185 protein-coding genes, 5 tRNA genes and 3 pseudogenes (2 of these 193 cut by a window edge) are annotated in these 230,686 nt (G+C 65.3%); 117 read left to right on the top strand and 76 right to left on the bottom strand.

The annotated features are described in order from the left end of the window. The 3 genes in view from ACTXG5_RS14120 to ACTXG5_RS14130 are tightly spaced (at most 16 nt apart) and all read left to right on the top strand, a layout consistent with a single transcriptional unit that may run on beyond the window. A protein-coding gene (locus ACTXG5_RS14120) for a CoA transferase (RefSeq protein WP_445159412.1) crosses the window boundary here: on the top strand, window positions 1-581 show its final stretch. Its footprint begins 1,819 nt before the window's first position; 581 of the gene's 2,400 nt are visible here — the last part of the coding sequence; the start codon falls outside the window, past its left edge; the stop codon is at window positions 579-581. Between the two features lie 11 nt (window positions 582-592). Then, entirely contained in the window at window positions 593-784 is a 192-nt protein-coding gene (locus ACTXG5_RS14125) for a ferredoxin (protein ID WP_445159413.1), read from the top strand. 16 nt (window positions 785-800) lie between these two features. Then, a complete protein-coding gene (locus ACTXG5_RS14130) occupies window positions 801-1,241 on the top strand; it encodes a nuclear transport factor 2 family protein (RefSeq protein ID WP_445159414.1) in 441 nt (146 codons plus the stop codon). Between the two features lies 1 nt (window position 1,242). On the opposite strand, the gene ACTXG5_RS14135 is transcribed toward ACTXG5_RS14130, so the two are convergent. Further along, window positions 1,243-2,481: a cytochrome P450 gene (locus ACTXG5_RS14135; RefSeq protein WP_445159415.1), complete on the bottom strand. Its 1,239-nt coding sequence runs from the start codon at window positions 2,479-2,481 to the stop codon at window positions 1,243-1,245. A gap of 151 nt (window positions 2,482-2,632) precedes the next feature. Here ACTXG5_RS14135 and ACTXG5_RS14140 point away from each other — a divergent pair, with 151 nt between their 5' ends. The 6 genes from ACTXG5_RS14140 to ACTXG5_RS14165 all read left to right on the top strand — a co-directional run bounded on the left by ACTXG5_RS14140 (window position 2,633) and on the right by ACTXG5_RS14165 (window position 7,333). Beyond that, entirely contained in the window at window positions 2,633-3,742 is a 1,110-nt protein-coding gene (locus ACTXG5_RS14140) for a Rieske 2Fe-2S domain-containing protein (RefSeq protein ID WP_445159416.1), read from the top strand. Window positions 3,743-3,752: 10 nt separating this feature from the next. After that, entirely contained in the window at window positions 3,753-5,339 is a 1,587-nt protein-coding gene (locus ACTXG5_RS14145) for an AMP-binding protein (RefSeq protein ID WP_445159417.1), read from the top strand. Window positions 5,340-5,400: 61 nt separating this feature from the next. Next, the gene (locus ACTXG5_RS14150) at window positions 5,401-5,826 is read left to right on the top strand and encodes a nuclear transport factor 2 family protein (RefSeq protein WP_445159418.1); all 426 of its coding nucleotides are present in this window, start codon (window positions 5,401-5,403) and stop codon (window positions 5,824-5,826) included. Window positions 5,827-5,896: 70 nt separating this feature from the next. Beyond that, the gene (locus ACTXG5_RS14155) at window positions 5,897-6,370 is read left to right on the top strand and encodes an FAS1-like dehydratase domain-containing protein (RefSeq protein ID WP_445164418.1); all 474 of its coding nucleotides are present in this window, start codon (window positions 5,897-5,899) and stop codon (window positions 6,368-6,370) included. Further along, window positions 6,367-6,810 carry a MaoC family dehydratase gene (locus ACTXG5_RS14160; RefSeq protein WP_445159419.1) on the top strand — a complete coding sequence of 148 codons (444 nt, stop codon included), beginning with the start codon at window positions 6,367-6,369 and terminating at the stop codon, window positions 6,808-6,810. The genes ACTXG5_RS14155 and ACTXG5_RS14160 overlap by 4 nt, the downstream gene beginning before the upstream one ends. Next, window positions 6,803-7,333, top strand: a complete 531-nt coding sequence (locus ACTXG5_RS14165; protein WP_445159420.1) for a maleylpyruvate isomerase family mycothiol-dependent enzyme — start codon at window positions 6,803-6,805, stop codon at window positions 7,331-7,333. The genes ACTXG5_RS14160 and ACTXG5_RS14165 overlap by 8 nt, the downstream gene beginning before the upstream one ends. Here the strand turns inward: ACTXG5_RS14165 and ACTXG5_RS14170 are convergent. Continuing rightward, window positions 7,328-8,806: an aldehyde dehydrogenase gene (locus ACTXG5_RS14170; protein ID WP_445159421.1), complete on the bottom strand. Its 1,479-nt coding sequence runs from the start codon at window positions 8,804-8,806 to the stop codon at window positions 7,328-7,330. The two genes, ACTXG5_RS14165 and ACTXG5_RS14170, sit on opposite strands and share 6 nt — an antisense overlap. Window positions 8,807-8,908: 102 nt before the next feature. Between ACTXG5_RS14170 and ACTXG5_RS14175 the strand changes: the two genes are divergently transcribed. After that, window positions 8,909-10,261, top strand: a complete 1,353-nt coding sequence (locus ACTXG5_RS14175) for a lipocalin-like domain-containing protein (RefSeq protein WP_445159422.1) — start codon at window positions 8,909-8,911, stop codon at window positions 10,259-10,261. Here ACTXG5_RS14175 and ACTXG5_RS14180 read toward each other — a convergent pair. After that, entirely contained in the window at window positions 10,244-11,395 is a 1,152-nt protein-coding gene (locus tag ACTXG5_RS14180; protein WP_445159423.1) for an aromatic ring-hydroxylating oxygenase subunit alpha, read from the bottom strand. The genes ACTXG5_RS14175 and ACTXG5_RS14180 overlap by 18 nt on opposite strands. Window positions 11,396-11,688: 293 nt before the next feature. Between ACTXG5_RS14180 and ACTXG5_RS14185 the strand changes: the two genes are divergently transcribed. The 8 genes from ACTXG5_RS14185 (at window position 11,689) to ACTXG5_RS14220 (ending at window position 27,005) form a co-directional block, all read left to right on the top strand. Further along, window positions 11,689-12,408: a DUF1906 domain-containing protein gene (locus tag ACTXG5_RS14185; RefSeq protein WP_445159424.1), complete on the top strand. Its 720-nt coding sequence runs from the start codon at window positions 11,689-11,691 to the stop codon at window positions 12,406-12,408. A 565-nt stretch (window positions 12,409-12,973) separates the two neighbouring features. After that, the gene (locus ACTXG5_RS14190) at window positions 12,974-22,219 is read left to right on the top strand and encodes a fatty acid synthase subunit beta domain-containing protein (protein WP_445159425.1); all 9,246 of its coding nucleotides are present in this window, start codon (window positions 12,974-12,976) and stop codon (window positions 22,217-22,219) included. A 28-nt stretch (window positions 22,220-22,247) separates the two neighbouring features. Then, a complete protein-coding gene (gene acpS, locus ACTXG5_RS14195) occupies window positions 22,248-22,640 on the top strand; it encodes a holo-ACP synthase AcpS (protein ID WP_445159426.1) in 393 nt (130 codons plus the stop codon). Window positions 22,641-22,659: 19 nt separating this feature from the next. Beyond that, window positions 22,660-23,985, top strand: coding sequence for a dipeptidase (locus tag ACTXG5_RS14200; RefSeq protein ID WP_445159427.1), 1,326 nt, complete (start codon window positions 22,660-22,662; stop codon window positions 23,983-23,985). A gap of 123 nt (window positions 23,986-24,108) precedes the next feature. Next, on the top strand, window positions 24,109-24,648 hold the full coding sequence (locus tag ACTXG5_RS14205; RefSeq protein WP_445159428.1) for a PaaI family thioesterase: 540 nt from the start codon (window positions 24,109-24,111) through the stop codon (window positions 24,646-24,648). Window positions 24,649-24,833: 185 nt separating this feature from the next. Next, a complete protein-coding gene (locus ACTXG5_RS14210) occupies window positions 24,834-25,145 on the top strand; it encodes an MmpS family transport accessory protein (RefSeq protein ID WP_445159429.1) in 312 nt (103 codons plus the stop codon). A 61-nt stretch (window positions 25,146-25,206) separates the two neighbouring features. Then, window positions 25,207-25,560, top strand: coding sequence for a DUF732 domain-containing protein (locus tag ACTXG5_RS14215; RefSeq protein ID WP_445159430.1), 354 nt, complete (start codon window positions 25,207-25,209; stop codon window positions 25,558-25,560). A gap of 71 nt (window positions 25,561-25,631) precedes the next feature. Then, complete coding sequence (locus ACTXG5_RS14220) at window positions 25,632-27,005, top strand: cytochrome P450 (RefSeq protein WP_445159431.1); 1,374 nt, start codon at window positions 25,632-25,634, stop codon at window positions 27,003-27,005. Here the strand turns inward: ACTXG5_RS14220 and bcp are convergent. Next, complete coding sequence (gene bcp, locus ACTXG5_RS14225; protein ID WP_445159432.1) at window positions 27,002-27,475, bottom strand: thioredoxin-dependent thiol peroxidase; 474 nt, start codon at window positions 27,473-27,475, stop codon at window positions 27,002-27,004. The two genes, ACTXG5_RS14220 and bcp, sit on opposite strands and share 4 nt — an antisense overlap. Before the next feature lie 95 nt (window positions 27,476-27,570). Here bcp and ACTXG5_RS14230 point away from each other — a divergent pair, with 95 nt between their 5' ends. Further along, window positions 27,571-27,798: a DUF3618 domain-containing protein gene (locus tag ACTXG5_RS14230; protein WP_445159433.1), complete on the top strand. Its 228-nt coding sequence runs from the start codon at window positions 27,571-27,573 to the stop codon at window positions 27,796-27,798. A 23-nt stretch (window positions 27,799-27,821) separates the two neighbouring features. On the opposite strand, the gene ACTXG5_RS14235 is transcribed toward ACTXG5_RS14230, so the two are convergent. Next, a complete protein-coding gene (locus tag ACTXG5_RS14235; protein ID WP_445159434.1) occupies window positions 27,822-28,442 on the bottom strand; it encodes a TetR family transcriptional regulator in 621 nt (206 codons plus the stop codon). A gap of 95 nt (window positions 28,443-28,537) precedes the next feature. On the opposite strand from ACTXG5_RS14235, the gene ACTXG5_RS14240 reads away from it, so the two are divergent. Further along, window positions 28,538-29,860: an FAD-binding oxidoreductase gene (locus ACTXG5_RS14240; RefSeq protein WP_445159435.1), complete on the top strand. Its 1,323-nt coding sequence runs from the start codon at window positions 28,538-28,540 to the stop codon at window positions 29,858-29,860. 4 nt (window positions 29,861-29,864) lie between these two features. On the opposite strand, the gene ACTXG5_RS14245 is transcribed toward ACTXG5_RS14240, so the two are convergent. Next, window positions 29,865-31,607: a DUF3556 domain-containing protein gene (locus ACTXG5_RS14245; protein WP_445159436.1), complete on the bottom strand. Its 1,743-nt coding sequence runs from the start codon at window positions 31,605-31,607 to the stop codon at window positions 29,865-29,867. Window positions 31,608-31,793: 186 nt separating this feature from the next. Between ACTXG5_RS14245 and ACTXG5_RS14250 the strand changes: the two genes are divergently transcribed. Both ACTXG5_RS14250 and ACTXG5_RS14255 read left to right on the top strand, forming a co-directional pair. After that, window positions 31,794-32,228, top strand: coding sequence for a nitroreductase family deazaflavin-dependent oxidoreductase (locus ACTXG5_RS14250; RefSeq protein WP_445159437.1), 435 nt, complete (start codon window positions 31,794-31,796; stop codon window positions 32,226-32,228). 274 nt (window positions 32,229-32,502) lie between these two features. Then, window positions 32,503-33,627: an NAD(P)H-dependent amine dehydrogenase family protein gene (locus ACTXG5_RS14255; protein WP_445159438.1), complete on the top strand. Its 1,125-nt coding sequence runs from the start codon at window positions 32,503-32,505 to the stop codon at window positions 33,625-33,627. A 21-nt stretch (window positions 33,628-33,648) separates the two neighbouring features. On the opposite strand, the gene ACTXG5_RS14260 is transcribed toward ACTXG5_RS14255, so the two are convergent. Beyond that, a tRNA-Lys gene (locus ACTXG5_RS14260) sits at window positions 33,649-33,721 on the bottom strand. Between the two features lie 256 nt (window positions 33,722-33,977). On the opposite strand from ACTXG5_RS14260, the gene ACTXG5_RS14265 reads away from it, so the two are divergent. Next, a complete protein-coding gene (locus tag ACTXG5_RS14265; RefSeq protein ID WP_445159439.1) occupies window positions 33,978-35,174 on the top strand; it encodes a L,D-transpeptidase in 1,197 nt (398 codons plus the stop codon). Between the two features lie 165 nt (window positions 35,175-35,339). Here the strand turns inward: ACTXG5_RS14265 and ACTXG5_RS14270 are convergent. Further along, a tRNA-His gene (locus ACTXG5_RS14270) sits at window positions 35,340-35,415 on the bottom strand. 36 nt (window positions 35,416-35,451) lie between these two features. After that, the gene (orn, locus tag ACTXG5_RS14275) at window positions 35,452-36,099 is read right to left on the bottom strand and encodes an oligoribonuclease (RefSeq protein WP_445159440.1); all 648 of its coding nucleotides are present in this window, start codon (window positions 36,097-36,099) and stop codon (window positions 35,452-35,454) included. 105 nt (window positions 36,100-36,204) lie between these two features. Between orn and ACTXG5_RS14280 the strand changes: the two genes are divergently transcribed. Continuing rightward, entirely contained in the window at window positions 36,205-37,770 is a 1,566-nt protein-coding gene (locus ACTXG5_RS14280) for a helicase HerA-like domain-containing protein (protein WP_445159441.1), read from the top strand. An 88-nt stretch (window positions 37,771-37,858) separates the two neighbouring features. On the opposite strand, the gene cmrA is transcribed toward ACTXG5_RS14280, so the two are convergent. After that, window positions 37,859-38,662, bottom strand: a complete 804-nt coding sequence (gene cmrA, locus ACTXG5_RS14285) for a mycolate reductase (RefSeq protein WP_445159442.1) — start codon at window positions 38,660-38,662, stop codon at window positions 37,859-37,861. 89 nt (window positions 38,663-38,751) lie between these two features. Between cmrA and ACTXG5_RS14290 the strand changes: the two genes are divergently transcribed. Continuing rightward, window positions 38,752-40,092 carry an MFS transporter gene (locus tag ACTXG5_RS14290; protein WP_445159443.1) on the top strand — a complete coding sequence of 447 codons (1,341 nt, stop codon included), beginning with the start codon at window positions 38,752-38,754 and terminating at the stop codon, window positions 40,090-40,092. Here ACTXG5_RS14290 and ACTXG5_RS14295 read toward each other — a convergent pair. The 4 genes from ACTXG5_RS14295 to ACTXG5_RS14310 all read right to left on the bottom strand — a co-directional run bounded on the left by ACTXG5_RS14295 (window position 40,089) and on the right by ACTXG5_RS14310 (window position 43,110). Then, complete coding sequence (locus ACTXG5_RS14295) at window positions 40,089-40,883, bottom strand: MmpS family transport accessory protein (RefSeq protein ID WP_445159444.1); 795 nt, start codon at window positions 40,881-40,883, stop codon at window positions 40,089-40,091. The genes ACTXG5_RS14290 and ACTXG5_RS14295 overlap by 4 nt on opposite strands. A gap of 69 nt (window positions 40,884-40,952) precedes the next feature. Continuing rightward, window positions 40,953-41,597 carry an SACE_7040 family transcriptional regulator gene (locus ACTXG5_RS14300; RefSeq protein WP_445159445.1) on the bottom strand — a complete coding sequence of 215 codons (645 nt, stop codon included), beginning with the start codon at window positions 41,595-41,597 and terminating at the stop codon, window positions 40,953-40,955. A gap of 67 nt (window positions 41,598-41,664) precedes the next feature. Beyond that, a complete protein-coding gene (locus ACTXG5_RS14305; RefSeq protein ID WP_445159446.1) occupies window positions 41,665-42,156 on the bottom strand; it encodes a hypothetical protein in 492 nt (163 codons plus the stop codon). Between the two features lie 21 nt (window positions 42,157-42,177). After that, window positions 42,178-43,110: an alpha/beta hydrolase fold domain-containing protein gene (locus ACTXG5_RS14310; protein ID WP_445159447.1), complete on the bottom strand. Its 933-nt coding sequence runs from the start codon at window positions 43,108-43,110 to the stop codon at window positions 42,178-42,180. 718 nt (window positions 43,111-43,828) lie between these two features. Here ACTXG5_RS14310 and ACTXG5_RS14315 point away from each other — a divergent pair. From ACTXG5_RS14315 to ACTXG5_RS14350, 8 genes are all read left to right on the top strand, one after another. Beyond that, window positions 43,829-45,430, top strand: coding sequence for a carboxyl transferase domain-containing protein (locus ACTXG5_RS14315; RefSeq protein WP_445159448.1), 1,602 nt, complete (start codon window positions 43,829-43,831; stop codon window positions 45,428-45,430). Between the two features lie 5 nt (window positions 45,431-45,435). Then, the gene (locus ACTXG5_RS14320) at window positions 45,436-47,421 is read left to right on the top strand and encodes an acetyl/propionyl/methylcrotonyl-CoA carboxylase subunit alpha (RefSeq protein ID WP_445159449.1); all 1,986 of its coding nucleotides are present in this window, start codon (window positions 45,436-45,438) and stop codon (window positions 47,419-47,421) included. 6 nt (window positions 47,422-47,427) lie between these two features. Beyond that, window positions 47,428-48,591 carry an acyl-CoA dehydrogenase family protein gene (locus ACTXG5_RS14325; protein WP_445159450.1) on the top strand — a complete coding sequence of 388 codons (1,164 nt, stop codon included), beginning with the start codon at window positions 47,428-47,430 and terminating at the stop codon, window positions 48,589-48,591. Beyond that, window positions 48,591-49,112 carry a MaoC family dehydratase gene (locus ACTXG5_RS14330; protein WP_445159451.1) on the top strand — a complete coding sequence of 174 codons (522 nt, stop codon included), beginning with the start codon at window positions 48,591-48,593 and terminating at the stop codon, window positions 49,110-49,112. The genes ACTXG5_RS14325 and ACTXG5_RS14330 overlap by 1 nt, the downstream gene beginning before the upstream one ends. Continuing rightward, window positions 49,109-49,930 (top strand): HpcH/HpaI aldolase/citrate lyase family protein, encoded by an 822-nt coding sequence (locus ACTXG5_RS14335; RefSeq protein WP_445159452.1) that lies wholly within the window; start codon window positions 49,109-49,111, stop codon window positions 49,928-49,930. The genes ACTXG5_RS14330 and ACTXG5_RS14335 overlap by 4 nt, the downstream gene beginning before the upstream one ends. 131 nt (window positions 49,931-50,061) lie before the next feature. After that, window positions 50,062-50,895 (top strand): mycofactocin-coupled SDR family oxidoreductase, encoded by an 834-nt coding sequence (locus ACTXG5_RS14340; RefSeq protein WP_445159453.1) that lies wholly within the window; start codon window positions 50,062-50,064, stop codon window positions 50,893-50,895. Between the two features lie 163 nt (window positions 50,896-51,058). After that, entirely contained in the window at window positions 51,059-51,481 is a 423-nt protein-coding gene (locus tag ACTXG5_RS14345; RefSeq protein WP_445159454.1) for a hypothetical protein, read from the top strand. A 192-nt stretch (window positions 51,482-51,673) separates the two neighbouring features. After that, on the top strand, window positions 51,674-52,573 hold the full coding sequence (locus tag ACTXG5_RS14350) for a bile acid:sodium symporter family protein (RefSeq protein ID WP_445159455.1): 900 nt from the start codon (window positions 51,674-51,676) through the stop codon (window positions 52,571-52,573). Between the two features lie 5 nt (window positions 52,574-52,578). On the opposite strand, the gene ACTXG5_RS14355 is transcribed toward ACTXG5_RS14350, so the two are convergent. Then, entirely contained in the window at window positions 52,579-53,349 is a 771-nt protein-coding gene (locus tag ACTXG5_RS14355; RefSeq protein ID WP_445159456.1) for an enoyl-CoA hydratase, read from the bottom strand. Window positions 53,350-53,532: 183 nt separating this feature from the next. Here ACTXG5_RS14355 and ACTXG5_RS14360 point away from each other — a divergent pair, with 183 nt between their 5' ends. The 3 genes from ACTXG5_RS14360 (at window position 53,533) to ACTXG5_RS14370 (ending at window position 54,500) form a co-directional block, all read left to right on the top strand. Then, entirely contained in the window at window positions 53,533-53,772 is a 240-nt protein-coding gene (locus ACTXG5_RS14360; RefSeq protein WP_445159457.1) for a hypothetical protein, read from the top strand. Window positions 53,773-53,793: 21 nt separating this feature from the next. Next, window positions 53,794-54,069, top strand: a complete 276-nt coding sequence (locus ACTXG5_RS14365; RefSeq protein ID WP_445159458.1) for a YdeI/OmpD-associated family protein — start codon at window positions 53,794-53,796, stop codon at window positions 54,067-54,069. Window positions 54,070-54,239: 170 nt separating this feature from the next. Beyond that, window positions 54,240-54,500 (top strand): hypothetical protein, encoded by a 261-nt coding sequence (locus ACTXG5_RS14370; protein WP_445159459.1) that lies wholly within the window; start codon window positions 54,240-54,242, stop codon window positions 54,498-54,500. 40 nt (window positions 54,501-54,540) lie between these two features. Here the strand turns inward: ACTXG5_RS14370 and ACTXG5_RS14375 are convergent, their stop codons facing one another. The 3 genes from ACTXG5_RS14375 to ACTXG5_RS14385 form a co-directional block, all read right to left on the bottom strand. After that, window positions 54,541-55,233: a cutinase family protein gene (locus ACTXG5_RS14375; RefSeq protein WP_445159460.1), complete on the bottom strand. Its 693-nt coding sequence runs from the start codon at window positions 55,231-55,233 to the stop codon at window positions 54,541-54,543. A 42-nt stretch (window positions 55,234-55,275) separates the two neighbouring features. Next, complete coding sequence (locus ACTXG5_RS14380; protein WP_445159461.1) at window positions 55,276-55,662, bottom strand: hypothetical protein; 387 nt, start codon at window positions 55,660-55,662, stop codon at window positions 55,276-55,278. Between the two features lie 113 nt (window positions 55,663-55,775). Further along, a complete protein-coding gene (locus ACTXG5_RS14385; protein ID WP_445159462.1) occupies window positions 55,776-56,150 on the bottom strand; it encodes a DoxX family protein in 375 nt (124 codons plus the stop codon). Window positions 56,151-56,257: 107 nt separating this feature from the next. Here ACTXG5_RS14385 and ACTXG5_RS14390 point away from each other — a divergent pair, with 107 nt between their 5' ends. Both ACTXG5_RS14390 and ACTXG5_RS14395 read left to right on the top strand, forming a co-directional pair. Next, window positions 56,258-56,716, top strand: a complete 459-nt coding sequence (locus ACTXG5_RS14390; protein ID WP_445159463.1) for a MarR family winged helix-turn-helix transcriptional regulator — start codon at window positions 56,258-56,260, stop codon at window positions 56,714-56,716. Window positions 56,717-56,773: 57 nt separating this feature from the next. Continuing rightward, a complete protein-coding gene (locus tag ACTXG5_RS14395) occupies window positions 56,774-58,282 on the top strand; it encodes an adenylate/guanylate cyclase domain-containing protein (protein WP_445159464.1) in 1,509 nt (502 codons plus the stop codon). An 11-nt stretch (window positions 58,283-58,293) separates the two neighbouring features. Here the strand turns inward: ACTXG5_RS14395 and cmaA2 are convergent, their stop codons facing one another. The 3 genes from cmaA2 to ACTXG5_RS14410 all read right to left on the bottom strand — a co-directional run bounded on the left by cmaA2 (window position 58,294) and on the right by ACTXG5_RS14410 (window position 60,886). Next, window positions 58,294-59,202 carry a cyclopropane mycolic acid synthase CmaA2 gene (cmaA2, locus tag ACTXG5_RS14400; protein ID WP_445159465.1) on the bottom strand — a complete coding sequence of 303 codons (909 nt, stop codon included), beginning with the start codon at window positions 59,200-59,202 and terminating at the stop codon, window positions 58,294-58,296. Window positions 59,203-59,513: 311 nt separating this feature from the next. Continuing rightward, the gene (locus tag ACTXG5_RS14405; RefSeq protein ID WP_445159466.1) at window positions 59,514-60,698 is read right to left on the bottom strand and encodes an IS481 family transposase; all 1,185 of its coding nucleotides are present in this window, start codon (window positions 60,696-60,698) and stop codon (window positions 59,514-59,516) included. A 114-nt stretch (window positions 60,699-60,812) separates the two neighbouring features. Beyond that, window positions 60,813-60,886, bottom strand: a tRNA-Arg gene (locus ACTXG5_RS14410). A 186-nt stretch (window positions 60,887-61,072) separates the two neighbouring features. On the opposite strand from ACTXG5_RS14410, the gene ACTXG5_RS14415 reads away from it, so the two are divergent. The 6 genes from ACTXG5_RS14415 to ACTXG5_RS14440 all read left to right on the top strand — a co-directional run bounded on the left by ACTXG5_RS14415 (window position 61,073) and on the right by ACTXG5_RS14440 (window position 71,092). Further along, a complete protein-coding gene (locus tag ACTXG5_RS14415; RefSeq protein ID WP_445159467.1) occupies window positions 61,073-62,320 on the top strand; it encodes an alpha/beta hydrolase fold domain-containing protein in 1,248 nt (415 codons plus the stop codon). Between the two features lie 186 nt (window positions 62,321-62,506). Then, on the top strand, window positions 62,507-63,979 hold the full coding sequence (locus ACTXG5_RS14420; protein WP_445159468.1) for a WS/DGAT/MGAT family O-acyltransferase: 1,473 nt from the start codon (window positions 62,507-62,509) through the stop codon (window positions 63,977-63,979). Next, window positions 63,976-65,763 (top strand): HAD-IB family hydrolase, encoded by a 1,788-nt coding sequence (locus ACTXG5_RS14425; RefSeq protein ID WP_445159469.1) that lies wholly within the window; start codon window positions 63,976-63,978, stop codon window positions 65,761-65,763. Before ACTXG5_RS14420 ends, ACTXG5_RS14425 begins: the two co-directional genes overlap by 4 nt. After that, window positions 65,760-68,114 carry a glycerol-3-phosphate 1-O-acyltransferase gene (locus ACTXG5_RS14430; RefSeq protein ID WP_445159470.1) on the top strand — a complete coding sequence of 785 codons (2,355 nt, stop codon included), beginning with the start codon at window positions 65,760-65,762 and terminating at the stop codon, window positions 68,112-68,114. Before ACTXG5_RS14425 ends, ACTXG5_RS14430 begins: the two co-directional genes overlap by 4 nt. Before the next feature lie 37 nt (window positions 68,115-68,151). Further along, window positions 68,152-70,185: a cytochrome c oxidase assembly protein gene (locus ACTXG5_RS14435; RefSeq protein WP_445159471.1), complete on the top strand. Its 2,034-nt coding sequence runs from the start codon at window positions 68,152-68,154 to the stop codon at window positions 70,183-70,185. Between the two features lie 112 nt (window positions 70,186-70,297). Further along, the gene (locus tag ACTXG5_RS14440) at window positions 70,298-71,092 is read left to right on the top strand and encodes a PhzF family phenazine biosynthesis protein (RefSeq protein ID WP_445159472.1); all 795 of its coding nucleotides are present in this window, start codon (window positions 70,298-70,300) and stop codon (window positions 71,090-71,092) included. A gap of 80 nt (window positions 71,093-71,172) precedes the next feature. On the opposite strand, the gene ACTXG5_RS14445 is transcribed toward ACTXG5_RS14440, so the two are convergent. After that, the gene (locus ACTXG5_RS14445) at window positions 71,173-71,343 is read right to left on the bottom strand and encodes a hypothetical protein (RefSeq protein ID WP_445159473.1); all 171 of its coding nucleotides are present in this window, start codon (window positions 71,341-71,343) and stop codon (window positions 71,173-71,175) included. A gap of 129 nt (window positions 71,344-71,472) precedes the next feature. On the opposite strand from ACTXG5_RS14445, the gene ACTXG5_RS14450 reads away from it, so the two are divergent. The 6 genes from ACTXG5_RS14450 to ACTXG5_RS14475 all read left to right on the top strand — a co-directional run bounded on the left by ACTXG5_RS14450 (window position 71,473) and on the right by ACTXG5_RS14475 (window position 81,186). Further along, complete coding sequence (locus tag ACTXG5_RS14450) at window positions 71,473-71,955, top strand: single-stranded DNA-binding protein (RefSeq protein ID WP_445159474.1); 483 nt, start codon at window positions 71,473-71,475, stop codon at window positions 71,953-71,955. A gap of 48 nt (window positions 71,956-72,003) precedes the next feature. Further along, window positions 72,004-73,449: an RNA-guided endonuclease InsQ/TnpB family protein gene (locus ACTXG5_RS14455; RefSeq protein WP_445159475.1), complete on the top strand. Its 1,446-nt coding sequence runs from the start codon at window positions 72,004-72,006 to the stop codon at window positions 73,447-73,449. A 111-nt stretch (window positions 73,450-73,560) separates the two neighbouring features. Next, the gene (ettA, locus tag ACTXG5_RS14460) at window positions 73,561-75,237 is read left to right on the top strand and encodes an energy-dependent translational throttle protein EttA (protein ID WP_445159476.1); all 1,677 of its coding nucleotides are present in this window, start codon (window positions 73,561-73,563) and stop codon (window positions 75,235-75,237) included. A gap of 47 nt (window positions 75,238-75,284) precedes the next feature. Continuing rightward, window positions 75,285-80,117, top strand: a complete 4,833-nt coding sequence (locus ACTXG5_RS14465; RefSeq protein ID WP_445159477.1) for an NAD-glutamate dehydrogenase — start codon at window positions 75,285-75,287, stop codon at window positions 80,115-80,117. Then, window positions 80,114-80,527: an acyl-CoA thioesterase gene (locus ACTXG5_RS14470; protein ID WP_445159478.1), complete on the top strand. Its 414-nt coding sequence runs from the start codon at window positions 80,114-80,116 to the stop codon at window positions 80,525-80,527. The genes ACTXG5_RS14465 and ACTXG5_RS14470 overlap by 4 nt, the downstream gene beginning before the upstream one ends. Continuing rightward, entirely contained in the window at window positions 80,515-81,186 is a 672-nt protein-coding gene (locus tag ACTXG5_RS14475; RefSeq protein ID WP_445159479.1) for a hypothetical protein, read from the top strand. Before ACTXG5_RS14470 ends, ACTXG5_RS14475 begins: the two co-directional genes overlap by 13 nt. Window positions 81,187-81,199: 13 nt before the next feature. Here ACTXG5_RS14475 and ACTXG5_RS14480 read toward each other — a convergent pair whose 3' ends face one another. From ACTXG5_RS14480 to ACTXG5_RS14490, 3 genes are all read right to left on the bottom strand, one after another. After that, entirely contained in the window at window positions 81,200-82,216 is a 1,017-nt protein-coding gene (locus tag ACTXG5_RS14480) for a pyridine nucleotide-disulfide oxidoreductase (RefSeq protein WP_445164419.1), read from the bottom strand. Between the two features lie 71 nt (window positions 82,217-82,287). Continuing rightward, window positions 82,288-83,853 (bottom strand): glycoside hydrolase family 13 protein, encoded by a 1,566-nt coding sequence (locus ACTXG5_RS14485; RefSeq protein WP_445159480.1) that lies wholly within the window; start codon window positions 83,851-83,853, stop codon window positions 82,288-82,290. 38 nt (window positions 83,854-83,891) lie between these two features. Continuing rightward, window positions 83,892-84,287, bottom strand: coding sequence for a globin (locus tag ACTXG5_RS14490; protein WP_445159481.1), 396 nt, complete (start codon window positions 84,285-84,287; stop codon window positions 83,892-83,894). Window positions 84,288-84,430: 143 nt separating this feature from the next. Here ACTXG5_RS14490 and ACTXG5_RS14495 point away from each other — a divergent pair, with 143 nt between their 5' ends. The 4 genes from ACTXG5_RS14495 to ACTXG5_RS14510 all read left to right on the top strand — a co-directional run bounded on the left by ACTXG5_RS14495 (window position 84,431) and on the right by ACTXG5_RS14510 (window position 86,548). Further along, a complete protein-coding gene (locus tag ACTXG5_RS14495; protein WP_445159482.1) occupies window positions 84,431-85,102 on the top strand; it encodes an HNH endonuclease in 672 nt (223 codons plus the stop codon). Window positions 85,103-85,169: 67 nt separating this feature from the next. Beyond that, the gene (ctaJ, locus tag ACTXG5_RS14500; RefSeq protein WP_313862200.1) at window positions 85,170-85,394 is read left to right on the top strand and encodes an aa3-type cytochrome oxidase subunit CtaJ; all 225 of its coding nucleotides are present in this window, start codon (window positions 85,170-85,172) and stop codon (window positions 85,392-85,394) included. Further along, entirely contained in the window at window positions 85,381-85,848 is a 468-nt protein-coding gene (locus ACTXG5_RS14505) for a DUF5130 domain-containing protein (protein WP_445159483.1), read from the top strand. The genes ctaJ and ACTXG5_RS14505 overlap by 14 nt, the downstream gene beginning before the upstream one ends. A gap of 10 nt (window positions 85,849-85,858) precedes the next feature. Further along, on the top strand, window positions 85,859-86,548 hold the full coding sequence (locus ACTXG5_RS14510) for a hypothetical protein (RefSeq protein ID WP_445159484.1): 690 nt from the start codon (window positions 85,859-85,861) through the stop codon (window positions 86,546-86,548). Between the two features lie 3 nt (window positions 86,549-86,551). On the opposite strand, the gene pepN is transcribed toward ACTXG5_RS14510, so the two are convergent. Beyond that, window positions 86,552-89,140 carry an aminopeptidase N gene (pepN, locus tag ACTXG5_RS14515; RefSeq protein ID WP_445159485.1) on the bottom strand — a complete coding sequence of 863 codons (2,589 nt, stop codon included), beginning with the start codon at window positions 89,138-89,140 and terminating at the stop codon, window positions 86,552-86,554. A 119-nt stretch (window positions 89,141-89,259) separates the two neighbouring features. On the opposite strand from pepN, the gene ACTXG5_RS14520 reads away from it, so the two are divergent. The 4 genes from ACTXG5_RS14520 (at window position 89,260) to ACTXG5_RS14535 (ending at window position 91,670) form a co-directional block, all read left to right on the top strand. Further along, window positions 89,260-89,883 carry a mycothiol-dependent nitroreductase Rv2466c family protein gene (locus ACTXG5_RS14520; RefSeq protein ID WP_445159486.1) on the top strand — a complete coding sequence of 208 codons (624 nt, stop codon included), beginning with the start codon at window positions 89,260-89,262 and terminating at the stop codon, window positions 89,881-89,883. A 70-nt stretch (window positions 89,884-89,953) separates the two neighbouring features. After that, window positions 89,954-90,433 carry a ribose-5-phosphate isomerase gene (locus ACTXG5_RS14525; protein ID WP_445159487.1) on the top strand — a complete coding sequence of 160 codons (480 nt, stop codon included), beginning with the start codon at window positions 89,954-89,956 and terminating at the stop codon, window positions 90,431-90,433. 8 nt (window positions 90,434-90,441) lie between these two features. Then, on the top strand, window positions 90,442-91,242 hold the full coding sequence (locus ACTXG5_RS14530; protein WP_445159488.1) for an Fpg/Nei family DNA glycosylase: 801 nt from the start codon (window positions 90,442-90,444) through the stop codon (window positions 91,240-91,242). Between the two features lie 89 nt (window positions 91,243-91,331). Continuing rightward, entirely contained in the window at window positions 91,332-91,670 is a 339-nt protein-coding gene (locus ACTXG5_RS14535) for a hypothetical protein (RefSeq protein ID WP_445159489.1), read from the top strand. A gap of 67 nt (window positions 91,671-91,737) precedes the next feature. On the opposite strand, the gene ACTXG5_RS14540 is transcribed toward ACTXG5_RS14535, so the two are convergent. Both ACTXG5_RS14540 and ACTXG5_RS14545 read right to left on the bottom strand, forming a co-directional pair. After that, complete coding sequence (locus ACTXG5_RS14540) at window positions 91,738-92,934, bottom strand: serine hydrolase domain-containing protein (protein WP_445159490.1); 1,197 nt, start codon at window positions 92,932-92,934, stop codon at window positions 91,738-91,740. 31 nt (window positions 92,935-92,965) lie between these two features. Then, window positions 92,966-93,036 (bottom strand) — tRNA-Gly (locus tag ACTXG5_RS14545). Between the two features lie 145 nt (window positions 93,037-93,181). On the opposite strand from ACTXG5_RS14545, the gene ACTXG5_RS14550 reads away from it, so the two are divergent. The 4 genes and pseudogenes from ACTXG5_RS14550 (at window position 93,182) to clpP2 (ending at window position 96,081) form a co-directional block, all read left to right on the top strand. After that, window positions 93,182-93,255 (top strand) — tRNA-Pro (locus tag ACTXG5_RS14550). A gap of 73 nt (window positions 93,256-93,328) precedes the next feature. Then, window positions 93,329-94,649 (top strand): annotated as a pseudogene (gene tig / locus ACTXG5_RS14555) (trigger factor); the annotation flags it as partial. Window positions 94,650-94,858: 209 nt separating this feature from the next. After that, the gene (locus tag ACTXG5_RS14560; protein ID WP_313864288.1) at window positions 94,859-95,449 is read left to right on the top strand and encodes an ATP-dependent Clp protease proteolytic subunit; all 591 of its coding nucleotides are present in this window, start codon (window positions 94,859-94,861) and stop codon (window positions 95,447-95,449) included. Continuing rightward, window positions 95,446-96,081, top strand: a complete 636-nt coding sequence (gene clpP2, locus ACTXG5_RS14565; RefSeq protein ID WP_313864285.1) for an ATP-dependent CLP protease proteolytic subunit ClpP2 — start codon at window positions 95,446-95,448, stop codon at window positions 96,079-96,081. Before ACTXG5_RS14560 ends, clpP2 begins: the two co-directional genes overlap by 4 nt. Here the strand turns inward: clpP2 and mmuM are convergent. Beyond that, entirely contained in the window at window positions 96,078-96,962 is an 885-nt protein-coding gene (gene mmuM, locus ACTXG5_RS14570) for a homocysteine S-methyltransferase (RefSeq protein ID WP_445164420.1), read from the bottom strand. The two genes, clpP2 and mmuM, sit on opposite strands and share 4 nt — an antisense overlap. A 303-nt stretch (window positions 96,963-97,265) precedes the next feature. On the opposite strand from mmuM, the gene clpX reads away from it, so the two are divergent. The 18 genes from clpX to proB all read left to right on the top strand — a co-directional run bounded on the left by clpX (window position 97,266) and on the right by proB (window position 119,692). Continuing rightward, entirely contained in the window at window positions 97,266-98,546 is a 1,281-nt protein-coding gene (clpX, locus tag ACTXG5_RS14575) for an ATP-dependent Clp protease ATP-binding subunit ClpX (protein ID WP_445159491.1), read from the top strand. A gap of 274 nt (window positions 98,547-98,820) precedes the next feature. Further along, on the top strand, window positions 98,821-100,767 hold the full coding sequence (locus ACTXG5_RS14580) for a 2-oxoacid:acceptor oxidoreductase subunit alpha (RefSeq protein WP_445159492.1): 1,947 nt from the start codon (window positions 98,821-98,823) through the stop codon (window positions 100,765-100,767). Beyond that, window positions 100,764-101,858, top strand: a complete 1,095-nt coding sequence (locus ACTXG5_RS14585; protein WP_445159493.1) for a 2-oxoacid:ferredoxin oxidoreductase subunit beta — start codon at window positions 100,764-100,766, stop codon at window positions 101,856-101,858. Before ACTXG5_RS14580 ends, ACTXG5_RS14585 begins: the two co-directional genes overlap by 4 nt. A 12-nt stretch (window positions 101,859-101,870) precedes the next feature. Further along, entirely contained in the window at window positions 101,871-102,464 is a 594-nt protein-coding gene (gene mobA / locus ACTXG5_RS14590) for a molybdenum cofactor guanylyltransferase (RefSeq protein ID WP_445159494.1), read from the top strand. A gap of 1,103 nt (window positions 102,465-103,567) precedes the next feature. Continuing rightward, window positions 103,568-104,146 (top strand): transglycosylase family protein, encoded by a 579-nt coding sequence (locus tag ACTXG5_RS14595; protein WP_445159495.1) that lies wholly within the window; start codon window positions 103,568-103,570, stop codon window positions 104,144-104,146. A gap of 167 nt (window positions 104,147-104,313) precedes the next feature. Continuing rightward, window positions 104,314-105,330, top strand: a complete 1,017-nt coding sequence (locus ACTXG5_RS14600) for a DUF4331 family protein (protein ID WP_445159496.1) — start codon at window positions 104,314-104,316, stop codon at window positions 105,328-105,330. Between the two features lie 55 nt (window positions 105,331-105,385). Further along, window positions 105,386-106,642 (top strand): saccharopine dehydrogenase family protein, encoded by a 1,257-nt coding sequence (locus ACTXG5_RS14605; protein WP_445159497.1) that lies wholly within the window; start codon window positions 105,386-105,388, stop codon window positions 106,640-106,642. Window positions 106,643-106,735: 93 nt separating this feature from the next. Then, window positions 106,736-107,281 carry a DUF937 domain-containing protein gene (locus tag ACTXG5_RS14610; RefSeq protein WP_445159498.1) on the top strand — a complete coding sequence of 182 codons (546 nt, stop codon included), beginning with the start codon at window positions 106,736-106,738 and terminating at the stop codon, window positions 107,279-107,281. Between the two features lie 116 nt (window positions 107,282-107,397). Next, a complete protein-coding gene (locus ACTXG5_RS14615; RefSeq protein ID WP_445159499.1) occupies window positions 107,398-108,003 on the top strand; it encodes a LysM peptidoglycan-binding domain-containing protein in 606 nt (201 codons plus the stop codon). Between the two features lie 86 nt (window positions 108,004-108,089). Then, window positions 108,090-110,738 carry a valine--tRNA ligase gene (locus ACTXG5_RS14620; RefSeq protein WP_445159500.1) on the top strand — a complete coding sequence of 883 codons (2,649 nt, stop codon included), beginning with the start codon at window positions 108,090-108,092 and terminating at the stop codon, window positions 110,736-110,738. After that, complete coding sequence (gene folC, locus ACTXG5_RS14625) at window positions 110,735-112,174, top strand: bifunctional tetrahydrofolate synthase/dihydrofolate synthase (RefSeq protein ID WP_445159501.1); 1,440 nt, start codon at window positions 110,735-110,737, stop codon at window positions 112,172-112,174. Before ACTXG5_RS14620 ends, folC begins: the two co-directional genes overlap by 4 nt. Then, complete coding sequence (locus tag ACTXG5_RS14630) at window positions 112,171-112,554, top strand: DUF4233 domain-containing protein (protein WP_445159502.1); 384 nt, start codon at window positions 112,171-112,173, stop codon at window positions 112,552-112,554. The genes folC and ACTXG5_RS14630 overlap by 4 nt, the downstream gene beginning before the upstream one ends. A gap of 29 nt (window positions 112,555-112,583) precedes the next feature. After that, window positions 112,584-112,994, top strand: a complete 411-nt coding sequence (gene ndk, locus ACTXG5_RS14635; protein WP_445159503.1) for a nucleoside-diphosphate kinase — start codon at window positions 112,584-112,586, stop codon at window positions 112,992-112,994. A gap of 319 nt (window positions 112,995-113,313) precedes the next feature. Beyond that, the gene (locus tag ACTXG5_RS14640) at window positions 113,314-116,142 is read left to right on the top strand and encodes an Rne/Rng family ribonuclease (protein ID WP_445159504.1); all 2,829 of its coding nucleotides are present in this window, start codon (window positions 113,314-113,316) and stop codon (window positions 116,140-116,142) included. Window positions 116,143-116,482: 340 nt separating this feature from the next. After that, window positions 116,483-116,794: a 50S ribosomal protein L21 gene (gene rplU / locus ACTXG5_RS14645; RefSeq protein ID WP_313861329.1), complete on the top strand. Its 312-nt coding sequence runs from the start codon at window positions 116,483-116,485 to the stop codon at window positions 116,792-116,794. 14 nt (window positions 116,795-116,808) lie between these two features. After that, window positions 116,809-117,075 carry a 50S ribosomal protein L27 gene (gene rpmA / locus ACTXG5_RS14650; protein ID WP_445159505.1) on the top strand — a complete coding sequence of 89 codons (267 nt, stop codon included), beginning with the start codon at window positions 116,809-116,811 and terminating at the stop codon, window positions 117,073-117,075. A gap of 74 nt (window positions 117,076-117,149) precedes the next feature. Then, window positions 117,150-118,592 (top strand): GTPase ObgE, encoded by a 1,443-nt coding sequence (gene obgE / locus ACTXG5_RS14655; protein ID WP_445159506.1) that lies wholly within the window; start codon window positions 117,150-117,152, stop codon window positions 118,590-118,592. Then, entirely contained in the window at window positions 118,589-119,692 is a 1,104-nt protein-coding gene (gene proB, locus ACTXG5_RS14660) for a glutamate 5-kinase (protein WP_445159507.1), read from the top strand. Before obgE ends, proB begins: the two co-directional genes overlap by 4 nt. 4 nt (window positions 119,693-119,696) lie before the next feature. Here proB and ACTXG5_RS14665 read toward each other — a convergent pair whose 3' ends face one another. Then, window positions 119,697-120,347 (bottom strand): TetR/AcrR family transcriptional regulator, encoded by a 651-nt coding sequence (locus ACTXG5_RS14665; RefSeq protein ID WP_445159508.1) that lies wholly within the window; start codon window positions 120,345-120,347, stop codon window positions 119,697-119,699. 106 nt (window positions 120,348-120,453) lie between these two features. Between ACTXG5_RS14665 and ACTXG5_RS14670 the strand changes: the two genes are divergently transcribed. Beyond that, window positions 120,454-121,722 carry a cytochrome P450 gene (locus tag ACTXG5_RS14670; protein ID WP_445159509.1) on the top strand — a complete coding sequence of 423 codons (1,269 nt, stop codon included), beginning with the start codon at window positions 120,454-120,456 and terminating at the stop codon, window positions 121,720-121,722. Here the strand turns inward: ACTXG5_RS14670 and ACTXG5_RS14675 are convergent. From ACTXG5_RS14675 to ACTXG5_RS14685, 3 genes are all read right to left on the bottom strand, one after another. Continuing rightward, complete coding sequence (locus tag ACTXG5_RS14675) at window positions 121,719-122,564, bottom strand: NAD-dependent protein deacetylase (protein ID WP_445159510.1); 846 nt, start codon at window positions 122,562-122,564, stop codon at window positions 121,719-121,721. The two genes, ACTXG5_RS14670 and ACTXG5_RS14675, sit on opposite strands and share 4 nt — an antisense overlap. A 645-nt stretch (window positions 122,565-123,209) precedes the next feature. Further along, complete coding sequence (locus ACTXG5_RS14680) at window positions 123,210-123,947, bottom strand: alpha/beta fold hydrolase (protein ID WP_445159511.1); 738 nt, start codon at window positions 123,945-123,947, stop codon at window positions 123,210-123,212. A gap of 134 nt (window positions 123,948-124,081) precedes the next feature. Then, window positions 124,082-124,582 (bottom strand): CHAP domain-containing protein, encoded by a 501-nt coding sequence (locus ACTXG5_RS14685; protein WP_445159512.1) that lies wholly within the window; start codon window positions 124,580-124,582, stop codon window positions 124,082-124,084. Window positions 124,583-124,887: 305 nt separating this feature from the next. Here ACTXG5_RS14685 and ACTXG5_RS14690 point away from each other — a divergent pair, with 305 nt between their 5' ends. Next, window positions 124,888-125,250 (top strand): hypothetical protein, encoded by a 363-nt coding sequence (locus ACTXG5_RS14690; protein ID WP_445159513.1) that lies wholly within the window; start codon window positions 124,888-124,890, stop codon window positions 125,248-125,250. 196 nt (window positions 125,251-125,446) lie between these two features. Here the strand turns inward: ACTXG5_RS14690 and ACTXG5_RS14695 are convergent, their stop codons facing one another. Beyond that, window positions 125,447-125,842 (bottom strand): hypothetical protein, encoded by a 396-nt coding sequence (locus ACTXG5_RS14695; RefSeq protein WP_445159514.1) that lies wholly within the window; start codon window positions 125,840-125,842, stop codon window positions 125,447-125,449. A 9-nt stretch (window positions 125,843-125,851) separates the two neighbouring features. Beyond that, the gene (locus tag ACTXG5_RS14700; protein WP_445159515.1) at window positions 125,852-126,400 is read right to left on the bottom strand and encodes a cysteine hydrolase family protein; all 549 of its coding nucleotides are present in this window, start codon (window positions 126,398-126,400) and stop codon (window positions 125,852-125,854) included. A gap of 58 nt (window positions 126,401-126,458) precedes the next feature. Between ACTXG5_RS14700 and ACTXG5_RS14705 the strand changes: the two genes are divergently transcribed. Next, window positions 126,459-128,501, top strand: a complete 2,043-nt coding sequence (locus ACTXG5_RS14705; protein ID WP_445159516.1) for an NAD(+) synthase — start codon at window positions 126,459-126,461, stop codon at window positions 128,499-128,501. A 185-nt stretch (window positions 128,502-128,686) separates the two neighbouring features. On the opposite strand, the gene ACTXG5_RS14710 is transcribed toward ACTXG5_RS14705, so the two are convergent. The 6 genes from ACTXG5_RS14710 to ACTXG5_RS14735 all read right to left on the bottom strand — a co-directional run bounded on the left by ACTXG5_RS14710 (window position 128,687) and on the right by ACTXG5_RS14735 (window position 133,959). Beyond that, window positions 128,687-129,094, bottom strand: a complete 408-nt coding sequence (locus ACTXG5_RS14710; protein ID WP_445159517.1) for a hypothetical protein — start codon at window positions 129,092-129,094, stop codon at window positions 128,687-128,689. A gap of 180 nt (window positions 129,095-129,274) precedes the next feature. After that, a complete protein-coding gene (locus ACTXG5_RS14715; protein ID WP_445159518.1) occupies window positions 129,275-129,820 on the bottom strand; it encodes a YbhB/YbcL family Raf kinase inhibitor-like protein in 546 nt (181 codons plus the stop codon). Continuing rightward, window positions 129,820-130,380: a LeuD/DmdB family oxidoreductase small subunit gene (locus ACTXG5_RS14720; protein WP_445159519.1), complete on the bottom strand. Its 561-nt coding sequence runs from the start codon at window positions 130,378-130,380 to the stop codon at window positions 129,820-129,822. The genes ACTXG5_RS14715 and ACTXG5_RS14720 overlap by 1 nt, the downstream gene beginning before the upstream one ends. Next, window positions 130,377-131,624, bottom strand: coding sequence for a 3-isopropylmalate dehydratase large subunit (locus ACTXG5_RS14725; RefSeq protein ID WP_445159520.1), 1,248 nt, complete (start codon window positions 131,622-131,624; stop codon window positions 130,377-130,379). The genes ACTXG5_RS14720 and ACTXG5_RS14725 overlap by 4 nt, the downstream gene beginning before the upstream one ends. Continuing rightward, the gene (locus ACTXG5_RS14730) at window positions 131,615-132,517 is read right to left on the bottom strand and encodes an isocitrate lyase/PEP mutase family protein (protein ID WP_445159521.1); all 903 of its coding nucleotides are present in this window, start codon (window positions 132,515-132,517) and stop codon (window positions 131,615-131,617) included. Before ACTXG5_RS14730 ends, ACTXG5_RS14725 begins: the two co-directional genes overlap by 10 nt. Before the next feature lie 11 nt (window positions 132,518-132,528). After that, complete coding sequence (locus ACTXG5_RS14735) at window positions 132,529-133,959, bottom strand: MmgE/PrpD family protein (RefSeq protein ID WP_445159522.1); 1,431 nt, start codon at window positions 133,957-133,959, stop codon at window positions 132,529-132,531. An 80-nt stretch (window positions 133,960-134,039) separates the two neighbouring features. On the opposite strand from ACTXG5_RS14735, the gene ACTXG5_RS14740 reads away from it, so the two are divergent. Continuing rightward, on the top strand, window positions 134,040-134,855 hold the full coding sequence (locus tag ACTXG5_RS14740; protein WP_445159523.1) for a GntR family transcriptional regulator: 816 nt from the start codon (window positions 134,040-134,042) through the stop codon (window positions 134,853-134,855). Here ACTXG5_RS14740 and ACTXG5_RS14745 read toward each other — a convergent pair. Further along, window positions 134,852-135,457: a methyltransferase family protein gene (locus tag ACTXG5_RS14745; protein ID WP_445159524.1), complete on the bottom strand. Its 606-nt coding sequence runs from the start codon at window positions 135,455-135,457 to the stop codon at window positions 134,852-134,854. The two genes, ACTXG5_RS14740 and ACTXG5_RS14745, sit on opposite strands and share 4 nt — an antisense overlap. After that, window positions 135,454-136,335 carry a ribokinase gene (locus ACTXG5_RS14750; protein WP_445159525.1) on the bottom strand — a complete coding sequence of 294 codons (882 nt, stop codon included), beginning with the start codon at window positions 136,333-136,335 and terminating at the stop codon, window positions 135,454-135,456. Before ACTXG5_RS14750 ends, ACTXG5_RS14745 begins: the two co-directional genes overlap by 4 nt. A 287-nt stretch (window positions 136,336-136,622) precedes the next feature. Between ACTXG5_RS14750 and ACTXG5_RS14755 the strand changes: the two genes are divergently transcribed. The 10 genes from ACTXG5_RS14755 (at window position 136,623) to ACTXG5_RS14800 (ending at window position 147,195) form a co-directional block, all read left to right on the top strand. Next, window positions 136,623-138,689 carry an adenylate/guanylate cyclase domain-containing protein gene (locus tag ACTXG5_RS14755; protein ID WP_445164421.1) on the top strand — a complete coding sequence of 689 codons (2,067 nt, stop codon included), beginning with the start codon at window positions 136,623-136,625 and terminating at the stop codon, window positions 138,687-138,689. Further along, window positions 138,689-140,092 (top strand): mechanosensitive ion channel domain-containing protein, encoded by a 1,404-nt coding sequence (locus tag ACTXG5_RS14760; RefSeq protein ID WP_445159526.1) that lies wholly within the window; start codon window positions 138,689-138,691, stop codon window positions 140,090-140,092. Before ACTXG5_RS14755 ends, ACTXG5_RS14760 begins: the two co-directional genes overlap by 1 nt. 58 nt (window positions 140,093-140,150) lie before the next feature. Then, window positions 140,151-141,398, top strand: a complete 1,248-nt coding sequence (locus ACTXG5_RS14765) for a glutamate-5-semialdehyde dehydrogenase (protein WP_445159527.1) — start codon at window positions 140,151-140,153, stop codon at window positions 141,396-141,398. 36 nt (window positions 141,399-141,434) lie between these two features. Beyond that, window positions 141,435-142,310 (top strand): AAA family ATPase, encoded by an 876-nt coding sequence (locus ACTXG5_RS14770; protein WP_445159528.1) that lies wholly within the window; start codon window positions 141,435-141,437, stop codon window positions 142,308-142,310. Then, on the top strand, window positions 142,310-143,758 hold the full coding sequence (locus tag ACTXG5_RS14775) for a vWA domain-containing protein (protein WP_445159529.1): 1,449 nt from the start codon (window positions 142,310-142,312) through the stop codon (window positions 143,756-143,758). Before ACTXG5_RS14770 ends, ACTXG5_RS14775 begins: the two co-directional genes overlap by 1 nt. 55 nt (window positions 143,759-143,813) lie before the next feature. Next, window positions 143,814-144,494 (top strand): nicotinate-nucleotide adenylyltransferase, encoded by a 681-nt coding sequence (gene nadD, locus ACTXG5_RS14780; protein ID WP_445159530.1) that lies wholly within the window; start codon window positions 143,814-143,816, stop codon window positions 144,492-144,494. Further along, on the top strand, window positions 144,491-144,880 hold the full coding sequence (gene rsfS / locus ACTXG5_RS14785; protein ID WP_445159531.1) for a ribosome silencing factor: 390 nt from the start codon (window positions 144,491-144,493) through the stop codon (window positions 144,878-144,880). The genes nadD and rsfS overlap by 4 nt, the downstream gene beginning before the upstream one ends. Further along, window positions 144,877-145,551 (top strand): glucosyl-3-phosphoglycerate phosphatase, encoded by a 675-nt coding sequence (gene gpgP, locus ACTXG5_RS14790; protein ID WP_445159532.1) that lies wholly within the window; start codon window positions 144,877-144,879, stop codon window positions 145,549-145,551. The genes rsfS and gpgP overlap by 4 nt, the downstream gene beginning before the upstream one ends. After that, the gene (octT, locus tag ACTXG5_RS14795) at window positions 145,541-146,278 is read left to right on the top strand and encodes a diglucosylglycerate octanoyltransferase (RefSeq protein ID WP_445159533.1); all 738 of its coding nucleotides are present in this window, start codon (window positions 145,541-145,543) and stop codon (window positions 146,276-146,278) included. The genes gpgP and octT overlap by 11 nt, the downstream gene beginning before the upstream one ends. A gap of 80 nt (window positions 146,279-146,358) precedes the next feature. Next, window positions 146,359-147,195 carry a DegV family protein gene (locus tag ACTXG5_RS14800; RefSeq protein ID WP_445159534.1) on the top strand — a complete coding sequence of 279 codons (837 nt, stop codon included), beginning with the start codon at window positions 146,359-146,361 and terminating at the stop codon, window positions 147,193-147,195. Here ACTXG5_RS14800 and ACTXG5_RS14805 read toward each other — a convergent pair. The 7 genes from ACTXG5_RS14805 to ACTXG5_RS14835 all read right to left on the bottom strand — a co-directional run bounded on the left by ACTXG5_RS14805 (window position 147,178) and on the right by ACTXG5_RS14835 (window position 159,401). Continuing rightward, window positions 147,178-150,123 (bottom strand): MMPL/RND family transporter, encoded by a 2,946-nt coding sequence (locus ACTXG5_RS14805; RefSeq protein WP_445159535.1) that lies wholly within the window; start codon window positions 150,121-150,123, stop codon window positions 147,178-147,180. The genes ACTXG5_RS14800 and ACTXG5_RS14805 overlap by 18 nt on opposite strands. Before the next feature lie 5 nt (window positions 150,124-150,128). After that, window positions 150,129-150,557: an MmpS family transport accessory protein gene (locus ACTXG5_RS14810; RefSeq protein WP_445164422.1), complete on the bottom strand. Its 429-nt coding sequence runs from the start codon at window positions 150,555-150,557 to the stop codon at window positions 150,129-150,131. A gap of 200 nt (window positions 150,558-150,757) precedes the next feature. Beyond that, window positions 150,758-151,816 carry an NAD(P)H-dependent amine dehydrogenase family protein gene (locus tag ACTXG5_RS14815; protein ID WP_445159536.1) on the bottom strand — a complete coding sequence of 353 codons (1,059 nt, stop codon included), beginning with the start codon at window positions 151,814-151,816 and terminating at the stop codon, window positions 150,758-150,760. Between the two features lie 87 nt (window positions 151,817-151,903). Further along, window positions 151,904-153,637 carry an AMP-binding protein gene (locus ACTXG5_RS14820; RefSeq protein WP_445159537.1) on the bottom strand — a complete coding sequence of 578 codons (1,734 nt, stop codon included), beginning with the start codon at window positions 153,635-153,637 and terminating at the stop codon, window positions 151,904-151,906. A gap of 11 nt (window positions 153,638-153,648) precedes the next feature. Beyond that, entirely contained in the window at window positions 153,649-154,767 is a 1,119-nt protein-coding gene (gene pe / locus ACTXG5_RS14825) for an acyltransferase PE (RefSeq protein WP_445159538.1), read from the bottom strand. A 57-nt stretch (window positions 154,768-154,824) separates the two neighbouring features. Further along, window positions 154,825-157,836, bottom strand: a complete 3,012-nt coding sequence (locus tag ACTXG5_RS14830; protein ID WP_445159539.1) for an MMPL/RND family transporter — start codon at window positions 157,834-157,836, stop codon at window positions 154,825-154,827. Window positions 157,837-157,979: 143 nt separating this feature from the next. Then, window positions 157,980-159,401, bottom strand: a complete 1,422-nt coding sequence (locus ACTXG5_RS14835) for a condensation domain-containing protein (protein ID WP_445159540.1) — start codon at window positions 159,399-159,401, stop codon at window positions 157,980-157,982. A gap of 290 nt (window positions 159,402-159,691) precedes the next feature. Here ACTXG5_RS14835 and ACTXG5_RS14840 point away from each other — a divergent pair, with 290 nt between their 5' ends. After that, window positions 159,692-170,716 (top strand): type I polyketide synthase, encoded by an 11,025-nt coding sequence (locus ACTXG5_RS14840; RefSeq protein WP_445159541.1) that lies wholly within the window; start codon window positions 159,692-159,694, stop codon window positions 170,714-170,716. Between the two features lie 109 nt (window positions 170,717-170,825). On the opposite strand, the gene ACTXG5_RS14845 is transcribed toward ACTXG5_RS14840, so the two are convergent. Both ACTXG5_RS14845 and ACTXG5_RS14850 read right to left on the bottom strand, forming a co-directional pair. Beyond that, a complete protein-coding gene (locus tag ACTXG5_RS14845; protein WP_445159542.1) occupies window positions 170,826-171,932 on the bottom strand; it encodes an acyl-CoA dehydrogenase family protein in 1,107 nt (368 codons plus the stop codon). A gap of 7 nt (window positions 171,933-171,939) precedes the next feature. Further along, on the bottom strand, window positions 171,940-173,100 hold the full coding sequence (locus tag ACTXG5_RS14850; RefSeq protein ID WP_445159543.1) for an acyl-CoA dehydrogenase family protein: 1,161 nt from the start codon (window positions 173,098-173,100) through the stop codon (window positions 171,940-171,942). 199 nt (window positions 173,101-173,299) lie between these two features. Here ACTXG5_RS14850 and ACTXG5_RS14855 point away from each other — a divergent pair, with 199 nt between their 5' ends. The 3 genes from ACTXG5_RS14855 to holA are packed head-to-tail and all read left to right on the top strand — an operon-like array spanning window position 173,300 to window position 176,746. Further along, window positions 173,300-174,172 (top strand): helix-hairpin-helix domain-containing protein, encoded by an 873-nt coding sequence (locus tag ACTXG5_RS14855; RefSeq protein ID WP_445159544.1) that lies wholly within the window; start codon window positions 173,300-173,302, stop codon window positions 174,170-174,172. A gap of 40 nt (window positions 174,173-174,212) precedes the next feature. Beyond that, a complete protein-coding gene (locus tag ACTXG5_RS14860) occupies window positions 174,213-175,781 on the top strand; it encodes a ComEC/Rec2 family competence protein (RefSeq protein ID WP_445164423.1) in 1,569 nt (522 codons plus the stop codon). Window positions 175,782-175,795: 14 nt separating this feature from the next. Next, complete coding sequence (gene holA / locus ACTXG5_RS14865; RefSeq protein WP_445164424.1) at window positions 175,796-176,746, top strand: DNA polymerase III subunit delta; 951 nt, start codon at window positions 175,796-175,798, stop codon at window positions 176,744-176,746. 15 nt (window positions 176,747-176,761) lie between these two features. Here holA and rpsT read toward each other — a convergent pair whose 3' ends face one another. Then, on the bottom strand, window positions 176,762-177,022 hold the full coding sequence (rpsT, locus tag ACTXG5_RS14870) for a 30S ribosomal protein S20 (RefSeq protein WP_445159545.1): 261 nt from the start codon (window positions 177,020-177,022) through the stop codon (window positions 176,762-176,764). Between the two features lie 146 nt (window positions 177,023-177,168). On the opposite strand from rpsT, the gene ACTXG5_RS14875 reads away from it, so the two are divergent. From ACTXG5_RS14875 to ACTXG5_RS14885, 3 genes are read left to right on the top strand one after another with little or no spacing between them, the layout of a single operon-like run. Then, window positions 177,169-178,899 carry a circularly permuted type 2 ATP-grasp protein gene (locus ACTXG5_RS14875; RefSeq protein ID WP_445164425.1) on the top strand — a complete coding sequence of 577 codons (1,731 nt, stop codon included), beginning with the start codon at window positions 177,169-177,171 and terminating at the stop codon, window positions 178,897-178,899. Next, window positions 178,899-179,876, top strand: coding sequence for an alpha-E domain-containing protein (locus tag ACTXG5_RS14880; RefSeq protein ID WP_445159546.1), 978 nt, complete (start codon window positions 178,899-178,901; stop codon window positions 179,874-179,876). The genes ACTXG5_RS14875 and ACTXG5_RS14880 overlap by 1 nt, the downstream gene beginning before the upstream one ends. Beyond that, window positions 179,876-180,715: a transglutaminase family protein gene (locus ACTXG5_RS14885; RefSeq protein WP_445159547.1), complete on the top strand. Its 840-nt coding sequence runs from the start codon at window positions 179,876-179,878 to the stop codon at window positions 180,713-180,715. The genes ACTXG5_RS14880 and ACTXG5_RS14885 overlap by 1 nt, the downstream gene beginning before the upstream one ends. 24 nt (window positions 180,716-180,739) lie before the next feature. Here ACTXG5_RS14885 and ACTXG5_RS14890 read toward each other — a convergent pair whose 3' ends face one another. After that, window positions 180,740-181,582, bottom strand: a complete 843-nt coding sequence (locus ACTXG5_RS14890; RefSeq protein WP_445159548.1) for a ribonuclease Z — start codon at window positions 181,580-181,582, stop codon at window positions 180,740-180,742. Window positions 181,583-181,782: 200 nt separating this feature from the next. Here ACTXG5_RS14890 and ACTXG5_RS14895 point away from each other — a divergent pair, with 200 nt between their 5' ends. Continuing rightward, window positions 181,783-182,211 carry a CBS domain-containing protein gene (locus tag ACTXG5_RS14895; RefSeq protein WP_445159549.1) on the top strand — a complete coding sequence of 143 codons (429 nt, stop codon included), beginning with the start codon at window positions 181,783-181,785 and terminating at the stop codon, window positions 182,209-182,211. A 16-nt stretch (window positions 182,212-182,227) separates the two neighbouring features. Here ACTXG5_RS14895 and ACTXG5_RS14900 read toward each other — a convergent pair whose 3' ends face one another. Next, a complete protein-coding gene (locus tag ACTXG5_RS14900) occupies window positions 182,228-182,830 on the bottom strand; it encodes a type II toxin-antitoxin system PemK/MazF family toxin (RefSeq protein WP_445159550.1) in 603 nt (200 codons plus the stop codon). 32 nt (window positions 182,831-182,862) lie between these two features. Here ACTXG5_RS14900 and lepA point away from each other — a divergent pair. Further along, window positions 182,863-184,805, top strand: a pseudogene (gene lepA, locus ACTXG5_RS14905) (translation elongation factor 4). Beyond that, on the top strand, window positions 184,802-185,548 hold the full coding sequence (locus ACTXG5_RS14910; protein ID WP_445159551.1) for a sensor domain-containing protein: 747 nt from the start codon (window positions 184,802-184,804) through the stop codon (window positions 185,546-185,548). The pseudogene lepA and the gene ACTXG5_RS14910 overlap by 4 nt, the downstream one beginning before the upstream one ends. Before the next feature lie 5 nt (window positions 185,549-185,553). On the opposite strand, the gene ACTXG5_RS14915 is transcribed toward ACTXG5_RS14910, so the two are convergent. The 3 genes from ACTXG5_RS14915 to ACTXG5_RS14925 all read right to left on the bottom strand — a co-directional run bounded on the left by ACTXG5_RS14915 (window position 185,554) and on the right by ACTXG5_RS14925 (window position 189,555). Continuing rightward, complete coding sequence (locus ACTXG5_RS14915) at window positions 185,554-186,129, bottom strand: PepSY domain-containing protein (protein ID WP_445159552.1); 576 nt, start codon at window positions 186,127-186,129, stop codon at window positions 185,554-185,556. A gap of 85 nt (window positions 186,130-186,214) precedes the next feature. After that, the gene (locus tag ACTXG5_RS14920; RefSeq protein ID WP_445159553.1) at window positions 186,215-188,254 is read right to left on the bottom strand and encodes a glycoside hydrolase family 15 protein; all 2,040 of its coding nucleotides are present in this window, start codon (window positions 188,252-188,254) and stop codon (window positions 186,215-186,217) included. Window positions 188,255-188,325: 71 nt separating this feature from the next. Continuing rightward, a complete protein-coding gene (locus ACTXG5_RS14925) occupies window positions 188,326-189,555 on the bottom strand; it encodes an FAD-dependent oxidoreductase (RefSeq protein WP_445159554.1) in 1,230 nt (409 codons plus the stop codon). 46 nt (window positions 189,556-189,601) lie between these two features. Between ACTXG5_RS14925 and ACTXG5_RS14930 the strand changes: the two genes are divergently transcribed. The 5 genes from ACTXG5_RS14930 (at window position 189,602) to ACTXG5_RS14950 (ending at window position 193,923) form a co-directional block, all read left to right on the top strand. Further along, a complete protein-coding gene (locus ACTXG5_RS14930) occupies window positions 189,602-189,805 on the top strand; it encodes a hypothetical protein (RefSeq protein ID WP_445159555.1) in 204 nt (67 codons plus the stop codon). Window positions 189,806-190,127: 322 nt separating this feature from the next. Further along, a complete protein-coding gene (locus ACTXG5_RS14935) occupies window positions 190,128-191,165 on the top strand; it encodes a sulfate ABC transporter substrate-binding protein (protein ID WP_445159556.1) in 1,038 nt (345 codons plus the stop codon). Beyond that, window positions 191,162-192,028 (top strand): sulfate ABC transporter permease subunit CysT, encoded by an 867-nt coding sequence (gene cysT, locus ACTXG5_RS14940; protein WP_445159557.1) that lies wholly within the window; start codon window positions 191,162-191,164, stop codon window positions 192,026-192,028. Before ACTXG5_RS14935 ends, cysT begins: the two co-directional genes overlap by 4 nt. Continuing rightward, window positions 192,025-192,843, top strand: a complete 819-nt coding sequence (gene cysW / locus ACTXG5_RS14945; RefSeq protein ID WP_445159558.1) for a sulfate ABC transporter permease subunit CysW — start codon at window positions 192,025-192,027, stop codon at window positions 192,841-192,843. The genes cysT and cysW overlap by 4 nt, the downstream gene beginning before the upstream one ends. A gap of 15 nt (window positions 192,844-192,858) precedes the next feature. Beyond that, window positions 192,859-193,923 (top strand): sulfate/molybdate ABC transporter ATP-binding protein, encoded by a 1,065-nt coding sequence (locus tag ACTXG5_RS14950; RefSeq protein ID WP_445159559.1) that lies wholly within the window; start codon window positions 192,859-192,861, stop codon window positions 193,921-193,923. Window positions 193,924-193,930: 7 nt separating this feature from the next. Here the strand turns inward: ACTXG5_RS14950 and ACTXG5_RS14955 are convergent, their stop codons facing one another. The 5 genes and pseudogenes from ACTXG5_RS14955 to ACTXG5_RS14975 form a co-directional block, all read right to left on the bottom strand. Continuing rightward, window positions 193,931-194,260, bottom strand: coding sequence for a hypothetical protein (locus tag ACTXG5_RS14955; protein ID WP_445159560.1), 330 nt, complete (start codon window positions 194,258-194,260; stop codon window positions 193,931-193,933). A 37-nt stretch (window positions 194,261-194,297) separates the two neighbouring features. After that, window positions 194,298-195,052 (bottom strand): annotated as a pseudogene (locus tag ACTXG5_RS14960) (sirohydrochlorin chelatase). Between the two features lie 33 nt (window positions 195,053-195,085). After that, entirely contained in the window at window positions 195,086-195,829 is a 744-nt protein-coding gene (locus ACTXG5_RS14965) for a phosphoadenylyl-sulfate reductase (RefSeq protein WP_445159561.1), read from the bottom strand. Continuing rightward, entirely contained in the window at window positions 195,826-197,493 is a 1,668-nt protein-coding gene (locus tag ACTXG5_RS14970; RefSeq protein ID WP_445159562.1) for a nitrite/sulfite reductase, read from the bottom strand. The genes ACTXG5_RS14965 and ACTXG5_RS14970 overlap by 4 nt, the downstream gene beginning before the upstream one ends. 114 nt (window positions 197,494-197,607) lie before the next feature. Continuing rightward, complete coding sequence (locus tag ACTXG5_RS14975) at window positions 197,608-197,700, bottom strand: Ms4527A family Cys-rich leader peptide (RefSeq protein WP_445159563.1); 93 nt, start codon at window positions 197,698-197,700, stop codon at window positions 197,608-197,610. 192 nt (window positions 197,701-197,892) lie between these two features. Between ACTXG5_RS14975 and hemW the strand changes: the two genes are divergently transcribed. Continuing rightward, window positions 197,893-199,065 (top strand): radical SAM family heme chaperone HemW, encoded by a 1,173-nt coding sequence (gene hemW / locus ACTXG5_RS14980; RefSeq protein ID WP_445159564.1) that lies wholly within the window; start codon window positions 197,893-197,895, stop codon window positions 199,063-199,065. 5 nt (window positions 199,066-199,070) lie between these two features. On the opposite strand, the gene ACTXG5_RS14985 is transcribed toward hemW, so the two are convergent. Beyond that, entirely contained in the window at window positions 199,071-200,306 is a 1,236-nt protein-coding gene (locus ACTXG5_RS14985) for a sodium-dependent bicarbonate transport family permease (protein WP_445159565.1), read from the bottom strand. Window positions 200,307-200,572: 266 nt separating this feature from the next. Continuing rightward, window positions 200,573-200,794 (bottom strand): hypothetical protein, encoded by a 222-nt coding sequence (locus ACTXG5_RS14990; RefSeq protein WP_445159566.1) that lies wholly within the window; start codon window positions 200,792-200,794, stop codon window positions 200,573-200,575. A gap of 553 nt (window positions 200,795-201,347) precedes the next feature. Here ACTXG5_RS14990 and ACTXG5_RS14995 point away from each other — a divergent pair. Continuing rightward, window positions 201,348-202,700: a salicylate synthase gene (locus ACTXG5_RS14995; RefSeq protein ID WP_445159567.1), complete on the top strand. Its 1,353-nt coding sequence runs from the start codon at window positions 201,348-201,350 to the stop codon at window positions 202,698-202,700. Between the two features lie 4 nt (window positions 202,701-202,704). Here ACTXG5_RS14995 and ACTXG5_RS15000 read toward each other — a convergent pair whose 3' ends face one another. The 10 genes from ACTXG5_RS15000 to ACTXG5_RS15045 form a co-directional block, all read right to left on the bottom strand. Beyond that, on the bottom strand, window positions 202,705-203,649 hold the full coding sequence (locus tag ACTXG5_RS15000; protein ID WP_445159568.1) for a MerR family transcriptional regulator: 945 nt from the start codon (window positions 203,647-203,649) through the stop codon (window positions 202,705-202,707). Between the two features lie 15 nt (window positions 203,650-203,664). After that, entirely contained in the window at window positions 203,665-205,167 is a 1,503-nt protein-coding gene (locus tag ACTXG5_RS15005) for a flavin-containing monooxygenase (protein ID WP_445164426.1), read from the bottom strand. Then, window positions 205,164-206,084 carry a ferritin-like domain-containing protein gene (locus ACTXG5_RS15010; RefSeq protein ID WP_445159569.1) on the bottom strand — a complete coding sequence of 307 codons (921 nt, stop codon included), beginning with the start codon at window positions 206,082-206,084 and terminating at the stop codon, window positions 205,164-205,166. The genes ACTXG5_RS15005 and ACTXG5_RS15010 overlap by 4 nt, the downstream gene beginning before the upstream one ends. 26 nt (window positions 206,085-206,110) lie before the next feature. Then, window positions 206,111-206,971 (bottom strand): SDR family NAD(P)-dependent oxidoreductase, encoded by an 861-nt coding sequence (locus ACTXG5_RS15015; RefSeq protein WP_445159570.1) that lies wholly within the window; start codon window positions 206,969-206,971, stop codon window positions 206,111-206,113. Window positions 206,972-206,973: 2 nt separating this feature from the next. Next, the gene (locus ACTXG5_RS15020) at window positions 206,974-207,960 is read right to left on the bottom strand and encodes an alpha/beta hydrolase (protein WP_445164427.1); all 987 of its coding nucleotides are present in this window, start codon (window positions 207,958-207,960) and stop codon (window positions 206,974-206,976) included. A gap of 271 nt (window positions 207,961-208,231) precedes the next feature. Further along, on the bottom strand, window positions 208,232-208,747 hold the full coding sequence (locus tag ACTXG5_RS15025; RefSeq protein WP_445159571.1) for an SCO family protein: 516 nt from the start codon (window positions 208,745-208,747) through the stop codon (window positions 208,232-208,234). Window positions 208,748-208,769: 22 nt separating this feature from the next. Then, window positions 208,770-209,219, bottom strand: coding sequence for a nitroreductase family deazaflavin-dependent oxidoreductase (locus ACTXG5_RS15030; RefSeq protein WP_445159572.1), 450 nt, complete (start codon window positions 209,217-209,219; stop codon window positions 208,770-208,772). Window positions 209,220-209,335: 116 nt separating this feature from the next. Continuing rightward, entirely contained in the window at window positions 209,336-212,164 is a 2,829-nt protein-coding gene (locus ACTXG5_RS15035; protein WP_445159573.1) for an MMPL/RND family transporter, read from the bottom strand. Next, entirely contained in the window at window positions 212,161-212,559 is a 399-nt protein-coding gene (locus tag ACTXG5_RS15040; protein WP_445164428.1) for an MmpS family transport accessory protein, read from the bottom strand. The genes ACTXG5_RS15035 and ACTXG5_RS15040 overlap by 4 nt, the downstream gene beginning before the upstream one ends. Window positions 212,560-212,936: 377 nt before the next feature. Then, entirely contained in the window at window positions 212,937-213,362 is a 426-nt protein-coding gene (locus ACTXG5_RS15045) for a hypothetical protein (RefSeq protein WP_445164429.1), read from the bottom strand. A 223-nt stretch (window positions 213,363-213,585) separates the two neighbouring features. On the opposite strand from ACTXG5_RS15045, the gene ACTXG5_RS15050 reads away from it, so the two are divergent. Continuing rightward, window positions 213,586-215,034, top strand: a complete 1,449-nt coding sequence (locus ACTXG5_RS15050; protein ID WP_445159574.1) for an FAD-binding protein — start codon at window positions 213,586-213,588, stop codon at window positions 215,032-215,034. 98 nt (window positions 215,035-215,132) lie between these two features. Here ACTXG5_RS15050 and ACTXG5_RS15055 read toward each other — a convergent pair whose 3' ends face one another. Next, entirely contained in the window at window positions 215,133-216,770 is a 1,638-nt protein-coding gene (locus tag ACTXG5_RS15055; protein WP_445159575.1) for a (2,3-dihydroxybenzoyl)adenylate synthase, read from the bottom strand. A gap of 103 nt (window positions 216,771-216,873) precedes the next feature. On the opposite strand from ACTXG5_RS15055, the gene ACTXG5_RS15060 reads away from it, so the two are divergent. The 5 genes in view from ACTXG5_RS15060 to ACTXG5_RS15080 are tightly spaced (each overlapping or abutting the next) and all read left to right on the top strand, a layout consistent with a single transcriptional unit that may run on beyond the window. Further along, the gene (locus ACTXG5_RS15060; protein WP_445159576.1) at window positions 216,874-221,133 is read left to right on the top strand and encodes a non-ribosomal peptide synthetase; all 4,260 of its coding nucleotides are present in this window, start codon (window positions 216,874-216,876) and stop codon (window positions 221,131-221,133) included. Further along, on the top strand, window positions 221,123-222,445 hold the full coding sequence (locus ACTXG5_RS15065; RefSeq protein ID WP_445159577.1) for a beta-ketoacyl [acyl carrier protein] synthase domain-containing protein: 1,323 nt from the start codon (window positions 221,123-221,125) through the stop codon (window positions 222,443-222,445). Before ACTXG5_RS15060 ends, ACTXG5_RS15065 begins: the two co-directional genes overlap by 11 nt. Next, window positions 222,445-225,498 (top strand): mycobactin polyketide synthase MbtD, encoded by a 3,054-nt coding sequence (gene mbtD, locus ACTXG5_RS15070; RefSeq protein WP_445159578.1) that lies wholly within the window; start codon window positions 222,445-222,447, stop codon window positions 225,496-225,498. Before ACTXG5_RS15065 ends, mbtD begins: the two co-directional genes overlap by 1 nt. Then, window positions 225,491-230,680, top strand: a complete 5,190-nt coding sequence (locus ACTXG5_RS15075) for an amino acid adenylation domain-containing protein (RefSeq protein ID WP_445159579.1) — start codon at window positions 225,491-225,493, stop codon at window positions 230,678-230,680. The genes mbtD and ACTXG5_RS15075 overlap by 8 nt, the downstream gene beginning before the upstream one ends. Next, on the top strand, window positions 230,677-230,686 hold the 5' end (the start) of the coding sequence (locus ACTXG5_RS15080; protein WP_445159580.1) for an amino acid adenylation domain-containing protein. It continues 4,391 nt past the right edge of the window; 10 of the gene's 4,401 nt are visible here — the first part of the coding sequence; the start codon lies at window positions 230,677-230,679; its stop codon lies beyond the right edge, outside the window. The genes ACTXG5_RS15075 and ACTXG5_RS15080 overlap by 4 nt, the downstream gene beginning before the upstream one ends.

A 230,686-nucleotide genomic window follows, 5' to 3' on the forward strand; every position in this document is an offset into this window, starting at 1 on the left:
AGGTCTTCGGAAAGACGTTGAGTCGCCGCGGCAATCGCGGCTTCGGCGGGGTGATCCAGAACCTCTACCGGTGTGCCGGCGCCCCGGTCCAAGACGATTGGATCGCGGTCACCGTGCGCGACGACCAGCAGTGGTCCGCGCTGGTCGACCTGATGGGTCGGCCAGCCTGGTGTGACGAGGGTCTGGCCACGGTCGCCGGCCGGCGGGAGCGAGCCGACGACATCGATCGCCGGCTGCAGGAGTGGTTCGCCGAGCAGCCGCTGGAGTCGACGGTCCAGCGGCTGGCCGACGCGGGTGTTCCCGCCGCCCCCGTTGTCTCGCCGTCGTTGGTGACCGAGAATCTCCAACTGCTCGACCGGGGCTTCTTCGAGACGCTGGAGCACTCGAGCATCGGGTCAGCGCTGTATCCCTGCCCGCCGTTCGCCTCGCTGCGTGGCCAGGATCGGTGGCTGTTGCGCCCGCCGCCACTGCTGGGCGAGCACAATGGAGAGGTACTGCGCGATCGGTGCGGGCTGACCGACGAAGAATTGGCGAACCTCGCCGCCGGCGGGGTGATCGGAACCCGCCCCAAAGGCCTATGAGGAGGCATCTGATGCGCGTGACCGTCGACGAGAATTCGTGTGAGGCCAACGGCTTTTGCGAGTCGCTTGCCCCGGACGTGTTCGAACTGGGCGACGAGGACGTGGTGCAGATCGCCGACGGTCCGGTGCCGCCGCGGCTGGAAATCGACGTTCGCGCCGCGGTGGACCAGTGCCCGAAGGCCGCACTGCGGTTGCAGGACTAAGGAATCCGAGGCATCCATGTCATCGCGAGACATGGCGAAGTACGCCGCGATGCGGCCCTACTTCGAGGTCGTCACCCAGGGTCTCAACGGATTGGTCGATGGGGCCGATTTTTTCGACATCCACGCCGAGGATGTGGTGGTTGAATTCATCATCACCGTCCCGACTTACCCGAGAAGAATCGTCGGGCGAGAAGCGCTGGCCGAACTGTATGCCGATTACGGGAATTCGATTGTCCAGACCGGCAGCAGCGACGTGCACCGCTACTACGACCCCGAGAAGTCGTCGGTGATTCTCGAGTACACGATGCACGGCACGGTGGTGAGTACGGGTGCGCCCTACGTCAACCGATTCGTCTCGGTCATCTCGATCGAGGGCCGAAAGATCGTGCGCTGGCGCGACTACCTGGATCCCTTGGCGGTGTTCGCCGCGTTCGGCGAGGGGCCTGCCCCGTATTGACTCAGCGCCGCTCGGTCAGTGAGATCGCCATCTCGTCATAGATCGACATGTTCGTGGTCAGGTTCGGATACGACACCTTGGCGGGTCCGATTTCGATGCGGTCGCAGCGCAGCAGCAGCTCGTCGAGCACCGCCCGCAATTCGGCGCGTGCCAGCATCGCGCCCAGGCAGTGGTGTGGCCCGCCGCCACCGAAAGCGACGTGCGGGTTGGGCTGCCGACCGATGTCGAAGGTGAACGGCGAGGAAAAGACTTCCTCGTCGCGGTTGGCCGACCGCAGCATCGACACCACCCGGTCGCCCGCGGGGATGTGCTGGCCGTCCATCTCCACGTCGACCTTCGCGGTGCGCGTCCAGTACGCCACCGGCGACGCCCAGCGCAGCACCTCCTCGACGGCACTGGGCCGCAGAGCTTCGTCTTCGCGATACCGCTCGATCTGCTCGGGATCGGCGACGAACGCCTGCAGCCCGACGGCCAGTGCATTCTTCGTGGTGTCACTGCCGGCGAACGCCAACACGAAGAAAAAGAACTCGAGTTCGTTTTCGGGCAGGCTGAACTGGTCGCCGTCGTCACCGGTGATCACCGCGGATGCCAGGGTGCTCCAGATGTCATCGGTCGGGTCGCGCCGCTTTTCGGCGGTGAGCTCCATCGCGTACCCGAAGACCGAGGCAAAGAGGTCAAGTTCTACCTGCCCGCTCGGGCGCGCTTCTGGCGCAAGCGCCTTCAGGATGCGGTCGAAGATGTCGAATATTCGTGGTCGGTCCTCGTCCGGGATGCCGATGATGTCGCCGATCACCGTCATCGGCAACGCGTCGGCGACGTCCTCGATCCAATCCCCGCCGCCCGCGGCGAGCAGGGCGTCGATCATCCGCGCCGCACGCGCCCGGATGCCGTCCTCCAGCTTGGCGATCGCGCGCGGATTGAACGCGTTGGAGATCAGTTTGCGGCGCTTGTTCAGCTCCGGCGGGTCCAACGTGATGATCGTTGGGGACGACGAGAACATGGCGACCGGCTGAATGAGCGGGCCGTCGACCGCGGTGAACGACTCGGCGTCGCGATGCAGGCGCACCGCGTGCCGGTGTTTGGTGGTCACCCAGAAATCACGCTGCACGGTCTTGGCGACCCCGGGTGTCAGGTCGTGCCGGAAAAGCGGCCTGGCACGCCGCAATTCGGCGAATAACTCGTCCGGAAAACCGTTACGCCACAAGGCGAAATCGGAAAGGTCCACCGCGGCAGCAGTCATGGGCAACCCCGCTTGCTCAGGCACCACGCGACACCGGCCGGCGCCGCGTTGACGTTCTATGCTTAAAATAGTAAAAATAGACATTAGTCGTCGAAACGCGGTGAGGTAAGAGCGGCCCGATTGCGCCCGGCGCGTGGGAAACGGAGTTCTCGTGACGAATACGATTTCAGATTCCGATCCGTCGGAACGTGAGTTCGGACAGTCTGGCATCGCGCTGTCCACCTATCGGTTCCCGACAGGGTGGTTCATCGTCGCCTTCGCCAGCGACGTGGCGCCCGGCGCCGTCAAGCGTCTGCACTACTTCGGTGAGGAGATGGTGCTGTTCCGCACCGCGTCCGGCAAGGTCAGCGTGCTGGATGCGTACTGCCAGCACCTCGGCGCCAACATGGGTGTCGGCGGCACGGTCGAGGACGAGAACATCGTCTGCCCCTGGCACGGCTGGCAGTGGCGCGGTGATGGCAGCAACGCGCTGATCCCCTACAGCAAGATCGGCTGCAAGAACAACGTCCACATCCGCACCTACCCGACCATGGAGTGGTACGGCTTCATCCTGGTCTGGCACGAACGCCACGGACGCGCGCCGTACTGGCAGCCGCCGGCGCTGCCCGAGCTGGAAACCGGGGAGTACTACCCGCTGCATCCGCACAGTCGGATGCTCAACCGGGTCAAAGTGCACGCGCAGATGATCATCGAGAACGCGGCCGACCCCTACCACGTCCAATACGTGCACAAGGCCGCCAACCCTGCCAATACCGCCTCGTTCGAGGTGGCGGGGTATCACCTGCACGCCACCGTCAACGCGCATTTCGGTGGGGGCCGGGCGAAAACCTGGCTGACCCCCAACGGGCCGGTCGACGCCAAGATCATCTACGACAACTACTCGCTCGGACTGGGGCTCGTCCGGTTCCCGAGTGACCTGGTAGCCACCATCGAGGTCACCGGGCAAACGCCGGTCGACGAGGACTACACCGACTACTTCTATACCCAGGCGTCAATCCGCGAACCGGGCGACAGCGGCGACGTGCCCACCGGGCGCGCGGCCAAGTTCCTGGAGCTTCAGCAACAGGTCATCAAACAGGACTTCTTCACTTGGGAGAACATGAAGTACCTGGAGAAGCCGAACCTGGCTCCCGAAGAGGCACACGACTACGCGGCCCTGCGACGCTGGGCGCACCGCTTTTATCCGGGCACGGAGCCCACGCCTATCGACTTCGGGTACACCGCCGATGGCGAGCCCGACCCGGCGGCCGCGAAAGCCTAAGCGGCGTCTGATGAATTCGGTTCGGAGTAAGCCTCTCGGACCCTCCGATTTCGGCGTCGATCGGTTCACCGTCCCGGCCGTGCTGGATCGCCGGGCCCAGGAGTACCCCGATCGGGTGATGATGTCGATCGCCGGTACCGACGTGACGTTCGAGCAGATGCGGCAGCGCTCCTGCGCGGCGGCGGACATGCTGGCCGAATTGGGTGTGGGGCGCGGTGATGGCGTGGCCTTGTTCACCGCCACCTGCCCGGAATGGGTTTACTTCTGGCTGGGTGCCGCCCGCATCGGCGCGGTGAGCGCTGCGGTCAACGCCGCCAACAAAGGGGACTTCCTGCTGCACACCCTGCGGCTGTCGCGGGCCAAGGTGATTCTCACCGACGCCGAGCGCCGTGCCCGCGTCGACGAGATTGCCGACCGGTTGGACACGGTGACCGACGTTGTGGTGCAAGATGATTCGCTTAGCGCCGCACTTGTCCACCGAACTGCCCGCACCGGTACCGACGACCCCGCCGAGGCCGACGAGGTCGGGGCGCTGTTCTACACGTCGGGCACCACCGGCCCGTCGAAAGCTGTTGCCACAACCTGGAATTACCTGTTCTCGGTTGCCGCGACCGTCGCGTCGGCCTGGGAACTTCAGTCGGGGGAGTCGCTATGGACGGCGATGCCGTTGTTCCACCTCAGCGCGGCGCCGAGCGTGCTGGCCCCGATGCTGGTCGGCGGAACGACCGTGCTGGCGCAGGCTTTCCATCCCGGCCGGGTGTGGGATGACATCCGAGGCCATGGCGCCGTCGGCTTTGCCGGAGCCGGCGCGATGGTCTCGATGCTGCAGAACCTGCCCGCCGATCCGCGCGACGCTACGCTGCCGCTGCGGTTCATCTCCGCAGCGCCGATCGACGCGAGTTCCTACCACGACATCGAAAAGCGTTACGGTTGCCGCATTGTCACGATGTACGGGATGACCGAGGCCTTCCCGATCGCGGTCAAGGGCGTGGCCGACGACGGGGTTCCCGGAACGTCGGGCCGGCCGAACCCGAATTTCGACGTGCGCATCCTCGACGACGACGGCAATCCGTTGCCCGTCGGCACCGTCGGAGAGATCGCATGCCGGCCCAGGCATCCGCACGTGATGAGCGAGGGCTATGTAGGTCAGGGCGCGCAGGTGGACCCGCACCCGGAATGGTTCCGCACCGGTGATCTCGGCCGACTCGACGCCGAGGAGAACCTGACGTATCTGGATCGGATCAAGGATTCACTGCGCAGGCGCGGCGAGAACGTCTCCTCGGTCGAAGTGGAACGCATTGTCATGCGACATCCCGCGGTGGCCGAAGCAGCAGCGATCGGGGTGCCCAGTGCATTGGGCGAGGACGACATCTTGCTGGTCGTGACATTGCGCGCGGACGCCACGCTGGATTGCGCCGAGTTGCTGGACTTCTGCACCGCCCGCATGCCGTACTTCTGCGTCCCCCGATACGTCGAGAAGGTCAATGAACTCCCGAAGAACGTTATCGGACGGGTGCGTAAAGATTTATTGCGGGCCAGAGGTTTAACGTCGGGGGTCTGGGATCGAGAAGAATACGGATATATTGTGATCCGGTAAGTAAAGTTGATGTTACGTAGATCGTTTATTTTTTCCTTCGGGGAGAGGCTGGATAGTAGAGATGACGATGACCTACCAGCAAGAACAGTTCCTCCAAGCGGCAACGGGCCGCGATGCGATCTTGAACCTGAACGCCCGGCATAATCGCGCCTACTCCGATGGCGACCGCGACCGGTGGATCGCTACCTTTCGTCATTCCGGTGCCAGCTTCGTCCGTGACGGTGAACTGTTCGCGGATCTGCGTTTGGCCTTCGACGGCGGCGATAGCCAACGCGTGGTGACCCTCGATCACGAGATCGCGATCGAGGGCGTCAACGCGGTCCAGCGTTGTGTCGCAGTGCTTTTCTCCGCTGCCTTCGGCGACACCACCCTGCGGGCCACCGGGACCTTCCGGGATGAGCTGATCTACGAGCGCGGTGGCTGGTACTTCACGTCCCGCAATCTCTCCTGGGATCTGGTGCCCAGCCGGCACCCGCTTGTCATGTAGGCGGCACCGATACGTGGACTCCGACCTCAGCTATCAATTAGCCTTCGGCACTTACGAAGACGCGTTGCGGATGGTCGGCGCGGCGAGCGAACCACGGACCGCGACGACGCCGATCAGCGGTGCGCGCATTCAACTGTTTGCCTCAATGATTCAGGACGGCAATCGTTCGTACTGGGACGCGGAATTCGCGCGGCAGCGATGGGGAGGCCTGCTGGCCCCGCCCGCGCTGTTGATGGGGTGGCTGATCCCCCCGCCGTGGGAGCCCGGCGGGCGGCGGCCGGCGGCGTCGCTTGTACTGCGAGTCCCGTTGCCGGGCACCACATTCATCAACGCCGCCAATGACGTTGAGTTCTTGGAGCCCATCGTCGAGGGTGATGTGCTGACCGCTGTCGAGGAATTGGTGTCGGTGTCACCGGAGAAGCGGACCCGGCTGGGTGTCGGCCATTTCGTCGAGACGCTGGAGACCTATCGCCGTCAGGACGGCGCCGTCGTTGCCCGATCGCGCAATACCTTATTCCGCTTCACCCCGGGGGCGTCGGCGTGACCGGTGCCGATCTGGACTGGAACGAGATCACCGTACCCGTCGAGCTACCGGAAGTGGTCGACGAGATCAGCTACCAGCGCGTGGTGGAGAACGCCGGGGCGACATGGGACTATTTTCCCGGCCACTTCGATCCCGTATACGCCCAAAGTCAGGGAAACCCAACGATTTACCTGAACACGATGCATCTCGCCGGCTTCGCCGACCGGGTCGCAACCGATTGGGCCGGACCCAGCAGCCGGGTGGTGCGCCGCTCGCTGCGGCTGGCCGGTTCGATCTATGCCGGCGACACGATGATCGGCCGGGGCCGCGCGGTAGCCAAGCGGTGCGACACCTCGGTAGACCCACCGCGGCACCTGGTCGACATCACGATCGAAGTGACCAACCAGCATGGCGTGCTGTGCTGCCCGGTCGAGCTCACCCTGCAGTTGCCCGGTGGATGACGGCGGCGAACGGCATCTGGCGGTGTGTCGGCGGTTCGGCGAGGCGGTTGCCTCGGCGGATGGCAAATGGAATCGTCGTTCGCCGTGCGATGGGTGGGACGCCCGCGGAGTGCTCGAGCATGTCATCGGGTTTCATGACGTACTTCTGTTGCTCCCCTTGGGATTAAAGCCCGACCGGCCACGAGACGATCCGCAAGTGCGGTGGCGATTGACTTACGACTCGCTGACAGCGGCTATTGAATCCGGCAGAGCGGCGCAGCTGGATGCCTATCAACTGATGCCGAATCTGACGCGCGATGTCTTAGTGCATACCTGGGACCTCGCCCGCGCGGTGGGGGCCGGCGACCGGCTGGATCCTGGTTGGTGTGAACTGTTTTACGCCGGCTTGCCGACGGACCCCCAGTTGTTGGCCGCATCGGGAATGTTCAGTGCCCCGATCGTGGTGAACGACGAGATCGACGCGCAAGCAAGGCTTCTCGCACGGTTGGGCCGCGATCCCTCGTGGCGACCCGCAATTTCATAGGGGCGGCATCTGACCCCTGGCGATCACCGTCTGCAGCTCGACGTATTCGTCGAGGCCTTCCGGTCCGAACTCGCGGCCGATGCCCGAGTGCTTGAAACCGCCGAACGGACTGCCGATGTCGAGCGTGTACATGTTGATGCCGTAGGTGCCGGCGCGCACGCTGGCGGCGACCTCTAGGCCGTGGGCGATGTCGGCGGTCCACACCGAACCGGCCAGACCATAGTTGCTTTCGTTGGCGATGCGGACCGCGTCGGCTTCGTCGCGGTAACGCAGCACGGTCAACACCGGGCCGAAAATCTCCTCGCGGGCAATGCGCATGTCGTTGGTGGCGTCGACGAAAAGTGTTGGCCGCACGTACCAGCCGCGCTCGGCCGGACTGTCTTGTGCGGTATTCAGGCCACCGAGCACGATGCGCGCGCCCTCGCTCTGGCCGGACTGAATGTACTCCTGAACCTGACGCTGATGCCGTTGGGCGAAAAGAGGTCCGATGTCGGTCGCTTCGTCGGCCGGATCCCCGACGTTGAGATTCGACATCATCCCGGCTAGCGCGTCGACGAACTCGTCATGCCGTCGTTCGCTGACCAGCAGGCGGGTCTGCGCGACGCAGGCCTGGCCGTTGTTCATCAGACTGGCCGACTTCAGCCCGGCCACGGTCTTGGCGATGTCGGCGTCGTCGAGGATGATCGCCGCTGACTTGCCGCCGAGTTCCAGGCTCACTCGTTTGAGTTGCTCTCCGCAGAGCGTGGCGATTCGGCGTCCGACGGCACTGGAGCCGGTGAAAGAGATCTTGTCCACGCCGGGGTGACGTACCAGCGCCTCGCCGACGTCGGTGCCGCCGGGCAGCACGGACACCACGCCATCGGGCAGGCCGATCTGCTCGATCATTTCGGCCAACCACAAAGCGTCCAAAGGCGTTTCGGGTGCGGGTTTGATAATGACCGTGCAGCCGGCGATCAGGGCCGGAATCAGCTTGGGCATGATCAAGAATTGCGGCACGTTCCACGGCACAATCGCTGCGACCACCCCGACCGGTGCCCTGTGTAGATGCACTTCGCCGAGTACGCCTTGGCGGCGTTCCACCCAGGGGAAGTCGCGGGCGGCGGCCAGCGTGAGGTGTATCAATGCCGCCGCGGCCGCCCCTTGGCCCATCCGGCTGAAGCTGCGCGGGGACCCCATCTCGTCGGTGATCAGATCGGCCATCTCGTCGACGTGGCCGCCATAGATCGCCGCGAGTTCTTCAACCTTGGCCATCCGCTCCGCGTGGGTCATCCGTGGCCACGGGCCATGGTCGAAAGCCTCCCGCGCGGCGGCGACCGCGGCATCGACATCCTCGGGCCCGGCCACCTGGACGTGGCCGATGGGTTCCTCGGTGTGCGGCGAGATCACGGCGAGCTGCTGCGGATTGGCGGGCTTGCGCCACTGCCCTCCGATGAAGAGTTCCGCATAGGTCCGATGGTCGGAATGTTCTGTCATCGGGGCACTTCCTTGGGGCGAGGGGTGAGGCCGTGACCGTAACTTCGCTATTGACGCTAACATAGCAAAAAAGCGCGATAGCGCCGTGGCAAGGAAGCCGACATGAATAGCGATTGGCGCAGTTACCCGTATCAGTTGGTGCCCGGCGATAGCCAGCTGGATTTTCCCGCCGCCGAGGGCGAACATCCCGACCAGGAATCCGACACGTGGTTCATCGCCGGCCAACTGCAGGCGGGCGAGAGCGGCCGGTCGTTTGCCTTCTTGACGATCTTCAACAAGAACAAACCCGGGGGAACGATCGTCGCCGACTTCTACACGATGGCACTGTTCGACCTCGACACCGGTGATTACGGCACCTACACCGACTACGACATGCCGCCCGCCAACATGGAGCCCGGCGCCCAGCGCAAGTTGGCCATGGCCGCAGGCCATCTCGACATCAGCTATCAGAGCAGCGCGGGCACCGCGTCGTGGAGTGCGTGCCGGGATAGCGACGACCAGTTACTCCCCTATACCTATCGAGTCAGCCTGGTGGGTCAGGACCATCAGGGGCGGTCCATGCGGTTGGACTTGGTCGTAACCCCAACGCGCGCGCCGACACCGGTGGGGGCCTCGACCTACAACGGCAAGATCGAGTGCTTCGGCCAAAGCGACACCTACTCCTACTTCCAGACCGGCATGGCGATGAGAGGAACCCTGCGGTGGGGTGAGGTGGTCGAGCAGGTCAGCGGTGACGCTGGGCATGTGGACCGGCAGTGGTTCCCGAAATACGCCGGCGGGGGCGGAAGCGGGGGAGACCCGCGAGCCAGGTCGCACGAATGGCGCACGATCAATTTCGACAATGGTGTCGACCTGAGCATCTGGCGGCAGTTCGACCGCACCAACGGTAATGCACTGCAACCGTTTACCGGTGTGACGACGAGTCATCCCGACGCCGCCATCCCGCCGGAATGCGCCGAAGACGTAGAGGTCACCATCAGCAGCTACGTGAAATGGCCCAACACGGTGCGCCCCCTGGTGCGCCCGCCCGCCCCGGCCCGGTATCTGGCCGACCGTCACCGGATCACTTGCGCCACACTGGGAATGGACCTGGTGGGAGAACCGTTGGTACCGGCCCCGGCGCACGGCCTGCCGATCGAATACATGGAAGGCCCCTACCGCTACGAAGGAACACTGTGGGGCAAACCGGTGAGCGGCTTCGCATTCAACGAGCGCTCGCTGGCGCTGTATCGGGACTGGGAACTGGTCGAGGTGCTGGCCACCACTGTTGCCGACGTCGAACCCGACTTGCAGTCGGTGGTCGATCAGCTGGTGCCGTTGGTGGCCGCCGGCCGCCGCGGCGCAGCGGTTGAGCTGCTGAGCCGAACGCTTCCCGTGCAAAATGCCGCGCTCGCAACCCTTCTCGACGATCTGATCGCCGTACTGTCCGAAGCCGCGTCAGCCGCCGGCAGCTGACGCGGCGAGCGCCTCGGCCCATGCGATGTGGCGATGCTGCAGCCCCGGCTCGTTGCGGCCGAACACCAGGTGGTCGCGAGCGCCCGACGCGAGGTTGGCCTGTAGACCCTCGACCAGCCGGTAGTCTTCGTCGCGCACCGTGGCGTGCGCGTACTCGAACACGGCTTGCGCGCCGGCCGCCATAGATTCCTCGGACAGGTCCAGCGGTGTCGAGTTCTGGTGCACGGTGATCGACCTGCCGGGTTCGTCGCCCGGGTAGATCCGGAACAGCTCGCCGTTGGCGATCGTCACCGACAGCACGATGTTGGGGAACAGCGCGTAGATCACCACCATGTTGTGGAACGGGTCCCACTGCTCCTCGGGAACATTGTCCAGGTCGAGGATCGCGTTGAGCGGGAAGATCAATCGATGATGGGGCCCGTACGAATCGAACACCGTGCAGTTGCTGCGGGCGATGGTGGCGAAGGTCTGCCGGTGCACGGTGGCGAAATGGTAGTTCTCGGCGAAGGTGTCGACGGCCAGCTTCCAGTTGATCGGGACGTCGAGCACCTTTTCGCCCAGCGGAGCCCACCGACCGATGCCCCACGAGTCGAGCTCGTCGGCCAGCGGTCCTAAGTGTGCGGCGACGTCCAGGGTGGCGCCTGGATCCAGCGCGACCCAGAGGAAGCCGGCGAATTCGGCGGCCGGGAGTTCGGTCAACGAGTCGGACTTGACGGTCGTGTCCGGGAAGCCCTCGCGGCCCGGCAGGCCGACCAGCTTGCCGGTGTTGTCGTAGGTCCAGGCGTGGTACGGACAGGTGAACCGCTTCGCGGTGCCGCACCCCGTCACCACCTGCGACTGCCGATGTAGACACACATTGTCGAATGCCCGGACGGACCCGTCCGACGTTCTGGTCAGCAGGATCGATCGCCCCAGCACTGTCTTGGTGCAGTAGGCGCCGGGATCGGGCAGCTCCGAGACGTAGCCGACCAGTTGCGGGCTGGCCAGCAGCAACGCCCTGTCGCTGTGGTGTCGCTCCAGCGAGGTGTAGTCGCGCGCGTCGACCGTGTGTTGCCGGGGAGCGAGGTCGGTCGTCTTGTCGCGTGCCAACTTCAAAGCCCGCCGGGTCAGGTCGATGAGCTGGTCATGGTCCATCGGAAACCCCCTGCAGTTGAGCGCCGTCTCTGTGCCCCTCTGACGCTAACTTTATAAACTTAATAGTGACAATAATAATGCGCTGCTTGACGGCTGGGTCGAGCTCTCTGGTGTGCGCTCACGGCTTTCGGCGTGCGCGGCGGGCGGCCTGCCCGGCGTGTCGCCGCCCTGAACGCACACCCCACGCCGTCAGCGCACACTCGATGGCCTGGTGCGACCCGGTCAAGATGTGATGGATATGTGACCGGTGTGATTCGTGTGTCTCCTGGTGTTTGTGTCGTACCCTTTGCGATGTGTCGATTTCGCGCCGTCACATGCTCAAATTCGCGGCCGCAACCCCGGCCTTGGTAGGCCTGGGCGTCGCGGCGTCGTCGTTGTGCGCCGCGCCCGCATCGGCATCGCTCGGCACTTTGTTGGATTACGCCGCGGGCGTGATCCCGGCCAGTCAGATCCGCGCCGCCGGTGCCGTGGGCTCGATCCGGTACGTCTCCGACCGGCGACCAGGCGGTAACTGGATGCTGGGCAAGCCGATCCAGGTCGCCGAAGCGCGCGATCTGCACAGCAACGGGCTCAAAATTGTCTCCTGTTATCAGTACGGCAAGGGCAGCACCTCCGACTGGTTGGGCGGCGCCAACGCCGGGCTGCAGCACGCCAAGCGGGGGATGGACCTACACACGGCCGCCGGTGGTCCCGCCAACGTCCCCATTTACGCGTCGATCGACGACGATCCGTCCTATGAGCAGTACAAGAGCCAGGTAGCTCCGTACCTGCGGTCCTGGGAGTCGGTGGTCGGACACGAGCGGACGGGCGTTTACGCCAACTCGAAGACGATCGACTGGGCGCTGCACGACGGCCTGGGCTCCTGCTTCTGGCAGCACAACTGGGGGTCGCCCAAGGGCTACGCCCATCCGGCGGCGAACCTGCACCAAGTCGAGATCGATAAGCGCAGCGTGGGCGGCGTTGGAGTGGACATCAACGAGATCCTCAAGCCGCAATTCGGGCAGTGGGCGTAGCGCCGGCCGCGTCATCGCAAAGATCTCTGACCCTCAAACCGATCCGGCCCGGGCTTCCGCAACGGCGTTCCAGCAAACACTCGTTCGCTGATTGTCGGTCCACGCCGTCGGCGGCGGGCGCCAGACGGCTCAACCGCCGCGGCGGCGGGGGCGGCGCGCAATACGAATTCTTAACATCACGATTTGATAACAATGCGGCCTTGAACAGCGCAGTTATAGCTACTCGACCGTAACCACCTGCATGCAGGACGTTTGTTCTGGATAGCCGCGGGGCGAGTTAATCCGGGTGTTACCCACAACACGGTTACCCGTGCGTAGAACTCACCAGTAACCAATCTGCGCAGAAAAACGACCCGAATCCTTATGACACTCTTAGTACAGCCGATGCAGTCCGCCGCGCCGCTAGGTCCGCGTGAGTGGCCCGCCGACAACACACCGGTCAAGCGCTTTTTGGGCTGCGATTCAAAGCGGAATCGACCCCGAGCCAGTTGGGGCCCCGCCAGTTGGGGCTTTCAGCCGGCCGAACGAACCGATACGTGAAGACGCACACAGGGAGATACACAAGGTGACGATCCACGAGCATGACCGGGTGTCCGCTGACCGCGACGGGCATGGCCCGCATACCACCCATGCTCTGGTCGACCGTCTCACGGCCGGCGAGCCGTACGCCGTCGCGTTCGGCGGCCAGGGCAGCGCCTGGTTGGAAACCCTCGAAGAACTCGTGTCCTCGGCCGGGATCGAGACCGACATCGCAACGCTGGTCGGCGAAGCGGCCCTGCTGCTCGAGCCGGTGGAAAAAGAGCTGGTCGTGGTGCGTCCGATCGGCTTCGAGCCGCTGCAGTGGGTCCGCGCGCTGGCGGCCGAGGACCCGGTCCCGGCGGACAAGCACCTGACCTCGGCCGCGGTGTCGATACCCGGTGTGCTGCTCACCCAGATCGCGGCTGGGCGTGCCCTGGCCCGACAGGGCATGGACTGGACCACGACCCCGCCGGTCGCCGTCGCCGGGCACTCGCAAGGTGTGCTCGCCGTCGAGGCGTTCAAGGCCGCCGGCGCGCGTGACGTCGAGCTGCTGGCCCTGGCCCAGCTGATTGGTGCGGCCGGGACGTTGGTGGCCCGTCGCCGCGGCATCTCGGTTCTCGGTGACCGCCCGCCGATGGTGTCGGTCACCAACGCCGACCCTCAGCGCATCGAGGCGCTGCTCGACGAGTTTTCCCAGGATGTTCGGACCGTGCTGCCTCCGGTGCTGTCTATCCGCAACGGTCGGCGTTCGGTCGTCATCACCGGCACGCCGGAGCAACTCTCCCGCTTCGAGCTGTACTGCCAGCAGATCTCCGAGAAAGAAGAGGCTGACCGCAAGAGCAAGCTCCGCGGCGGCGACGTCTTCGCGCCGGTCTTTGACCCGGTCCGGGTCGAGGTGGGCTTCCACACGCCTCGGCTCGCCGACGGCATCGACATCGTCGGCGCCTGGGCCGAGAAGATCGGCCTGGACGTCGCGCTGGCGCGCCAACTGACCGAAGCCATCCTGGTGAGCCGGGTTGACTGGGTGGAGGAGATCACCCAGGTGCACAACGCCGGCGCGCGCTGGATCCTCGACCTGGGTCCCGGCGACATCCTGACCCGGCTCACCGCACCGGTGATCCGCGGCCTCGGCGTCGGCATCGTGCCCGCCGCAACCCGCGGCGGTCAGCGCAACCTGTTTACCGTCGGGGCCACCCCCGAGGTGGCACGGCCCTGGTCGAGCTACGCGCCGACCGTCGTGACCCTGCCCGATGGCCGGGTCAAGCTCTCGACGAAGTTCACCCGGCTGACCGGGCGCTCGCCGATCCTGCTGGCCGGCATGACCCCGACCACCGTCGACGCCAAGATCGTCGCCGCGGCGGCCAACGCCGGACACTGGGCCGAGCTGGCCGGCGGCGGGCAGGTGACCGAAGAAATCTTCGCCGCCCGCATCGAGGAGCTGTCCGGATTGCTCGAGCCGGGCCGCACCTACCAGTTCAACACCCTGTTCCTCGACCCCTACTTGTGGAAGCTTCAAGTCGGCGGCAAGCGCCTGGTGCAGAAGGCCCGCCAGTCCGGTGCCGCGATCGACGGCCTCGTCGTCAGCGCCGGCATCCCGGACCTCGAGGAAGCCGTCGAGCTGATCGACGAGCTCAACGACATCGGCATCAGCCACGTGGTGTTCAAGCCCGGCACCGTCGAGCAGATCCGCTCGGTCATCCGCATCGCGACCGAGGCGCCTACCAAAGCTGTGATCGCGCACATCGAGGGTGGGCGCGCCGGTGGCCACCACTCCTGGGAAGACCTCGACGACCTGCTGCTGGCGACCTACTCGGAGCTGCGGTCCCGCCCCAACATCACGGTCTGCGTCGGCGGCGGGATCGGGACGCCCGAGCGGGCGGCCGAGTACCTGTCCGGGCGCTGGTCGGAGTCGTATGGCTTCCCGTCGATGCCGATCGACGGCATCCTGGTCGGCACCGCGGCGATGGCGACCAAGGAGTCGACCACGTCGCCGTCGGTCAAGCAGATGCTGGTCGAGATCAACGGCACTGACCAGTGGATCGGTGCAGGAAAAGCCCAGGGCGGCATGGCTTCCAGCCGTAGCCAGCTCGGTGCCGACATCCACGAGATCGACAACACCGCCTCACGCTGTGGCCGGCTGCTCGACGAGGTCGCCGGTGACGCGGACGCGGTCGCCGAGCGCCGCGACGAGATCATCGCCGCGATGGCCGGCACGGCCAAGCCGTACTTCGGCGACGTCGCAGAAATGACCTACTTGCAGTGGCTGCGGCGCTACGTCGAGCTGACCATTGGTGCGGGCAACTCGACCGCGGACACCGCCTCGCCCGGCAGCCCGTGGCTGGCAGATACCTGGCGCGACCGCTTCCAGCAGATGTTGCAGCGCGCGGAGGCGCGACTGCACGCCCAGGAGCGCGGGCCCATCGACACGCTGTTCGACGACGAGGCGATCCTGGAGAACCCGGACACGGCGATCGAGGGGCTGCTGGCCGGCTACCCCGACGCCGAAACCGTGCTGCTGCATCCCGCCGATGTGCCGTTCTTCATCACCCTGTGCAAGACGCTGGGCAAGCCGGTCAACTTCGTGCCGGTGATCGACAAAGACGTGCGCCGGTGGTGGCGCAGTGACTCGCTGTGGCAGGCGCACGACGCCCGCTACGACGCCGACCAGGTGTGCATCATCCCCGGCACCGCCGCCGTCGCCGGCATCACCCGGGTGGATGAGCCCGTCGGCGAGTTGCTCGACCGCTTCGAGCAGGCCGCGATCGACGAGGTGTTGGGCACCGGCGCCGAGGCGAAAGCCGTCAGGTCGCGCAGACTGGGCCGCCCGGACGTGACGGGGCCACTGGCCGTCGTGCTCGACGCCCCCGATGTGCTGTGGGCCGGGCGCACCACCACCAACCCGGTTCATCGCATCGCCGAACCGGGTGACTGGCTGGTCCACGATGGATCCGAAGGTCTGCGTGCCACGCACTCATCCACCGGAGCCCGGCTGCAGGTCAAGTCCGACGGTGGGGCCGGCAACGAACAGGTCGTTCTCAGTATCCCGGTGTCCGGGGTCTGGATCGACATCCCATTCACGTTGCACGCCAACACCATTGACGGCGGCGTTCCGGTGGTCTCCACCGAAGACGCCGCCACCGCGATGCGTGCGGTCCTGGCGATCGCCGCCGGCGTCGACGGGCCGGAGTTCTTGCCCCAGGTGACCGGCAGGACGGCCACCGTGACGGTGGACTGGGACCCGGAGCGGGTCGCCGACCACACCGGGGTCACGGCCACCTTCGGTGAACGGCTGGCGCCCAGCCTCACCACCGTGCCCGACGCGCTGGTCGGTCTGTGCTGGCCCGCGGTTTTCGCGACGATCGGCTCCGCGGTCACCGAGTCCGGGGTGCCGGTCGTCGAGGGCCTGCTGAGCCTGGTGCACTTGGATCACGCCGCTCACGTGGCTGGCCAGTTGCCGGCAGTGCAGGCCCAGTTGACCGTCACCGCAACAGCTTCCGCGGCGACCGACACTGACATGGGCCGCGTTGTCCCGGTCTCGGTGACGGTGTCCGGTCCCGACGGCGCCGTGATCGCCACCCTCGAGGAGCGATTCGCGATCCTCGGGCGTACCGGCGCCGCCGAACTCACCGACCCGACCCGGGCCGGCGGCGCGGTGTCCGAGAACGCGACCGACACTCCGCGGCGACGCCGCCGCGACGTCACCCTCGCCGCGCCGGTCGACATGCGTCCTTTCGCGGTGGTGTCCGGTGACCACAACCCGATCCACACGGACCGGGCCGCCGCGCTGCTGGCCGGGCTGGAATCGCCCATCGTGCATGGCATGTGGTTGTCGGCTGCCGCACAGCACGCGGTGACGGCCACCGATGGTCAAACCCGTCCGCCGGCTCGTTTGATCGGCTGGACCGCGCGGTTCCTGGGCATGGTCCGTCCGGGTGACGAGGTCGACTTCCGTGTCGACCGCGTCGGAATCGACCAGGGCGCAGAGGTTTTGGATGTATCCGCGCGCATCGGATCGGATCTGGTGATGTCGGCTACCGCACGCCTGGCCGCACCCAAGACCGTCTACGCGTTCCCCGGCCAGGGCATCCAGCACAAAGGCATGGGCATGGAGGTGAGGGCCCGGTCCAAGGCGGCCCGCAAGGTGTGGGACAAGGCCGACAAGTTCACTCGCGAGACGCTGGGCTTCTCGGTGCTGCACGTGGTGCGCGACAACCCGACCAGCATCATCGCCAGCGGTGTGCATTACCACCACCCCGAGGGCGTTCTCTACCTGACGCAGTTCACCCAGGTCGCGATGGCGACGGTGGCCGCCGCGCAGGTCGCCGAGATGCGTGAGCAGGGCGCCTTCGTCGAAGGTGCCATCGCGTGCGGTCACTCGGTCGGCGAGTACACCGCGCTGGCCTGCGTTACCAATATCTACGAGCTGGAAGCCCTGTTGGAAATGGTGTTTCACCGCGGCTCCAAGATGCACGACATCGTGCCGCGCGACGAGCTGGGCCGCTCGAACTACCGGTTGGCCGCGATCCGTCCGTCGCAAATCGACTTGGCCGACGACGAGGTTCCCGAGTTCGTCGCCCGGATCGCGGCGAATACTGGCGAGTTTCTTGAGATCGTGAACTTCAACCTGCGTGGCGCGCAGTATGCGATCGCCGGCACGGTGCGCGGTCTCGAGGCCCTCGAGGAAGAAGTGGAGCGGCGGCGCCAGATCACCGGCGGCAAGCGCTCGTTCATCCTGGTGCCGGGCATCGACGTGCCGTTCCATTCGCGGGTGTTGCGGGTCGGCGTCGCCGATTTCCGGCGCTCGCTGGAGCGGGTCATGCCGCGCGATAAAGATCCCGAGGTGATCATCGGACGCTACATCCCGAACCTGGTGCCGCGTCCGTTCACGCTGGACCGCGACTTCATCCAGGAGATCCGCGATCTGGTCCCCGCCGAGCCGCTCGACGAGATCCTCGCCGACTACGACACGTGGCGCAGCGAGAGGCCACGCGACCTGGCGCGCATAGTGTTGATCGAGTTGCTGGCCTGGCAGTTCGCCAGCCCGGTGCGCTGGATCGAGACCCAGGATCTGTTGTTCACCGAGGAGGCGGCCGGCGGCCTGGGCTCAGAGCGGTTCGTCGAGATCGGCGTGAAGTCGGCGCCGACCGTCGCCGGACTGGCCACCAATACCCTCAACCTGCCCGAATATGCCCACAGCACTGTCGAAGTGCTCAATGCCGAGCGCGACGCCGCGGTCCTGTTCGCCAATGACACCGACCCCGAGCCGGAGGCCGAAGAGGATTCCGCCGCAGCCGTTCCGGCGTCGGCGGACGGTGCGCCCAGCTCTGACGTCGCCCCAGCCGCCGCTCCGGCTCCCGCCACAGCTCCGTCTGGGGCTCCACGTCCCGATGACATCGGGTTCGGCGCGGCCGACGCCACCCTGGCGCTGATCGCGCTGTCGGCGAAAATGCGCATCGACCAGATCGAGGAGCTGGACTCCATCGAGTCCATCACCGACGGCGCGTCGTCGCGGCGCAACCAGCTGCTGGTGGACCTGGGCTCGGAGTTGAACCTGGGTGCCATCGACGGTGCCGCCGAGGCCGACCTGGCCGGATTGCGGGCGCAGGTGACCAAGCTGGCCCGCACTTATAAGCCTTACGGGCCAGTGCTTTCCGACGCCATCAACGACCAGCTGCGCACGGTTCTCGGCCCGTCCGGCAAGCGGCCGGCCGCCATCGCCGAGCGGGTCACCAAGACCTGGGAACTCGGCGAGGGCTGGGCCAAGCACGTCACAGTCGAGGTCGCGCTGGGAACCCGCGAGGGCACCAGCGTCCGCGGCGGTGCCATGGGGCACCTGCACGAGGGTGCGTTGGCCGACGCCGGCTCCGTCGACCAGGCCATCGACGCCGCGGTCGCTTCGGTGGCCGCACGCCAGGGCGTTTCGGTGGCACTGCCGTCGGCGGGGGGTGGCGGCGGAGCGACGATCGACGCAGCCGCGCTGAGCGAATTCACCGACCAGATCACCGGCCGTGACGGCGTGCTCGCTTCGGCGGCCCGCCTGGTGCTGGGCCAGCTGGGGCTCGACGATCAGGTCAGCGCCCTGCCGGTGGCTAACGACGCCGAGCTCATCGACCTGGTCACCACCGAGTTGGGTGCGGATTGGCCACGTTTGGTGGCGCCGGTATTCGAGGCCAAGAAGGCCGTCGTGTTCGACGACCGCTGGGCCAGCGCCCGCGAGGACCTGGTCAAGCTCTGGCTGACCGACGAGGGCGACATCGACGCCCAGTGGATAAGCCTCTCGGAGAGGTTCGAGGGCGCCGGCCATGTCGTGGCCACTCAGGCCACCTGGTGGCAGGGCAGGGCGTTGGCCGCGGGCCGTCAGATCCACGCGTCGCTCTACGGCCGGATCGCCGCGGGCGCCGAGAACCCGGACCCTGGTCCCTACAACAGCGAAGTCGCGGTGGTGACCGGGGCTTCCAAGGGTTCCATCGCGGCGTCGGTGGTGGCGCGACTGCTCGACGGTGGCGGCACCGTCATCGCGACGACGTCCAAGCTCGACGAGGAGCGGCTGGCGTTCTACCGCACGCTGTACCGCGACCATGCTCGGTTCGGTGCGACGCTGTGGGTGGTCGCGGCCAACATGGCGTCCTACTCCGACATCGACGCCCTGGTTGAGTGGGTTGGTACCGAGCAGAGCGAAAGTCTTGGGCCACAGTCGATTCACATCAAGGACGCGCAGACCCCGACGCTGTTGTTCCCGTTCGCGGCACCGCGTGTCGTCGGCGATCTGTCGGAGGCTGGTTCGCGCGCCGAGATGGAGATGAAGGTTCTGCTGTGGGCCGTGCAGCGGCTGATCGGCGGCCTGTCGAAGATCGGCGCCGACCGCGACATCGCGTCAAGGATCCACGTGGTGCTGCCCGGCTCGCCCAACCGTGGAATGTTCGGCGGTGACGGCGCTTACGGCGAGGCCAAGTCGGCGCTGGATGCTTTGGTGAGTCGCTGGAGTGCCGAATCTTCGTGGGCGGCCCGGGTCAGTTTGGCGCACGCGCTGATCGGCTGGACCCGCGGCACCGGGCTGATGGGCCAAAACGACGCGATCGTCAGCGCCGTGGAGGAGGCGGGTGTCACCACCTACTCCACCGACGAGATGGCCGGGATGCTGCTCGCCCTGTGCGATGTGGAATCCAAAGTGGCCGCGGCCAGTTCGCCCATCAAGGCCGACCTCACCGGCGGCCTCGGCGACATCGAGCTCGACATGGCCGAACTGGCAGCCAAAGCGCGCGAAGAGATGTCGGCCGAGGCGGTTGCCGATCAAGACGAGCCGGCCTCCGGCACCATCGGCGCGCTGCCGTCGCCGCCCCGCGGCTACAGCCCGGCACCCCCGCCGCACTGGGATGACCTCGACGTCGACCCGGCGGATCTGGTGGTGATCGTCGGCGGCGCCGAACTCGGCCCGTACGGTTCGTCGCGCACCCGGTTCGAAATGGAGGTCGACAACGAGCTGTCGGCCGCCGGCGTGCTCGAGCTGGCCTGGACCACCGGGTTGATCCGCTGGGAGGACGACCCTCAACCGGGTTGGTATGACAGCCAATCCGGCGATCTGATCGACGAGGCCGAATTGGTCGAGCGCTACCACGACGTCGTGGTCGAGCGCTGCGGCATCCGTGAGTTCGTTGACGACGGCGCGATCGATCCTGATCACGCGTCGCCCCTGCTGGTCTCGGTGTTCCTGGACAAGGACTTCAGCTTCGTAGTGTCGTCGGAGGCCGACGCCCGCGGGTTCGCCGAGTTCGATCCCGAGCACACGGCCATCCGGCCGGTGCCCGACTCCGCCGACTGGCAGGTGACCCGCAAGGCGGGCACCGAGATTCGGGTGCCACGCAAGACCAAGCTGTCGCGATCGGTCGGGGCACAGATCCCGACCGGCTTCGACCCGAAGGTGTGGGGCATCAGCCCCGACATGGCCACCTCGATCGATCGGGTTGCCCTGTGGAACATCGTCGCGACCGTCGACGCTTTCCTGTCCGCCGGCTTCACCCCGGTCGAGCTGATGCGGTGGGTGCACCCGAGCCTGGTCGCCAGCACCCAGGGCACCGGCATGGGCGGCATGACGTCGATGCAGACCATGTACCACGGCAACCTGTTGGGCCGGAGCAAGCCGAACGACATCCTGCAGGAAGTCCTGCCGAATGTTGTTGCCGCGCATGTGGTTCAGTCCTATGTCGGTAGTTACGGCTCGATGATCCACCCGGTCGCGGCGTGCGCGACCGCGGCGGTTTCGGTGGAGGAGGGCGTCGACAAGATCCGGCTGGGCAAGGCCGAAATGGTGGTGACCGGTGGTCTGGACGACCTGACGCTGGAGGCCATCATCGGTTTCGGTGACATGGCGGCCACCGCTGACACATCGATGATGCGCGGCCGGGGCATCCACGACTCGAAGTTCTCCCGGCCCAACGACCGCCGGCGGCTCGGCTTCGTCGAGGCTCAGGGCGGCGGCACCATCCTGCTGGCGCGCGGTGATCTGGCGCTCAAGATGGGGCTGCCGGTGCTTGCGGTGGTGGCCTTCGCGCAGTCCTTCGGCGACGGTGTGCACACCTCAATCCCGGCCCCTGGCCTGGGTGCGTTGGGCGCCGGCCGGGGCGGCAAGGACTCGCCGCTCGCGCGCGCGTTGGGCAAGCTGGGCGTGTCCGCTGATGACGTCGCGGTGATTTCCAAGCACGACACCTCGACGTTGGCCAACGACCCCAACGAGACCGAGCTGCATGAACGGCTGGCTGACTCGCTGGGCCGTTCCGAGGGCGCTCCGCTATTCGTGGTGTCGCAGAAGAGCCTCACCGGCCACGCCAAGGGCGGCGCGGCGGTCTTCCAGATGATGGGGCTGTGCCAGATGCTGCGCGACGGGGTGATCCCGCCCAACCGCAGCCTGGATTGCGTCGACGACGAACTGTCCGGGTCCGCACACTTCGTCTGGGTGCGCGACACCTTGCGGCTCGGCGGGCAGTTCCCGCTCAAGGCCGGGATGGTGACCAGCCTCGGGTTCGGTCACGTTTCCGGGCTGGTCGCGCTGGTGCACCCGCAGGCGTTCATCGCGTCGCTGGACCCGAGCCACCGCGAGGACTACCAGCAGCGCGCGGACGCCCGCCTGCTGGCCGGTCAGCGCCGACTGGTGTCGGCCATCGCCGGCGGCGAGCCGATGTACCAGCGGCCGCCGGACCGTCGCTTCGACCACAGCGCGCCGGAGAAGCGTGAGGAGGCTTCGATGCTGCTGAATCCGGACGCGCGACTGGGCGATGACGAGGCCTACGTCGGATGACTCGGCCTATCCGTTAACCTGGCCAGCCATGGGCATCGTCGGTGTGGGGATAGATCTCGTCTTCATCCCTGATTTCGCCGAGCAGGTCGACCAGCCGGGAACGGTCTTCTCCGAGACGTTTACGCCCGGCGAGCGTCGCGACGCCTCGGACAAGAGTTCGTCGGCGGCGCGACACCTGGCGGCGCGCTGGGCCGCGAAGGAGGCCGTGATCAAAGCCTGGTCGGGATCCCGGTTCGCCCAGCGCCCCGTGTTGCCGGAGGACATCCACCGCGACATCGAAGTGGTCACCGACATGTGGGGGCGGCCGCGGGTACGGCTGACCGGGGACATCGCCAAGCATCTGGCCGATGTGACGATCCATGTGTCGCTGACCCATGAAGGGGATACCGCGGCCGCGGTGGCCATCCTCGAAACACCGTGAGGGCCTAGCCTGGAACACCATGAGCGATCTGGTTGAGCGTGTCCGCGACGTCTTGCCGTCGGTGCGCCGCGATCTCGAGGACCTGGTGCGGATCGAATCGGTGTGGGCCGACCCCGGCCGTCGCGACGAGGTGCATCGCAGTGCGCAGGCCGTAGCGGATCTGTTGTCGCAGGCGGGTTTTGGCGATGTTCGCATCGTCAGCGAGGGCGGCGCCCCGGCGGTCATCGCCCGGCATCCGGCGCCCGCCGGCGCACCCACCGTGCTGCTGTACGCCCACCACGATGTGCAGCCCGAAGGCGACCGCGATCAGTGGGTATCGCCGCCCTTCGAGCCGACCGAGCGCAACGGACGGCTTTACGGGCGCGGCAGCGCCGACGACAAGGCCGGTATTGCAACGCATTTAGCCGCGTTCCGCGCACACGGCGGCCAACCGCCGGTGGGTGTGACGGTCTTCGTCGAAGGGGAGGAAGAATCCGGGTCGCCGTCCCTGGGCCGACTGCTGGTCGCCCACCGCGATGCGCTGGCCGCCGACGTGATCGTGATCGCGGACTCCGACAACTGGAGCACCGAGATCCCGGCGCTGACCGTAACGCTGCGCGGCATGGTCGACTGTGTCGTCGAGGTCGCCACGCTCGACCATGGGCTGCACTCCGGGATTTGGGGTGGCGTGGTGCCCGATGCGCTGACCGTGCTGGTGCGACTGCTGGCCAGCCTGCACGACGATGACGGCAACGTGGCCGTCGCCGGTCTGCACGAAAGTACCGCCGCCGCTGTGGATTACCCGCCCGATCGGGTGCGTGCTGACTCCGGCCTGCTGGACGGGGTGTCCGAGATCGGCACGGGCTCGGCGCCACAGCGGCTGTGGGCCAAACCCGCGATCACCGTGATCGGTATCGACACCACGCCCATCGAGAAGGCGTCGAACACGCTCATCCCGCGGGCCCGCGCCAAGATCAGCATGCGCGTCGCCCCCGGCGGTGACGCCGCGGCACACCTGGACGCGTTGACCACTCATCTGCAGCGGCATGCACCGTGGGGCGCGCAGGTCAGCGTCACCCGCGGCGACATCGGTGAGCCCTACGCGATCGACGCCGACGGCAGCGTCTACGACGCCGCGCGGGCGGCGTTTCGGCAGGCGTGGGGCACCGACGCGATCGACATGGGTATGGGCGGCTCGATCCCGTTCATCGCCGAATTCGCCGACGCGTTCCCGCAGGCGAAGATCCTCGTCACCGGCGTGGAAGACCCCGCGACGCAAGCCCACAGCATCAACGAGAGTCTGCATCTGGGCGTGCTGGAACGCGCAGCAATTGCCGAAGCGCTGCTGCTGGCCAAGCTGGCCTGAGCGGGTCTACACGGGCAGGTCGCGGCGCACCTTGGCGACGCGGCCAGGAACAGATCGCACCCGGATGCGTTGCAGCTCAAGGAAGTGTTGCTATTTGCGGACCGCGAATCAGGGAAGAGGGACATGACAGACAAGTTGCCAGCCAACACCGTCGAGGACAGCTGGGGCACACAGCACTCGCGCATGGTCAACTGGCATGAGCTGGGTCCCAGCCTGACCAAAGCGATGTCAATGTCCGGCATCGATCATCTGCGGGCCATGATGAACGGTGAGCTGCCCGCGCCGCCGTTCGCTGAACTGATGCGGATGAAGGTCATCGTCGTCGAGCCGGGCCGGGTGGTCTTCACCTGCGCACCAGACGAATCGATGCGTAACGCCGCAGGCATCATCCACGGCGGGGTGGCCTGCATGGTGTTGGACACCGTTGCGGGCTGCGCCCTACAGACGACGCTGCCAGCCGGGAAAGCATTCGCCTCCGTCGAGATCAAGGTCAATTACCTCAAAGCGATCCTGCTGAAAAGTGGCCTGCTGACGGCGACGGGAACGGTGGTGAAGTCGGGTTCTCGCGTGGCTTTCGCCGAATGCGTCATGACCGATGAATCCGGAGTGCTGGTGGCGACCGCGTCGAGCACCCTGTTGATCTCCGATATCAAAGCGGCATAAGCATCCGGGTCGCCGCGCAGCTTCGTGGCGTTTGCCCGCTGGCCGCGCGACCGCTCACGTAGGACTTGTCGAAACGTCAAAACAGGCGGACAGTACCCATTAGCGGGGGCAACAAAGGAGCGCCGATGGGTAGGACACAGTTTGCTGTAGGAGCTGCGGTAGTAGTGGGAGCTGCCCTGATAAACATGCCGGCTGCGGTGGCCGCCGTGGGCGATGCCGTCGTATACACAGTGGCTTCGGATGCCCCACTGGCGGTGGTGACGTACTACGACGCAACGGGGGTCATGCAGAGGGTGACAAATCAGCCCGTTCCGTGGTCCTTCTCGTTTACAAATAAGGACGCTAGTGCGACGTCGATGCTGGTCGTGACCGCGAATCCCACCGGCCAGAAGACGACGTGCACGGTCAGCGTCAATGGAACGGTCAAGGACACACAGTCCAAGGCCGGAGCAGGTGAAGACAACATGGTCCAGTGCTCGACGATGGGTAACCCGTAGCATCTAGCCCGCTCGCCGAGGTGTCGCTGCGGGTCAACCCTGGCTGATGGAAGATACGACCATGGCGGCACGACCGAGGCCAGGTTGGCCGGGCGCGGTGTTGGTGGTTGGCGCATTACTGGGTGGCGGAATCGCTGTGGCCGGCCCCGCGCACGCGGGGGCCGATGAGTTCCTCAACGACATCAACAGCGTCGGCATCGGTAATCGCGACGACCCGCACAACTTCGACCTGGTGGGGTTTGGCAACGCCATCTGTTGGCGGCTCTACACCGGCGAGGCACCCGCCCAGATCGCCGATTCGGTGTTCGCCAACTCTCGTACCGGTAAGCAGGCGAACCTCACCCACGATCAATCCGACGCCGCGGTCCGCTTTGCCCATGCCGACCTCTGCCCGGACGCGGAGCCGAAGTCCTAGACGTGCAGGTCGCGCCGACCGCATACTGCTCATATAGGCAGCGCAGCCAATCGTCCGCAGGAGACGCCACCGTGAGCACGGAAGACACCCTGACCGGCAGTGCCGACAAAGCCGGCAAGACCAACCGTTACCACTTTGATCGCCACACCCCGGAGTACCGCGAGCGGTTCGCCGAGGTCACCGAGGAGATGCACGCCAGGTGCCCGGTGGCGTGGACCGATACCTACGACGGCCACTGGGTCGCCGCGGGCAGCCGGGAAGTCTTCGAGCTCGCTCGATGCCCGCACGTGTCCAACGACCGCGACGTCACCGGTGAAGGCTCCGGCTATAAAGGCATCACCATTCCCACGCTGCAGCAGGCCGCCGGCGTCCGTGGCGGCATGCTCGAGATGGATGAGCCCGAGCACAGCGCGTACCGCAGCATCCTCAATCCGTACCTGTCGCCGGCCGCGGTGAAACGCTGGGTGCCCTTTGTCGATGAGATCGTGCGGGCGAGCATCGACGAGAAGATCGAAGTGGGGCGAATCGATTTCGTCGACGATCTCGCGAACATCACTCCCGCCGTGCTGACGCTGGCGATGATGGGCGTTCCGCTGAAGAAGTGGACGCTTTATTGCGAGCCGGCGCACGCCGGCGTGTACACACCCGCCGATTCCCCGGAAGCCCCAAAGGTGGCGGAGCAGACGGTCGCGATGGGAATGGATCTGTTCAACCACCTCCTCGAGATCCGCGAGAACCCACGCCCCGGCCTGGTGGACGCGCTGGCAAGACTCCAGATCGACGGCAAACCAGCGCCCGACCTCGAACTGCTCGGAATGCTCGGCTTGATCATCGGCGGAGGTTTTGACACGACGACGGCGCTGACGGCGCACGCACTCGAATGGCTGGGCGAAAACCCCGAGCGGCGCGAATTGCTGAGGCGGGAATCGGACACGCTGCTCGACTCCGCGACCGAGGAATTCCTGCGTTACTTCACGCCGGCTCCGGGCGACGGTCGCACGATCGCCGCCGATCTCGAATTAGCGGGCACGCAGTTCAAGGAGGGCGAGCGCCTGTGGTTGTCCTGGGCGATGGCCAACCGCGACCCTGCGGTCTTTCCCGATCCGAACCAACTGGACCTGGGCCGTAAGAACAACCGGCACTTCAGCTTTGGGCTCGGCATCCACCGCTGCATCGGCTCCAATGTCGCGCGGGTCGTGTTCAAGTCGATGCTGACGGCGGTGCTCGACCGGATGCCCGACTATCGCTGCGATCCCGACGGGACCGTGCACTATCAGACCATCGGGGTGATCCAGGGCATGCAGCACCTTCCGGCCACCTTCACGCCCGGCAAGCGGCGTGGACCGGGACTCGACGAGACGCTGGAGAAGCTGCAGCGGGTCTGCGACGAACAGGGGATCGCACGGCCGATCACCGAGTACAAGGAGACCGCCGTCATCGCCTAGACGTCTAAATCGCGCCGAAGCTTGGCGACGTGGCCGGTGGCCTTGACGTTGTACTGCGCGACGGCGATCTTGCCTTTTTCGTCGACCACAAAGGTGGAGCGGATCACGCCCGTGACCGTCTTGCCGTACATCTGCTTTTCGCCGTAGGTGCCATAAGCCGTCAGCACCTTGCGGTCGGGATCGGAGAGCAGCGGGAACGTCAGCCCTTCCGCGTCACGGAATTTGGCGAGCTTCTCCGGCTTGTCGGGGGAGATCCCGACGACGTCGAGCCCGGCATCGCTGAGGTCGTGCAGGTTGTCGCGGAAGTCGCAGGCCTGTTTGGTGCACCCCGGCGTCGAGGCCGCCGGGTAGAAGTACACAACGACACGGCGGCCCCTGTAGTCGGCCAGCGAAACCAACTTGCCGTCGGCATCGGGAAGGCTGAAGGCGGGCGCTTTGTCGCCCGGCGCTAGTCGCGGGGTCTCGCTCAACTCGGTCCCTTTCTCTTCACCGGCGCGTGGGGAGGAGCGCCAGCTGATCTAGGGTAGTGCGGGCAGGTGCATCAGCGGACTTGGAGGGCAGACACGTGGTGGACCGGGACCCCGACGCCATCAAGCAGGAGATCGACGCCGCCCGCGACCAGCTCGCGGCCACCGTCGATTCACTTGCCGAGCGCGCCAACCCGCGCCGTCTCGCCGACGACCTCAAGATTCGCGTGATCGGATTCGTGACGAAGCCCGCGGTGGCCGCCACGCTCGCGGGAGTCGGCGCCCTGGTCGTTGTGGTTGTCGTGCGCCGGGTCAGGAACCGCTAACCGCTGTCCAACATCGCGCCCGACTAGCCTTTCAACAGGCTGCGGGTGGCCAATTCGCTGAGCCACTGTTCGGAGCGCTCGGGTGACCAACTGTTGTCCTCGGTCAGCGTGGAAAAGCTGGCGTACCCGAAAAAGAACCACAACAGGTCGGTGGCCTCATCGACCGTCATACCTGGTTTCAGGGCGTCCAGGTCGGCCAGCCTGACGGCCGCCGCACGCAGACCGGCGCGGTAACGATCCGTTCCGAGGCGAAGGTTTTCGGCCGCCGCCTCGTCGAGTGGTGCCGTGGCGAGCACGATTTTCATCACGTCACCCCAGTCACGACGCATCCGGCGGGTCAGCGACGCGACCGTCGACACCACCGCCACGGCGTCCTCCGCGGCATCGATGGCGAGATACGCCTCGCCGACTTCCGGTGCCTCGGTCCACTGGTCGACCAAGGTGTGCAGTAGTCCCTGCTTGCCGCCGGCAACCGCGTACACGGTCGCAACGGCAACCCGGGCCCGCTCGGCGATGTCGTCCACTTTGGTCCCGACATACCCGCGCTGTGCAAACAACTCTCGGGCGGCGGCGATGATCGCTCGCCGCGTCGCCTCGGCGTACTCCGCGCGGCGCGACGGCGCCGGAGGGCTGGGTTTTGCCACGCAGATCACAATATCATTCTGTTGACTATAGTCATCTATTGTAATCAGAATCAGACTCTGATGAACGTAACCACCTTCTATCGAAAGGCCCGACGATGCCCACGGCGCAGACGATCTTGCACATGCCGAACACCCCGCCGTATGCGGAAGCAATCCGGTTATGGAACGGCGCAGTCGATCGTCGGCCCGCCATGGTGGTGCAACCCGAGTCAACGGCCGAGGTTGCCGCGGCCGTGCAGTACGCCCGCGCCAACGGGCTGCCAATCTCGGTGCGCGGTGGCGGCCACGATTGGGCGGGACGGTCCTTGGTGAACAACGGCCTGGTAATCGACCTGTCGCGGATGGCGCGGGTCGACGTTGACCCCACTGCCCGGGTCGCGACCATCGCCGGCGGAGCCACCGCCGCCGTGGCAGTCGCGGCAACCGAAGTCCATGGCTTGATACCGGCCACCGGTACTCACGGCCAGGTCGGCATGGTCGGTTTGACCCTCGGCGGGGGTTATGGCCACCTCAACGGCGTTGCCGGGCTGGCGCTGGACAACATGGTGGCCGCCGAAGTCGTGCTGCCCGACGGCCGCATCGTCACCACCGACGCTGAGCATGAGCCTGACCTGATCTGGGCACTGCGCGGAGGCGGCGGCAACTTCGGCGTCGTCACCGCGATGCAGGTGCGGCTGCATCGGATCGAGTCGGTGTTCGGGGGCGTCATGATGTACTCCTGGCACGAGGCCGAACATGTGCTCCGCGCCTATAACGAACTCGTCCCGACGATGCCCGATGAACTCACCGTGCAGATCGGCGTGGTCAGCGGTCCGGACGGACGGCCCGCGGTCTTTCTGACTCCGGTCTGGTGCGGCGCCGCCGACCCGTCGGCCTGGCTTGAGCGCCTGGGCAGCCTGGGCACCCCGGCGGTGCGGCAGATCGAGGCGATGCCGTACAGCAGGCTGCTCACGCTGTTCGATCCCTACATCGCCTGGGGTCGCCACTACGAACTGCGCACTCGAACGCTGCGAAACTTTGGCCCCGGCACAGTCGACGCGCTCATCCACGCGGGTAATGCCCGTAGCTCTGTGCATTCCGGGATCGCGATCCATCACTGCCACGGAGCGTCCACCCGGGTGCCGCTGCAGGACACCGCGTTCGGCATCCGTGAGCCACATTTCGTCGTCGAGGTTGTCGCGGCCTGGGACCCCGCGGACGAGGCAGAACCCCATCGAGAATGGGCCGACCGGGTCTACGACGACCTTGCGCCACACGCCGTCGAGGGGGGATATCCAAACCTGATCGGCCCCCAGCATGCTGCTCAAGCGCGAAGGTCTTACGGCCCGAACGCAATCCGGCTAGCCAACCTGAAGCGTCGCTATGACCCGGACAACGTGTTCAACGCAACGACTCTGCCCGACGATGGGCGGTGCTAACCCTTCAGCTCGCGGTACGTCGTTTGACGCCGCTGTCGACGTGCACCGGGAGGTCGTCAGCCCACGGCTGAGCGGTGACCATGTCGTCGACGTCGACGTGGCCGCGCTCGAATTCACCCGTCGCCGCATCCACGAGCCGATACTCCTGCCGCTGTTTGTGGATGGGCTGGGCGTCGAGAATCACCACCCGTACGTCGCCGGGCTCGAACCCACACCGTTCCTGGAGCGCCTCGATGAGGCATTCGTTGTGCATGTGCCCGTCGCCGAAGTTCCACCCGAGAACCATGGCGCACAGGACCTCGCCCTCGCACAGGTTGTAGTCGTCCTCGTCGTAGCCCGCCAGCGCGCGGTGCACCAGCGTGAGTAGCGCGCGCCCGTGGGTGTTCATCCCACGGAACGCCAGAGCCAGGTGCAGCGGGATCAGTGTTTCCTCTTTGGTCTTGTACAACCGCTCGAGCTGCAGGTGCTGCATCGGGCCGAGCGCGTGGGAGCCGGTGCGGAACTTCTCGTCCACCGACGGCTTCACGCACCACACCGTGGTGTCCCAGTTTCCGGCGTAATAGCGCATGCCGGGCAGGAACGAAACCTTGCGCGGGTACAGGTTTCCCAGGACCACGACACCGGCAATGACCGCGAAGAGCACGATGGGCCAGGGGCTGGTCAGATCCGACAACCCGATGGGCGCGTGGGCGACGAACAGCCACAGCACACCGAAGATCATGAAGACGTTCCACTCCAGCGGCACGCCCATCGGGAAGGCCAGCAGGATGTTCAGGTGGAACACGACCATCACGAACGCGGCGATCGTCGTCGGCCAACCGCCGTGTGAGAAGAGCAGTGCCAGCGGCACCAGACCTTCGATCGCGGTGGAGAAGTGCGCGATGACGCCCGACAGCGCGCTCGGCCTCAGGTCGTCGGGATAGCGCTTGAACAGCGACCGCTTGAGCACTCCGGACGGGATGAACGGGTTGTTGGCCAGCATCGTCGAAATCACGAACGGGAAGTGCTTGTTCAGCTTTGACGTGGCCGCGCCCAGCCAGATCACCATGAAGACGAGCTTGGCGCCGAGGACGATATCGGTCCCGGCGAACAGGAACACCAGCGCCAGCGGCCCGTACACCTCGGCGCGAGCGGCCAGGAAGATCACCTTGTCGCGCAAGCTGATCGCGGCCAAGACCACGAGAATCGCGACGGTCTGCCACCGCGGTAGCACCCCGATCACCGTGTCCAGAGCCGGAATTGGGCCACTGCCGTCGGACACCAGCGCCATCGCGAGCAACACGAGCAGGGCGCCGTAGACCAATACGTCGAACGGCGTCCGGTCGACGCCTTTGGTCAGCGGTACCCGGTCGGGCCAGGGTGGCAACCGGATGGTGCCGGGCCGCAGCCAGTACAGGATCGACCCCATCGGCGGGAAGTAACGCCCGGCCAATGGCCCGAAACAACAACCGAGTCCGACGACTTCGAACAGCATGGTGAAGAGCACGGCCTTCTGGAACACGATCGGCTCCGACCACCAGGCGCCGACGTCGGTGAAGCCGCCGATGCCGTTGGTAGTCCACGCGAAGAACCAGCCGCCGAGGATGTAGAGCGCGATCTTCACGCCGTACATCACGTGCATCACCAGGGGAGTGCCGAATCCGTTCTCGGCGATGTGGCGCGTCATTGGGACGATTCGCTCGGCGCGGGTGCCTTTGCTCCACTCGGGCAGGTCGACGACCGGGAGGTTGGGCTTGATGAACCCCATTGCAGCTCCTTCGACAACGGGCGCCAGTCCTGGCACTAACCGCTGTCAGAAGAAACTACCCGGAAGCCCAGGTGTCTTGGCAGTGTTTGCTGTGACGGTGGTCGTTGAGCCTTGCGAGCGGTGGCCGGGGATTTGGCGATCGGGTAATGGGTATTGGACTGGTACTAGACAAATGAGGAGTCCACGATGAGCGATGGCAACGACTTCAACGAGCGCAATATCGCCGAGTTCCGCGCCAACCACGGTCGCGTGGGCGGCCCGTTCGAGGGTGCGCCGATCGTGCTGCTGCACACCGTCGGTGCACGCAGCGGGAAGCCGCGGACCAACATAATGATGTACCTGGCGGACGGCGAACGGTATCTCGTCTACGCCTCGAACAACGGTGCCGACGACAACCCTGCTTGGTACTGGAACCTGAAGGCCAACCCCGATGCCCGCATCGAAGTCGGCGACGACATCGTCGACGTGCACGCCACCGAGCTGCAGGGCGCCGAACGGAACGACAAGTACGCGCTGCAGGTCGAGCGGTATCCGGGATTCGCTGAGTATGAGCGTAAGACGTCGCGCACCATCCCAGTTGTCGCGTTGACGCCTACCGGTGAGGCGAAGCCGCGCGAATGAAACACGGTGCGCGGTGATGTGAATTCCGCCGTACCTTCTCGCAGCCATCGTGCCCGCTGGCATCTATGGAACGAAGGTCCGCGGAAGTCCTTGGCCCCCTTGATGTCCGGAAGCACCGAGTTACTGGACTGGCCGACCGCGCAGATCGGGGCACGCGCGGTCAGCGTTCGCTGCCGTGTGTCTACCCACTGGAACTAGGCTGTGCGAATGAGCCTGTTGGAGATTGCGCGCTACTGGTCGCACCATGGCTAGGCCGGCCGGACGGCGCCCGCGCATGACTAGCAGAGCCGATGATGTGCTGCGCGTTGCGCAATGGACGACAGGAAATGTCGCCGCCGAAACAGTAAAAGCGGTGTTGGCGCGTCCCGACCTCGCACTGGTTGGCGCATACGCATACTCGCCAAACAAGGTTGGCGTCGACGTTGGAAGGCTGTGCAACCTCGGCAGAGACCTCGGCGTTCACGCCACCAATGACGTCGACGCACTCTTGGGCCTCGAGCCGGACTGCATCGTCTACACGCCGCTGTGTTTCGACGTTGTCGAGGTGCAACGGATACTGCGGGCCGGGGTCAACATCGTTACCAGCGCGGAGTTCCTGACGGGCATCAACCTGGCTGGCAGCGATCGGGCCGCTATCGAGGCCGCAGGCCGCGACGGCGATGCCACGATATTCGGCAGCGGCATGAACCCGGGATTCGCCCAGATGGTTGCCGCCATCTCCAGCGGCATATCGACCAATGTCCGCAAGGCGTCGATGACGGAATCCGTGGACGTGTCGCAGTTCATCGGTGACGCGAACTTCCAAGCCGTCGGTTGGGGCCGGCCTCGGGGCGACCCAGGCCACGCCGACGATGTTCGCCGGGGCACCGTCGTGTTCGCCGAAGCCGTCGACGTCTTCGCCCGCATGATGCGAATCGACCTCGATGAGATCCGCTGCGACGTCGAATTCGCATACGCCACCGACGACGTCGTGACCGACGGGGTATCGATACCGGCCGGACACGTGGGTGGGATGAACGTGAAGTGGTACGGGACCGTCAACGGGGGCGAGGTCCTTTGCGTCAATCAGCGTTGGGTTGCTACCCACTCGCTGGACCCGGCCTGGACCGTCGAACACGGCTACCGCATTGAGGTCATCGGAGATCCCAGTGTGTACGTGAAGATCGACATGATGCCAACCGCAGAAGATCTGGCTGACCTGACTCCTGAACGGATGCGCGGCATCGGACTACGCATTACCGCCGCTCCGCTCGTCAACGCGATACCAGCGGTCTGTGCGGCGAGGTCAGGAATCGCCACCTACGCTGAGCTGCCCGCCACTCCGCCCGTCTACTCGCGCAGTAGCAGCAGCACTACTAATACGGGGGTGGTGGTGCTAACAGGGTGCCCGCCCGGCTGAGCCGCTGGGCTTACCACTTTGTGCGCCGTCAGGGTTTCGAACCCCGGACCCGCTGATTAAGAGTCAGCTGCTCTACCAACTGAGCTAACGGCGCCTTGGTCGGCCGAGACCGCGTTGCGACTTTAACAGGCATCCTGTCGCCGAACGAAATCCGTAGACCATCCCAGTGTAGAGGCTGAGTCGCGGGCGAGCCTTTTGCCTTGCGTACCGCCGTGCTCCTGGCTTAAGGTCACGGGCTGGTTAAACGAGCCATTGTTGCCATGGGGACGGCCCGGAACCCATTAGAATGCTTGCAACCATTCAAGGTCAGCGGTGACCTACATAAGCAGAATAATTTGGAAGGTCACTTGATGACGCCTTTGCGCAGACGTCGATCGTGGCTCGTTGTAGCCATGGTGATGTTTGCTGTGTTCGGTGTCGCCTGCAGCAGTAGCCACAGCGCCGCGCCGGCGAAGGTCATCTTCGACAAGGGCACACCGTTTGCCGACCTGCTGGTCCCCAAGCTCACTTCCTCGGTGTCGGACGGTGCTGTCGGTGTCACTGTCGATTCGCCGGTGACGGTCAACGTTGCCGATGGCGTGCTGGCGTCGGTCACGATGGTCAACGACAACGGCAGGCCGATCAACGGCCAGCTCAGCCCCGATGGGTTGCGCTGGTCGACCACCGACCAGCTGGGCTATAACCGGCATTACACGCTCAACGTGAAGGCGCTCGGGCTCGGTGGCGCTGCGAGCCGCCAGATGAGCTTCTCGACCAGTTCGCCTGCTCACCTGACGATGCCCTATGTCGCTCCAGGCGATGGCGAGGCGGTGGGAATCGGCGAGCCGGTCGCGATCCGGTTCGACGAGAACATCGCGGACCGCGCCGCGGCCCAGAAGGCCATCGTCATCACCACCAATCCACCTGTCGAGGGTGCGTTCTACTGGTTGAACAACCGCGAAGTACGTTGGCGCCCTGAGCATTTCTGGAAGTCGGGAACGGCCGTTGACGTGGCAGTCAACACCTACGGCGTCGACCTGGGCGACGGGATGTTCGGCGAAGACAACGTCAAGACGCACTTCACGATTGGCGATGAGGTCATCTCGACCGCCGACGACACCACCAAGATGGTGACCGTCCGGGTCAACGGTGAAGTCGTGAAGACCATGGCGACGTCGATGGGCAAGGACAGCACCCCGACGGCCAACGGTTTCTACATCATCGGTGGCCGGTACCGGCACATCATCATGGACTCGTCGACCTATGGGGTTCCGGTCAACTCGCCCAACGGATATCGCACCGAAGTCGACTGGGCCACGCAGATGTCCTACAGCGGCGTATTCGTGCACTCCGCGCCGTGGTCGGTCGGCGCGCAAGGCCATACCAACACCAGCCACGGCTGCCTGAACGTGAGCCCGAGCAATGCCGAGTGGTTCTACGACCACAGCAAGAGCGGGGACATCGTCGAGGTCGTCAACACGGTCGGGTCCACCCTTCCGGGCACCGAGGGTCTGGGTGACTGGAACATCCCCTGGCCGCAGTGGAAAGCGGGCAACGCCAACACCTGACGCCAGCGTCGATGCTGACATCGCAAGGTCGTTGCGCCGCAACGCAATAGGTGGCAATTGGGCGTCGGGTCAACGATCGACGCGTGCCGATTCCTGTGGCCCCTCGAATCGGCAATGGCGCTACCAAAACAAAAGGTCAGAGGGGCTAGACACCCCTCTGACCTGTGGGGTGAGTGACGGGACTCGAACCCGCGACATTCAGGATCACAACCTGACGCTCTACCAACTGAACTACACCCACCATGGCCGCGAGCCGAACACGCGGCGACTGTCGATACTAGCGGTTCGGTGGCTCGGCGGCCGAATCGATTGTTGCCGGTGGGCCCTCTTCGCCCTCTAGCTCGGTGACCACCGCCGCGATTTCGCTGGTAGAAGGCCCTGGCAAGGGCACGAACACGGTCCGCCGATAGAACTGCAGCTCGCGGATGGATTCGCGGATGTCGGCCAGCGCCCGGTGGGTGACCCCTTTGGTCGGCTGCCCGTAGTAGATGCGCGGGTACCAGCGACGGCAGAGTTCTTTGATCGAGCTCACATCGATCATCCGGTAGTGCAGAAACGAGTCCAAAGCGAGCATGTCGCGCGCAATGAACGAACGATCGGTGGCGATCGAATTGCCCGCCAGCGGCGCTGCCTTGGGTTGCTTCACGTGCTTGCCGATGTAATCCAGCACCATCGCCTCGGCGGCGGCCAGGTCGACGGTGGATGCCCGCACCTCGTCGATCAGCCCCGAGCGAGTGTGCATTTCGGTAACCACGTCGATCATCGACGACAGGGCGGCATCGTCGGCGTGGATCACCACGTCGACACCATCGCCGAGAATGTTCAGATCGGCATCGGTGACCAGGGCGGCGATCTCGATCAACTTGTCCGAACCCAGATCCAACCCGGTCATCTCGCAGTCGATCCACACCAATTCGTCATGCACAGCGCTCAGCGTAAGCCCACATGAGCCCTGTGGATGCCGCCCCCTGGCAAGTAGTGTTGAGCGTTGCTGAAGTGTGCAACTTCGGCGGGAGAGGGGCGGCGCAGGATGACCACCGAGGCTGCGGCCGACGGGGCCGCGCAACGGATCGCGAGCGGCTACGCCGTCGACGGCCAGGCGCTGGAATTGGGCACCGTCGTCATCGACGGCGAAGTCGACCCGAGCGCGCAGATTCGCATCCCGCTGGCGACCGTCAACAGGCATGGTCTGGTGGCCGGAGCGACCGGCACCGGCAAGACCAAGACGCTGCAGCTGATCGCCGAGCAGCTCAGCGCCGCAGGTGTCTCGGTGTTGATGGCCGACGTCAAGGGTGACCTGTCGGGCCTGTCGCAGCCGGGGGAGGCCAACGACAAGACCACGGCGCGCGCCAAAGACACCGGCGACAATTGGGCGGCGACCGGATTCCCGGTGGAGTTCTTGTCGCTGGGCACCGACGGGGTCGGGGTACCGATACGGGCGACCGTGGCCAGTTTCGGCCCGGTTCTGTTATCAAAAGTGTTGGGACTCAATGCTACTCAAGAGTCCACGCTCGGCCTGATCTTCCATTGGGCAAATGAGGGCAACCGTCCGCTGGTCACGCTGGACCAGCTGCGTGCCGCCATCAGCCACCTGGCCAGCGACGAGGGCAAGGACGACCTGAAATCCCTTGGCGGGGTGTCGTCGACGACGGCGGGCGTGATCTTGCGGGCCCTGTTGAATCTCGAATCCGAGGGCGGTGACACGTTCTTCGGTGAGCCGAAGCTCGACCCGCACGATCTGCTGCGCGTCGATGGCCAGGGCCACGGCATCATTTCACTGCTCGAGTTCAGCGGGCAGTCGCTGCGTCCGGTCATCTTCTCCACCTTCCTGATGTGGGTGTTGGCGGATCTGTTCACCGTCCTGCCCGAGGTCGGCGACGTGAACAAACCGAAGCTGGTGTTCTTCTTCGACGAGGCTCACCTGCTATTCACCGACGCGTCGAAAGCGTTCCTCGAACAGGTTGAGCAGACTGTCAAGCTGATCCGCTCCAAGGGCGTCGGGGTGTTCTTCTGCACCCAGCTGCCGACGGATCTGCCCAACGATGTGCTCTCCCAGTTGGGCGCCCGAGTCCAGCACGCCTTGCGGGCGTTCACCCCCGATGATCAAAAGGCGCTGTCCAAGACGGTGCGCACCTACCCCAAAACCGATGTCTACGACCTGGAGTCGGCGTTGACGTCGCTGGGAATCGGTGAGGCCGTCGTCACCGTGCTGTCCGAGAAGGGCGCGCCGACGCCGGTTGCGTGGACGCGGATGCGAGTGCCGCGGTCGCTGATGGGTGCCATCGGCATCGAAGCGGTTACCGCCGCGGCCAAATCCAGCCCGCTGCAGGCGAAGTACGGCCAGACGATCCAGCAGCCCGCGGGACCTCTAGCACGGCCGGCCTCCTCGACATCACCAGCTCAGCGGCCCGGCGAGACCGACTATCCGCCGGTGCCACGGGACGAGCAACCACCGCCCATGCCCGCGCCGGCCGAGCCCAAGGGCCCCGCCATCTGGGAGGAAGTGCTGAAGAATCCGACGGTGAAAAGCGGTATCAACACCGCGATACGCGAAGCGGTACGCAACATCTTCGGTACCGGCCGCGGCCGTAAGTGACACTCGCGAACCTAACCTCACTGCGAAATGTGGGGTGGATTTTCGCAGCCAGGTTAGGCTCGCGACCAATGGCCGCCTTAGACAGGCGTTATCCGCCGAGCTTCTTGTAGAAGCTGCCCACGATGGGCGCGACGATCGCTCGTGGAGCGTAGCCGCTGGCCACCGACATCGCCTTCGAGGTCAAACCCGGGACGATGCGCATCTTGTTGCGCTCCAACGCATCCAGCGAGACTTGCGCGGTGTGCTCTGTCGAGATCCACAGGAAGTCCGGCACCAGCCGTTCGACCAGTGACCTTTCCGCGTCATCGGGTAGGTCGGTGCGCACCGGTCCCGGCGCCAGCAGCGTGACGTGCACGCCCGAGCCGCGCAGCTCACCGCGCAACGACTCGCTGAAGGTGTTGACGAAGGCTTTGCTGGCCGCATAGGTGGCGTTGTAGGGAATTGGCGAATTGCCCGCCGCCGACCCGGAAATCAATATGCCGCCGGCCTTGCGCGCGAGCATGCCCGGCAGCACCGCCAACGTAAGGTCGTGCACCGCCAGCGCATTCAGCTGAACCTGCGCCTTTTCGCCTTCCGGGTCCAGCGCCGAGATCGGACCGAACGTTCCAGTACCCGCGTTGGCGCACAGGATCGAGATGGGGCGGGCGGCCAACTCGTCGCACAGTTTCGCCCGTTCGGATGGGTCGGCCAGATCGGCCGGTCGTACCTCGACGGTGACGCCGTACTTGTCGGCTAGCCGCGCGGCAACGTCCTTGAGCACGTCTTCGCGTCGTGCGGTGACGATCAGGTTGTGCCCGCGCGCGGCCAGTTCAGTGGCCAGCGCTTCGCCGATGTTTTGCGAAGCCCCGGTGACAACGGCGCGTGCCTCGGGGCTGGGAGCGGGTACCGGCATGCGCCAATCGTAGACAGCCGCCGAACCCTTCCGGCGGCGGCCGCAGCCGCGCGCGGCGGGCCGTCGGCCAAACAAATAGAGTGCCGGGCATGGGTCAGCCGGAACCGGGGGCGGACGGGATTGCGCGATCCCGGGTGGTGGCATGGGCGCTGTGGGACTGCGGGTCAACGGGTCTGAACGCGATCGTGGCGACATTCGTGTTCTCCGTTTACCTGACCAGCAGCGTGGGAGTGGGCATAGCCGGCAGCACCACGCCGGAGAGTTGGTTGGGCCGTGCCGGGGCGCTCGCCGGGTTGACGGTCGCGCTGCTGGCGCCGCTGGTCGGGGTGTGGGTGGGGTCGCCGCGTCGCCGACGGCTGGCCCTGAGCGTGTTGACCGGGCTGGCGGTGGCGCTGACCTGCGCGATGTTCCTGATCCACGATCGCCCCGCGTACTTGTGGGCCGGATTGGCGTTGCTGGGCGCGACGGCGGCGTGTGGTGACCTGGCCAGCGTCCCGTACAACGCCATGCTGCGTCAGCTCTCGACGCCGCAGACGGCGGGCCGGATTTCCGGTCTGGGCTGGGCGGCGGGTTACCTCGGCAGCGTCGTGCTGTTGTTGCTGATCTACACGGGCTTCATCTCCGGCTCCGGCTCCGGGCCTGGTGCGGTGCGAGGGCTGCTGCGAGTGCCCGTGGCCGACGGGCTCTACGTCCGGGAGGCCATGCTGGCCGCCGCGGTGTGGCTGGCGGTGTTGGCGCTGCCGTTGCTCTTCGTCGCGCACCGGCTGCCCGACACCGGTGAGGTGTACCAGCCGACGACCATGCTGGGCGGCTATCGCAAGCTGTGGAACGAAATCTCCGCGGAGTGGCGGCGTGACCGCAACCTGGTCTACTTCCTCGGCGCCAGTGCGCTCTTCCGCGACGGGCTTTCCGCGTTATTCGCCTTCGGCGCCGTGTTGGGCGTCAACGTGTACGGCATCTCGCAGGCCAACGTGCTGATATTCGGTGTGGCGGCCAGCGTGGTCGCCGCCGTGGGCGCGGTGGTGGGCGGTTTCGTCGATCACCGGATCGGGTCCAAACCGGTCATCGTCGGGTCGCTGGTGGTGATCGTCGCCATGGCGCTCACCATGATGGTGCTCTCGGGTCCGGTGGCCTTCTGGGCGTGCGGGCTGTCGCTGTGCCTGTTCATCGGGCCGTCACAGTCCTCGGCGCGCGCGCTGTTGCTGCAGATGGCCGATAACGGCAGGGAGGGGGTCGCGTTCGGCCTCTACACGATGACGGGTCGGGCCGTCGCGTTCGTGGCGCCCTGGCTGTTCTCCGTGTTCGTCGACGTCTTCGGCGCCGTTCGCGCCGGGCTGGGCGGGATATCGCTGGTACTGATCGCCGGGCTGCTCGCGATGCTGGTGGTCCGTGTCCCGCCGCGGCAGGCCGCGGCCGTCGAACAGTCTTAGCGTCTGGCGGCGTCGCAGACGGTGATGCCGGCTCCGGCGCGTTGGCGCATCTGAACCCCATCCACAGTGACCGTGCAGGTGACGTTGTGGCCGATGTTGATGATGGTGACGCTGGCCGGATGAGCGGCCGACTGGGACAGGCTGACCTGTTTGCTCCAGGGCAGCGAAACATTGAATTCGGTCTGGATGACGTCGCCGGTATCCCAGTAGGTGATGCTGATCGCGCGACCCTCGCCGGTGACGTTATAGAGGACGCTTTGCATCGCGCCCGGGGTGCCCGACGGGCCGGTCGAGCCGCTAGGCGGCGGCGCCGGCACAAGGGTCCGTGACGGCGGCGACGTCCGCGTCGAGGGGGAAGGCGTCGGGCTTTGCGCACTCGATCCCGGCATGGCGGGCAACGGCGGCACGGCAGTTTGCGTCTTGTTCGTGCCGTTGGTGAGGACCAACGCGATCAACAGCGCGACAACCAACAGCACCGCCGCGCCCGCGCCGATCAACAACCAGCGGGGCGATCTCGGACCGTGCGGCGGCGGGGGAGCCATGCCCTCGGGAGGCAGGCCGCCCGGCGGCGGCTGGTCTTGCCCCCAGTACGCCGGCAGCCGTCTGGTGGGGTTGGTCTCGTTCAGGCCCGGCGTCCATTGGGGCGCATACCCGCCGTAGGTAGGTGCGTAGGGCGCTTGGTCGGCGTAGGCCGGATCAGCGAGCGGCGCATTCCGCGGGCCAATCGGCCCGGTCGGATCGGACCCCGCTTGAGGGGGACCAAATCGCCCGGGTCGACGTGGATCGTTCATGTCCACCTCACAGATTGCAGGGTACCTGTGCCGAGCGCCTGGGCGTGGATTCGCCCGATGAGGCCCGGTTCAGCGGACCTGGCCTCCGCCTTCCAGCGCGGCGACGGTCATGGACCGCATGACGGCGCGCGACCGCGTCCCACGGGCGGGCTTGTCCGCCGCCTTCAAGCTGTGCGACGTCGAGTTCAGCAACCCGAACACCGCGTGCGCCGCCAACCGGGCGTCGGCTTCGGCCAGGGCGGGGTCCAGCTTGCGCAGCACGGCAACCCAGACCTCTACATATTCGCGTTGCGCTTTGCGTACCTGTCTCTCGGCGGCCACGGGCAGGTGTGTCAGGTCGCGGTCTTGGATGCGGATCAGGTCCGGCTCGCCGAACGCAAAGTCGAGGTGAAAATCGATCAGGCCGTCGAGTGCACCAGCGGCATCGGTGCTGCGGGCGGTCACATCGCGGGCCCCGGCCAGCAGTCGGGCGCTGATCCCGACCAGCAGCTCGACCAGCATCGACTCCTTGTTGGGGAAGTGCCGGTAGATGGCTGGGCCGCTGACCCCGGTGGCGGCACCGATGTCTTCGAGCCGCACCGCGAGAAAGCCACGCTCGGCGAATAGCCGTTCGGCGGCCGCCAGAAGTTGCAATCGCCGGTCGGATTTCAACTGGCTCCGGCGATTTGGCGCTTCGGATTGACCGGGCGGGGTGTCCGGGGTGGACGCTGTCATGACGGCCCTCCGCCTACGTCCGCAAGTTTCGGTTAATCGTCACTAACGTAGCACGAGTTATTGGTCATTAACTCAGCCCTCGCAGAAATCCGGACACCTCGGCGACGTCGACGACCGGCAGACTCGGGTCGACCAGGCCCAGCTGGCGCAGCACTGCGGCCTGGTCCCAGTAGAGCCGTTCGCTTTCCATCAGCTCGCCACGGAACTTCACGATGACGACGGCAGGTATTTCCACTGTTTCGCCGGTCGGTGCCAGTCCTGGCAAGAGGAACGGCACGTCCCGGTCATGGGTCATCCGCATGATCAACTCGTCGACGATTAAACCGTCGCCAACCGACCGGGCGATCGGCTCGTTGCTGGTGTCGGCTGGAATAGCGGGAATGAATACGTCGGCGTAGTAGCGCCGCAGGTTCTCCTTCCCGGCGCCGCCGCTCATCGTCGGCAAGTGCATGACGGTCGCGTCGTCAACCATGGTGGAGACCGCAAGGTCGGCGTCCTTCAGCGCGAATTCATAGGCCATGTGCCGTTCCCACAACTCGACCATCTGATCGCGATTCATTGTCTTCCTTCCCGGGCGTTGCTAGACACCCAGCTGGTGGTAGATCTGGGAGCGCACCGCGCGGGCCTCGGGCAGCCATGAGGTCATCGCCCAGTCGTGTATTTCGCCGCGGCGCAGGTCGAAGGTGAAGTGGGCGCCCGGTATGGCGAGCGATTTCTCTTGCAGCACAACGGCATCGGGGCCAAGTACCTCTAAGGATCCGGCGTAGACCGCGGTGGCAGGAAGCCCGCTCAGCGACCCGTACAGCGGGCTGAGGAGGGGATCGGCCAGGTCGAGGCCCGCCGCCCAGAGTGCGAAATTCGTCTTGAGCACATCCACGCGAAGGACCGGGTCGTTGATGAACGCGATGTCCGGGTTGCTCAGGGTGGCGTCGAGTAACGGAGACAGCAGAACCATCCGTGCGGGGACGGTTTCATTGCGCCGCACCAATTCCTGCACGGCGGACAGCGCGATGCCGCCGCCGGCGGAGTCGCCATAGATACTCACGTTGTCGGGCCCGTGTTCACCGACCATCCGGGTGATCAGCTGTGCCATCTTCGGTACGACCGTGCCCGCGGTGCCGTGCGGCGCGAGCGGGTAGAGGGGCACGACGACGGTCGCCGCGGTGTGGCGAGCGATGGTCGCGTAGTCGCGCCAGTGCAAGACGGTGGCCTCGCAGACAAAGGCGCCACCGTGGATGGCCAGCACGTGTTTGCCCGATGGCGACTTGGGGCGCAGCGTGCATAGATCCCAGCCATCGAACTCGCGGTCTTCCACGGTCACACCCCGGGTGGTCCGCCGCGGGGGGCGGCGGCTAGCCATCAAGGTGTTCACGACGGTGGCCAGATCAACACCGATCAGGCCGACGGTCGAGCGTAGGAGCCCGAGTGTCGGCGCACTGATCCGAGCCGGCAATGAAGGTCGTCCGGCAAAGCCGGACCGGGCGCGGTGAGTACGGGGTGGCGTGTCGGGCATGACTTCCCCTGGGGTAAGGGTGCTCTCTCGATGGTGATGACCGACGGAAATGTAAGAGATTTGGGCGCTGCAGGGAAGCAAACGTCCGTTGTCGTTGCGGGCGGGATTGTTCGGCCAGCGGTCAACAACCGCCCGCGCCTTGCCCAGGGCATAACCAGTGGGGCACAACCTGACGAGGAACCAGCAACCCCGGGGGCTCTCCTTGGATTATCTCCGCGGGGAGACCAGAGTTAGGTGCGAAGTAATAGGTGTGGCAGACACTCATGTCCCAGCTGGGCATCCGCCGCATTGCGCCCATAGTTGGACACCATTCCTGGCTGCAGATCCCGGAGTTATAGCAGCCCGGGGGCCCCTCAGGCGGGGCGCAATTCGCCGGTTGGCCGGGGTAGATGGAACATGGAGCGGCCTGAGCGGTACCTGCGGCCAGCTCGACTCCGGCCGGACCCAAACCCCCCAATAGCAGCGCCGCGGCAACGATCCATGTCCGGGTGTGAGTGGTGTTCATGGTGGCCCTTTTCGTTGCTGTCGGGCCGCTGCGTTATCGCCGACCATGTGCGAAATTCTTGCATTCGCTCCGGCTACCGATCCCAACAAACAACAGCCGCACGGCGCCGTCGGGCAACGCGTTCAAACTGACCCACCACCGGCGGTGCCCGTCCCTGGACGCGGCAGCACGCGCGATGGTATTCTCAGCGCCGAGTTAATGATCATTAACTGAATGTCGCTTGACGGCGAGGAGGCTTCCGTGACGGCCGCACCGTCGTTCGCCGATGAGCACCGTCGCCTGGTCGGTGAGTTGAACGCCAAGCTCGCGGCCGCGGCGCTGGGCGGCAACGAGCGCGCACGGGAGCGTCACGTCAGCCGCGGCAAGTTGTTGCCCCGTGAACGGGTAGATCGTTTACTCGATCCGGGCAGCCCGTTTTTAGAGTTGACCCCGCTGGCCGCGAATGGGATGTACGACGACGAATCTCCGGGGGCCGGGATCATCACCGGGATCGGCCGGGTGTCGGAACGCGAGTGTGTGATTGTTGCGAACGACGCGACCGTCAAGGGCGGTACGTATTACCCGATAACGGTCAAGAAGCACCTGCGCGCACAAGAAGTCGCGCTACAGAATCGACTGCCCTGCATTTACCTGGTCGACTCGGGCGGCGCCTTTTTGCCCCGCCAGGACGAGGTATTTCCCGACCGCGAGCATTTCGGACGAATCTTCTACAACCAGGCGACCATGAGCGCCAAGGAGATTCCGCAGGTGGCCGCGGTACTCGGCTCGTGCACGGCGGGCGGCGCCTACGTGCCGGCGATGAGCGACGAAGCCGTCATCGTCCGCGAGCAGGGCACGATCTTCCTGGGCGGGCCGCCACTGGTCAAAGCCGCTACCGGAGAGATCGTTTCGGCTGAGGACCTCGGCGGCGGCGACCTGCACTCGCGGGTCTCCGGGGTCACCGACCATCTCGCCGACGACGACGAGCATGCACTGCGGATCGTGCGTTCGATCGCGGCCACATTTGGTCCCCGCGAGGCCAGCCCGTGGGAAGTGCGACCCGCGGTCGAACCCAAGCATTCGCAGACCGGGCTCTACGATGTCGTTCCGCCAGATCCGCGCGTGCCCTACGACGTGCACGAGGTCATCGTGCGGCTGGTCGACGGCAGCGAATTCAGCGAATTCAAGGCCAAATACGGCAAGACGCTGGTGACCGGATTCGCGCGCATCCATGGCCACCCCGTCGGGATCATCGCCAACAATGGCGTGCTGTTCAGCGAATCCGCACTCAAGGGAGCGCATTTCATCGAGCTCTGCGACAAGCGCAAGATCCCGTTGTTGTTCCTGCAGAACATCGCGGGCTTCATGGTCGGCCGCGACTACGAGGCGGGCGGCATCGCCAAGCACGGCGCCAAGATGGTCACCGCCGTGGCCTGCGCCCGGGTGCCCAAGCTGACCGTGGTAATCGGCGGATCCTATGGCGCGGGCAACTATTCGATGTGCGGTCGCGCCTACTCGCCACGCTTTTTGTGGATGTGGCCCAATGCCCGGATCTCGGTGATGGGCGGCGAGCAGGCCGCCTCCGTGTTGGCCACGGTGCGCGGCGAGCAGCTCAGCGCGGCGGACAAACCCTGGTCGACCGACGAGGAAGAGGCGTTCAAGGCGCCGATTCGCGCCCAATACGAGGACCAGGGCAACCCGTACTATTCGACGGCCCGGCTCTGGGACGATGGCATCATCGACCCGGTCGACACGAGAACATATGTCGGACTCGCCCTTTCGGTGTGCGCCCAGGCACCCCTGGAACCGGTCTCCTATGGCGTCTTCCGGATGTGAGTGCAGTGTTTGAGACGGTATTAGTGGCCAACCGCGGCGAGATCGCCGTGCGGGTGATCCGGACCCTGCGTCGGTTGGGAATCCGGTCCGTCGCCGTTTACAGCGATCCCGACGTCGACGCGCGACACGTGCAGGAAGCCGACGCGGCGGTCCGGCTGGGACCCGCACCCGCACGCGAGAGCTACCTCGATATCGACAAGGTGCTCGCCGCCGCGGCACGCACCGTAGCCCAGGCGATCCACCCGGGCTACGGGTTTCTTTCGGAGAACGCCCATTTCGCCGCGGCATGCGAACGCGCCGGGGTGGTGTTCCTGGGTCCGCCCACCCGCGCGATCGAGGTGATGGGCGACAAGATCACCGCCAAGAACGCGGTCGCCGCCTTCGATGTGCCGGTGGTACCCGGTGTGGCGAAATCGGGACTGACCGATGACGAGCTCGTCGGCGCGGCCGCAGAGATCGGCTATCCGGTGTTGATCAAGCCATCGGCCGGCGGCGGTGGTAAGGGCATGCGGCTCGTAGAAGACCCGGCCCGGCTGTCCGAAGCGTTGGTCAGCGCGCGCCGGGAGGCCGCCTCCGCATTCGGCGACGACACGCTGTTCCTGGAGCGATTCGTGTTGCGGCCCAGACACATCGAGGTGCAAGTGCTTGCCGACGCCCACGGCAATGTCGTGCATCTCGGCGAGCGTGAGTGCAGCCTGCAGCGGCGGCACCAGAAGGTCATCGAGGAGGCACCCTCACCGCTGTTGGATCCGCAGACCCGTGCGCGGATCGGGACCGCGGCCTGCAACACCGCCCGCAGCGTCGACTACGTCGGCGCCGGCACGGTGGAGTTCATCGTCTCTGCCGAGCGGCCCGACGAGTTTTTCTTCATGGAGATGAACACCCGCCTGCAGGTGGAACACCCGGTCACCGAAGCGATCACCGGGCTTGACCTCGTCGAGTGGCAGCTACGGGTGGGCGCCGGCGAGAAGCTCGCCTTCGCCCAAGACGACGTCGAGCTGCGCGGTCACGCGATCGAGGCCCGGGTCTATGCGGAGGATCCGGGGCGCGGCTTTTTGCCCACCGGCGGCCGGGTGCTCGACGTCTTCGAACCCTCGGGTGCCAATGTGCGAGTGGACTCGTCGCTGCTTGCGGGCACGGTGGTGGGTAGCGATTACGACCCGATGTTGAGCAAGGTGATCGCCCACGCGGCCGATCGTGACGAGGCGCTGGCGGTACTCGACCGGGCGCTGGCGCAGACGACGATTCTCGGTGTGCAGACCAACATCGAGTTCCTGCGCTTTTTGCTCGCCGACGAGCGGGTGCGGGCCGGCGACCTGGACACCGCATTGCTCGAGGAGCGGCTGCCCGATTTCGCGCCGCTGCCGGCGCCCGACGATGTGCTCGCGGCGGGCGGTCTGTACCGCCAGTGGGCGTTGGCCCGCCGGGCGCGGGGCAACGTGTGGGCCGAGCCGACCGGGTGGCGTGTCGGCGCTGAGGCAGCGCCGGTGCGCACCGCGATGCGAACCCCGCTGCGCACCGAGACGGTGTCGGTGTGGGGCCTGCCGGCCGCCGCCGAGGTACAGGTTGGTGACGGCCAGACCCTCACGGCGAGTGTGGAAGTCGAGCGACGACAAATGATCGCGACGCTGGACGGTTCGCGCCGCGAGTACCGGTGGGCGGAGGCCGACCGCCATCTGTGGATCGCGGACGACCGGGGAACCTGGCATCTGCGCGAGGCCGAGGAGACCAAGATTCACCGCGCGGCCGACACAAGGCAGGCCGAGGTCCTCAGTCCCATGCCCGGCAATGTGATCGCCGTGCAGGTCGACTCCGGTGCCGAAGTGTCGGAGGGCGACGTGGTCGTGGTCGTCGAGGCGATGAAGATGGAACACTCTTTGGCCGCACCGGTTTCCGGACGCGTGGAGCTGCTGGTGTCGGTCGGCGATCAGGTGACGGTTGACCAGGTGCTGGCCCGCCTGGTCCCAGAGTCCGAAGAGAGCAAGGATTAGAGGATCATGACGACAACGATTACCGCGGGAACGTTACCCAAGGAATACGAAGATCTTCGCGCCACCGTCGCCGAGTTTGCGCGCACGGTGGTTGCACCGGTGTCGGCCAAACACGATGAGGAGCACAGCTTCCCATACGAGGTCGTCGCCAAGATGGGTGAGATGGGGCTGTTCGGCCTGCCGTTCCCCGAGGAATACGGCGGCATGGGCGGCGACTACTTCGCGCTGGCGCTGGTCCTCGAGGAACTCGGCAAGGTCGACCAGTCGGTGGCGATCACGCTGGAGGCCGGGGTGGGCCTGGGCGCGATGCCCATCTACCGGTTCGGTACCGACGAGCAGAAGCAAAAGTGGCTGCCGGATCTCGTGGCCGGCCGCGCGCTGGCCGGCTTTGGGCTGACGGAGCCGGGCGCGGGTTCGGACGCCGGTGGTACCCGCACGACGGCCAAACTGGACAACGGCGAGTGGGTGATCAACGGATCCAAGCAGTTCATCACCAACTCGGGCACCGACATCACCTCACTGGTCACCGTCACCGCGGTGACCGGGACGATCAGCGATGCCAAGAAGGAGATCTCGACGATCGTCGTGCCCAACGGCACACCGGGATTCACCGTCGAACCGGTCTACAACAAGGTCGGCTGGAACGCATCCGACACCCACCCGTTGTCCTTCGCCGACGCCCGGGTCCCGGAGGAGAACCTGCTCGGTGAGCGTGGACGTGGTTACGCGAACTTCCTGTCGATCCTGGACGAAGGCCGCATCGCGATCGCCGCACTGTCGACCGGTGCGGCGCAGGGCTGCGTCGACGAGAGCGTCAAGTACTCCAAAGAGCGCCAGTCGTTCGGCCAGCCGATCGGCTCCTATCAAGCGATCAGCTTCAAAATCGCCCGGATGGAGGCGCGTGCGCATGTCGCGCGCACGGCCTATTACGATGCGGCCGCAAAGATGTTGGCGGGCAAGCCATTCAAGAAGGAGGCAGCGATCGCGAAGATGATCGCGTCGGAAGCGGCGATGGACAACGCCCGCGACGCTACCCAGATTCACGGCGGATACGGCTTCATGAACGAGTACCCGGTGGCGCGTCACTACCGCGACAGCAAGATCCTCGAGATCGGTGAGGGCACCACCGAGGTGCAACTCATGCTCATCGCGCGATCGCTGGGGCTCTGATGGGCTCGCCGGACCAAGCAGGCAAATCGGTTGTCCAGCGCGGCTTGTGGTTTGAGGAGTTCGAGATCGGCACCACCTACCTGCACCGGCCCGGCCGCACCGCCACCGAGGCCGACAACGTGCTGTTCACCACGCTGACCATGAACACCCAGTCGCTGCATCTCGACGCGGCATGGGCCGCCGAACAGCCGGGCTTTCGCGGCGAGCGGTTGGTGAATTCGATGTTCACCCTCTCGACGCTGGTGGGGCTGTCGGTCACGCAGCTGACGCTCGGCACCATCGTGGCCAACCTCGGCTTCTCGGAAGTTTCGTTCCCCAAGCCGGTCTTCCACGGGGACACCCTGTATGCGGAGACCGTGTGCACGGGCAAGCGCGAGTCGAAGAGCCGGCCCGGCGAAGGCATCGTCACCCTCGAGCACACCGGCCGCAACCAGCACGGCGATATCGTTGCGCGCGCGGTCCGCACCACCTTGGTGCAGAAACGACCAGCCTCCGAAATAAGCGGGGAGGAGCCCCGATGAACCTCGGTGCCGCCGGCCCCGGGTGGTTGTTCTGCCCGGCCGACCGCCCCGAGCGTTTCGGGAAGGCCGCCGCTGCTGCCGATGTGGTGATTCTCGACCTCGAGGACGGCGTCGCGGAGGCGGATAAGCCCGCCGCCCGCAAGGCGTTGCAGGACACCCCGCTGGACCCAGAGCGCACCGTGGTGCGGATCAACGCGGCCGATACCGACGAATACGCGCGCGATCTCGAGGCGCTCGCCGGCACCGCTTATACGACGGTGATGCTGTCCAAGACCGAATCGGCGGGGCAGGTGACGGCACTGGCGCCGCGTGACGTGATCGCGCTGCTGGAGACGCCACGCGGCGCGGTGTTCGCGACCGAGATCGCCGCGGCGCACGGCACGGTGGCGCTGATGTGGGGTGCCGAGGACCTGGTCGCCACGCTCGGCGGCAGCTCGAGCCGCAAGGCCGACGGCACGTACCGGGATGTCGCCCATCACGTGCGGTCGACGGCCCTGCTCACGGCATCCGCGTTCGGCCGGGTTGCGCTCGACGCGGTGCATCTGGACATCCGGGATCTGGAGGGCTTACGGGCCGAGGCCGAAGACGCCGTCGCTCTGGGCTTCGCCGGAACAGTGTGTATTCACCCGACCCAGATCGCGGTGGTGCGCGAGGCCTTTCGCCCCACCGAGGAGAAGCTGGACTGGGCACGACGGGTGTTGGCGGCGGCGCAGAATGAGCGCGGGGTGTTCGCCTTCGAAGGGCAGATGGTCGACTCGCCGGTGCTCAAGCACGCGGCGGTACTGGTCCGGCGAGCCGGAGAATCCGCGGCGGGGTAAGGCCGGCCGGCCCTCACAAATTCACCGAATTGTCCGTTCTTGGAAAACGACGGAAAGCGCCGCCAGTCCCGATTGATGCGCGGATACTCGGATTCGCCCTTGTCACGATCCGTCGAGCGCTCGGAGGAAGAATGGCAATGCAGTTTGACGGCAAGGTTGCATTCATTACTGGCGCCGCGCGCGGGCAGGGCCGTTCGCACGCGGTTCGGTTCGCCGAAGAGGGCGCGGACATTATCGCGTTCGATCTGTGCGATCAGATCGACAGCGTCGCGTACCCGATGGCCACACCCGAGGACCTCGACGAGACCGTCAACCTGGTCGAAAAGACAGGCCGCCGCATCGTCGCCGAACAGGGTGACGTCCGGGACTTCGAACGGCTCAAGGCCGTCGTCGCCACTGGCGTCGCCGAGCTGGGAAGGGTCGATTTCGTGCTCGCCAACGCGGGGATATTGCCCGCTTTCGGCGAGCAGGGCAATGAGATGGGCGCATACGTCAGCGCCGTCGACACTCTTCTCAACGGGGTGTACTACACGGTTGAGGCCGCATTGCCCGCTCTGGTCGAACACGGCGAGGGCGGTGCCGTCGTCATCACGAGCTCAGCCGCCGGCCTGAGCAGTATGTGCCCGACATTCAGTGTGCGAAACCACGGGTTTGCCGGCTATCACGCCGCCAAACACGGCGTCGTCGGTCTCATGCGGTATTTCGCGACCACGCTCGCGGAAAAGAACATTCGCGTCAATGCCGTGCATCCCTGCGGAGTGGCCACACCGATGCTTCTCAATGAGGCGGTCGCGCAACGCATGGCCGAGTATCCCGAGGGCAACAAAGCATTGGAGAACCTCTTGCCGGTCCCGATGATCGAAGCTGTCGATGTGACCGAAGCAATGGTCTATCTGTGTGGGCAATCCGGCCGCTATGTCACCGGTGTCACACTTCCCGTCGATGCGGGCTACACCGTAAAATAACGACCCGTGGCGCCATCGCGGACCCAGTGTTTCGCGTCTTAACGAGATCGCAAAAAAGCGGAAACATTCGCGAACGCCCAGTCAGCAAATCTGTCGTAATCTTTGATTCACCACATAACAGGTGCTTTGCTGCACCGATTGGCTCCACGGAAGGAACAAGACCATGACCATCGCGCGGGGCTTTGCCGCAATCGCTATCTGCGCCGGTTTGGCTGTCGGGTCAGCCGGCACAGCGTGGGCTACACCGACGATGAGCGGCAGCTACACCGAGACCGTGACAACGCCAAGTGGCAAGTCCATTGACAACACCTGGGCCATTAACTCCTGCGGTGACGGATGCCTCTGGATCAAAGCCGGATTGGGCGCCAGCCAAGCCCGGTTCGTCGACGGTCAATGGGTCATGGACACGATGAGCAACGTCAGTTGCCCGGACGGTAGTTACACCATCTACGGCACGAACACTCACACGGCGTGGGATCCCAATTCCCTTACCGGCACGTCTGCACACACCTACATCATGGGAGCTTGCGGCAACCCGCCCGGTTACACGCAGGTTGACCAGATCACCATTAAATCGGCATCCTGACGCATTCTGACACTCAAAACCCCTGAAGTCCTTGGGATTTCAGGGGTTTTGAGTCGTCTGCGCGGGAACGCCGCGGCCGCGACGTCACGTGATGTCCGCCGGCTGGTTGCCCGGATAGCTGCTGTATAAGGCAAGCTGACGATTCGCGCCGATCAAACCGACGGCGGCCGGGCAACGACACCGTGGAGCGTTATGGGCAACCAGTACTTCCCGTTGGCGGCTGCCGTCATCATGCTCGCGCTCGGGCTGACGCTCACCGTGGCCGACTTCAAGCGGGCCGCCACCCTGCGGCGGCCGCTGGCCGTAGCGCTGGTCTGCCAGTCGTTGGTCCTGCCAACCCTGTGCCTGTTGATCGCCGAAGCCTTCCATCTTGAGCCGCATCTGGCGGTCGGGCTCATGCTGATGGCCGCCACTCCGGGCGGGACGATGGCGAACATCCTCAGCCATCTGTTCAACGGGGACCTGGCGCTCAATCTCACGCTTTCCGCGATCAACGCTGCGTTGTCGGTCTTTGCCCTGCCGGCGATCTTGGCGGCATCGATGACCTGGTTCCTCGGCGAGGGACGTTTCATTCCGCTACAGCTGGACAAGTTCGCCATGGTCTTCGCCCTGGTGCTCATCCCTACCGCGATCGGTATCGCGATACGGCACCGCTTTCCCGAGCTTGCCCAGCGACTGCAAAGACCCGTCAGGATAGTCGCGGCAGCGGTGCTGATCGTTGTCGTCGTCTCCGCAATCGCCGGGGGGCGAACGACGCTATGGCACAACTTCGGCGTGCTGAGCGGGGCGGTCGTTTCCTTCTGCGTGGTCAGCTTGACCGTGGGGTACCTGGTGCCACGCTTGATGCGTTTGGCGCCCCCGCAGGCGACTGCCGTCAGCCTCGAGGTCGGACTGCACAACACTGTGGTGGCGCTGGGCGTGGCGCTTAGCCCGCAACTGCTCAATAGCGCCGAAATGGCAACTCCCGCATTGATTTACGGTGCACTCGCACCCTTCATTGCCATCACGTTCATCGTCGGGGTCCGCCGCCTGGACCCTGGGTTTCGTGTCAAGGCCCAGCCCGACACCGTCGTGAGCGAAACAGGGGTCTAGCGGCGTTACTTGCGCCGCGCCGCGGCCAAACGGTCGGCGAACTCCGGTGACTGGATCGAGGACACCTGCGGCCCAAGCTCGGTGTGCATGGCGAGTTGGTGGTGCTCATTGTCCAGCGCCCCCGGGCTGGCGGTGGCGCGCATGGTGGCTTTGGTGGCCAGCACGACCTCGCGCGGAGCGGCCGCGGGTCCGGCGGCGAGCTCCAATGCCGCGGCGACCGGATCGTCGGCAACGCTGAGCGCCAACCCGTGCCGGACAGCGGATTCGGCGTCGAAGCGCATGCCGAACAGCAGGGCCGCGCGGGCGACTTGCGGGCCGACCGCCCGCTGCAGCATCCAGGTCGCTCCGCCGCCTGGATGTAGCCCCAGCTTCTGGAAACGGGGGTCGAACAGTGCGCCAGGCCCGGCGATGCGCACGTCGGCGGCCAGGGCCAAGTTCAGGCCCGCGCCGACCGCAGCGCCGTTGACGGCGGCGATGGTGGGCAGCGTGCAGCTGCCCACGGCCATGAAGCCGTCGTAGAGCTGCTGCAGACCCGACGCCGCGGCTCCGGATCCCGCAGCCCCCAGTGCGCTCAGGTCCGCGCCGGCGCAAAACGCCTTACCCGCCCCGGTGACGACGACGGCGTGCACGCCGGGATCGGCTTCGGCCTGCTCGACGGCCGCGCGCAGCTGTGCCGATATCTCGCCGGTCAGCGCGTTGCGCCTATCGGGGTCGTTGACGGTAATCAGCGCGACGCGATTGTCCACGCTGAATAGGACGAAATCGGACTGGGCCATCGGGCACCTCCGCGGTCGGCGACGTCATTGGGCGAGCTAAAGGGTACTTCGACGTCGGGGAATGCCCCCGAGGGTGGCCATTCGAACTCGGATGCTGCGTGCTCCAAGACTTCGTTGAGGATCCGTCAAGCCCCGCTGCCGATGCTGAACACACCAGTGCGGCATCACGACGAGGGGCGACCAATGAGCGCGACCACGATCAGCATCAAAACTCAAGCCATCAGGTGGGTGTTCGTCTCGTCGATTGCGGCGGGCTTGACCGCACTCGGCCTCGGTATCGCTAGTGCCAACCCGCCGGTCCAGGACCACCCGTGCTCCCTGCGCCACGCGGCGATGCGCGACGCCGACGGACACCTGATGAGGTGTGACCGGATGCAGAACGGAAACCACGGCTTGGTCTGGCAGTACACCCCGGGGTCGTAGTCGGTGGCTAATCTAGGCCGTGTGAGCGCGAAACAATTGCCCGGCGGGGTCGTGCACAAGCTGCCCGCCGACCTGCACGAGGCACTGATCGCCAACTCGACCGCACTCGCCGCCTGGAAGGACATCACACCCCTGGCGCGCAACGAGTTCATCTGTTGGGTCGAAGACGCCAAGCAAGAGGCGACGCGGCAGCGGCGCATTCGCCGGACTCAGGAGGAGCTGGAAGAAGGTCAGCGCCGGCCCTGCTGCTGGCCTGGTTGCAAGCACCGCGAACGCACTGGCCGCCCGCAATCTTGAAAGAGGCTGTCCGACAACAGTTTTACAAATCGTCGTCGGCGGTGACGGTTCCAGGGCTTTTTTCGAGTTGCGTTTAGCCGCGGTCTATTTCAGGCTTGGAGATTACCCCTCTGCAGAGCGGAAAAGATTCGATGGCCGACGCGATCGCGAGACGACCCAAAATCCGCCGAATGACGGGCGGGGGAGTATTGAATTTCGTCTCCCATCTCATCCGTCCAGCGCTGGTTACCGCCATGCTCGCGGTGCCGATTGCTGGCGCTAATGCACCCGCGGTCTTGCCGTTGGCGTGCGGGATCACCTGGACGACGGTGGGGCAGACCATCATGTTCCTGCCCGACTGCGCGCATCCGGTGCCGGGCGGCCCGCCGCCATATCCCGCTGACCCGCCGCCGGAGCCGGGCGCGCCACCGGGTCCGCCTCCGCCTCCGTAGCGCTCGTCATCTAGACGTGCGGCAGCCGGCCGGAACCGGGCTAGAGATGGCTCGCGACGAAAGTCGCTGCCTGACTGGGCATTCCAGACCCGTTATAGGACAGATGCACCGGCGAAAACAGCTCGTCATGAGAAGGCAGCGCCAGCGCCCCGCCCGGAGTGCACACCGGATCGCCGGGCGCACACAAGTCAATGGCCTTGGGGCCGTACCACGGGCTGACCTCGCTGACCGGTCCCCCCAGATATCTGTCCGACGGATTACCGAAGAGGGCCAGCGCCGCGACGTGCGCAGCTTCGTCCGCCGTGAGTATGTCGGGGATCAAGCCCGCGATCGGCATTCGGGCGATGGTGGCCTGATCTGTTGCCATGGCGCCCAAGGAATATCCACCGAGCACCAGCTTGGTGTTGGGACAGTTGGCAACCATCGACGTAACGTGGGCGTGGATATCGCTGCCGCCGGCGGATGCCGACGGGGCGAAATCTTCACCGGCGGGGTAGTTGACCGGATACACCCCGAGGGTTCGACTCCCAAGCTGCGAGCGCAGTGAATCGATGAATTCCTGTCCGACCCCACCGACACCGGGTGCCTCGTTGGTGCCGCGGGCGAACGTCACCTCGACGTCGGGGCAAGGGGCAGCGGACGCGGGGGCAATGAGGATCGGTGCGCTGATCAGCGTTGTGCAGGTTGCCAGCATTGCGGTACCCAGCGTGCGAGCGAAATGGCGTGCGTTCACGCCTCAATGCTGGCATATCGTGCCGCGCGACTAAGGGTCGCCTTACCGATACGGTCGCGGTTCCCAGGTGTCGGTCGGGTAAGCACAGAACAGAGCGACACCATCGGGTGACTGTGCAGTAAATAGCCCAGTGTTGTCGGGAGCAAGAGTATGGATCTCGGCCACGCACTTCGAGCCGATCTGCCGAACTCCGACCAGCGTCCCGGGATCAACCCAGATACCGGGACGTCCGGACCCGCCACAGGCGAGAACCTTGCCGCTGGCGTCGTAGCCGAAGATGAACCGACCGGTGGTGGTATTGCAGGGCTGTCCGAGTACCGCATTGTTGGCCATGTTGGGAACTGGTTGGCTCGCTGGGTCTGCCATCGCCAGCGGCGCCGTGCCGATGGCGACCGTCGCGGCCGTTGCCAGCAAAAGAGCGCGATTCATGGTCCGCACCTCTCGGGCGTTGGGATGAACAGGTAATTCGCGACCGTAGTCCTCCGCAACGCTCCCGCGGACCCCTTTTGGGCAAACACATAGAGAGTTCTGTGGTGAACGCTCTAGAACGCGTAAGGGCCAAACCTGCCCCATGCGACAACCGCCGCCATGACCAAAAGCACTGCCGGCGCAAGGATTGCAGCGCGCTCGGCGCGACGAATGTGAACAACGATCGCGCCGACCATCACGATCGCGAGGCAGGTAGCCGCCACTGGGACGAGGATGGGCGCAATATGCACAATCGCCGGTAGAACCACGCCGATGGCGCCGAGGAGTTCGGCGGCCCCCACCGCCTTGACGAACCCCGCGGAAACCTCGTCAACGAAGCCCATTCCCTTGTCGGCGAGGACCTTCTTGTCGAGGGCCAGTTTCATCAGTCCGGCCCCGGCGAAAGCCACGCCGAGTACACCTTGCAGGACCCACAACGTGACGTTCATGCTTCCGCCTCTCATACAACCCACTTGACGCTTCAAGTCAACCTATCGCTGCCTACTTGAAGCGTCAACTCAGCTAGGGTCGTTGAATGGCTGAGGAAACTCGGTGGTTGAGCGAAGCGGAGAGCACAGCCTGGCTCGAACTCGTGCGCGTCCTGCTCACGCTGCCTGCCGCGCTTGATGCGCAACTCCGCCGCGATTCGAATCTGAATCAATATGAGTACCGGGTGCTTGGGGTCCTTGCCGAACAGCCCACTCGCACGTTGGGTATGAAATCGTTGGCGGTCGTGACCAATGGGTCGCTGTCCCGGCTGTCGCACGTCGTGAAGCGCCTAGAGGCAGCCGGTTATGTGCGTCGACAGCCCAAGCCTGGCGATGGGCGTCTCACCGATGCGATATTGACTGACAAGGGTTTTGAGAAAGTGAGTGCCGCGGCGCCCGGCCACGTGGTGGCGGTGCGTTCACACGTGTTCGATCGGCTGACGCCTAGTCAGGTTGCGCAGCTGACAGATCTACTACTACGCATCGCCCCTGACGCCACTTTGCCTGGAGCTTCCGATTGCCGCTGAGGGCGCTTCCCCAATTTAAGTGCCCAAGAGGGTGACTAGCTGTTTTAGTCTCCGGGAATGGAGCGCATTTGGCAGTGGGTTTGGGATCGACACGGTGCGAGCTACTCGTGGGCGTGCTTCGCGGTAACCCACACCGTGGGGCTTCCGGTGTTCCTTGCGTGGTCGTTTGTTGTTGTCGCTTTTCAGAAGTCTGATTGCTATGTCGAGGCGGCCGCCGTCACCGTCGCAGCCATGCTGTTCATGGACTACCTAGTGATTCTTCCCGGCCGGGGCGGGCTCCGCCTTGCTGAGCAGTGGGCCGCCGGCCAGGAGGTCGATCCGGCGAGGGCGTTGGACTCGACCTATGCCTACGCTCGTGGGGCGGTGGTCCGAGCTGTCGGGGTCGGCACGATTTGGGCCGCACTGCTGCTCGTCAGTGTTGGTGCGCTGGCCGGGGCAAGCGAGGCGCGGCTCGTTCAGTACGCGATTTTGGGCGCCGCCGTTGGAGCAGCGCTCAACCTGATTCCTGTGCATAGCTACGTGGAAGGAGCGCTACGGCCAGTCCGGGTCTCCATCGCCGGTGACACGGGGATCGGTGACGCCTTGCCCCGCTCTCGACCGACTTTCGCTGGGTGGTCGAAGATATCCGTGCTCGCGGTCGCGTTCGCGTTCGCCACAGGAGGCGCGATGTGGGCGGCCGTGTTCGCGCGGGCCATCGACGCCCCGGTGCTCGCCGTCGTGACCGGCTGCGTGTTGACGATTGGCTTCGCCGTGCCGATCACCGTCGCCGCCGTATTCACACCGTCCTTGCGGCCCATTCGCGACCTTGCCGAAGGAACCGAACGTGTTGCGGCAGGGGACCACAGCCAGCGCCTGCCGGTTGTCCAGGACGACGACCTCGGCGCGCTCGCGGCGTCGTTTAACCGGATGCAGGCGGGTTTGGCTGAGCGGCAACGACTTCAGGCGGCGTTCGGCACCTATGTCGACCCGGCCCTGGCGGTGCGACTGCTTGAGCAGGGCGATGATATCTTCACCGGCGAGCGCCGCGAGGTGACGCTGATGTTCGTCGATGTCCGCGACTTCACCCCGTTCGCCGAGGCCAACTCCGCCGAGGACACCGTCGCCCGGCTCAATGCCTTGTTCGAGATCGTGGTGCCGGCCGTCGTCGAGGCCGGTGGGCACGTCAACAAGTTCCTCGGCGACGGCGCTCTGGCGGTCTTCGGCGCCCCCAACGATCTTGCCGACCATGCCGATGCCGCGGTGAGCGCCGCTGTTGGAATTCACCGCCTCGTCGCCGAGCGCTTCGATGGCGCCCTGCGGATCGGCATCGGGATCAACACCGGTGTGGTCATCGCCGGAACCATCGGCGGCGCAGGCAAGCTCGAGTTCACCTTGATCGGTGACACCGTGAACGTCGCCGCCCGCGTCGAGCAGCTCACCAAGACCACCGGTGACGCGATCCTGCTCACCCATCACACCGTCGACGCCCTGACTTCTCGACCGCCCGGCCTTATCGACCGGGGATCGCATGCCCTGAAAGGTAAGTCAGCCGCCGTGCAGGTCTTCGGCCTCGACCACGAGGGGTAGGTCCTTGTCGACTACTTGACCAGCGTGAACTGGCAGACGTTGGTGTAACCGTCGCGGAACAGGTCCGAGCAGCCGGTCAGGTAATGCATGTAGATGTCGTACATCTGCTGCCCCTGCAGCTCGATGGCCTTGTCCTTGTGCGCTTCCAGCGCAGCGGCCCACGCGTTCAGAGTCGGCACATAGTGCTCCCCGATCACGTGGTGGCGTTCCACCTTGAAGCCGGCGTCCGCCGAGTAGCGATCGACCTGGGAGACGTTCGGCAACCGGCCGCCGGGGAAGATCTCGGTCAGGATGAACTTGATGTAGCGCACCAGGGTCATCGTGATCTTCAGGCCGAGCTCCTGGGTCTCCGCCGGGTCGGGGATGGTGATTGTGTGCAGCAGCATCCGGCCGTCATCGGGCATCAGGTTGTAGAACTTCTTGAAGAACACGCCGTACCGTTCGTACCCGGCGTCGCCGGCGCCGTCAGCGAAGTGCTCGAACGCGCCCAGTGACACGATGCGGTCGACCGGCTCGTCGAAGTGCTCCCAGCCCTGCAGCCGCACCTCTTTGCGACGGCTGCCCTCCATCTCGGCGAACTTGGCGGTGTCGTGGGCGAGCTGGTTTTCGCTGAGCGTGAGCCCGATGACGTTGACGTCGTACTCAGCGACCGCATGCCGCATGGTCGAGCCCCAACCGCAACCGATGTCGAGCAGCGTCATGCCCGGCTCGAGGTTGAGCTTGTCCAGCGCGAGTTTTCGCTTGGCGTACTGGGCCTCTTCCAGGGTCATGCCGTCACGCTCGAAGTATGCGCAGCTGTAGGTCATCGACGGGTCGAGGAACAGCTTGAAAAACTCATTCGAACGGTCGTAATGCGACTGCACCGCTTCGATAGGCGGTGAAAGATTCTCAGACACGCGGTCGCCACCGGACGTCTTCATACGAAACCCCCTCAACAGGCTGGAAATACGGTTGCCGATCTCGGGTCGGGCAGGAGCTAACCGCCCCGCATGCGACCCCGATCCCCCCAAACTAGCGCCACCCGAACCGGCGCTTCCAAGCGATTCGTCGCCACCTGCCCTTCGGATGGGTGCGAATTAGGGTCAGGCGCCCGCTTTGAGTCTTAGCAGCCCGTTTTTCCTGGTAGTCAGGGCGAAAGTGTGCCGCTCGAGGCGGTAAAAGTGCCCCTGTTCAGAGTCGGTTGATGGTTGACGGATCTGTTTCGGTTGATCCTTGACACTCGTGTTGTGTTTTAGGTGCCTGCGCTGGTGCGCATGGCCCGTTTGATTCGTACCTCGGCGTTGGTGCGTCGGGCGGCGGTTTTGACCAATTGATCGCCGATCCAGAACCGCAGCAGCTCACCGTCGACGTGGACATCGCAGCGGGCGCCGGCGTAGTAGCGACCGATGCTGACTTGCTGCCAAGACACGCACACCACCCCGTTGGTGGTGACCCGGCGGCTGACCCAATCAGAACCGCTACGGTCAGGGCCGGTCACAGATCGCTGAGGTGGGCCAGCAGGCACACCGGCGCGGAACCGTTGGGCCGGTGTGGCCATCTTCAGTGACTGGTGCGGCCGGTTGGTGTTGTACTCATCGACCCACTCATCGAGGGCCTGCTGAGCCGTCTTGAGATTGGTGAAAGCTGGTTTATTGCTGAGGAATTCGGCGCGCAAGCTGCGATGGAACCGCTCAATCTTGCCCGTTGTGGTCGGGCTGCGCGGCTGGGTCAACAGATGCTCGATGCCGTGTTCACGACAGATCGCCTCGAACAGCACCTCGGTCGGCGGGTGGTTGAACCGGCCGGTGAAGACCTTGCCGTTATCGGTCAAAATCTGCTCGGGCACCCCATAGCTGACCAACGCCGCGCGCAGCCCATCACAGACCGCCCTAGTGCGCTCACGGGCCATCAAGTGCGCACAGACACACATTCGCGAATGGTCGTCGATGCCGGTCAACGCTTTGGCGCTGGTGCCATCGGCCAGCGGGAAACCGCCCACGATGTCCATCTGCCACAACTCCATCGGGGCGCCGCGTTCCCAGCGTTTCCACTTACGTGAGCGCTTATCCCGCACCGACGGATCGATCATCCCGGCCCGCACCAACGCGCGATAGGCCGCCGACTCCGAGGGCACCGGCCCAACACCGCGCCTGGCCAACTCGAACACCAGCCGCCGCGGCCCCCAATACGGGCGCGAGCGCCGCAGCTCCAGCAGCACCGCCTCCACCTCGGCGACCATCTGATGCGGACACGACACCGGCCGATGCGACCGATCCACCAACCCCTCTAGGCCCTCAGCCTCATAGCGGGCTAACCACGAGTGCAGCGTTTGGCGCGACACTCCCACCTTCTCGGCGACCTGCGAAATCGACAGGCCATCACCAATCACCGCCATCACGGCCGCATACCGCTGCTCGGCCACGCTCAACTCCCTCATCTAGGGAGTGTCAAGGATCAACCGAAGTAACTGTCAACCATCAGCCGAAACACTGTCGCGCATCAACCGAAGACGAAACGTCAAGCATCAGCCGACGTCATACAGCGGTAAAAGTGCCCCCGGCACGACTCGAACGTGCGACCTAGGGATTAGAAGGCCCTTGCTCTATCCACCTGAGCTACGGAGGCAATGCGCAGGTCAGTCTATCCAACTATCGGCCCCGACCCGACTCGCCGACACGACACGCGCGAAAAGCATTGCACCGCTATTGAAATCAGTTATCGTATTGAACCTCGACACACGTACAACACCAGCTAGTAAACAGCTGTTAACCGCAACGAGGCGTGTGCATAACGTCGGGGAGTGCCGATTCAATGGGCGTGGCCACGAGTATGACTGCGCGGTACGTGAGCGCGGGTTCCCAAGCGTTCCGCCTGGTAGCCGACGCCAGAGGTGCCTCCCGGGCGGCTGGCCTGCTGCTACGCGGATCGCCGTCTGCGCTGGGCTGGTTTGCCGGCTGGCTGTCTACGGAATTTCCCCCGCAGGTGGTGACCGGGCACGCCTTGTCCCGGGTGTCGGCACCGTCCATCGGTCGGGTTGGCGCCACCTGGGCTGGGCAGCGTGCCGAGCAGACGCTCACCGCGGCTCTCGAGGAGTCCTTCGGGACGGACTACGCAGACCAGGTCAGCCATCCGGCCTGCGAACAATCCGAGTGCGCACCCCGCGGCGGGTTGTTGCACCGGCCGGGGCCCCACCGCCGGTACGCCGCGGAGACCTCCGACATTTCCTACGGTCCGGGTGGTCGCGACAACCTGCTCGACATCTGGCGGCGTCATGACCTGGCGCCGGGCCGGCGGGCGCCGGTGCTGATCCAGGTCCCGGGCGGGGCGTGGGCCGTCAACGGCAAACGCGGTCAGGCCTACACGCTGATGAGCCGGATGGTGGAACTCGGCTGGATCTGCGTGTCGATCGACTACAGCAAGAGTCCGCGCTCCACCTTTCCGGCGCACCTGATCGATGTGAAGCGGGCGATCGCCTGGGTCCGCGAGAACATCGCCGACTACGGCGGCGATCCCAGCTTCATCGCGATTACCGGCGGCTCGGCGGGCGGACACCTGGCCTCGTTGGCCGCGCTCACCCCCAACGACCCACGGTTTCAGCCCGGATTCGAAGACGCCGACACCACTGTTCAGGCGGCCGTGCCCTACTACGGCGTCTACGACTTCACCAACGCCGACACCATGCACGAATTGATGCTCCCGTTCCTCGAGCAGTTCGTCATGCGCGCTCGATACGCCGACACACCCGAGCGGTTCGAGGCGGCGTCGCCAATTTCTTACGTCCACGACGAAGCGCCCCCGTTCTTCGTGCTCCACGGCGAGAAAGACGAACTGGTGCCCTGCACCCAGGCCCGGACCTTCTGCGCGGCGTTGCGCGGCGCCGGAGCCCCGACCGTGACATACGCCGAGCTCGCCAACGCCCACCACGCTTTCGACATCCTGTCCACGGCCCGATCGCGGCTGGCCGCCAACGCGGTCGCCGACTTCTTGGGCATCGTCTATGGGCAGCGCGCGAGCTCGCTGATGGATTCGTGGCCGCTCTCGGCGACGTCGGCCAGCTGAGTTGCGCAGATCAACCGTCTGTTACAACGTTTCGTCCGCCAGGCCGCTGCACCTGCCGTAGCGACTGAATCGTGCCTTTCACCAGCGCGTGAACGCGACTAGCGTTTGGTGTGGCTATCCGGTTGGCGGAGCTGAGGCAGGAGGCTTGATCGGCGGTGACGAGGTTGACGCGTCGAGTGGATGATCATGAGTGAGCCGGTCGGGGCCAATGGATTGTCCGACGAGCTTGGACCAGTCGACTATCTGCTGCATCGGGGTGAAGCGAATCCGCGGACCCGTTCGGGAATCATGGCGTTGGAACTCCTCGACACCACGCCGGACTGGAACCGGTTCCGGACCCGATTCGAAAATGCCTCGCGAAAGGTGCTGCGGCTACGGCAGAAGGTTGTCGTACCGACGCTGCCGACGGCCGCACCGCGCTGGGTGGTGGACCCCGATTTCAACCTGGACTTCCATGTCCGGCGAGTCCGGGTGTCCGAACCGGGCACCCTGCGTGAGGTATTCGATCTCGCGGAGCTGATCCTGCAGTCACCGATGGACATATCGCGGCCACTGTGGACGGCCACCCTGGTCGAGGGTCTGCGCGGCGGCAAGGCCGCAACGCTGCTGCATGTCAGCCATGCCGTCACCGACGGTGTCGGCGGCGTCGAGATGTTCGCCGAGATCTATGACCTCGAGCGCGACCCGCCGTCCAAGCCGACACCCCCGCTACCCGTCCCGCAGGATCTGTCACCCAACGATCTGATGCGCCAGGGCTTCAACCGCCTGCCGCTGGCCATTGTCGGCAGTGTCGCGGGCGCGGTCGCCGGGGCGGTCTCGGCGGCAGGGCGGGCGATCCTCGAACCCGTGTCGACGGTGTCGGGGATCGTGGAGTACGCCGTCTCGGGCGTGCGGGTGATCAACCGGGCCGCCGAGCCCTCGCCGCTGCTGCGCCGGCGCAGCCTGGCGTCTCGGACCGAAGCAATCGACATTCCGCTCTCCGACCTGCACAAGGCCGCAAAAGCCGGCGGTGGATCCATCAACGACGCGTATCTGGCGGGTCTGTGCGGCGCCTTGCGGCGCTATCACCAGGCTCTCGGTGTGCCGATCAGCACGCTACCGATGGCGGTGCCGGTCAGCTTGCGCGCCGATGCCGACACGGCCGGCGGCAACCGCTTCACCGGCGTCAACTTGGCGGCACCGCTGGGTACCGCGGATCCGGTGGCGCGGATGAAGAAGATTCGCGCCCAGATGACGCAGCGCCGTGACGAGGCCGCGATGAACATCATCGGTTCCATGGCACCGGTGCTGAGTGTGTTGCCGTCTGCGGTGCTGGAAGGGATCACCGGCTCGGTGGTCGGCTCCGACGTGCAGGCCAGCAATGTTCCGGTCTACCCGGGCGACACCTATATCGCCGGTGCAAAGGTGTTGCGGCAGTACGGGATCGGCCCACTGCCCGGCGTGGCGATGATGGTGGTGCTGATTTCCCGGGGTGGGTGGTGCACCATCACCGTGCGCTACGACCGGGCTGCCGTGCAGAAGGAGGCATTGTTCGCCCAATGCCTGCTGGAGGGTTTCGACGAAATTCTCGCGCTGGCCGATGATCCGCCTCCGCGTGCGGTGCCGGCTTCGTTCGCCGAGCAGGCCGATGCGGCTTCTCGATCGGTGGCAGGCTCATGAGCCCCGCCGAAGACCGCCAGAAGCCAACGCCGGCAAAGGATTTGCGGTTGCCCGGATCGGTTGCCGAGATCCTCTCGAGTCCTCCCGGCCCCAAAATCGGCGCCTTCTTCGATCTGGACGGGACCTTGGTCGCGGGCTTTACCGCGGTCATCCTCACCCAGGAGCGGTTGCGGCGCCGCGATATGGGGGTGGGGGAGCTGCTCAGCATGGTGCAGGCCGGTCTGAACCATACGCTCGGGCGCATCGAGTTCGAAGACCTGATCGGTAAGGCGTCCTCGGCGCTGGCCGGACGGCTGCTGACCGACCTGGACGAGATCGGCGAGCGGCTCTTTGCGCAACGGATCGAGTCGCGCATCTACCCGGAGATGCGCGAGCTGGTGCGGGCGCACGTGGCTCGCGGCCACACCGTGGTGCTCAGCTCGTCGGCGCTGACCATCCAGGTCAATCCGGTGGCCCGCTTCCTCGGAATCGTCAATACGCTCACCAACAAATTCGAAACCAACGATGACGGGTTACTCACCGGCGGCGTCGTGAAGCCGATTTTGTGGGGGCCGGGCAAAGCTGCTGCGGTACAACGGTTTGCGGCCGAAAACACCATCGACCTCAAGGACAGTTACTTCTACGCCGACGGTGATGAGGATGTCGCACTGATGTATTTGGTCGGCAATCCACGGCCGACCAATCCCGAAGGCAAGATGGCCGCCGTCGCCAAGCGTCGTGGCTGGCCGGTGCTGAAATTCAGCAGCCGGGGATCCGTCGGCATCCGCCGGCAGGTGCGAACAATTGCCGGGCTCGGTTCGATGTTCCCGGTCGGGGCCGGCGCGGTGGCGATGGGTGTGCTGACCGGTAGCCGGCGGCGCGGCGCTAATTTCTTTACTTCCAACTTCTCTCAGTTGGTCCTGGCGACCACTGGCGTGCACTTGAATGTCGTCGGACGAGAGAATCTGACCGCGCAGCGTCCGGCCGTCTTTATCTATAACCACCGCAATCAGGTTGACCCGGTTATTGCCGGGGCGCTGGTGAGCGACAACTGGGTTGCCGTGGCCAAGAAGGAACTGCAAAAGAACCCCATCATGGCCCTGCTCGGCAAGGCGTTGGACGGTGTGTTTATTGACCGCGATGATCCGGAGGCCGCGCTGGAGACGATGCGCACGGTCGAAGATCGGGCCAAGAACGGACTATCCATTCTGATGGCTCCGGAAGGAACCCGGTTAGACACCACCGAGGTCGGGCCGTTCAAAAAGGGACCGTTCCGTCTGGCGATGGCGGCGGGGATTCCGATCGTCCCCATCGTCATCCGCAATGCGGAGTTTGTCGCCGCGCGAAACTCCGCCACGATAAATCCGGGTACGGTTGACGTAGCGGTGTTCCCGCCGATTTCGTTGCAGGACTGGGAAGTTGACACGCTGCCGGAGCATATTGCCGAGGTGCGCCAGCTCTATCTGGACACGTTGGCCAACTGGCCCGTCGACGAACTGCCTCAGGTCGATCTGTACGCCGAGAAGAAAGCGGCGAGAAAGGCCCGAGCCAAGCCGGCTTCTAAGACCGCGGGGACCAAGGTCGCGGCGAAGAAGGCCGCGCCCAAAAAGGCCGCGCCCAAGAAAGCCGCCGCCAAGAAGGCCGGGCCCAAAAAAGCTGCGTCCAAAGTGGAGGTCAAAAAGCAGCCGGCCCCGCCGAATCCGAATGCGTCCGAGGTCGCTCGCAACAACGGTGAGGCGCCGCAGCCCGGGCCGGATCAGCCCGGCAGCACCGAGTCGACCCCTCGGCCCGAAGGACACACGTGACCCAGTTGGCCGCAGACACCAGCGCAGTCCTGACCGCGCAAGACTCGCTGCTGTTGGCGACGATGGACTCCAGCGTGGAAACACAGCTGGTGCTGGATTGGCTGGGCCAGCAGCGGGACCGTAGTCCGGGTGCGAAGTTCAACGTGCTGAAATTGCCTTCCGGCGATTCGTCGCCGGCAGCGCTGAATCTGCTTGTCGATCAGCTCGAGTCGGCCGAAGACCGTTCGATTGTGCCGGTGCGGGTGTTCTGGCTGCCGCCCCCGGATCGCGGCAGGGTCGCCAAGCTGGCCGGGCTGTTCCCGGGCTGGGATCCCTATCACCCCAACCCGCGTCGACAGCGCCACATCGTGGGTAACGATCCCCACCGGGCCCGGGTGGTGGCCGGCGAATCGGCCAAGGTGTCCGAACTCCGTCAGCAGTGGCGCGACACCACCGTCGGGGAGAACGAGCGCGATTTCGCCCAGTTCGTCACGCGCCGTGCCCTTTTGGCGCTGGAACGCGCCGAGTATCGAATCTTGGGGCCGCAGTACAAATCTCCGCGACTGATGAAGCCAGAGATCTTGGCGTCCAAGCGGTTTCGTGCCGGTGTGAAAAATATTCCAAACGCAACGGTGGACGAAGCCGGAGAGATGCTCGACGAACTCGCCACCGGCTGGAGCAGGGCGTCGGTCGACCTCGTTTCCGTCCTGGGCAGGTCGCTCAGTCGCGGATTCGACCCGGAGATCGACTACGACGAGTTTCAGGTCGCGGCGATGCGCACCGGACTGGAAGTTCATCCGGCGGTGCTGTTGTTCTCACACCGGTCCTACATCGACGGCGCGGTGGTGCCGGTAGCGATGCAGGAAAACCGGTTGCCGCCAGTGCACGTGTTCGCCGGTATCAACTTGTCGTTCGGGTTGATGGGGCCCCTCTTACGCCGTTCCGGTGTCATCTTCATCCGTCGCGATATCGGCGGTAACCCGCTCTACAAGTACGTCCTGCGCGAGTACGTCGGCTACATCGTCGAGAAGCGGTTCAATCTGAGCTGGTCCATCGAAGGTACCCGCTCGCGCACCGGCAAGATGCTGCCGCCCAAGCTGGGTCTGATGTCCTATGTGGCCGACGCATACCTGGACGGGCGCGCCGAAGACATTCTGCTGCAGCCGGTGTCGATCAGCTTCGATCAGTTGCACGAGACCGCCGAGTACGCCGCCTACGCCCGCGGTGGAGAAAAGACACCCGAGGGCGTGCTGTGGCTGTACAACTTCATCAAGGCACAAGGCGAACGTAACTACGGCAAGATCTATGTCCGCTTCCCAGAAGCGGTCTCGATGCGGCAGTACCTGGGGCCGTCGCACGGGCAGCTAGCCCAGGACAACGACGCTAAACGGCTTGCGCTGCAAAAGATGTCGTTCGAAGTCGCGTGGCGGATTCTGCAGTCGACACCAGTGAACGCGACGGGCCTGGTGTGTGCCCTGCTGCTCACCACGCGCGGGGCGGCGCTGACGCTCGACCAACTGCACCACACGCTGCAGGACTCGCTGGACTACCTCGACCGCAAGCACACCCCGGTATCGACGAGCGCGTTGCGGCTGCGCACCCGCGACGGTGTACGCGCGGCCGTCGACACACTGTCCAACGGACACCCGATCACCCGCGTCGACAGCGGGCGCGAGCCGGTGTGGCTCATCGCGCCCGACAAGGAACACGCCGCCGCGTTCTACCGGAACTCGGTCATCCATGCCTTCCTGGAGACCTCGATCGTCGAACTCGCCCTGGCGCATGCCAGGCACGCCGAAGGCGACCGCATGGAGGCCTTCTGGGCTCAGGCGATGCGGCTGCGCGATCTGCTGAAATTCGACTTCTACTTCGCCGATTCGGCGGCATTCCGCGACAACATCGCCGAAGAGATGGCATGGCACGACGACTGGGAAGCCCACGTCGCTGCCGGCGGCGAGGAGATCGACGCGATGCTGTTCGCCAAGCGGCCGTTGATGTCCGACGCGATGTTGCGGGTGTTCTTCGAGGCCTACGAGATCGTCGCCGACGTGCTGCGCGATGCGCCGGCCGATATCGGGCAGAAGGAACTGACGGAGTTGGCGCTCGGGGTGGGCCGGCAATACGTGGCACAGACCCGGGTTCGTAGCAGCGAATCGGTGTCCACGCTGCTCTTTGCGACCGCGCGTCAGGTGGTTGCCGACCAGGATCTGATCGCCGCGGCCGCGGATCTGGCCGACCGCCGGAATGCCTTCCGGCGGGAATTGCGGGCGATTCTGCGGGATTGCGGCCACGTCGAGCAAGTCGCGCGCAATCAGTTCGTCGCCCGCGAATTTCAAGCGCGCCAGGAGCGCACCGCTCGCCAGGTTGGGTAGCGCGGGCTTTGCGGGTGCCCGCCCATACCCTGGACGTATGACGGTTGGCCAGTCCAAGGCCCGTGAACTGGTGTGGCCGCTGCTCACCGGAGTCGCGGTGCTGGCCGGCTGCACGGCGGCCGGCATCGGTGCGTTGTCGCTGGCCGATGCGCTGACCGCCACCGGATTGCCCAACCCGGGCTCGGCCACCACGCTGGGTCTGCCGTTCGTCCGGGCAGCGGGCGAGATCGCCGCGGTCCTGGCGGTGGGGTCGTTCCTCGTCGCGGCCTTCCTGGTGCCGCCGCAAAAGTCCGGCGTGCTCGACGCCGGCGGGTACCGCGCCCTTCGGCTGGGGACCGTCGCGTCGGGGGTGTGGGCGGTGTGCGCGTTCCTGCTGATCCCGCTGACCATTTCTGATGTGTCCGGGCACCGGTTGGCCGAGCACCTCAATCCCGTGCAGCTCTGGTCGTTGGCCAGCCTGGTCAACACCGCCTCCGCGTGGCGCTGGACAGCGGTCCTGGCCGCGGTGGTGACGCTGGCCAGCTTGGCGGTGCTGCGCTGGTCGTGGACGCCGTTGCTGCTCGCCGGCTCGCTGCTGACCCTCATTCCGCTGGGGCTGACCGGTCACTCGTCGGCCGGTGGCTCGCATGACCTGGCCACCAACAGCCTCTTGATCCACCTTGTCGCCGCCAGCCTGTGGGCCGGTGGTCTGCTGGCTCTGCTGGCCCACGCGCTGCGCGGCGGCGACCACCTCGCCCTGGCGGCTCGGCGCTTTTCCGCGATCGCCTTGTGGTGCTGGGTCGCGATGGCGGTCAGTGGCGTGCTGAACGCCCTGGTGCGGGTGTTGCCTGCTGACCTGCTGACCACAACGTATGGGCGGCTGGTGCTGGCCAAGGTGGTCGCACTGTGTGCGCTGGGCGTCCTGGGCTGGCGTCAGCGGCGTGCCGGAGTCGTTGCGCTGCAAGGCGATCCCACGGCGCGAAATGTCCTGATCCGGCTGGCGCTCGTCGAGGCGGCCCTGTTCGGCGTGACGTTCGGTATCGCCGTCGGGCTGGGCCGCACCCCACCGCCGCCGCCACCGATCCGACTCCCGTCGATTCCCGAAGCCGAGATCGGCTATGACTTCGACGGGCCGCCGACGTTGGCGCGCATCCTGTTCGACTGGCGCTTCGATCTGGTCTTCGGCACGGCGGCAATCGTTTTGGCCGCGCTGTATGTGGCGGCGGTGCTGCGGCTGCGCCGCCGCGGCGATCACTGGCCGCCCGGCCGGATCCTGGCCTGGTTGTTGGGGTGTCTGACCTTGCTGTTCGTGACGTCGTCGGGGGTCGGCCGCTACATGCCGGCGATGTTCAGCATGCACATGGCCGCTCACATGGGGCTCTCGATGCTGGTGCCGATCCTGCTGGTGCTGGGCGGGCCGGTGAGCCTCGCATTGCGAGCGCTGCCCGCCGCCGGGCGCAATGACCCGCCGGCCATGCGGGAATGGCTGTTGGCCGCCCTGCACAGCCGGTTATCCCGCGTCCTCACCAATCCGATCGTGGCCACGGCGCTGTTCATCGCGGGCTTCTACGGCCTGTACTTCGGGAACATCTTCGACGACGCGGTGGGCAGTCATGCCGGGCACCTGGCGATGAACGTGCATTTCCTGGTCAGCGGTTACCTGTTCTATTGGGTGGTGATCGGCGTGGACCCGACCCCGCGGCCGATCCCGCCGCTGGCCAAGGTGGGCGTGGTGTTCGCCTCGCTGCCCATGCACGCGTTTTTCGGGGTGGAGCTGATGGGCACCCCCACCGTGCTCGGGGCGGCCTACTACCGGTCTCTCGGCTTGAGTTGGCACACCGATCTGCTCGGCGATCAACGCTTGGGTGGCGGAATCGCTTGGGCGGCAGGTGAAGTGCCACTGGTGATCGTGATGCTCGCGTTACTGGTGCAGTGGGCACGCAGTGACGCGCGCACCGCGCGGCGTCTTGACCGGGCGGCCGACCGTGACGACGACGCCGACCTGACCGCCTACAACGCCATGCTGGCCGAACTGGCACGCGGGGGAGGACCGAAGCCGCCGTCTCACGGGCCGTCTTCGCGCGATCCGTGAGCGTAACGTCACGGCGATTTCCGGGCGCCCCGATTTTCGCAGTGGGGCCACGCGCGCGCATCTGTCGGGGAGCGGATATGCGTTTCACTGGATGTCGGGAAGAATTACCGAGATGCGTATCTTCACCGTGGACACGTTCACTGACCAACCTTTTGCCGGTAATCCGACGGCGGTGTGCCTGTTAGATTCGGGTTGGCCGGCGACTGAATGGCTCCAGCGACTCGCAAGCGAATTGAATTTGCCTGCAAGCGCATTCGTGTATCGCAATCGTGACAACACGGAATTACGTTGGTTCAGTCCGCGCAGCGAGCTTGAACTCTGCGGCAGTGGCACGCTGGCCGCGGCGCACATATTGTGGGAAGTCGGCGACTGGTCTGAGACCCTTCTGTTCACCACTGCTGGCGGCCCTCTCGGCGCTCAACGAGAGCCGGGTGAACGGATCACCTTGGACTTCCCGTCCGACAACCTTCGGCCGGTGTCAGCGCCACTGGGATTGACTGCGGTGCTTGGCGTTACGCCCCTTGCGGTTTGGCGTGGACGGTTGGACCTGCTTGTCGAATTGGACCGCGCGCAATCTGTCGCCGGTTTGAACCCCGACTTTGAAGCTCTGGCCGAGCTCGATGTCCGCGGTGTGATTGTCACCGCGCGCGGCGACGCCGATGTTGATTTTGTCTCCCGATTTTTTGCGCCCGCTGCAGGGATAAACGAAGACCCCGTGACGGCTTCGGCTCACTGCAGCCTGGGCGCCTACTGGTCAACGATCCTTGGGAAGACAACGCTTACCGGTTCTCAGTTGTCAGCGCGTGGCGGGCGAGTCGAGGTCCGCCTCCGCGATGATCGAGTGAATCTGACCGGGCAAGCGGTCACCGTGATTAGGGGTGCGTTGGCAATACAGCGTTCCGTCTAGTGCTGCGTTGCGGTTACCACTGTGGATGCGCCGAGGACCCCGGGTTTCGACTTCCCGAGCCGAGGCATGTCAAAGTTTCTTCAGCCCCGCCGGATCTTGAAGAATGCCGCGACGGCCGCAAGGCCTTTTCGCAGCGAGGGTTGCAGGACGCTGACATGGCCGACAACCAGGTAACGCAATCCGTGGTCGCGCAATCCAGCGGCTCGTCGGTGAATTGACCGCGGTGGCCGGCCCTTCGCGCCCTGATCCACAGTCGCGAGTTTGTCCACAGACTCTGCCCACCATCGGACCGGATCGTCGGTGACTCGTCGGTGTCGTGGCGCTCAATGGGTAGCAAGCAAGAGCGCTATCTGAGACAAGTGCGAAAGGAAAATGAGCTCATGTTCGAAACCCCGCTGACCGTCGTCGGTCACATCGTCAACGACCCGCAGCGCCGCACGGTCGGCAACCAGGAACTCATCAAGTTCCGGGTGGCCAGCAATTCACGCCGCCGCACCAGCGAGGGAAGTTGGGAGCCGGGAAACTCGCTGTTCATCACGGTCAACTGCTGGGGAAAGCTCGTCACCGGGGTCGGTGCCGCGCTGGGCAAGGGCGCCCCGGTGATCGTGGTGGGCTACGTATATACGAGCGAATACGAGGACCGCGACGGCAATCGACGCTCGTCGCTCGAGATGCGAGCGACCTCGGTCGGCCCGGACGTATCGCGAGCTATCGTGCGCATCGAGAAGCCGGGCTACACCGGCCCGACTACCGCCGATGCCGCGCCGTCCACGGCAGCAGCCCCCGACGCCGCCGATGAGGACACCGATGCTCAGGATGGCGTCGAGGCCGACGACTCGGCTGCCCTGCCACTGTCGGCTTAGCGTTGTTGGGAGGGGCTGAAGTCGGCGAGCAACCATCCGAGCTGAAAGATGACCCGGCACACGACGTTCCGTTACTGCCTCGATCCGACATCCGAACAGCGCAGCATCTTGGTTCGACATGCGGGCGCCTCGCGCTTCGCGTTCAATCAGTGCTTGCGGATGGTCAAGGATGCGTTGTCAGCCCCAACCAGCGCGTCGGACAAGGTAGTCCCTTGGTCGGGTTTCGATCTGATCAACGCATTTAATACGTGGAAGAAGACCGATGCCGCGGGTCGGATGTTCGCCGTCGACACGGACGGTGTCATCGAGATCCGGGTTACTGGATTGGCCTGGCGAACTGAAGTTTGTCAACAGGTGTTCGAGGAGGCCGCTGTCGACTGTGGTCGGGCTCTGGCCGCGTGGGCGGACTCGCGCGTGGGCAAACGGTCGGGCCGTCGCGTCGGATTTCCTCGCTTCAAGCAGAAGAACACCGCCATCCCGGCATTCCGAGTGCGCAACCGGCACCGCAACGGCATTTGGCAGGCAATTCGGGTAGGCGATGGCCGTGCTCGCTCTGTCACCGTGCCGGGCCTTGGTGTTGTTCGGGTTCACGATGACACACGTCCGTTGCGGCGTCTGCTGGCTAAAGATCGGGCCAAGGTTTGTTTCGCTACCGTCAGCCACCGTGCTGGACGGTGGTGGGTGTGCCTAAATGTCGAAGCTGCCGAATTGCACCCGGCTCACCGTCACCGTGCCAGGTCGTCGAGCGACCACGGTGGCTGGGTCGGCGTCGATCGTGGGCTGTCGGCGTTTTTGGTTGCGGCGAGCACCGATGGTCGCCAGCTTGAGCGCGTCGACGATCCGCCACGGGCACTAGCCCGCGGTCTCCAACGCCAACGTCGCCTTGCAAGATCGTTATCACGCAAACAGAAGGGTTCGAGAAACCGCAACCGGGCCGCGGCGAGACTGAGTCGGCATCATCATCGTGTTCGCAACATTCGCCGGCATTTCCTCCACCGGGTCTCCGGCGAGTTGGTCAAGACCCACGACCGGCTCGTCCTCGAAGATCTGAACATCGCGGGCATGATGGCGAACCATCGACACGCCAGAGCCATTTCGGATGCCGCCTGGGGGGAGTTCGCGAAGTTGGTCCATTACAAGCAGGCTTGGCGTGGCGGCATGGTCGCGGTGGCGGACCGCTGGTACCCATCGAGCCAGATATGTTCGTTATGCCAGGCACGTAACAACGAACTGACACTGGCGGATAGAGTCTTCACCTGTCCTGAGGGACATAGCCTTGATCGCGACCTTAATGCCGCGATCAATCTCGCATCCTGGGGTGAGGAGCGTCACCGCGTCGGTGCTGATACCCAATCCCGGGTCCGGGAGCCCGAAGCACGAGCCCCGGTGAAAAAGGCCCGCCGACGGAAAGGCTCTGGCCGACACCTTGCGCGTGTTGGTGAAACCAGTCCGAGTGACGCGGGAACAGATGTCCGGGCCGAACTATCGGCTTGAACAGACGACGCCCGAGAAGGGCGGCGCCGGTGACTCAAGGTGGGTTACCGGACGCGCTTTAGGATGGTCCGCGAGATCATTCTCGAAGAACCAGAGAGGCAAAACCCCAGCATGGCTGAGTTCATCTACACGATGAAAAAGGTCCGCAAGGCGCACGGCGACAAGGTGATCCTGGACGACGTCACGTTGAGTTTCTTCCCGGGCGCCAAGATCGGTGTCGTCGGGCCCAACGGCGCCGGTAAGTCGAGCGTCTTGCGGATCATGGCCGGTCTGGACAAGCCGAACAACGGCGACGCGTTCCTGGCCAACGACGCCACGGTCGGCATCCTGCAACAGGAGCCGTCGCTGAACGAGGAGAAGACCGTTCGCGGCAACGTGGAAGAGGGCTTGGGCGAGATCAAGGTCAAGCTCGACCGCTTCAACGAGGTCGCCGAGCTGATGGCGACCGATTACTCCGACGAGCTGATGGACGAAATGGGCCGGCTCCAAGAGGACCTGGACCATGCCGACGCGTGGGACCTCGACTCGCAGCTGGAGCAGGCGATGGACGCGCTGCGCTGCCCGCCGCCCGACGAGCCGGTGACCAACTTGTCCGGTGGTGAGCGCCGCCGCGTGGCGCTGTGCAAGCTGCTGCTGTCCAAGCCCGACCTGCTGCTGCTCGACGAGCCGACCAACCACCTGGACGCCGAAAGCGTGCAATGGCTCGAAGCGCATCTCGCCGCCTACGCGGGTGCAATCCTGGCCGTCACCCACGACCGTTACTTCCTGGACAACGTCGCCGAATGGATCCTGGAACTCGACCGGGGCCGCGCCTATCCCTACGAAGGCAACTACTCGACCTACCTGGAGAAGAAGGCCGAGCGGCTTTCGGTGCAGGGGCGCAAGGACGTCAAGCTGCAAAAGCGGCTGCAAGAGGAGCTGGCGTGGGTGCGCTCCGGAGCCAAAGCACGGCAGGCCAAAAGCAAGGCCCGCCTGCAGCGGTACGAGGAGATGGCCACCGAGGCGGAGAAGACGCGCAAGCTCGATTTCGAGGAGATCCAGATCCCCGTCGGGCCGCGGCTGGGCAACGTGGTTGTCGAGGTCGAACACCTGGACAAGGGCTATGAGGGACGCACCCTGATCAAGGATCTGTCCTTCACCCTGCCGCGCAACGGCATTGTCGGCGTCATCGGTCCCAACGGGGTCGGCAAGACCACACTGTTCAAAACCATCGTCGGGCTTGAGGAGCCGGACAGTGGCGTGGTCAAGGTCGGTGAGACCGTCAAACTGAGCTACGTCGACCAGGATCGCGCGGGCATCGATCCGAAGAAGAACGTCTGGGAAGTCGTCTCGGATGGGCTGGACTACATTCACGTCGGTCAAACCGAAGTCCCGTCGCGTGCCTATGTGTCGGCATTCGGCTTCAAGGGTCCCGACCAACAGAAGCCGGCCGGAGTGCTCTCCGGTGGCGAGCGCAACCGGCTCAACCTCGCGCTGACGCTCAAGCAGGGCGGCAACCTGATCCTGCTCGACGAGCCGACCAACGACCTTGACGTCGAAACCCTGGGTTCGCTGGAGAACGCCCTCGAGCAATTCCCCGGCTGCGCGGTGGTGATTTCGCACGACCGCTGGTTCCTCGACCGCACCTGCACGCACATCCTGTCGTGGGAGGGCGACGACGACAACGAGGCCAAGTGGTTCTGGTTCGAAGGCAACTTCGGTACATACGAGGAAAACAAAGTGGAGCGCCTCGGCGCCGACGCCGCCAGGCCGCACCGGGTCACCCACCGCAAGCTGACGCGGGGCTAATGTCAGCTCTGCCAACGAAGGCATAGTCGTGAATGGGAGCTAACGGCATGACGATCGGTTCCGGAGCGAAGCAGAAAACTACGCCGTGGAGCAGATTCACCAAAATGTCGGACATTCCCGAGTGGGTCTCGAAGGCCTACATCGAGACCTATCGCGGCCCGCACGATAAAGAACCCGGAGCCACCGAAACCGGTCCCGTCGACCTGAGCATCGCCGCCGCCATCGTCACCCCGGCGCTGCTGGGCGCACACTACCGACTGGGCCAACACCGCCCGCACGGCGAAAGCTGCGTGGCCGTCTACCCGCCCGACGATCCCGCGGGCTTGGGGCCCGCGCTGCAAGTCGTCACCGATCACGGCGGCATGCTGATGGATTCCGTCACGGTGTTGCTGCACCGGCTGGGCGTCTCCTACACGGCGCTGATGACTCCGGTGTTCGAGGTGCATCGCAGCTCGACGGGGGAGTTGCTCAGCATCGACCCGAAAGCGCCCGGCGCCTCGAACTACGTCGGCGAGGCCTGGATCCACATCCAGCTGTTGCCCTCTGTCGACCGCAAGGCACTCGCCGAGGTCGAAAGGGTGCTGCCCAAGGTTCTCTCCGACGTCCAACAGGTGGCGGCCGACGCGGCAGCAATCATCGCCGCCCTGAGCGACCTGGCCGCGAATGTCGAAGCCAACACCGACGGCCACTTCTCGGCGCCCGACCGCGAGGACGTCGCGGCACTGCTGCGCTGGCTGGGCAACGGCAACTTCCTGTTGCTGGGCTACCAGCGTTGCCGGGTACACGATGGTCTGGTCTCCGGCGACGGGTCGAGCGATCTGGGCGTGATGCGCAGTCGCACGGGTTCCCGCCCGCGCCTGACCGACGACGACAAGTTGCTGGTGTTGGCTCAGGCCACGGTCGGTAGCTATCTGCGGTACGGGGCATATCCCTATGCCGTCGGGGTACGCGAATACGTCGACGGCGGCGTGATCGAGCATCGCTTCGTCGGGCTGCTCACAGTCGCCGCGATGAACGCCGACGTGCTGGAGATCCCGTCGATCTCGCGCCGGGTCCGCGAGGCGCTGGCGATGGCCGACAGCGACCCCGTCCACCCGGCCCAGTTGCTACTCGACGTGATCCAGACCGTCCCCCGTTCGGAGCTGTTCACGCTCAGTGGCGAGCAGCTTTTCGCGATGGCCAAAGCCGTGGTGGATTTGGGATCCCAACAGCGAGCGTTGTTGTTCGTGCGCGCCGACCGGCTGCGCTACTTCGTCTCCTGCCTGGTCTATCTGCCCCGCGATCGCTACACCACGGCCGTGCGGTTGCAGATCGAGGACATCCTGGTTCGCGAATTCGGCGGGACGCGACTCGAATTCACCGCGCGAGTCAGCGAATCGCCTTGGGCGCTCATGCATTTCATGGTTCGTCTACCGGAAGATGCGGGCCCGGTCGACGTCTCGGAAACCAACCGAATGCGAATTCAGGCGCTGGTCAGCGAGGCCGCGCGCACCTGGTCCGACCGGCTCATCGCCGCCGCGCCCACCGGCACGGTCTCCCACGCCGACGCCGAGCACTACGCCGCCGCATTCTCCGAGGTCTACAAATCGGCCATCACCCCCGACGATGCCATCGACCACATCGCCATCATCAAAGAGCTGGCGAATGATTCGGTCAAGCTGGTGTTCTCCGATCGCGGGGAGGGACTGGCCCAGCTGACCTGGTTCTTGGGCGGACACGGAGCCTCGCTGAGCCAGCTGCTCCCGATGCTGCAGAGCATGGGTGTCGTCGTGCTCGAGGAGCGTCCGTTCACGGTCATCCGGCCGGACGAATTGCCGGTGTGGATTTACCAGTTCCGGATCTCACCGCACCCGACCATCCGCGTCGCGGAGACGCCCGCCGAGGGCGACGCGATGGCAGAACGTTTCGCCGAGGCGGTCACCGCGATTTGGCACGGCCGGGTCGAAATCGACCGATTCAACGAACTGGTGATGCGCGCGGGGCTGACCTGGCAGCAGGTCGTGCTGCTGCGCGCCTACGCAAAGTACTTGCGGCAGGCCAACTTCCCCTACAGCCAGTCCTACATCGAATCGGTGCTCAACGAGCATTCCTCGACCGCGCGATCGTTGGTGCTGCTGTTTGAAGCGCTGTTCGATCCCCGGACCTCGGGATCGTCGACCGGTCGCGACGCGCAGACGGCCGCCGCCGCGGTCGCTACGGACATCGACGCGCTGGTCAGTCTGGACACCGACCGCATCCTGCGTGCCTTCGCGTCACTGGTACAGGCCACACTGCGGACCAATTACTTTGTGACACGCGAGGATTCGGCCCGGGCCCGGAATGTGCTGGCGATCAAGCTGGACGCCCAGCTCGTCGACGAGCTTCCGCTGCCGCGCCCCAAGTACGAGATTTTCGTCTATTCACCGCGCGTCGAGGGCGTGCACCTGCGGTTCGGCCCGGTGGCTCGTGGCGGGCTGCGCTGGTCGGACCGGCGCGACGATTTCCGTACCGAGATCCTGGGTCTGGTCAAGGCGCAGGCGGTGAAGAACGCGGTCATCGTGCCGGTCGGGGCCAAGGGTGGGTTCGTCCTCAAGCGGCCGCCGCTGCCCACCGGCGACCCCGCCGCCGACCGCGATGCCACCCGCGCCGAAGGCGTGGCCTGCTATCAGCTGTTCATCTCCGGATTGCTGGACGTCACCGACAATGTCGACCATGCAACCGGAAGGGTCAGCCCGCCACCGCAGGTGATTCGCCGCGATGGCGACGACGCCTACCTCGTCGTAGCCGCGGACAAGGGCACCGCCACCTTCTCCGACATCGCCAACGACGTCGCCAAGTCGTACGGATTCTGGTTGGGCGATGCCTTCGCCTCCGGCGGATCGGTCGGCTACGACCACAAGGCCATGGCCATCACCGCCAAGGGCGCCTGGGAGGCCGTCAAACGACACTTCCGTGAGATGGGCGTCGATACCCAGACCGAGGACTTCACGGTCGTAGGCGTCGGCGACATGAGCGGCGACGTGTTCGGGAACGGCATGCTGCTGAGCAAGCACATCAGGTTGGTCGCCGCCTTCGATCACCGGCACATCTTCCTGGACCCCGATCCCGACCCCGCGACGTCGTGGCCGGAACGCCAGCGGATGTTCGACCTGCCGCGGTCCAGCTGGGAGGACCACGACAAGTCGTTGATCAGCGAGGGCGGTGGGGTGTACAGCCGCGAGCAGAAGGCCATCCCGGTCAGCGCGCAGGTGCGCCTGGCCCTCGGCATCGACGACGAGGTCACCGAGATGGCCCCGCCCAACCTGATCAAAGCGATCCTGCTCGCACCGGTGGACCTGCTGTTCAACGGCGGCATCGGCACCTACATCAAGGCCGAATCCGAGTCCGACGCCGATGTGGGCGACCGTGCCAACGATCCGGTGCGGGTCAATGGAAACCAGTTGCGCGCCAAGGTGATCGGCGAGGGCGGCAACCTCGGCGTGACCGCACTGGGCCGCGTCGAGTTCGACCTGGCCGGCGGGCGGATCAACACCGATGCGATGGACAACTCCGCCGGCGTGGACTGCTCCGACCACGAGGTCAACATCAAGATCCTGATCGACTCGCTGGTCACCGCCGGCAAGGTCAACGCCGACGAGCGCAAGCCGCTCCTGGAATCGATGACCGACGAGGTCGCGCAACTGGTGCTCACCGATAACGAGGACCAGAATGATCTGATCGGGACCAGCCGCGCCAACTCCGCGAGCCTGCTCCCGGTGCACGCAATGCAGATCAAGTACCTGGAAGAACACGGCATCGACCGGGACCTGGAAGCGCTGCCGTCGGAGAAGGAGATCGCGCGGCGCACCGACGCCGGCATCGGACTCACCTCACCCGAGCTCTGCACGTTGATGGCCCACGTCAAACTGCTCCTCAAAGAGGAGATGTTGACCACCGAACTGACGGAGCAGGACGTCTTCGCGTCCCGGTTGCCCCGTTACTTCCCGACACCGCTACGGGAACGGTTCACCCCGGAGATCCGCACTCATCAGCTACGCCGCGAAATCGTCACGACGATGTTGATCAACGATCTGGTGGACGCCGCCGGCATCAGCTACGCCTACCGGATCACCCAGGATGTCGGTGTCGGTCCGATCGACGCGGTGCGCACCTGGGTCGCCACCGAGGCCATCTTTGGGGTGGACCATATCTGGCGAGGCATCCGTGCGGCCGATATCCCGGTCGCGTTGTCGGACCGGATGACACTGGATACCCGACGGCTGATCGATCGTGCCGGACGCTGGTTGCTCAACTACCGTCCACAACCGTTGGCCGTCGGCGCCGAGATCAACCGGTTCGCGGCCAAGGTCAAGGCGCTGACGCCGCGGATGTCGGAGTGGCTGCGCGGTGACGACAAGGCCATCGTCGAGCAGGAAGCCGCGTCCTTCGCCACGCAGGGCGCACCCCAAGACCTGGCTTACCTGGTGGCCGCCGGCCTGTACCGCTTCAGCCTGCTCGACATCATCGACATCGCCGACATCACCGAGACCGACACCGCCGACGTGGCCGACACGTACTTCGCGCTGATGGATCGGCTGGGCACCGACGGCCTGCTCACCGCGATCTCCGCGCTGCCCCGCTACGACCGCTGGCATTCGTTGGCGCGCTTGGCGATTCGTGACGACATTTATTCCTCGCTGCGGTCGCTGTGTCTGGACGTGCTGGCCGTGGGGGAGCCGGAGGAAAATGGGGAGGAGAAGATCGCCGAGTGGGAACACATCAGCGCCTCCCGGGTGGAGCGGGCGCGCCGCACGCTCACCGAAATCTACGAGAGTGGCGCTAAGGATCTCGCGACGCTGTCGGTGGCCGCGCGACAGATCCGACGCATGACCCGCACCAGCGGGCGGGGGACGTCGGGGTGACCGTCGGGTATGTCGCGCAGGTGCCGGTGCGGTGGTCGGACATCGACATGTACCAGCACGTCAACCACGCCACGATGGTCACGATTCTCGAAGAGGCGCGGGTCCCCTTCCTCAAGGACCCGTTCGGTGCCGACATCACCACGATCGGGCTGTTGATCGCCGATGTGCGGGTCACTTACAAGGATCAGCTGCGGCTCGCCGATTCGCCTCTGCAGGTGACCATTTGGACCAAGCGACTGCGAGCGGTCGACTTCACGCTGGGCTACGAAGTACGTTCGCTGCACGCCGATCCGGAGTCCAAGCCCGCCGTCATCGCCGAGTCTCAGCTGGCCGCGGTTCACATCGAGGAGCAGCGGTTGGTGCGACTGTCTCCAGATCATCGGGAGTACCTGCAACGGTGGCTGCGCTAGCTGATCGCGGATTGTGGCTGGGTCCGGCATCGAAGCAGGCCCACCGCGCCGATCTGGCTGCATTCGTCGATCACGCGATGCGGCTCGATGACGCCGCGGTCATCCGGCTCCATGCTCGGTCTTCCAGGTTGCTCACGGCATGGATGGCAACCGGATTCGACGTGCTGGCCAGCCGGGTGGTGGTGGGCAAGGTGCGTCCGGTTGACATGACTGTCGCTGCTGATGGATTGGCGCAGGGCCTGTCCGCGATGGACGATTCGGGCTACGTCGATCCGGGCTTTGCGATGGACTCGGCCTGGCGAAGCGCGTTGCCCCCGGAATCCGGTTTCACTTACCTCGACGACGTACCGGCCCAGGTGATGCTGGACCTGGCGCAACGCGGCGCGCGACTCGCCAAGGAGCACAGCAGTTCCCACGGCCCGCCGGTATCACTGCTCGATCAGGAGGTCATTCGGGTCAGCTCCGCCGACGAAAGCGTCGGCCTACCGATGCGCTGTGTGTTCGCGTTGACCGCCATGGGCTTTCTGCCGCAGTCACCGGACGCGATCGACAGCGACGAAATGATCAGGGTGAGGATAATGCCGTCGTGGTTACGTCTGGACGCGAGGTTCGGCTCGGTGTACCGCCGGCGCGGGCATCCATCGCTGGTGTTGCGCTGACCCGCTTTTGCGGTCAGGTCCGGTAGCGCAACCACAACGGCAAAACGGAGTCCAGGTAATCCATGAACTTCTTGAGCCCCACTCGGTGTTGTCCGAACCCGTAGGGATCTTCGGCGTATTCGGGAAACGCAATGCCCAGCCCGAACAGGCCAGGTGCAATGATCCCGTTCTGTTGGTTGTACGGTAGCGGGCCCCACTGGGGCGTGGCGGGCAGCTTTCTCCGTTCGAAGCCGACCGTGTAGACGACGCGGTCGCAGGCTTTGAGCTTGTCGTCGAATTCCGGGCTCGACACCCAGCACCGCTCCAGTCGTTCCGGATATACGCCGTCAATGCTTTCCCGGGCCCAGTCCGCCGCTCGCCCTTTGAGCCCGGTGTCATCGAACAGGATCCAATCATCAAGGTAAATCGCGTATTTCAATGGGCTTTGGTAGAAATTGATCACTCGTTCGACGGGGTGGCGCAGCAGGTGCGGCAAGGCGATCATCGACGAGTGCGATGAGCCGAAGACGGCAACGGTGGCGCCCTCCAGTGGCTGTTCAGCCAGCTTTTCGGGGTCGAGGGCGACTTCGACGGGAATCTCTTCCAGATCCGGATATGAAAGTCTTTTGGGAACAGCTCCGACGGCAAGGACGACGTTGTCGGACACCACTTCTTGCTGCTGCGTCTCGATTCTCCATTGCCGCTTGTGCAGCTCGAGACAGGTTGCCGTCGTTTCAAATACATGTACTCGCTCACGCAGCTGCTGGGTGACCCAAACCAAAGGATCAGCGACCAGGGCGAGGGCACACGTCTCCTCGGGGTCGAGTTCCAGCAGCGGCACGGGCGGTGCCTCCGAGAATCGGAATGCGGCGGAGCCGTTCAGGAAGCTGAGGAACGTCCCGACAATCGTGTTGCTCGACACCGGCCGCCATTTTTGCCCAAGGTCGCCTACGGCAAAGGCAGGATCAATCCAGGCGATTTGTTCCGGTGCGATCCCGTGATCGAGGAGCCGCCCCACTGCGGCAATTCCAGCGGGTCCGGCTCCGATCACTGTCCAGGCGTAGGTCGGCATGTACTAGATATAGAGGAACGAACCTCAAAATGCTGGGCGGTGGCCGTCGGCTACACCAGCCAGGCCGCGCTATCCGGCGGCAACTGACCATCGACTAGCGGGGCGCTGGCAAAGATGAGCTCGCCCGCCGGCAGCGCTATGGGCCGCTTGCCGGAGTTGAGCGCGCACACCAGGCCGCCGCGGCCACGGAAGGCCAACGCTTCGCTTGGTGCGGTGAGCCACTCGAACTTGTCGCCGTCGAATTCCGCACGTTTCCCGCGCAATTCGAGCGCCTTCTGGAAGAACGACAACGTCGACTCGGGATCTCGTTGTTGCTTTTCCACCGTCAGCGCCGCCCAGTCGGCGGGCATGGGCAGCCAGGTGTCGGGCGAGCTGGAGAACCCGAACGGGGGAGCCTCGCCCGACCACGGCAGCGGAACCCGGCACTTATCGCGGCCGCGTTCGGTGTGCCCGGACCGTTCCCACGTCGGGTCCTGCAGCGCCTCCTCGGGCAGGTCCAACACGTCGGGCAACCCGAGTTCCTCGCCGTTGTAGATGAATACCGTGCCCGGCAGTGCGAGCATCGCCATCGCCATGGCGCGCGCGCGGCGCAGCCCGACCTCGCCGCCGCCGTAACGGGTAACCTCGCGGTCCAGATCGTGATTGGACAGCGTCCACGTTGGGATGGCGTTTTGCAGGCCGGTGGCCGCGAGCGAATTCTCGATCGCATCGTGGATTTCGCCAGCATCGAAGTTGATCTTGGTCAGCCGGAAATTGAAGCCGAGATGCAGCTCGTCGGGCCGTAGATACTCCGCCCAGAGGCGGTTGTCCATGACCCAGACCTCGCCGATAGTCACTGCGTCGGGATACTCGTCGACGATCTTGCGGATCCCGCGGTGAATCTCGTGCACGTTCGGGTTGTTGAAGCGCGGATCGTCGTCGGTGTGGGACAACACCTTGACGACTCCCTGCGTGTCCGGCAGGCCGGGGGGCTTGGCCATTCCGTGCGCCACATCGATGCGGAAGCCGTCCACACCGCGTTCCAGCCAGAAGCGCAGCGTCTTCTCGAAGTCGTCGAAGATTTCCGGGTTGTCCCAGTTCAGGTCCGGCTGCTCGGTGTCGAAGAGGTGCAAGTAGTACTGGCCGGGATTGCCGTCGGGTTCGACCACTCGCGTCCAGGCCGGCCCGCCGAACACCGACGTCCAGTTGTTCGGCGGCAGCGCCTGATCGGGACCGAGACCGTCGCGAAAGTAATAGCGTTCGCGCGCGTCGGTGCCCGGACCGGCGGCCAGCGCCGCCTGGAACCACGGGTGCGCCGAGCTGGTGTGGTTGGGCACCACGTCCATGGTGATCTTGATGCCCCGCTGGTGCGCCTCCGCGATCAGCCGTTCGATTGCGCCCATCCCGCCGAACAGCGGGTCGATGTCTCGGGGATCGGCCACGTCGTAGCCGTGGTCGGCCATCGGCGAGACGGTGACCGGGCTGAGCCAAATCGCGTCGATTCCCAGCCACTCGAGGTGATCCAGATGGGCGACCAATCCATCGATGTCACCGACCCCGTCGCCATTGCTGTCGGCGAACGATCGTGGATAAACCTGGTAAAAAACCGCGCTCGACCACCATGCTGCCGGGCTCATAGTGCTCCGTTTCAGTTCGCTAGGCGTTAAAGGCTAGATCAAATAGGGGCATTGACGAGCGAGTTGGCGGCCATTTCCAAATAGTTGAGCAACTCTCGACGGTGCTCGTCGTCGAGGGTCTCCGAATCGATGGACGCCACAGCGGTGTGCATGCAGCGCAACCACGCGTCACGCTCGATCGGCGTGATCCGGAACGGAACGTGACGCATCCGCAGCCGGGGATGTCCGCGCTGGTCGGAGTAGGTGCGCGGGCCGCCCCAGTACTGCTCGAGGAACATCCGCAGCCGCTCCTCGGCGCCCTCCAGGTCGTCCAAGGGGTACAGCTCGCGCAGGATCTCGTCCTCGGGGACCTGTGCGTAGAAGCGCGCCACGATCGTTCGAAAGGTCTCGGCACCGCCGACGGCGTCATAGAACGACTGCTGAACCTGATCCATCGCCTCCATTGTGGTGCATCGGCGGGTTGGCAAAGTCAACCCGGCCCGACTCACTACTTGCTGTTCACCGCTTCGACACGGCTGCACCAGCAATTAGGCGTGCGATTGGCGGCGAATCATGGTGGACTATCCGCGGAGGATTTATGGCGCAGGGCAAGAAACGCCGCAGCCACCGCAGTTCCGGTGCCGCGGCAGGGTTAACCGGACCCCCACCCGCGTCGTCCCTGCATAGTGTTTCCCACCGCCCCACCCTGGGCGCTGAAACCCATCCGCCCTCCCGGCACGAGAGCGCGTCGATCTGGAGTCGCCGCCGGGTGCTGCTGCTGAACTCCACCTACGAGCCGCTGACCGCGCTGCCCATGCGGCGGGCGATCGTGATGGTGATCTGCGGCAAGGCCGACGTGGTTCACCACGATCCGACCGGACCGATCATCCACTCGGCGAGCAGGTCGATCGTGGTGCCGTCGGTGATCCAGCTGCGCACCTACGTTCGGGTGCCCTACCGCGCCCGGGTGCCCATGACCCGCGCCGCGCTCATGCACCGCGACCGTTTCTGCTGTGCCTACTGCGGTGGAAAGGCCGACACCGTCGACCACGTCATGCCACGCAGCCGCGGCGGCGACCACTCCTGGGAGAACTGCGTCGCGTGCTGCTCGACGTGCAACCACCGCAAGGGCGACAAGCTGCTCACCGAGCTCGGTTGGGCACTGCGCCGGACGCCGGTCCCGCCGACCGGACAGCATTGGCGACTGCTGTCGACGGTCAAGGAAATGGATCCGGCGTGGGCCAGGTACCTCGATGAGGGCGCGGCCTGATCACCAAACTTGTGTCCAAACGCGCGACTGAATCGCTCGGTGGGATACGGTTTGCGTCGTGAGCACTGTGGAGATTCACCTGTACTTGGTTGGAATCCCGGCGTTGCTGGTGATCGTTTTGGCGGCGCTGATCTGGTCGCGTAAGGGGCCGCACCCCGCGACCTACAAGATGTCCGAACCGTGGACCCATCCGCCGGTTCTGTGGGCTGCCACCGACGAAGCCGTCGACAGCTCGCACGGGCATCACAATTCGGAGTTCTCGGTCGGAGGTGGCGCCAGTGGCACATGGTGAGGTAGCGACGAGAGAGCCCGCCGGGCTGCCCGTGGGCTGGGCGATCACCACCAGCGGACGGGTGTCCGGGGTCACCGAGCCCGGTGACGTGTCGGTGCACTACCCGTTTCCGACCAAGGACCTCGTCGCGATCGACGACGCCCTGAAATATGGTTCGCGCCAGTCCATGACGCGTTTCGCCATCTACGTCGGCGACCTCGGTAGCGACACCGCCGCACGGGCACGCGAGATCCTGGCCAACGTGCCCACGCCGAATAACGCTGTGCTGTTGGCCGTCTCACCCGACCAGGCCGCCATCGAGGTGGTCTACGGTTCGCAGGTCCGCGGCCGCGGTGCCGAGTCGGCCGCGCCCCTGGGAGTGGCCGCCGCTTCGTCGGCATTCGAGCAGGGCCACCTGGTCGACGGCCTGGTCAGCGCGATCCGCGTGCTCAGCGCCGGTATCTCCCCGGCGTAGTTCGGCCGGCATGAGCGGTTTCCCGTCGCGCGTCGCGGCGAAGGGACGTGACGTCGCGGTGGTGGCCTTCGTGGTCCTTGCCGCGCTCACCGGCGTCGGCAGCTCAAGCCCGGTGCTCGTGGCGCCGGCGATGGCCGACCCGGCCGGGATGTACGGTGACCCGCCCAAGGCGGCCCAATACTGGGCCCCGCAGTCATTCGGCAACAACTGCGTGCTGATGTCGGTGGCCGATGTGGTTGGCCAAGTCACCGGCCAGATGCCGAGCGAGCAGCAGATTATCGACGTGGCCCAGACCATCCCGAGCACCGCCGGAGCGGGAGCGACGGTGTACACCGATGCCAATGGCGACGGCGTCGACACCCGAGATATCGGGGTGTTGTTGACGCACTACGGCATTCATGCCAGTACGTCTGAAGATGCCAAGGGTCAGGCCGCGTTGAGCGCCCTGGAGGCGGCCCTCGGGTCGAGGCACGCGGTGATGGTCCCAGTCAGCAGCGGCACCATCTGGGAAGGCCACAAGCCCAGTGAAGGTGACCATGAAGTCGTTGTGATTGGCGTGGACACCACCAACGGAGTCGCGCACATCAACGACAGTGGCAGCGACGAGGGCCGTGACGAGCAGGTGCCCATCGCCACCTTTATGTCGGCCTGGGGAGCAGGCGATTTCGAGATGACGGTCACCGACCAAACGGTGCAGTGAGCGTTAGCTCTTAGTGTCGGCGTCGAACCGACGCGCCCGCGACGCCCGCTTCACCCCGGCCTGGCCCTCCAGCACCAGGCGGCGCAAGGCTGGCGGCACGTCCGACTCCGGGGCCCTCAGGAACTCCTCGGCGGCGGCAATGCCGTCCTCGCTGATGTCCCACGAGGGGTACAGCCCGATCACTACCGTCTGCGCGACCTCGCTCGAGCGCCGCGCCCAAACGCCGGGGATGGCCTGGAAATAGCGGCCGGTGAAGGGCTTGAGCAACTCGCCTTGGCCGGGCGCTCCGAAGCCCGCGATGATCGCGCGGGCCGACGTGTTGGCCACGGTGTCGTCCTCGACCACCCTGGTGAACACCTCTTCCTTGACCTCACGCTGTGGACGTGCCGCGGCGGCGTGGGCGCCGTTGCGTTTGCCGGTAGCCGTCGGGTCGCGTTGCACCTCGGCATCGATGAACGGAGTCGCCGGCCCGTCGGCGTCGATATCGCCGGCGGCGGCCAGAGCGGTCACGATGCGCCAGCGCAGGTCGGTGTCGATCTCGAGGCCCGCCAGGCCCAACTCGGACGGATCGTGATCGAGCAGGTCGGCCAGCGTTGTGACCTGCCGGGTGGACAGCACCGACGAGCACAGCGTGTTGACGAAGGCCAGCTGGTGGTCCGATCCCGGTTGCGCCGCGCGGGCCAGCTCCAGCACCCGGTCGGCGAACTGCGGCCAGCCGTGCTCGCGGGCCCAGCCCGGCTCGGCGTAGGAGCCAAGCGCCGTTTGGGCCTGCAGCAACAGCCGTTGTGCCACCCCGACTTCCGTCTCGGCCTGCACGCCTCCCGAGACCAGCGCTACGAAATCGCGGGCACGTAGTTCGGCCTCGCGGGTCATCTCCCAGGCCGCCGACCACGCCAACGAGCGGGGCAGCGGCTCGGCGATGTCGGCGATGCGCTCCAGCGCGGTTTGCAGTGACTGAGCGTCCAGGCGCAGCGAGCAATAAGTCAGGTCGTCATCGTTGACCAGAATCAGCTTGCCCGACGAAACACCAACCAGCGCAGCGACTTCCGTCTCCGGACCGTCGACGTCGAGTTCCTCCCGGTGCACCCGCACCAGTTTGCCCGCCTCGTCCTCGTCGTAGATTCCGACCGCCAGCCGATGCACCCGGGTTTCACCCGCCCCCGGAGCGGCGCCGCTTTGCGCGACCACAAACCGGGCGAACTTGCCGTCGGCGTCCACGTCGAATTCCGGGCGCAGGGTGTTCAGGCCCGTGGTTTTCAGCCACTGCTGACCCCAATTCGACAGGTCACGGCCCGACGCCTGCTCGAGCGCGGACAGCAGATCGTCGAAGGTGGCGTTGCCGAATGCATGGGTGCGGAAGTAATCGCGCAGCCCAGCCAGGAAGTGCTCCAGCCCGACGTAGGCGACAAGCTGCTTGAGTACCGAAGCGCCTTTGGCGTAGGTGATGCCGTCGAAGTTCACCTCGACTGCGGCCAGGTCTGGGATGTCGGCGGCGATCGGGTGCGTCGACGGCAATTGGTCCTGGCGGTACGCCCACGATTTTTCGACGGTCGCGAACGTCGTCCACGCCTCGGTGAATTCGGTTGCCTCGCTTTGGCACAGCACCGACGCGAACGTCGCGAACGACTCGTTCAGCCACAGGTCGTCCCACCAGGTCATGGTGACCAGGTCACCGAACCACATGTGCGCCATCTCGTGCAGCACCGTCTCGGCGCGCCGTTCATAGGAAGCGCGGGTGACCTTGCTGCGGAAGACGTAGTCCTCGAGGAAGGTCACCGCCCCGGCGTTTTCCATTGCGCCGGCGTTGAATTCGGGGACGAACAGCTGGTCGTACTTCCCGAACGCATAGGGCAGCCCAAAGTTACGGTGGTAGAAGCCGAATCCCTGCTTGGTCTGGGTGAACAAGCGATCGGCGTCCATGTGCGCCGCCAACGAGTCCCGGCAGTAGATGCCCAGCGGAATCTCGCCGTGCTCGTCGGTGTAGGTGTCCTTCCACTCCGAATACGGGCCGGCGATCAAGGCCACCAGATAGGTGCTCATCCGCGGCGTGATCGCAAAGCTGTGCACGCCGTTCTCGATTGACGCGGTCGCGCCGTTGGAGATCACCTTCCAGTGCTCGGGGGCCACCACCCGCAGGTCGAAGGTCGCCTTGAGGTCGGGTTGGTCGAAGCAGGCGAACATGCGCTTGGCGTCGGCGGTTTCGAATTGCGAGTACAGGTAGGTCTCGTTGTCGACCGGGTCGACGAAGCGATGCAGTCCCTCGCCGGTGTTGGAGTAACGGCAGTCGGCGTCGACGACGACGACGTTGCGGTCGGCCAGTCCGCGCAACGGGATGCCGGTCGATTCGTCGTATCCGGAGATGTCCACCTCGCGCCCGTTGAGGGTGGCGCTGCGAACGGTTTCGGCGGCGAGGTCGATGACGGTGTCGGCGCCGGCGAGGGCTTCGAACACCACCGTGGTGGTGGAGCGGAAGTTTCGTTCGCCGGGCCCGCCGCTACCGTCGGTGACGTCGAGGCTGATCTGGTAGCTGTCGACGGTGACCAGGGCGGCGCGTTCGAGGGCTTGGTCTCGGGTGAGGTTAGGAAGGGCCACCCGTCCAACTTAGTGGCGTCGCGGGCTGCCGGTGCGGAACGGGAACACGCGCGCGGCGACTACGGTTGTGCTGGACGGTGTTTTGACCGTTATTGATCTCTTTCGGAGAGGACTGCGCAATGTCCGACAAGGCCCCCGCGAAAAGCGAAGCCGGTTTCTGGTTCGACCCGCTGTGCCCATGGGCATGGATCTCGTCGCGCTGGATCCTGGAAGTCGAAAAGGTTCGCGACATCGACGTGAACTTCCACGTCATGAGCCTGGCGATACTCAACGAGAACCGCGAAGACCTGCCCGAGAATTATCGCGAGAACATGAAGCGGGCCTGGGGACCGGTGCGGGTCGCGATCGCTGCCGAGCAGGCCCATGGCGCCGGCGTTTTGGCCCCGCTGTACACCGCGATGGGCACCCAGATTCATAACAAGGGCAATAAGGAACTCGAAGAGGTCATCAAGATCGCGTTGGACGAGACCGGTCTGCCCGCCGAGCTGGCCGAGGCCGCCACCAGTGACGCCTACGACGAGGCGCTGCGTAAGAGTCACCACGCCGGCATGGACGCGGTCGGTGACGATGTCGGCACGCCGACCATCCACGTCAACGGCGTGGCGTTCTTCGGCCCGGTGATTTCGCGGATTCCGCGCGGTGAGGAAGCCGGCAAGTTGTGGGACGCCTCGGTGACCTTCGCCGCCTATCCGCACTTTTTCGAGCTCAAGCGCTCGCGCCAGGAGAAGCCGGAGTTCGACTGACATTGTTGCGCCGGGCGGCGTGACACCCCGCGCGTTGCGTCGCCTGGCCCACCGGGTAAGGATTGCGGTCATGCGCGTCTACCTGGGTTCTGACCACGCCGGATTCGAGCTCAAGCAACAGATCATCGAGCACCTCAAGCAGACCGGACACGAGCCGATCGATTGCGGCGCCTTCACCTACGACGCCGAGGACGACTACCCCGCGTTTTGCATCGCCGCGGCGATGCGCACGGTGGCCGACCCCGACAGCCTGGGCATCGTGCTGGGTGGATCGGGCAACGGCGAGCAGATCGCGGCCAACAAGGTCCCCGGCGCCCGCTGCGCGCTGGCGTGGAGCGTCGAGACCGCGTCGTTGGCGCGTCAGCACAACAACGCACAGCTGATCGGCATCGGTGGCCGGATGCACACCGCCGCCGAGGCGCTGACGTTCGTCGACGCCTTTCTCGCCACGCCGTGGTCGAAAGCCGAACGACACCAACGGCGTATCGACATTCTCGACGAGTACGAGCGCACTCACCAGGCCCCGCCGGTGCCCGGCGCGCAGGCTTAAGGACTGCGTTGCCCGAAGGGCACACGCTGCACCGGTTGGCCCGGCTGCACCAACGCCGATTCGGCGGGGCGCCGGTCGCCGTGTCCAGCCCGCAGGGCCGGTTCGCCGGTGCGGCGGCCGCCGTGGACGGCCGCGTGCTGCGTAAGGCCAGCGCCTGGGGCAAGCACCTTTTCCATCACTACGCCGACGGTCCGATCGTGCATGTACATCTCGGCCTCTACGGCACTTTCACCGAATGGGAACACGCCGAGGCGCTTCCGGAGCCGGTCGGACAGGTACGGATGCGGATGGTGGGCGCCGAGTACGGAACCGACTTGCGCGGCCCGACGGTGTGCGAGGTGATCGACGAAGCTCAGGTCAGCGAAGTTGTGGCGAGGCTCGGTCCCGACCCGTTGCGCAGCGACGCCGACCCGGCGGCCGCGTGGGCCCGAATCATGAAGTCCCGCAGGCCTATTGGCGCACTATTGATGGACCAGACCATCATCGCCGGCGTCGGCAATGTTTACCGCAGCGAGTTGTTGTTCCGGCACCGCATCGATCCCTTCCGACCTGGCCGCAATGTCAGCGAAGCGGAGTTCGACGCGGCATGGACCGATCTGGTGGCGCTGATGAAGATCGGGTTGCGCGGCGGCAAGATCATCGTGGTGCGTCCCGAGCACGACCACGGTCCGCCGTCCTACGGCCCCGGGCGGCCTCGGACATACGTGTACCGGCGCGCCGGAGAGCCCTGCCGGGTGAACGGGGGACCCATCCGCACCGCGGTGCTCGAGGGGCGAAATGTGTTCTGGTGCCCAACCTGTCAAAACTGAGCGAGCCGGTTGAATTGACAGGAAACTGACAGGAAGAAACGCTGGCGTCTACAGTTTGGGACGTCGCGCCCTCGGGTACGACCAGGCTCGTGAAAACAATTCCACGTTTTGCTGCAACGATTTTGGCCGGAGCCGCTGTGGGTCTGGCCGGTGTGGGTGTCGCCGCAGACGCTCAAGCGCAGCCAGGCCCCTTCCCGCAGTGGTGCCCGGGGGAGTTCTGGGATCCGGGCTGGGGCAACAACTGGGACTGGAATGGCTGCCATGACTGGCGTGGCGGGCCTCCCGGTTATGGGCCCGGAGGCTGGAACCCGCCTGGACCGGCCGGGGGTCCCGGGTGGGGCCCGGACCGTCCCGGCTGGGGCCCGGGTGGACCCGGCGGTCCCGGCTGGGGCCCCGGAGGACCGCCGCCGCCCGGCTGGCACCCCTGATAGAAGTTCGAGCCACCAATCGCGCCCTGCCGACATCGTTCGGCTGGGCGCGATTGTGTCGAGCGCGTCAGGAAACGCCGACGCCCAGCGCGGCGTACACCTCGTTGCTGAGCGCGAGGCTGCGCGGGTCGGCGTTGGCCTTGGTGGCGTCGAAGCGGTTGGCCACGTAGGCGTAGCCGATCCGGTGTTCGAGGTCGACGAAGCCGAATGAGCCGCCGAGACCGCCGTGCCCGAAGATCCGCGGGTTGGGGCCGTTGACGCAACGCTGGTTCAGCATGTAGCCCAGCCCCCAGCCGTGGTCGGCGACCCGGGGTCCGAGCACCAAGTCGGTCTCCACGCCGCCCTGGCATTCCCGGACCAGGTCCATATGTTCGCGGCTGAGCAATTTCTCCTGAGCGAGCGCGTTGTAAAACGTGGCCAGCCCCAGCGCGGACACCTGCGCGTTGGTGCCCGGGAACTCGAGCCGGCGCCACAAGTCGAGGTCGTAGGAGCTCACCTCGTCATCGGGTGAGAACCCCATCGCGACCGCCATCCCCGCCTTGGGGTGGTCGGCCAGCGAAGTCGGGTGAGTGGGCGCGTTCATGCCGGTCAGCAGGTCGCGCATGTGTGGCTTGTTCACCCGTTCGGCGCAGCGACGTTGATCGGCGGGGAACAGGCCGATATGGACGTCGGCGCCCAACGGTTCGGCGATCTCGGTGCGCAGGTATTGACCGACGGTGCGACCCGTCACCCGGCGGAACACCTCGCCGACGATGAAGCCGAACGTGGTCATGTGATAGCCCTGTGCGGTTCCCGGCTCCCACCACGGTTCCGCCGCGGCGATCTGCTCGCAGGCAAAGTCCCAGTCGCAGACCTGCTGCCAGCTCATCGGCTGACGCGGCCCGATGACGCCGGACCGGTGGCTCAGCACCATCGCCAGGGTGATGTCTTCCTTACCCGCCTGCCCGAACTCGGGCCAGTAGCGGGCCACCGGCGCGTGCAGCTCCACCTCGCCGCGATCGGCCAGTTGGTGCAGGCAGGTGGATGTCAGGGCCTTGGTGCCGGACAGCACCGTGGTGATGGTGTTTTCCCGCCAGCGCCGGGTGCGGGCCGCGTTGGCCCAGCCGCCCCACAGGTTGACGACGAGGTCGCCGTCCACCCACACCGCGACGGCCGCGCCGACTTCGCCGCACTGCGTGAAATTGCGCTCGAATGCGCCGCGTACTCCGACGAAGTCCGACGCGCATGAGCCATTTATGACGGCGTCCGTTTCCAGGTCGCTCATGGCGCCTTTCTGTGGAGCAGTACCTACCCAGAGCGGGCGACGGGAATCGAACCCGCGTAGCTAGTTTGGAAGACTAGGGCTCTACCATTGAGCTACGCCCGCATGCATTAGTCGAGCGAGACTTTATCTGGCGGCGAACATCAAATCTAATCGAAGCAGATCTGTTACTGCTTCGTGAGGTCTTGAGGTCGCTTCGAAGCCGGGGGCCCAGCTGGTGTTGAAGGGCCGTAGGATCGCGAGGTCAGCGCGGGGTGTAGCGCAGCTTGGTAGCGCATCCGCTTTGGGAGCGGAAGGCCGCAGGTTCAAATCCTGTCACCCCGACAAGCACCGCGCCGCAACCCGGCCTGTAGGCAAGGCCACCGAACGCAAAGAACGACCATCGAGGAGCAGACCCGTGAAGAGCAGCGTCGAGCAGTTGAGCCCCACCCGGGTGCGCATCAACGTTGAGGTGCCATTCACCGAACTTGAACCTGACTTCCAGCGCGCCTACAAAGAGCTGGCCAAACAGGTCCGGCTGCCCGGGTTCCGGCCCGGCAAGGTGCCGTTGAAGTTGCTGGAGGCCCGCTTCGGCCGCGAGGAGATGCTCGACCAGGTCGTCAATGAGGCGCTGCCGACCCGGTATGGACAGGCGGTCGCCGAGACCGAAGTCCACCCGATCGGCCGGCCCGAGATCGAGGTGACCAAGAAGGAGTACGGCGGGGAACTGGCGTTCACCGCCGAGGTCGACGTCCGCCCCGAGATCACCCTCCCGGATCTCGGCGCGCTGCAGGTTTCGGTGGATCCGATCGAGGTCAGCGACGACGACGTCGACGCCGAACTGCAGTCCTTGCGGGCCCGGTTCGGCACCCTGACCGGGGTCGACCGGCCGGTCGCCGACGGTGACTTCGTTTCGATCGACTTGTCGGCGACGATCGACGGCGAGGAGATACCGAACGCCGCCGCGCAGGGCCTGTCCCACGAGGTCGGCTCCGGGCGGCTCATCGAAGGTCTCGACGACGCGCTCGTCGGCCTGTCCGTCGATGAGTCCAAGGAATTCACCGCCAAGCTGGCGACCGGCGACCACGCCGGCCAGGATGCGCAGGTCACCGTCACCGTCAAGACGATCAAGACTCGCGAACTGCCGGAGCCTGATGACGAATTCGCGCAATTGGCAAGCGAATTCGACACCATCGACGAATTGCGAAACAACCTGCGCGACCAGGTGGGCCAGGTCAAGCGCGCCCAGCAGGCGGAGAAGATCCAGGAAGCCACGATGGAGGCTCTGCTCGAGCAGGTCGAGGTGCCGCTACCGGAGGCGATCGTCCAGGCTCAGTTCGACACCGCCATCCACGGCGCGATCGACAGCGTCAACCACGATGAAGCCAAGTTCGCGGAAGTGCTGGCCCAACAAGGCAAGACGCGTGAGGAGTTCGAGACCGAGACGCGCAGCGCGGTAGAGAAGGACGTCCAACGGCAGCTGTTGTTCGACGCACTGGCCGATGACCTGGAAATCCAGGTCGGCCAGGACGACCTGACCGAGCGGCTGGTGGCGACATCGCGGCAATACGGCATCGAGCCGCAGCAGCTGTTCTCCTACCTTCAGGAGCAAAACCAGCTGCCGGCCATGTTCGCCGACGTGCGGCGCGGGCTGGCGATCGCCGCGGTGGTCGCGGCGGCGACGGTCACCGACACCGACGGCAACACCATCGACACCAGCGAGTTTTTCCCGGACCGCGGGAAGGGCGACGCGGTTGCCGAGGACTCCGACGACGCGGACGATGAAGCCGTCGACTCGGCCGATGAGCCCAGCGAGGAATGACCCAGCCGTGACGCTGTGAGCGAACGCGCCCGTTTCGGGGGTGCGTGGCCGCGAAACGGCGCGCGCGGTTGGTTAGTGTCGGTGAGTACAGATATCGAGAAAGCAGGTAACCCAGTCGTGACTGACATGCGTTCGAATTCGGTGGGTCTCAACCTTACGGACTCCGTCTATGAGCGCTTACTCTCCGAGCGCATCATCTTCCTGGGGTCGGAGGTGAACGACGAGGTCGCCAACCGGTTGTGCGCGCAGATCCTGCTGCTCGCGGCCGAGGACGGCGAGAAGGACATCAACCTCTACATCAACTCGCCAGGCGGGTCGATCAGCGCCGGGATGGCGATCTACGACACCATGGTGCTGGCGCCCTGCGATGTCGCCACCTACGCGATGGGCATGGCCGCCTCGATGGGTGAGTTCCTGTTGGCGGCGGGCACCAAGGGCAAGCGCTACGCGCTGCCGCACGCTCGCATCCTGATGCACCAGCCGCTGGGCGGCGTCACCGGCAGCGCGGCCGACATCGCGATCCAGGCCGAGCAGTTCGCCGTCATCAAGAAGGAAATGTTCCGGCTCAACGCCGAATTCACCGGCCAAACGCTCGAGCGCATCGAGGCGGACTCCGACCGCGACCGTTGGTTCACCGCCCCAGAAGCCCTGGAATACGGCTTCGTCGACCACATCATCACGCGCGCCGCCCACATCACCAACGGAGAACCCCTGTGAACCCCGAAACCCAACCCCAGGCGCGGTACATCCTGCCGTCGTTCATCGAGCACTCGAGCTTCGGTGTCAAGGAGTCCAACCCCTACAACAAGCTGTTCGAGGAGCGCATCATCTTCCTCGGCGTGCAGGTCGACGATGCATCGGCGAACGACATCATGGCGCAGCTGCTGGTGCTCGAGTCGCTGGATCCCGATCGCGACATCACCATGTACATCAACTCCCCGGGTGGCGGCTTCACCTCGCTGATGGCCATCTACGACACGATGCAGTACGTGCGGGCCGACATTCAGACGGTGTGTCTGGGACAGGCCGCCTCGGCCGCAGCGGTGCTGCTGGCCGCCGGCACGCCCGGTAAGCGGATGGCGCTGCCCAACGCGCGCGTGCTGATCCACCAGCCGTCGCTGTCGGGTGTGATCCAGGGTCAGTTCTCGGACCTGGAGATCCAGGCCGCCGAGATCGAGCGGATGCGCACGCTGATGGAGACCACGCTGGCTCACCACACCAACAAGGACGCCGCGGTGATCCGCAAGGACACCGACCGGGACAAGATCCTGACCGCCGCAGAGGCCAAGGACTACGGGATCATCGACACCGTTCTCGAGTACCGGAAGCTTTCCGCACAGACGGCTTAACGGTCGGCCACGCTGTCCAGGTCCGCGATGGCCGCGATGTCGTTCGGCCCAACCCGGCAGCAGCCGCCGACGATGCGTGCCCCGGCCGCGATCCACTGGCGGGCCAACCCGGCGGAAAACCGGGACCGGCCGGTCCAGTGCTGGCCGTCCCACCGTTCGCCGCTGTTCGGGTAGACGATCACCGGCTTGCCGATTGCCGCCGCGATTTCGATCGCCGGGAGCACGTCGTCAGGCGCGCAGCAGTTGACGCCGACCGCGACGATCTCGTCGACACCGGCGGCCACCGCGAACGCCTCGGCGAGTGGTTGGCCGGCCCGCGTCCGGGATCCGTCGATGGTGTAACTGAGCCAGGCCGGCACGCCGACCGTACGCAGCAGGTTCACCAGGGCTTCGGCCTCGTCGGCGTCGGGCACGGTTTCCAGGGCCAGCACGTCGGCACCCGCGGCGGCCAGGATCTCCAGCCGCGGCCGATGCCACCGCGTCAACGCCTCGACAGAGAGGCCATAGCGTCCGCGGTATTCGGATCCGTCGGCCAGCGCCGCGCCATAGGGTCCGACCGAGGCCGCGACGAAAAGGCCGCCGACGCCGGCTTCGTCACGCGCTGTGCACGCTAGTTCGACGCTGCGGCGCAGCAGCTCGACCGACTGATCTCGGTCAATCCCGCGGGCCGCAAAGCCTTCGAACGATGCCTGGTAGCTGGCGGACGTCGCGATCTTGGCGCCGGCTCGAAAGTAGGCGGCGTGCACCGCGACAATTTCGCGCGGGTCATCCGACAGCAGCCTCGCCGACCACCGCGGGTCAGACAGGTCATGGCCGCGTGCTTCCAGCTCGGTGGCCAGGCCGCCGTCGCTGATCAGCGCGGATTCGCTGGGCCCGGAAATTCCCGCAGCCAATCCCACACGGCCACTGTAGGGTGGTGGCCTGGCGGCTCGCCCACAACCAGCCCGTTTGGGGTAACCAGCCTCGATTGGGTAACGACCGCGACACGCCAAAGACACGTATTGCGCGTCTCGGCCAGCGATGAGGGCCGTCGGGCTATATGTTTTCGGACAGGCATGAATACCACCGACGCGATTCATCGCTAATGGTCGCGGCGGGCCGGAGCTAGCGGGTAGCGTCGGGGGAATACATGCGGCACGGCACGTTAAGGCGTACGGCGAACAGGAAGTAGGCACTGAGGCACCATGGCGCGCATTGGAGACGGTGGTGATCTGCTGAAGTGCTCGTTCTGCGGGAAGAGCCAAAAGCAGGTCAAGAAACTCATTGCGGGCCCGGGTGTGTACATCTGCGATGAGTGCATCGATTTATGCAACGAGATCATCGAAGAGGAGCTTGCTGACGCCGACGACGTAAAACTTGACGAGCTGCCCAAGCCCGCTGAGATACGAGACTTCCTCGAGGGATATGTCATCGGGCAGGACACCGCCAAGCGAACGCTGGCCGTCGCGGTCTACAACCACTACAAGCGGATCCAGGCCGGCGAGAAGGGTCGAGACTCCCGGTGCGAGCCGGTCGAGTTGACCAAGTCCAACATCTTGATGCTCGGCCCCACCGGCTGCGGCAAGACTTACCTGGCTCAGACCCTGGCCAAGATGCTTAACGTCCCGTTCGCCATCGCCGACGCCACCGCACTCACCGAGGCCGGTTATGTCGGTGAAGACGTCGAGAACATCTTGCTCAAACTCATCCAGGCCGCCGATTACGACGTCAAGCGCGCCGAGACCGGCATCATCTACATCGACGAGGTCGACAAGATCGCCCGCAAGAGCGAGAACCCGTCGATCACTCGCGACGTCTCCGGCGAGGGTGTGCAGCAGGCCCTGCTGAAAATCCTGGAGGGCACCCAGGCGTCGGTTCCCCCGCAGGGCGGCCGCAAGCACCCGCACCAGGAATTCATCCAGATCGACACCACCAACGTGTTGTTCATCGTTGCGGGTGCGTTCGCCGGGCTGGAGAAGATCATCTACGAGCGCGTCGGCAAGCGCGGGCTGGGCTTCGGTGCCGAGGTTCGCTCCAAGGCCGAGATCGACACCACCGACCAGTTCGCCGACGTGATGCCCGAGGACCTGATCAAGTTCGGTCTGATCCCCGAGTTCATCGGCCGTCTCCCGGTGGTCGCCTCGGTCACCAACCTCGACCTGGATTCGTTGGTGAAGATCCTGTCCGAACCGAAGAACGCTCTGGTCAAGCAGTACAACCGGCTCTTCGAGATGGACGGCGTCGAGCTGGAGTTCACCGGTGACGCGCTGGAAGCGATCGCCGACCAGGCGATCCACCGCGGCACCGGCGCGCGTGGCTTGCGCGCCATCATGGAAGAAGTCCTGCTGCCGGTGATGTACGACATCCCGAGCCGCGACGACGTCGCCAAGGTGGTCGTGACCAAGGAGACGGTGCAGGACAACGTGTTGCCGACGATCGTGCCGCGCAAGCCGTCGCGCTCCGAGCGCCGCGAGAAGAGCGCCTAGCCAGCAGCCTGAACGGTCGGGGTGCGCTGTCTCGCGACGACGTGACCAATACCACAGTTTTCTGTCGTACTCACCGGTAGCACTCGCTGACTACGTGTTTTGCCTAAGATATCGGTAAGGGCGCGTAGCCAAAGAGGTCCGTCGAACCCGAAGAGCAGTGCCATAATTGGTACTACCAGTCTCATGCAATCGTGCGAGACCGGAAACCTTTTTGACGCGCGTACCCTGAAGCTTCGGCGGAGTGCCTGTCCGGTTAACAAATGGAGGCGAAGACGTGGATCCGAACGGCAGCGGAGCCGGGTCAGATTCTCACCGCAACGGCTCGCCCGAGCGTCAGCGCCTCGAACAAGTCGTCATCCGATTCGCCGGTGACTCCGGTGACGGTATGCAGCTCACCGGCGACCGGTTCACCTCGGAGGCAGCGCTTTTCGGTAACGACCTGGCGACCCAACCGAACTACCCCGCCGAAATTCGAGCCCCCGCAGGAACCCTGCCCGGAGTTTCGTCCTTCCAGATTCAAATCGCCGATTACGACATTCTGACTGCCGGCGACCGGCCGGATGTGCTCGTCGCGATGAATCCGGCCGCGTTGAAGGCCAACATTGGCGATCTGCCGCGCGGCGGAATGGTAATCGCTAATTCCGACGAATTCACCAAGCGCAATCTGACGAAGGTGGGCTACGTAGCGAACCCGCTGGAGACTGACGAGCTGTCCGACTATGTCGTGCACTCCGTCGCGATGACCACGTTGACCATGGGGGCCGTCGAGTCGATCGGTGCGACCAAGAAAGACGGGCAGCGCGCCAAAAACATGTTCGCGCTGGGCCTTCTGTCGTGGATGTACGGGCGGCCGATTGAGACCAGCGCGACCTTCATCAGGGAGAAGTTCGTCCGCAAGCCCGACGTCGCGGAGGCCAACGTCCTCGCGCTGAAGGCGGGCTGGAACTACGGCGAAACCACCGAGGCTTTCGGCACCACTTACGAGGTGTCCCGGGCCACCTTGCCGACCGGTGTATACCGCCAGATCTCCGGCAACACCGCCCTGGCCTACGGCATTGTCGCGGCCGGTCAGCTTGCCGACCTTCAGGTCGTGCTCGGCAGCTACCCGATCACCCCGGCGTCGGACATCCTGCATGAGCTGTCCAAGCACAAGAACTTCAATGTGATCACCTTCCAGGCCGAAGACGAGATCGGCGGCATCTGTGCAGCGTTGGGCGCCTCCTACGGCGGTGCGCTCGGAGTCACCACCACGTCGGGACCGGGTATTTCACTGAAGTCCGAAGCGATCGGGCTCGGCGTGATGACCGAATTGCCGTTGCTGATCGTCGACGTGCAGCGAGGCGGGCCGTCGACCGGTCTGCCCACCAAGACCGAACAGGCCGACCTGATGCAGGCGCTGTACGGCCGCAATGGGGAGTCGCCGGTGGCAGTGCTGGCGCCCCGCTCGCCGTCCGACTGCTTTGAAACCGCCCTCGAGGCGGTGCGCATCGCGGTGTCGTATCACACGCCGGTGATCTTGTTGTCCGACGGCGCCATCGCCAACGGCTCGGAGCCGTGGAAGATCCCGGACGTCGGCTCACTGCCGTCGATCAAGCACACCTTCGCCAAGTCCGGCGAGCCGTTCCAGCCATATGCGCGCGACCCGGAAACGCTGGCTCGCCAATTCGCCATCCCGGGCACTCCAGGCCTAGAACACCGCATCGGTGGTCTGGAAGCAGCGAACGGTTCGGGCGCCATCTCTTACGAGCCGGTCAACCACGACCTGATGGTTCGGATCCGCCAGGCCAAGATCGACGGCATCAGCGTGCCGGATCTCGAAGTCGACGACCCGACCGGCGACGCCGAGCTGCTGCTGATCGGGTGGGGCAGTTCGTACGGCCCGATCGGCGAGGCTTGCCGGCGCGCGCGGCGCAAGGGCGTCAAGGTTGCGCATGCTCATCTGCGCTATCTCAACCCCTTCCCCGCCAACCTGGGTGACGTACTACGCCGTTACCCGAAGGTGGTGGCACCGGAGATGAACTTAGGCCAGTTGGCGCTGTTGCTGCGAGCCAAGTACTTGATCGACGTGCAGTCGGTCACCAAGGTTCAGGGCCTGGCGTTCCTGGCCGACGAAATCGGGCGAGTCATCCGTGCCGCATTGGCCGGAACGCTGGCCGAAATCGAGCAAGACAAGGCGATGGTCGCCAGAATGGCGGCAGCAACGGTTGGAGCTAACGCATGACAAGCGGGATCGCTGGCGACCTGGCGGGTACAGACCTCGGCTTGAGTCCGAGGTTGAAGAAGAACGACGGCGTGCCCACCACGGATCAGCCGCAGAAGGGCAAGGACTTCACCAGCGACCAAGAGGTGCGCTGGTGCCCGGGCTGCGGCGACTACGTCATCCTCAACACCATCCGCAACTTCCTGCCCGACCTCGGGCTGCGCCGCGAGAACATCGTCTTCATCAGCGGCATCGGCTGTTCCAGCCGGTTCCCGTACTACCTGGAGACTTACGGCTTCCACTCGATCCATGGCCGCGCACCGGCCATCGCGACCGGATTGGCGCTGGCCCGCGAGGATCTGTCGGTATGGGTGGTCACCGGCGACGGCGACGCCTTGTCGATCGGTGGTAACCACCTGATCCACGCGCTGCGCCGCAACGTCAACATCACGATCCTGCTGTTCAATAACCGGATCTACGGGCTGACCAAGGGCCAGTACTCGCCGACGTCTGAGGTCGGCAAGGTCACCAAGTCGACGCCGATGGGCTCGCTGGACCACCCGTTCAATCCGACCTCGTTGGCACTGGGCGCCGAAGCGACCTTCGTCGGCCGTGCATTGGACTCCGATCGCGCTGGGTTGACCGAGGTATTGCGCGGTGCCGCCGAGCATCGTGGTGCCGCGGTGGTCGAAATCCTGCAGGACTGCCCGATTTTCAACGACGGCTCCTTCGACGCGCTGCGCAAAGAGGGCGCTGAGGACCGGGTGATCAATGTCCATCAAGGCGAGCCGATTGTGTTCGGCGCCAACGGCGAATACTGCGTGGTGAAGTCCGGCTTCGGCCTAGAGGTGGCCAAGACCGCCGATGTGGCAGTCGAAGAGATCGTCGTGCACGACGCGCACGCCGACGAATCCGGCTACGCGTTTGCGCTGTCGCGGCTGTCGGACCAAAACCTCGACCACACCGTGCTGGGCATCTTTAGAAGCGTCAGCCGGGCCACCTACGATGACGCGGCCCGCTCTCAGGTCTCCGCGGCCCGGGCCGCAACGCCGTTCGATGCCGCCGCACTGCAATCACTCTTGCGTGGGCGCGACACCTGGACCGTCGACTAGGGGGCTGGGTTCGTGCCCGATGCAGTGTCATTGGCTGGAGTAGTTCTCGCCGGAGGTGAATCGCGGCGCATGGGCCGCGATAAGGCCACCCTGCCGGCGCCTGGAGGTACCGGCACGCTGGCCGAGTACGTGACCGGCATCGTCGCTCAACGCTGCGACCCGGTTATCGTCGTGGCGGCCCCCGGTCAACCGTTGCCTCAGCTCCAGGTGCGTGTCGTCCGTGACGAAATACAAGGACTGGGACCGCTGCCGGCCACTGGACTGGGCCTGCGCGCGGCCGCGGAGGCAGGCGCCCGCTACGCCTTCGTGTGCGCGGTCGACATGCCGCTGCTGACAGCCGAATTGATCGACGAGCTCGTGCAGCTCGCCATCAAGACCGACGCCGAAGTGGTGATGCCGTGGGACGGTCGCAGCCACTACCTGGCCGCGGTTTACCGGACCGATCTGGCCGAGCGGATTGACGCACTGGTGGCCGCCGGCGAGCGCAAAATGAGCGCCCTGATCGACGCTTCCGACGCCCAGCAGATCGTGCTACCGGATTCGCGTCCGCTGACCAACGTCAACACCGACTCCGACTTCCGCGCCCTGGTGCAGCCCGGAGCCTGATCGGCCGCCGGCGAGTTTCGCCGCTCTTGCAATTATTTCTTCGGTCCATACATTTTTCGCATAAACACCTCGCTTAAATGCGCGGCTAGTTAACGAATAATCCATTCGCGTTCGTTATTGGTATGCCGCGGATTAACAGACCATTGTGTGCTCGGTGCCGAATATTTTCGGCGAGACACGCGGGTTATGGATCGGATTAGCTTGGGGCGTAAGAGATTTCGAGCACCTCATGGGGTCGTTTGGGGTTCGGCCGTAGCTGGCGCGGTGATTTGGCCCGGGGGAAAGGCCGCGAGAATTTTGTCAGCAAATTGTTTTGCGCAAATGCGACCGGTGCCTCCCGCGCGGTCGCGTCCTTGACGCCGGGCCGGGTCGCATCGCGCGCTGTCCGGGTCCTCGACGCGTAGGTGTCGCTAAAGCCCTTGGAGCACTGTGTAACTCGACTACAACGGTTGTCGAAACGCATTTACACATTGCTAACGCCCCCTCGCCCAAGGGGTCTCGGGCGGCTTCCGTCCTCGTCGACGAATGACGTTGCCCAAAAGCATGTTTTGACTGGTAGAGAGCGGTAACGGCGGTCGGCTGAACCGATCAAGAAGCCGGGTCGTTGCCGGGTCGGCTGACCCCGGTCGGGCCTCGACGAAAGCGAGCCGGACGCTTGCTCCGCCCCATGGCAAATGCGTGGTCCAGCTCACAAATTATGCGTGATTAGAGTCACGATTATGTTCCGATCTTGACCTGCGAGTTTTCAAAGTAAAGGCGCTGTTGACCTGCATAAACATTTCCCTGTGCGCGCCCGTAATCTGCTCGTTATTGTTCCGAGATTCGGCGTGTCGGATATGACGAATGCGATCCGTTCTCGTACGGTGCCTTTTAGCCCGAGAGGGGTTAATAACAATTTAATCCACGGACCCGTGTGTGAGCGGGCTGCGGACGGCGATGGCCGCCCGGCAGCCAGCGGCTTATGACCCGCTGGGCAGATCATGCCCTCGCTGCCGTGCCGAAACGAGACGGCACGTTCCAGAGCACCTATTTCCACATCACGAATTACCTAAACCCGCAGCTGTGGGTTTGCTTTGGCGCGCGCGCACCGCGAAAGGAACACATTGAATAACGTTCGTAAGACGCTCATCCTCGCTGCCATCACCGGTTCGCTGGTGACGGTGCCGTCCGCCTCCGCATACGCGGATGTGCCCCCGCCGCCGCCGGCTCCGGGTGCTCCGGCTCCCGACGCGCCTCCGGCCGCAGCGCCTGCGGGCTTTGACCCGAACGTTCCCCCGCCACCTCCGGCCCCGGATGTGGCTCCTGTCGACATGCCCGCGGGCTTCGACCCGAACGTCCCCCCGCCACCTCCAGCGCCGGACGCTCCGCCGCCGCCCGCCCCGGTGGGCTTCGACCCGAACGTCCCGCCGCCTCCGGGCCCGGACGCGCCGCCTCCTCCGCCTATCAGGGCGTACAGCGTGAACTGGGATGCCATCGCGCAGTGCGAGTCGGGTGGCAACTGGGGGATCAGCACCGGTAACGGGTTCTCCGGTGGGCTGCAGTTCACCTCGAGCACCTGGCGCTCCAACGGCGGCTCGGGTTCGCCTAACGGCGCCAGCCGTGACGAGCAGATCCGGGTGGCCGAGAACGTGCTGCACTCGCAGGGCATCGGCGCCTGGCCGGTCTGCGGCCGTCGCGGCTGACCGACAGCGATCACCGGCGGCCGTGCCGTCGTAGGTAACAAGGAATGCCGGGCTTCGTGCCCGGCATTCCTTGTCTGCGCGAGCCAGTGAGGCAGTTGATCACCACCCGATGCGCTGACGGGTTAGGTTGACGACGACCGAAGCGCGGCGCGGAAAGGTGCTCTCACATGTCTAACCATTTCACCGGCCTCAGTCTCGGACCGCCGCTCGGCGATCAGCGCCTCGACCTGTGCGATCTGTACGCGTTCCAATCGCCCACCGACAGTTCACGGACCGTCCTGATCCTCAACGCCAATCCGAACGCCGACGCGCTGCACCCGGATGCCATCTATCGGTTGGCCATCGACACCGACGGTGACCTGATCAACGACATCGCGTTCAGCTTTGTGTTCTCCACCCCGGTGGACGGCCGGCAGACGGTCAACGTGTTCATGGCCCGCGGTGAACAGTCCCGTTCGCCCGAGCCGGTTGGCGAGCAGATCTTCACCGACGTCGAGGTGTCGTTCGGAGCCAAGCCGAATGTGGCTACCGCCGGCGACATCACGTTCGCCGCGGGAGCGCGCAGCGATGCGTTCTTTTTCGACTACGACGGCATCAAGGACCTGTTCGACATCAGCGGCAAGCGCAATTTCACGTCTCCTCATCTCGCCGAACTCGGCGGCAAATCGCCGTGGACGGGCCAGGACTCGAATACCGAGGCCAATGTCTGCTCGATGGCGATCGAGCTGCCCACCAGCACCCTCGGCGCGGCGGGGCCGATCCGAATCTGGGGGCGTTGCAGCCTGCGCGAGAACGGCACACTGAATCACGTGGACCGGGCCGGGCACCCGTCGGTGAGCAGTTTCTTCAACACCGACGACACCAAGCTGGAGTACAACGCCAGCGAGCCGCCGAACGACTGGAACCGATGGCTTGACCAGTTCGTCCACCTCATCGGTCACACCGGCGGCTACACCCGGGAGGAGGCCGTCGCCGCGATCGAGAAAGAGGGCACGCTGCCCGACATGCTGACCTTCGACCCGGCCAAGCCGGCCGAATACCCGAACGGCCGGGTGTTCACCGACGATGTCATCGACTACCGGCTGGCGTTCCTGACCAAGGGCGAGTGTCCGCCGTCGGGCCTGTCCCCGCATACGGACACATTGACCGAATTCCCCTATCTAGGTCCGCCGCACGCGCCCTGATCGAGCTGCGGGCCGGTAACCGAACGGCCGATCTCGACCGGGTACCGTCGCGACGATGACCGCAACGGGGCGTGAATTCGACATCGTGCTGTACGGAGCGACCGGCTTCGTGGGCAAGCTCACCGCCGAATACCTGGCGCGGGCCGGCGCCGGTGCGCGGGTCGCCCTGGCCGGCAGGTCACCAGACCGATTGCGTGCCATCCGCGACACCCTGGGGGAAGCCGCACAGTCCTGGCCCATTGTGACCGCCGACGCGGATTCGCCGTCGACTCTGGATGAGATGGCCGCCCGCACCCAGGTCGTGCTCACCACGGTCGGTCCCTACGCCCGCTACGGGATGCCATTGGTGGCCGCATGCGCCGCGGCAGGCACCGATTACGCGGACTTGACCGGTGAGGCGATGTTCATCCGCGATGCCATCGACCTGCATCACAAGCAGGCCACCGACACCGGTGCCCGCATCGTGCACTGCTGCGGATTCGATTCCATCCCCTCGGACATGTGTGTGTACGCGCTGTACCGGGCCGCGCGGGACGACGGCGCGGGCGAGCTGGCCGACACGAACTTCGTGATGCGCTCGTTGTTCGGCGGGTTCTCCGGCGGGACCGTCGCGACGATCATGGGCGTGTTGCGGTCCGCCTCCAGCGCCCCCGACACCCGCCGTCAGCTTGTCGACCCGTACACGCTGAGCACCGATCGCGGTGCCGAACCCGAGCTCGGCCGGCAGCCCGATCTGCCCTGGCGGCGCGGCCGCTATATCGCGGCGGAGTTGACCGGTGTCTGGACGGCCGGATTCCTGATGTCGTCGATCAATACTCGAATTGTGCGACGCAGCAACGCATTACTGGACTGGGGATACGGCCGGCGATTCCGTTACAGCGAACACATGAGCCTGGGTTCGTCGCCGCTGGCGCCAGTGGCATCCGCCCTCGTGGCCGGCGTCGGCAACGCGTCGTTTGAGCTAGGCAGCCGCTACTCTCGGCTGCTCCCGCGCCCGCTGCTGGACCGCATCACACCCAAACCCGGCACCGGTCCGAGCCCGAAGGTGCGGGACCGCGGCTATTACCGGCTGGAGACCTACACCACCACAAGCAGCGGCGCGCGCTATGTGGCGAGGATGGAGCAGCGGGGAGACCCTGGCTACAAGGCGACCTCGGTCTTGCTGGGGGAGTGCGGCCTTGCGCTCGCCCTGGATCGTGACAAGCTCTCGGACTTGCGCGGCGTGCTCACCCCCGCGGCCGCGATGGGCGACGTTTTGCTGACCCGACTGCCTGCCGCCGGCGTATCGCTAGGCACCGAGCGGCTGGATTAAACCCGCTGCCGCAACGGCTTTCGGTCGGCATCGGATAGGACTAGTGTGATAGCCGACTCGCCTCCGCATCCCTGCAATCGAGGTGGAATATCGATGGCCGGTCTCGACGATCTCTACGCCCAGATTCCTACATCTGACATCGCGACGAAGCTCGGTGCTGACGAAGGCGAAGTCGACCGGGCGGTTCACACGCTGGTGCCCGCGCTGCTGCACGGACTGCACCAGAACGCGCAAGATCCCGAGCGCGCCAGCACGATTGAATCCGCTGCACATGCGCCAGAGGGTGACGGCCACCAGGCAATGGCAACGCTCTTCGGGGGCAGTGATGCCGACCAGGTGGCGTCGGCGCTGGCCAAAGGGGGCGCGGGGAATAGCGAGCTGCTCAAGCAGTTGTTGCCCGTCGTGCTCCCGATTGTGCTGGCATACATCGGAAAACAGCTCTCCGGTGGCGCGGCGTCCCAAGGCAATGCGCCGCAGACCACGGGGGCAGCGTCCGGCGGCCTGGGGGAGGTGCTGGGCAGCATCCTGCGGGGCAGCGCCGGCGACAAATCCCTGGGCGACATCCTCGGCGGAGTGTTGAGCGGCAAGGGTGGCGGACTCGGCGACATCCTCGGTGGCCTGCTCGGGGGCAGAAAGTAGTAGCCAGCGCCGCAGTCCATCTGGAGTGTCGGCCCGCACTGCCAATACGGTTTCGATTGCGTCGAGTGAGGTATGCCAAGCACGTCCCGCCGGACCAGATGACGAGAGGAAATGCCATGTCAGACACGCTTACTGAAGGACAGAAGCTCGAGCGAGGACAATCGCTCGCCTCAAATAACGGGGCATACAGCCTCACCCTGCAAGACGACGGCAACCTCGTGCTGGCCGCGCGGGGCGAGGCACTGTGGGCTACCGCGACAAATGGCCAGGATGTGGTGCGCGCCGAAGTGCAGCGCGACGGCAACTTTGTCCTGTACACGTCGGACAAACCGGTCTGGCAGACCGACACCAAGGGCAAAAAGGACGTCAGACTCGTGCTGCAGGATGACTGCAACCTGGTGCTCTACGCCGCTGACGGGCCGGCGTGGTCCAGCCATACGAAGACCGACGGTCCGCCACCGCCGCCGCCGGCCGCCGAGCCGGGCGCCGCGGATGTGACGACCGCCACCGCCGAGCCCGTTGCCGAGCCCGCCCCGGAGCCCGTCGGGGAGGCCGCCCCGGAGCCCAGCCCGCGCACGTACACCGTCGTCTCCGGCGACACGATGTGGGCCATCGCGGAGCGCTTCTACGGTGATGGCAGCAAGTATCAGGTGATCGCCGACGCTAGCGGCGTCGACAATCCCGATCTGATCCATCCCGGTCAGGTGCTGACCATTCCTTGATCGGGGCGACCGAAACGGGGGGCGACCGATCACCCGCGTGTTCGGGCGCTTACACGCGGGCCGGTCGCGGTTCCTAGAATTGACCGGTGACCGCCAGCCCCAGCTCCGCCGCCGACCTGCCCAAGTCGTGGGATCCCGGTGCGGTGGAGAGTGCGATCTATCAGAAGTGGCTGGATGCCGGCTACTTCAGGGCGGACTCGGCTAGCTCCAAACCCGGATACTCGATCGTGCTGCCGCCGCCGAATGTCACGGGCAGCCTGCACATGGGCCACGCGCTGGAACACACCATGATGGATGCCCTGACCCGCCGCAAGCGGATGCAGGGCTACGAGGTGCTGTGGCAGCCGGGGATGGATCACGCCGGTATTGCGACTCAGAGCGTGGTGGAAAAGCAGCTCGCGGTCGACGGCAAGACCAAGGAGGACTTCGGCCGAGAGCTGTTCGTCGAAAAGGTCTGGGATTGGAAGCGCGAGTCCGGCGGCGCGATCGGTGGCCAGATGCGGCGCCTCGGTGACGGGGTCGACTGGGACCGCGACCGGTTCACCATGGACGAGGGCCTATCCCGCGCGGTGCGAACCATCTTCAAGCGGCTCTACGACGCCGGGCTGATCTATCAGGCCGAGCGACTCGTCAACTGGTCGCCGGTGCTGGAGACGGCCATCTCCGATCTGGAAGTCAACTACCTTGATGTCGAAGGCGAACTGGTGTCGTTCCGATACGGCTCGCTGGACGACTCGCAACCCCACATCGTGGTCGCCACCACCCGGGTCGAGACGATGCTGGGCGACACCGCGGTTGCGGTGCACCCCGACGACGAGCGTTACCGCCACCTGGTCGGTACCACGCTGCCGCACCCGTTCATCGAACGGCAACTCATCATCGTCGCCGACGAGCACGTGGACCCTGAATTCGGTACCGGCGCAGTCAAAGTCACGCCCGCTCACGACCCGAACGACTTCGAGATCGGGCTGCGCCACGAGTTGCCGATGATCTCGATCCTCGACACCAAGGGCCGGATCGTGGACACCGGAACGCAATTCGACGGCATGGACCGCTTCGAGGCTCGCGTCGCGGTTCGTGAGGCGCTGGCGACGCAAGGCCGCGTGGTCGAGGAGAAACGGCCCTACCTGCACAGTGTCGGACACTCGGAACGCAGCGGCGAACCTATCGAACCCCGGCTATCGCTGCAGTGGTGGGTCAGGGTGGAATCGCTGGCCAAAGCTGCCGGCGATGCGGTGCGCAACGGGGACACCGTGATTCACCCCGCCAGCCTGGAGCCGCGCTGGTTCGCCTGGGTGGACGACATGCACGACTGGTGCATTTCACGACAGCTGTGGTGGGGCCACCGCATCCCGATCTGGTATGGCCCCAACGGCGAGCAGCTGTGCGTGGGCCCGGACGAGACGCCGCCGGAGGGCTGGGAGCAAGATCCCGACGTGCTGGACACCTGGTTCTCGTCGGCGCTCTGGCCGTTTTCCACCCTGGGCTGGCCATCGCGCACTCCGGAACTGGAAAAGTTCTATCCGACAAGTGTTTTGGTGACCGGCTACGACATCCTGTTCTTCTGGGTGGCGCGGATGATGATGTTCGGCACCTTCGTCGGCGACGACGACGCGATCACGCTCGACGGCTCTCGCGGTCCGCAAGTGCCGTTCACCGATGTCTTCCTGCACGGGCTGATCCGCGACGAATCCGGCCGCAAGATGAGTAAGTCCAAGGGCAACGTGATCGATCCGCTGGACTGGGTGGAGATATTCGGCGCCGACGCGCTGCGATTCACCCTGGCCCGCGGCGCCAGTCCCGGCGGTGATCTGTCCGTGGGCGAGGATCACGTCCGGGCCTCGCGCAATTTCGGCACCAAGCTGTTCAACGCCACCCGATTCGCGCTGATCAACGGCGCGCAGCTGGCGCCGCTGCCGGTGCTAGCGGAGCTGACCGATGCCGATCGGTGGATCCTGGGGCGGTTGGAAGAGGTTCGCGCCGAGGTTGATTCGTCTTTCGACAGCTACGAGTTCAGTCGGGCCTGCGAGGCGCTCTACCACTTTGCGTGGGACGAATTCTGCGACTGGTATGTGGAACTGGCCAAGACGCAGCTTGCCGACGGGCTCACCCACACCACCGCCGTGCTCGCCGCGGCACTGGACACCCTGCTGCGGTTGCTGCATCCGGTGATCCCGTTCATCACCGAGGCGTTGTGGCAGGCGGTGACGGGGGAGGAGTCGCTGGTCATCGCCGAGTGGCCGAAGCCGTCCGGCATCATCCTGGATCCCGCTGCGGCGCAGCGTGTTACCGATATGCAGCGGTTGGTGACCGAGGTTCGCAGGTTCCGTAGCGATCAGGGGCTGGCCGACCGGCAGAAGGTGCCGGCCCGGTTGGCCGGTGTTGACGACTGCGACCTGAGCACCCAGGTGGCCGCGGTGACGTCGCTGGCGTGGCTCACCGCGCCGGGACCGGACTTCCGCGCCTCGGTGTCCTTGGAAGTTCGGCTGAGCGGTGGCACCGTCGTCGTCGAGCTCGACACCTCGGGCACCATCGATGTCGCGGCCGAGCGCCGCCGCCTCGAAAAGGATCTGGCGGCAGCGCAGAAGGAATTGGCTTCCACCGCAGCCAAATTGGCCAACGCAGACTTTCTGGCCAAAGCGCCCGAGCAGGTTGTCACCAAGATCCGCGATCGTCAGCGGCTGGCCGAAGAGGAAACCGAGCGCATCAACACCAAGCTAGCTGGGCTGCAATGACTTTCGAACCGACCGAGTGGGAACCGGCTACCGACACGGTTCCCACGCCGGACGAGATCGCGGCCCTGTTGCAGGTCGAGCATCTGCTGGACCAGCGCTGGCCCGAAACCAAAATCGAACCGAGCCTGACCCGCATCAGCGCTCTGATGGACTTGCTCGGCTCGCCCCAGCTCGGCTATCCGTCGATCCACGTCGCGGGCACCAACGGCAAAACCTCGGTGGTGCGGATGATCGACGCGCTGCTGACCGCGCTGCACCGGCGCACCGGGCGAACCACCAGCCCGCACCTGCAGTCGGCGGTCGAACGCATCGCTATCGACGGAAAGCCGATCAGCCCAGCGCAATACGTGGAGACCTACCGCGAGATCGAGCCGTTCGTGCAGATGATCGACGCCCAGTCGCAGGACGCCGGTGGCCCGGCGATGAGCAAGTTCGAGGTCCTCGTCGCAATGGCGTTCGCGGCCTTCGCCGATGCGCCCGTGGAGGTCGCGGTCGTCGAGGTGGGTTTGGGCGGTCGCTGGGATGCCACCAATGTGATCAACGCGTCGGTCGCGGTCATCACCCCGATCGGCATCGACCACGTCGAATATCTCGGTGACGACATCGCCGGGATCGCCGGCGAAAAAGCGGGCATCATCACCAAGGCCGCGGACGGCTCGCCCGACACCGTCGCCGTCATTGCACGCCAAGTGCCGGAGGCGATGGAAGTCCTGTTGACGCAATCCATACAGGCCGACGCTGCGGTGGCGCGCGAGGATTCCGAGTTCGCGGTGCTGGGCCGTCAGGTCGCGATCGGCGGGCAGGTGCTGCAGCTGCAGGGCCTCGGCGGGGTGTACTCCGACGTGTATCTGCCGCTGCACGGCGAACACCAGGCGCACAACGCGGTGCTGGCTCTCGCGGCGGTCGAGGCCTTCTTCGGGGCCGGTGCGCAACGTCAGCTCGACGTCGAGGCGGTCAAGGCCGGTTTCGCCGCCGTCACCAGTCCCGGCCGGCTGGAGCGCATGCGCAGTGCACCCACGGTGTTCCTCGACGCCGCGCACAATCCGGCCGGAGCGGCCGCGCTGGCGCAGACGCTGGACGGTGAATTCGACTTCCGCTACCTCGTCGGGGTGGTCAGCGTGATGGCTGACAAAGACGTGGACGGCATCCTCGCCGCGCTGGAGCCGGCCTTCGATTCCCTGGTCGTGACCCACAATGGGTCGCCGCGGGCCCTGGACGTCGAGTCATTGGCGCTGGTCGCTCAGCAGCGGTTCGGGCCCGACCGGGTGCTGACCGCCGAAAACCTGCGCGACGCCATCGACGTCGCGACCGCGCTGGTCGACGACGCCGCGGTGGAGGGCGACGCGGAGGCGTTTTCCGGTACCGGAATCGTCATCACCGGCTCGGTCGTCACCGCCGGGGCCGCGCGGAGCTTGTTTGGCCGTGATCCGGAATGACCGATAACGACCAGAACCCGCCGCCGGCTGACCCCTGGAAGAGTTTCCGGGGGGTGATGGCCGCGACGCTGATTTTGGAGGCGATCGTGGTGCTGCTGGCGATACCGGTGGTGGGCGCGGTCGGCGGCGGCCTGACCGGGGCGTCGCTGGGCTATCTGGTCGGGCTCGCCGCGCTGCTGATCCTGCTGTGCGGGGTGCAGGGCAGGCCCTGGGCGATTTGGGTGAACTTGGGCGTCCAGGTGGTTGTTCTGGCCGGGTTCGTCGTCTACCCGGGTGTGGGGTTCATCGGTGTGCTGTTCAGCGGACTGTGGCTGCTGATCGCGTACTTCCGCGCCGAGGTCCGCCGGCGCCAGGAGCACGGGCAAACACCGTCCGGCTGAGTGCCGATTGTTTCTGTACGCTGTGCGCCGTGACGGAACGGACCCTGGTACTGATCAAGCCCGACGGCGTCGAGCGTCGGCTGATCGGCGAGATCATCGGCCGCATCGAGCGAAAGGGCCTCGTCATCGAGGCTCTCGAGCTGCGTAGCGTCGGTAAAGAGCTAGCCACGCAGCATTACGCCGAGCATGACGGCAAGCCGTTCTTCGAATCATTGCTCGACTTCATCACGTCGGGACCGGTGGTGGCGGCAATTGTGCAGGGACCGCGGGCGATCGCGGCATTCCGTCAGATCGCGGGGGGTACCGACCCGGTGGAGAAGGCCACACCGGGCACCATCCGCGGCGATTTCGGGCTGGAAACGCAGCTGAATCTGGTGCACGGATCCGATTCGACCGATTCAGCAAAGCGCGAGATCGCGCTGTGGTTTCCCGGCGCTTAGGCTCCTAGCTTCCGACCGAGTCGCCAGGGTTCCAGGTCAGGGTCGTATGGGCCAGCAGCGTGATGTGGGATACTGACTGCGGGTGAACGTCGCCAGACCGGCGTCAGACACCCGAATGAAGACTTAGACAAGCGCGACCATTGCCAGCTCGCGATGTAGCGCCGCATGTCAGGCCGACATTCAGCAAGGCGCCGAGTTGGTTCGAGCCGAGTCGCTCGGGGCAAGACCATCACAAGCCCGGGAGAAGTAACCCGGGCACATAGCGGAGCCCTCGCGTGGCCGCGTCGAAATGACGCGCCCGGGGGCTTGAGGAGAATTCGTGATAGACGGTGACCAGACTTCAGATCCTTCAACACCGCCCACCCAGGAGGACCTGCCGGACCGACTGAGAGTCCATTCGCTGGCCCGAGCGCTGGGGACCACCAGCAAGCGCGTGGTGGACGCACTGACCGCACTGGATGGACGAATCCGGAGCGCACAGTCGGGCGTGGACTATGAGGATGCGGTCCGGGTACGTGATCTGCTGTCGCCCCGGCCGCCGGAGAACCTGGTGGCCTTCAGCAATGCCGAAGTAGCCACGCCCGCGGAACCCGAGTCCCGGCTGATGCTGGAGACCGCGATAGAGCGGCCGCACTACATGCCGCTGTTCGTCGCACCGCACCCGCGCCCGGCCGAGGAGAACGCCAGCCCCGACGACGACGACGCCGATACCGACGATGCCGACGATTCCGACGACGACGATGACGACGACGAACAGGCCGATCGCCCGGCCAACCGGCGGCGGCGGCGGGGCCGGCGGGGACGTGGCCGTGGCCGCGGTGAACAGGGCGGCCCCGACGGCCAGGACGACGACGGCCAGGACGAGCAGCGAGGCTCGAAATCCACCGACTCGGACGACTCTGACGATGCCGACGGCGAGGATTCGGATGACTCCGATGACGATGCCGACGACGGCTCGGACGGCGCCACTCGGCGTCGCCGCAGGCGCCGTCGGCGTAAATCGGGTGGTTCGAGTGACGACAACGACGAGAGCCCCTCACCCGACGATCCCCCGAACACCGTGGTGCACGAGCGGGCGCCGCGCGGCAAGTCCGGCTCCTCCGCAGGTGGCGGCGGCAGCAACGGCTCGAGCAATACCGAGATCAAGGGCATCAGCGGCTCGACGCGGCTGGAGGCCAAGCGGCAGCGGCGCCGAGACGGGCGCGACGCGGGACGGCGCCGCCCACCGGTGCTGACCGAGGCCGAGTTCCTGGCGCGCCGCGAGGCCGTCGAACGGGTCATGGTGGTGCGCGACCGGGTCCGCACCGAGCCGCCGCACCCCGGCGCGCGCTACACGCAGATCGCCGTGCTCGAAGACGGCATTGTCGTCGAGCATTTCGTGACGTCGGCGGCGTCTGCGTCATTGGTGGGCAACATCTACCTCGGCATCGTGCAGAACGTGCTGCCCTCGATGGAGGCGGCCTTCGTCGATATCGGTCGCGGGCGCAACGGCGTGCTGTACGCCGGCGAGGTCAACTGGGAAGCGGCGGGACTCGGCGGCGCCGAGCGCAAGATCGAAAAGGCCCTCAAACCCGGTGACTACGTGGTCGTCCAGGTCAGCAAGGACCCGGTCGGACATAAGGGCGCGCGGCTGACCACCCAGGTGTCGTTGGCCGGCCGCTACCTGGTTTACGTTCCGGGTGCGTCGTCGACCGGGATCAGCCGCAAGCTGCCCGACACCGAACGCCAGCGTCTCAAGGAGATCCTGCGCGAGGTGGTGCCGTCGGACGCCGGGGTGATCATCCGGACCGCGTCCGAAGGCGTCAAAGAAGACGAGATCCGCGGCGACGTCACCCGCCTGCAGGAGCGCTGGGAAGAGATCGATGCCAAGGCGGCCGAGACCAAGAAGAAGGCCTCCGGCGCGGCGGTGGCGCTCTACGAAGAGCCGGACGTGTTAGTCAAGGTCATCCGTGATTTGTTCAACGAGGACTTCGCCGGGCTCATCGTGTCTGGCGACGAGGCGTGGAACACCATCAATGAATATGTGAATTCCGTTGCGCCCGATCTAGTTTCGAAGCTGACGAAGTACGAGCCCCCCGCCGGAGCGGAAGGGCAGGCCGGGCCGGACGTCTTTGCCGTGCATCGCATCGACGAGCAACTGGCCAAGGCGCTGGACCGCAAGGTGTGGCTGCCGTCGGGCGGCACGCTGGTCATCGACCGGACCGAGGCGATGACGGTGGTCGACGTCAACACCGGCAAGTTCACCGGGTCCGGGGGCAACCTCGAGCAGACGGTCACCAAGAACAACCTCGAGGCGGCCGAGGAGGTCGTGCGCCAGCTGCGGCTGCGTGACATCGGCGGCATCGTGGTCGTCGACTTCATCGACATGGTGCTCGAGTCCAACCGCGACCTGGTGATGCGCCGGCTCACCGAGTCGCTGGCCCGCGACCGCACCCGTCACCAGGTGTCCGAGGTGACGTCGCTGGGCCTGGTGCAATTGACCCGCAAACGGCTGGGAACCGGTCTGCTCGAGGCGTTTTCGAGTTCGTGCCCGAACTGCGGCGGCCGCGGCGTCCTTCTGCACGGTGACCCGGTCGACTCAGGCGCGGCGCCCGCGCGTAAGGCGGAATCCGGTGGCCGGCGCGGCAAGCGATCGAAGAAAGGCCGCTCCGAAGAGCCCGCCGACCAGCCCGCGGTGGCCAAGGTCCCCGTGCACGCGCCGGGCGAGCATCCGATGTTCAAGGCGATGGCCGCTGGCTCGTCGGGTCCCCACGACAACGGCGAATCCGGCGAGGCCGACGAGATCGACGAGGAAACCACCGCCGAGATCGACGAGCAGACCAAGGCCGTGGGGCCCGCTGACCTGGACGACACCGACTCCGATGACTTCGAGGACTCCGACGAGGACACCGAGGACGATGACGACACCGATCAGGACACTGACGACGTCGACGAAGACGACTCGGTAGAGGACGAACTCGACGACGAGGATCTCGATGACGACGAGGATGACCTCGACGACGAGGACGATGACGACGAGGACGACGAGGATCTCGACGACGACGATGACGTCGATGACGAGGATTCCGACGACGAGTCGGCTCTTGGGCGGCCGCGGCGGCGACGCGCGGCCGGCCGGCCGGCCGGCCCGCCGATCCACGCGGACTAACTGTTAGCTAGAAGATGGCAAATACCTGGGTAGAGCGATTCGTCCCCGTTGCCAAGTTCGCGTCCGGAGCGAGCGGATGAAGCCTTGAGCTGCGTCGTTGTGCTGACATGGCGGGGATGCGGCGCGCCAGACTGCTGGTTTGACCCTGTAGCCGCTGGTCACGTACCCTTGGACAGTTGTCGTCAAGCCGGGTGACTAAACTTTGGCCGGCGACAGCGGGACTCCCGGGAAATCGGCGCAGGCCCGCACCCCCAGACCCACCCACGCGCACCGCCGGTGGCACGCGCGCGAGCGCTGAGCAACGGCTGAGCACAGGCTAGAAGAAAGAGCAGGAGCAACGATGGCGACCTACGCAATCGTCAAGACCGGCGGCAAGCAGTACAAGGTCGCCGTCGGGGACGTGGTCAAGGTCGAGAAGCTCGAGTCCGAGCCCGGCGCCAAGGTGTCGCTGCCGGTCGCGCTGGTCGTCGACGGTGCCAAGGTCACCTCCGACGCCGCGGCGTTGGCCAAGGTCGCGGTGACCGGCGAGGTGCTCGAGCACACCAAGGGCCCGAAGATCCGTATCCACAAGTTCAAGAACAAGACGGGCTACCACAAGCGTCAGGGACACCGTCAGCGGCTGACGGTCCTGAAGGTCACCGGAATCAAGTAGACGAGGCGACAGACATGGCACACAAGAAGGGCGCTTCCAGCTCGCGCAACGGTCGCGACTCCAACGCTCAGCGGCTTGGCGTCAAGCGATTCGGCGGCCAGGTCGTCAAGGCCGGCGAGATCATCGTCCGCCAGCGCGGCACCAAGTTTCATCCCGGCACCAATGTGGGGCGCGGCGGCGATGACACGCTGTTCGCCAAGGAAGCCGGCGCTGTCGAGTTCGGGGTCAAGCGCGGACGCAAGACGATCAGCATCGTCGCGGCCGGGCAGATCGCCGACTGAGCGTCGCGGGCGTGCCCGCACTGCGATGATCGACCTCCCAGTAGCGGCACGCTCGATGGGTGAGAGGACCCCCGATGCCTCGGTTTGTCGATCAAGTCGTCATCCACGCCCGGGCGGGTTCCGGCGGTAACGGCTGCGCTTCGGTCCACCGCGAGAAATTCAAGCCGCTCGGCGGCCCCGATGGCGGCAATGGCGGCCGCGGCGGCAGCATCGTCTTCGTCGTCGACCCCGCGGTACACACCCTGCTGGACTTCCATTTCCGTCCGCACGTCACCGCATCGGCCGGTAAGCAGGGGATGGGCAACAACCGTGACGGCGCCGCCGGTACGGACCTGGAAGTCAAGGTCCCCGACGGCACCGTCGTCCTGGACGAAAACGGCCGGCTGCTGGCCGATTTGGTCGGTGCGGGCACCCGCTTCGACGCCGCCGCCGGTGGCCGCGGCGGGCTGGGCAACGCGGCGCTCGCGTCTCGCGCCCGCAAGGCGCCCGGCTTCGCCCTGCTGGGCGAGCCCGGCCAGGCCCGCGACCTCACCCTCGAGCTCAAAACCGTCGCCGATGCCGGGCTGGTCGGGTTTCCCTCTGCGGGAAAGTCCTCGCTGGTATCGGTGATCTCGGCGGCCAAACCGAAGATCGCCGACTACCCGTTCACCACGCTCGTTCCCAATCTGGGCGTGGTTTCGGCCGGCGAGCAATCGTTCACCGTCGCCGACGTGCCGGGCTTGATCCCGGGCGCGTCCGAGGGCCGCGGCCTGGGGCTGGATTTCCTGCGGCACATCGAGCGGTGCGCGGTGCTGGTGCATGTTGTCGACTGCGCCACCGCCGACCCGGGCCGTGACCCGATCTCCGACATCGACGCTCTGGAAGCCGAACTCGCCGCATATACGCCGACCCTGCAGGGGGATGTGGCGTTGGTTGACCTGGCCGAGCGGCCACGGGCGGTGGTGCTCAACAAGATTGATGTCCCGGAGGCGCGTGAACTCGCCGAGTTCGTCCGCGACGAGGTCGCCGAGCGTGGCTGGCCGGTGTTCCTGGTGTCGACGGCAACCCGGGAGGGATTGCAGCCGTTGATCTTTGGGCTGTGGAAGATTATCGAGGCTTACAACGCCGCGCAGCCGAAAGCCGCACCTCGGCGGCCGGTGATTCGCCCGGTGCCCGTCGACGACAGCGGTTTCAGCGTCGAGTCCGACGGGGAGGGCGGTTTCGTCGTCACCGGTGCCCGCCCCCGGCGCTGGATCGGCCAGACCGATTTCACCAACGACGAGGCCGTTGGCTACCTCGCGGATCGCCTTGCCCGCCTTGGCGTCGAAGAGGAGCTGCTACGGCTGGGTGCCAAACCCGGGTGCGCGGTGACCATCGGTGACATGACGTTTGACTGGGAGCCGCAGACGCCGGCGGGGGTCGACGTCACGATGACCGGCCGCGGTACCGACCTGCGGCTGGAACGCAACGACCGCATCGGCGCCGACGAGCGCAAGGCCGCTCGACGTCGGCGCCGCGAACACGGTGACGAGTCGTGAGCGCCCATCGCGAAACCATCCGCACCGCACGCAGTCTGGTCGTCAAGATCGGAACCAATGCGCTGACCACACCGTCCGGGGTATTCGACGCCGGCGGGCTGGCCGGGCTGGCCGATGCGATCGAGGCGCGGATGAAGGCGGGCACCGATGTCGTCATCGTGTCCTCGGGCGCCATCGCCGCCGGCATCGAGCCGCTCGGATTATCCCGTCGCCCAAAGGATCTGGCGACCAAGCAGGCCGCGGCCAGTGTGGGTCAGGTCGCGCTGGTGAACTCGTGGAGTGCGGCCTTCGCCCCCTACGGGCGCACGGTCGGGCAGGTGTTGCTCAGCGCGCACGACATTTCGATGCGGGCCCAGCACACCAACGCCCAGCGCACCCTGGACCGGCTGCGCGCGCTGCACGCGGTGGCGATCGTCAACGAAAACGACACGGTGGCCACCAACGAGATTCGATTCGGCGACAACGATCGCCTTTCCGCGCTGGTGGCCCATCTGGTCGGCGCCGAGGCGCTGGTGCTGCTCTCCGACATCGATGGCCTCTACGACACCGATCCACGAAAGACCAAGGGGGCGCGCTTCATTCCCGAGGTCGCCGCGTCGTCGGATCTCGTCGGTGTGGTGGCCGGCCCGGGCAGCGAGCTGGGCACCGGGGGGATGGCGTCGAAGATGTCCTCGGCGCTACTGGCCGCCGACGCCGGGGTGCCGGTACTGCTGGCCGCGGCTTCGGATGCCGCGACGGCGCTCTCCGACGCAACGTCGGGGACTGTCTTTGCCGCTCGGCCCGTGCGGATGTCGGCCCGCCGGTTCTGGGTGCGCTATGCCGCCGAGTCGAGCGGCACACTGACCCTGGATGCGGGTGCGGTGCGCGCTGTAGTGGAGCAACGCCGCTCGCTGCTGGCCGCGGGCATCACCGCGGTATCGGGCCGGTTCTACGGCGGGGATGTCGTCGAATTACGCGGACCGGACACGACCGTGGTGGCCCGTGGCGTGGTCGCCTACGACGCCGGCGAACTCACGACCATGATCGGCCGGTCGACCTCGGAGTTGCCCGGCGAGCTGCGCCGGCCCGCGGTGCATGCCGACGACCTGGTCGCCGTATAACGCATCAGCGCGTCGGCTGTGCCTTGAGATACAAAGTGGCCCAGATGATTTCAGCCAGCGTCGCACCCAGTTCGGCATCGTAGGAGCTCGGCGCGCCCGGAAGGTTCTGCTGGCATGACCGCTCGACCATCCAGGTCAGGGCGCTGGCGGTGGTGGCCGCGGGCAATTCGGGGCGGATCGAGCCGTCGGCCTGGCCGTTTTCGATGACGCGGGTCAATCGGCCGGTGATGGCGATCAACAGATTGCCGTAGGTCGCGCCGACCACCGGGTCGTAGGCGGCCATCTCGTTCAGCGCGACGAGCACCGGCTGATGGCGGCGGTAGCTGGCCACGAGGCCCGTCATCGCCGCGCGGACGTCGGCAGGATCGTGCCGCCCCGCCACGCTCCACCAGCGATCCGCGCTCTCGGCGAGATCGGCGAATACCTGTCCGGCGAGCCGGCGCAGCAGGTGGCCTTTGTCCTCGAAGTAGATGTAGAAGCTGGCTCGCGAGATGCCGGCCTCGGTCGACAGCCGGTCCACGCTGAGCTCGGTGAAACTGGCACCGCCGCGCATCAACCGCTCGGTGGCGTCGAGCAGCCGGCGCTCCATCTCCTCAAGCCGCTGCTGGCGCGTGTACTCGCGCTTGGGCTGCGGCCTGCGGGTCACCGACGGCATTTGCCGAGCATAACCGACCATTCAACATATTGACTAGACATAGTGTCTAGGCATATTGTTCGACGCAGTTTTATGGCTGGCGGTCACGTGTGATGGAGGACCAACGATGGCAGTAATGACCGGGCGCTCGAGCCGTCCCCGTGCCTACGACGCGATTGATTTGTCCTCGCGCGCGTTTTGGTCCACGACGGCCGCCGAGCGCGAACGCTCGTTTGCGGTGCTGCGGGCTGAGCGCCCGGTGAGCTGGCATCCGCCGGTCGAGGACTCCTTGATGCCCGATCCCGACGATCCCGGCTATTGGGCGGTCACCCGGCGCGCGGACATCGTCACGGTCAGCCGCAACAACGAGGTGTTCCTGTCCGGCAAGGGCGTGATGTTCGAGAGCGTTCCGGTGGAGCTCCTAGAGGCGTCGCAGTCGTTCCTGTCGATGGACCCGCCGAGGCATACCAAGTTGCGCAAGCTCGCCCACGCTGCCTTCACGCCACGGCAGGTGCGCCGCATCGAGGAATCGGTCCAGGCGAATGCCAAGGCCATCGTCGAAGAGCTGCACGCGGCCGGTAGCGGTGCGGATTTCGTCGATCACTGTGCCAAGGAGTTACCCATCCGCACGCTGTCGGACATGGTGGGGATACCGGAATCCGAGCGTGAGCGGATGGCACATGCCAGCGACGCGTTGGTGTCGTGGGGCGATCCCGACTTCCTCAACGGGCGTCCCGCGTTGGAAGTCATCCTCGAAAACCAGATTTATCTGCACCAACTCGTCGGGACTCTCGCCGCCGATCGGCGCCAGAATCCGGGTGACGACCTGATCAGCAGCCTGGTGCATGCCGAGGTGGACGGTGACCGGCTGACCGACGCGGAGGTGGCCGCTTTCTTCGTGTTGCTGTCCGTGGCGGGCAACGACACCACCCGCCAGACGATGAGCCACACCATGAAAGCGCTCACCGACTTCCCGGCCCAAAGAGACTGGCTGCTAGCAGATTACGACAACCGCATCAGTACGGCGGTCGAGGAGTTCGTTCGTTGGGCGACGCCGGTCATGACCTTCCGCCGTACGGCGGCAACCGATTTCGAGCTCGGGAGCCAGACCATCACCGCGGGGGAGAAGGTGGTGATGTTCTATGCGTCCGGGAACTGGGACGGCGAGGCATTCGATCATCCGGACCGATTCGACCTGAGCCGTAGCCCCAATCCCCATCTCGGCTTCGGTGGTGGCGGAGTGCATTTCTGCCTCGGCGCCCACGTGGCACGCGCGCAGCTGCGCGCGATCTTCGGTGAACTGCTGCGCCAGCTCCCGGACATCCAGGCGGGCGATCCCACGTACGTGGCGGGTAACTTCGTGCACGCCGTTCGCAGCCTGCCCTGCACGTTCTAGCGCAAGGCCAGCGGTGCCAGCTCGTCGGAAAGCAGCACCAACAATTCGGAGCAACCGCCGTCGACTTTGACCGTGGCCAGATCATCACCGCGGGTGGGGCCGCGGTTGACGATGGCAACCGGGATGCCGAGCGCGGCGGCGTGCCGCACGAACCGGTAGCCGGAGTATACGGTCAGCGACGAGCCCGCGACCAGCAGCGCTTCCGCTTCATCGATTAGTGAGTAGGACTGGGCCACAGTATCTTTGGGCACGCTCTCGCCGAAGTAAACGATATCGGGTTTGAGCATGCCGGCGCAGCGCGGACAGTCGAGATAGCGGAACGACGTGGTATCGGCGACGACGGCGTCGGCGTCGGGAGCCACCGCCAGCCCACCGATCGCCTCGGCGTGCTCGATGAAATCGGGGTTGAGTGCCTCGAGCTTTTCGGCCAGCGCGTCGCGGCTCATGGTGTGCCCGCAGCTCAGGCAGACCACTTGCGCGTAGGTGCCGTGCAGATTGATCACGTTGCCGCTGCCGGCCTTGGTATGCAGCAGGTCGACGTTCTGGGTGATCACACCCGTCACCACCCCGGCGTGCTCCAGCGCGGCCAGCGCCCGGTGCCCGGCATTGGGCTGCGTGTCATCCATGTGCCGCCAGCCGACGTGGTTGCGCGCCCAATACCGCTGCCGGAAAACGGCATCCGAGGTGAACTGGCGGATGGTCATCGGGTTGCTCGGCGGTGAGTCAGGTCCGCGGTAGTCGGGAATGCCCGAGTCGGTGGAAATCCCGGCACCCGTCAGCACCGCGACCCGGCGTCCGGCCAACACCGCGACAAGTTCCGGGGATTCGGGTCCGCTAGTCACGTATTCGAGAGTACGGGTCTAGTGCCTACCTTCGGTCATGACTCGTACGTCGTCTGTTTCGAGACCGAGCAGGGCAGGCCTGAGCACCCAGTACGCAGAGTGCGTGCTTGGGCGAGCAGACCGCCACCGGCCCGGGAGTTCGGCATACACGAAGTCGGACGGCGTTCCTGACGAAAAGGAGCGCCGTCCGAAGCACCAATACTTGGTTACCAAGCGTGCATGATGGCGCGGTGAAATGTGGCCTCGGCGTCAGGGGGCAGTTTGCCCGTTGACGCAAGCCCGCCGCGCAGTGCCCAGTTGATGGGCCTTGCTTCGCGTGGGTGCCTAGCGCTCGTGCTGGGCGCCACAGCCGAGAGGAGGAATCTTCTCTTCCGGTCCGACCTTGGTCTGCCGTGGATCCGTATCCTAACCGTACGCCTATTTAGGTAAAGCAACCGTAAAACGAGTTAGGCCGAGCGTTCAACGGATATCTGACCGACCAACGCGATCCACAGGCCGTTGGTGGAGCGTCCGGCCCACGACGTCACGCTTAACGTCGTTGATAGCCACGATTCCAGTTAATCCCTTGTGAGCCAATGCGTTGAGACTCTCGAATCTGGTATTGCGAATGGGGCATTCACGACTCGACGAAGTCGACTATCAGGGCTACACGTACAGCCGGCAGCGTTCAACGAGAATCTCGGCCAGCCGTTCCGGCTCGCCGACCATGAGGCAGTGACACGTATCGACCGCGATGAGCGTCTGGACTCCGCCGAGTGCTTCAATACTCCTGCGTTGCAACTTCGGCGCGATGGCGCGATCCCGCAGGGTCAGAATCCAGGTGCGCGGAATGTCGTCAAGCATTCCTCGCCGAGACACATTCTCTGTGAGGATGCGAAGTGATTCCGCGTAGAGCTTGCCGGTCATGAATCGGCGGCGACGCAAGGGAATTGCGTTCAAGTACGCGAATCGCGCTAGCCATCTTGGCGTCTCGCTCGGCATGCCTCTCGTTGCGACGCGGCGCGCGATTCTCGCGAGGACCCACGGCAAGCTGTCCACAAGGGATGCGCCTTCGGGAGGAAGGAATGCGGCGGCGAAGATCATTTCGCGTACCCGCGCCGCGCCAAGCTTGGTGGCCATTCCTGGCAGCGTCATACCTCCTATCGAATGACCGACGAGGACGACGTCCTCCAACCCGGCGCACTCGATGTCGCCGACGAGCGAGTCGACAAAGTCGGCGATGGTCATCTCCCTCAGGTCTCCTGGCTTGTTCCGCCGTCCCGGCATGTCGAGGGCAAGCACGGTTAACTCCGGTGCCAGCCGGTGGATTTCATCGACGGTGAGTCCCCAAGAATCGGCGGCGAGCCCGCCCCCGTGCACAAGGACCAAAGCGGGCAGCGCCATGGCAAGGCCTCCTTCGACGCCGTACGCGCCAAACGGATAGTAAAGCCAGACAACCCTGCAGAGTCCAAGTGTTCGCGAAGAATACGACACCGAGTTTCGGGACGCTCGTATGTTGTCCCTCGCGGTGCGACCAGTCAGGGGATCAGGATGTAGCTGATCCCCGGGACAGCTTCGACGGTTCGGGTGTCGAATTCGTGGAAGCCCGAGGTGTGGTATCCGTTGGCGGCGGTGGCCCCGTAGCCGCTGTTCATTTCGGTGATGGTGATGGCCCTGCCGCTGACCGCATCGACCCAGGCGACGTGTCCGACGCCCCCGACGAGCGAGCTGCTGAAGACGGCGACCGAATGGGGCTGTGCGTCACCCACTACCGTCCAGCCTGCCGCTTCGGCTTGATTCACCCAGGTTTCGGCATTTCCGGTGAGCGCTTTGATGTAGTAGCCGGTATGGGCGTGTATCTGTTCTTGGGCACCCCAGGTGCAGTAGCCCTCGTAATCGCTGAGTGGGTTGTGGTCGATCGTGCGGCCCACCGTCAAATCCGCTGCTGGATCCCCGTTGGCCGGTGCCGTAGCCATCGATGGGCCCAGCGAGAGCGCGCTGCCCACGGCGAAGGCGGCCACAATGCCGTTTGCCTTCATTCGCCTCCCCTCGCTGACCCGGCGGTATGTCTGGGGGACCCGCAGCCGAGGCGCTGGCCCACCAACCCGTTACCTTCCTGTTATCGCCGCGAGACCAGGATTCGTTTCACAACGTCGGCTCCCGGGTGAAAGGGACCACAGCAGCGCTGGCAACAGTCAGCGCACGATCAGGTGATCGTGACGCTGATTGCGCTCGAAGTTGGACCAGATTTGTCGTCGGTTCGGTGAGATACGTTGTTGACATCCCGGACGAAACATCCGGTCATTGATTGCGATCCCATTCGACGGTGAGCAACCATGCAGGCATGACACTGGTCCGTGTAGGCCTCGCTGAGGGCTTCTACTTTGGCGAGGATGCGGTGTTGTTGGCCTTAGATACCGACGGGGTGAGTACCTACCTCGCAGCGCTGACTCAAGCAGAGCAAGTGGGGGCGTCGCGGCTAGACCTCGACGGAACGATTCACGAGTTCCTCATCGAGGGCAGCGCGGCAGACATTGAGTTCCACGACGAAGACGACACGGTCGTGTGGCGCCTCGGCGGCGCCAAGGCGCAAGAAGTTATCGAGTTGCTGACGGATATGAGTCAGCACCCTGGTAAGGGCCACTATTACGTCGATATGTCCACACCCGCTGAGACGCTGGTGATTTCGCTCGGCGAATACGTTTAGCGGCGGTCCCTATTCGAAGTCACGGGGACTTTCCCACGGTTGGTTTTCTCCCAAGATCGGGAAGAGGGCCTGGATGCATGCGGTTGCCGTCGCGGTGCGCGTCTCTTGCATCCGTTGCAAAGCCGGAGGGACGCTGAATCACCTTGGCCTGCCAACTGTTACCAGCCAGGCAGTCTAACCCGCGAAGGCAGTCTGATTAGCCGTGCTCGTCAGCATGCTCGGCGAGCAGCAAGCTTCCTTCGATACCGTGACGATTGATCTTCCACTGGATAGAGCGGAGGAGCGGAGCGGCCGTTTCGTCGCGGAAGTTGGTTGCGAAGTCGAGGCCAGAGCCAACCAAGGTGCTCGCCCAGGAAACTTCGGTAAGAAAGACCGTCCGCGCCCAATCGAGCTTGGACAACGGTTGCTTTTGCCCGATGGCGGTCAGCAGGCGTTCGATCAGGGCATAAAAGGTTGCGCGGTCTTGCAGACCCAGAGCTCGGGTCATCACGGGCTTATATTGAATAGACCCCCCGTATTCGTTGAGGCCATGGGAAAGAAGCAGACGTTCATCGTCGGTCAGCTCGACATCAATGAGCTCCGTCACGGTCATGAATTCAGCCTAACGGGGCTGATCCAGGCAGTCCGCCGCCGTCGTCAGCTCGGCCGACATGTTTTGCTCCATCATCTTCAGCGCCGCCGCGCCGAGTTCTTGGTCGATGTGGGCGACGGCATCCGTCGGAACCACGACCTGCAGATGGCGCACGTAGGCATCGAGCGCGCTGTAGAGGATGCACTGCTCGGTGACCTGGCCGGTCAGGATCAGCCGCTCGGTGTCGAGACGATTGAGTAGGTACGCCAGCGGCGTCGCATAGAACGCACTGTGGCGCACCTTGGTCAGCACCCGGCTACCCTCCCTCGGCACGATCGGCTCCACCAAGTCAGGACGTTCACCGTCGCATGCTGATTCGACGAGGTCGCCGAACTCGGCGGTGAAGTCGCCGTAGTTGTCGTTGACATAAATCAGGTCAACATCGTCGGATTCATGTGCGCGACGGACCAGATCGGCCAGCGGATCGATGATTTTCTCGACATTGGGTATCAGTACTTCGGCGTCGGGATGCTCATAACTATTCAACATGTCGACCACCAAGACTGCGGTATTACTCATGCTGGGGTGATACCCGGCGAATACTTGTTGACACTGCTTGCGCGACAATGGAAGGGCGATGGACTTCTACAACAGCTACAGCCAGGGCTTTGTCCGCGTCGCCGCGTGTACGCACCACACCACGCTCGGCGACCCGGCGGCCAATGCTGCGTCGGTGTTGGGCTTGGCCGGCGAGTGCCACGACGACGGCGTCGCCGTGGCCGTCTTCCCGGAACTGACGCTGTCCGGGTACTCCATCGAGGACATCGTCCTGCAAGACCTCCTGCTCGACGACGTCGAAGCCGCGCTTGCCGACGTCGTCGCCAACTCGGTCGATCTGCTGCCCGTCCTGGTCATCGGCGCCCCGCTGCGCTACCGGCAGCGCATCTACAACACCGCGGTCGTCATCCACCGCGGTGTGGTTCTCGGGGTGGTGCCCAAGTCGTATCTGCCCACCTATCGGGAGTTCTACGAGCGCCGCCAGCTCGCGCCCGGTGACGACGAGCGCGGCATCATCCGGATCGGCGACATCCAGGCGCCTTTCGGCCCCGATCTGCTGTTCGCGGCAACCGATCTTCCCGATTTCGTGCTGCACGTCGAAATCTGCGAGGACATGTTCGTGCCGATCCCGCCGAGTGCGGAAGCGGCGTTGGCCGGTGCGACGGTGTTGGCGAACCTGTCCGGCAGCCCGATCACGATCGGGCGGGCCGAGGACCGCCGCCTGCTCGCTCGCTCGGCGTCGTCGCGATGCCTGGCCGCCTATGTTTATGCCGCCGCGGGGGAGGGCGAATCGACGACCGATCTGGCCTGGGACGGACAGACCATGATCTTCGAAAACGGCGTACTACTAGCCGAATCCGAGCGCTTCCCCAAGGGGGAGCGTCGTTCGGTCGCCGACGTCGACACCGGGCTGCTGCGCTCAGAGCGGCTGCGGATGGGCACCTTTGACGACAACCGGCGTCATCACCGGCCGTTGGCGGAGTCGTTCCGGCGCATCGAGTTCCGGCTCGATCCGCCCGCCGGCGACATCGGCCTGCGGCGAACGGTCGAGCGCTTTCCGTTCGTGCCTGCCGATCCGCAACGGCTGGAACACGATTGCTATGAGGCGTACAACATCCAGGTGTCGGGCCTCGAGCAGCGGTTGCGTGCGCTGAATTTTCCTAAAGTCGTGATCGGGGTGTCCGGTGGGCTGGACTCCACGCATGCGCTGATCGTCGCCGCCCGCGCGATGGACCGCGAGAACCGGCCGCGCAGCGACATTCTGGCGTTCACGTTGCCGGGCTTCGCCACTGGCGAGCGCACCAAACGCAATGCGATCGAGCTGTGCCGCGCGCTCGGCGTGACCTTCGCCGAGATCGATATCCGCGACACCGCAGCGCTGATGCTCAAGGAGATGGATCATCCGTTCTCCCGGGGCGAGAAGGTCTACGACGTCACCTTCGAGAACGTCCAGGCAGGCCTGCGCACCGACTACCTGTTCCGGCTGGCCAATCAGCGCGGAGGCATCGTGCTGGGTACCGGCGATCTCTCCGAGCTGGGCCTGGGATGGTCGACATACGGCGTCGGCGACCAGATGTCGCACTACAACGTCAACGCTGGGGTACCCAAGACTCTGATTCAGCATCTGATTCGCTGGGTCATCGCGTCGGGGCAATTCGAGTCGGACGTCGACGAGGTACTGCGGTCGGTGCTCGATACCGAGATCACTCCCGAACTCATTCCCACCGGTGAGGACGAAGAGCTGCAGCGCAGCGAGGCGAAGGTTGGACCCTTTGCTCTGCAGGACTTTTCGCTGTTCCATGTGCTGCGCTACGGATTCCGGCCGTCGAAGATCGCGTTCCTGGCCTGGCATGCGTGGAGCGATCCCGAGCGTGGCGGTTGGCCGGTGGGATTCCCCGAGGACAAGCGGCCGGCCTATCCGCTCAAGGAGATCCGGCACTGGCTGCAGATCTTCGTGCAGCGGTTCTACTCGTTCAGTCAGTTCAAACGCTCGGCATTGCCCAACGGCCCCAAGGTGTCCCACGGCGGCGCGTTGTCGCCGCGCGGGGACTGGCGCGCGCCGTCGGACATGTCCGCGCGTATCTGGCTCGACGAGATCGAGCGCGAGGTGCCCGAAGACTAACGCCGCCCGAAGCCGCGAGCTGGGGCACCTCGCGCGAGCCTAACGCCACTGCGAAAAAAGGTGCGCGAATTCGCAGTGGCGTTAGGCTCGTCCACGGGGGGTGCTGAGCGAGCGCGAGGTGCCCGAAGACTAACGCCGCCCGAAGCCCGCCCCAGCATTGCCGAGCGGGCCCGAGCGACAACGGGTTATGCCCTCGCGCGGCGCCAGCCCTGGTATTGCAGCTCGGCGAAGAACAGCGTGTAGATGCCAGATCCCAAAGTGACAACCACACCGGTGGCGGTCAACGGGAAGACATCGGTGAGCACCAGAACGACGGCGGCCACCGTGTAGAGCAGATTGCCGAGGACGACGGCCATGCCGACGCGGCGCACCGACGGCAGCGTGGCCAGCCAGAACACGATCACGCCATAACTGATCAAGAACGCGGCCATGCCGTACTCGAACGCCTTCGTCGTGCCTGAGACCGTGGCCAGGTAGCCGGCCAGCGGCACGCCGGCCACGCCGGCCAGGCCGCTGATAGCGGCGTCGGCGCGCATCGCGAGGCGAAGCAAACCGTCGCGGGTACCTTTGCGGTCAAGAGTGGTGGCGGACATGAGGTTCCTTTCTCAGTGGTTGGCACCGATGCCCGACGCGGCTTGACGGTCGGGTGTAGTCACGCCACTGACGTTGCTCGGAAACCACTGCCAGATCGACACCGGACGCTGCCAATTACTGCCAACCGCAGGTCAGACACGGGGCAGCGTGGCCCCGGAGTCCGGCGCGATCACGGACGACTAGCGTTCGTAGCTGCCGGTCAGCGTGCCGCGGGCCAGCACATGCCCGGCCATCGCGGCCAGCAGGGCCTTCGCGGTGCTGACATCGTGGGGAATCGGGTTGTCGATCGCGAACACGTGGAAGCGGTAGCGATGCGGCCCGTGGCCGGGAATCGGTCGCGGGCCGGCATAGCCGCGGTGACCCAAATCCGCCCGGACAAACCGTATTCCCGCCGTTTCCGGCCGCAACGCGCCCGCCGCGACGCCTTCGAGCGTCGGTTCGATGACCGCGACCGTATGCAGCAGTGGTCGGGGCAGCGGAACGTCGACGTCGTCGATGATCAGGACCGTCTGCCGGGTCCCGGGAGGCAGCCCCTCCCAGTGCAACGGCGGAGAGATGTTGTCGCCGGCACCCTTACCCGCACTGGACGACGGCATCGCGCCGCCGTCGGCGAACGCCATGCTGGTGACCGTGATGGACTCGGGTGCGGCAAAGCCGCTGCCGGACAACGGGCTTCGCTGTACACCGGCGCGGACACTACGCAGAAGCCTTCCGAGTAGCGCCATCACGCGCCGCTTCCGGCGCCGCGCATGGCGACCGCGCTCGAGCGCAGCAGATCGCCGAGTTCGGCCGGCAGGTACCCCTGCGCGGCCAGCCGGGGCATGACGCCGCCGCTCTCGATGATCTCGAGGATCAGGTCGGGCAGCGTGGGTACCGTCCCCGACTCTCCGCTGCTGTCATTGCGCCAGCTGCCCTCGGTCAGGTTGAAGATTCCGGTATCGCCCTCGCCGAACACGCTGGTGGCGTTGGGCACCGTGATAGCCGGCAGTCCGGCGTTCACGGCGTTGCGGAAAAACAACGAGTTGAACTCCTCGGCGACGAGCCCGGCGACGCCGAGCTCAATGAAAAGGGAGGCGACCGGGCGCGACGATCCGAGCCCGAAGTTCTTGCCGGCCAGCACGATATCGCCCGGTGAAACCTGGTCGGTCCAACCCGGACGGACCTCGTAGAAGATGTGTTTGGCCGCTTCGGACGGATCCATTTTCATCGCGAAGGCGGGGTACATGGCGTCGGTGTTGAGGTTGTCGCCGAACACCCAGACCTTGCCGGAGAAGGTCACCGTCATGCCGTCACGCTCCTCGGGTCGGTGATGTATCCGGTGATCGCCGAGGCGGCGACGGTCGCCGGTGAGGCCATGAAGATCTCGGCCTCGGTGCTGCCCATGCGTCCGGTGAAGTTGCGGGTGCTGGACGTGATGCACACCTCGCCGGGCCCGATCACACCCATGTGATAGCCGAAACACGCGCCGCAGGTTGAGTTGGTGACGACGCCACCCGCATCGGCGATGTCCTGGAGGTAGCCCAGCCGCATCGCTTGCCGGTACACGGCCTGCGAGGCGGGCGTGACCAGTAGCCGCACCCCCGGCGCAACTGTCTTGCCGCGCAGCAGTTGTGCGGCGATTTCGAGATCCTCCAGTTGGCCATTCGCGCACGACCCGATGAACGCCTGGTCCACCTTCTGCCTGCCCAGCTGGGAGACGGGCAGCCCGTTGCGGCTGACGGTGCCCGGCCGCGCCACGTAGGGTTCCAGGGCGCCGAGGTCGATGTGTCGGACGTCGTGGTAGCTGGCGTCGTGATCCGGTGCCGCCGGGGTATATCCGGTGGCGCCGGCGTCGTCGAGGAATCGGGCCAATACGTCGTCGGCTTCAAAGGTGCAGAAATCGGCCGAGACTTCGGCGCCCTGGGTCGCGATGGTGCGCCGGTCGTGCATCGGGATTCCGGCCAGGGCCGGGCCGCCGAATTCCAGGTTCAGGTTGGCGGCGTCGCCGTACTTGTCGGCGATGTGCAAGAAGATGTCCTTGCCGCTCACCGCGTTTGGCATGACGCCGTCGAGTTCATAGCGGACCGTCGGCGCGATGTGGAACCAGGTGGTGCCGGTGCACATGATCGAGTACACCTCGGCGGGGCCCAAGCCGCGGGCAGCGGTGTTGTAGGCACCCGCGGCGCAGGTGTGGGAGTCGGTGCAGGCCAATACTTCTCCCGGTCGGGCCAGGCCGTTCTCGGCGATGACCTGATGGCAGATACCGTGCCGGCCGACGTCGTAGAAGCGTTCGATGCCGAAATCGGCGACGAATTTGCGGGCATGGGGGCCGCCGGCGGCGTCCTTGATGGTTGGTGCGGGCACCGCGTGGTCCATGACGACCGCCAGCTTGTCCGGGTCATGGATCCGGTTGGGCTGGATCCACATGGTGGCGAACTGCAGATCGATCAGCACGGTCATATCGACGTCGACGACGACGGTGTCGCCCGGCGACACCGAGTCCATGCCGGCTTTGCGCGCGAAGATCTTTTCGATGATGGTCATGCCCATGAGGGGTCCTTACGCGCGTACTTGGTGTCCAGCTCCAGCCACTCGGCCATGCCGACCAGGTTGAAGAAATCGGCGGGGCTGGTGGGCAGATGGGTGGCGGCCTCTTCTTCTGAGCTGCCATTGAGCTGGCAAAGGCTTTGCAGCATACCGAAAGTCGCCTGCATCAGCAGATTGCTCGGGTGGATCGCGATCGCGTAACCCAACTCCTGCAGCCGGGACGCCGATTCCAGCGGGGTCAGCCCGCCCAGCACCAGATTGATCAGCAGGGGAGCGTCGACCTCGCGCCCGATGCGCTCGATCTCCTGCTCGTCTTGTGGTGCCTCGACGAAGATGACGTCTGCGCCAGCATCGGCGTAACGATTGGCCCGCTCGATCGCGGCGTCCAGCCCGAGCGGGGCGCGGGCGTCGGTGCGGGCCACGACGAGCAGGTCGTCGTCGGACCTGGCGTCCAGCGCGGCTGCCAGCGTCTGTTCGAACACCGCGGCGTCGACCACCTGCTTGTCCGGTAGATGGCCGCAGCGCTTGGGAAACACCTGGTCTTCCAACTGGATTGCGGCGACCCCGGCCGCCTCGTAGGAGCGGACGGTGCGTACCACGTTCATCGGTGCGCCGTAACCGGTGTCGGCGTCGGCGATCAGTGGGATATCGCCCAACGCGCCGGTGATCATCCGGACCCGGTCGGCCATTTCGGTCGCGGTGACCAGCCCGATGTCGGGTAGGCCGAACCCCGAGGCGGCCACGCCCGCGCCGGTCATATACGCCGCTACGTGGCCGGTGCGTTTGGTCAGTTGTGCGGAGATACCGTCGAAAACCCCTGGGGCGATGATGAGTTCGCGGGCGTCCAACAACTCTCGCAGCCGTTGCCGGGCCTTAATCGTTCCAGTGGTAGCCATAGCAGTCCTTTTCAGTCCAGGGCGCCCGAGACCGGCGCGGCGAGCACATCTATCAGGTCGTGGGTGTCGTCCAGGTCTTCGAGACCGACGATCGCCCGCTCGATCGCGTCGGCGCGTCCCCGACTGGTTACCCGGTCGGCCAGGGAATGGAATTTCGCGACCAGTTCGGCGTTGGTGACCGGGTCGGTGGGTGCGCCATGCGGCACGTCGACGCGAGCGTGATGCACGGCGCCGTCACGGGTGGTCACCGCGACATCGGTGCGAAACCGCTCGGTGATCGGCGCGTTGGTCAGTGCTGCGTCGAGATGCACCGACGTGTTCGCGATCAGCGACCAGATGTCGTCGGAGTCGAGCCGCGCCGGGGTGAATTGTTCGGTCAGGACGTTGCCGTCGAGAAGCGCGGCCGCGGTGGCGTACCCGATATTCATCTGTGCGCCGATCGGGGTCAGCGGGCGCTCCGGAACCCACCAACCGTGCTTGTAAACGGTCTCGCCGACGGTGATGTCGACCTTCGAGATATCTTCGGGTGCAACCGAACTCCGCAACTTTCTGGCCGCGTCGATGGCCCCGTGCAAGCCGCCCATCGCGGCGTAGGACTTGACCATGATGAACGTGGTCTCCCATCGCTGGCCGAGCTGGGCGGTCAGCGATGCGGCATCGGGGTCGTGGCCCTCACCGAAAACACTGAGAAATCCGCCATATTCGCGCTCGAACACCCGCTTGATGCCGGTATAGCCGGCCGCGGCAAGACCGGCCGCGTAGAAGCCGTTGCGCGCCGCCAGGCCGTGGTGCATGCGCTTGCTCATCGCCTCGTACTGCGCGGCCATCAGCCCCGCCGACTGGGTGCCGGCCAAGCCGAGGGCGTCTTCGAGCTGGGCCGGGGGCAGACCGCGCAGCTTGCCCGACGCCATGGCCGCCGAATGTGTGCCGAAGACCGCCCCCGAATGCCAGCCACGGTCGAGCATCTGCGTTCCGTGCAACGTGTAGCCGACGCGCGGACCCACTTCGAAGCCGGCGATCGCCCCGAGCAGGAATTCGGCACCCGTCGTCGGGTGCGGCCGTACCGACGCCGTCGAGAGCAGCGCCGGGATGAGCAGTGCGCAGCTGTGCAGCGGCGCCAGGGGATGGAAGTCGTCGAGCTCGAAGCCCTGGATGAACGTGCCGTTGAGCACCGCGGCCGCGGGTGCGCCGGTGGTCTGCCCGGTGCCGATGACCACGGTGTTGCCGGGTCCCTCCAGCCCAAGGACCGCGTCGGTGGCGACCCGCGACCACGGCAATTGGGCTCCGACCAGGGCGCAACCCAGACCGTCGAGGAGCAGATATTTCGCCCGTTCGACCACGGCGTGCGGAACGTCGTCGAGCCTGAGGTCGGCGACCCAGGTCGCCAATCGCCCGGTCGGGCCCGCCGGATCTGTGGCGGCCTGCTGCTGTACCGCGGTCATCGGATCTCCCCAAAATCGATCAGTTGTTATATACATATAACAATTGATCCTCGAGAGCGCAAGGGAGGCGATGTGGAAACATGACCACCGTGGGCGAGACCAGCGCGAAGGCCGGGCAGGTGTCCACCGTGTCCGGAGTGCCGTTGCACCGCCAGCTCTACTTGGTGCTGCACGACGAGATCGACCGGGGTGTTGTCGCTCCCGGTGACGCATTGCCCACCGAACAGACGCTGTGCGATCAATTCGGAGTATCGCGCATCACGGTCCGCCGGGCATTGTCGGACCTGGCCGAACAGGGGTATATCGAGCGCAGGCATGGCGTCGGTTCCTTTGTGCGCCAGCATGATCCGGCGCATGTGTCGTCAGGAGGGCGGTCGTACCTGGAAGGGCTGCGACAGACGCAATTCGAAACCGAGGTCGACATAGTCGAACGCGGCGTGCGACGCCCACCAAGGGCCATCGCCGAAGCGCTCGAGACATCCGAGGAGCTACTGCACATCGTGCGGGTGCGCCGGCAGCGCAGAACCGGCGAGCCGTTGATGGTGACCGATGTCTGGCTCCCGGCGCAGCTCACCGACACGTTGACCGAGTCGGCGCTGCACCGGGCGCCGCTCTACGAGTTGCTCTCGGATGCCGGGGTGGTGGCGGATCGGGTGCGACACGAATTCACCGCGGAGATCGCCGGCCCGCGCAACGCCGAGCTCCTCGACACGGCGATCGGCGCCGCGTTGCTGCGCGTCAACCGCCTGGTATTCGTGGCCGACACGCCGCATCATCAGCTGTCGGTCCTGATGTCGCCCAACCGCAGCCGGGTGCTGCTGAATCAGACGGTGGACGAACTGGACGCCGCCTTCGGCGTGACCATCGCCCACGACGTGCGTCGCGACTCGCGCTAACGAATCAGTCCGACACCGGGGATGAAACGGCCCACGGTGGCCGCGTAGGCCCGATATTCATCGCCATGAGTTCGCGACAGGTGTGGCTCCTCGACACGGCGCACCTGCAGCTCGATCGTGATGACGAGCAGGATAAAGCCGGCGCAGGCAACAGGATTCGGCGTCACCAGTGCGATCCCGAGGCCAAACGCGAACATGGCGGTGTAGATCGGGTTGCGCACCCGCCCGAAGACGCCGGTGTGTACCAGCGGGGTGTGCTCCCGTTCGTCAACCCCGATCCGCCAGGAATCACCCATCTGGAGTTGGGCGTACACCGTCGCCGCAATGCCGGCCACGGCGATCGCGATCCCGGCGATTTGGATCCAGACGGCGCTCAACGCGCTCAACGGCGCAACGACGTTGTACAGCTGCAGGATTGGTGCGCTCACCGCGACCACCAGCGCGACGGCAAAGCTCGCGCCGGCGATCCATTCCGTTACCCCACCGCTGATTCCGCGAAAGCCAGAGGACCCGGTGCGCCGGTACTGTAGCCAACTGCGCCAACCGAATCCGAGCACCCCGAAAACCGCGAAGAGCGCCAGGGCACTGCCGGCGGCGTTCATGCGGTGCGCCCGGGCAGTGCCGCGGCGATGGCCTCGGCGTCCGGTGCGCAGTCGCCGGCGCCCGCTACCAGTGTCGCCAGCGCGCCCGCGGTGCAGGCCCGCTGCAACGCGGCCAGTCGCTCGGCCCGCGAACCCGGGTCGCGTGGCCAGTTGGCTGCCAGCACTCCGGCGAAAACGTCACCGGCGCCGGTGGTATCGACCGCTTTGACCGCTGGCGCGGGTACCCAGAACTCGTCGTCGGGACTGACGCAGCGGGCGCCGCGGGCACCCAGCGTGGTCACCAAGTGCGTTGGCCGCCAAGGCCATTTCTCGGCTTCGGCTTCGTTGGCGATCACCACGTCGGCGAGCTCCGCCAGTTCGGCCAGCGCGCTTGGGTCCTGGCCGCCCGGTGAGGCGTTGACCATGACGACCGCTCCGGCCGTTTTGGCCTCGCGCGCCGCGGCCACCGCGGTAGCGAGGGGAATCTCCAACTGGGTCAACAACACATCGCAGTCGGCGACGACCGTGCGGGTGGCGGCCGTGGTCAGGTTCAATTGCCCGTTGGCGCCCGGCGCCACCACGATGGTGTTCTCCGCACCGGCATCGACGACGATGATCGCGGTGCCACTGGGGCCGGGCACCGCGACCGTCGCGTCCAGTCCGACCCCATTGGCCGACAGATGCGTCCGCAACGGTTCGGCCGCGGCGTCGTCGCCGACCGCGCCGACGAATTGCACGCGCGCCCCCGCGCGTGCCGCGGCCACGGCCTGGTTGCCACCCTTGCCGCCGGGCGCGTAACTCAATGACGACGCGAGCACCGTCTCGCCCGGGCGTGGCAGGGCCTCGACGTCGCACGTGATGTCCATGTTCACGCTGCCCACCACACATACCCGTGCCATCTTGCCGACGTTAGTCGCGTCTGCCCTGCATTTTGGCCTTCGGGTCGAACGGCGCAAACGCCAATATCTTGATGTCCGCGCGCTAGTCTGCTGCGTTAGCGATGCTGGATCGGGGAAAGTGGGCTGCGTTGAGATCGAGCGACCGAACCGACGCCGAACCGGCCTTCAAAACCGATCCAGAATCCGCCTCGGGTCAGGAGGCGTCGGCTCAACACAGCGAGATTCACAAGACCCCGAAGGCTCACCGTCGGCGTTTTATTCGGGTCGGGATCCAGTCCAAGCTGTTGATGACGCTGTTGATCTGCAGCATCTTGTCGGTGTCGGTGGTTGGCATCATCGGGGCCGTCACCGGGCGCAACGCGCTGCGGCAAGTCGAGGCTGACCGGCTGACCGAATTGCGTGAGTCGCAGAAGCGCGAGTTGGAGGCGCTTTTCCGGCAAATGACGAATTCGCTGATCATCTACAGCGGCGGCTTCAGCATTGTTCAGGCATTGGAGTCGTTCACCGCAGGCTTCAACCAGTTGGCCAACACGACGATCACTCCGGCCCAGCAGCAGTCGCTGGTGAACTACTACGACAGCGACATGATCAAACCGCTCAAGCGGATCACCGGCGAGTCCGTCGATATCAACGCGGTAATGCCGAGTTCCAACGCGCAGAAGTACGTTCAGGCGTACTACACCGCACCCCCGAGGGCGAGCGCGGACGCGTTGCCCGTTACCGATGCCGGCGACGGCAGCGCCTGGTCGGCGGCGAATGCCCGCTTCGACTTCTACATGCGCGGAATTGTCACCCGCTTCGACTATCGGGACGTGCTGTTGCTGGATACGCAGGGCAACGTCGTCTATACCGTGGACAAGGGCCCCGACCTCGGCACAAATATTCTCACTGGTCCTTATCGCGAATCCAAGCTGCGCGATGCATACCAAAAAGCCTTGCGCTCCAACGACGTAGACTACGTCTGGATCAGCGACTTCCAGTCGTATCAGCCGGCACTGGCCGCCCCCACCGGATGGGTGGTGTCGCCGATCGGTCTGAACGGAAAAATTGACGGCGTGATGGCGTGGCCACTGCCGACCCCGAAGATCAACAGGATCATGACCGCCGACAAACAGTGGGAAGCCGCTGGCATGGGCTCATCGACCGAGTCGTATTTGGTGGGCCCCGACAATTTGATGCGTTCCGATTCACGCCTATTCCTGGAAGACCCGCAGGAGTATCGGCGCGAGGCCATCGCCGCGGGAACTCCGCCCGACGACGTGAACAGGGCGATCCAGCTGGGCACCACGATCCTGGTGCAGCCGGTGCCGGGCGCGGGGGTGCGTGCCGCCCAACGCGGCCAGAGCGGAACCGTCACCGGCACCGACTACACGGGTAACAAGGAGATGCAATCCTTTACCCCGTTGAACGTGCCGAATTCCGATCTGCATTGGTCGCTTCTCGTGACACGTGACGACTCAGCTGCCTTCGCGCGGCTCGGCCGGTTCAGCAAAACACTGATCGTTGGCGTCTCGGCGATGATTTTCACGGTATGCGTCGCCGCGATGCTGCTTGCGCAGGTGATGTTGCGACCGGTCCGCAGGCTGCAGGCCGGCACGCAGAAGATCAGTTCTGGCGACTACGAAGTCAGCATCCCGGTGACGTCGCGCGACGAAATCGGTGATCTCACCGCGGCTTTCAACGAGATGAGCCGAAATCTGGCGATCAAGGATGAGTTGCTCGCCGAGCAGCGCAAGGAAAACAACCGCCTATTGCTGGCGCTGATGCCTGAGTCGGTGGCGCAACGATATCGGGAGGGTCAGGAGACCATCTCGCAAAAGCATCAGGATGTCACCATCATCTTCGCCGACATCGTTGGGCTCGATGAGATCTCCACCGAACTGTCCGGCGACGAACTCATCGAAATCGTCGACGATCTGTTCCGGCAATTTGATGCGGCGGCCGAAGCCCTTGGCGTAGAGCGGATTCGTACCTTCCACAATGGTTATCTCGCCAGCTGCGGGGTAGTGACTCCGCGATTGGACAGCATCCACCGAAGCGTTGAGTTCGCCCTCGAAATGCGCCAGATCATCGATCGGTTCAACGGTCAAACCGGCCACGAGCTTCGGCTTCGAGTCGGTATCAATACCGGCAACGTCGTCAGTGGGCTGGTGGGCCGATCGAGCCTTGTCTACGACATGTGGGGCGCCGCGGTAAGTCTGGCCTACCAAATGCACAGTGGCGCACCGCAGCCCGGCGTCTATGTCACTTCGCAGGTATACGAGGCGACGCAGGACGTGCGGCAGTTCACGCCGGCCGGCACGATTTCGGTCGGCGGAATTGATCAGGCAATCTATCGGCTGTCGGAGCGCTGATGAACACCTTCCACTCCTCCTGGTTCTACTGGGCCGTTGGTGTTGCGCTGGGATTTCCGGTCGGGGTAATCCTGCTCACCGAGTTGCACCACACTCTGGTTCGCAGAAATAGCCGGCTGGCCAGGCAGGTAGGACTGCTGCGCAATTTCCTGCTGCCACTGGGCGCACTTTTGCTGTTGCTTGTCAACGCCGTCCAGATCTCGGCCGGAGACGGCCTGGTGCGAATCCTGAGCACGGTGCTTGGGGTGTTGGTGTTGGTGTTGTTGCTTTCCGGCCTCAACGCCACGGTGTTCCAAGGCGCTCCCGAAGACAGCTGGCGCAAACGATTACCGACGATCTTCCTTGATGTCGCCCGATTCGCCCTGATCGGCGTCGGTGTGACGTTGATCCTGTCCTTCATCTGGGGTGTCCGGGTCGGCGGCCTGTTCACCGCGTTGGGCGTGGGGTCGGTCGTCATCGGTTTAATGCTGCAGAACTCGGTCGGCCAGGTCGTGTCGGGCCTGTTCATGTTGTTCGAACAGCCTTTCCGTATCAACGATTGGCTCGACACGTCCACTGAGCGCGGACGGGTCGTCGAGGTGAACTGGCGTGCCGTGCACATCCAGACCGGCACCGGAATGCGGATCACCCCGAACTCGGTGTTGGCCGGCACCTCGTTCACGAATCTGAGCCGTCCGCCGGGCACGCACAAATTGACGATGAAGACCACGTTCTCGACCGCCGATGCGCCCGACCAGGTGTGCGCGCTGCTCTCGCGTGTCGCCAGCTCGCTGCCGCAGCTCAAGGCCGGCACCGTGCCGCGCTCGGTCCCCACCGGGGGCGGCGAGTACTCGACGAGCATTGGGTTGCTCTCACCGGCCGACGACGGCGCGGCGCGAGCGACATTTTTGCGGTGGATCTGGTACGCCTCGCGGCGGGAGGAACTGCACCTCGACGACACCGATGACGACTACTCGACGCGGGAGCGTGTGCAGCACGCGTTGCGCACCGTGGTGGCGCCGGTAATGCGGCTCGGCATCGCCGATCAGCAGTCGCTGTATTCGAGTGCGCGCATCGTCCGCTATGGCGCTGACGAAGTCGTGGAATACGCCGGTCAAGTGCCCCCGGGGATGACTTTTATCGTTGCCGGGAGGGTGCGGATGATGGCCACGGCCGAGGACGGGTCGGTCGTGCCGATCAGCACGTTGGAGGAGGGCTCATTCCTGGGGCTGACCACACTGACCCGTCAACCCAATTTGGCGAGCGCATATGCGCTGGAAGAGGTCACCGCGTTGGAGATCGATCGCGAACACCTCGAGAATCTGGTGATGCGTGAACCGTTGCTGCTGCAGGACTTTGGCAACATCCTTGAAGAGCGGCAGAGCAAAGTGCGGCTGGCCGAACGCGGTGAGCGGGTAGGTTGAGGCTGACCGTGGCACGGGCCGCCTCACTTGGCCAGCTCAAGCCCGTTACCCTGGATCAATGAGTCTGCAAGCACCATCGCGTCCTGACTTGCGTCAGGAGGTCCACAACGCCGCCCGTCGCGCCCGGGCCGCGTCCCGCGCGCTGGCGTTGTTGCCGACGGTGGCCAAGGACCAGGCGCTGCATTCCGCGGCTGCGGCGATCACGGCCAGCACCCGGCTGATCCTGGCGGCCAACGCCGAAGATCTGAAGGCCGCTCGGGCCACCGGGACGCCGAACGCGATGCTCGACCGGTTGGCGTTGGACCCCGAGCGCGTGGACGGAATCGCCGCTGGTCTGCGCCAGGTTGCGGGGCTGCCCGACCCGGTCGGCGAGGTGCTGCGCGGTTACACCCTGCCCAATGGGCTGCAGTTGCGTCAGCAGCGGGTTCCGCTCGGCGTGATCGGCATCATTTACGAGGGCCGGCCCAATGTCACCGTGGACGCTTTCGGGTTGGCGCTCAAGTCGGGCAACGCCGTGCTGCTGCGCGGCAGTTCGTCGGCGGCCCGCTCCAACCAGGCGCTGGTCGAGGTGCTGCGGGCTTCGCTGGTCACCGAAGACCTGCCCGCCGACGCGGTCCAGCTGCTATCGGCCGACGACCGGTCCACGGTCACGCACCTGATCCAGGCTCGCGGTCTGGTCGACGTGGTGATCCCACGCGGGGGAGCGAGCCTGATCGACGCGGTGGTCCGCGACGCGCAGGTGCCCACCATTGAGACCGGCGTCGGCAACTGTCACGTCTACGTGGACACCGGAGCCGACCTGGATGTGGCAGAACGGATTCTGCTGAACTCCAAGACCCGGCGACCGAGTGTGTGCAACGCCGCCGAGACGCTGTTGGTGGACTCCGCGATTGCCGGAAACGCGGTGCCCCGGCTGGTGGCGGCCCTGCAAGACGCCGGTGTGACGGTGCACCTCGACCCCGACGACGACAACCTGCGCCGCGAATACCTGTCGATGGACATCGCGGTGGCGGTGGTCGACGGCGTCGAAGGCGCGATCGCCCACATCAACGAATACGGCACCGGACACACCGAGGCCATTGTGACCAGCAATATGGCTGCGGCACAACGGTTTGCCGACGGCGTCGACGCGGCCGCGGTGATGGTCAACGCATCGACCGGGTTTACCGACGGCGAGCAATTTGGTTTCGGCGCCGAGATCGGCATCTCGACCCAGAAGCTGCATGCCCGCGGCCCGATGGGTTTGCCGGAACTGACCTCGACCAAATGGATCGCGTGGGGAGACGGCCAGGTTCGTCCCGCCTGACCCGGCCCACCAAAAGTGCTTTAGGAGAACCCGATTGTGAGCGTGCCCGCCCGGTCCACTCCGCTCTTCGCCGACATCAACGACGTCTCACGTCGGTTGGCCGAGACCGGTTACCTGCCCGACACGGCCACCGCGACGGCGGTATTCCTGGCCGATCGGCTGGGTAAGCCACTGCTGGTGGAGGGCCCCGCCGGCGTGGGCAAGACCGAACTGGCCCGCGCCATCGCCCAGGCCACCGGCTCGGGCTTGGTCCGGCTGCAGTGCTACGAGGGCGTCGACGAGGCTCGTGCGCTCTACGAGTGGAACCACGCCAAGCAGATCCTGCGCATCCAGTCCGGGTCGGGCGACTGGGACCAGACCAAAGATGACGTGTTCAGCGAGGAGTTCCTGCTGTCGCGGCCGCTCCTGACCGCGATCCGGCGCACCGAGCCGACGGTGCTGTTGATCGACGAGACCGACAAGGCCGACATCGAAATCGAGGGCCTGCTGCTCGAGGTGCTGTCCGACTTCGCGGTGACCGTCCCCGAACTGGGCACGATCACCGCCGAGCGGACGCCGCTCGTGGTGCTGACGTCCAACGCCACCCGCGAACTCTCCGAGGCGCTCAAGCGTCGCTGCCTGTTCCTGTACATCGATTTCCCGAGCCCCGACCTGGAGCGGCGCATCCTGCTGTCCCGGGTTCCCGAGCTGCCCGCCCATCTGGCCGAGGAACTGGTCCGCATCATCGGCGTGCTGCGCGGCATGCAGCTGAAGAAGCTGCCGTCCATCGCCGAGACCATCGACTGGGCCCGGACGCTGCTGGCGCTGGGCCTGGACACCATTGACGACGCGGTTGTCGCCCAGACGCTTGGCGTGGTGCTCAAACACCAATCCGATCAGCAACGCGCCGCCGGGGAACTGAGGCTGAATTAATGGCTCCCCGCCGCGTCCGCCCCTCCCGGCCACTCGCCCCGCACGGGTTGCCGGGCCACTTGGTGGGTTTTGTGGAAGCGCTTCGCGGCAGCGGGATTTCGGTGGGCCCGTCCGAGACGGTGGACGCCGGCCGGGTGATGGCCACGCTCGGCCTGATTGATCGTGAGGTGCTACGCGAAGGCATCGCGTGTGCGGTGCTGCGCCGGCCCGAGCACCGCGAGACCTACGACGCGATGTTCGACTTGTGGTTCCCCGCGGCGATGGGTGCGCGCGCGGTCGTCGTCGACGAGGCCGGGGAAGCGGGGCCGGACAGCGATGCCCTGCCTGCCGACGACGTCGAGGCGATGCGGCAGATGCTGCTGGATCTGCTCACCCAGAACGAAGACCTGGCCGGCATGGACGAACGACTGGTCGCGATGATCGCGCGGATCGTGGAGGCCTACGGCAAATACAGTTCCAGCCGCGGCCCGTCGTTCTCGTCGTATCAGGCGCTCAAGGCGATGGCGCTGGACGAGCTGGAAGGCAAGCTGCTCGCGGGGCTGCTCGCCCCCTACGGCGACGAGCCGACACCCACCCAAGAGCAGATCGCTAAAGCGCTTGCCGCACAACGAATTACCCAGCTGCGTAAGCTGGTCGACTCAGAGACCAAGCGGCGCACCGCCGAGCAGCTCGGCCGCGATCACGTCCAGATGTACGGCATCCCACAGCTTTCCGAGAACGTCGAGTTTCTGCGGGCTTCCGGTGACCAGCTACGCCAGATGCAGCGAGCCGTGGCGCCACTGGCGCGCAGCTTGGCCACCCGGCTGGCGGCCCGCCGGCGTCGCAGTCGCGCCGGCACGATCGATCTGCGTAAGACGCTGCGCAAGTCCATGTCCACCGGCGGCGTGCCGATTGACGTGGTGCTGGCCAAACCCCGTCCGGCGCGCCCGGAATTGGTCGTGCTGTGTGACGTCTCCGGCTCGGTGGCCGGGTTCAGCCACTTCACCCTGCTGCTGGTGCACGCCCTGCGCCAACAGTTCTCCCGCGTGCGGGTGTTCGCCTTCATCGACACCACTGATGAGGTGACCCACATGTTCGGGCCGGAAGCCGATCTGGCCGTGGCGATCCAGCGAATCACCCGCGAAGCCGGTGTGTACAGCCGCGACGGTCACTCCGACTACGGCAATGCGTTCGTCTCGTTCGTCCAGGCCAATCCGCATGTGCTGTCACCGCGCAGCTCGCTGCTGGTGCTCGGGGACGGGCGCACCAACTACCGCGACCCGGCCATCGATGTCCTGTCCGATATGGTCACCGCCGCCCGGCACGCGCACTGGCTCAATCCCGAGCCCAGACATCTGTGGGGCAGCGGCGATTCGGCGGTGCCCCGCTACGAAGACGTGATCACCATGCACGAATGCCGATCGGCCAAGCAGCTCGCCACGGTGATCGACCAGCTTCTGCCGGTGTGACGCCGGATCCGGCTCGGCCACGGGCAACCCAAGCGGCCCGGTAAGCTGGCACATCGTGCAAAAGCCCCGTCGCAGACTCGGAGTAATGGGTGGGACATTCGACCCCATCCATTACGGGCACCTGGTTGCCGCCAGTGAGGTGGCCGACCTGTTCGAACTCGACGAAGTGGTGTTCGTGCCCAGCGGACAGCCGTGGCAGAAGGCCCGGCCCGTCTCCGCCGCCGAGGACCGGTATCTGATGACCGTGATCGCCACCGCCTCCAATCCCCGTTTCTCGGTAAGCCGGGTCGACATCGACCGGGCCGGCCCCACCTATACCAAGGACACCTTGCAGGATCTGCACGCCCTCAACCCGGATTCTGAGCTGTTCTTCATCACCGGCGCCGACGCGCTGTCGTCCATCCTGTCGTGGCAGGGCTGGGAGGTGTTGTTCGAGTTGGCGCGGTTCATCGGGGTCAGCCGGCCCGGCTACGAGCTGCGCCATGAACACATCACCGAGGTGCTCGGTGAGCTGGCCGAGGATGCGTTGACCTTGGTCGAGATCCCGGCGCTGGCGATCTCGTCGACCGACTGCCGTCTGCGTGCCGCGCAGCGCCGGCCGCTGTGGTACCTGATGCCCGACGGCGTCGTGCAATACGTCTCCAAGCGCCGACTCTACCGCAAACCCGTTGCGGGAGAGGCGAACGCAACGCTCGGCCCGACGCAGTCCAGCCTGGCCGCGGGGAACAACACATGAGCGCCACCCAGGAAGCCGTCGACATGGCGACAATTGCGGCGAATGCCGCGGCCGCGAAGCTCGCCAGCGACATCGTCGTCATCGACGTCTCCGGACAATTGGTGATCACCGACTGCTTCGTCATCGCCTCGGCGTCCAATGAGCGACAGGTCAACGCGATCGTTGACGAGGTCGAGGAGAAAATGCTCAAGTCCGGCTACAAGCCCGCGCGCCGTGAAGGTGCTCGGGAAGGACGCTGGACGCTGCTGGATTACCGCGACATCGTCGTACACATTCAGCACCAGGACGATCGCAACTTCTACGCCCTGGACCGCTTGTGGGGTGACTGTCCGGTCGTGCCGGTGGACTTGGCCGCCGGTCCCGAGGATTCGGCGAGCGCGCAATGAGTGTCCGTCGCCTGGTGATGTTGCGGCATGGGCAAACTGACTTCAACGCCGGTAGCCGGATGCAGGGGCAGTTGGACTCCGCGCTCACCGAATTGGGCCGCGCCCAAGCGGTCGCCGCCGCCGAGGTGCTGGGCAAGTTGCAGCCGCTGCTGATCGTGTCATCGGATCTGCATCGCGCCTACGACACCGCGATCACGTTGGGGGAGCAGACCGGGCTGCAGGTGCGGGTGGACGAGCGGCTGCGGGAGACGCACCTGGGCGACTGGCAGGGCCTGACCCACACCGAGGTCGACGTACAGGCCCCGGGCGCCCGACTGACCTGGCGCGACGACGCCACCTGGGCGCCACACGGCGGGGAAAGCCGGGTCGACGTGGCCGCCCGCAGCGTGCCGCTGGTCGCCGAGCTGGTGGCCGGCGAGCCGGAGTGGGGTGGCGCGGACGAGCCCGATCGGCCGGTTGTGCTGGTGGCCCACGGAGGTCTGATCGCCGCGTTGTCAGCTGCGCTGCTGAAACTTCCGGTCGCCGACTGGCCGATCTTGGGCGGCATGGGCAATGCTAGTTGGGTGCAGCTCTCCGGCCACTCCCACGATTCCGGCGCCGACTTCGACAACATCCGCTGGCGCCTCGACGTGTGGAACGCTTCGGCGCAGGTCTCCAACGATGTCCTCTGACGCACGACCCACACTGCTGGTCTTCGCCGATTCGCTGGCCTACTACGGCCCCACCGGCGGGCTGCCCGCCGACGACCCTCGCATCTGGCCCAACATCGTTGCCTCGCAACTGGGTTGGGATGTAGAGCTGATCGGCCGCATCGGCTGGACCTGTCGCGACGTGTGGTGGGCGGCAACGCAGGATCCGCGGTCCTGGGCGGCGCTGCCGCGGGCGGGTGCGGTGATCTTTGCGACCAGCGGGATGGACTCACTGCCGTCGGTGTTGCCGACCGCGCTGCGTGAGCTGATCCGATATGTCCGGCCGCCGCTGCTGCGGCGCTGGGTCCGCGACGGCTACGGCTGGCTGCAGCCCAGGCTCTCGCCGATCGCCAGGGCTGCGCTGCCGCCACATTTGAGTGCCGATTATCTCGAGCAGACCCGTGGCGCAATCGATTTCAACCGGCCGGGTATCCCGATCGTGGCGTCGCTGCCGTCGGTGCATATCGCCGAGACGTACGGCAAGGCGCATCACGGCCGCGCCGGGACCGTGGCAGCGATTACGGAGTGGGCGCAGCAGCATGACGTCCCCTTGGTGGACCTTAAAGCTGCTGTGGCCGAACAGGTTATGAGTGGGCGTGGCAATCCCGACGGCATTCACTGGAATTTCGAAGCCCACCAGGCGGTCGCGGAGCTGATGCTCAAGGCACTGGCCGAAGCCGGGGTATCCAACGAGAATTCGCGCGGTTAAGCGATGATCCGCGCCGACGACGATGCAGAGCGAAGCGATGAGGTGGGGGCACCTCCCGCTTGCGGGGGAGAGCGGCGCTCGTGACCATCGTGGTGGTGACCGATGCGTCGTCGCGCCTCCCGGCCGACCTGCTCGACACGTGGGCGATACGCGTTGTCCCGCTGCACATCCTGCTCGACGGTGGCGATCTGCGCGATGGTGTGGACGAGATCCCCGACGATGTCTACCAGCACCACGCCACGACCGCGGCGGCCACCCCGGCCGAACTCGGCGCCGCCTACCGCCAGGGGCTGGCCGACTCCGCCGGGGACGGCGTGGTGGCCGTGCATATTTCGTCGGCCCTGTCGGGCACCTACGGCGTCGGTGAACGGACCGCGGCCGAGATCGGGCCGGCGGTCCGGGTCATCGACTCGAGATCGGCGGCGATGGGCACCGGCTTCGTCGCGCTGGCCGCCGCGCGGGCCGCGGCCGCGGGTGGCGACCTGGACGCTGTCGTGGCCGCCGCGAACTCGGCGGTAAGCCGCAGTCACGCGTTCATCGTCGTGCACGGTTTGGACAACCTGCGGCGCAGTGGCCGGATCGGTGGGGCCAAGGCGTGGCTGGGCACCGCGCTGTCGCTCAAGCCGCTGCTACGCATCGAGGACGGCAAACTCGTTCTGGCCCAACGGGTGCGGACCGTCAGCAAAGCGACGGCGGCGATGCTCGACCGGGTCTGCGAGGTGGTCGGCGACGGCTCGGCAGCCGTGGCGGTGCACCACGTCGTCAACCCGGACGGCGCGAACGAGGTGGCGGCCGCGCTGGCCCAGCGGCTACCGGCGTGCCAGCCGGCGATCATCACCTCGTTGGGGCCGGTGCTCGGAGTGCATGTCGGGCCGGGGGCCGTCGCGGTCTGCCTGGATTCAGCTCCTGGCGGGTGACGCGCTAGGCGCCGGTGACACGCTGGGCGCCCTGCGGACCGGCGGTAGACCGTAGTCACCGCGTGGGTGGACCACCTGCGGCCACCAGAACCAACGCCCGAGCAGCGTGGCGATCGACGGCATCAACAGCGTGCGCACGATCAGCGTGTCGAGCAGCAGACCAATACAGACGGTAGACCCGAACTGGCCCAACACCCGCAAGTCGCTGCCCAGCATCGACGCCATCGTGAAGGCGAACACCAGTCCCGCGGCCGTCACCACTCCACCAGTGCCGGCCATCGACCGGATGATTCCCGTCTTGAGTCCTCGATGAATCTCTTCTTTGAACCGGGAGACCAGGAGCAGGTTGTAGTCAGAACCGACGGCCAACAGGATGATCACGGACAACGCCATCACGATCCAGTGGATCTTGATGCCGAACAAGTCCTGCCAGATGAGCACGGACAGACCGAACGACGCGGCAATCGAGCTGGCCGCGGTGCCGACGATGACCAGTGCGGCCACCACGCTCCTGGTCAGCAGCAGCATGATCATGAAGATCAGCGTCAGCGCCGACACCACCGCGATCATCAGGTCGAATTTGGCGCCGTCATGCATGTCCTTGAAGGTTGCGGCCGTACCGCCGAGATAGACCCTGGCATCGGACAGGGATGATTGCTTCAGGCCCTCCTGCGCGGCGGTGCGCTCGGCATCGACCCGCGAAATGCCTTCCGGCGTCATGGGATCGCCCTGGTGAGTGATGAAGTACCGCGCCGACTTACCGTCCGGCGACAAGAACATCCGAAGACCTGTCTGGAAGTCCGGGTTCTGGAACGCCTCCGGCGGCAGATAGAAGAAATCGTCATTCTTCGACTGATCGAAGCTTTGCCCCATCACGATTGCGGTATTGCTCATCGCCTCCATCTGGTCGATCATCGCCTTGAACGTCTGGTAGAGCGTCAGCGTGATGCCCCTGGTGGTCTTCAGCGTGGTGATCAGCGTGGGAAACAGCGCATTCAGGTCGTGGGTGGCCTGGGCGGTGTGCTTGATGTCGACCGTGAGGAAGTGGAACTGCTCGGCGAGCTGGTCGAATCCGTCCAACGTGTCGAACAGCGATCGCAAACCGAAGCACAACGGGATGTCGAAGCAGTGCTTCTCCCAGTAGAAGTACGTGCGCACCGGTCGGAAGGTGTCGTCGAAATCCGCGATGTGGTCGCGCAAGCTATCGGTGATTTGCGACGTTACCGCCGTGGTATTTGCGCTGTCGTCGGCGGCATTGGCGAGGTCTCGTGAAACCTCGTACTGCCGCTGCGTGGTGTCGATCTGGGTCTGCAGGTCGTCGGACATCCTGAGGATGTCGGCGATGCGCTCCTTGAGGAAGCCCATGTTCTGCATGGTCGTCTGGCTTTGAATGCTGTTCTGGAACGGTATCGAGCTGTGCTGGATGGGAATGCCCAGTGGCCTGGTGATGTCCTGGACCATCGCTATGCCGAGCGTGCGCATCTCGTTTTTAGCCACGCGGTCCAACACGAGCATGTCGGCCGTGTTTCGCATGTCATGGTCGGACTCGATCATCAACATGTCGGGATTCATCCGGGCCTCGGAGAAGTGTCGGTTCGCGGCCTCCTGCCCTTGGTTGGATGGGGCTGACAACGGCAGGTAATGCCGGTCGTTGTAGCTCGTCGTGTAGCTCGGCAGGGCGACCATGCCGACCAACACGACCGCGGCGCTGACCGCCAGAATCGGCGCCGGCCAACGCACTACCGCGGTACCCACCCGGCGCCATAGCCGCCCCTGCTTGGCCGCTCGCTTGGACTCGAAGAGGTGAAAGCGACTGCCCACGAAGACAACCGCGGGGCCCAGGGTTAGCCCGGCCGCCACCACGACCAGCATGCCGATCGCCACCGGTGCGCCCATGGTGTTGAACCAGGGCAACCGGGAAAAACTCAGACAGTAAGTCGCACCGGCAATCGTCAGACCCGACCCCAGAACAACGGGAGCCACGCTTTTGAATGTCGTGTAGTACGCGGATTCGCGATCTTCGCCTTCTCGGATTGCCTCCTGATAGCGGCCGATGAGGAAGATCCCGTAGTCCGTCCCGGCCGCGATCGCCAACATGGTGAGGATGTTGGCGGCGAACGTGGTGAGCCCGAATGCGTTGTGATAGGCCAGAACCGCGACGACTCCACGTGAGCAGGCCAACGCCACAAAGGTCATGAACAGCTGGACCAGCGTGGTGACAATGGACCGATAGACCAGCAGTAGCATGATCGCAATGGCACCCAGGGTGAACAGTGTGATCGTGGCCAGGCTGGCGTTGCCGATCAGGTGCATGTCGTCGGACAGCGCCGCGGGCCCGGTGACGTAGGCCTTCACGCCGGGTGGCGGCTTGTTCTCGTCGATGACCTTACGCACGGCGTCCACGGACTCGTTGGCCAGCGTGGTGCCTTGGTTACCGGCGAGGTTCACCTGTACATAGGCGCCCTTGGCGTCGGCACTCTGTGCGCCCGCCGCCGTCAGCCGGTCTCCCCAGAAGTCCTGGATGTGCTGGATGTGTTTGGGATCCTGGCGCAGTTGCCGAATCAGCTTGTCGTAGTACTGATGCGCATCGGCGCCGAGAGGTTGTTGGCCCTCCAGCACGATCATGATGGTGCTGTTGGAATCGAACTCGTGGAAGTTTTGACCCAGACGCATCATCGCCTTCATCGACGGCGCGTCGAGCGGAGTCATCGGCGCCGAATGCGCCTCGCCGACCACTTCCAGGGTGGGGACGATGACGTTCACCAGGATCGTCACGAATACCCAGACCAGGATGATCGGCACCGCGAAGATACGGATGGTGTGGGGGAGGTACGGCCGGTGGCCGCGCTCCGGCTTACCGGAACTCTGGGTGCCAATCGGTCCGGTGTCCGCGGCGTCGTCGACACCCAGGTGGTTCTTGCTGTTCACATCGCTCATGCTGACTTCACCAGGCAGAAGGTCTGGGCGTTGTGCCCATCGGAGTTTTGCTGATCGCGGACCACGCCGTCCACGGTGATCTTGCAGTCGATTCGGTTGCCGTCGCTTTGCGCCATGATGTTGGCGCTCACCGATGGCAGCGTGGTCGAGATCGTGGTCGACCACGGCAGCGGGGCATTGTTGACCTGATGGGTGTTGGCATCCGCGTCCCAGTAGTTGATGTTCGCGGTGGCGCCCGGCGGCCCGGTGATTTCGTAAAGGACGACCTTCGGGTTGAACTGCACGATTTCGATCCCCTTGCCGGCATTCGCGTTGAGGTCCTGCGAGCCGAAGATCTTGTGCAGCCGCGACACGACCAATATCGAGACGGCCAGTACCACAATCAACAGCAGCGGAATCCACGCCCGTTTGAGCGCCTGGGTTATGCCATCCGAATTCGGCGAAGCCTTCACCTTGACCGCCTTCCGCTCACCGCTGCGGGGGCCTGCCGTCCTGCCTCGGAAAGCTCACCACCGTCGTCGACAACCCTCATTGTCGGCGGAACCTTTGCTCGGCTAAGTACTGTAAACCTTAGAGGACGGAACCGTTCCTCCGGGGTGCTACGTATGTGGCCAAAGCCACACGCCTAGTACGCCACCCGGCCGGTGACCGGCGGCAAGTCGGCAAGCGTCACGATCCCGGGCTTGGCGGCCACCACGCCGGGAACCGCGTTGGTGACCGGCATCGCGGTATAGATCATGCCGAGGCCCATGAACCCAGGCTCCGTCCAGTCCTTGGGCGGCAGGCAGTGCAGCACGGTCCGCATGTTGGGCAGCCCGAAGACCTGAATGACGTGGCCATGCTCAAGCGGCTTGGGCGGCACCACGTGACTGCCCATCGTCCAGTTGAATCCGACGCTGACGACGTTGCGGTCGCCTGCCCAGCCGCGGTGGAAGCCGTACACACCGCCAACCGTGCCCGCAGGAATCTTCATGAAGCCCAGATCGGAGTCGCCAGTGGCCGCGGTGAACGTGACGTCGAAGGTCATCTTGTCCAGCTTGGCGCCGATCGCGTCGGCCATCATCGCCGCCGACTCGGCGAAGACCTCGCTTTCCCGTCGCACGTGCTCCGCCAAGCCCGGTGTGTCGGGGTCTTGTGAGAAGCCCATCGCCGTCTGGGTTTCCGCGGACTCGTAGGTCGAGCAGTCCACGGACTCGGTGATCCGGATTTCATCGACCCGCTCACAAGAGGCCGACAGCACCATGCCGACCATGTTCGTCATCCCGGGATGCGCGCCGCTGCCGAAGATTGTCGAATTGCCTTGTCGGCAGGCGTCCTCGATACGCTTCCGGTCCTGCGGCGTCTGCTTGCCGCCGGTGATCCAGGCCGCGCTGGAACACACGTTGACCCCCGATTCCAGCAGCCGCACCAATTCGTCGACGTTGGGCCACAACGGGTTATAGCAACACGCGTCGGCGCCCAGGGCGATCAGCGCGTCGATGTCGTTGGTGGCTTGCACCCCGGTCGGCTCCGGCCAGCCCGACAGGTCGGCGGCATCGACACCGACCTTGTCCGTTCCGTGTGCGTACACCCCGACCAGCTCCATGTCGGGTCTGCCGATGATGGCGTGCAGCGACCGCCGCCCGATGTTCCCCGTCGTCCATTGGATGACGCGTAAGGGACGGTCTGTGCTGGCTGTGCTCATCGTGGCTCCTTTGCCGATGCGGGGTGCACCCATTATGCGAAGGCCGTTTCGCACGCTGCGCACGAGCGTCGACTTAGGCGTCCAGGCTTAGGCGTCCAACCGGGTGAATTGGTCCTGGCAATACTGCTCGACGCAGGCGGCGCGCCGGATCTTGCCGCTTGTCGTGGTGGGAATGGACCCGGGCAGTACCAGAACGAGGTCGCCGACACTCACGCCGTGCGTATTGGAGATCGCGGAGGTGACGTCGCTCTTGACCCCGTCGAGGAAGCGCATTGCCTCCTCGACGGAATCGCCGCGCTTCTTGAGTTCGATGATTGCGACCAGCTGCTCGGTACTGTCCACCGGAACCGATATCGCCGCGACCCGGCCACGCGTGATCTCTTGGATCGTCGCCTCAATGTCCTCGGGATAGTGATTACGCCCACGGATGATCAGCAGATCCTTGATGCGGCCGACAATGAACAGCTCGCCGTCGGAGATGAAACCCTGGTCGCCGCTTCGTAACCAGGGTCGGTCAGGCGTGCCTGGCGACGGGTCGACAAGTGTTGCGCCAAAGCAGCGCTGCTCCTCCGGCGGTTTGTGCCAATAGCCCTCGGCCACGTTGGCGCCATGTATCCAGATCTCGCCGACCACGCCCTGCGGGCACTCGCGGTTTGTCTCGCCGTCGACGATCCGCAGCGTGGGTGATTGCGACACTTTGTATTTGACCAGCGCGGTGCCGCTCCTGTCCGCGCACCGTTGAGCGCGGCCCGCGGACAGCTCCCCGACATCGAAGCGAACCGTTGCTGCGTCATCCCAAGTGCCGGCCGCCACGAAGACGGTGGCCTCCGCCAAGCCATATGAGGGACGCATCATTTGGTCCCGAAAATTGAAGTGCGAAAACCGATCAACGAAGCGTTGCAACGTGGTCGGCTCGACACGTTCGGCACCGCTGATAATGCCCAGCACCTCGCCGAGGTCGAGCCCGGCCAGGTCGCTGTCGATTGTCTTGCGGGCGGCCAAGTCAAAGGCGAAGTTGGGGGCCGCCGAAAATGCGTGGGGATTTTCGGCCAGCGAGCGCACCCACCTGGCCGGCCTCTCCAAGAACGAAACCGGACTCGTCAGCTCGCCGCGATAGCCGCCCAGGATCGGTGCGCATACCCCCAGTACCAAACCCATGTCATGGTAGAACGGCAACCACGACACCATCGTGGCATTCGGTGGGGCTTTGACGTGGGAGTCCGCGAAGAAGCTGCGCATCAGCTGCTCGAAATTCACCTGGAGGTTGTGGTGCGAGATCATCACCCCGGTCGGCGCGCGGGTGGAACCTGAGCTGTACTGCAAATACGCGAGATTGGGCAAATCAGCTGTCCGAACACTTGTTTCGCCATCGACGTCCAGATTCATCGAATCGATTTCGACGATCTTTGGAACATCGTTCATGCGTGCTCGATCGACATATTCGGCGATCTCGTCTGCGACCGCGGACGTTGTGAGAACAACTGAAGGCGACGTGTCGGCAAGGACCGCACTGACCCGCTCGTCAGTCGAGCCACGATGTGGCAGCGGGAGCGGAACGGCGATGAGCCCAGCCTGCATGGATCCCAGGAACGCCGAAATGTAATGAAGGCCCTGGGGTGCCAGGATTACTGCCCTGTCTCCGACCGACCCGTGCGGGCCGAGATCGCGTGCCACGTTGAGTGTTCGGCGGGATACTTGCGACCACGTGAGACTCTCCGGGACACCCGCCCAGTCGTCCTCGTAGTTGGTAAAGGTGTACGCCACGTCATGGGGCCGCATGCTGGCACGTCCGTGCAGCATGGAGAGAATGGACTGAGACATGGGCGGCGTGGTCAGCCGGTGCTGTGGGACAACACCGACGTGGCACCGCTGAGGATCTGCGAGAGCGGGTCAGCGCCGCCGCCGAATGTTGCCTGGTTGGCCGGCGCGGTGACCTCCGCTGGGTCGAAGCCGTGCACCGGGTCCACCTGAACTGGAGCGGTCGACGGATCGTCGTTCCGCGAATAGCCCGCGTTCACCCGCGGCAGCAATATCGCGTCAAGCTTGTTCAGCGTGTCCTCTTGAATCCCGATGTAAGCCAACGGCATCACCAGCGGAAGGTGCTTTTCCGGAACCATGATCGTCGTGTCTTTAGCGCCCCTGGAGTTGATGGTCGTCCTGATGTTCTGCGGCGGCACCATGCTCGGGTTCGTGAAGGCCACCGCGGTATGACCCGTCGCGAGGCCTAAGAGCGTGTTGGCCAGGGCGAACATATTGTCCGGCCGGTCGGGGAAGTCTGCGATCGAGTCGTAGGCAGCCACGAACCTGTTTGTGTCGTACTGGCTCTCGTACGGCGGCGGCATGGTGTAGTCGAGTGCGGGAACGACGCTGCCGACCGGGAACATAGCCGTCAGGAAACTCTGACCGAAGGCGTGACGCCCAATTGGGTCGCCGAATGTGGCGAAGTTGAGTGTGTCCGGCGGGGGGGCAGTCGGGTCATTCGCCAGCCGTGCCTGCTCGCCATCGACCACGAATCCGCCCTCGGACAAGCCGATCGCCGTACCGGGGCGACCGGTGGTGCGAATCGCCGCATCGAGGTTGTTTATGCCCTCGTCGACCGACTCGCCGACGCTGGGGCCGTCCAGACCCAGGCCAGGGAAGAGTGCATCGAACCGGCCGATTCCCGGAAAGAGCCGCTCGAGCACGTGGCCCTGAACCTGCCCCGCCGGGTAGCGAACAATTTGTCGCTGCTGGCCGGGGAACCAGTCGGCGCCCTCCATGCGGATGTATTGGTCGTAGGGGATCCCCAGGACGTGAGCCCCACCGAGGGCGTAGGCGGTCTGGTCGCCCGGCGCCGCGGGGGTCGGCGGCCCGCCGATGGGCGTGTCGTCGGCCGACGCCGTCCCGATGCCGAAACAGCCTGTAGCGCCGACAGTTACCAACGCGGTGACTGTTGCGAGTAGTTTCTTCATTCCTAATCCTGACCGCTCGGATTCGCCTCGTAGTCTCACATATGTCGTGTGTACGCGCTAATTAGGTTGCGGCTCGGCGCGTCCGGTCGGTGAGCGCCGCGCGCCTACACCCGACGGCCACCAGTTCGCCCGCCCGACCAGCGCGGCGATGGCGGGAACCGTGATGGTGCGGACCAAGAAGGTATCCAGCAGGATTCCGACGCCGATCACGAAACCGCCCTGGACCACGGTACTGATGCTGGAGAACAACAGACCGCACATCGAAGCGGCGAAGATCACACCTGCCGCGGTGATCACACCGCCCGTCGAACTCAGGGTGCGAATGATGCCGTAACGCATGCTGTGCGGAGACTCGTCACGCATGCGCGAGACCAGCAGCATGTTGTAATCCGCTCCCACCGCGACCAGCACCACGAATGCCAGTGGGGGCACACTCCAATGCAATTGCTGGCCGAGTATGTACTGAAACACCAGCACCCCGATGCCCACCGCCGACAAATACGAAATGACCACGGAAGCAACCAGATACAGGGGCGCGACAATCGCGCGCAGCAGCGCGATCAAGGTCAGTAGCACGACGAAGAGGGTTGCGGCGATGATGAACCGGATGTCGTGTTGGTAGTAGTCACGCGTGTCCTTCAGGGCGACGGTGTAGCCCGCCATCGATACCGTGGCGTCGGTCAATGCGGTATTCGGTTGGGCTCCCCGAGCGGCCGCACTGATCGCGTTGACCTGATCCATGGCCTCGGTGCTGAACGGGTTGAGTTTGGTTTGAACCAAGTACCGCACCGAGTGGCCGTCCGGCGAAATGAATGCCTTGGCGGCCTGCTGAAACTCGTCTAAGTGCAGCAGCTGGGGCGGGATATTGAACCCGGCCATTGCCGGTTGCGCCGCGTCGCGTTTCAGCGACAACAGAAATGCCGCCGACTCATTGAGCCCGCTCCCGAGCTGTTTGACTTGGTCGACGAGTTGAGCCACCGCGTCGGCCACCTGCCGGCTCCCGCCGGCGAATCGGTTGGCGCCATCTTGCAAGCTGTTCAGGTTCGCCTGCATGCCACCGGGTTTGTCCATCCCCATCGTGTGCATCACGCTGGTGAGCTTCGCCAATGCAGCACGCACGCGGTCCGTCGAAGCTTTCAGGGCCCGTTTGTCCGGGTAGTCCTGCAGTTGGTGGGCCAACTCATTGATCGCGTCGAGGTCTGCTTGATCGCGCGAACCAACAAGTTGCTCAAACGTCCCGCGGGTGGTGCTGCACGACGAATCGGCGTCGCATACCGGGTTGCCCTGCAACGCTGTCAGCACCGGGCCTATCCAGGCGAACATGTTCTTGGCCGCTGAGAAGTTCCAGCCCATGGCATTGCTGAGCGCGTTGACATGGTCGACGAGCTGGGCTGCGGTGTCGACCTCTTTGACCAGCGCGTCACCGCTGTACTGGCCCTTCGCCGACGCGAAGGCATTCTCCAGTTCCTGCATGCTGGCGGCGAGCTGGATGACCTGGCCCCGCACATTGCCGAGGTTGTCGGCCAGCGTGCCGGCCCCGTTGACCAGCCGGTTGAGGTCATTGGTGTGGTCTTTGATCACGGTGGACCCGCCGGCCAGCAGGGTGCCGATCGCGCCCGCCTGATAGGTCGCTCTGAATTCTTCCGGCACATTTCCGGTGGGACGGGTGATACCGCTGACCGCGGCGACATTCGGCAGTTGGCTGACTCGGTCCGCCATCTGTTCCAAGTCTGCAAGGGCCTTCGGCGTGCGCAGGTCATGCGGGGATTGGACGAGGATGTACTCCGGAATGGACTGATTCACCGGGAAATGGTGATCCAGCGCGGCATATCCGATGGAGCTCGGAGCAGAAGAGGGCAGTGCTTTGCGGTCGTCGTAGTTAAAGCGCACCAAACTCGCGCAGCTGGCCAGGATCATCAACACCAGCACACTGGCAACCAGGTGGGCCCTCGGGCGGCGCACGATGCGTATGCCCGAACGCCGCCACAACCGAGTGGTGAACTCGCGCCGTGGCTTGACCCAGCCGCGTGGCCCGGTCAGCACCAGAATTGCCGGCAGCAATGTCACCGCGGCGAGGAATGCCACACCGATCCCAATCGCCGATGACGCTCCGACCGTTTTGAACACGCCCATTCGGGCGAAGCTGATGACGAGAAAAGTGATTCCCATGGTGGCGGCGGATGCGGCGATCACTTTTCCGATCGAGATCATTGCGCCCTTGACCGCCTGATCGGAATCCGCACCCAACCTCAGATAGTCGTGATAGCGGCTTATCAGAAAGACCGCGTAATCCGTTCCGGCGCCGGCAATTATTGCGCTGAGAAATACGATCGACTGGTTCGAGACGCCCGAGCCAGTCAGTTGAGAGAAGCCGGCCACCAACGCCTGTGCGATCAGCAGGGACAACCCGATCATGGTTAACGGCAGCAGCATGGTGACGACGCTGCGGTAAACCACCAGCAGGACGATGAGCACCAGCACGGCGATCGCCAGCTCAATCGGAAGTCGATCGTGATCGCCGGCGACCGTGAGGTCGGCGACGGTTGCCGCGGGTCCGGTGAGGTTTGCCGTCAGGGCTGTTCCGGCCGGGGCCTGTTCCAAGGTGTGTTTGACGACGTCCCCGATGTGGTTGAAAGCGTCATAGGACCCTGGCGTGCCCAGCTCGCCCGCAACGCCGACCGGTAGCACCCAGGACTTGTGGTCCTTGCTGGTCACGACCGAGCGCAAGGGTGGGGTGCTGAGGAAATCCTGCAGCATCACGACATCTCGCGTGTCGTGGCGCAGCGCGTCCACCAGTTTGCGGTAAGTGGCTTCGTCGGCGGGATTGAGCCCCTTGTCGTCGGTCAGGACCACCAACAGGAGGTCCTCTGAGCCCGATTCGTGAAACGCCTCGGTCATCTTTCGTGCAGTCACGCTCGACGGCGCATCACTGGGCAAGATGGCTAGCGGATGCTTCTGTGCCATCTCGTTCAGCGACGGGCAGGTCAGCGTGAGCGCGACCGCAATCGCGATCCAGGCCCCCACGACTGCCCAGGGCCACCGCACCACGAAATCGGCTAGCCGTCGCATATCGCCCTCACCCCCGGTCGGCGCAGTCGCGTGCGCGCCCCGGCGACACTCGCCGACGCTCTGTCAAGCCGCGAATTTTCGTACGATGCCCGCCCAGAAATTACGCGTTTCAGAAAAGCCCTACCCATCGATGTGCCCCCACGCTATGCGACGCGTCCCCAGTGCCCGCTGTCAGCGACCCGCACGCATACCGACCTCATCGCCGCCATGTAACGGGTAACTGATTTCCGCGCGATCGGGTTGGTGGGAAGCAGGATCGCCATTTTCGTGCCCTCACCATACCGAAATACATAGATGGTCAGCTGATATGAGTACCGCCCGTCGGGGTAAATTCCGATGTTGTTCGCAAGACCCATGTCGGCTGCCGCAAGAACGGCGTTGAGCGGAGCAGCGCCGCCATGCAGGAAGTTCGATACCGGAAAGTTTGGCCGTGGCCAGCTCAACCACGGCGCCAGTTCCAGTACGCGGTAGTACGGCACCTTCGCCATATCCAGACCTGAATCGAAAGAAGCCTGCGCTGCCCATGCCGCATCGCCGAAAGAGGCCGCAGCTATGGGCACGGTGATCGGAATCAAGCCGGTAAACCAACCCTGCGTCATAAAATTGTCCGCGGCTGTGCGTGAATCCCTGGGCGTCAGCCCGTAATACGTGAGGGCGCCGGTAAACTCATGCTCTACCAGGGCGAAGCAGGCGAACAAGCCGCCGACGAAGCGCGCGCCGGCCGCCGTACATGCTGATTCGAATCGCTCGGTCTGTTCTGCGTCCATCAGGAGTTCGGACACCATGTCGCTCCCATTCGGCTCCATGGGGTTACCGAGTGGGAGTGGAAATTCAGGAAAACCGCCATTGTTGTTCTCGGCGAAGTCAATCCATGCGCGCACCTCGGGCGAATCTACGGTGAACGTCGACGTGTATTCGCGTTCGCGGGCACAGAAATCGTCATAGCTGCCGGCATCGGGTAGCTCGAGGGTTTCACCGCCTCCGCTGAACGCCGCATACAACCCGTTGGCCTCCAGCATCGTTGTGCCGATCAATGACGCGTCCCCGTGGACATGGTCCATGGCGGCAAAGAAAGTGAAGTGGCTGGCGCTCTGGATAATCCCGAAGGTGAAGCAGCCCCACTCCAGCGGATTGGGTATGGCCACGACATGAGCGTGTATTTCGTCAACCGTCATGGTGCCGTGATCGATCGGCTCGAATTCAATATCAGCAGGATCGCTGATCGTATGCCTGATGAACTCTCCATCACCGGTGTGCTCGAACCAACTGCGGAACGTGTCATGTCGACGCAGGTATTCGTTGACCGCGTGATCCATGGCAGCAACATCACACGTGCCAGGTACTTCACAGGTTGCGATGATCTGGCGCGAAAACCCCAGCCCCGCGCCGGTCCGCTCACAGTAGTTACGAAGGTGTTGGCCCTGCATATAGCTGACCGGCACAGAACTGGCCGGCGCTCGCCGAACCTTTTCGGTGGCCGCGGTCGTCGGGTGCCAGGAGGTGACCGAGCCTGGGGTCAGCGTCCAATCAGCGAGTGAGCCGATCGTAATCTTCCCGATGCGCAAAACTTCGTCCCCCTCGATTTGAACGGCCCCCGTCCGGCCGCGCTGGCAGCGAGACCAAGATAACCCGTGCGGCAACAGCTCACGGGTTCGGAAGGTTCTTGTACGACGGACGGCGCCGTGTCCAAAGCTGATTGACAGCCCCACTGGTTATAGTGGCCCGATGCCGGCGCTAGTGCCCGGCGCCGGCGCCGCCCTTGCGATATCGGTCGCCGGGAGACGGTGCTGCTGCACAACCGGGCCGCCCGCGGGGGATCGAATCTTCACAGAGCTAGCCAGGGGAGGACAACGCCATGGCATCCGCCGAACGTGTGAGGCAGGAAGCATCGGGGTTTGCGATCGTCGGTTACGCGGCGCGTTTCCCGGGCGCCGCAGATACGGACGAGTTTTGGGATGTGTTGCGGCAAGGCCGGGATGCGGTATCGGAGGTTCCCGAGGACCGTTGGGATGTCGAGGAATTCTTCGACCCGGATCCCGGTGCGCCCGGCAAGGTTGTGACCCGTCGGGCAGGTTTCGTCGAGGACGTAACGGGATTCGACGCACCGTTTTTCGGCATGTCGACGCGCGAGGTCAGGTTTTTGGACCCACAGCATCGGCTATTGCTGGAGACGGCGTGGCGGGCGGTGGAGCATTCAGGCACCGCGCCAACGGATTTGGCGAACACCAACACCGGTGTGTTCATCGGTTTGTCCACCCATGACTACCTGGGAATGGCATCCGCCGAGCTGACTTACGGCGAGATCGAAGCCTATATGGCGATCGGGACGTCGGCGTCCGCGGCAGCGGGCCGGATCAGCTATCGGTTGGGGCTGCAGGGCCCGGCGGTCGCCGTGGACACGGCGTGCAGCTCGTCGTTGGTGGCAATCCATCAGGCATGCCAAGCGCTGCGCTTAGGGGAATGTGACCTCGCGCTGGCTGGCGGCGCGAACGTCCTGATCAGCCCGGCGACCATGATCACTTTTTCGCATGCGCAAATGCTCGCGCCGGACGGCAGGTGCAAGACATTCGACGCCGCCGCGGACGGCTACGTGCGCGGCGAGGGCTGCGGTGTCATCGTCGTGAAGCGTCTTGAAGACGCGATCCGCGACGGTGACCGGATTCGGGCCGTGATCCGGGGCAGCGCGATCAACCAAGATGGCGCATCGGGTGGTTTGACGGTGCCGAACGGCGTTGCCCAGCAACGGGTTATCACCGAGGCGCTAAAGCGCTCCGGTGTCGCGAGCGGCGAGGTCGACTATCTCGAGGCGCATGGGACCGGGACATCGCTGGGCGATCCGATCGAAGTCCAGGCCGCAGGTGCGGTGCTCGGCGCGGGGCGCGAGGCGGGCCGGCCGCTGTTGATGGGCTCGGTGAAGACCAATATCGGACATCTGGAAGCGGCCGCCGGGATCGCGGGTGTGATCAAAGTCATCCTGTCGCTTGAGCACGAGTTATTGCCGCAGCACTTGCACTTTCGCAATCCGTCGCCGCACATTCCCTGGGACCGGCTTGCGGTGCAGGTGGTGAAGGAGGCCACCGCCTGGGAGCGCAACGGTCGGCCGCGCGTGGCGGGAGTCAGTTCGTTCGGGTTCGCCGGGACCAACGCGCACGTCATCCTCGAGGAAGCACCTGTCGAAGTAGGCCTCCTCGCCGCGGCACCGGGTCCGGTCGACCGACCCGCAGACCGTCGCTTGCGCGTACTTCCGATATCGGCGCGTACGCCCGCCGCACTGACACAGGTGGCTGATCAATACCGCAGCTGGTTGAGCGCGCACCCGGAAGCCACCCTGGCGGACGTGTGCTTTACCGCCGGGGTGAGTCGAGCGCACTTCGAGCACCGAGCCGCGTTGGTGGTCAACTCGACGGAATCCGCCAGTGAGTTGCTCGCTGCGCTCGCCGACGACCGCCCGGCACCTGGTCTGGTGCGCGGAGTATCCGATGACACGCCGAAGACAGCGTGGCTGTTCACCGGTCAAGGCAGCCAGTACGTCGGCATGGCACGGGAGCTGTTCGACACCGAGCCGGTTTTCGCCGAGACACTGACCCGGTGCGCCGCGGCGGTCGCTGACGTTCTCGAAAAGCCATTGCTGGACGTCATTTTCGATGCGGATGGCGCGGATAGCGAAGAGACGTTACGACAGACCTCCTACGCCCAGCCCGCCCTGTTCGCGGTGGAGATGGGCCTGGCCCACCTCTGGCAGTCATGGGGTTTCGAACCCGACGTCGTGCTGGGCCACAGCGTCGGCCAGTATTCGGCGGCCTGCGTCGCGGGCGTGTTCAGCCTCGAAGACGGAGCGCTGCTGATCGCCGAGCGCGGGCGCCTTTTCGGCAGTTTGCCTGCGGGCGGCCGGATGGTCGCGGTATTCACCGCCGCCGAGCGCGTCGAGAGCATCACCGACGAGTTCCCCAATCTGTCGGTGGCCGCTTACAACGGTGCTAATACCGTGCTGTCGGGTCCCGCGCATGATCTGGACCAGGCGGTGGCCGGATTGACCTCCGACGGTGTCCGTTGTGACTGGCTAGACACCAGCCACGCGTTCCATTCGGCGCTGCTCGATCCGATCCTCGGCGAGTTCGAGTCCTATGCGGACCGGTTCAATTTCGGTTCGCCACAACGGATTTTGGTGTGCAACCGCACCGGTGCTGCGCTCGGCAGGAACGTGAAACTGGATGGCAACTACTGGCGTCGTCACGCGCGCCAGCCGGTCGAATTCGCCAAGAGTGTGCGCACGCTGGCCGATCTGGGTTGCAAAGTGTTGCTCGAGGTCGGCCCGCAACCGGTGCTCACCGCCGCGGCCCTGCGGGCATGGCCCGACCCGGCCTCCGCACCACGGGCGATCGCGTCGTTGCGTCGAAACACCGCCGACCACCGCCAGATCACCGAGGCTCTTGCCGACGCGTACGTCCTCGGTCACCTGCCCGACTTCGGGGCTGTCGCAGAACCGGCGCGAAAGCTCGACCTGCCGACCTATCCGTTCCAGCATCGCCAGTACTGGTTCCGCGACAAGCGGGTCCTGCCCACCCAACAGGCATCGAACCAGACCGCAGCCCCGCGTACCGAAGCCGTCCGACTTCTCGAGGACGGCCAGATCGAGGAACTCGCGGTCCTGCTCGACGGTGCGGACGGCGATCAGCAGACCGTGGACGTGCTGACAAAGCTTGCCGCACAACACAACCAACAACAGGAAACCCAGTCCATCGCGGACGATCGCTACGAGGTTCGCTGGGAGAAATCCATTGCCCGGGCCTCAGGGGCCTCAGATGGCGAAGCCGGCGAGGGATCTACCTGGCTCCTCATCGGAGATGACGCCGATGCAGTTCGGCCATTGGTCGACGCGCTGACTGCGCATGGGCACCAGCATCGGGTCCTCGGGTTGCCGGTGACCGACGGCGACGAGGAACAACTCGAGGTCGCGTTGCGCGCTGCGGTGGCGGATGAACCGACGCTGCGCATCCTGCATGTCGCGGCTCTGGACTCCGACTCCGCACCATCGACGCGGTCGCTGTCGCGGATGCAACACCGAGTCCTGGGCGGAACACGGCGACTATTCCGCGCCGCGGTTGCCGCCGAACTACGCAGACCCATCTGGCTGGTAACCCGCGGGGCGCAACGAGTCACAGACGCGGACACCGTGTCACCGGATCAGAGTTGCCTATGGGGATTCGGTCGCGCCGCCTCGCTGGAGCATCCGCAAGTGTGGGGCGGACTGGCGGATTTGGCTGACGGGACCGCCTTGGACGACGGGGTATGGTCGCGGTTGATCAACCAGGTGGCGGCGGCACCGCGCGGCTCGGCCATCAGGGAAGACCAAGTCGCGCTGCGTGGTCAAACCGTCTATGTCCCCCGGCTCGTTCGACGGGGGCAGTCGAACGCAACACCGCTGGCATTGCGTGATGACGCAACGTATCTGGTGACCGGGGGGTTGGGTTCGGTCGGACTGGAAATCGCCGGATACCTGGCCGCGCACGGCGCCCGGCATCTGGTGCTGACCGGCCGACGCTCGCCCAGTGATGCCGAGCAACGACGCATCGAGGCGCTACGCGAACAGCACGGCTGCGAATTCCGGGTCGTCGCGGCCGATGTCGCCGAGGCGGATGACGTCGCACGCCTATTAGCCACCGTGCAGGCCGAACTACCGCCGTTGGCCGGCATCGTCCACGCCGCCGGCGAGATCGGTACCACCCCGCTGAGCACCCTGGACGACGCCGAAGTGGATCGGGTATTCGCCGGGAAAGTGTGGGGTGCTTGGCATTTGAGCGAAGCCGCCGCTGAGCTGCAGCTGGACTTCTTTCTTAGCACCTCCTCGATCGCCTCAGTCTGGGGCGGGTTCGGTCAGACCGCCTACGGCGCGGCCAACGCCTTCCTCGACGGGCTGGCCTGGCGGCTGCGCGAGCGGGGCGTCGCTGGGATCAGCGTTAATTTCGGTCCGTGGTCGGCGGGCATGGCCGACGAGGAGGCTCGTGCGCGACTTGCCCAGCGCGGGGTCCGGACCTTGTCGCCTGCCGAGGCGCTGGCGGGTTTGGCCGACGTGCTCGCGGCTTCTGCTGCGCAGGGGTCGGCGCAAGGCGTGGTGGCCCGTATCGACTGGTCCCGCTTCCTGCCGCTCTACCAGCAGGCGGGGCGGCGGGCATTCCTGGCGGAGCTGGAGCGTGAGGTGCCCGACGCGGCGCCGATGGTAATGCCGTCTGGGAAGACTCAGCTGGTCGAGCGGCTCACCAACGCTCCGGTGCAACAGCGCAAGAAACTTCTGACGGATTACCTGCGCGATGCGGTAGCGGAGGTGACGCACGTCGATGCTTCCGAAATCCGCGAGGGCTCCGGATTCTTCGATCTCGGAATGGATTCGCTGATGGCCGTCGAATTGCGGCGCCGCATCGAGGAAGGCGTGGGCAAGGAGATACCGGCGACCCTGGCGATGGATTACCCACGTCTGTCCGACGTGGTCGATTATCTGCTTGCCGACGTGCTCGGGCTCAGCGAGCACGCGTCCACCACGTCAGGATCCCAGCTGGCTTCGGCAGTGACGACGCGCACGGACGAGCCGATCGCGATCGTCGCGGTGGCGTGCCGTTTCCCCGGCGCACCCGATCCCGAAGCATTCTGGGAGGTGTTGTCCGGCGGTGTCGATGCGATCCGGGAAGTTCCGGAGGACCGATTCGACATCGACGAGTTTTACGACCCGGATCCAGAGACTCCGGGCAAGATCTACAGCCGCTTCGGTGGATTCCTCGACGAAATCGAGGGATTCGATCCGGAATTCTTCGGTATCTCCCCGCGCGAGGCGGTGTGGATCGAGCCGCAGCAGCGGCTGATGCTCGAAACTTCCTGGGAGGGTTTGGAACGCGCCGGGTATTCGCCGGCGTCGTTGCGCGGCAGCCGAACCGGCGTATTCGTGGGGGTGGCTGCCAACGAGTATGCGCATCTGCTCTCCGCCGAGTCGGTCGATAAAATCGAGCCTTACTTCATCACCGGCAACGCGCTCAATGCCATTTCCGGTCGGGTTGCCTTCGCGCTCGGATTAGAAGGACCGGCGGTGGCGGTCGATACCGCGTGCAGTTCGTCGTTGGTGGCCGTCCATCAGGCCCGCCAGGCATTGCACTCCGGTGACTGCGATTTGGCGGTGGCCGGTGGTGTGAACGTCTTGCTGAGTCCGGTAACCATCATCGCCGCCTCACGCGCCAGGATGCTGTCGCCCAACGGGCGATGCGCGACATTCGACGCGGCCGCCGACGGCTATGTGCGCAGTGAAGGCTGCGGGGTTCTGGTGCTCAAGAGGATGAGCGACGCGGTGCGCGATGGCGATCGGATTTGCGCAGTCATCCCGAGCAGCGCGGTCAATCAAGACGGCGCTTCCAGTGGTTTGACGGTGCCCAATGGAGGTGCGCAGCAACGGCTTATCGCCACGGCCCTGGCGCGCGCCGGTCTGGTCGGTGGGGATGTCGACTACCTTGAGGCACACGGGACGGGTACCCCGCTGGGTGATCCGATCGAGGTGCAGGCGGCCGGGGCCGTCTATGGCGTCGCTCGTGACGCGGACCGGCCGTTGCTGATCGGATCGGTGAAGACCAACATCGGCCACCTCGAGTCGGCATCGGGTGCCGCGGGTTTGATCAAGGTCGTGTTGTCGCTGCAGCACGAAATGCTGCCGCAGAGCCTGCACTTTGAGTCACCGTCGCCGCATATCCCGTGGGACTCACTGCCGGTGCGGGTCGTGGACAAGGCGATTCCGTGGCAGGCCAGCGACAGGCCGCGACGCGCCGGCGTCAGTTCCTTCGGGTTCACCGGCACGAACGCCCACGTGCTGATCGAGGAGGCGCCAGCACAATCGCCGACCGATGACGAATACTCGACAGGCGACATCGCGGAGGCCTCTGAGCCGGAAGCTCAAGACGAGCCGGTCGACGTGCTACCGCTGTCCGCGCGGTCACCGCAGGCGCTGGTGGCATTGGCGCAGCGATATGGGGGATGGTTGGACACCCATCCCAAGGTCGACATCGCCGATGTGTGCTTCACGGCCGGGATCGGGCGTTCGCATTTCGAACACCGGGCCGCGCTGGTCGTGGACTCGGTCGAAGGCTCCCGCGAGTTGCTGGCCGAGTTGGCCGAGAACCGGGTGCGACCGGGAGTGGTACGTGGCGAGTGCACCGACCGGCCCACGACCGCGTGGTTGTTCACCGGGCAGGGCAGCCAGTATCCGGGGATGGCGCGCGAGTTATTCGACGCTGAACCGGTTTTCGCGGACACCGTGACACGCTGCGCGGACGCGGTCAACGGGATCCTGCCGCGCCCATTGCTGGAGGTGCTGTTCGCCGCCGATCGCGAAACCGGCGGTGAGGCCGGAGAAACACTGCGGCACACGTCGTTTGCTCAACCGGCGCTTTTCGCCGTCGAGATGGGCCTGGCCCGGCTGTGGCAGTCGTGGGGTGTCCAGCCCGATGTGGTGCTGGGGCACAGCGTGGGCCAGTACGCGGCGGCATGTGTGGCCGGGGTTTTCAGCCTCGAGGATGGGGCGCGGCTGATGGCCGAGCGCGGCCGGCTGTTCGGCAGCCTGCCCGATGGTGGGCGAATGGTGGCGGTGTTCGCCGACGCCAAGTACGTCGAGGAGATCGCCAACGAGTACCCGCAGGTGTCGGTCGCCGCGTACAACGGCCCCAACACGGTGCTGTCGGGTCCGGGCACGGATCTGGATCAGATCGTGGCCACGTGTGGCAACGACGGGGTCCGGTGCAGCCGGCTGGAAACCAGCCACGCCTTCCATTCGGAATTGCTGGAGCCGGTGCTCGGTGAATTCGAGTCGTACGCAGCGCGGTTGCAGTTCGCTGTGCCGACGTTGCCGCTGATCTGCAACCGCACCGGCGCCGTGCTCACGGCGGAAACTCCGCTAGACGCCCAATATTGGCGTCGGCACTCCCGCCAGCCGGTGCAGTTCGCCGAAAGCGTGCGCACCGTGGCGGCGCTGGGATGCTCGGTGTTGATGGAGATCGGTCCGCAGCCGGTGCTGACCGGGGCCGCTGTGCAGATCTGGCCGGAACATCTGGCTGCGCCGCGTGCGATCGTGTCCTTGCGCAAGGGCGTCGGTGACCGGCGCCAGATCGCCGAAGCGCTGGCCGCGGCCTACGTCAGCGGCCATCGGCCCACGTTCGCGGCGCTGCATCGTGAGCCTCGCCGCAGGCTCGAGCTGCCTACCTATCCGTTCCAGCGCCGTCGCTTCTGGCCCAAGACGTCCGGCATCGCCGGCATCGATGGGCAGGGCGCGGTATCCGGAATCTTGGGTAGTGCAAAGGATCTCGCCTCCGGCGACTCGGTCTACACCAGCCGACTGTCCGTCAAATCGCAACCGTGGCTATCCGATCACGTCATCTATGGCACCGTTGTCGTTCCCGGAGCGACGTATGCGGCGATGGCGCTGGCCGCCGTCGGCCCACCGGGGCGGGTGCAGGATGTCTTTTTCTATGAGCCGATTATCCTGGGCGACAAAGCCTCTCGGGAGGTGCAGCTGACGTTGCATCCGCTGGAGGACGGTAGCGCCTCGACCTTCAAGGTGCACAGCCGCCCGTACGGTGTTCGTGATGCTGAGTGGTCGTTGAACGCCGATGGCACCGTCGTCTCCGGTGTCGATGACGAGCCGGCACCCGAGCAGGCGGACCCTGTCGACGCGGCGATCGAGCGGATGGAGCGCTTGCGTCCGCAGGAGCTGTTCGAGACCTTCGCCGACATGGAGCTGGCGTGGGGGCCCAACTGGTCCGGTTCGCTCAAGTCACTGTGGCTTGGCGAGGGTGAGGCGATCGGCGATATCACCGTTGGCGAAGAACTCGCCGAACACCTTGGAACCGAGCCGATGCATCCGGTGCTGATGGACCTGTGCACCGGAGTCGCCTTCCCGGCGTTCCCGGCACTGCTTGCGGCCGAACAGGGGGTCAATGATCTGTTCTTGCCGCTGCGGTACGGGCAGGTGATGTTGAAGGAGAAGATGCCTCGGCGGTTCTACTGCCGTGCGAAGTGGCACACCAGCGCCCTCGACAGCGAAACCCAGGTCTTCGATCTCGACTTCATCGATCGGGATGGCCGCCAGCTGGGCGGGATTCGCGAGTTCACGGTCAAGCGCGCTCCCCGAGAGGCGTTGTTGCGCGGGCTCGGCGGCGACGCCACCCGGTTGCTGTACACCCTCGGCTGGCAAGAGCTGCAGCTGCCGGCGTCTAGTGAGGACGCCGGAAATACGATCGGTACCTGGCTGATTGCCGGATTCGACGAACTGGCGGCCGAGCTACCGGGCAGCATCTCTTTTGACCGGATAACGGATCCGGAGCCCGTCGGGCAGCTGTTGGCGCAGGCTCAGGAGCGCGGTATGCCGTTCGCCGGCATCGTCTGGCGCAGCACCGGCCGGAGTGCAGACGAGTCGAGCGCTGAAGCTGCCGAGCGGTTAGAGGCCGAGATCGCTCACCTGCTCGGCGCCGTGCACACCCTGCAGGCCGATCAGTCGCTGAAGCTGCCCAACGGACTGTGGATCGTCACCGAACGTGCCGTGGCGACCGAATCCGGTGAACCGGTCGACCCGGTGCAGGCGGCGCTGTGGGGACTCGGGCGCACCATCGTCAACGAGGAACCGGCCCTGCGGTGCAGGCTGGTCGATTACGACGGATCCGAGGGGGCCGTGCATTCGCTGGCCGGCCTGCTCGGCGCACCGGCCGGCGAACCCGAACTCGCACTGCGGCAAGGAAAGCTGCTGGCATCCCGGCTACTGCCATGGGCGCGTAGCGGCAACCTCGCAGTGCCGAGGGGAACCGACTACGTCTTGGCGCCCACCGAGCGCGGCGCGATCGACAACCTGCGTATCACCGAGAAAGAGGTGCCGACGCCGGACGAGGGCTATGTCCAGGTCCGGGTGGAGGCCGCGGGGCTGAACTTCCGGGACGTGCTCAATGTGCTGGGTCTCTACCCGGGCGATCCTGGTCCGATCGGCGGTGACTTCGCCGGTGTCGTCACGCAATTGGGTGACGGCGTCACCGGAGTGGAAGTCGGCCAACGCGTCTACGGCTTCATGCAGGGCGCGTTCTCCAGCCGGTTCAACGTGCCGCTGCAGCTGCTGGCGCCGCTGCCCGACTGGCTGGGCGCGGTCGAGGCGGCCACCATTCCCGCTGCGGCGCTGACGGCCCGGCTCGCATTCGACTGGGCGCAGCTCAAGCCCGGTGACCGGGTGCTGGTGCACGCCGCCAGCGGTGGCGTCGGACTGGCCGCGATCCAGATGGCACAGCAGCACGGAGCGACCGTCTTCGCCACTGCCAGCAAGTACAAGCGCGACGCGTTGCGCAAGCTGGGCGTGAAGCATGTGTACGACTCGCGCAGCACGGATTTCGCCGATCAGATCCTCGCCGACACCGAGGGTGCCGGCGTCGACGTGGTGCTCAACAGCCTGACCAACGAGGGCTTCGTCGAAGCGACTGTGCGGGCCACCGCCCAGAACGGCCGTTTCGCCGAGATCGCCAAGCGCGATATCTGGACTCCGGAGCAGATGGCGGAGGCCCGTCCCGATATCGCCTACGAGATCGTTGCGCTTGACGTGACGACCCTGCAAAACCCCGACCACATCAAGCGCTTGCTGACCGAGGTGTCGGACGGGTTGGGTCGCGGCGAGTGGTCGGCGCTACCCGCCGAGATCTACCCGTTGACGGAGGCGAAGACCGCATTCCGCCGGATGCAGCAAGCGCGGCATATCGGGAAGATCGTGTTGCAGATACCGAAACCGCTACAGCCACAGGAAGATCGGACTTATCTGATCACCGGTGGCCTCGGTGCACTCGGCCTGCACACTGCGGCCTATCTCGCGCAACTCGGGGCCGGTGACATTGTGTTGACCAGCCGTCGTACGCCCGATGTGGATGCACAACGAGCCATCGACGACATCACCGAGCGCTACCGGTGCCGGATCCACACCTTCGCGGCCGACATCGGCGATGAGTCCCAGGTCGCCGAGTTGTTGGATCGGATCCGTGCGGAGTTGCCACCGCTCGCGGGGGTGGCACACCTGGCCGGCGTGCTCGATGACGCGCTACTAGCGCAACAGAGTGTGGAGCGTTTCCGGACGGCTCTGGCGCCCAAGGCATTCGGTGCCTTCCACCTGGATCGGTTGACGAAGGACGACGATCTCGACTTCTTCATCGTCTACTCGTCGGTGTCGAGTGTGCTCGGTCCTCCCGGGCAGGCCAACTACGCGACCGCCAATGCGCTGCTCGACGGGCTCATTGCGGATCGCAAGGCGCAAGGCTTGCCGGCAACGGGCGTCAACTTCGGTCCGTGGGCGCAGGGCGGTATGGCCTCGTCGGAGGCCGCGCGCACCAATCTCGGTGTGCAAGGACTGATTCCGCTCGAGCCTTCGGCCGCTCTCAGCGCGCTCGCTGAGGTCGTCGCCAACGGAACGGGGCAGGGCACCGTCATCAAGGCCAACTGGCAGCGCGCCGCGAAGCTGCTGGGGGCTTCTCGCCCACCGATTCTGGACGTCGTGTTGCCCAGTGCGATGACGGACACAGCCGGTGACGCGGAGTTGCTCAAGCAACTGAACGAGGTACCCGAGGTGCAGCGCGGCGCTTTCCTGACCGAACACCTGCAGCGCGAGGTTCAGCAATTCCTGCGGCTCGCGCAGCCGCCCGCCGCAACCAGCCGGTTCCTGGACCTGGGTACGGATTCACTGATGGCAGTCGAACTCCGCAACCGGCTGCACAGCCAGTTCGGTGGCGCGTTCACGCTCAACGCCACGGCGGTATTCGACTATCCGACGATCGGGGGACTCGCCGAGTACCTGGCCAGTCAGGTGTCGGAGTCGGACTCAGCTGAGCCCGCTTAAACGCCGAACGTGACTGTGGCGTCACGCTGGGCGATGAAGCGCGTTAGCCGCTGCCGCCGGCCGTGACGTGCCGTGCGCTGGACCGTGATTCGAGAGTCGTGATCTGCGGCTAGAGCCGGGCCAATTCGTAGTCGCCGAGGTGGTCGATCAGGTTGTGCAGGTGGTCGCTCGAGCTGCCCAGGGTGTGCTCGATCGCGGTGAGCCGGGCGGCGTAGTGGCTGACCGGATATTCCGCCGTCACGCCGATTCCGCCGTGCAACTGGATCGACTCCTGCGCGATGTGCCGGCCCGAGCGGCCGATCTGTACCTTGGCGCGCGACGCGATCAGCGGGTCGAGGTTGTCGTCCGCGATCGACATCGCGGCGTACAGGCTCATGCTGCGCGCCAGTTCCAGCGACACGTACATGTCGGCGGCTCGCTGGGTGAGGGTCTGGAATTTGTTGAGCGTGACACCGAACTGCTTGCGGGTCTTGAGGTAATCGGTGGTCAGCCGAAGCGCTTCCTCCATAGCCCCGAGAGCTTCGGAGCACAGTCCCGACTGGATGCGGATGATGGTGGCGCCGATGGCCAGCGACGCGTCGACCGCCTCGCCCAAGGGTTCGGCGGGTGCGCTGTCCAGGTCGACCTGCGCACCGCGTTGTCCGTCGAAGGTCCGGTACGGATGCCGGGTGACCGCGCTCGCGTCGACCAGGAACAGGCCGGTGCCGCCGTCCGGCAACGCGGCGCTGACCACCAACGCGTCGGCGCAGTCACCGGCGAGCACCGGGTTCTTGCGTCCGCTCAGCGTCCATGAATCACCTTGCCGTGCAGCCTGAGTCGCGACCGTCGCGGTCGGCCTGCGGTGGCCCGGCTCCAGGTGGGCGAATGCCAGCAGCCGTTGGCCGGCCGCGACGTCGTCGAGCTGTTCTTTCTGGGTATCGGTGCCTAGCTCGGCGATCAGCGCACCCGGCGCCAGCGCGGCGTGCAGGATCGGTTCGGGGGCCAGCCGGCGCCCGACCTCGGTGAGCACCACGCTGATCTCGATCTGGCCCGATTCGTCCGGGTCGAACCCGAGGCCGAGAATGCCGGTGTCGGCGAGCTGGCTCCAGACCTCGCGACTCCAGCCCAGATCGGAGCCGATCACCTTGTTGCGGCTCTCCGGATCGTAGCTGCGTGACAGCAGGTCGCGGGTGGTGTCGCGGAGCAGGGATTGCTCGTCGCTCAAGTGAAAGTCCATGGCTGCCTCACAATCCCAGAATGGTGGACGAGATGATGTTGCGTTGCACTTCGCTGCTGCCGCCGTAGATCGACGTCTTGCGGTAGTTGAGGTAGTGCGGGGCGCTGTGTTGCGCCCAGCCCGGCGACGAAATGTCTTCCCCGTCGGTGGGCAGCGCGTCCGCGCCGGCCACCTCGACGAGCAGTTCGGTGGCCAGCTGCTGCAACTCGCTGCCGCGCAGTTTGAGCACCGACGACGCGGGGTTGGGCTGACCGTCCGCGGAATCTGTGACCACCCGCGATTGCGTGAGTTCCAATGCCAGCAGCTCGTTTTCGGCCTCGGCCAGCCGGGCCGCGAACAGGGGGTCTTCGAGCACCCCGGTTGCCGCGGCGTGCTTCTTCACCTCGGCAAGGCGCACCTTGGTGCGGCCCACGCCGGCGATGCCGGTGCGTTCGTTGCCGAGCAGGAATTTCGCGTACGTCCAGCCCTGATTCTCTTGTCCGACAAGCTGATTGGTGGGTACCCGGACGTCTTCGAAAAAGATCTCGTTGACCTCGTGGCTGCCGTCGATCGTCTTGATGGGCCGCAGGGTGATGCCGGGGGTCTTCATGTCGAAGAGCAGAAAGGAGATGCCGGCCTGCCGCTTGGGCGCCTGCGGGTCGGTGCGGACCAGGCAGAAGATCCAGTCCGCGTACTGGCCGAGCGTGGTCCAGGTCTTCTGGCCGTTGACGACGTAGCTGTCGCCGTCGCGGACCGCGGTGGTGCGCAGCGACGCCAGGTCCGAACCGGCCTCGGGCTCGGAGAACCCCTGGCACCACCAGATGTCGATGTTGGCCGTCGGCGGCAGGAAGCGCTCCTTGATCTCCTGCGAACCGAATTCGGCGATCACCGGGCCGACCATCTTGGTGTTGAAGTTCAGCGGCTCCGGGACGCAGGCCAATTGCATCTCGTCGGCCCAGATCTGGTGCTGAGTGGGTGTCCAGTCCTTGCCGCCCCATTCGACCGGCCAGTTCGGTACCGCCAGCCCGTGCTCGTGCAGGATCTTGTGGCTGGTGACGATGTCGTCATGGTTCGCTTCTGCCGAGCCCTGGCGCACCCGGTCGCGCATCTCCTGCGGAATTTTGGTCGTGTAGATGGTGCGGAGTTCGTCGCGGAACGCGGCTTCCTCCGGCGTGAGTGCCAGTTGCATGGCAGCAGACTCCTTTGCCTGGGGTTGAGCGTGGCGACCGCTTTCCGATGCTGGGCGTCGCGTCCGGTCGTGGGCTCCGACTTCCATCTTGACCCATCCCGCGCGGTGCTTGTGCACAGCCTCCGGTTAGTCCACAACAGGCCGTCGCGACGGGGTTGGCCGGGGCCGTTGCGGCGGTCCGCGCACCTACCGTCGGCGCATGCGGACAGAACTTCCTGCCGAGCGACTCCATCGACGGCTCGGTGCCGACTCGGATATCGATTCGCACCCCGACACCGCGGACGCGGAGCCCGACGCCGTCGCTCCGGATGAGGATCAAAACTCGCTGCTGCCGCGCTGGCTTCCGGACACTTCCGAGCGTGGGGGCTGGGTGGCCCGGTTGCGTGCCGACCCGGGTCGCGCCGGTGCGATCGCGTTGGCAGTGGTGGCCGCGCTGGCCGTGCTGGTCACGATTTTCACGCTGCTGCGCGACCGGCAGGCACCAGTGATGTCGGCCAAGCTGCCGCCGGTGGAGAAGGTGTCGACGGCGAGTCCCAGATCCTCGGCAAGTTCGGCCGCCGGCCAGCCGGTCGGTCCGGACCGGCCGGTGGTGGTCAGCGTGGTGGGACTGGTACACAAGCCCGGCCTGGTCACGCTGACGCCCGGCGCGCGGGTTGCCGATGCCTTGCAGGCCGCCGGGGGCGCGATGGACGGCGCGGACACCACCGGGTTGAACATGGCCCGACCGCTCGGCGACGGCGAGCAGATCGTGGTCGGGCTGGCGCCCGTGTCGGGGCAGCCCGCGGCGCTGGGCAGCTCCGTGACCGCCGGCTCGGCGTCCGGATCCAAGACGCCGGCACCGCCGGGCCCAGTCAAGGGATCCGTCCGACCCAAGGCGGGCGAGGTCGTCGACCTCAACACCGCGACCGTGGAGCAGTTGGACACCCTGCCCGGGGTCGGCCCGGTCACTGCCGCCGCGATCGTGGCGTGGCGTCAGTCCAACGGCAAGTTCGCCAGCGTCGACCAGCTCGCCGACGTCGACGGCATCGGGCCGGCCCGACTGGACAAGCTGCGCGCCCTGGTCCGTGTCTGACACCGCTGCGCCAGCCCGAGGTCTCGCGGCACTCACCGACATCGACGTGCGCCTCGTTCCCGCCGCACTCACGAGCTGGATCGTCACCGCCGCCGGCATCGTGTGGCCGGTCGGCCGCGCGTTGGCCACCTGCTGCGTCGCGCTGGTCGTCGTCGCCGGGGGACTGGCGTGCTACCCGGCGCGCACGGCTCACCGAAACCCGCGGCGACGGGCCGTCGGTGCCGGCCTGCTGGCGATCGGCGTGGTGGGCGCCGGGTTTGGGTTCGCGATCGCGCTGCGCGCCGACGCAGTGGCTCGCCACCCGATCACCGCGGCGTTTGGGACGGTCGCCCCGGTCACGGTGACGCCCAGCGAGAGCGCGCTGTCGCTGGGCTCGGGCCGGCTGATGTTTCGCGCCACCCTGCAGCGCCTGCGCGACGATGAGCTATCCGGCCGGGTGGTCGTTTTCGCGCGGGCATCGGACTTCGACGTGATGGTCGGTCAGCCAGTGCGGTTTTCCGCGCGGATCAACCGTCCCGATCGCCATGACCTGACGATCGCGGTGCTCAACGCGGCGGGCCGGCCCGCCATGGGCCGGGCGGGTGCGCTGCAGCGTGCCGCGCACGTGGTGCGCGGCCGGTTCGCCGCCACCACGCGCGAGGTGTTGCCCGCCGAGCAGGCCGCGATGTTGCCGGCCTTGGTTCTCGGCGACACCACGGCGGTCAGCGCCGACACCGGTCGCGAATTCCGTGCGGCCGGACTGACGCACCTGACGGCCGTGTCGGGAGCCAACGTCACGATCGTGTGCGCGGCGGTGCTGTTCTCCGCCCGGCTGATCGGCCCGCGGGCGGCGGTGCTGCTCGCCGCCGTGGCACTGGTGACGTTCGTGATCGTCGTGCAGCCGACGGCAAGCGTGTTGCGGGCGGCCGTGATGGGTGCCATCGCGCTGGCGGGGATGCTGTCTTCACGCCGGCGGCAAGCGATTCCGGCGCTGTCGACAGCGGTGCTGATATTGCTCGCCGTGGCTCCCCAGCTGGCGGTCGATGCCGGCTTCGCGTTATCCGTGCTGGCGACGGGCGCGCTGGTCGTCATCGCGCCACTCTGGTCGCGGCGCCTGGCCGGCAGAGGCTGCCCCAAGCCACTGGCGGATGCCCTCGCGGTTGCGTTGGCCGCTCAACTGGTGACCGCTCCACTCGTTGCCGGCATCTCGGGTCGAGTCAGCCTGGTGGCCGTGGCCGCCAATCTGGCCGCGGCGCCCGTCATCGCACCGATCACCGTCCTCGGCAGTGCGGCGGCCGTGCTGTGTGTGCTGTGGCCGCCCGGTGCACAGCTGCTGATGCGTTTCACGGGCCCGGAACTGTGGTGGGTGTCGAAGGTGGCGCACCTGGCGGCCGAGATGCCCGCCGCGACCGTGCCCGTACCCGACGGTCTGGCCGGCGTGCTGCTGGTCGGCTGTGCCACCGCGCTGCTGCTCCTGCTGGCCATGCTGCTGTGGCGGCGACCCTGGTTTCGCGCGTCCGCCCGGACGGCCGGGCTGGTGGCTGGGGTGTGCGTGCTGGCCTGGTCGCTGTCGGAGCTGCTGGATCCCCGAGCCGAATGGTCGGCCCTTCGTGACACCATCGTGGGGTGAGCGAGGCTTCGCCGTTGCATTTGGTCTTGGGGGACGAGGATCTGCTGGTCGAACGGGCCGTGGCGGAGGTGCTGCGGGCGGCGCGCAAACGTGCCGGCACCGACGACATCCCGGTGAATCGGATGCGGGCCGGCGACGTCGGCACCTATGAGCTCGCCGAACTTCTGAGCCCGTCGTTGTTCGCCGACGAACGCGTCGTCGTGCTGGAGGCCGCCGCCGAAGCCGGCAAGGACACCGTGGCGATGATCGCGTCGGCCGCCGCCGACCTGCCGCCGGCGACGATGCTGGTGGTGCTGCACTCGGGCGGCGGACGCGCCAAGGCGCTCGCCGACCAGTTGAAGTCGCTCGGCGCCGAGGTACATCCCTGCGCGCGGATCACCAAGGTGAGCGAACGCGTCGACTTCATCCGCAAGGAGTTTCGCGCGCTGCGAGTCAAGGTCGACGAGGAGACGGTGACGGCCCTGTTGGACGCCGTCGGCTCCGACGTGCGCGAGCTCGCCGCGACGTGTTCGCAGCTGGTCGCCGACACCGGCGGCGAAGTCGACGAGGCCGCGGTGCGCCGCTATCACAGCGGCAAAGCCGAGGTGAAGGGCTTTGACATCGCGGACAAGGCTGTGGCCGGCGATGTCGCCGGAGCGGCCGAGGCGCTGCGCTGGGCCATGATGCGTGGCGAGCCGCTGGTGGTGCTGGCCGACGCGCTGGCCGAAGCGATACACACCATCGGCCGGGTGGGGCCGCTCTCCGGCGACCCTTATCGTCTGGCCGGGCAGCTGGGGATGCCGCCCTGGCGGGTGCAGAAAGCTCAGAAGCAGGCGCGGCGCTGGTCGCGCGACACGGTGGCAACCGCGATGAGAGTGGTGGCGGAGCTCAACGCCAATGTGAAGGGAGCCGCCGCGGACGCCGACTATGCGCTGGAATCGGCGGTCAGAAAGGTTGCCGAGCTGGCGGCCGACCGGGGCCGATAAAGCGGGACGCTGGACTCAGATCTTGTTGAGGGACCGCGCCAGGGCCGATTTCTTGTTGGCGGCCTGGTTCTTGTGGATGACGCCACTGGTGGCCGCCTTGTCCAGCTTGCGGTTGGTCGACACCAGCAACTCCGTGGCCTTTTCCTTCTCGCCGGCCTCGGCAGCCTCGCGGAACGCGCGCACCGCGGTACGCAGCGAGGACTTCACCGACTTGTTGCGCAGTCGCGCGCGCTCGTTAGTCTTAATGCGCTTCTGCTGCGACTTGATGTTGGCCACGCGGAATTTCCTTCGTCGATTCGGTAATTGCGGTGTTCGTTTCGGGGGGCGTCCACACCCGATTGCGAATGCCCAGGTTAGCAGTCGGTTACGTTTTCTCCCAAAACGGGAACACGTGGCCTGCCACAACGACGATTTGAGGCACCATCCTAAAAGTGAGTCTTCCGAACCAGGTCGAGACAGCCAGGCGGGGCTCGCGCGGCTCCGCGCGGGCACTCGCCCGTTCCGAGCGCATCTTCGGCGGCTACAACACGTCGGACGTCTACGCGATGGCCTTCGATGAAATGTTCGATGCTCAGGGCAACGTTCGTGGCCCGTACAAGGGCATCTACGCCGAGCTGGCACCGTCGGACGCCTCGGACCTGCGGGCCCGGGCCGAGGCGCTGGCGCGTGCGTTCATCGACCAGGGCATCACGTTTTCACTATCGGGCCAGGAGCGGCCGTTTCCGCTAGACCTGGTGCCGCGGGTGATCTCGGCCGCCGAATGGAACCGGCTCGAGCGCGGCATCGTCCAGCGCGTCAAAGCGCTGGAGATGTATCTCGACGACATCTACGGCGATCAGGAAATCCTGAACGACGGCGTCATCCCGCGTCGCCTGATCACCTCCTGCGAACACTTTCACCGCCAGGCCGTGGGCATCGTCCCGCCCAACGGCGTGCGCATCCACGTCGCCGGCATCGACTTGATCCGCGACGAGAAGGGCACCTGGCGGGTTCTCGAGGACAACCTGCGCTCGCCCTCGGGCGTGTCGTATGTGATGGAGAACCGGCGCACGATGGCGCGGGTCTTCCCGAACCTGTTCGCCACCCACCGCGTGCGTGCCGTCGACGACTACTCCGCGCACCTGCTGCGGGCGCTGCGCAATTCCGCGGCCACCAACGAGGCCGACCCGACGGTGGTGGTGCTGACGCCCGGCGTCTACAACTCCGCGTACTTCGAGCATTCGCTGCTCGCGCGGCAAATGGGCGTCGAGCTGGTCGAGGGCCGGGACCTGTTCTGCCGCGACAACCAGGTGTACATGCGCACCACCGAGGGGGAGCGCCAGGTCGACGTCATCTATCGACGCATCGACGACATCTTCCTCGACCCGCTGCAGTTCCGTGCCGACTCGGTGCTGGGGGTGGCCGGCTTGGTCAACGCCGCCCGCGCCGGCAACGTCGTGATCTCCAGCGCGATCGGCAACGGGGTCGGCGACGACAAGCTCGTCTACACCTACGTGCCGACGATTATCGAGTACTACCTGGGCGAAAAGCCGCTGCTGGCCAATGTGGACACCTTCCGGTGCTGGCTGGACGACGAACGCGAGGAGGTGCTCGACCGGATCGACGAGTTGGTCATAAAGCCGGTCGAGGGATCCGGCGGCTACGGCATCGTCTTCGGTCCCGAGGCCTCCGAGAAAGAACTGGCGACCATCAGCAGGAAGATCCGCGACGATCCCCGGAGCTGGATTGCCCAGCCGATGATGGAGCTGTCGACCGTGCCGACGCGGATCGACAACACACTGGCGCCGCGCTATGTCGACCTGCGCCCGTTCGCGGTCAACGACGGCAACGAGGTGTGGGTGCTGCCGGGCGGGTTGAGCCGGGTGGCCCTGGTCGAGGGCTCACGCGTGGTCAACTCCAGCCAGGGCGGTGGTTCCAAGGACACCTGGGTGCTGGCGTCGTCGCGCGCGTCGGCCGCCGATCGTGAGCTGGGTGCCGCCGAAACCGTGCGCTCGCTGCCGGAATCCATGTCAGACCCGGAGCTGGACGGCGCGTCGCGGTCGACCGAGCAGCAGCCCGAGGCTGAGCCACCGCGGAACGCGCGAACCCAACGCAAGCAACCGAAAAAGCAAAAGCAACAACAGCAGCAGCAAACGCAGAGGACGGTCCGCTGATGTTGGCCAGAAACGCTGAGGCGCTCTACTGGATCGGCCGCTACGTGGAGCGGGCCGACGATACCGCGCGCATTCTCGATGTCGCACTGCACCAATTACTCGAGGATTCCAGCGTGGATCCCGACCAGGCGTCCCGGCTGTTGCTGCGAGTGCTCGGTATCGACCCCCCCGATCATGACTTGGATGTCTGGTCGTTGACCGACCTGGTCGCCTACAGCACCGACGACAAGGGCGGCTGTTCGATCGTCGACGCGATCACGGCGGCGCGCGAAAACGCGAAGTCGGCGCGCGAAGTGACGTCCATCGAGATCTGGGAGTGTCTCAACACCACATACCATGCCTTGCCGGAGCGCGAACGTGCAGCCAAACGCCTTGGGCCACACGAGTTTCTAGCTTTTATCGAAGGACGGGCAGCGATGTTCGCCGGCCTGGCCGACTCGACGCTCTCACGTGACGACGGATACCGCTTCATGGTGTTGGGCCGGGCGATTGAGCGCGTCGACATGACGGTGCGGCTGTTGTTGTCCCGGGTCGGGGACAGCGCTTCGTCGCCGGCCTGGGTGACGCTGCTGCGGTCGGCAGGCGCCCACGACACGTACCTGCGTACGTACCGCGGGGTGCTGGACGCCGGGCGGGTAGTGGAATTCATGATGCTCGATCGCTTGTTCCCCCGATCAATTTTCTATTCCCTGAAGCTGGCCGAACACAGCATCGAAGAACTGGTGCGTAATCCACAGAGCCGGGTGGGCGCGACCGTCGAAGCGCAGCGACTGCTCGGGCAGGCCCGCAGTGAACTGGAATTCATGCCGCCAGGCGTACTGCTCGATACGCTGGAGACGCGTTTGGCGGGCTTGCAGGAAACGTGCCGAGATGTTGGAGATGCGTTGTCGCTGCAGTACTTCCACGTCACACCGTGGGTGGCGTGGTCGGATGCCGGTCATGTCGCCCGCCTCGTCGCCCGCAACGGAGAAACCTGATGTGGCGGCTGCGCGTCGTGCATACCACGGGATATGCCTACCAGTCGCCGGTAACCGCCTCCTACAACGAAGCCCGGTTGACCCCACGGTCTGACACCCGGCAGAACGTCATCCTCAATCGAGTCGAAACGATTCCGGCGACCCGGTCCTACCGGTACATCGACTATTGGGGCACCGCCGTAACGGCTTTCGATCTGCACGCGCCGCATACCGATCTGACGGTGACGTCGTCTTCGGTCGTCGAGACCGAGCAGCCGGAGCCGCCCGCGAAGGACGTCAGCTGGAGCGACCTGCGCTCCGAGAGCGTGATCGATCGGTTCGACGAATTGCTCTACCCCACCGAGCACACCCCGGTAACCAGGCGCGTTAAGTCCGTGGCGAAGAAGATCGCCAAAGGCTATGAGCCGCAAGAAGCTGTCGTCGCCGCGGCCAAATGGGTGCATGACGAGCTGCACTACCTCCCGGGCACTACGAGCGTGCACACCTCTGGGCTGGATGTCCTCAAGGAGGGTAAGGGAGTCTGCCAGGACTTCGTACATGTGTCGCTGATGTTATTGCGCGGCATGGGGATTCCCGCGCGGTACGTGTCGGGATACTTGCACCCCAACCGCGACGCCGTGGTCGGGGATACCGTGGACGGCCGAAGCCACGCCTGGATTCAAGCGTGGACCGGCGGGTGGTGGAACTACGATCCCACCAACGACGCCGAGATCACCGAGCAATATGTCAGCGTGGGCGTCGGCCGCGACTACGCCGACGTGTCGCCGCTGAAAGGCATCTACTCGGGGCAGGGCGCAACCGACCTCGACGTGGTCGTCGAGGTCACCCGGCTGGCCTAGCGGCACGCCAAGTGCAGTGAAAGGCTAAGGGCGCGGCTGGACTTCGACCCGGTGCAAGTCGTCGCCGAGCTCGATCCGCCCGCCGAAATGCGAGGCGGCCAGTGTCCGCCACTGTTCTTCTTGCCCGGGCACCAGCGCCGGCACATAGTGCGTCATGACCAAAGTGCCGACCCCCGCGCGGGCCGCGGTCGCCGCGGCTTCTTCGACCGACGAGTGGTAGTCGCAGATGTCCTGGAACCGCTGTTGCGGGATCTGCATGACGATGTCCCTGCGGATCACCGTGTGCACCAAGGCGTCGGCCCCGGCCGCCAGCTCGTCCAGGCCCGCGCACGGCACCGTGTCCCCGGCCAGCACCACCGACGCGCCATCGGAGTCGATCCGGAACCCGATAGTGGGCGCCACCGGCCGATGGTCGGTCGGCGCCACCCGAATCGAGACGCCGTCGCGGTCCCACACCGGGCCCTCGGTGTATTCGTGCACCTCGATCAGTGGCGGCCCGGTGATATCGGCATGATGGGCGATCCGGTAACCGATGTCGTGGCCGAACGCCTTCAGCATCGCCTCGACCGTCTCCGCGGTGCCCGGCGGCCCGATGATCGGGAACGGCGCGGGATCGGGCTCGAACGTGGTGATCCAACGAGTGATGATCAGATCGCCCAGATCGCCGATGTGGTCGCTGTGCAAATGGGTCAGCAACAATGCCGACAACCCGGCGGCGCCCACGCCGACGGCCGCCGCGCGCTGAAGAACTCCACGCCCGCAATCCACCAGGAACACCTGCCCGCCGGCCCGCACCAGCGTCGCCGGTCCCGCACGGTTCGGGTCGGGGATGGGACTGCCGGTGCCCAGCAAGGTGATCTCGATCATGACCCCATCCTTCAAGACGCATCGGCGCGTCGGGGCCCAATCGACCGATCCGAGACATCGGCCGAAGTCAGCCGACGCGTTTCACCCGCGGACCGGCAGGTATTGGTAGATGGTCGGTTGCCGGTTTGCGCGTTGCCTTTCCCGCCGCGCGAGTTAGCCGTAGCCTGGAGTGAAGCAGATCACAACCAGCTGGAGGCTCGATGCGGATCGCGGACGTTTTGCGTAACAAGGGTGCGGCGGTAGTGACGATCAACCCCGACGCGACGGTTCGGGAACTGCTCGCCGGCCTTGCCGAGCAAAACATCGGCGCCATGGTGGTGGTCGGCGCCGACGGCGTGGTCGGCATCGTGTCCGAACGCGATGTCGTGCGCCAACTGCACACGCATGGCGCCAGCGCGCTCACCCGCCCGATCTCCACGATCATGACGGCGACGATTGCTACCTGCACGAAGTCCGACACCGTCGACGCGATCAGCGTGCTGATGACCAAGAACCGGGTCCGCCACGTGCCGGTACTGGACGGGAAGAAACTGGTCGGCATCGTCAGCATCGGTGACGTGGTGAAGACGCGCATGGAAGAACTCGAGGCCGAGCAGCAGCAGCTGCACTCCTACATCACGCAGGGTTGATCGCCCGGCTGATCAGTCAGCGCCAGGAGTAGTCGGAGCGCAGGCGGGCGGCCACCACATCGAAGATCTCGCGTTCCAGGATCGCGCCCTCGCGGCGAATACCCTCCTCGGGCACGTCTAGCACCCGATCCAGCCGGACCCAGCTTTGCCTGCGCTCGTAATCCCAGTCGCCCGCGCCGATCCCGACCCAGTCCGGGTCGGAGGCGTGATGCTCTTGGCTGGACAGCATGAGCCCGAACAGGACGCTGCGGTCACGGCCCACCACGAGAACGGGGCGGTCTTTGCCGCGAGTGGGATCGTCCTCGTAGACCACCCACGTCCAGACGATCTCGCCGGGATCGGCCCGGCCGTCGAGGTCCGGGGCGTAGACGAGTTTGCGGGCCCGCTGCGCGGTGGGAAAGCTACTGCTGGTCACCGGCCGGCCCTCGGTGATCGCGCCCGGCTGCGACTCGCCGCCGGAACCCATCGCGTTCGCGGTGACCTTCACCACTTGTTCGATTTCGCGCATCACGGCCTGCGCGGTCTGCACGTGCTGGACGAACCGAGGAACCCCGTAGACGACGACGTTCTGGGCGAACCGCTGGAACGTCTTCCACTGCGACTTCCGGGGAGACGCCATGTTCGCAGTTTAGACACGACCGGCACGGCGCCATTGCGTCCAATTAGTCCCGGCCACCCCGGATCGATACGCTGGATACACCAGCGAACCGCCGCTCCAGCTCCCCAGGCATCGCCCAGACCAGGAGATTCCCATCAGCAGTTTCGCCGACAAGACGTTCACCGCGCCGGCGCAGATTCGGAACTTCTGCATCATCGCTCATATCGATCACGGCAAGTCCACGCTGGCCGACCGGATGCTCCAGCTCACCGGCGTCGTCGCAGACCGGGACATGCGGGCGCAGTACCTGGACCGGATGGACATCGAGCGGGAGCGCGGGATCACGATCAAGGCGCAGAATGTTCGGCTGCCCTGGAAGGTCGGCGATCAAGAACACGTCTTGCACCTGATCGACACGCCGGGCCACGTCGACTTCACCTACGAGGTGTCCCGCGCGCTGGAGGCCTGCGAGGGTGCGGTGCTGCTGGTCGACGCCGCTCAGGGGATCGAGGCGCAAACCCTGGCCAATCTCTACCTGGCGCTGGATCGCGACCTGACGATCATTCCGGTGCTCAACAAGATCGACCTGCCGGCTGCTGACCCGGACCGATACGCGGGAGAGATCGCGCACATCATCGGCTGCGAGCCGGGGGACGTGCTGCGGGTGTCCGGCAAGACCGGTGAGGGCGTCCGCGAGCTGCTCGACGAGGTCGTCCGCCTGGTGCCCGCGCCCGTCGGTGACGCCGACGCGCCCGCCAGGGCGATGATCTTCGACTCGGTCTACGACATCTACCGCGGCGTGGTGACGTATGTCCGGGTGATGGACGGCAAGCTCAGCCCCCGCGAAAAAATCAAGATGATGTCGACCGGCACCATGCACGAACTGCTGGAAGTCGGCATCGTCTCGCCCGAGCCCAAGGCCACCCAGGGCCTCGGCGTCGGCGAGGTCGGCTATCTGATCACCGGAGTCAAGGACGTCCGGCAATCGAAGGTCGGCGACACCGTGACCTCTGCACGCAACGGAGCGACGGAGGCCCTGACCGGCTACCGCGAGCCCAAGCCGATGGTCTATTCGGGTCTCTATCCGGTCGACGGGTCCGACTATCCCAACCTGCGCGACGCGTTGGAACGGCTACAGCTCAACGACGCGGCACTGATCTGGGAACCCGAGACCTCGGTGGCGCTGGGCTTCGGGTTCCGGTGCGGCTTCCTGGGCCTGCTGCACATGGAGATCACCCGTGAGCGCCTGGAGCGCGAATTCGATTTGGACCTGATCTCGACCTCGCCCAACGTCGTGTACCGGGTGGAAAAAGAGGACAACACCGAAATGGTGGTCACCAACCCGTCGGACTGGCCCGAGGGCAAAATCCGCACGGTCTACGAGCCCGTCGTGAAGACCACCATCATCGCACCGAGCGAGTTCATCGGAACCATCATGGAGCTGTGCCAGTCGCGGCGCGGTGAACTCGGCGGCATGGACTACCTGTCGCCGGAGCGGGTCGAGCTGCGCTACACGATGCCGTTGGGCGAGATCATCTTTGACTTCTTTGACGCCCTGAAGTCGCGTACCCGTGGCTATGCAAGCCTCGACTACGAAGAGGCGGGCGAGCAGGAGGGCGAGCTGGTGAAGGTCGACATTCTGCTGCAGGGTGAGGCCGTCGACGCATTCTCCGCGATCGTGCACAAAGACGGGGCGTCGGCCTACGGCAACAAGATGACCACCAAGCTCAAGGAGCTGATCCCGCGTCAGCAGTTCGAGGTGCCGATACAGGCCGCCATCGGATCGAAAATCATTGCGCGCGAGAACATCCGCGCGATTCGCAAGGACGTGCTGTCAAAGTGTTACGGCGGCGACATCACCCGCAAACGCAAACTTCTGGAAAAGCAGAAGGAAGGCAAGAAGCGGATGAAAACCATTGGGCGGGTAGAGGTTCCACAGGAGGCGTTTGTCGCCGCGCTGTCCAGCGACGCTGCGGGGGACAAGGGCAAGAAATGAGCCGGTGGTGCCGGGTGGCCCCGCTGGTCGCTGTCTTGCTGGCAACCGGGTGCACGGCAACCACCGGCGGCAAGGCAGCCCCGGCGCCGAGTCTGGTGCCTCATCCGGTGACGGGTTCGACGGTCAATCAAGTACTGCTGGATGACGCTGCCCTGTCGAAGCTTCTCGACAGATCCTTCCAGGCCGTCTCCCAAATTCCGCCAGTCTTCGGCGGCGCCGAGATATTGCAAGACGACTATCCGTCGGCTGCACCCGCCGAGTGCGTAGGCGTCGTCTACATGACGCAGAAGAGTGTCTACCAGTCCGCCAAGGTAAAAAACGTCGCAATTGAGTTTTGGCAGCAGCAAGGATCCTCGGCAACAGCGATTGACGTCGCCGAGAGCGTCGTCGCGGTGTCCACGATCGCGGACGCCAACGCGTTGTTTGTGAGGTTCGCCGAGCAGTGGAAGCAATGCGATGGCAAAACGTTGACCGCGCCGTCCAGTAGTTTCGTCGAGAACGCCATCACGGAAGCCCGCGTCAAGGATTCCGTTGTCGCGGCGAGCGTTTCGAAAGATACCGGCGAGCAGTCGACTCTGCACGCTGTCCCGGAAGTTCGTGCCGTTGGTGTGCGGCGCAACTGCCTGGTCGAGGTCGAGGTCGCGTTTGTCGGCAGCAGCGACCTGACGGACCAGCCGTCTGCCAAGACCAGCGCCGTCGACATCGCGCACGCCATGATGGACAAGGTCAGCGCGCTGAGCTGACGCCGCTACACCTGCTTGTTGGCGATCACGTCTCCGGACACCGCATCGATCGTGACCTTGTGCTCGACGATGTAGCTATCCCAGGCAACGGCTTGCCACACGGTGCTGCCGTTGCTGTCGCCGAGGCTCAGCTCGCTGATCGACGCGCCGGCGATGGTGGCCAGAATCTTTTCCGCCGCCGCCCGGTAGTCCACCCGCGCGGCCTGTACGCGGGCGCGGTTTTGGGCTTTGTCCGCGTCACTTTCGTTCGTCGGGGTCGGCCCGACCATCAGCGTGACACCGTCGGAGGACACGTCCATGGACTGGTTCGTCCCGTCCGGAGTGGAAACCAGGACGCGCCATGATCCGGTGTCTTGGGATCTGATCAAGGTCAGCTTGCCGTTCGGCACCGCCGCCACCGCAACGGATCCGGCGTGTAACAACGTCTGCGGGTCCGGCGGTGCGGCCGGACGGGTCCAGGTGGCATGCGGCGTGGTTGACGTGGTGGTTGATGTCGCGGTCGAGTCGCCGCTGCGACCGCACCCGGCCAGCCACGCGACGGTCACGCACACCAACGCCACAGTTCTTGTCGCTGTTCTCATCGCCCCGCTCATCGTGTCGAGTGAATTACCATGCAGTGTAACGCTTTCCGTTGCAGCGACGCTTGTTCGCGCAAGTCGGCGAATCTCACATGGGTGCGTTGGCGGGCTGGAACATCCCGGAGCCGTCGGACTCCTCCTCGGCGCGGATCACGTGGACTACCGCGTTGATCAGCGCCAGATGGGTGAACGCCTGCGGGAAGTTGCCCAGGTGCCGGCCGGTGCGCGGCTCGATCTCCTCGGCGTAGAGGTGCAACGGGCTGGCGTAGGACAGCAGCCGCTCACACAGCCGCTTGGCCCGCGCCACCTCACCGATTTCGACCAGCGCCGACACCAGCCAGAACGAGCAAATGGTGAACGTGCCTTCCTCGCCGGACAGCCCGTCGTCGGTCTGCTCGACCCGGTAGCGCAGCACCAGGCCTTCCTCGGTGAGTTCGTTGGCGATCGCCAGCACCGTGTTGCGCACCCGTGGGTCATCGGGCGGCAGGAATCGCGTCAGCACCACCAGCAGCAGCGAGGCGTCCAGAGCGTCGCTGCCGTAGCGCTGGGTGAACACACCGCGCGAGTCCACGCCGTTCTTGAGGATGTCGGCTTTGATCTCCTCGGCGATGGCCCGCCACTGCTGGGCATAGCTCTTCTCGCCCTGCCGTTCGGCCAGTTTGGACCCGCGGTCCAGCGCCACCCAGCACATCACCTTCGACGACGTGAAGTGCTGCGGCTCCCCGCGCACCTCCCAGATGCCGCGGTCGGGCTCTCGCCAGTGCGCGATCGCCTCTTCGACCTGTTTCTTCAGCACCGGCCACAAGGTTTCCGGGACTTGTTCGCGCGACTTGGCATGCAGGTAGAAGGAATCCAGGATCGAGCCCCAAATGTCATGCTGGATCTGGTCGTAGGCGCCGTTGCCGATCCGCACCGGGCGCGCGTGGTCATAGCCGGAAAGATGGTTCAGTTCCTCTTCGACCAAGCTGCGCTCGCCACCGACGCCGTACATCACCTGCAGCGGATGACGCTCGTTGTTGTTGGCGCCGGACACGTCGGCGATGAACGCGAAGAAGTCGTCAGCCTCTCGATCCAGGCCCAGCGTGTACAGCCCCCACAACGCGAACGTCGAGTCCCGAATCCAGGCGTAGCGGTAGTCCCAGTTGCGTTCGCCCCGTGGCGTTTCCGGCAGCGAGGTGGTGCTGGCCGCCAGCAGGGCGCCGGTGGGCGAATAGGTCAGCCCCTTCAGGGTGAGCGCGCTGCGCTGCAGATAGGCCCGCCACGGATGGTCCGGGAAGTTGCCGATGTTGATCCACTGACGCCAGCACTCGGTGGTTTGCCACATCTTGTCGGCGGCCTCTTCAAAGGTCTGCGGCGCCGGGTGCTTGGTCCAGCTGAGCGCGACGAAGACGTCGTCGCCCTCCTTCATCCGGGTGCGCGCCCGCGCTTCGCGACCCTCCAGCCCGATATTCAGGTTGCTGGTCAGGCGCAGTTGCGGATGGTCCTCTGGTTGCTTGCTGGCCTGAGCGACCGCCTCGCTGTAGGCGTTGGCCGAGTACTCCCAGCTGGCCCCGATGCGGTGGTAATCGAACGCAGGTTCGCAGCTCATCATCAGCTCGACGGTGCCGCTGACACAGCGCACCGTGCGCAGCAGGATGTGCTCGGCATCCCAGTCCATCGGCGTGCGGCGGTGGGTTCTGGATCGGCGCTCGATGTCATGCCAGGGGCCCATCACCAGCGCATCGCGCACGATCAGCCACCCGGTGTGGGTCTGCCACGTGGTTTCCATGATCAGGCTGCCGGGCAGGTAGCGGCGGGCCGAGGGCACCGAGACGCCGTAGGGGCCGAGCCGGAAGTGACCGGCGCTGCGGTCCAGGATCGCGCCGAACACGCTCGCCGAGTCCGGCCTGGGCACACACATCCACTCGACCGAACCGGCGGGGGAGATCAGGCACGTCGTTTCCCAGTCGGACAGAAATGCGTAGTCGGCGATCGGCGGAAACGGGTTGCGCAGCGCCCCGCTGGAGGTAAACGGCGCGGGAGCGCTGAAATCGAGCGGCGAGGCCAGGACCGGTTGCGGAGCCGACGCGGACGTCTCCTCGGCAGCGCCGTTGGCGGGTTGGTCGGCGGGTTGGGCGTGCAACACCATGCCGACATCATCAACTGTCGACCCGCCCGGCGTCCATGCTTTCGCCGCAGGTTGCGGCGGGGGTGGGCGAACTACCCGTGCCGCCGGGCAAACTTCGGCGCGTGCTCGGACAGCGGACCGATCGCCACGATGTAGGCGACGAGTCGCCGGAAAGCCTGCAACCCGGTCAGCACTTGCACGCCGCGGGGCAGGCCGGTGTCGGGTCCCGCCACCACGCTGGAAATCACCTGCTTGTGGATCACCCGCTGCAGGCCCTGCACAATCGCCGTGGGTATCCACCGGCGCACCTGGACTCGGGCCAGCGGCCGCGTCGATACCCGTCCGGCCAGCAGCGGACCGGCCAGTATGCGCGCGGTGGCCACCGCATCGGCGACCGCCAGGTTGATGCCGACGCCGCCGACCGGCGACATCGCATGTGCCGCATCACCCATGCACAGCACGCCGTCCGAGTACCACCGGCGGAGCCGATTGAGTTGCACGTCAAGCAGTTTCACGTCGTCGAACGAGGTCAACGTGTCGACCCGGTCGGCGAGCCAGGGCACCAGGCTCACGATGACGCGGTGCAACGATTCGATGCCCTCGGCACGCATTTTCGCGTCGGATCCCTTGGGGATGACCGACGCGATCTGGTAGTAGTCGCCGCGGTCGATCAGGATGATTCCGTGGCCGGACTCGAAGGTGCCGGCAAGTCCGCTCGGGTCGTCGGCGTGGCGCGGCAACCGGAACCACCAGATATCCATCGGGGTGCCGAACGTGCGCGTCTTGAGGCCAACCGCCGAGCGCACCGTCGACCCGCGGCCGTCACAGGCCACCGTCAGGTCGGCGCGCATTTGCTTGGTTTCGCCGCTCGGGTCGCGGTAGGTGACGCCGACGACGCGGTCGCCCTCGCGCACCACGCCGGTCACCTCGGTGCTGCGCAGCAACTGGAAACCGGGTTCCGCTGCGGCGGCCGTCGCCAAAAGCTCGAGGAAGTCCCACTGCGGAACCAGGGCGATGTGCTGATGAGCGCCCGGCAGGCGGGACAAATCGACATCCACGGGCTGGCCCTGCAGCTGCATCTGCATGGTGTCGATGAGACGACGATGCGGTAGCTGTGCGAATTGTGACCCCAGGCCGAGTTCGTCAAGCAGGCGCAAGGTGCTCGCGTGCACGGTGTCACCCCGGAAGTCACGCAGGAAATCGGCGTGTTTTTCCATCACCGTGACTCTGACGCCGCCACGCGCTAAGAGCAGGCCAAGCACCATGCCGGCCGGGCCGCCGCCGGCGATGACACAGGTGGTTTCCTCGGATGCGGAAGGCATCCGCCGATCTTGACACATTGGTGTTTCCAGTGTCGGGGCGAATAGTGTGGGCCCGGTGAACGGGTTCCTCAACTGGTGGGACGGCAACGAGCTGTGGATTTCCGGCCTTCCGTTCGTGCTGCAGGCCATGGTGGTGATGCCCGTCGTGCTGGCGGTGGCCTACCTCACGGCGGTGTTGCTGGACGCCGTACTCAGTAAGAGCATCGAGTTGATGCGCCGCGCCCGCGAGATCGACGGGACGCCCAGGTAACCCGCATGCCTCGGTCGCACGTGACGTTGATTCTTGTCACGCTCGTGGTGTTGGTGATCGTGGCGTGGCTCGTGACGCACTGAGGCGGCGCGCGCCGACTTGTGTGCAGACCCGGCCCGGTGGCGGGCCAGCGAATTCCTGTTAGGCTTCGCGCCATGCACGTGACATCCGATGCCCCGGAATGTGATGTCTTCGTGCACTGTTGTCGCTGACTACCACCCGCGCGCGGTCTGGTAGGGAGTTCGCGAATTCCCCCAATGTCTTCAGTGCCTTTCCGCAGCAACGGGACCGATATCCGTAAGCCCGCACTGGAAGGCCGTCAATGCATAACGACAACGACAGCGCGTCGCGCTGGCGGCCTCTCGTCGCGCTCGCACTGATCGTCGGTGTGGTCGGGGCCTGTGGCGGCGGCCCCAGTGACGTTGTTGGCGGCGGCGGGTTGGCCAATGCGCACACCACCATCACCCTGGTCGCCTACTCGGTCCCAGAACCGGGCTGGAGCAAGGTGATTCCCGCCTTCAACGCCTCCGATGAGGGCAAGAGCGTACAGGTGATCACCTCGTACGGAGCCTCGGGCGACCAATCACGCGGGGTCGCCGACGGGAAGCCGGCCGATGTGGTGAACTTCTCGGTCGAACCCGATATCACTCGACTGGTCAAGGCGGGCAAGGTTTCCAAGGACTGGAACACCGACGCCACCAAGGGCATCCCGTTCGGGTCGGTGGTGTCGTTGGTGGTGCGCAAGGGGAATCCGAAGAACATCAAGGATTGGGATGACCTGCTCCGGCCGGGCGTGGAGGTCATCACGCCCAGCCCGTTGAGTTCGGGTTCGGCGAAGTGGAATCTGCTGGCCCCGTATGCCGCGAAAAGCGACGGCGGCAGGAATGACCAAGCGGGAATTGACTTTATCGGCAAGTTGGTGCGCGAACACGTCAAGCTGCGTCCCGGGTCCGGACGGGAAGCCACCGATGTTTTCGTCCAAGGCAGCGGCGACGTGTTGATCAGTTACGAAAACGAGGCCATCGGCACGGAGCGGGCGGGTAAACCGGTAGAACACGTCATCCCGCCCCAGACCTTCAAGATAGAAAACCCGGTGGCGCTGGTGACGACCAGCCCGCACCTGGAAGCCGCGACCGCATTCAAGAACTTTCAGTACACCGCCGCGGCGCAGAAGGTGTGGGCGCAGGCCGGTTTTCGGCCGGTTGACCCGGCCGTCGCCGCCGATTTCCGGGACCAGTTCCCGGTGCCGCCGAAACTCTGGACGATCGCCGACCTGGGTGGCTGGGCCACGGTGGATCCGCAGCTCTTCGACAAGAGCAATGGCAGCATCACCAAGATCTATACGAAGGCCACCGGATGACCGTGACGACAACCCCGGAGCCGGAGGCGATTCGGCCTGAGCCCGGCGGCGTTACCGCGCGGTCGTACAGACCTGGCGGTAACACGTCGCTGCGCGTCGGGGTGGCGACGCTGTGGCTTTCGGTGATCGTGCTGCTGCCGCTGGCTGCCATCGTGTGGCAGGCCGCCGGTGGTGGTTGGCAGGCCTTCTGGGTATCCGTGACATCGCACGCCGCGGTGGAGTCGTTTCGGGTGACGTTCACCATTTCGGCCGGGGTCACCGTGATCAACCTGGTATTCGGACTGCTGATCGCCTGGGTGCTGGTGCGTGACAACTTCCCCGGTAAACGCCTCGTCGACACGATCATCGACTTGCCGTTCGCGTTGCCGACCATCGTGGCCAGCCTGGTCATGCTGGCGCTGTACGGGAACAACAGTCCGGTCGGCCTTCATCTGCAGCACACCGCGTGGGGTGTGGCGGTGGCGCTGGCGTTCGTGACGTTGCCGTTCGTGGTGCGTGCCGTGCAACCGGTGCTGCTGGAAATCGATCGGGAGACCGAGGAGGCCGCGGCGTCGCTGGGTGCCCGCGGATCGAAGGTCTTCACCTCGGTGGTGCTGCCGTCGCTGCTGCCGTCGTTGTTGTCCGGTGCCGGCCTGGCGTTTTCGCGGGCTATCGGCGAGTTCGGTTCGGTGGTGCTGATCGGCGGCGCTGTGCCGGGCAAGACTGAAGTCTCGTCGCAGTGGATACGCACGTTGATCGAGAACGACGACCGCACCGGTGCGGCCGCGATATCCATTGTGTTGCTGTTGATCTCGTTTTTCGTGTTGTTCGCCTTGCGCCTGGTTGGCGCGCGCGCTGCTCGGCGTCAGGAGCGGGCGCTATGACATCGTCGCGCTGGATTCGTTACGTCAGTCGGTATGTGGCGTTGGCCTACATCCTGGTGTTGCTGATCATCCCGGTGGCGTTGATCCTGTGGCGGACCTTTGCCCCCGGTTTCGGTCAGTTCATCGACTGGATCAGTACCCCCGCGGCGATAGCGGCGCTCGACTTGTCACTGCTGGTGGTGGCCATTGTGGTGCCACTGAACGTCGTCTTCGGCATTCCCACGGCACTTGTTTTGGCGCGCAACAGATTCCGCGGTAAGGGTGTGCTGCAGGCGGTCATCGACCTGCCGTTCGCCGTCTCGCCCGTCATTGTGGGCGTTGCGTTGATCGTGCTGTGGGGGTCGGCCGGCGCACTGGGCTTTGTGGAACGGGACCTGGGTTTCAAGATCATCTTCGGCCTGCCCGGCATAGTGCTCGCCAGCATCTTCGTCACGTTGCCGTTCGTGGTGCGCGAGGTCGAGCCAGTGCTACACGAGCTGGGAACCGACCAGGAAGAAGCGGCGGCGACCCTGGGTTCCAGTTGGTGGCAGACCTTTTGGCGGATCACGCTGCCGTCCATCCGGTGGGGCCTGACCTACGGCATCGTGCTGACCATCGCCCGCACGCTCGGCGAATACGGCGCGGTGATCATCGTGTCGTCCAATCTTCCGGGGAAGTCGCAAACACTGACGCTGCTGGTTTCCGACCGCTACAACCGAGGGGCCGAATACGGCGCCTACGCGTTGTCGACATTGCTGATGGGCGTTGCCGTGGCCGTGCTCATCGTCCAGGTGATTCTCGATGCCCGCCGGGCACGAGCCGCGAGCAAGGCCTGACAAGGAGAAGCGGAGATGACCGACGTCAAAACCGGCGACCACGCGATCACCGTGCGCGACGCCAACAAACGCTATGGCGATTTCGTCGCATTGGATCATGTCGACTTCGTGGTTCCCACCGGCTCGCTGACGGCATTGCTTGGCCCCAGCGGTTCGGGCAAGTCGACCCTGCTGCGCACCATCGCAGGTCTCGACCAGCCCGACACCGGGACGGTCACGATCAATGGTCGTGACGTCACTCGGGTGCCTCCGCAGCGGCGTGGCATCGGATTCGTGTTCCAGCATTACGCCGCGTTCAAGCACATGACCGTGCGCGACAATGTGGCCTACGGATTGAAGATCCGCAAGCGCCCCAAGGCGGAGGTCAAGGAGAAGGTCGACAACCTACTGGAGGTCGTGGGCCTCAGCGGGTTTCAGGGTCGCTACCCCAACCAGCTCTCCGGCGGTCAGCGACAGCGGATGGCGCTGGCGCGGGCACTGGCCGTCGACCCCCAAGTGTTATTGCTCGACGAGCCGTTCGGCGCGCTGGACGCCAAGGTCCGCGAGGATCTGCGGGCCTGGTTACGGCGCTTACACGATGAGGTGCACGTCACCACCGTGCTGGTCACCCACGATCAGTCCGAGGCGCTCGATGTCGCCGATCGGATCGCCGTACTCAACAGGGGCCGCATCGAGCAGGTCGGGTCTCCGACCGAGGTTTACGACGCTCCCGCGAACGCGTTCGTGATGTCCTTCCTGGGCGCGGTCTCGACGCTGAACGGCAATTTAGTTCGCCCCCATGACATCCGGGTCGGCCGCAATCCCAAGATGGCGATCGCCGGCGGTGACGGCACCGCCGAGGCGATCGGGGTGGTGCGCGCCGTCGTGGACCGGGTGGTGGCACTGGGTTTCGAGGTGCGCATCGAGTTGACTAATGCCGCCACCGGCGGCAGTTTCATCGCCCAAATCACCCGGGGCGACGCCGAGGCTCTGGCCTTGAGGGAGGGGGACACCGTCTACGTGCGCGCCACCCGCGTGCCGCCCATCATCGCTTCGCCGCCCGGCGCTGACGAAGATCAGAGCACGCTGACGTCGGCGTAATCCGTACTTATCGCAGCGCCGACCAGTAGGGCGGCTGCTGGGTTAGCCGCTCGAGGTAGCCGACGACCATCTCTTCGTCAACGGCAGCGGCGCCATCGCCGTGGGCGAATGGGCACCGGTGTGGATCGCCTTCAAAAATCCACACCGCTTCGAGTTCCACTTCCGGTATCGGGGCACCCGGCGGCGGTGAAATCAGGTCTGCAGCAAAACCTTCCGCGCCGGGCCAGGTGAAGCCGTCGCTGTAGACGACCTCGTTGTTCCGGTTTTGGACGACGACATGATAGTGGGGCAGCGCAGCCAATTTCTCGGCAAGCCGGTGCGCGTCGTGATCGCCCATTGCGCCATGCTAATGGCGCGAGCGCTCTGACGTACTGTCAGGCCGCGATCTGCCCGGCGGCCGCCTCGGCGAAGCGATCCAGCACCGTCTCGGCCACCAAACGATGGGCACCCAGCGGGGCTGCCATCTCGATGCCGGTCTTATCGGCGAATCTTTGTACCCGGTCCGGTATTCGTCCCGGCGCCAGGAACCACGGCGCGATGACCACCTGGTGCGCGCCCTGGCGGCGCAGCCTGCCCAGCGCCTCAGCCAGCGAACGTTCCGCGTGGGTGGCGAACGCGGTGGTTGCCCCCGCCCAAGACGTGCCGGCCAACAGCTTTGGCGCGACATTGCCCGTGCGCGCGTTCACCGCCAGGTCGGATGTGCCGATCGCCACCACGAGTACACCAAGACTGTCATCGAGGCAGGACACCCCCAATTCCGTCACCCGCCGACGCAGCAGCGACACCAGCCGGTCGTCCTCGCCGAGCACGGGTGCCTGCCACACGTGTTGGCCCGTAACGCAACTCGCGATCTGGTGGGGGATGTCGACTCGGGCGTGGTACGCGTTGGCCAGCAGTAACGGGGTAACGACCGCCGGGCCGTCAACCGACATGAGTACATCGTCCAGGCTCGGCGGACCGTGCTCCAGGAAAGCCAGTCGCACATCGAGATTCGGCCGCATACGCGCCAGTTGGTCCGCGACGGCCCGCGCATTGGCGGCCGACCGTGGATCCTTACTGCCGTGTGCGGTCAGCACGAGGCTAGACAGCGCCACTCTCCCCCGCAAGCGGGAGGTGCCCCCACCGTCATCGCTTCGCTCTCCATCGTCGCCGACGCGGGTGGTCACGACGCGTGCAACCCACATTCGGTCTTGGACAGCCCTTGCCAACGGCCGCTACGCGGGTCGGCACCCTCTACGGGCTTGGCCGTGCACGGGGCGCAGCCGATCGACGGATAGCCCTCGTAGACAAGCGGATTGACCAGTGCGTCGTGCTCGTCGATGTAGTTCTGCATGTCCTCGTCGGTCCATGTCGCCAGCGGGTTGATCTTCACCAGCTTGAACGCCTCGTCGAAACTGACCAGCTGCGCGTTGGCGCGGGTCGGTGCCTCGACCCGGCGTAGCCCGGTCACCCAGGCGGAGTAGCCACTGAGCGTTTTGCCGAGCGGGACGACCTTACGCAATCGGCAGCATTCGCCGGGGTCTCGCGCGAACAGGTCTTTGCCCAGCAGTTTGTCCTGCTCGGCAACCGTGTGCTCCGGCGTGACATTCAGAACCCGTATGTCGTAGACGGATTCGATCGCATCACGGGTGCCGACGGTCTCGACGAAGTGATAGCCGGTGTCCAGAAAGAGGACCGGCACGCCGGGACGCACCTTGGACGCCAGGTCCACCAGCACAGCGTCCTGCATATTGGAGGCGACGATGTACTTGCATGTCGCCCAGCCGCGTGGCCCGTTGATACCGCCGAAGTGCTCGTCGGTCCAGCGCAACAGCTCGTCGGCACTGGCGCCTTCGAGTTCGGCTGCACCTCGGGCGGCGATCTCGCGCAGTTCGTCTTCGGTCGGCGTGGTTGCTTCACTGCTCATCGGAGGTCGCCCTCCTCGGCGCGAAGCGCCCACTGCGCGAACCGCTCCCCGTTGTCGCGGTGTTTGAGGAAGTTGCGCACCACCCGATCGATGTAGTCGCCCAGCTCGTCGGTGGTGACTTTGTGCTGGCGCAGTTTTCGGCCGAATCCGCTGTCCAGTCCGAGGCTGCCGCCCAGATGCACCTGGAAGCCTTCGACCGAGTTGCCATTGCCGTCGTCGACCATCTGACCCTTGAATCCGATGTCGGCGACTTGAATTCGCGCACATGAGTTGGGGCAGCCGTTGATGTTGATGGTGATCGGCACATCGAGCCGGGAGTTGATGTCTTCGAGCCTGCGCTCCAGCTCGGGCACCAAAGTCTGTGCTTTGACCCGGGTTTCGGCGAAGGACAGCTTGCAGAACTCAATCCCGGTGCACGCCATCAGATTCCGGCGCCAATGCGACGGCTGTGACCGTAGGCCGATCGCATCCAGGCCGGCGATCAGTTCGTCGAGCTTGTCGTCGGGTATGTCGAGGATGACCAGCTTCTGATAGGGGGTGAACCGGATCCGGTCCGAGCCGGCCTGCTCGGCGAGGTCGGCCACCGCGCTGAGGATGGTGCCCGACACCCGTCCCGCGATCGAGGCGACGCCGACGGCGTTGAGCCCGTTCTTGAGCCGTTGCACGCCGACGTGGTCGATCGGATCCTTGACCGGCTCGGGGGCTGGGCCGTCGATCAGCGGACGCTTGAGGTACTCGGTTTCGAGAACTTCCCGGAACTTCTCGATACCCCAGTCTTTGAGCAGGAACTTCAGCCGCGCCTTGGCCCGCAGCCGTCGGTAGCCGTAGTCGCGGAAGATCGAGGTCACCGCGGCCCATACCTCGGGCACCTCGTCGAGCGGGACCCAGGCGCCGACCCGCTGGCCCAGCATCGGGTTGGTGGAGAGTCCGCCACCGACCCACAGGTCCAGGCCGGGTCCGTGCTCGGGGTGGTTGACGCCGATGAAAGCGATGTCGTTGACTTCGTGCACGACATCCTGCAGACCCGAGATCGCGGTCTTGTACTTGCGCGGCAGGTCGGCGAACTCGGGTTGGCCGATGTAGCGGCGCACGATCTCATCGATCGCCCAGGTCGGGTCGATCACCTCGTCGAGCGACTCACCGGCCAGCGGTGAGCCCAGGATGACGCGCGGGCAGTCGCCGCACGCCTCGGCGGTCTGCAGTCCGACCTCGGCCAGCCGCCGCCAGATTTCGGGGACCTGTTCGACCTCTATCCAGTGGTATTGGACGTTCTCCCGATCGGAGATGTCGGCGGTGTCGCGGGCGAACTCGGTGGAGATCTGGCCCAGGGTGCGCAGTGCGGCCGTCGACAGCGCGCCGCCGTCGCAGCGCACCCGCATCATGAAGTACCGAGCCTCGAGCTTGTCCATGTTCTCGTCGCCGGTCCAGCTGCCGTCGTAGCCCTGCTCACGCTGGGTGTAGAGGCCCCACCAGCGCATGCGGCCGCGCAAGTCGTCTTTCTCGATGCTGTCGAAGCCCTCTTTGGCGTACACGTTTACAATGCGTTCCCGCACCTCGAGCGGGGGACCGGCCTGCTTGAATTCCTCGTTGGGGTTGAGCGGCTCGCGGTCTCCCAGCGCCCACTGTCCCTCACTTCGAGTCTTGGCGGGGCGGGCTGTGGTCATTCGACGGTCTCCTTCGCAAACTGTGCTGGCTTGGACGCGCAACTCACCGGCATTTACCTCCGGCAGGCGCAGAACCGGCGCCAGCTGGACGTATAGGTGGGCGGGTCTACGAAATTAAGCCGGACAGCTACAGCTGCAGACTCGTTTGAGATCGATGTGCCGCCGCGCCACTAGCGCTATGCGCTGTTTGGGCTGGGCGAGGATCACCCGGCCATTGTGCCATGGATGGTGACGTGTCGTGCCACCAGGTCAAATTTGTTCTCACGGTGATCGAAACTACCAGCAAATCCTGGGTAATCGGATAGACAAAACCAAGAAGCCGCTGAGAGGGCCACCTCGGCGGCGAGGACCTCCCCGTCGAGCGGCCGGCGCGACCAGCTTGCCGTGCAATCATTTGGCATGGCCCTTCGCGCGGCACCGGTTGAGCTACCCGGGATACAGCGGAGTCCCGGACACCCGTTTGGGGTGTACGTGCATGTCCCGTTCTGCATAACTCGTTGCGGGTACTGCGATTTCAACACCTACACGCCCGCCGAGCTGGGTGGCGTCAACCCGGACGCCTGGCTGCTGGCGCTGCGCTCCGAGTTGGCCTTGGCCGCCGCCCGGCTGGACGCACCCACGGTGAACACCGTGTTCGTCGGCGGTGGCACGCCCTCGCTGCTGGGCGGTGAGCGCCTGGCCACGCTGCTGGACATGGTGCGCGAGCACTTCGCGCTGGCGCCGGACGCCGAGGTCACCACCGAAGCCAACCCCGAGTCGACCTGGCCGGAGTTCTTCGACGCCATCCGGGCGGCCGGATACACCCGGGTGTCGCTCGGCATGCAGTCGACGGCCCCGCGAGTGCTGGCCACCCTCGACCGCGTGCACTCGCCCGGCCGCGCGGCCGCTGCCGCCCGCGAGGCCATGGCCGCGGGTTTCGAACACGTCAACCTGGACCTGATCTATGGAACCCCGGGCGAATCCGATGACGATCTGACGCGTTCGGTCGATGCGGCCGTCGAGGCCGGGGTCGATCACGTGTCCGCGTACGCCCTGCTCGTCGAGCCGGGCACCGCGCTGGCCCGGCGGGTCCGCAGCGGTGAGCTGGCCGCGCCGGACGACGATGTGCTGGCGCACCGCTACGAGTTGGTCGATGCGAGGCTGTCCGCGGCCGGAATGACCTGGTACGAGGTGTCGAACTGGTCGCAGCCGGGCGGTGAGTGCCGGCACAACCTCGGCTACTGGGATGGTGGTCAGTGGTGGGGCGCAGGACCGGGTGCGCACGGATTTGTGGGCGCAACGCGGTGGTGGAATGCCAAGCATCCCAGCGCTTACGCGGAGATGCTGGCCGGCTCCACGTTGCCGGTAGCGGGTTTCGAACAGCTCGACGCCGAGGCGTTGCACACCGAGGATGTGCTGTTGAAGACCCGCCTGCGCCAAGGGCTTCCGCTGGCGGGACTGGGCGCTGCCGAACGCGAACGCGCCAAAGTCGTTGTTGCCGATGGCTTGTTGGTGACCGACGGGGACAGACTGGTCCTCACGCCGCGCGGCCGGCTGCTGGCCGACGCGGTCGTGCGGACGCTTTTAGGGTGACGGCGTCAGACGCCGAACCACCTTTCGATGACGCGGGCAATCTCGATGTAGAGCGGGATTCCGATGGTGACGTTGTAGGAGAACGTCAGACCCAGTGATGCGGCCAGCGGCAGTGTCGGGCTCGCTTCCGGGATTGCCAATCGCTGGACCGCCGGAACCGCGATGTAGGACGCCGCACCGCACAAGACAGCGAACAGCACGTAGGTGCCCGTCTTGAAGTCGGTATGGGTCAGGCTCGCATAGGCGCAGGCGACGAAGATCCCCAGTGTCGCAAAGAGATTCGGGGCCAGCACCGCGAAGAAGATGAAACCCGGCCCCGCCGTTCTGAGGTCTTTCAACTTGCGTGAGGCCGTCATGCCCATCTCGAGCAGGAACAGACAGAGCACGCCCTGGAATGCCAAGACAAAGAACTTGTCGTCGTCTTGCACGACCTTTTGGCCCTGCAGGCCACTGACGAGGCCGATCACGATGCCGCCGATCAGCAGCACCAACCCGGGGTTGAGGAAGACCTCCTGGAAGAGCTCACGGGAGAAGAGGGACGGCTTCTTGGTGCGCTGGGCGCCCGGGCTCACGTCGAGTTCCGCCGTGCGCTCGCCTTTTTCCAGGGAAAGCTCGAGTTCGTCCTCGATCGCCAGTGCACGCTCGGTCTCCAGGCTCTGGCCGTGCGGAGGCCGTGCCGCGGTACCGGGACCGACCCCGACCTTCACCGGCGTGTAGTCCGGCTCGTCGGCCATGTTGCCCGCCGCGTCCATTCCTCGGTGCCGCAACCGGGCCACCAGGTACAGCGCCACCAGGCAGCCGGGAATCTCCATGACGGCCAGCATCACCGGCATGTACGCGTTGAAGGCGATGTTGGTGGCGGCCAGAACCGCCACGCAGGTGGCAAACGTCCCGGCCGAATCCGACCCGTAATAACCGGCGACGGTTGCCCGGTCGACTCGCCGCAATCTGGTCAGCCAATTGAGCAGGAAGTAGGCGCCAATGCCGATCGCGAAGTTGAGCATGAAGCCCAACACCATGAATCCCACGATCGCCCCAACGCTGGAGGCATTGACCTGCGCGAGTTCCTCACCACCGTGCCAGCCGATAGCCAGCAGCAGATACATGGTGAGGCCCTGATAGATCACATAGGGGAACTCAAAGCGCACCTTCAAGATGGGAATCAGGAATCCGAAGTAGAAGAAAAGCAGAAGTGGTTTGAACAGGTTATGCGTGAAGTTTTGCCAGAACTCTTGCAGCATTGGTGCCTCTCTTATCCGTCCGGTGGCCCGGGGGAAGCACCGTCCGCAAGCGGGGGCAACCACGAACATCCCGACGACCGTGCAAAATTTAGCTCCGCTGCTGTCAAACCGCCACTCGGGCGGGACGCGAAAAGCCCATGTCGCTCCACGCCGTGCCGTAATGGTTGGGCAGGACAAAACCCGTGGTCACAGCGGTGCTGGTGGGACCGGGTAAGCGGGGATTGGCGTGAATTCGTTGGGAATGTGCTGTGCGTTTACTGTGGGGATTAGCGTGTCGCCGTGCCACCGGAAATTAGCGAGGGCCGGACCCCGGCGCCTCGTTTGCGATGCGTCACCGACAGCCACGCCGAAGGCGAGTAATGCGTGGTTATTTCTTCGAACCCATCGACCCGGGAAACGGTAAGGACGCCGGTTTCCTGGTTAATTTCGAGTTCGTCGCCGTCGGATGCCTGGACTTCTTCACCGTTCGCGAGCCTGATCACGAACATAACGTTCCTCTCGATCGATAGGGGATAGATAGCGATCGGGCGTTAGCTGGGCGGTCCGTTAACCCGGTCGGATTAAAGTTTCGTTACGCCTTTCTGTCACACGTCCTATGAGGCGTCTGGCGTAAGCCCCACAGCCCCCAAAATGCGCGGGAGTGCCCTTGGCGAACGTGAGAGAAGTCCACCGAGCCCCCGCTCCGTGCCGCCGAGCTTGGCGAGTCGTTGCGCAAGCCAGCTTTGCCAGGAGAACTCAGGTTATGGTAGCCCGTCGCGCTGGGATCAGTCGGTAAACGATCGGGAAACGTTTCCTCGCTTCGAGGCCACCGGAGATGCCGTTGAACTCCACCGCATCAGCACCAATTTTGCGGTAGCTGCCTGCGGAAACGGTGGCAAGCCAAAGCGGCGTCACCCGTTGCCCAAACCGGCTGAAATGGGCGCCTCGGCGGCGGCCGGCGTTTTACTCCACGCGAGGCTTACCGGAGTGCGGAGGTCAGGAGAGCAAGCACACAGAACCGGTGGTTGGGGCGTTTCATAGGTTAGGCTACATTTACTAGCTGTGACCGAGGCCAGCGTCGAGACAAGTTCAATCGGCATGACGTCGCCGCCGATTCCCCTTCCCGCGCATATCGACCCGGCCGACCTGACGGCTGAACTGGCCGCGGTCCTGCCCGAGCGACTCGGTGAGGAGTATTTGCTCTACGAGCAGGCGGGTCAATGGGTGCTTGCCAGCGGTGTGCACGCGATGATCGAGCTGGACAGCGACGAGTTGCGGGTCATCCGCGACGGTGTGATTCAGCGGCAACAGTGGTCCGGGCGACCGGGAGCCGTCCTGGGCGAGGCCATTGACTGTCTGTTGCTGGAGACCGATCAGCTATTCGGCTGGATCGCATTCGAATTCGGCGTCTACCGCTACGGGCTGCAGCAACGGTTGACGCCGGGTACCCCGCTGGCACGACTGTTTTGGCCCTCTTCCCGCATCGTGGTGACGCCGGACTCCGTATTGCTTTGCGGTGCGGCGAATGCCCATCGCGAAGCTGTACTCCGAGTACTGAGCGAGGGTGTGCCCCACCCGGGCGAAGCCCGCGAGATCGATATCACCGCCGACGGGTCGAAGTACCGCGAGCGGGTGACTGCGGCCGTGAACGAGATCGCCGCCGGCAAGTACACCAAGGTGATTCTTTCCCGTTCTGTGGAAGTGCCTTTTCTGCTTGATTTCCCGGCCAGCTATCGGCTGGGTCGTCGGCACAACACGCCGGTGAGGTCATTTTTGCTGCAGCTGGGCGGAATTCGTGCCCTGGGCTACAGCCCCGAACTCGTCACCGCCGTCCACCGGGACGGCGAAGTAATCACCGAGCCGTTGGCCGGCACCCGCGCACTTGGTCGTGGTCCGGCCAACGACCGTCGAGCCCGCGAAGAGCTGGAAACGAATTCGAAAGAGATCGTCGAGCATGCTATTTCGGTGCGCAGCTCGCTGCAGGAGATGAATGAGATCGCCGAACCCGGAACGGCGGTGGTGACCGATTTCATGACCGTGCGGGAGCGGGGCAGTGTGCAGCACCTGGGCTCCACGATCAGCGGACGTTTGGATGCGTCCAGTGACCGAATGGACGCGCTGGAAGCGCTCTTCCCGGCCGTCACCGCGTCCGGAATCCCGAAAGGCGCCGGTGTCGAGGCAATCTTGCGTCTCGACGAAAGACCGCGCGGGCTGTATTCGGGTGCGGTGGTGACGGTCTCGGCTGACGGCGCGCTGGATGCCGCGCTGACCCTGCGGGCAGCCTACGAATCCGACGGAAAGACGTGGCTGCGGGCCGGCGCCGGAATCATCGAAGAGTCACAAGCCGAGCGCGAATTCGAGGAAACCTGCGAGAAGCTGTCCACGCTGGCGCCATATCTGATTGCGCGTCAGTAGCTTCTCAATTGGCTTTTTGCCGGCGGGCCGACAACTCGTCGGGGACCGCTTCGGGTGACCGTTCCAGGTAGTCGGTGAGGATGCGGCCGGCCAACGATTCGATATTCGATTCGATCGACGCCGCAAGCGTTGCCGCGACGGTAGCCACCGCCTGAGTGCGGAACCGGACCAGCATGGTGATCAGCTCGGCGATCTCGGCGTCCGCGGGCAGCGCCTGGCCCGGCTTGATCTTGTCGATGACGTGTTCGGCGCCGGCACGCACCAGCAAGTCGCTGATCTTGTCGATCTCCGGCACGATCTGCTCGTGCAGGTCGACGAGCCTCGCCAATTCGAGGCCGTAGCCCCGGATCTCGTTGAATGCCTCGATCAGCTTGGGACGGGTCAGCGTGGCCCGCTCGCCATCGACCCGGATCACCTGCAGCGCGACCAGCCGCTCGAACGCGGGTGCATCGTCGACGAGCCGCTGGGCGTCGGCCAGCGGCATGGTTTCCGGCTTCTCGGTGGTCCAGGTACCCACGATGGCCGTCTCCAGGCCCAGAACGTCGCCGAGATTCTTGCCTTCCTCCCACGCGCTGAGCATCTCCCGCACGTGTGCGATGTTGTAGCCGCGGTCGAGCATCGAGGTGATCAGTCGCAGCCTGGTCAGATGTGTGTCGTTGAACAAGGCGATGCGGCCGACCCGCAGTGGCGGCGGCAACAGCCCGCGATCGCGGTACACCCGGATGTTGCGGGTGGTGGTGCCGGCCAGCCGGGCCAGGTCGTCGATCCGGTACTCCCCGGACGCTGCGATGCCGTGCGGGTGGCGTGCGGCCGCGTCGAAAAGCTGAGAGACCGCGGTCTCGATGAAGTCCCGTGATTGGCGGCGAACGCGTTTGGGGGCCCGTCGCACGTTGTACAGGACGCTGGCGATCGTGCCGGGTTCCGGTCGAGGCGGTCGGTTCTGTGCCATCTCGGGTACGTCGCCTTAGGCCGAGGAGGTGACGCGTGCTCTGGCCTGGCGCGCGACCGCCTGGTAGTCCGCGTAGCGGAAGTCGTTCATCTGGCGAAGATACTGCGTCGCGAAACCCGGGTACATCGACCCGTTGAAGCCATCCTTGGTGAGATACCAACTGCGGCACCCCGACATCCAGGTCGTCTTGGTGAGTCGGCGCTGGATGTGCTCGTTGTGGCGCAGTTGGACGTCTTCGCGCACATCGAGATAGCGCAGGTCGTCCTCGAGGATGGTGCGGATGCCGCGTACCGCGTAGTCGAGCTGGCCTTCGATGTAGACCAGCAGCGAGTTGTGACCCGGCCCCGAGTTGGGACCGGTCATGAAGAACAGATTCGGATACCCGTGCGCGTTGATGCTCTTGTAAGCCTGTGCGCCGTCGGCCCATTCGTCGGCCAGTGACCGACCGCCGAGACCGGTCACGTCGAAGGGCGGGCCGGTGAGGTGGACGTCGTAGCCGGTGGCGAACACGATGCAGTCGAGGTGGTGTTCGATGCCGTCGCTGGTGCGGATGCCGACGGGGCTCACCGTCGCGATGGGCCAGCTGACCAGTTTGCAGTTGTCGCGCTGCAGCGCGGGGTAGTAGTCGCTGGAGACCAGCATCCGTTTGCAGCCGGGCGCGAAATCCGGGGTCAGCTGCCGGCGCAACCACGGGTCTTTGACTTGGGCACGCAGATGGGCCTGGCCTAATCGGGCTACCAGCGAGGTGAGCGGGGTATCCCACACCAGAGCCGTGGCACTGGCCTCATGGCCCCAGAACAGCGCCTGGCGGGCAAGTTGTTGGACGGCAGGAACTTTGGCGAACAGGGCTTGCACCGCCGGCGGGGTCGCCATGTCCAGCCGCGGCAGCACCCAGCCGGGGGTGCGCTGGAACACCTTGACGGACCCGGCCTGCTTGACCAGTTCGGGAACGATCTGGATGGCGCTGGCGCCGGTTCCGATGACGGCGACCCGCTTACCCGCGAAGTCGTAGTCGTGATCCCAGCGGGCGCTGTGGATCTTGTGTCCCCGGTAGCTGTCCAGGCCGCGGATGTTCGGGAAGCTGACGTCCGACAGCGGGCCGGACGCCAACACGACGGTGCGGGCCCGAAAACGCTTGCGATTCTTCGTCTTGGCTGTCCACACACCGGCGTCCTCGTCGAAGCTCAAGTCGCTGACCTCGTGCTTGAACCGGATGTGACGGCGGATGTCGAATCTGGTCGCCATGTCTTCGAGGTGACGGCAGATTTCCGGGGCCGGTGAGTACGTCCGCGACCACGCCGGGTTCTTCACAAAGGAGTACGAGTAGAGCAGCGACGGGACGTCACAGCTCGCCCCCGGATAGGTGGTGTCGCGCCAGGTTCCGCCCACCCGGTCGGCACGTTCCAGGATCACGATGTCGGTAATCCCCGCCTCGGCCAACCGAATTGCGGTACCGAGTCCGGTGAAGCCGGCTCCGATGATCAGTGTTGCGTAGGTATGGTCGCCACTCATGATCACGCCGCCGGCTCGTGGGTGAGTTCCCTGGACCAGCTCGGCATCGGCCTCAGCAGCGGCTTGGGATAGAAATCCGACAGCCACACCATGGAATTTGCCAGCAACTGATAGGGGTGTCGCGGGTTGACCACCCACATGCCGTGCCTCTTGAGCAACTTGTAGGTGGGCACCCGCCGGGTACGTTCGCCCCGATCGCCGAGTTGCTGGAAACGGTTGACCGCGTTGAACAGTCGGTCGGGCTCCATTCCCATCCCGGCCATCTCGTTGCGGATGCGGTTGAGTAGCGGCACGTACATCACCATCCCGAGGATCAGGCCCGGTGATGCGAAGCGGCCGACGAATTCGATGGCCAGGCGGCGGGCCTTTGCGTTGCCGATCATCTCCAGCACCTCGAAATCGACCGCGATATGCCGTGATTCGTCATTGTTGATCTTCTCGAACACCTGGTGGCAGACCGGGTCCTGCACGGATTCCAGCAGGAACTTCAGCAGCGCACCGTCCAGCGCCACCTCGAGCATCGGGATCACGGTGCCCAGCACCGACAGCGGCATGTCGTCGGCAAACGTGTCCAGCCACTCGATGGCCAACCGGATGTTGACGTTGGGCTTCGGGATCTCGCCGTCCTCGAGCATGCCCCAGCGCTTCATCAGCGCCAGTTCGGCGTTGGCGTGACGCTGCTCCTCGGCGTGGAAATACCGGTAGATTTCCGCGATTGTCGCGTCGGGCGCCTTTTTCGCAAGTGCGGCGAAGCCCCGGGCGCCGATGTTCTCGATCCAGCACAGGTCGGCCATGAATGCCTTGAGCTTGGGCCGGAACTCGGGCTTGATGGTGTCGGCCCCCGGTGCGTCCCAATCGATATCGGCCAGTGCCCACTGGCGATCCTTGATCTTGGCGAGCATGACTTCCATGTCGATGGCCACGAGCAGCCCCCTTTCACTCGGTGTTATCAGTGCATGTTGGCCCGGGATACCAGACCGGCTACCCGGGTATAGGACTGTGGGGCAAGCCGTTTGATATTCCAGCCGAACTTGGCGTCAAGTTGCGGCATGCAGTACAGCTCACCGCGATCGTGAGCATCCAGGCATGTTCGCGCCACTTTGTCGGGCGAGAGTCCGGTCCAGCGCATCAACTTGTCGGCCAGTTCGCCGGATTCCTCGGTGATGCGGCCGGATTCGAGGATATTGGTCTTGACGAACGTCGGGCACAGCACGGTGACCCGGACCGCGGTGCCGGACAATTCGGCCGCCAGCGTTTCGGAAAGCGACAGCACACCGGCCTTGCTGACGTTATAGGCCGCCATGCCCGGCGCCGCGGCGAACGCCGCCGCCGAGGCGACATTGATGATGCCGCGTGGGGCATGCCCAGGTCCGGCCTCGCGCAGGATCGGGGTGAACACATGGCAGCCGTGTATCGGGCCCCACAAGTTGACACCCAGGGTCCATGCCCAATCATCCAGCGGCACATCGCCGATTGCCGCGCCGCCGGCACCGACGCCGGCGTTGTTGACGACCAGCGTCGGCGCGGCCCCGAAGAAGGACTGTGCCTTTTCGGCCAGCACGCTCACGTCGTCGAATCGCGAGACGTCGCAGCGGATCGCCATCGCCTTCGCGCCCCGCTCGACGATCGCATCGGCGGTCTTTTGCGCGGCGGCCTCGTCGATGTCGCTGCACACCACCGTGCCTCCGCGATTGCCGAGTTCGGCAGCGAACGCGGCGCCGATGCCGCTGCCGGCCCCGGTTACCACCGCCAGCGCGCCGTGGCTGGTGGGTTTCGAGTTACCGAGCAGCTTGTCCAGCGGACCGAACATTGTCAGCCCACCTCGTCGGCCAGGGCGCGCGCATCCTGCAATGCGTGGGCGATGAACCGGGCGACGTATGCCATGGCCTTGGCGGCTTCGGGTGTCATGCGCGGCAGTGCCTGGAATACATGGACTTGGTGCGGCCACACTTGCAGCTCGCACCTGCCGCCGGCCGCCTTGATGTCGGCGGCAAGCTGTCGCGCATCGTCCTGCAGCATCTCGGCCCCGCCGGCCTGGATCAGGGTTGGGGGCAGCATCGAACCGCCGGCGACGTCCAGCGTCAAGCGAGGGTGGGTGAGATCGATACCCGGGTGGTACAGGCTGACCAGGCGGGCGGCGTCGGCCACTCGGATGGCGGGATCGCGGCGGATCTGCTCGCGGGCCAGTGACAGCGCGAAGGTCATGTCGATCAGCGGCGAGAACAGCACCAGAGCGGCGGGGGAGCTCGCGGCGACCTCGGGCTGCAACAGCATGTCGACCGTCAGGTGACCGCCTGCCGAATCACCCGCAATCACAATCTGTTTCGCGGGTACACCGCACGTGTGAACCAACCAGTCCCAGCCCGCCCGGACGTCGTCGGCGGCGGTGGGGAAGCGATAGCGCGGCGCCAGCCGGTAATCGACGCTGAACACCGGCAGGCCGGTCAGCGACGACAGCCAGGAGGTCAACCGCCGGTGGGTTTTTGGCGAGCACACCGCATAGCCGCTGCCGTGCACGTAGTAGATCGCTTTGGTGACGGTCGACGAGCGGGCTTGCCCGCGAGAAGAGCCGGCGCCCATCGGCCGAGTGACGGTCGACGAGCGGGCTTGCCCGCGAGAAGAGCCGGCGCCCATCGGCCGAGCGTCGGTTGACGAACGGGCAGCCTCGCTGGTGGGGGTGCGGGGTCCATACACCCATTCGCCCTTGACCCGGCGTCCGTCGGGCAGCACGGTGTCGACCTGCTGAACGCGGGTGCCCGCCAGCGGGGGGCCGAATGTGGCCATCACCCGCGCGATCATCCGGCGCGACAGCCAAATTCCCCAGGCCCGCTCGGGCGGCACCAGCCCGCTGAACGGCCGCAAGGTGTACGTGCTTACCGCCGCCGCGCCGCGGGACCGCAATGACCCGCGGGCCGGAACGATGTCCGCCATGCAACGGAGTCAACCGCAAATGGTGACATTCGTCAATGGCAGCTTTGGCAAGACTGAGGCGGAGGGGGCACGTCGGCAGTGGGAGCGATTGGCGCGCAGCACCTGCACGCGTTCATCGGGGCAGTGCGGACGCAGGTGGTTACTCGACGATTGAGGCCAAGGCCGTGGTCAGCTCTTCTTGCTCGACAGCATCGGTGAAGTGCGTCAGGTAGGTACCGTCGGGTCTAAGGACGTAGGTGGACGCCGAATGTGGCATCCGGTATCCGTCGGTCTCCCCATGGTCGGAAACCTCGGCGGAAAACACTCGAAACGATCTCTTCGCCCACTCAATTTGCTGCGCCGAGCCGGTGAGGCCGGTGAAGCGCGGATACGCTGATGCCAGAAACGCTTTCATCACTGCGGGGGTGTCGCGTTGCGGATCCACCGTCACGTAGAGCGGCTGTATGAGCTCGGCACGCGGACCGAGACGATCAAGCACCGTCGACAGCCGGGACAGAGCACGGGGGCATACCGCTTTGCAGTGCGTGAAACCGAAAAAGATGACGACGTACTTACCCCGGTAGGTCCGTCCGTCGACTTCGCGCCCGTTGTGGTCGATTAAATCGAATGTTCCGCGGACGTGCCGAGAGACAGTCTGATAAGAGGGTTTAGTCATTTCGGCTACCGGAGGTTGTTGGTTAACGGCGCTGGAGCTTGAACACCGGGATGGTGCGCGTCGTCTTCGACTGGTACACAGCGAAATTCGGTGCGTACGTCACCACGGCGTCGAACAGCTCGGCGCGCTCCTCGCGGAGGGCTTCCTGGGCTGTGGCCTCGAATGTCTCGGTGCCCACCTCCAGGCGCACATGCGGATTGGCGCGCAGGTTGTGCACCCATGCCGGATCCTTCGGTGCGCCCCCGCGAGAACCTATGACCACCATGGACCCGTCGATGTCGAAGTAGGAGAGAGCTGTCAGGCGCGATAGACCCGACTTGGCGCCAGTCGACGTCAGCAACAACATGGTGAAGTTTTCGAAGATGCCACCGACTTTGCCGCCGTTATCCCGAAACTCCTGAATGACCTGCTCGTTGAAGGTATTCAGCGCCACCGTGTCGGTGCGGAATAGTTCTTCGTCAAATTCCTGCACCCTGGCGAGAATAGAGCGCTTCGCACCGCAGGGGGAACCAGCCACCGCTGAGAAAACAATTGTTGTCAGATACAGCCGACAAGGTCGCCGAATGCCGCGCTGCCGAGCATCCCGCTTTAGTGCTGCGGCAGCGGACGGCTGCGCACCAGAGTGGGCCACCAGAACCACGGACCGAGGATTCGCAGGATCGCCGGCACGACGAACGAGCGCACGATCAGTGTGTCCAGCAGCAAGCCGATGCACACGGTCGAGCCCACTTGCCCGATCGTTCTGAGATCGCTTGTCAGCATTGCCAGCATCGTGAACGCGAACACCAGACCCGCGGATGTCACCACACCACCGGTGCTTCCCAACGCGCGGATCAGGCCGGTGTGAATTCCGCCGTGTAGTTCCTCTTTGACCCTGTTGATCAAGAGCAGGTTGTAGTCCGACCCGACCGCCACCAGGATGATGAACGTCAGCGGTAGGACGAGCCAGTGCAGGTGCAGGCCGATCAGGTGCTGCCAGACGAGGATGGACAACCCGAACGCCCCGGCGTAGGAGAAGGCCACGGTGCCGGGAATGACCAAGGCCGCCACCAGACTTCGCGTGATGAACATCATGATCAAGAAGATCAGTACGAAGGCGGCGATCGCCGCGATCAGCAGATCCGACATCGCGTATTCCTTGATGTCCTTGTCGTTGGCCCCCGAACCGCCGATGTATATCCGGGCGCCGGCCAGGGACGTCTCCTTGAGGATCGTTTTTATCGCGTCGGGGAACTGTTCGACGTGCTCCACGCCTTCGGGGCCCATGGCATCACCCTCGTGGGTGACGATGAACCGGGCAGCCTTGCCGTCGGGTGACATCATCAATTTGATGCCGGTCTTGACGTCTTCGTTGTCGAAGCCCTCGTGCGGGATGTAGAAGTAGTCGTCGCTGCGGGACTTGTCGAAGTCGTTGCCGACGTTGATCGAATCGTCGAAGGTCTGCTCGGTTTGGATGGACTGCAGATCCGCCGAACCGTAACTGTTCACCAACTTCGACTGCAGTGCCTCGGTGTCGTCGGCGGTGGCTTTCAGTTGGGCGATGATCTGCGGGAAGGCCTTGTCGACCTCCTCGAGGGACATTTTGGTTTTGGTGATGTCTTCGGCCAAATGGTCGATGTGGTCGATCGTGTCGAACACCGATCTAAATGCCCAGCAGATGGGGATGTCGAAACAGTGCTTCTCCCAATAGAAATAGCTCTTGATCGGACGGAAGAAGTCGTCCAGATTTGAGACTTCCTCGTTCATCTCCTGGGTGATCTTTTCAAGATCCTGAACGGTGAGAACCGTCTGGTGCAGCTCATCCGACACTCTCTGGAAGAAGCCGATCTCTTTCCGCAAGACCGTGACAGAGTGCGCCTGAATCTCGGCCTGCGCATCGGTGTTGGCGTTCTGCTCCCTATTGAACGGGAGTTGTTGACCGTTGCCGCTGCCTTGCGTGGTGAACAGGTACGGAATGCTGGCGTGCTCGAGCGCCCGGCCCAAGGGCCTGGTCATGCCCTGCACCATTGCCACACCGTGCAGCCGAATCAGAGCTCTGGCCACTCGGTCCAGCGAGATGAAGTCGGCCGAATTGCGCATGTCGTGATCGGTCTCGACCATCAGCATCTCGGAGAACAGCTTGCTTTTGGGGAAGTGCCGATCGGCCGCTTGGAAACCCAGGTTGGCGGGCGCATTGGCCGGCTGGTACTGCCGATCGTCGTAGTTCTGCCGATAGGTCGGCACGAAGATCGCCCCGAGCATCACGACGGCGGAGCTGGCCACCAGGATCGGCACCGGCCAGCGCACCACGCTCGCCCCGATCCGTCGGTACAGATGTCCTTTGGTGTTGGTTCTCGGGTCGAACATCCCGAAAAGGCTGCCGACGGTCAAGGCCGCGGGGCCCAGCGTCATCGCTGCCGCGATGGTGAAGAGCATGCTGATCGCGACTGCGGGCCCCATGGTGTGGAAGTAGTTGAGGCGCGCGAACGTCAAGCAGTAACACGCACCGGCGATCGTCAGACCCGAGCCGATGATGATGGGCGTGACACCCTTGTACGCGATGTAGAAGCTGTCTTCCCGGCTTTCCCCGGCTTGTCGCGCCTCGTGATAGCGGCCCATCAGGAAAATGCCGTAATCCGTTCCCGCGCCCAGGGTCAGCGCGATGACGATGTTCACCGCGAACGACGAGAGTTCGATATATCCGTAATGCCCGAGGGTCGAGATAACGCCCTTCGCGACGAGCATCTCGATCAGGACGCCGAGCAAGGGCACCAACAGGGTGGACGGGGTGCGGTACACCAGCAGCAGCATCACGAGGATGAGGATGATCGTGACGATCGTGACGTTGTTCAGGCTCGCATTCGCGATAGCCAAAGTGTCGGAGGCCAGCGGGGCCGCGCCGCTGACGTAGACCTTGAGGCCGGGCGGCGGAGTGTCCTTCTTGATGATGTCGCGGACGGCGTCCACCGACTGGTTGGCTTGAATCTGGCCGATGTCGCCGGCGAGACGCAACAGCACATAGGTGGACTTGCCGTCGACGCTTTGCGCTCCGGCCGCGGTGAACGGCTTGCCCCACAAATCCATCACGTACTGCACGTGCTTGGTGTCGCGCTCGAGGCGGCGCATCAGATCGTCGTAGTACCGGTGGTCCTGGTCCGCCAATGGCCGGTTCGCCTCGAACACCACCATCGTCAAGTTGGTCGAGTTGGATTCGTGGAACTTTTCGCCGATGTGCAGCAGCGCCCGCTGCGAGGGCGCGTAGTGCGGGACCATCGGTCCGGCGAGTTCTTCGGCGACCCTTTCTACTTGGGGCATAAAGGTATTCGTCGTGACTGCGAGAAGGCCCCAGAAGAAGATGATCGGTATCGCGAAGGTGCGGACCATCCTGGGGATGAAGGGGCGCTTGACCCGCGGCTCATCGCGATGCTGCTCGCTCATGCCGATTTCACTCTGCACTCGACGTCGGCGTCCTCATGGTCACTCGACTGTTCATCGCGGACGACGCCATCCACCAGCATCCGGCAGCCCACCTGACCGCCATGAACGTGCACCGAGACGCTGCCGGAGGCCACCGTTAGCGTGGTGGTCTCGGTGTGGGTCCACGGCAGGGTCGTCACATCAACCTGATGTGGGTGGCCGTCGATGTCGATGTAGACGAGCTTCCCGCCTTGCCCGGCGGAGCCGAACACCTCATAGGTAATCCGCTTGATGTTGAACTCCTCCGGTGCCTGCGGACCGTTGACGGTGATGACCGGCTCCGGTTCGGAGAACTGGTGCACCTTGTACATGCACAGCAAGCCCAGCCCGACCGCAACGACGGCGACCAGCGGCATCCAGAACCGCGCCAGGGCGGTCCTCCCGGCTGAACGCGGGCTCACTCGATCACCTTTTCGCGCTCCGGCCCCTGATCTCGTGTTCTCATCTCAGCCCGCCCTCGCGCCGGTTCAGATAGTAGACGGTCGTGTGCCCAATGAGATGGACTGATCGTCAAGACTAGCGGCTCTACGCGAAAAAACGAACACGATGACTACGGAGGTTGCCATCCGCCGGTTCTCTCGGCAATAGGACCGGGGCCCGTCGTGAACTCGCCGGGAATCGAAGACAGCGGCAGCACGGCCAATCGCTATGCCCGCGGGCTTTGCTGCACGTAGTGCAGCCAGCGGAAAATGGAACGTCAGAGAGGGTGTGGACGAGGCCACCTGGCGTTGCGTTACGCCATTTTCCGCAAACGCCCCTTCAGCCGTGCGCTGCTCAGCATCCGCAGGCCCAAGTTCGTGGACGTGAGCATTGGAATCACTCCCAGGAATGTCCGCTCGGAGGGCGTCGCCCCATGCAAGTGGTAAAGACTGCCGAACACAAAAAAGCAACCCAACATGAATAACCCGGCGGGGATGCACAATGCCTGGAACGAGCTGCGATCGGCAACGATTTGCCTCGCGAAGCTCACCTCGTCGGGCGACATGGGCTCGCGTTTGCGGACTTTAGAAAGAACGGTTTTGGCGCTGCCGATTTCTTCGCCGATCGGAGCAGGGACTCGGCGCTCCAGCCGTGCGACGTACACCGTGGCAACGGCCACCAACACCAGCGCCAGCGCCAGGGCGAGTACGGTCAGCAACCCATACAAACCCTGCGTCATACCTCGCTCCTTCGCTGCGCCGTAGCCGTTGTGGACGTGATCGATCACTAGCTTAGGCCCGAGCAGGTGGTGCCGGGAATCGAAGAAAGCTTTCCGCCCCGGCGTTCGATCAGGGGCGGATAACGGTTCGGGCTCGTTTCGGTGATGCCGCGACACGTCGCGCAGCGTCGCGGTTCCCGCGGTTCGACAATGCGAGACATGACGCAATCGCGGGAGTCCGACGATGGCGCGTGAGATCTCGCGGCAGACTTTTCTGCGGGGTGCCGCCGGAGCGTTAGCCGCCGGCGCCGTGTTGGGATCGGGCCGCGTCGGTGCGGGCCGAGCCGCCGCTGCGCCGAATGTCACTGGCTGGGACGGTCTTTCCACCGCCCTGGGCGGAAAGGTGTTACTACCGGACAGCCCCAATTTCGGTGCGGCCAAACAGGTTTTCAACACCAACTACAACGGCTCGACGCCGGCGGCGATCGTGACCCCGACATCGGTGGCAGACGTGCAAAAGGCGATGGCATTCGCGGCCGCCAATAACCTCAAAGTCGCCCCGCGCAGTGGCGGGCACTCCTACATCGGCGCGTCCACGGCGAACGGCGCCATGGTGTTCGACCTGCGTCAGCTGCCCGGGGGCATCAATTTCAACGCCGGCACCGGGCAGGTCACGGTGACACCGGCGACCAGTCTGTATTCGATGCACGAGACGCTGGCCGGGGCCGGCCGGGGCGTCCCGACGGGTACCTGCCCGTCAGTCGGTGCGGCCGGACACGCCCTGGGCGGGGGGATGGGTGCCGATTCCCGGCACGCGGGCCTGCTCTGCGACCAATTGACATCGGCGTCGGTGGTGCTGCCCGGCGGACAGGCGGTCACCGCGTCCGCCAACAGCAACCCCGACCTGTTCTGGGGGCTGCGCGGCGGCGGTGGCGGGAACTTCGGGGTGACCACCTCGCTGACTTTTTCGACCTTCCCCACCCGCGACCTCGACGCCGTGAACCTCGATTTCCCGGCGCAGGCGTTCGCGCAGGTTCTCGTCGGCTGGCAGAACTGGCTGCGTACCGCCGACCGCAACAGCTGGGCGCTGGCCGACAGCACCACCGACGGGATGGGCACGCACTGTCGTATTCTCGCGACCTGCCCGGCCGGATCGGGTCCCGCCGTGGCGCAAGCCATCGTCGCGGCCGTCGGAATGCAACCGAGCGGAACCGACACCCACACGTTCAACCGCATGGACATGGTGCGGTATCTGGCCGTCAACAACCTCAACCCGGCGCCGCTCGGATATGTCGGCGGCTCGGACGTTTTTCCGACCATCAGCCCGGCCGCCGCTCAGGGGATCGCCGCGGCGGTCAACGCTTTTCCGCGTGGCGCGGGCCGCATGTTGGCCATCATGCACGCCCTCGACGGCGCGCTGGCCACCGTGGCACCGAATGCCACCGCCTACCCGTGGCGACGGCAGTCCGCGCTGGTGCAGTGGTACGTGGAAACAAGCGACCCGGCGGCGGCGACCAGCTGGCTCAACGCGGCACACCAAGCGGTGCAACCGTATTCGGTTGGCGGCTATGTGAACTACATCGAGGCAAACCAGCCGGCGTCGCGCTACTTCGGCCCGAATCTCTCCCGGCTCAGCAGCGTGCGACAGAAGTTTGACCCCGGCCGGGTCATGTTCTCCGGGCTGAATTACTAGCCGAGTGTGCGGTGACGGCGCCGAGTGTGCGCTCAGGGCGCCGACAGTTCACACCGAAGCCGTGAGTTCACACTCGGCGGTGCCAACGGAGCGTTGAATTACGCCTGCCCCACCTGATGGACGATCGCTTTTTTGTCGATCTTTCCGATCGGCGTAGTGGGCAGTGTCGGCATCGCGACCAACATGTCGGGCCGGGAGTGCGCGGCGACACCGCGCCGGTCGAGGTATGCATTCAACTCAGCGAGGCCGATCGGTTCCCCGGTGAAAACAAGTGCAGCACAGACCTTTTCACCTAGATAGGGATCCGGCAGCGGCACCGCGGCCGCCGAGAAGATCGCCGGGTGGCTCAGCATCTGCTCTTCGAGGTCTTGGGCGGCGATCGTTTCACCCGCGCGGCAGATGACGTCTTTGACCCGACCGGTGACCACCAGGTTGCCGTCGTCTCGTTGGCGGACGAGGTCGCCACTGCGGTAAAACCCGTTGGGGTCAAAGCTGCGTTGGTTGTCGCGCTCGGCCCGGAAGTAGCCATTGAGCGTGTAGGGGCCGCGCACCAGTAGCTCGCCCTCTTCGCCCGGCGCCACCGGCTCACCCGCGCCGTCGACGATGCGCAATTCGTCGGCCGCGCACAGTGGCCGACCCTGGGTGTGTTCAATCACGTCTACCGGATCGTCGAGGCGGGTGTAGTTCAGCAGTCCCTCGGCCATCCCGAACACCTGCTGCAACCCCGGGGTCAACGTCTCGCGGATCCGGCGGGCGTCGTCGGGCTCCAATCGTGCTCCGCCAACCTGCAAGAGTCGCAAGGTTTTTGGTGTCACCGGCTCCCAGTCGCAGGCTTGTGCCCACAGTTTGGCCAGCGCGGGTACCAGGGCGGTGACCGTGACGCCGTGGCATGCGATGGCGTCGAAGGCGGCCTCGGGGCTGGGATCGGTGCCGAACACCGTGGTGGCGCCCACCGTCATCGCGCCGAGCAGGCCCGGACAGGCCAGCGGGAAGTTGTGGCCCCCCGACAGCACCACCAGATAGACGTCGTCGGAGCGCAGGCCGCACATCTGGGCACTCGCAGTCGCGTTGAACACGTAATCGTCGTGCGTGCGGGGGATGAGCTTGGGCAGGCCGGTGGTGCCGCCGGAAACCAGCAGCAACGCAGGTGATCCCGGGTCGGCCGGCGGTGCGACCGACGGGGCGCCCGGCGCTTGCGAGTCGCACAGCTGCGCCCACGAAAGGAATGACTCGGGATCACCGTCGACGATGACATGCTGCAGGCCGGGGTGCTCCCGGACCAGCTCGCGCGCCATCGCCCGGTAGTCGAAACCGTGTGCCTGATCGGTGATCAGCAATCCGGTGGCCTCGCTGACCGCGGCGAAGTGGCCCACCTCCGCGGCGCGGTGGCCCGGCAGACACATCACCGGCGTCGCCCCCGCCCGCAACAGCGCGAACAGCGCCACCGCAAACTGGACGCTGTTGGGCAGCTGCAGCAGTATCCGGTCCCCGGGCGCGACGCCCAGACCGTGCAGCCCCGCCGCGGCGCGGTGGGCCAACTCGTCGAGTTCGGCGAACGTCAGGCCTCGGTCGGCAGGGGCGTCGAGCACCGCAGTTTTGTCTGGCCAGCGCCGCGCCGCGGAGGCCAGGATGGAGTCCAGCGGTCGGCCCGCCCAGTAGCCGGCCGCGCGGTAGGCGGCGGCCCGGTCGGCGGGGAACGGCACGAAGCCCTCCACGGGCTGCGCTGTGGTGGGCATCACCTGGGCTCCTTAAAGGGGGCTTGGTAGCAACGGCGCAGGGTTAGAGGATAGGGTAACCACACAAAATTAGGGCAGCCTGTGCTAATTCAGGGAGGATTTCGTGGTGCGTGCCCCCGCGTGCTCGGAGGACATCCGTGCGGAGGTAGCCGAACTACTCGGCGTCGGTGTTGACGCTGTTCAGCCCGGTGACAACCTGATCAGTCAGGGCCTTGATTCGATCCGGATGATGTCGCTGGCCGGTCGTTGGCGCCGCCAGGGCGTCGACGTCGATTTCGCCACGCTTTCTGCCACTCCGACCATCGAGGCCTGGTCGGAGTTAGTAGCCGCAGGCTCCCACGCTGCTGCCACCGACGAGCCGGCCCCCGACACCGACGGCGCCGACGTATCCGGTGAGCCGTTTCCGCTCGCCCCGATGCAGCACGCGATGTGGGTGGGCCGCCACGACAACCAGCAGTTCGGCGGCGTGGCCGGGCACCTGTACGTCGAGTTCGACGGTGGGCCGACCGATCCGGACCGACTGCGCGCGGCGGCCACCCGGCTGTCGCTTCGCCACCCGATGCTGCGCGTGCGGTTCCTGCCCGACGGCACACAGCGCATCGCCCCGGCCGACGAATGCGCTGACTTCCCGGTGGCCGTCGAGGATCTGCGGGAGCTGGACGCGGATCGCGTCACTGCAAGGCTGGACGCGATCCGGGAGATCAAGTCGCATCAGCAGCTCGACGGCGCGGTGTTCGAACTCGCGTTGACGCTGCTGCCCGGTGAGCGCTCGCGGCTGCACGTCGATTTGGACATGCAGGCCGCCGACGCGATGAGCTACCGCACGCTGATGTCCGACCTTGCCGCCTTCTACCTGGGCCGTGAACTGCCCGAGTTGGCCTACAGCTACCGGGAATACCGCCAGGCCATGGTGCGCGACGAGGAGCGCTCGCAGCCGGCTCGCGATGCCGACCGTGATTGGTGGGCGCACCGCATCCCGCAACTGCCCGACCCGCCGATGCCGCCGGCGGTGGGAGGCCGGGACTCGCACCGCGGCACGCGGCGTTGGCACTGGTTCGACGCGACGACCCGCGACGCCCTGTTCTCCCGCGCCCGGACGCGGGGCATCACCCCGGCGATGGCGCTGGCCGGAGCGTTCGCCAACGCCCTGGCCCGCTGGTCGGCCACGTCACGGTTTCTGCTGAACGTTCCGCTGTTCGGGCGCCAGGCCCTGCACCCCGACGTCGATCTGCTGGTGGGCGACTTCACCTCGTCGCTGCTGCTCGACGTCGACCTGACGGGCGCAGCCACCCCGGCGCAACGGGCGCACGTGGTCCAGGACGCCATGCAGGCCGCGGCCGCACATTCCGCGTACTGTGGGCTGTCCGTGCTGCGCGATCTGAGCCGCCATCGCGGCACCCAGGTGCTGGCGCCGGTGGTCTTCACCAGCGCGCTGGGACTCGGAGAACTGTTCGGCGCCGACGTCACCGAGCAATTCGGCACGCCCGGATGGATCATCTCCCAGGGCCCCCAGGTGCTGCTCGACGCCCAGGTCACCGAGTTCGACGGCGGAGTCCTGGTGAACTGGGACGTGCGCGACGGCGTCTTCGCGCCGGGCGTCATCGACGCGATGTTCGCCCACCAGATCGACGAACTGCTCCGACTGGCTTCCGGCGACGAAGCCTGGGAGCTCGCGGGTCCGTCGGCGCTGCCCGCCGAACAACGTGCGGTGCGTGACGCGGTCAACAGCCGCACCGCCGAGCCCAGCGGAGAGGCGTTGCACGACGGGTTCTTCCGGCAAGCCGCGCAACAGCCCGCCGCTCCCGCGGTGTTCTCCAGTTCCGGCGACCTCACGTACGCGCAGCTGCGCGATCAGGTGCTGGCAGTCGTCGCGGCGTTGCGCGCCGCCGGGGTCGAGGCCGGCGAAACGGTTGCGGTGGTGGGCCCGAAGACCGCCGAGCAGGTGCCCGCCGTGTTGGGCATTCTGGCCGCCGGCGCGGCGTATCTGCCGATCGGAGTCGATCAGCCACGCGAGCGCGCGCACCGCATCCTCGAAACGGGCGGCGTGCGGCTGGCCCTGGTCTCCGGCGGACAGCAGCTGTCGTTGCCGGTGCCCGCGCTGACGCTGGCTGACGTACTCACAGACGTGGCGGCCGGCGCCGAGATTCAATCCGCGAGAGTTGATCCCGCCGACCTCGCCTATGTGTTGTTTACGTCGGGCTCGACCGGTGAACCCAAGGGCGTCGAGGTGACCCACGACGCCGTGATGAACACGGTGGAATTCATCGGCCGGCACTTCGAGATCGGCGTAGGAGATCGATGCCTGGCCCTGTCGACGCTGGAAGGCGACATTTCGGTGATGGACCTCTTCGTCACCTTGGGGACAGGCGGGTCGATCGTCGTGGTCGACGAGGCGCAGCGCCGCGATCCCGACGCGTGGGCCCGGCTCATTGAGACTCACCACATCACCGTGCTGCATTTCATGCCGGGTTGGTTGGAGATGCTGATCGAAGTCGGGCGCGGGCGGCTGTCGTCGGTGCGGGTGATTCCCACCGGCGGCGACTGGGTGCGGCCCGAGGTGGCTCGCCGCTTCCAGGCCGAGGCGCCCAACCTGCGGTTCGCCGGGCTGGGCGGTGCGACCGAAACCCCGGTTCACAACACGATTTTCGAGGTACTCGACCCTGCCGCGCTGCCGGCCGACTTGACCGCTTTGCCCTTCGGCACGCCGCTGGCCAACAACGCGTGCCGCGTGGTCAGCGACACCGGCGACGACTGCCCCGACTGGGTCGCCGGTGAGTACTGGGTGTCCGGGCGCGGCATCGCGCGCGGTTATCGCGGTCGTCCCGATCTCACCGCGGAGCGCTTCGTCGAGCACGACGGCCGACGGTGGTACCGCACCGGCGATCTGGCCAGGTATTGGCCCGACGGCACGGTGGAGTTCGTCGGCCGTGCCGATCACCGGATCAAGATCAGTGGGTATCGCGTCGAACTCGGTGAGGTCGAAGCCGCGCTGCGGCGGGTGCCGGGGGTGCGGATAGCGGTGGCAGCGGTGCTTTCCGGTAGCTCCGAGGTGCTGGCCGCGGCGGTATGCACAGAGAGCTCCATCGAGCTGACCGCGGAGCAGATCCGCCATGCTCTCGCCGATCTCGTTCCCGCACACATGATTCCGAGCCACATCACGTTCGTTGAGCGCATCCCCTTCACCGACAATGGCAAGGTCGACCGTGCGGCGATCACCGTCCTGCTTGCCCAGACATCAACCGGACAGCACGGCTCGGCGCTTTATCAGGCGCCACGAACGCAGTTGGAACGTGCACTGTGTCACATCGTCGCGGACGTCCTGGGCCGTGCCGGCGCTGATGTCGGCGTGCACAGCGATTTCTTTTCTCTCGGTGGCGATTCCGTGCTCGCGACGCAGGCCGTGGCCCGTATCAGACAGTGGCTGGATTCAGCGAGCCTGATGGTCGCCGATATCTTCGCGGCGCGAACAATCGCGACACTGGCCGAGCTACTCATCAGCCATGAGTCCAATGCTGACCGGCTCGAGTTGGTGGCCGAGGTGTACCTGGAGGTCGCAAACATGCCCAGTGTCGACGTGATATCTGCACTCGATCCGGCCGCCGGCGAAGAAACCACGTTCACGACGTCGCCGCGGGAGTTCAAACCTTGGGTGAAGCGATTCACCACGAATGCGGCGAACGGATCCGTGGTGGTGTTCCCGCATGCCGGTGGTGCCGCCGCAGCTTACCGCTCGCTGGCTAAGGCGTTGTCGGCCAACGATGTCAACGCATTCGTGGTGCAGTACCCCCAGCGGGCTGACCGGCGGGAACACCCCGCGGCAGCCAGCGTCGCGGCGCTGGCGCTCGAGTTGTTCGAGGCAGGTGATTGGGGTTCGGTGGCGCCACTGAGTCTGTTCGGTCATTGCATGGGGGCGGTAGTCGCCTTCGAGTTCGCCCGCATCGCCGAGCGCAATGGGGTAAAGGTGCGCGTGCTGTGGGCTTCTGCGGGAGAGGCCCCGTCTATGGTCGGCGCGTCCGGCCCATTGCCGACTGCCGATGCCGACGTACTCGCTGACATGGTAGATCTCGGCGGCACCGATCCCGTGCTGTTGGAGGACGAGGAATTTGTCGAGCTTCTCGTGAAGGCGGTGCAGGCCGACTACGCTGCTTTGAACACGTATTCGTGCCGGCCAGATGAGCGCATCAACGCGGACATCCACGCCGTCGGCGGCAACCGAGACCACCGGATCAGCCGAGAACTGTTGGCTATGTGGGAAACTCACACAACTGGCCGATTTATTCAGTCGGACTTCGAGGGCGGGCATTTCTACCTCACCGACTACCTCGACGCGGTGGCACGGATAGTGAGTGCCGATGTCCGATAACGATCCGGTCGTCATCGTAGGGATGGCGGTCGAGGCACCTGGTGAAGTCGAAACCGCCGACGATTTCTGGACGTTGCTGTGCGAACAGCGGGAGGGGCTTAGCCCGTTCCCCACCGATCGTGGCTGGGCGGTTCGCGAGCTGTTTGATGGGTCGCGGCGTGACGGATTCAAGCCTGTTCCCAATCTTGGCGGATTCCTTTCTAGTGCAACAAATTTCGATCCCGAGTTTTTCCATATCTCACCGCGTGAGGCAGTGGCCATGGACCCGCAGCAGCGGGTCGCGTTGCGAGTGGCGTGGCGCAGCGTGGAGAACAGCGGGATCCACCCCGATGATCTGGCCAGCCATGACGTGGGCTGTTATGTCGGGGCGTCTGCCCTCGAATATGGTCCCAGTTTATCCGAATTCTCGCACCACAGTGGACATCTGATGAGCGGGACGTCGTTGGGTGTTATCTCGGGGCGCATTGCCTATACGTTGAATCTCGCGGGGCCGGCGCTGACGATCGACACCTCGTGTTCGTCGGCGCTGGTGGCGTTCCACACTGCAGTCCGGGCGATTGGGGCTGGCGACTGCGATATCGCGCTCGCCGGCGGCGTCTGCGTAATGGGTTCCCCGGGCTATTTCGTCGAGTTCTCCAAGCAGCATGCATTGTCCGATGACGGCCACTGCCGGCCGTTCAGCGCGCACGCCAGCGGGACAGTCTGGGCAGAGGGCGCAGCCATGTTCGTACTGCAGCGTCGATCTAGGGCAATCGCCGATGGGCGTCGTATCCTCGCAGAGGTCCGCGCCAGCTGCCTGAACTCCGATGGACGGAGCAACGGGCTGACGGCGCCGAACCGCGACGCGCAGCTGCGATTGTTCCGGCGCGCCATCGGGCAGGCCAACATCGAACCCGCCGACGTGGGGATGATCGAAGCGCACGGCACCGGAACCCGGCTTGGTGACCGGACTGAACTGTTGTCACTGGCGGCCAGTTATGGCACCGCACCGCCCGGGCGTGGACCCCGTTTGGGATCGGTCAAGTCCAACGTCGGGCATGCGCAGGCCGCTGCGGGCGCGCTGGGTCTCGTTAAGGTCATCCTGTCCGCTGAACATGCCGCGGTACCTCCGACTCTGCACGCCGATGAGCCTAGCCGCGAAATAGAATGGGAGAGCCAAGGTTTGCGGCTGGCGGACAAGCTGACGCCGTGGCCAGCCGTCGAAGGATGGCGCACCGCGGCGATATCCGCCTTCGGAATGAGCGGCACGAATTCCCATCTGATCGTCTCAATGCCCGACACCGCGAGCGTATTCGGGCGCAGAGGCGCGTGATGGTCCTCCAACGACTACCCGATGGGCGAATCCCGGTGCTGCTCAGCGCCCACGCCGATGAACTCGTCTCGGCCGATGCCCGAGCGATCGCCGATTACCTCGACCGCTTTCCGGAGACGACCGTGACCGAGGTGGCTCGCCAGCTGCGCAGGACCCGAAGGGTCCGCAGGTATCGTGCGGTGTTCCGGGCCGCGGATCGGCTCGAGCTCATCGATGGGTTGCGGGCGCTGGCCGACGGACGTGAGCATCCGCTGGTCGCTAGTTCGGCGCTAACTTCGGCCCCGCGACAGGCGTTCGTGTTTCCCGGTCAGGGTGGTCACTGGCCGGGTATGGGAACGGATGCTTACCAGTCGATCCCGAGCTATCGCACTGCGGCCGATAGCTGCGCTGCAGCGTTCGAAGCCGCCGACGTCGAGTCGCCGCTGCGCTACCTGACAGTTGCCGACGACGGGCATGCCTTTTCTGAAAGCGAGATCCAAAGCGCGCAATTCGTTCACGCCGTTGCCCTGGCGAGCGTCTGGCGCTCTTGCGGTGTGGTTCCCGACCTCGCCATTGGTCAGAGTCTCGGTGAGGTTGCTGCGGCCGTCGTCGCCGGCAGCATCACGTTGTCGGACGCTGTCGGTGTGGTCACGGCTCGTGCCGGTGCGGTCGAACGCCTTCCGGGTCGCTACGCGATGGCGACGCTGGGTATCAGCGCCCCGGCTGCCGCTACTCTGGTCGAGGCGACCGACGGCTGGGTGGAGGTGTCTGTCGTCTACTCCGCTTCGACCGTCGCAGTGTCGGGTGATCGCGACGCGGTGCTGGCCATCGTCGAGCAAGTCCGCGCCCGCGGTGAATTCGCCCGCGAGATCACTGCGGGCTTCCCGGGACACACCAGCATGCTCGAGCAGCTTCGTGACGATTTGCGAGAGCAGTTGCCTGCCTCGGACTTCGCGGAGGCACCGGTGCAATTCATCGGCGGCACCACCGGTGACGTGGTGGCGCCGAGCACACCCTTTCGCGACTACTGGTACGCAAACCTGCGTAACACGGTGCGATTGGACCGAGCATTTGAGTCGGCAATCCGTTGTGGTGCGGGGTCTTTCATTGAGTTGTCGCCCCATCCCGCGCTGCTTTTCGCAATTGGTCAGATCTTTGAAGCCGACGCCTTGGAAGACCCGGCGGTACTCGTTGGCTCAGCTCACCGGGATGAACTGTTGGTCGACACGCTGACGGCGAATATCGTTACTGCGGCGGTAGCCGACCCCAGCTACGCCTGGGGAGATCACCTGGACGGTGTCGGCAGCGGCGTCGGCTTGCGCGGATTTCCCAACGCGCCCATGCGCGCAATCCCGATGTGGGCGCACCCCGAGCCGTTGCCTCCGGAGCCCCGAACAGCTTCGGGATTGAACATTGCCCTCGAGCATTGGGAACGGACAGCGTTGACCGCGCCGCCTGCGGGACCGCCCGTGCACTTCGCGGTGGTCGATCTCGGTGGTCTCGGGGCGACTGACGGCGCGCTGACGCAACGGATGCGGGCGGCGATCGAATCCCACCCCGCGGCTGAGCTCGGTGCACGTTCGGATGCCGAGATCGTCGTGGCGATCGCGCCGGTCCTCGACAGCGTCGACGCCGGCCGGGCCGCCGGGACCCTCACCGGACTGATTAGGGCCGGTTTGCTTGATTATGCGAATGCGCTTGGCCCCCGGTGCCAAACCATCTGCCTGCTCACCGTAGGTGCTGAGCGGGTCGGCCATCACGACGCGTTGTCGTCAGTCGGCCACGCAGCGCTGGCCGCGATGCATCGCAGCCTCGGATTCGATTATCCTGCACAGGCTTTCACCCACTTGGATCTGCCGTCGTGGGAGTTGGCACCTGCTGCCGGCCCTGCCGTCGTCGAGGCGTTACTAGCCGGTTCTGGTGAAACCGCGCTGCGTAACACAACAGGCGGGTACAGATTGTTCGAGCGCTCAATCCGCGATGCGCCCGCTGCTGCGCAATGGCCGCTGGACTCCGGCGTGCTCGACGACGTCGTGATCACCGGCGGTTCCGGCACCATCGGTCGGCACTATGCTCAGTATTTCGCCGAGCACGGCGCGCGGCGCATCGTCTTGCTCAGCCGCGGCTGCACGGCTCCCGAAATGCTGAAAACCTTGGCAGCCCAATACGGTACCGAGCTGGTGTCGCCCTCATGCGATATCACCGATCCAGCTCAATTGTCGCTCATTGCGGCAGAATACGGCGCTGCCGGCGCCTCGCTGATCGTGCATACAGCGGGCAGCGCCACGTTCGGTACTGCCGTCGAGCTGACAACGGAGGCCGTCGCTGACACCTTCGCCGCCAAGGTCAACGGCTTTGCTCATCTGGCTGAGCTATGGCCGGTCCGGCCCGACGCTCGAATGCTGTTGTGTTCGTCAGTATCCGGTGTGTGGGGAGGGCGGGGAAGCGCAGTCTACTCGGCAGCTAATCGGCTTCTGGACGGGACGGCTGCTCGGCTACGCGCTGGGGGCAGACATTGTGTTTCAGTGAAATGGGGGTTGTGGCAGAGCCCTACCGATGGCGAATCGGCCCGGGGCTTCGCGGATTCTGCCGAGGTGGCAAACATCGAGCGGTCCGGGCTGCGGCAGATGGCGCCGCGGCCGGCGATCGAAGCCAGCCTGCAGGATTGGCGCGACGACCCGCTGGTGTTCTCTGCCGACGCCGCCCGGTTGGAGATTTTTCTGAACAGCAGGCGGTCTGAACCGGCCGGCAGGCAGTTCTGGGCGACGGACGTTGCCCAGGACGCCCCACCCACGAGCAACGTGTCGGTCGTCGATGCGGTGCGAACTCAATTGGCAGCGGTGCTCGGAATTGAGCGCGCCGACGAATTGAACCTGGGGGAATCACTCTTCGATCTGGGCATTGACTCAATGTTGGCGCTGGACCTGCGCAAACGTTTGAAGCGCATGATTGGCCGGACCGTATCCCTGGCGACGCTGATGGGTGAAATCACTGGCGACGAACTTGTCAAAAAACTCGAGGACGCCGACGAGCGCTTCGGAAGATCACAAAAGGTGGACTTTTCGCGTGACTGATATCGCCGACACCGGTACCCGACTCGATGCGGCCCGACTGGAGCTGCTGCGTCGCAGGCTTGTCGAACGGGGTCTCTCGTCTGCCATCGAGGAGGATAACCCCCGCGCCGACGACCAACTGTCCGACGGCCAGGCTCGGATGTGGTTCGTGCAGATGGCTGATCCAAGCGGCGCGTTGCTCAATATCTGTGTCTCCTACCGTATTACCGGCGATCTCGATGTGACCCGGCTGCGCAATGCCGTTGACGCGGTGGCCCGCCGGCATCGGATATTGCGCACCACTTACGCCGTTGTTGATGACGGTGATCCTCGGCGCAAGGTGCACGAGGATCTCCGGCCGGGCTGGGCGCTACACGACCTGACCGACCTGTCCGAAGATGCTCAGAGGCTGCGCCTGGAGGTGCTGGCTCAACGCGAATTCTGTTCCCCCTTCGATCTTTCCGGTGACGCGCCCCTTCGAGTCACCGCAGTGCGCACCCGCTCCGATGAACACGTGCTGCTGTTGACGGCTCACCACATCGCCTGGGACGATGCCTCGTGGCGGGTGTTCTTCTCAGACCTCACCAAGGCTTATGCGGGCGCCGATTTGGGGTCTGGACATCATTCGTCGGTTCCGTCCAGGAACGACACCGTTCAGGCCGATCTGGACTACTGGCGCGCTGTCATGGCCGATCCGGCGGAGCCACTGGAACTTCCCGGCCCCGCCGGAACGAGTGTACCCACCAACTGGCGCGCCACCCGCAGCACGCTGCAGCTGTCCGGCGACACCGTGCAACAGGTGGCCGCGATCGCACGCGACACCGGTTGCACCCCGTACATGGTCTTGTTGGCCGCGTTCGGCGCATTGATACATCGCTACACCCACAGCGACGACTTCCTGGTGGCCACACCGGTTCTCAACCGCGGCCCCGGAAGCGAAGACAGCATCGGCTATTTCGGCAACACGGTGGTGATGCGGCTGCGACCGAAGTCGACGATGACCTTCCGCGAGCTGCTGACATTGACTCGTGACATCGCTGCCGGGGCGTTCGCGCACCAGCGGGTCGACCTCGACCGTGTGGTACGCGAGCTGAACCCGGATCGCCGGCACGGAGCCGAACGCATGACCCGGGTCAGTTTCGGCATGCGCGAGCCGGACGGTGGCGGATTCAGCCCGCCCGGTATCCGGTGCGAACGCTACGACTTGCGTAGCAACCTCACCCAGCTCCCGCTCGGGTTCATGGTCCAATTGGACCGCACCGGGGCATTAGTCGAGGCCGAGCATTTGGTCGAGATTCTCGAACCCGGCCTGGCGAAGCAGTTGCTCGACCACTTCGCCGTGCTGCTCGGCAGCGCGCTGGCCAAACCAGACCAGCCGTTGTGGGGGCTGGCGCTGATGAGTGCACGCGACGCCGGGTGGATGCGCGCGGTGTCGGCTGGTGAGGAGTTCGACACGCCCCCTAAAATGCTGGGGGACTTGGTGTCTGAGCAGGCGGCGGATGCGCCCGATGCGACGGCAGTGGTCTACGAAGGTGAAATCTTCACGTATCGTGATATCAACGAAAAGGCAAACCGGTTGGCGCACTGGCTAATCAGCCAGGGGATCGGCAGCGAAGACCGGGTCGCAGTGCTGCTCGACAAGTCACCCGAGCTGATCGTCACAGCGCTGGGGGTGGTGAAGGCCGGCGCGGTGTATGTCCCGGTGGATCCGACGTATCCTCAGGAACGGCTGACGTTCATCCTCGACGACTGCGACGCCAAACTGATTCTGCGGGAGCCGGTGAGCGACCTGTCCAGATACAGTGCCGAAGATCCCACCGATGCCGATCGGATCGGGCCACTGGGGCCGGCGAATACGGCCTATCTGATCTACACATCCGGTACGACTGGATTGCCCAAAGGCGTCGCGGTGCCGCATCGCCCCGTGGCGGAGTACTTCGTCTGGTTCAAGGGCGAGTATGAGGTCGACAACACCGATCGGCTGCTGCAGGTCGCCTCGCCCAGCTTCGATGTCTCGATCGCTGAGATCTTCGGCATGCTGGCCTGCGGTGCACGGATGGTGATCCCGCGCTCCGGTGGACTCAACGACATCGGTTATCTAACCGCCCTGTTGCACGACGAAGGCATCACCGCAATGCATTTCGTACCGTCGCTGCTCGCACTTTTTCTGTCACTGCCCGGCGTCAACCAGTGGCGGACGTTGCAGCGAGTGCCCATTGGAGGGGAGCCGCTGCCCGGGGAGGTGGCGGACAAGTTCCACGCGACATTCGATGCGTTGTTGCATAACTTCTACGGTCCGACCGAAACCGTCATCAATGCGAGCCGTTACAAAGTGGAGAGCCCGCAAGGCACCCGTACCGTGCCCATCGGCCGGCCCAAGATCAACACCACGTTGCACCTGCTCGACGATGCACTGCAGCCGGTACCGGTCGGAGTAATGGGCGAAATCTACATTGGTGGAACGCATGTCGCATATGGATACTATCGCCGGGCCAGGCTGACCGCGGAACGATTCATCGCCGACCCGTTCAACCCGGGTGCCCGGATGTACCGATCTGGAGATCTTGCGCGTCGCAACGCAGATGGGGATATCGAGTTCGTGGGTCGCGCCGACGAACAGGTCAAGATTCGTGGATTCCGAATCGAGTTGGGAGACGTCGCCGCGGCAATCTCGGTCGATCCCACGGTCGGACAGGCCGTCGTGGTGGTCAGTGACCTCCCGCGCCTGGGCAAGAGTCTGGTCGGCTACGTCACGCCCGCAGTAGGCGACGACAGATCGCCGGAGGTCGACCTCGACCGGATCCGCGCACGGGTGTCGGCGGCACTTCCCGAATATATGGTGCCCTCGGCTTACGTTGTGCTCGATAAGATTCCGATTACCTCGCACGGGAAGATCGACCACAAAGCGCTGCCTGATCCCGAGGTCGACTCCGGTGTGGAGTTCCGCGAACCTCAGACGGCCGCCGAGAGGCGCCTTGCCGACCTATTCGGTGAATTGCTCGGCCGGGAACGAGTCGGCGCCGACGACTCGTTCTTTGACCTCGGGGGCCATTCGCTGTTAGCCACCAGACTTGTTGCGGCAGTGCGTAGCAGCTTCGGTGTCGACATCGGCGTGCGGGAGGTCTTCGTGCTCGCCACCGTCGCGGGTCTGGCAGGACACATCGACACGCTGGATCTGAATTCGGCACGGCCACGGTTGACACGGATGAACCATCATGGGCCGACGCGACTTTCGTCATCGCAGCTGCGCACCTGGTTCACCTATCGCATCGACGGACCGAACGCCTTCAACAACATTCCGTTCGCCGCGGTATTGCGTGGCCCCTGCGACACCGATGCGCTCACGGCCGCCATCACCGATATCGTGGCACGCCACGAGATCCTGCGCACCAGCTACTGCGAAATCGCCGGTGTACCATACCAAATCATCCACCCGCCCGCCGAGGTGCCGGTGCGTCGCGTCGCCGGGCCCGACACGGACTGGCTGCACGCCGAGCTGGAGAACGAGCGAGTTCACGTCTTCGACCTGGAGTCCGATTGGCCCATCCGGGCAGCGCTGCTGAGCATGCCGGACCAAATCGTATTGTCGTTGCTGGTACACCACATCGCCGGCGATCATTGGTCCGCCGAGGTGCTTTTCACCGATCTGCTGATCGCTTACCGGGCCCGTAGCGACGGACAGCAGCCGTCCTGGGAACCGCTGTCGGTGCAGTACGCGGATTACGGTGTGTGGCAAGCCGCGTTGCTGGACGACGACGCCGGCATCAGCGGTCCGGAACGTGACTATTGGGTCGGCCAACTCGCAGGGATGTCCACCGAAAGCGGTCTGCACCCCGACCTCCCACGCCCGGCCTTGCTCAGCGGCGCCGGCGATGCCGTCGAGTTCAGTTTCGGGTCGGCGATCCGGGACAAGCTGACAGCGCTGAGCCGTGCTGCTGGCGTCACCGAGTTCATGCTCCTGCAGGCCGCTGTCGCGGTGGTGCTGCACAAGGCCGGCGGCAGCGCGGACATTCCCATCGGCACCCCGGTGGCTGGACGGAGTGAACCCGATCTGGACAAGCTGATCGGGTTCTTCATCAATATCCTGGTGCTGCGCAACGACTTGCACGGCAATCCGACACTGCGTGAGGTGCTCCAGCGGACCAGGGAGATGGCGCTCGGCGCGTATGCACATCAGGACCTGCCGTTCGACCAGGTGGTGGCAGCGGTCAGCCCGGCGCGGACGCTGTCGAGCAATCCGCTGTTCGATGTGGTCGTGCATGTTCGCGAACAGTTGGAGCAGGAGCGCGTCATCGACAGCGGGCCTGACGGTGACACCACGTTCAGCGCTCTGGACCCGATATTCGATGTCGCACACGCCGATCTCTCGGTCAACTTCTTCGCCTGCGGCGACGGATACCGCGGTCGCGTCATTTACCGAACCGAGTTGTACCAACGCGGCACTATCCAGCGGTTTGTGGACTGGCTGCTGCGCGTCATCGAGACGTTCGCCGACCGTCCGGACCAACGGCTGAACGACGTCGAGATCGTCAGTCAACACGAGATGGAACGCATTTCCAAATTCTCCAACGCAGGAGGCGCTACTGCGCGGGTGTACCTCTTGGACGGATCGCTGAAGCCTGTTCCGATCGGTGCACACGGCGACGTCTATTGCGGTGGCGGTTTGGCCGTGTGCGCCGGCCTGGCGCGACCGTCGGTGACCGCGACCCGATTTGTTGCTGATCCATTTGCGGTACAGCCAGGTTCGAGGCTTTACCGTAGCGGCGAGCGTGGCGTGTGGAACGCTGACGGCCGACTGGAATTGCTGACCGGCTTGGTCGGTGTCGACGGGGACGGGCCAGCCGCGGCGACACCGGTCCGTGCTCCCGCCGAGCCCCCTGACACCGCAACCGAGCACGCGTTGGCGGCGATCCTGACCGACCTGCTTGAAGCGGAACAGGTCGGGCGCTATGACGATTTCTTCAATCTGGGCGGAGACAGCATCCTTGCGGTGCGGATGGCGGCACAGGCTCGTGACAGCGGGATGGCGCTGACCCCGCGGATGGTTTTCGAGCATCCCGTGCTGCACGAACTCGCCGCGGCGCTCGACGCCAAGTCGCACATCGAGGACGAGTCGGACGACACGCGTCACGCGCCGATGAGCACATCTGGCCTTTCAGCCGACGAACTGGCGGCTCTCACCGCGTCATGGGATCCGCGATGACGCAAG

Source organism: Mycobacterium sp. Dal123C01 (assembly GCF_052566995.1).

Coding starts and splice junctions, on each gene's coding strand:
- ACTXG5_RS15050 (WP_445159574.1), top strand. CDS start 213,586: ATGGCGCGTGAGATCTCGCGGCAGACTTTTCTGCGGGGTGCCGCCGGA.
- ACTXG5_RS14465 (WP_445159477.1), top strand. CDS start 75,285: ATGACGATCGGTTCCGGAGCGAAGCAGAAAACTACGCCGTGGAGCAGA.
- ACTXG5_RS14210 (WP_445159429.1), top strand. CDS start 24,834: ATGCCGGCTGCGGTGGCCGCCGTGGGCGATGCCGTCGTATACACAGTG.
- ACTXG5_RS14815 (WP_445159536.1), bottom strand. CDS start 151,816: ATGAGCACAGCCAGCACAGACCGTCCCTTACGCGTCATCCAATGGACG.
- ACTXG5_RS14755 (WP_445164421.1), top strand. CDS start 136,623: ATGACGCTGTTGATCTGCAGCATCTTGTCGGTGTCGGTGGTTGGCATC.
- ACTXG5_RS14175 (WP_445159422.1), top strand. CDS start 8,909: ATGAATAGCGATTGGCGCAGTTACCCGTATCAGTTGGTGCCCGGCGAT.
- ACTXG5_RS14715 (WP_445159518.1), bottom strand. CDS start 129,820: ATGGCGCTACTCGGAAGGCTTCTGCGTAGTGTCCGCGCCGGTGTACAG.
- ACTXG5_RS14925 (WP_445159554.1), bottom strand. CDS start 189,555: ATGCCTTCCGCATCCGAGGAAACCACCTGTGTCATCGCCGGCGGCGGC.
- ACTXG5_RS14125 (WP_445159413.1), top strand. CDS start 593: ATGCGCGTGACCGTCGACGAGAATTCGTGTGAGGCCAACGGCTTTTGC.
- ACTXG5_RS14850 (WP_445159543.1), bottom strand. CDS start 173,100: ATGCAACTGGCACTCACGCCGGAGGAAGCCGCGTTCCGCGACGAACTC.
- ACTXG5_RS14435 (WP_445159471.1), top strand. CDS start 68,152: ATGACGGTTGGCCAGTCCAAGGCCCGTGAACTGGTGTGGCCGCTGCTC.
- ACTXG5_RS14510 (WP_445159484.1), top strand. CDS start 85,859: ATGAGCGGTTTCCCGTCGCGCGTCGCGGCGAAGGGACGTGACGTCGCG.
- ACTXG5_RS14695 (WP_445159514.1), bottom strand. CDS start 125,842: ATGACCGTGACGGAGCTCATTGATGTCGAGCTGACCGACGATGAACGT.
- rplU (WP_313861329.1), top strand. CDS start 116,483: ATGGCGACCTACGCAATCGTCAAGACCGGCGGCAAGCAGTACAAGGTC.
- ACTXG5_RS14830 (WP_445159539.1), bottom strand. CDS start 157,836: ATGCGACGGCTAGCCGATTTCGTGGTGCGGTGGCCCTGGGCAGTCGTG.
- ACTXG5_RS14335 (WP_445159452.1), top strand. CDS start 49,109: ATGAACCTCGGTGCCGCCGGCCCCGGGTGGTTGTTCTGCCCGGCCGAC.
- ACTXG5_RS14745 (WP_445159524.1), bottom strand. CDS start 135,457: ATGAACGCCGCCGGCAGTGCCCTGGCGCTCTTCGCGGTTTTCGGGGTG.
- obgE (WP_445159506.1), top strand. CDS start 117,150: ATGCCTCGGTTTGTCGATCAAGTCGTCATCCACGCCCGGGCGGGTTCC.
- ACTXG5_RS14705 (WP_445159516.1), top strand. CDS start 126,459: ATGGACTTCTACAACAGCTACAGCCAGGGCTTTGTCCGCGTCGCCGCG.
- ACTXG5_RS14525 (WP_445159487.1), top strand. CDS start 89,954: ATGCGCGTCTACCTGGGTTCTGACCACGCCGGATTCGAGCTCAAGCAA.
- rpmA (WP_445159505.1), top strand. CDS start 116,809: ATGGCACACAAGAAGGGCGCTTCCAGCTCGCGCAACGGTCGCGACTCC.
- ACTXG5_RS14450 (WP_445159474.1), top strand. CDS start 71,473: ATGTTCGAAACCCCGCTGACCGTCGTCGGTCACATCGTCAACGACCCG.
- ACTXG5_RS14485 (WP_445159480.1), bottom strand. CDS start 83,853: ATGAGCCCGGCAGCATGGTGGTCGAGCGCGGTTTTTTACCAGGTTTAT.
- ACTXG5_RS15055 (WP_445159575.1), bottom strand. CDS start 216,770: ATGCCCACCACAGCGCAGCCCGTGGAGGGCTTCGTGCCGTTCCCCGCC.
- ACTXG5_RS15025 (WP_445159571.1), bottom strand. CDS start 208,747: ATGACTAAACCCTCTTATCAGACTGTCTCTCGGCACGTCCGCGGAACA.
- folC (WP_445159501.1), top strand. CDS start 110,735: ATGACTTTCGAACCGACCGAGTGGGAACCGGCTACCGACACGGTTCCC.
- ACTXG5_RS14690 (WP_445159513.1), top strand. CDS start 124,888: ATGACACTGGTCCGTGTAGGCCTCGCTGAGGGCTTCTACTTTGGCGAG.
- ACTXG5_RS14910 (WP_445159551.1), top strand. CDS start 184,802: ATGAGCCGGTGGTGCCGGGTGGCCCCGCTGGTCGCTGTCTTGCTGGCA.
- ACTXG5_RS15015 (WP_445159570.1), bottom strand. CDS start 206,971: ATGTTCGGTCCGCTGGACAAGCTGCTCGGTAACTCGAAACCCACCAGC.
- ACTXG5_RS14920 (WP_445159553.1), bottom strand. CDS start 188,254: ATGGTGTTGCACGCCCAACCCGCCGACCAACCCGCCAACGGCGCTGCC.
- hemW (WP_445159564.1), top strand. CDS start 197,893: ATGGCCCTTCGCGCGGCACCGGTTGAGCTACCCGGGATACAGCGGAGT.
- ACTXG5_RS14265 (WP_445159439.1), top strand. CDS start 33,978: ATGACGCCTTTGCGCAGACGTCGATCGTGGCTCGTTGTAGCCATGGTG.
- ACTXG5_RS15020 (WP_445164427.1), bottom strand. CDS start 207,960: ATGATCGCGCGGGTGATGGCCACATTCGGCCCCCCGCTGGCGGGCACC.
- ACTXG5_RS14685 (WP_445159512.1), bottom strand. CDS start 124,582: ATGAAGGCAAACGGCATTGTGGCCGCCTTCGCCGTGGGCAGCGCGCTC.
- ACTXG5_RS14610 (WP_445159498.1), top strand. CDS start 106,736: ATGGCCGGTCTCGACGATCTCTACGCCCAGATTCCTACATCTGACATC.
- ACTXG5_RS14895 (WP_445159549.1), top strand. CDS start 181,783: ATGCGGATCGCGGACGTTTTGCGTAACAAGGGTGCGGCGGTAGTGACG.
- ACTXG5_RS14405 (WP_445159466.1), bottom strand. CDS start 60,698: ATGAGGGAGTTGAGCGTGGCCGAGCAGCGGTATGCGGCCGTGATGGCG.
- ACTXG5_RS14990 (WP_445159566.1), bottom strand. CDS start 200,794: ATGTTCGTGATCAGGCTCGCGAACGGTGAAGAAGTCCAGGCATCCGAC.
- ACTXG5_RS14490 (WP_445159481.1), bottom strand. CDS start 84,287: ATGGATCAGGTTCAGCAGTCGTTCTATGACGCCGTCGGCGGTGCCGAG.
- ACTXG5_RS14720 (WP_445159519.1), bottom strand. CDS start 130,380: ATGACGGTGACCTTCTCCGGCAAGGTCTGGGTGTTCGGCGACAACCTC.
- cmaA2 (WP_445159465.1), bottom strand. CDS start 59,202: ATGAAGACGTCCGGTGGCGACCGCGTGTCTGAGAATCTTTCACCGCCT.
- ACTXG5_RS14455 (WP_445159475.1), top strand. CDS start 72,004: ATGACCCGGCACACGACGTTCCGTTACTGCCTCGATCCGACATCCGAA.
- ACTXG5_RS14665 (WP_445159508.1), bottom strand. CDS start 120,347: ATGCCGTCGGTGACCCGCAGGCCGCAGCCCAAGCGCGAGTACACGCGC.
- ACTXG5_RS14585 (WP_445159493.1), top strand. CDS start 100,764: ATGACAAGCGGGATCGCTGGCGACCTGGCGGGTACAGACCTCGGCTTG.
- ACTXG5_RS14725 (WP_445159520.1), bottom strand. CDS start 131,624: ATGGGCATGACCATCATCGAAAAGATCTTCGCGCGCAAAGCCGGCATG.
- ACTXG5_RS14540 (WP_445159490.1), bottom strand. CDS start 92,934: ATGAGCGACCTGGAAACGGACGCCGTCATAAATGGCTCATGCGCGTCG.
- ACTXG5_RS14560 (WP_313864288.1), top strand. CDS start 94,859: ATGCGTTCGAATTCGGTGGGTCTCAACCTTACGGACTCCGTCTATGAG.
- ACTXG5_RS14710 (WP_445159517.1), bottom strand. CDS start 129,094: ATGTCCGCCACCACTCTTGACCGCAAAGGTACCCGCGACGGTTTGCTT.
- ACTXG5_RS15040 (WP_445164428.1), bottom strand. CDS start 212,559: ATGCCGCTGGTCGCCGTCGTTGCGGTCGGGCTGGGCTTGCTGTGCATG.
- ACTXG5_RS14915 (WP_445159552.1), bottom strand. CDS start 186,129: ATGAGAACAGCGACAAGAACTGTGGCGTTGGTGTGCGTGACCGTCGCG.
- ACTXG5_RS14840 (WP_445159541.1), top strand. CDS start 159,692: ATGGCATCCGCCGAACGTGTGAGGCAGGAAGCATCGGGGTTTGCGATC.
- ACTXG5_RS14325 (WP_445159450.1), top strand. CDS start 47,428: ATGACGACAACGATTACCGCGGGAACGTTACCCAAGGAATACGAAGAT.
- ACTXG5_RS14310 (WP_445159447.1), bottom strand. CDS start 43,110: ATGCCCGACACGCCACCCCGTACTCACCGCGCCCGGTCCGGCTTTGCC.
- ACTXG5_RS14950 (WP_445159559.1), top strand. CDS start 192,859: ATGACCGACGTCAAAACCGGCGACCACGCGATCACCGTGCGCGACGCC.
- ACTXG5_RS14615 (WP_445159499.1), top strand. CDS start 107,398: ATGTCAGACACGCTTACTGAAGGACAGAAGCTCGAGCGAGGACAATCG.
- ACTXG5_RS14205 (WP_445159428.1), top strand. CDS start 24,109: ATGACAGACAAGTTGCCAGCCAACACCGTCGAGGACAGCTGGGGCACA.
- mbtD (WP_445159578.1), top strand. CDS start 222,445: ATGGTCCTCCAACGACTACCCGATGGGCGAATCCCGGTGCTGCTCAGC.
- ACTXG5_RS14730 (WP_445159521.1), bottom strand. CDS start 132,517: ATGGCTACCACTGGAACGATTAAGGCCCGGCAACGGCTGCGAGAGTTG.
- ACTXG5_RS14240 (WP_445159435.1), top strand. CDS start 28,538: ATGCCCACGGCGCAGACGATCTTGCACATGCCGAACACCCCGCCGTAT.
- ACTXG5_RS14440 (WP_445159472.1), top strand. CDS start 70,298: ATGCGTATCTTCACCGTGGACACGTTCACTGACCAACCTTTTGCCGGT.
- ACTXG5_RS14700 (WP_445159515.1), bottom strand. CDS start 126,400: ATGAGTAATACCGCAGTCTTGGTGGTCGACATGTTGAATAGTTATGAG.
- ACTXG5_RS14290 (WP_445159443.1), top strand. CDS start 38,752: ATGGGTCAGCCGGAACCGGGGGCGGACGGGATTGCGCGATCCCGGGTG.
- ACTXG5_RS14880 (WP_445159546.1), top strand. CDS start 178,899: ATGTTGGCCAGAAACGCTGAGGCGCTCTACTGGATCGGCCGCTACGTG.
- ACTXG5_RS14355 (WP_445159456.1), bottom strand. CDS start 53,349: ATGGCCCAGTCCGATTTCGTCCTATTCAGCGTGGACAATCGCGTCGCG.
- acpS (WP_445159426.1), top strand. CDS start 22,248: ATGGGCATCGTCGGTGTGGGGATAGATCTCGTCTTCATCCCTGATTTC.
- ACTXG5_RS14855 (WP_445159544.1), top strand. CDS start 173,300: ATGCGGACAGAACTTCCTGCCGAGCGACTCCATCGACGGCTCGGTGCC.
- ACTXG5_RS14370 (WP_445159459.1), top strand. CDS start 54,240: ATGACGGGCGGGGGAGTATTGAATTTCGTCTCCCATCTCATCCGTCCA.
- ACTXG5_RS14670 (WP_445159509.1), top strand. CDS start 120,454: ATGGCAGTAATGACCGGGCGCTCGAGCCGTCCCCGTGCCTACGACGCG.
- ACTXG5_RS14255 (WP_445159438.1), top strand. CDS start 32,503: ATGACTAGCAGAGCCGATGATGTGCTGCGCGTTGCGCAATGGACGACA.
- ACTXG5_RS14420 (WP_445159468.1), top strand. CDS start 62,507: ATGAGTGAGCCGGTCGGGGCCAATGGATTGTCCGACGAGCTTGGACCA.
- ACTXG5_RS14955 (WP_445159560.1), bottom strand. CDS start 194,260: ATGGGCGATCACGACGCGCACCGGCTTGCCGAGAAATTGGCTGCGCTG.
- ACTXG5_RS14885 (WP_445159547.1), top strand. CDS start 179,876: ATGTGGCGGCTGCGCGTCGTGCATACCACGGGATATGCCTACCAGTCG.
- ACTXG5_RS14305 (WP_445159446.1), bottom strand. CDS start 42,156: ATGAATCGCGATCAGATGGTCGAGTTGTGGGAACGGCACATGGCCTAT.
- ACTXG5_RS14735 (WP_445159522.1), bottom strand. CDS start 133,959: ATGACCGCGGTACAGCAGCAGGCCGCCACAGATCCGGCGGGCCCGACC.
- ACTXG5_RS14890 (WP_445159548.1), bottom strand. CDS start 181,582: ATGATCGAGATCACCTTGCTGGGCACCGGCAGTCCCATCCCCGACCCG.
- octT (WP_445159533.1), top strand. CDS start 145,541: ATGTCCTCTGACGCACGACCCACACTGCTGGTCTTCGCCGATTCGCTG.
- gpgP (WP_445159532.1), top strand. CDS start 144,877: ATGAGTGTCCGTCGCCTGGTGATGTTGCGGCATGGGCAAACTGACTTC.
- ACTXG5_RS14845 (WP_445159542.1), bottom strand. CDS start 171,932: ATGGACTTTCACTTGAGCGACGAGCAATCCCTGCTCCGCGACACCACC.
- ACTXG5_RS14170 (WP_445159421.1), bottom strand. CDS start 8,806: ATGACAGAACATTCCGACCATCGGACCTATGCGGAACTCTTCATCGGA.
- pe (WP_445159538.1), bottom strand. CDS start 154,767: ATGAAGAAACTACTCGCAACAGTCACCGCGTTGGTAACTGTCGGCGCT.
- ACTXG5_RS14345 (WP_445159454.1), top strand. CDS start 51,059: ATGACCATCGCGCGGGGCTTTGCCGCAATCGCTATCTGCGCCGGTTTG.
- ACTXG5_RS14380 (WP_445159461.1), bottom strand. CDS start 55,662: ATGAATCGCGCTCTTTTGCTGGCAACGGCCGCGACGGTCGCCATCGGC.
- ettA (WP_445159476.1), top strand. CDS start 73,561: ATGGCTGAGTTCATCTACACGATGAAAAAGGTCCGCAAGGCGCACGGC.
- ACTXG5_RS14315 (WP_445159448.1), top strand. CDS start 43,829: ATGTCGCTTGACGGCGAGGAGGCTTCCGTGACGGCCGCACCGTCGTTC.
- ACTXG5_RS14395 (WP_445159464.1), top strand. CDS start 56,774: ATGGAGCGCATTTGGCAGTGGGTTTGGGATCGACACGGTGCGAGCTAC.
- ACTXG5_RS14520 (WP_445159486.1), top strand. CDS start 89,260: ATGTCCGACAAGGCCCCCGCGAAAAGCGAAGCCGGTTTCTGGTTCGAC.
- ACTXG5_RS14280 (WP_445159441.1), top strand. CDS start 36,205: ATGACCACCGAGGCTGCGGCCGACGGGGCCGCGCAACGGATCGCGAGC.
- ACTXG5_RS14135 (WP_445159415.1), bottom strand. CDS start 2,481: ATGACTGCTGCCGCGGTGGACCTTTCCGATTTCGCCTTGTGGCGTAAC.
- ACTXG5_RS14750 (WP_445159525.1), bottom strand. CDS start 136,335: ATGGCACGGGTATGTGTGGTGGGCAGCGTGAACATGGACATCACGTGC.
- ACTXG5_RS15045 (WP_445164429.1), bottom strand. CDS start 213,362: ATGACGCAGGGTTTGTATGGGTTGCTGACCGTACTCGCCCTGGCGCTG.
- ACTXG5_RS14765 (WP_445159527.1), top strand. CDS start 140,151: ATGAGTCTGCAAGCACCATCGCGTCCTGACTTGCGTCAGGAGGTCCAC.
- ACTXG5_RS14360 (WP_445159457.1), top strand. CDS start 53,533: ATGAGCGCGACCACGATCAGCATCAAAACTCAAGCCATCAGGTGGGTG.
- ACTXG5_RS14630 (WP_445159502.1), top strand. CDS start 112,171: ATGACCGATAACGACCAGAACCCGCCGCCGGCTGACCCCTGGAAGAGT.
- ACTXG5_RS14155 (WP_445164418.1), top strand. CDS start 5,897: ATGGTCGGCGCGGCGAGCGAACCACGGACCGCGACGACGCCGATCAGC.
- ACTXG5_RS14970 (WP_445159562.1), bottom strand. CDS start 197,493: ATGACCACAGCCCGCCCCGCCAAGACTCGAAGTGAGGGACAGTGGGCG.
- ACTXG5_RS14215 (WP_445159430.1), top strand. CDS start 25,207: ATGGCGGCACGACCGAGGCCAGGTTGGCCGGGCGCGGTGTTGGTGGTT.
- ACTXG5_RS14415 (WP_445159467.1), top strand. CDS start 61,073: ATGGGCGTGGCCACGAGTATGACTGCGCGGTACGTGAGCGCGGGTTCC.
- ACTXG5_RS14130 (WP_445159414.1), top strand. CDS start 801: ATGTCATCGCGAGACATGGCGAAGTACGCCGCGATGCGGCCCTACTTC.
- cmrA (WP_445159442.1), bottom strand. CDS start 38,662: ATGCCGGTACCCGCTCCCAGCCCCGAGGCACGCGCCGTTGTCACCGGG.
- ACTXG5_RS14495 (WP_445159482.1), top strand. CDS start 84,431: ATGGCGCAGGGCAAGAAACGCCGCAGCCACCGCAGTTCCGGTGCCGCG.
- ACTXG5_RS14245 (WP_445159436.1), bottom strand. CDS start 31,607: ATGGGGTTCATCAAGCCCAACCTCCCGGTCGTCGACCTGCCCGAGTGG.
- ACTXG5_RS15000 (WP_445159568.1), bottom strand. CDS start 203,649: ATGGCACAGAACCGACCGCCTCGACCGGAACCCGGCACGATCGCCAGC.
- ACTXG5_RS14295 (WP_445159444.1), bottom strand. CDS start 40,883: ATGAACGATCCACGTCGACCCGGGCGATTTGGTCCCCCTCAAGCGGGG.
- ACTXG5_RS14965 (WP_445159561.1), bottom strand. CDS start 195,829: ATGAGCAGTGAAGCAACCACGCCGACCGAAGACGAACTGCGCGAGATC.
- ACTXG5_RS14250 (WP_445159437.1), top strand. CDS start 31,794: ATGAGCGATGGCAACGACTTCAACGAGCGCAATATCGCCGAGTTCCGC.
- ACTXG5_RS14740 (WP_445159523.1), top strand. CDS start 134,040: ATGACCACCGTGGGCGAGACCAGCGCGAAGGCCGGGCAGGTGTCCACC.
- ACTXG5_RS14180 (WP_445159423.1), bottom strand. CDS start 11,395: ATGGACCATGACCAGCTCATCGACCTGACCCGGCGGGCTTTGAAGTTG.
- ACTXG5_RS14605 (WP_445159497.1), top strand. CDS start 105,386: ATGACCGCAACGGGGCGTGAATTCGACATCGTGCTGTACGGAGCGACC.
- ACTXG5_RS14680 (WP_445159511.1), bottom strand. CDS start 123,947: ATGGCGCTGCCCGCTTTGGTCCTTGTGCACGGGGGCGGGCTCGCCGCC.
- rsfS (WP_445159531.1), top strand. CDS start 144,491: ATGAGCGCCACCCAGGAAGCCGTCGACATGGCGACAATTGCGGCGAAT.
- ACTXG5_RS14425 (WP_445159469.1), top strand. CDS start 63,976: ATGAGCCCCGCCGAAGACCGCCAGAAGCCAACGCCGGCAAAGGATTTG.
- ACTXG5_RS14985 (WP_445159565.1), bottom strand. CDS start 200,306: ATGCTGCAAGAGTTCTGGCAAAACTTCACGCATAACCTGTTCAAACCA.
- ACTXG5_RS14300 (WP_445159445.1), bottom strand. CDS start 41,597: ATGACAGCGTCCACCCCGGACACCCCGCCCGGTCAATCCGAAGCGCCA.
- ACTXG5_RS14200 (WP_445159427.1), top strand. CDS start 22,660: ATGAGCGATCTGGTTGAGCGTGTCCGCGACGTCTTGCCGTCGGTGCGC.
- ACTXG5_RS14385 (WP_445159462.1), bottom strand. CDS start 56,150: ATGAACGTCACGTTGTGGGTCCTGCAAGGTGTACTCGGCGTGGCTTTC.
- ACTXG5_RS14150 (WP_445159418.1), top strand. CDS start 5,401: ATGACGATGACCTACCAGCAAGAACAGTTCCTCCAAGCGGCAACGGGC.
- cysW (WP_445159558.1), top strand. CDS start 192,025: ATGACATCGTCGCGCTGGATTCGTTACGTCAGTCGGTATGTGGCGTTG.
- ACTXG5_RS14900 (WP_445159550.1), bottom strand. CDS start 182,830: ATGGCGTCTCCCCGGAAGTCGCAGTGGAAGACGTTCCAGCGGTTCGCC.
- ACTXG5_RS14760 (WP_445159526.1), top strand. CDS start 138,689: ATGAACACCTTCCACTCCTCCTGGTTCTACTGGGCCGTTGGTGTTGCG.
- cysT (WP_445159557.1), top strand. CDS start 191,162: ATGACCGTGACGACAACCCCGGAGCCGGAGGCGATTCGGCCTGAGCCC.
- ACTXG5_RS14935 (WP_445159556.1), top strand. CDS start 190,128: ATGCATAACGACAACGACAGCGCGTCGCGCTGGCGGCCTCTCGTCGCG.
- ACTXG5_RS14145 (WP_445159417.1), top strand. CDS start 3,753: ATGAATTCGGTTCGGAGTAAGCCTCTCGGACCCTCCGATTTCGGCGTC.
- ACTXG5_RS14330 (WP_445159451.1), top strand. CDS start 48,591: ATGGGCTCGCCGGACCAAGCAGGCAAATCGGTTGTCCAGCGCGGCTTG.
- ACTXG5_RS14350 (WP_445159455.1), top strand. CDS start 51,674: ATGGGCAACCAGTACTTCCCGTTGGCGGCTGCCGTCATCATGCTCGCG.
- ACTXG5_RS15065 (WP_445159577.1), top strand. CDS start 221,123: ATGTCCGATAACGATCCGGTCGTCATCGTAGGGATGGCGGTCGAGGCA.
- ACTXG5_RS14340 (WP_445159453.1), top strand. CDS start 50,062: ATGGCAATGCAGTTTGACGGCAAGGTTGCATTCATTACTGGCGCCGCG.
- ACTXG5_RS14775 (WP_445159529.1), top strand. CDS start 142,310: ATGGCTCCCCGCCGCGTCCGCCCCTCCCGGCCACTCGCCCCGCACGGG.
- ACTXG5_RS14600 (WP_445159496.1), top strand. CDS start 104,314: ATGTCTAACCATTTCACCGGCCTCAGTCTCGGACCGCCGCTCGGCGAT.
- ACTXG5_RS15035 (WP_445159573.1), bottom strand. CDS start 212,164: ATGAGCGAGCAGCATCGCGATGAGCCGCGGGTCAAGCGCCCCTTCATC.
- clpX (WP_445159491.1), top strand. CDS start 97,266: ATGGCGCGCATTGGAGACGGTGGTGATCTGCTGAAGTGCTCGTTCTGC.
- ACTXG5_RS14820 (WP_445159537.1), bottom strand. CDS start 153,637: ATGTCTCAGTCCATTCTCTCCATGCTGCACGGACGTGCCAGCATGCGG.